This window comes from Brachybacterium sp. sponge (assembly GCF_001613775.1).
Classification (GTDB): domain Bacteria; phylum Actinomycetota; class Actinomycetes; order Actinomycetales; family Dermabacteraceae; genus Brachybacterium; species Brachybacterium conglomeratum.
This window is the reverse complement of the sequence record NZ_LRMP01000001.1, coordinates 1,581,107-1,803,339: the sequence shown is the minus strand read 5'-3', so window position 1 is coordinate 1,803,339 and position 222,233 is coordinate 1,581,107. Positions and strand designations below refer to the sequence as shown.

The following is a 222,233-nucleotide window of genomic DNA, read 5'->3' as shown; positions in this document are numbered from 1 at the left end:
GGCCGCTGCAGCCGCGCTCTCGGGCTCGACGGCGGTCTCCGCGGCGGGGGCGGCCGCCGCCGGCCCGCCTCCCCCGCGCAGGCTCTCGAGATAGGCGTTGTACGCGGCGAGCTCGGCGCCGCCGTCCCGTTCGGCCTTACGGTCGTACTGCCGGGCCCGTCGGTCCTCGGACTTCATCCACAGCACCGCCACGATGATCGCGTAGCCGACCGTCGGCACCTCGGAGATCGCCCACATGATCGAGGCGCCCCGCTCCTGGATCAGCATCAGCCGGTCGGGGCCGTACATCCCCAGCTCCGAGTACCAGCCCTCCGCGACCAGCCAGGTCGCCGAGTACAGCGCGATCCCGAAGAAGGCGTGGAACGCGAGGGTCACCAGCAGCGTGATCAGCTTCAGCACCGGATTGATCGGCTTGGTGGAGGGGTCGATGCCGATCAGCACCCAGGCGAAGAGATAGCCCGACGCGAGGAAGTGCACCGTCATGAGCACGTGGCCGAGATGGTTGTACATCGCCAGCTCGAACAACGGAGTGAAGTAGAAGATCACCAGCGAGCCGGCGAAGATCAGCCCGGCCACCGGCGGGGAGGAGATCAGCCGCGAGTAGCCCGAGTGCAGGGCGGCCAGCACCCACTCGCGCACCCCGCGGGACCCGTCGGTGCGGGGCGAGGTGGCGCGGGACAGCATCGTCACCGGCGCGCCGAGCACCCACAGCGGCGGCACGATCATCATCATCGCCATGTGCTGGACCATGTGGGCGTCGAAGCGGAACTTCCCCCAGGCCGCCGCGCCGCCGGAGATCACCCAGGCGAAGGCGAGGCAGCCGGCGAGGAAGGCGAGGGTGCGATGCCACGGCCAGTCGTCCCCGCGCCGGGCCAGACGCACCGCCCCGGTGAGGTAGAGGCCCGCCATCACCACGGCGAGGGCGATCGCGATCCAGTCCGGCTGGACGACGGTGAGCATCGTCGTGGGCGAGAACTCCTGCTCGGGCGGGAGGAAGCCCGCCAGCGAGAGCACCTTGAGGTCGCCGCTGGCGGGGACCGACTGCGGCACGGGCGGGGCGGAGCGGCCCAGCGCGATCGACGCCCCGATCACGGCGGCCATCAGCACGCCCTCGGTGAGCGCGAGATGGCGGAAGCGGAGCCGCTCGCCGAGCCGTGCGCGCTGGAGGGCACCGAGCACGGCGAGGACGACGAGGCCGAGCGCCTTGGCGAGCACGACCCGGCCGTAGCCGGTCGTGAGCAGGTCTCCCCAGCCCGACAGCCGGATCCCGGCGCTGATCAGGCCGCTGAGGGCCAGGGAGAGCACCGCGGCCAGGGCCCAGGGCGAGTAGCGGCGGACCACGACGCCGAGCACCTCGTCGTCCATCCGCCCGGCGAGCAGCGCGATGGCCAGCAGCCCGCCCGCCCAGACGGTCACGGCGACGAGGTGCAGCGCCATGGCGTTGACGGCGTTGATGTGGTCCAGGCTCGCCCCGGCGTGGCCCACCAGTCCGAGCGACAGCGTGCCGAGGCCTGCGAAGGCGAGGCCCCAGCAGGCCAGCACGGTGGAGCGGGCGAGGGCGTAGGCGAGGGTCGCGAGTGCGGCGAGCACGGCGACGAGCATCTGCAGCCGGCCCAGCGCCCCGCCCATCGCGACGTCCCAGACGTTCAGCGCGGTGCCGGCACCGGTCGCCTCGAGCCCGCCGAGCGGGATCTGCGCGAGGGCGGCGAGAGTCCACAGCAGCGCTCCGGCGGCGGCGAGGCGCACGGCGCGGCGGCGCAGCGGGTCCAGCACCGTCACCTCGCGGCGCGAGGGGCCGGGCAGCAGGAGCACGGCGGTCGCGCCCGCGCCGACGGCGAGGAGGAGGCCCAGGTGGTGCAGCGCCCGCACGACGGGCAGCCCGAAGGTCACCAGCGGCGAGGCGGGCACGAGGGTCGCCGGGGACAGCGCCCCGGTGGCGAGCATGCCGAGCCCTACGGCGAGCAGGGCCAGCAGGAGCAGGAGAGGGACCGCGGCGGTGCCGAGGGCGCGGCCGGGGCCGCGGCGGCGTGCGGGGGCGGTCTCCGCGACAGGCGTGCTCATGCCCCGGCCCGTCGTCGGCGAAGGGTCTCAAAGAGGCAGACGGTCGCGGCGGTGTGCACGTTCAGCGATTCTGCGTGGCCGGCCAGCGGGATCCGCACGGTCAGCGGCGCGGCGGCGAGGGTCTCCTCGTCGAGCCCGTGCGCCTCGTTGCCGAGGATCCACGCGATCCGGTCCGGCAGGTCGACGTCGAACAGCTCGGAGTCCGCGTAGCCGCTGGTCGCGGCGGCGGTGATGCCGCGGGCGGCGAGGGCCTCGAGCAGGGGGCCGCTCTCGGCGCCGGTGAGGACGGGGAGGTGGAAGAGACTGCCGACGCTCGCCCGCACGGCCTTCGGCGAGTACGGGTCGGCGCTGGTGCGGGTCAGCAGCACGAGGTCGGCGCCGGCGGCGTCCGCGGTGCGGATCAGGGTGCCGACGTTCCCAGGATCGCGGACCTCGTGGAGCACGACCACGGTGAGCGGGCCGTCATCGGGCAGCGACTCCAGCGCGGCGGTCGCGGCGTCCGGGTCCTCGGCGGGCAGGGCGCCGACGGCGACGACGCCCTGCGGGGAGACGAGCGCTCCCGGGGCGCCCGTGCCGACGGGGCCGGCAGGACCGGACCCGCCGCCGGCGGCCGCGTCGGCCGGGCCGCTCTCGCGCACCATGGCGCGCAGGATCTGCTCGTCGACGCGGCGGGCCGGAATGCCCGCCTCGCGGGCGAGGCGCTCGAGCTCGGGGTGCGCCTCGGCGGCGCGCTCGGTGAGGTGCACCTCGAGGGCGAGCTCGGGACGGTGCGCGAGCAGGGAGCGCACGGCCTGCGGCCCCTCGACGCGGAAGCGTCCCTGCTTGCGACGCGCCGAGCGCCCGGTCAGCGCCGCCACCTTCCGCACCCGCTCGGAGCGGGGGGAGGTGATCGGGGACTGATCCGGGCGCTCGGTCATCGCTGGACGGGCAGCGATGTCAGGCCGCGGGGGCGTTGACGTCCTCGGGGAGGGCGTTCTTGGCGACCTCGACCAGGGCGGCGAAAGCCGGCGCGTCGTTGACGGCGAGCTCGGCGAGCATGCGACGGTCCACCTCGACACCCGCAAGGCCGAGGCCCTGGATGAAGCGGTTGTAGGTCAGGCCGTTGGCGCGGGACGCCGCATTGATGCGCTGGATCCAGAGCTGACGGAAGTCGCCCTTGCGCTTCTTGCGGTCGCGGAAGTTGTAGGTCTGCGAGTGCAGCACCTGCTCCTTCGCCTTGCGGTACAGGCGCGAGCGCTGGCCGCGGTAGCCGCTGGCCTGCTCGAGGATCTCCCGACGCTTCTTCTGGGCGTTGACCGCCCGCTTCACGCGTGCCACGTGATACTCCTTCGATCGTAAGTTCAGGGTCGCGGGAGCCGTGCTCCCGCGTGGGCGATCAGCGGCCCAGCAGCTTCTTCATGCGCTTGGCGTCGGCCTTCGACACATCGGTGTCGGAGCCCAGACGGCGCTTGCGGGTGGAGGACTTGTGCTCGAGGAGGTGGCGAGCGTTCGCCTTCTCCCGCATGAGCTTGCCCGAGCCGGTGACGCGGACGCGCTTCTTGGTACCCGAGTGGGTCTTGTTCTTCGGCATTGGCCTGTTTCTCCTTGTGACGTTCTCAGGACTCGGCGCCGGCCTCGGCCTCGGGCGCGGACTCGTCGTCCTTGCCCCGGGCCGCTGCCTTCTCGGCGTCGGTCTTGCGCTTGCGGGCCTCGGCCATGGCCTGGGCCTTCTTCTTGTGAGGCCCGAAGACCATCACCATGTTGCGGCCGTCCTGCCGCGGGTGGGACTCGACGAAGCCGTACTCCGAGACGTCTTCCGCCATGCGCTGCAGGAGCTTGACGCCCCGCTCGGGACGGGACTGCTCACGGCCGCGGAAGCGGATGATGACCTTCACCTTGTCGCCGCCGTCGAGGAACTTCTCGACGTTGCGACGCTTGGTCTCGTAGTCGTGCGTGTCGATCTTCAGGCCCATCCGGATTTCCTTCTGGACCGTGTTCGCCTGGTTCTTCCGAGCCTCGCGGGCCTTCAGGTTGGCTTCGTACTTGTACTTGCCGTAATCCATGAGCCGCGCGACGGGCGGGTTCGCACCCGGTGCGACCTCGACCAGGTCGAGGTCTGCTTCCTGGGCGAGACGCAGGGCGTCCTCGACACGGACCTCACCGACCTGCTCGCCGTTGGGACCGACCAGGAGGACCTTGGGGACCCTGATCTGACCGTTGATGCGCTGTTCGCTGATGTTGGCTCCTCACCTTGTTTCGAGTCGGAAGACGACGAAGGCCCCCGCAGTCATGCGGAGGCCCCAAGGTGCGAGCGCTGCGACGGCGGTCGGGCGCGACGGCCCGCTCGCCGGACGATGACGCCCGACTGCGCTACTGACCCAGCGGCTGGACGCCACGAGGTGGGAAGGGACTCCACTTGAGGAACGTATGACGAGGGTTTCGACCTGTTCCAGTCGTCTATCCTACCAGGAGTACGACGGACGTCCAGGTGATGTGCGTCGCGCCGCCAGGCCGCGATCAGCGAGGAGTACAGGTGCACACCGACCGCGAGGCGTCCGAGCAGGACGGCCGGCCAGCGCTCCCCTCGGACACCGCTCCCGCGGAGCCGGCCGGCACCCCGCAGCTCCCCGCGCCGCACGGTCCCGCCGACGCGTCCCACGAGTACGGCTACGGGAACGACGAGGAGCTCCCGGCCCCGGGCGGCGTCGAGCCCGCCGAGCGCCCCGAGGCGCAGGACGACCTCTCCGAGACCGAGCGCCGCTCGGTCACCGGCGTCCAGGGCGTCACCGCTCCCCGCGCGATGCTGCGCCCGGTGCCCGAGGGGTTCCCGACCCCTCCCCCGCGCCCGGCCGTCCCGAACCGTCGGCCCGCGAAGGTGCAGGACCCCGACGAGGCGAAGGGCTTCCGCCGCGGACTGCTCATCGGCGCGATCGTCCTCGTCGCCGTGCTGGTCCTCGCCGTCGCCGTCGGCGGGGGCATCCTCGCCTTCCGCGCCCTCGGCTCCGACGACCCGGGCGCCTCCGATCCGTCGGCACCCGCCGGGACCGCCGCCCCGCAGGACGGGGCCTCCGGCAGCAGCGCGACGATCGGCGAGGTCGAGATGACCGCGGTGAGCACCGAGGCGGGCGTGCGCAGCGTCGGCAGCCGGAGCAACCCGGTCGAGCCGGAGGGCGAGTTCATCATCGCCACCGTCGAGATCGACAACCAGGGAGACCGGGCGGTGCCGCTCACCCCGGAGTCGATCTCGCTGGAGTCCGCCGACGGCGCCACCCACCCGCTCGACCTCGATGCGAGCCGCGTGCACATCGCCGACAGCAAGAGGCCCACCCAGATCCCGGGCGGCGGCAGCGGCACCGTCCACCTGGTCTTCGACGTGCCGATCGGCACCGAGCCCTCCGCGATCCTCGTCGACCTCGGCGAGGACATGACCGGATCCCTGCCCCTGGCCGGCTGAGCCACTCCCTCCGCCCGCCGCGGACCACCACCCCCGCACCGCGTCCGACCCGGACGCGGACCGAGAACGAAGGACCCCCAGTGACCGAGCACTCCCACGACAGCACCCCGCACGCGCACGACGCCGCGCACAGCCACGACGCCGCGCACAGCCACGACGAGGGGATCGGCGCCGACGAGCTGCGCGACATCGCCGAGGTCTCCTCGGTCGAGATCATCACCTCCGCCTGCGTGCACCTGATGAGCGCCGCGGCGGTGAAGGTGGGCCTCGCCGAGGACGAGGAGACCGGGCAGTACCAGGACCTCGCCGAGGCGCGGAAGCTGATCACCGCCCTCGCGGGCCTGGTCACCGCCGCCGCTCCCGAGATCGGCAACGAGCACGCCCGCTCGCTGCGCGACGGTCTGCGCTCCCTGCAGCTCGCCTTCGCGGAGGCCCTGCCCTTCCCCGACGAGCCGGGCAAGGCGCCGGGCGAGAAGTACACCGGCCGGGTCTCCTGAGGACCCCGGGCGGCCCGGCTCCCTGCTGAGGCGCCGGGCGCCGGACTCGACAGGGGGCAGTGCGGGATCGACGGCCGGGCCGCCGGCCCGACGTCGGGCTCAGGAGCCGAGCACGAGCCGCATCGAGCTGATCCGCTCGGCGACGAGCTGCGATCCCCCGAGCGCCTGCGTCACCAGCTGGACCACCGCGGAGACCTGCTCCGCGGTCAGCCCTGGGCGCAGCCGCAGGTGGAGGTCCACCTCGGCGCGCTCGCCGGCGCGGGCCGCGAGGCCCAGCACGGCGGGCGAGGCGGAGGTCCCGACCCGCTCGAGCTCCGCGGCGAGCTCGCCGTCCTCGTGCGGCGGGATCCACTCGCGCCCCTGCGCGAGCGCCCACAGCACCGAGCGCGGCAGCAGCACGGGGCCGCCCTCGGACTCCGGCGTCGCGGCGTCCAGCAGCAGCGCGGTGCAGCCCTCCTGGACCGCGGCCTGCGCCGCCTGCGGCGCGACCACGGGCACGGGCCGGGCATCTCCGCGCCAGGCGGAGAGCTGGTCGACGGAGGTGAACAGCGGCAGCACCGTCGTCCCGTCGGGCGCGGTGATCGAGACCATCGCCATGTCGGCGCCGTTGTCACCGGTGAGGCCGTGGGCGGTGGTGCCCGTCTCGGTCGCGACCGCCATGATCGGCACCAGCACCCGGGAGGTCGTCAGCGCCGCGACGAGCGCGCGTCGGTGCGGGTCCCGGCCCGCCCGGTGCGCCCGCAGCGCCTCGGCGAGGTGCGCCGGGGTCGCGCCGTCGTCCCCGGGGAACGGGCTGACGGTGTAGTCGCGCCCCTCCCAGGTGACGCCCGCGGTGTCGGTCAGCGGGGACTTCTCGCGGAAGTGGGAGGGCAGGGCCCGACGGGCCCGTTCGCCGGGGTCGGCGTCCGGGCCCGTCGGGCCGTGGTCCTCGTTCTGCGAGGTGTTCTCGGAGGTCACGGGCGTCCCGCGACGTCGAGCGCCTCGCCCATCGTGAAGGCCTGCGCGTACAGGGCCTTGCCCACGATGGCGCCCTCGACCCCGACGGGGACCAGCTCGCGCAGCGCGCGCAGGTCGTCGAGGGAGGAGATGCCGCCGGAGGCGACGACCTTCGCGTCGGTGCGCTCGCAGACCTGGGCGAGCAGGTCCACGTTCGGGCCCTGGAGCGTGCCGTCCTTGGTGACGTCGGTGACGACGTAGCGCTGGCAGCCGGCGGCGTCGAGACGCTCGAGGGTCTCCCACAGGTCGCCGCCCTCGCGGGTCCAGCCGCGCGCGGCGAGGGTGGTGCCGCGCACGTCGAGGCCGACGGCGATGCGGTCGCCGTGCTCGGCGATGATGTCGGCCGTCCACTCGGGGTTCTCGAGGGCGGCGGTGCCGAGGTTCACGCGGCGGCAGCCGGTGGCGAGCGCCGCGGCGAGGGACTCGTCGTCGCGGATACCGCCGGAGAGCTCGACGTTCATGTCCACGGCGGCGACGACCTCGGCGAGCAGGGAGGCGTTGGAGCCGCGACCGAAGGCGGCGTCGAGGTCGACCAGGTGCAGCCAGCTCGCGCCGCCCTCCTGGAAGGCGAGCGCGGCGTCCAGCGGCGCGCCGTAACCGGTCTCGGTGCCGGCCTCGCCCTGGACGAGTCGGACGGCCTGGCCTCCCTGCACGTCGACGGCGGGGAGCAGCTCGAGCACGGGAGCGGTCATGGGGGTCCTCCTGGGACTGAGGGGGTGGTGCCCGGTCGGGCACGGGGACGGACGGGGTGGGGAGTCGGGCTCAGCCGCTCTGGATGCGCCAGAAGGAGATGCCCAGGCACACGAGAGCGAGCACGGCCAGTCCCGCGACGGCCCACCAGGGCTTCTTCGAGCGGTAGAAGGACCAGGCGCCGCCGAGGAGCATCCCGCCGGCGAAGAGCATCAGGAACGCGAGGATCATGCGTCCTGCTCCCGGCCGCGGCGCGGCAGGGTGCCCAGCCAGTTCGCGAGCAGGCGGGCGCCGGCCGCGCCGGACTTCTCGGGATGGAACTGGGTGGCGCTGAGCGCCCCGTTCTCGACGGCGGCGACGAAGCGGTCCTCCTCGTGCTGGGCCCAGGTCACCTGCGGCGCCTTGAGCGGGCCGGTGTCCTCCAGCTCCCAGCTGCGGGCGGCGTAGGAGTGGACGAAGTAGAAGCGCTCCTGCTCGATCCCGGCGAACAGCGCACTGCCGGGCGCCGGCTCGACGGTGTTCCAGCCCATGTGGGGCACGACCTCGGCCTGGAGGTGGGTGACCTCGCCCGGCCACTGGCCGAGTCCGCGCGTGCGCTCGCCGTGCTCGGTGCCGGCCTCGAACATCGCCTGCAGGCCCACGCAGATGCCGAGCACCGGCAGGCCGCCGGACAGGCGGCGCTCGATGATCCGGTCGCCGCCGACGGCGAGGATCTGCGCGAGGGTCGCGGAGTAGGCGCCGACGCCGGGGACGACGAGCCCGTCGGCCGCGAGGGCGGCCTCGCGGTCCGCGGTGAGCTCGACCTCGGCGCCCGCGGCCTCGAGGGCGCGGACGACGGAGCGGACGTTGCCGGAGCCGTGGTCGAGGACGACCACGCGCGGGGCGGGACCCGGCGCTCCCGCGGCGGCCGGTGCGGCCGCGGGGCTCGCGGCGGCCGCCGACGCGGGCTCGGTCGCGCTCACGGGCGCTTCCTCCCGCCGGAGGAAATCCACTCCAGCGCCTCGGCCCGGGTGAGCGAGGCGGGGTCGAGGCCCTCGCCGAGCTCGTCGAGCGAGGTCGCGCCCAGCAGCAGCTCCTCGACGACGTCGTCGACGGCGCCGAGCACGATCGCGGGCGAGATGTCCTCGCCGCGCTCGCCGTTCTTGTACCGGGTCGCGGTCATGCGGTCGCCGCGGCGCCAGAAGACCACGATGCCGTTGCGCTGCAGGGCGGTGGAGGTGATCGCGGCGAGATCGTGCGCCGCCGCCTCGGACAGCGGGCCGACGGCGACCGCGCCGGTGGCGGTGTCGAAGGTGCGGGAGTCGGTGGGGATGTCGATCCCGTCGGTGCGCGCCTCGCGGCCCAGCCGGATCACGCCGGCGAGCGCCTTCGCGGTCGCGACGGAGGTGGCGACCACGGCGATCGTGGGGACCTCGTCCTCCTCGGGCGCGGCGGAGGCGTCGGACAGGACGTCCTCGACGGTCAGCGGCGCGTCGTCGAGGGAGAGCCCCTCGGTGAGGCGGGCGAACTCGGCGTCGATGTCGTCGGGCTCGGGCCCGCGGCCGGTGGTGTCGTCGGTGCTCACAGCGCTCCCTTGGTGGACGGCACACCGAGGACCCGGTCGTCGGGGGCGCAGGCGGCGCGCAGCGCCCGGGCGAGCGCCTTGAACTGCGCCTCGACGATGTGGTGCGGGTCGCGGCCCTCGATCACCCGGATGTGCAGGCAGATCGCGGCGTGGTGGGCGAGGGACTCGAAGACGTGACGGGTCAGCGAGCCGGTGAAGTGCCCGCCGATGAGGTGGGTGGCCTGGGCCTCGCTCTCCCCGGAGTGGACGCAGTAGGGGCGGCCGGAGAGGTCCACGACGGCCTGGGCGAGCGCCTCGTCCAGCGGGACCAGCGCGTCGCCGAAGCGGGTGATGCCGTGCTTGTCGCCGAGCGCCTCGCGCAGCGCCTGGCCGAGCACGATCGCGGTGTCCTCGACGGTGTGGTGGGCGTCGATGTGGGTGTCACCGGTCGCGCGGACGGTCAGGTCGAAGCGGGCGTGGGTGCCCAGCGCCGTGAGCATGTGGTCGAAGAAGGGCACGGAGGTGGAGATGTCCACCTGGCCGGTGCCGTCGATGTCGAGGCTGACCTCGACGGAGGACTCGCGGGTGGTGCGGGAGAGGGTCGCGGTGCGCGACGGGCGGGCGGTCTCGGTCATCGGGGGTCGGCCTCCTCGAGGGCGGTGCGGAATGCGGTGTTGTCCTCGGGGGTCCCCACGCTGACGCGGAGCCAGCCGGCCGGTCCGACGGCGCGGATCAGCACGTCGCGCTCCAGGAGGGCCTGGAACACGTCGTCGCGATCGGCGAAGGCGCGGAAGAGGACGAAGTTGGCGTCGGACGGCGCGACCTCGTGGCCGCGACCGGCGAGATGGGCGGCGAGCGCGTCGCGCTCGGTGCGCAGCAGCGCGACCTTCCCCAGCAGCTCCTCCCGGTGGGCGAGGGCGGTGCGGGCCACCGCCTGGGTGACGGCGGAGAGGTGGTAGGGCAGGCGCACCACGCGCACGGTGTCGACGATCGCGGGATCGGCGACGAGATAGCCGAGGCGGGCGCCGGCGAGCGCGAATGCCTTGGACATGGTGCGGGCCACGACGAGGTTCGGGTGCTCGGCCAGGAGGGTGAGGGCGCTGGGCACCCCGTCGCGGCGGAACTCGCCGTAGGCCTCGTCGACCACGAGCAGCCCGCGGGCGGGCTCGAGCGCGCGGGCGGCGGCGCGGGCGACGTCGAGGTCGAGCGCCGTGCCGGTGGGGTTGTTCGGAGAGGTGAGCACCACGATCGAGGGACGGTGCTCGGCGATCGCGGCGGTGACCGTCTCCGCGGTGAGCGCGAAGTCGGGAGCGGGGCCCCGCTCGGCGGTGACCCAGGCGGTGTAGGTGTCGCGCGCGTACTCGGGATACATCGAGTAGTGCGGGGTGAAGCCGAGCGCCGTGCGGCCGGGGCCGCCGTAGGCGAGCATCAGCTGGTGCATGACCTCGTTGGAGCCGTTCGCGGCCCAGACCGCCTCGGCCGGCGGGGCGGGCACGCCCGACTCCTCGGCGAGGTACTCCCCCAGCTCGCGGCGCAGGTCCAGCGCCTCCCGGTCCGGGTAGCGGTTCAGGCCCGCCGCGGCCTGCGCGGCGGCGGCGCCGATCGCGGCGGCGAGCTCCTCCGAGGGGCCGTAGGGGTTCTCGTTCACGTTCAGCGCATGCGCGACCGGGAGCTGCGGCGCGCCGTAGGGGGCGGCGCCGGCGATGCCGTCACGGGGGACGGGCAGGACCGAGGGCTCACGGGTCGGGACGGGCGAGGCGGACATGGCACTCATCGTAGTTGGCCTCGCGGGGGCAGGTCCTCCCGGTCCGCGTCGCGGCCCCGGGGCCGGCGCCGACGTGACGTGGCTCATCGTCATGTCGTCCCGCATCCCCGCGTCGGTCCTCCCGGGCTCCTTCCCTCGGGGAGCTCCCCGGCGCGTCCCAGTACCCTGGCGGGATGTTCCGTTCCCTGGGTGCCCTCGTCGGCGACCTGCTGGTCGTCATCCTCTTCGTCGCCATCGGCTTCGTGCAGCACGGCACGCCCCTGACCACCGAGAACATCTTCCTGGTGGGGTGGCCCTTCGCCGTCGGCGCGCTGCTGGGCCATCTCGCGATCCGCGCCTGGCGCGCCCCGTTCCGGATCTGGCCGCACGGGCTCTTCGTGTGGGCGATCACCCTCGCGACCGGGATGGCGGTCCGCACCCTGTTCGGGGCGGGCACCGAGGTGTCCTTCCTCATCGTCACCGCGATCGTGCTGGCGGTCGGGATGCTGGGCTGGCGCGCGATCGCGCTGTGGCTCACCCGGGGCGAGCGTGCCGAGGAGCGCCGCGCCGCCGTCGAGGAGGCCCCGACGGGCGCCGACGCATCCGCGGCAGGCGCCGACCGGACGGCCAACGCCGGCTGAGCTCGCCTCGGCGAGCCTCGCCGAGCCTCGCCGACCCCTTCGCCGACCCCTTTGCCGACCCTCCTCGCCGCGCACCCGTCCCGCCCGCGGACGGGACGCGTCCGCCCCTGCCCCGGCCCTCCGCACGGTGCTCTCCGCCCGGCCCGTGGGGACCGGGCAGTCAGCCGTGCACGTCCGGACGCGCCGCGAGATCCAGGCCGTGCCCGAACGGGTAGAGCGGGTCCGCGGTCCCGCCGGGGACGTCCTCGGGGGCGGCGCGCACCGCATCCATCGACCGCGGCAGGTCCAGCGGCAGCCGTCCCGCCGCCGGCACCCGCCCGGTGATCGCGTCGGCCCAGGCGGCGCCGGAGACCCCGAAGGTGCCGGTGAGCGCATCGCAGACGGGGGCGATGTCGGTGAGCACCGCCGCCCTGTCGAGATCGACGTCGAGCACCAGCGGGCAGACCGCCCGGATCCGGGCGAGCCGGTGCGCGAGACCGGGCGGGAAGGCGAGGTCGCCCTGGTGGAACCAGGCCTCGAGGAAGAGGTCGTCCCGGGGCTGGAAGGGGGCCCCGATCCGCAGCAGGGCGAGGTCCGCGTCGGCCGGGTGCTCGACGGGCTCGCCGAGCGCGGCGACGACCTCCTCGGGGAGTCCCTCCGTGTAGAGGCGCAGCCGGCCCCCGGCACCGCTGCCCGTCCGGCGCAGGGGCAGCAGGCCGCCGTCGTCGTGGAGCACGACGACGCTGCGGGCCTGGGCCTCGTGGCCGCGCCGCCGGTCCTCCTCGATGCCCACGCGCGCCGCGGCCGCGGACTCGTCGACGTAGGGGTCGTCGAACAGGCCCAGGCGGAACTTGACCCGCAGCAGGCGGCGTGCCGAGTCGGTGATCCGCTCCTCGGCCACGGCGCCCTCGCGCACGAGGTCCAGCAGCAGCTCGGTGCACTCCTCGCCGCCGAACTGGTCGGCGCCCGCCTCGAGGATCCGCGCCATGCGCTGTGAGGGGGTGAGCTCCTCGACTCCCCAGGCGCGGGCCGGGAGCACCTGGTCGCCGACGTGGTTGTCGTTGACCAGCTCCCAGTCGCTGACGATCACCCCCTCGTACCCGAGCTCACCGCGCAGCAGCCCGGTGAGGACCTGCCTGTTGAAGCCGAAGCCGACGGCCTCGATCTCCTCGCCGTCGCGCACGAGGCCGACGGGCCGTCCGTAGTAGGGCATGATCGCCTCGGCGCCCGCGTCGATCGCGACCCGGAAGGGCAGCAGATGGTCCTCGAAGCGTCCGCCCGGGTAGACCTGATCCCGGCCGTAGGGGAAGTGGGCGTCCTCGCCGTCCTTCTGCGGCCCGGCGCCCGGGAAGTGCTTGACGGTGGACTGCACCGGCGGCTCCCCCTCCTCGCCGGCGAGGCCCTCGAGGGCGGCGCCGACGAGCTCGGCGGTGAGCTCGGGGTCCTGGGAGAAGCACTCGCGCTGCCGGGCCCAGCGCGGCTCGGTGGCGAGGTCCGCGACGGGGTGGAGGCCGGCGCGGATCCCGACGGCGGTGTACTCGCGCCGCACCGTGTCCGCCCAGACGCGCACGAGCTCGGGGTCGCGCAGGGCGCCGAGTCCGAGCGGCTCGGGCCACAGGGAGAAGAAGGACGTCGCCCAGGAGGTGCCGGCGTTCTGCGCCCCGCCGTGGCGGGGGTCGGTCGAGATCGTCACCGGGATCCCGTGCGGGGTGGTCTCGGCGAGCTGCTGCAGGCGGTTGTGCCAGCGGGCGGCGGCCTCGGCGCTCTCCAGGCCGTGCACGTTGAAGTGCGTCATCAGCTTCCGGGCGACGACCGTCGTCGTCGGCGACTTGGAGATCGCGCCGGGGGTCTCCAGCAGCGTACCGTCCGGGCCGGTCTCGATGACGGTGTGGAACAGCAACCCGACCTTCTCCTCGAGGGAGAGACGGGCCAGGAGGTCCTCGGTCCGCTCCTCGGCGCCGAGGCGCGGGTCCTCGTAGGGGTCCATGACGCCGTTGCCGTTGAGGTCCCGGTAGCGGGTGCCGTCCTCGGCGGTCAGGAGGTGGGGAAGGGAGCGGTCAGCCGTGGGCACGGAACACCTCCTGGGCGAGCACGGGGCGCAGCGCCGCCTCGATCTCGTCGGTCGCGAACCATTCGTGCAGCCGGCCGTCCAGGAGCACGTTGCCCAGCGCCCCCATGACCATCGACTGGTCCAGGGAGAGGTGCCGCTCGGCTCGCACCCCGGTGCGCGTGGCGACCGCGTCGTGGAAGCCTCCCGGGCCGTAGGCGCCGAGCTCGGTCTCGATCCGGGAGAGGTTCTCGAGCGCGGCGCCCGGCTCGTACTGGAGGGCGAGCGCCGCGGCGTGCGGGGTGACCACGCCGTCCAGGCCCTGCGGGTAGGGCTCGCCGGCGTGCCAGTCGGTGCCGGCGGCGTCGGAGAAGTAGCCGGTGGGGTTCAGGCCGAGCGCGTCGACGCCGTACTCGCGGTAGCCGCCGTGCGGGTCGGAGCTCGGGGAGAAGCCCCAGTAGCCGTAGCCGGCCTCGTCCAGTCCGTGCTCGCGCTGGGCGCGCACGTGCAGGGGGTGGTTGCGTCCCCAGCTGTCGGGTCCCCAGGCCGCCTCGGGCACGAAGAGATCCGGCATGAGCTCCTCGAACATGGACCCGCCCCAGCCGGGGACGATCTCCATGCCGCGGTGGCTGTGGGCGCCCTCGAAGACGGCCACTCCCTCGTGCTCGGTCCACTCCCCCACCGGCGGCATCTCGGGCCAGTCCCATTCGGGCGGGAAGGTGCGGAAGGTCGTGAAGTAGGCGGCCGCGGGGATCTGACCGGCGATGATGCCGAGATAGGTGACCATGCGGGCCTCGGAGACGGCGGTGTCGTAGTGGTGGCCGGTGTGGTACCAGACGTCCTCGCCCGCGATCCCGTTCATGAGCGGGAGCAGCTCGGCGTCCTCCCGGCCCGGGTCCTCGATCCAGAATCCGCCGACGGTCTGGCCGGGCTGCGCGGCCACGTCGCGGTCGAAGAACACGTCCCAGCGCATCCCGTCCAGCAGACGCCGGGCACGACGGCGGTTCGACGGATCGGCCTCGGCGATGAGGTGGAGGGCCGCGCCGAGCCAGCCCATGTCCACGCTCGAGACGAAGGGGACGACGGGGGCACCGCTGCCGGGCCAGGCGCGCAGGATCGTGCCGTCGACCTCGTCGTACCAGTTCACGTACATGCCGGAGGGCTCGTGGTGCTCCATCTCCTCGAGGCTCGTGAGCGTCGCGGCGATGCGCCGACGGGCGTCGCCCGGGGTGATCAGGCGCAGCTCGCGCGCGACGAGCGCGGACCACAGGGAGCCGCCGATGTTGGTGGGCGAGGTGTGGCGTGAGTGTCCGACGAGGGACGCGTCGATGCTGTCCGAGATCAGGCCCGTACGTCGCACCGTCATCGCATCGAGGCTGCGCCAGGTGTCGGCGGCCCAGCGGCGCAGCAGGGCGCGGTCGGCGCCGGACGGGGCGGAGGGGCCGGCGGGTCCGACGGGCCGGGCGCCCGCGGCGCGGGCGGATGCGGCAACGGCACGACCGGAGGCCGCGGCCGTCGCCGCGAGGGCGCCGGCGCCGAGCAGGGGGACGGTGAGCAGGGTGCGCCGGTCGATGCCGGTCGCGCGGGGGCGAAGGGTCACGATGCCTCCTCGAGGCGTGGTGGCGGGTGGGGTGCCGGCGGCCCGCCGCGCGGCGGGCCGCCCGCGTCGGGGCTCACTTGATGCCGGTGGAGGCGATGCCCTGGATGAAGTGGCGCTGGAAGAAGAGGAAGACCACCAGGATCGGCAGCACGATGAGGGTCGCGCCCGCGAGCAGCAGCCCGTAGTCGGTCTCGTTCTGGCCGGTGGAGATCAGGGCGAGCGCCACCGGGAGGGTGTAGGTGGATTCGCTCGAGGAGACGACCAGCGGCCACAGGAAGTTGTTCCAGGAGCCGAGGAAGGTGAGGATGCCGAGGGTCGCGAAGGCCGGGCCCGCCAGCGGCAGGTAGATCCGGAAGAAGATCGCGATCTCCCCGACGCCGTCGATGCGCCCGGCCTCGAGCAGCTCGCGCGGCAGGCCCAGGAAGAACTGCCGCATGAGGAACACGCTGAAGGGCTGGACCAGGAAGGGCAGGATCAGCGCGGGCAGGGTGTCGGCCAGGCCCAGGTTCACCACCAGCACGTACTGCGGGATGAAGGTGACCAGGCCCGGGATCATCAGGCATCCCAGCACCAGCACGAACAGCAGCTTCTTGAAGGGGAAGTTCAGGTGGGCGAGGGCGTAGCCGAACATCGAGCTCAGCAGCAGGTTGCCGATCGTGACGACGAGCGCGACGACGGTCGAGTTCGCGAAGAACCTGCCAAAGGGACGGTCGAACAGGCGGCGGAAGTTGTCCAGGGTGGGGGCCTCGGGCAGCCAGGTCGGCGGCACCCGCAGCAGCTCCCCCTGGGTCTTCAGGCTCCCCAGCACCATCCACACGAAGGGGGTGATCACCAGGAGCAGGAAGATCGTCAGGACGATGTAGGTCAGGACGGGACTGCGGCGCTCGAGCATCACTTCTCCCTCATCAGGCGGAACTGGACCAGGGTGACGATGCCGATCACGAGGAAGGTCAGGTAGGCCATGGCGCCGGCGACGCCGTAGTTGCCGAAGCCGAACTGGTTGTAGGTGTACATCGACGCCGACACAGTGGCGTTCAGCGGGCCGCCGCTGGTCATCACGAAGGGCTCCTCGAAGAACTGCAGATACCCGATCGAGGTGGTGACCAGCACGAAAAGCATCGTCGGCCGGATCGAGGGCAGGGTGATGCTGACGAAGCGGCGCCAGCGGCCGGCCCCGTCGAGCGCCGCGGCCTCATGGAGTCCCGGGTCCACAGCCTGCAGCCCGGCGAGGAAGATGATCATCGAAGTGCCGAAGTTGCGCCACACCGCCATCACCACCAGCGAGAGCAGCGCGGTGCGCTGGTCCCCGAGCCAGTGCGGCCCGTCGATCCCGACCCAGCCCAGCACGGTGTTGACCAGGCCCGTCTCGGGCTGGAGCAGGAAGCGCCAGACGACGGCGACCGCGACGATCGAGGTGATCACGGGCGAGTAGAACCCGATCCGGAAGACCGAGCGCAGCCGCCCCACCCCGTGGTTCAGAGCGATCGCGGCGGCGAGCCCGGCGATGATCGTCAGCGGCACGCCGAGCAGCACGAACACGCCGGTGTTCGCCGCGGCGCGGCGGAAGACCGGATCGGCGAAGGCCGTGCGGTAGTTCTCCAGGCCCACGAAGTCCACCGCGAAGGGAGTGCGGATGTCGGAGATGCGCATGTCGGTGAACGACATGATCATCGACTGCAGCACCGGCCAGGCGGTGAAGACGGCGAAGAGGACCACGAAGGGCAGGGCGAGCAGGAGGCCGGCGCGGGCCTCGGCGGCCCCGCGCCGGGAGCGCCGGCGGCGGGGACCGGCCGCGGCCGCTCCCCCGCCGCCCGAGCCGGTGCCCCCGCCCGCGGGCCGCGCGGGGCCCGCCGAGGGGATGGTGGAGGTGCTCATCTCAGGCTCCGGTGCCGATGCCCTGGGCCTCGGACTGGGTCGCCGCGAGGGCCTCGGCGGGAGCGAGGTCGTTCTTGCAGACCTCCTCGATCTGCGCGTCGAAGGACGCGGCGACCTGCTCCCAGGTCGCGACCACGGGCGGGGCGATCGCGGTGTCGAGCTGCGCGCGGAAGACCTCGAACTTCTCGTTCGAGGCGACGGACTCGTCCTCCCAGCCCTGCTGGAGCGCGGGCAGGTCGGTCGACTGCGCGAACCACTCCACCTGCACCTCCGGGGTGGAGAGGTACTGGACGAGCTTCCAGGCGGCGTCACGGTTCTTCGTGCCCTGGAAGACGCCGAGGTTCGCACCGCCCAGGAAGCTCGAGCCGGACTCCTTCACGGGCATGGTGAACACGCCGTACTTGTCGGCGAAGCCCTCCCCGCCCACGGCTTCGACGGCGCTCATCATCCAGGGGCCGGAGATGAACATCGGCACCGCGCCGGAGACGAAGTCCTGCTCGGTGGTGCCGTCGGCGGGGGCCGGGTTCGCGATCCCGTCGGTGAAGTAGGACTGGTAGTAGGCCAGCGCCTCCTCGTTCTGCGGGGACTCGAAGGTGAAGGCACCTCCGGCCTCGTCCACCACGTTCCCGCCGTTGGACCAGATCAGCGGCATCACGGTCTGCCAGGAGCCCGTGCCGCCGGGCTGCAGGGAGATGCCCCAGGTGGCGTCCGCCTGCTCCTGGTACGCCTGGGCGAGGGCGACCAGGCCGTCCCAGTCGGTGGGCGGCTCGGTGATCCCGGCCTCCTCGGCGAGGTCCTTGCGGTAGAAGACCACGCGGGTCTCGACGTACCACGGCACGCCGTAGACGGTCTCGTCCACGGTCACGGAGTCGAGGGCACCGGCGAAATAGTCGTCGGTCGCGATCTCGGAGGGAGTGGGCTCCAGCGCGTCCAGGCCCACGAACTCGGCCATCCAGGTCGAGCCGACCTGGGCGACGTCGGGGGCGGTGCCGGCGGCGATCGCGGAGGTGAACTTGTCGTGGGCGCTGTCCCAGGGGACGGGGGTGACCTCGACGGTGACCTCGGGGTTCTGCTCCTGGAAGCCCTTGAGCAGCTCGGGCAGCTTCTCGCCCTCGGCTCCCATCGCCCAGACGGTGAGGGAGCCGGTGGCCGCGCCCTCGGCGATCGGCTCGGCGGAGGCGGCGGTGCCGCCGCCGGACTCCGCGTCGGGGCGGCCGCAGGCGGCGAGCAGTCCGAGTGCTGCCGCGGCGCCGAGACCGGTGACGGTGCGGCGGGTGGGGCGTGCGGTGAGGGACATGGTGACTCCTTCGTCGGTGTTGCGGGTGCTGCGGGTCGGAAGCGGTCCAGCGGGTGGGGGATCGGGGGCGCGGCGGTCGCGTCGCCGGGTCCGGAGCGGTGCGGACCTCGGAGCGGCGCGGTGGTCGGGGTCAGGCGGCGCGGGGGCAGCCGCAGCTGGCGCGGAGCACGGCCCGGGAGCCGACGGTCACGGGCTCGAGCGCCGGGTTCCCGTCGATGCGGGCGGCGAGCCGTCGGGCGGCGAGGGCGCCGAGCTCGGCGACCTCCTGCCGGACCGTGGTCAGTCCGGGGGTGATGTAGCGGGCGGCGAGGGAGTCGTCCCAGCCGGTGACGGCGACGTCCTCGGGGACGCGCACGCCGCCTTCGGTGAGGCGGGCGACGACGGCGAGCGCGAGCTCGTCGTTGCCGCACACGAGCGCGTCGAGGTCGAGGGGTCCGCGGAGGATCCTCTCGGCGACCTCGCGCCCGGCGTCCTCGACGGGGTCGGTCTCGTGCAGGCGCACCAGGGAGAGGCCCTCGGCCTCGAGCGCGTCGAGGCACCCGCGGTGGCGGCCGGCGATGTCGGAGCCGGGCTCGGGGCGGCCGACGAAGCCGATGCGGCGCCGGCCGTGGTCGATCAGGTGCGCGGTGAGCTCGCGGGCCGGGGTGCGGTTCTCGGCGTGGATCGCATCGGCGCCCTCGACCGTGCCGCGGGCGACGGTGACGGTGGGGCGCACGGCGGCGACCCGGGCGACGAAGGCGTCGTCGGCGGCGCTGGGGGCCATGAAGGCGACGCCGTCGACGCGCCCGAGGAGGTCGAGCGCGGCGGTGGAGCGGACCCCGTCGGGCGAGGCGAGGGCGAGGACCACGGAGAGGCCGAGCTCGGAGGCGGCGATCTCGAATCCGACCAGGAGCTGCGCGTAGTAGTGGCCGTCGATGTGGGGCAGCACCGCGCCGAGCGCACGGGTGCGACGGCCTGCGAGGGCGCGGGCGGCCGCGGCGGGGACGTACTGCAGGTCGTGGGCGGCCTCGAGCACCGCCTCGCGGGTGCGTTGCGCGACCTTCGAGCTGTCGGAGAAGGTGCGACTCACGGTCGCGATCGAGACGCCCGCCCTCTCGGCGACCTCGTAGATCGTGGCGGTCGGGAGCTCCTCGCCGTTGCCGGTCATGCTCCACCTCCTCGTCGAGCGGTGCGGCGCCCGGTGCGTCGCGACATCCGAGTGTATGCGCTTACATCAGTGGCGGCAATCAAGACGGGGCAAAGGATCTCGGAGCGACGGACGAACCCTCGCCCCTCCGGTCAGCTCTCGAAGCGGACGTCGATCGCGGTGCCGTGGGCGGGCAGCCCCTCGGCACGGGCGAGCGTGGTCGCCGCCTCGCGCGCTCCGGCGAGCGCGTCGCGGTCGTAGCGGACCACGTGGATGCCGCGCAGGAAGGTCTGCACCCCGAGCCCGCCGGTGAAGCGGGAGGTGCCGCCCGTGGGCAGCACGTGGTTGGAGCCCGCGGCGTAGTCGCCGAGGCTGACGGGGCTGTGGGGGCCGACGAAGACGGCGCCGGCGTTGGTGACCCGTGCGGTGACCTCGTCGGCCTCGGCCGTCTGGATCTCGAGGTGCTCGGCGCCGTAGGCGTCCACGACCGCGAGGCCCTGGGCGAGGTCCGCGACGAGCACGGCGCCGCTCTGCGGTCCGCGCAGCGCTTCCTCGATCCGCTCCCGGTGGAGGGCGGCGGGGACCTGCGCGGCGAGCGCCGCCTCGACCGCCTCGACCAGCACCTCGGACGGCGTGACCAGCACGCTCGCGGCCATCGGGTCGTGCTCGGCCTGGGAGATGAGGTCCGCGGCGACATAGGCGGGATCGGCGGTGTCGTCGGCGAGGATCGCGATCTCGGTGGGACCGGCCTCGGCGTCGATGCCGACCTTCCCGCGCACGAGGCGCTTGGCGGCGGCGACGTAGACGTTGCCGGGTCCGGTGACGAGGTCCACGCCCTCGAGCCCGTCTCCGTCGCCGAGGTCCTCCGCGCCGTGGGCGAGCAGCGCGATCGCCTGGGCGCCGCCGGCGGCGAGCACCTCGGTGACCCCGAGCAGCGCGCAGGCGGCGAGGATCGTGGGGTGCGGCAGGCCGCCGAACTCCTTCTGCGGCGGGGAGGCGAGCACGATCTGCTCGACGCCGGCGGCCTGGGCGGGCACCACGTTCATCACCACGGAGCTGGGCAGCACGGCGCGGCCGCCCGGCACGTACAGGCCGACGCGGCGCACCGGGACCCAGCGCTGGGTGACGGTGCCTCCGGGCACCACCTCGACGGTCTCGGCGGGACGGACCTGGGCGGCGTCGACCGCGCGCACCCGGGCGATCGACTCCTCGAGCGCGGAGCGGATCGCGGGGTCGAGCTCCGCGAGGGCACGCTCGAGCTCCGCGGCGGGGACCCGCAGGTGCGCGGGACGGATCCCGTCGAAGCGCTCGGAGGCCTCGAGCACCGCCTCGGCGCCGCGGGCGGCGACGTCCTCGACCACGGGGCGCACGGCGTCGGCGGCCGCGGCGACGTCGAGCTCCGCGCGCGGCAGGGCGGCGGTGAGCTGGGCGGCGCTCAGGCTGCGGGCGCGCAGGTCGGTCACGGTGAGGAAGGCGTCGGCGGGGGACATGGGGTCAGTCTAGGAGCGGTCACCCGGCGTCGGCCGTGGTGCCCACCACGGGACGGGCCGAGGGTCCCCGCCGAGGTGCGGACCGCCCAGTAGGGTGCACGGGTGCTCGTCGCCTTCCTCCTCACCGTCGTCGCCGGCGGCGCCACCTCGATCGGCGCCGCTCTCGGCGTGCTCGGCCGCGGGACCGGGCCGAGGTTCCTCGCCGGCGGACTGGGCCTCTCGGCCGGCGTCATGCTCTACGTCTCCTTCGTCGAGCTGCTGCCCGAGGGCGCCCGGGTGCTCTCCGGCGGCGCGGCCCCGACCGGGCGCGGCACGGCGCTGGCGACCCTGTCCTTCTTCGTCGGGATCGCGCTGATCGCCGTGCTCGACCGGCTCGTCCCCCGCGCCGTCAGCCCCCACGAGTTCGCCGGTCGCATGGATGGCAGCCATGGACGGGCCGAGGTGCGCGAGCCCGACGAGCAGCTCGAGGACCGGGCGCTGCGCGCCCGCCTGCTGCGCACCGGCGCGATCACCGCCGCGGCCCTGGCCCTGCACAACGTGCCCGAGGGCTTCGCGACCTTCGTCGCCGCGCTGCAGGCCCCCGAGGTCGCGATCCCCGTGGTCGCCGCGATCGCCCTGCACAACATCCCCGAGGGCCTCGCCGTCGCCGTGCCCGTGCGCCGCGCGACCGGCTCGCGCAGCAAGGCGTTCTGGCTGGCGACGATGACGGGGCTCGCCGAGCCCGTCGGCGCCGTGATCGGCTACCTGCTGCTCGCCCCCGTGCTCACCGGCGACGCGATGGGCGCGATCCTGGCCGGCGTGGCCGGGGTGATGGTGTTCGTGTCCCTGGACGAGCTGCTGCCCGCCGCCGAGGAGACCGGGGAGCACCACACGGTCATCTACTCGCTGATCGCCGGCATGGCCGTCATGGCGGTGACCCTGCTGGTGCTGTGACGCTCCGGTAGGTTCTGTGCGGGGATCACGAGGAGGGGGACACGATGACGACCAGGACAGCCAGGCGGCTCGCGCGCCCGGGACGGATCGTCGCCGCCGCCGCAGGGGCGCTCGCGCTCGCCGCCTCCCTCGTCGCCTGCGATGCGCTGCCCGGACCGCTCGGCGGCGAGGACACCACGAGCCCGGCGGCGACCGCGGCCCCGATGGACCCCGAGCAGGTGGCCGGCGCCGAGACCGTCCCGGTGGATCCCGCCTGGCTGTGCGAGCCCGGCACGGCGGAGGACCCCCTGCCCTCCCGCGACGCAGGGACGCTGACCCCCACGAGCGTGCAGGCGGAGGACAACGAAGTAATGATCACCGGCGACCTCGCCCTCGAGGCCGACGCCGCCTACGGCGGGCTCGCCCCCGAGGCCGTGATCGTGCCCGCGCACCCCGCGGACCGCGGCGCGCCGGCCGAGGGGTACGGGGACGCGCTCGGCGTCGACGGCGCCCCGGCGCCGCCGATGGTGGTGCGGGCCCGGGTCGAGACGACCGCCGAGGGCCCCACCCCCTCCTCCGTCACCGCCCGGCTCGTGCTCGGCACCTGCGACGACGCCCCTCTGCCCGACGGGCAGTACCTGCTGCGCCTGTCCGGCGCGGGCCCGGAGGGCTCCGGCCGCGCCGCGGAGCGCAGCGGCTGGGAGGCGAGCGCCGACGTTCTGCTGGACGTGGTCGACGGCCGCCTGCGGGCCGTTCCCGGCGCGGTGACGGCGGAGGACGGCGAGACCCCCGCGGACCTCTCCTCCCTCGGCTGCGGCCGCGAGCTCGCCCCCGTCGGCGACGGCGCCGGGCTGAGCGTCGCCGCCGCCGACCCCTCCCCCGCCGTTCATGCCGAGGCGGGCGAGGACGAGGCGGGCGCGGGCGCGACCGCGCAGGTCACCGCCGCCTCCGAGGACCACGGCACCCTGCCCTTGATGACCGGGATCGTGGTGACCCGCCCCGGGGACGGCGTCATCGTCGCCGGGGCCCGGAACGCCGGCAGCATCCCGCTGCAGTGGATGGACGGCGAGGGGGTGAGCACCGCGGAGACCGCCTGGACCACGCACGGCACCTGCCACGGCGCCCTCTCCCCCGGCGACTACCGCGCCCATGCCTTCGCCGTCACCGTCGACGCCGCGGGCGCCACCCACGTCGTGCTCTCCGACCCCTGGGACCTCGAGGTGCTCGAGGGCGCCGAGCCCGAGGACGGCTGAGCGCCGCGGCGCTTCGCCGCCTCTCCGCCGCGGCGCCTCGCCGCCTCGTCCGCCGTTCCGTCGTCCCGTCGGCCGCCCCGTCGTCCCGCCGGCCGCCCCGTCGATCCACCGACCGCCCGGGACTGCGCCCCGCACCGCGCTCACGTACCGTGGGGGCGTCCGGATCGACGGCCGGCCATGCCCGCCGTCGAAGAATTCTTGACGTCAAGATAGTCTTGGCCCGAGACCCATGACGCATCGACCCGAGGGAGCCCCGCGACACATGGCGCGCATCATCTACACCCACACCGACGAGGCACCGATGCTGGCGACCGCCTCGTTCCTGCCGATCCTCGACGCCTTCTCCGACACCGCCGGGATCGAGGTCACCACCCGTGACATCTCCCTGGCCGGACGCATCGTCGCGGCGTTCTCGGACCTCCTGCCCGAGGAGCAGCGGGAGGCCGACGCGCTCGCCGAGCTGGGCGAGCTCGCGAAGACGCCCGAGGCGAACATCATCAAGCTGCCCAACATCTCCGCCTCCGTGCCGCAGCTGAAGGCCGCGATCGCCGAGCTGCAGGGCCAGGGCATCGCCCTGCCGGAGTACCCCGACAACCCCGAGACCGACGAGGAGAAGGACGCCCGCGCCCGCTACGACTCGGTCAAGGGCTCGGCCGTGAACCCCGTCCTGCGCGAGGGCAACTCCGACCGCCGCGCCCCCGCCGCGGTGAAGAACTTCGCCAAGAAGCACCCCCACCGCATGGGCGAGTGGAGCAAGGACTCCAGGACCTCCGTCGCGACGATGGGCGCGGACGACTTCCGCTCCAACGAGCAGTCCGTGGTGATGGACGCCGAGGACACCCTTTCGATCGTGCACGTCGCCGCCGACGGCACGGAGACCGTGCTCAAGCCCTCCGTGCCGGTGCTGGCCGGCGAGGTCGTCGACTCCACCGTCATGCGGGTCGCGGCGCTGGAGACCTTCCTGCGAGAGCAGATCGCCGCGGCGAAGGAGCAGGGCGTGCTCTTCTCCCTGCACCTCAAGGCCACGATGATGAAGGTCTCCGACCCGATCCTCTTCGGCCATGCGGTCCGCGCCTTCTTCCCCACCCTGTTCACCCAGTACGGCGACGTGCTCGCCGAGGCGGGCCTGTCCCCGAACAACGGGCTCGGCGGCCTGCTCGCAGGGATCGACGAGCTCGACGAGTCGGTGCGCGAGGGCGCCCGCGCCGCGATCGACCAGGACCTCGCCGCGGGCCCCGACCTCGCGATGGTGAACTCCCACAAGGGCATCACGAACCTCCATGTCCCCTCCGACGTCATCATCGACGCCTCCATGCCGGCGATGATCCGCACCTCGGGCCACATGTGGAACAAGGACGACGCCGAGCAGGACACCCTCGCGGTGATCCCGGACTCCTCCTACGCGGGCGTCTACTCCGCGACCATCGAGGACTGCCAGACCAACGGCGCCTTCGACCCCACCACCATGGGCACCGTCCCGAACGTCGGGCTCATGGCACAGAAGGCCGAGGAGTACGGCTCCCACGACAAGACCTTCGAGATCGCCTCCGACGGGCGCGTCGAGGTGCGCGACTCCTCCGGTGCGGCGCTCATGACCCACGAGGTCGCCGCCGGCGACGTGTTCCGCGCCTGCCAGGCCAAGGACGCGCCGATCCGCGACTGGGTGCAGCTCGCCGTGCGCCGCTCGCGCCAGTCCGGGATGCCGGCCGTGTTCTGGCTGGACGAGACCCGCGCCCACGACCGCAACCTCATCGCCAAGGTGAACGCCTACCTCGCCGAGGAGGACACCGAGGGCCTGGACCTCCGGATCCTCTCCCCCGTCGAGGCGACCAGGCACACCCTGGCCCGCGTCCGCGCCGGCGAGGACACCATCTCCGTCACCGGCAACGTGCTGCGCGACTACCTCACCGACCTCTTCCCGATCATGGAGCTCGGCACGAGCGCCAAGATGCTCTCGGTGGTGCCGCTGATGAACGGCGGCGGCCTGTTCGAGACCGGTGCCGGCGGCTCCGCGCCCAAGCACGTCCAGCAGCTCATCGAGGAGGACTACCTGCGCTGGGACTCCCTCGGCGAGTTCCTGGCGCTGGCCGAGTCGCTGCGCCACCTCTCCCGCACCGCGGACAACGCCCGCGCCGCCGTGCTGGCCGACGCGCTGGACCGTGCGACCGAGACCCTGCTGAACGAGGGGAAGTCCCCGCAGCGGAAGCTCGGCTCGATCGACAACCGCGGCAGCCACTTCTACCTCGCGATGTACTGGGCGCAGGAGCTGGCGAAGCAGACCGAGGACGCGGAGCTGGCGACCGCCTTCGGCCCTATCGCGAAGGAGCTGACCGACGGCGAGGAGACCATCGCCGCGGAGCTGCTCGCGGTGCAGGGCGAGCCCGCGGACATCGGCGGCTACTACCGCCCGGACGCCGAGAAGACCGCCGCGGTGATGCGTCCGTCGGCGACCTTCAACCGCATCCTCGAGGAGATCTCCGCGGCGCTGTGACCGCGGCGCGCTCCTGACAGGGGCCGGGCCGGTCATCCTCGGATGACCGGCCCGGCCCCTGTCGTCCGTGCGTTCCCCGCCGTGCAGGGTCGCCCCGTGCCGCCCGACGGGTGAGCGCGCCGCCCTCCCTATCCTGGGCACAGAGCGCGCCGAACGCTCCCCACCCGCACCGTGCCTCCGAAGGATCCCTCCCATGCCCGTCATCCCCTCCCCCGTCGACGGCGTCGACCTGCGCTACGACGTCTCCGGGGACGGGCCGCCGCTGGTGCTGCTGCACGGCTCGGTGCTCTCCCGGGCGATCTGGCGGGGCCTCGGCTATCTCGAACCGCTCACTGCCGAGCACACCGTGCTCCGGGTGGACCTGCGCGGCCACGGCAGCTCCGGGAAGCCCCACGACCCCGCGGCGTACACGCAGGAGGTCTTCGTGCAGGACCTCCTCGCCGTGCTCGAGGCCGAGGGCATCGGCCGTGCGGCGCTGATGGGCTACTCCCTCGGCGCACGCATCGCGCTGAGCACGACGCTGGCGCATCCTGGCCTGGTCACGCGCCTGGTGAGCCTCGGCGGCTCGGCCTCCGCGCAGCGGGGCGCGGTGGACTCGGTGTTCTTCCCGGGCGTGATCGACGCGGTCCGCGAGCAGGGCATGGAGTCGTTCTGCGCCGGTCAGGGGCTGGGGCCGGAGGTCACCTCGCGCCGTGCGCGCGCCACGCGCACCGCCTTCCTCGCTGCGGACCACGAGGCGGTCGCGGCGCTGCTCGTCGCGACCGACGCCACCGCCGCCGTGCCGGACGAGATGCTGGAGAGCTGCACGGTTCCCTCGCTGTGGATGGCGGGCAGCGAGGACCATCCCCGCCACGAGGAGTCCGCCCGGGCGGCCTCGCTGATGCCGGACGCGGAGTTCGTGTCCCTGCACGGCCGGGACCACGGCGGCACCCTGTTCCCGCCCGACGAGGTGCTCGCCGAGGTCATGCCGTTACTGTCCTGAGCCGGTGCCGGCCGGGCTCGTCGACTGGGCGCTCAGGACCCGTCGGCCCGAGGCGCAGCGCCCGTCGGCCGACGGTTCAGACGACCTCGCGGAAGAGCGCCAACAGCGCGACCACCACGATCACGCCGCGCAGCGCCCACTCGGGCAGGCGCTTCGCCAGGTGCGCGCCGAAGAAGCCGCCCAGCAGCGAGCCCACCGCGATCGCGGCGCTCGCGGCCCACACCACCTGCGCGTCGACCACGAAGAAGGCGATCACGTAGATCAGCGCCGCGGCGAGGTTCACGCACAGGCTCAGCAGGTTCTTGACGCTGTTGACCGAGCCCATCGGCCGCCCGGTGAAGACCCCGAGGATCCCCAGGTACAGCACCCCCTGCGCGGCGGTGAAGTAGCCGCCGTAGACGGAAGCCGCACCGATCGAGCCGACCAGCGGCGGGGAGCGCAGCGGGCTGCGCTCGGAGCCGTCCGCCGACGCGACCGCATCGGTCGCCCCCTCGGTCCCCTCCCCGTCGGCCGCGGCGCGGCGCTCGGCCCGCTTCTCCGAGCGGGAGCGCAGCGCGGTGGTCAGCGGCTTCTGCAGGACCACGAGCGCGAGGGCGACGACGATCAGCACGGGCACGACCACGTCGAGCGCCTCGGCAGGGGAGGTCAGCAGCAGCAGCGCGCCCGCGCTCGCGCCGAGCAGAGCGGTGAGCACCAGCGGCGTGAGATGGCGTCGCTCCTCGGCGATCTCGCGGCGGTAGCCGAGCACGGAGCCGACGGTGGAGAAGAACATCCCCACCGTGTTCGTGCGGACCGCGACGCCGGGCGGCAGGCCCACCGCCATCAGCACCGGGAGGGTGAGGAGGGAGCCGGATCCCACCGCCGCGTTGATGGCGCCGGCGACCACGCCCATGACGAGCAGGACGAGAAGGGAGAGGGGTTCCACGAGGGACGACCCTAGTCCTCCTCCGTCGTCCGCGACGGGCGGTCCACGGGACTCAGGCGCCCGGGAGCAGCCAGTCGTTCGGGGAGAACAGCTCCACGTGCATCCGCTCCTCGTCGGCCCCGGCGGCGAGCAGCTGCTCGCGGGCGCCGCGCAGGAATCCGCTGCCGCCGCAGAGGTAGATCTCCGCACCCTCGGGCAGGTGCTCGCCCGTGATCGTCATCCGGCCCGCATGCGCCGAGAGGCGGGGGTGCGTCCGGCCCGCGAGGGGGTCCTCGCCGAGCTCGCCGGAGAACCACAGCCGTACCCGGGAGCCGCTGTGCTCGGGCAGGGAGGCGACGGTGTCCAGCAGCTCGGGCAGGTGCGCGGCGTCGGCCGCGTCGCCGTCGGCGTGCAGCACGACCACCTCGCGCTCGCTGTCGACCGCGGCGAGATGGCGCAGCATCCCCAGCATCGGGGTGATCCCGATGCCCGCCGAGACCAGCACGAGGGGCGAGGTCGCCTGTGCGTCGAGGACCAGGTCGCCGGCTGGGAGGGTCACCTGCAGCTCGTCGCCCTCGTGGAGGGTGCGGTGGAGGTGCGAGGAGACCTCGCCGGCCGGGTCCCCGTCCTCGCGCCGCACCGAGATCCGCCAGCGTCCCCGGCCGGGGGCGTCGGAGAGCGAGTACTGACGCAGCTGCCTCGCCCCGTCAGCCAGGCGCACGCCGACGCTGATGTACTGGCCGGGCAGGAAGTCGGCGAGCGGCTCGTCCCCCTCGGGGGCGGCCAGCTCGAAGCTCGCCACGCTCGAGCTCTCCTCGATCCGACGGATGACGCGGGCGGTGCGGAACACGTCGCCCGGGGTCACCTGCGCCTCGGCGTACAGCCCGTGCTCGAAGTCGATGAGCGTGCGGGCCATGTGCCAGTAGACGGCGTCCCACGCGGCGGCCACGTCCCCGGTGACCACGTCGGCGCCGAGCACCTCGACGATCGCGGCCATCAGGTGCTCGTGGACGATCCCGTACTGGTCCTCGGTGATGCCGAGGGAGACGTGCTTGTGCCCGATCCGGGACAGCAGCGCGGCGGGGCTCGGCCCGTCCGGGGCGACCAGCAGGGTCGCATAGGTCGCGACGGAGGCGGCGAGCGCCTTCTGCTGGGCGCCCCGGGCCTGGTTGCCGCGGTTGAAGGTGTCGCGCAGCAGCTCGGGGTGCGCGGCGAACATCCGCCCGTAGAACACCGGGGCGATCTCCTCGACGTGCTCACCGACAAGCGGGAGGGTCTCCCGCACGATCTGCTCGTGAGCAGGCTCGAGGCGCTCCTCGATGTCGAGCTGCGGGTGGAGGATCGAGGCGGTCGCCACGGACATGGCAGGTCCTTCCTGGACGGGACGGGGCTGTCGGCCGTCTGCCGTCGACGGCCTGCTCGTCCACGTTAGGGGCGCGATGACAGGAAGCGCCCGGACCTTCGTCCCCGTCGACGGGGACGGGAGCACCGGCCTCAGCCGGCGAGCTCCTGCAGCACCTCCTGCAGCACCTGGGCGTGGTTGTGCTCGACGTCCTTCGCGGCGAACAGCAGCACGAGGGTGCTCGCCCCGTCCTCCTCCGCCCGGTCCAGCAGCGCCTGGGCGGCCTCGCCCTCCTCCAGCTCACGGCGATAGCGGGCGGAGAACTCCTCGAAGTCCAGCTCCCCGCTGTGGAACTCCTTGCGGAGCTCGGAGCTCGGGGCGACATCCTTGTCCCACTCGTCGTGGACGAGGCGCTCCTTCTTCACGCCGCGCGGCCACAGCCGGTCCACCAGCACGCGGCGCTCGCCGTCGGCGGGGCCGTCGTCGTCCAGCAGGTCGTGGACGCGCTCGAGGGAGATGGTGAGGGCGGACATGGCGGGCTCCTTCCGTCGGGCGGCCCCGGGAGCGGTGGGGCGTCCGGTGCGCGGGGGCCGGGGTGCGCGGGGCCGGGAAGCACAGGACCCGGCGCGCGACGAGGAGTCGCGGCCGGGTCCGGCGGGGCGGGCGGTCTCAGGCGAGCACGGCCGCGGCGGCGTCGTAGTCGGGCTCCTCGGAGACCTCGGCGACCTGCTCGGTGTAGAGGACCGTACCGTCGGCGTCGGCGATGACGACCGCGCGGGAGAGCAGACCCGCGAGCGGCCCGTCCTTCATGGTCACGCCGAAGTCCTCGCCGAAGCTGGAGCGGAAGGCGGAGCCGGTGACCACGTTCTCGATCACCTCCGCGCCGCAGAAGCGGGCCTGCGCGAAGGGCAGGTCCTTCGAGACGCAGACGACGACGGTGTTCTCGAAGCCGGCGGCGAGCTCGTTGAACTTCCGCACGGACATGGCACAGGTGCCGGTGTCCAGGGACGGGAAGATGTTCAGCACGACGCGCTTGCCGGCGAGGTCCGCGCCGCAGACGGCGCCGAGGTCCTGGCCCACGAGCTCGAAGGCCGGCAGGGCCGAGCCCTTCGCGGGCAGCTCGCCGACGGTGGTGACGGGGTCGTTCTTGAAGGTGATGGAAGCCATGCCTCCATCATCGGCCCGCGAGCGTGAGGACACAAGCCGAGGTCACGGGCCCGGGCGGGCTCAGTCCGACTTGTCCTGCCCCATCGTGCCGCGCAGACGGTCGATCTCCGCCAGGACGTCGAAGTCCGCGGCCGGCCACTGCGGGTCGATGTCCGTCAGCGCGTCGATCAGCAGCTGCTGCACGGCGATCCGTGCGTACCACTTGCGGTCGGCGGGGATCACGTGCCAGGGCGCACCGACGGTGGAGGTGGCGCGCAGCGCCTTGGTGTACGCGTCCACGTAGTCGTCCCAGTGCTGGCGCTCGTCGACGTCGCCGGGGTTGTACTTCCAGTGCTTGTCCGGGCGCTCGAGCCGCTCCATCAGCCTCGATCCCTGCTCCTCGTAGGAGACGTGGAGCATGACCTTCACGACCGTGGTGCCGGCGGCGGCCAGCTCCCGCTCGAAGGCGTTGATCGCCGTGTACCGCGAGCGGATCTCCTTCGAGTCCGCCCAGCCGTGGACGCGGTGGATCAGCACGTCCTCGTACTGCGAGCGGTCGAACACGCCGATCATCCCCGGGGCCGGGGCGTGCGGGCGGATCCGCCACAGGAAGTCGTGCTTCTTCTCCTCCGCCGTCGGGGCCTTGAACGCGGTGATCTCCACGCCCTGCGGATCGACGCTCCCCACGACGTGGCGCATGATCCCGCCCTTGCCGGAGGTGTCCATGCCCTGCACGATCAGCAGCACCGACCGGCCCTCGCCGTTGCTGTGGTGGGCGGCGTAGAGCCGCTCCTGGAGCTCGTCGAGCTCGGCATCGCGGGTGAGCAGGAACTCCTTGCCGTCGGCCTTCTTGCCGGAGAAGCCGGGCGTGGCGCGCGGGTCGAGATCCCGCACGTCACCCTTCCAGTCGTTCGCGATCCGGAACCCGCGGGGCGCCTTCTGCGCGGGTCCGTCGGCCTTCTTCTTCGAGGACTTCTTCGAGTTCGCCATAGGCAGGAGGGTAACGGGCAGGGCGCGCCGCGGGGAGCCGTTCGACGGCGGCTCCCCGGGCGCGGTGCCGGGCCGCTCAGTCGTCGACGCGGACCTCGCCCGACTCGACGTCCACCTCGACCTCCACGTCGTCGCCGCCGCTGCGGTCGACGTCGATCGTGTAGTGGATCCGGCCGTCGTCGGAGGAGAGGTCCCAGCCGGAGACCCGGCCCTGCTCCTGCCCGAGCGCGATCTTGATCGCCTCGGCGTAGGGCATCGGGGAGGTCACGTCGACGGCCGGGTCCTGGTCGTCGTCATCGTCCTGGTCGTGCTCGGTGACCTCGCCGCTGGTCGCGTCGATGTCGAGGTCGTGCTGGCGGCCGCCGTCGACGATCTCGAGCTCCCACTCCCACACGTCGTCGTCGTGGTCGATCTCGATCTGCACCAGCTCGCCACCGCCGGCCGCGCCGAGGCCGATCTCGACGGCCTTCTCCGCGGTGATCGGCAGCTGCTCGGTGGCGAGGTCGGCGTCCTCGGGCAGCGCCGCGGCGCCGGCGGCGGAGCCCGCTCCCCCGTCGTCGCTCGCCGCGCCGTCGTCGGAGGCGGCGCCCTCGGAGGCGGTGTCGTCGTCGGCGGTGGTGCCGGCGTCCTCCTGCTCGGAGGCACCGGGGCCCTCGATGGCAGGGGCCTCGTCGCTGCCGGAGTCGGCGCCGCACCCGGCAGCGAGGCCCAGCACGAGGGCCGAGAGGGCGATGGCGCGGACGGTGCTGCGGGAACGGGCGGAGGTGCGGGTCATGGGGTCGGCCTTCCTGGGATCGGCCGGCGGATCGAGTCCGCCGGTCTGCGTGTGACCTCAGGCTATGCCGTCGGGCGACGCTCCCGACGGTTCCTGAGCACCTTCTCATCAGACCCTCATCGAGTGCTCATCGGTCGGTCCGGACGGTGCCGCGCCCTTCTGCGCCCGGCGCGATGCCCCGGCACGCCGTCCAGGGCCCGATGGTCCCTTCCCACCCTGCTGCTCCGGCCATACGGTGGCCGTATCGGCGCCGAGCCGGTCCATGGCACGGCACCTCAGGTCCCAGGATCATCAGGCACATCAGGAAGGCACCATGACCACCGCACCCGCATGGCCCAGCTCCCCCGCCTCCGCCCCCTCCGACACCGACCTCGAGCGGCTCGACGCCTGGTGGCGCGCCGCGAACTACCTCTCCGTCGGCCAGATCTACCTCAAGGACAATCCGCTGCTGCGCAAGCCCCTGCAGCGCGAGCACGTCAAGCCCCGGCTGCTCGGGCACTGGGGCACCACCCCGGGCCTGACCTTCCTCTACGCCCACGCGAACCGGGCCATCGTCCAGCGCGGGCTGAACGCCATGTACATCACCGGCCCCGGGCACGGCGGCCCGGGCCTCGTGGCCGCCTCCTATCTCGAGGGCACCTACTCCGAGGTGTACCACGCGGTCAGCGAGGACGAGGAGGGGATGAAGCGCCTGTTCACACAGTTCTCCTTCCCCGGAGGGATCCCCTCGCACGTCGCCCCGGAGACGCCCGGGTCGATCCACGAGGGCGGGGAGCTCGGCTACGCCCTCTCCCACGCCTACGGCGCCATGTTCGACAGCCCCGACCAGATCGCGTTCACCGTGGTCGGCGACGGCGAGGCGGAGACCGGGCCGCTGGCCACCTCCTGGCACTCCAACAAGTTCCTCAATCCCCAGCAGGACGGGGTGGTGCTGCCGATACTGCACCTGAACGGGTACAAGATCGCGAACCCGACTGTGCTTGCCCGGATCGGCGACGACGAGCTCGAGGCGCTGATGCGCGGCTACGGGCACGAGCCGCTGGTCTTCACCGGCGGCTTCGACGACGAGGATCCGCTCGAGATCCACCGCCGCTTCGCCGAGGTGCTCGATACGGCCCTCGACAGGATCGCGGAGATCAAGGCCCGGGCCGCGGAGGATGCCGAGGCCGGCCGCGAGACCGAGCGCCCCGCCTGGCCGATGATCGTGCTGCGCACCCCGAAGGGCTGGACCGGCCCGGAGGAGATCGACGGCCAGCAGGCCGAGGGCTCCTGGCGCTCGCACCAGGTGCCGCTGGCCAGCGCCCGGGACACCGACGAGCACCTCGCCGAGCTCGATGCCTGGTTGCGCTCCTACCGCCCCGAGGAGCTCTTCGACGAGACCGGGAAGCTGGTCCGCGACGTCGCCTCCGCCGCCCCGACGGGCACGCTGCGGATGTCCGCGAACCCGTCGACCAACGGCGGCTCCGTGCTCACCCCGCTGCGCCTGCCCGACTTCCGCGAGTACGGCGTGGACGTGCCCGCGCCCGGCGGCTCCGTCTCCGAGGCGACGCGGGTGCTGGGCACCTGGCTGCGGGACGTGGTGCGCGAGAACCCCTCGACCTTCCGTATCTTCGGGCCTGACGAGACCGCCTCGAATCGGCTCCAGGCCGTCTACGAGGTCACCGACAAGCAGTGGAACGCGGACTTCGAGGAGCATGACCGCTCGGAGCACCTCGCCCGGGCCGGCCGTGTCATGGAGATGCTCTCGGAGCACCAGTGCCAGGGCTGGCTCGAGGGCTACCTGCTCACCGGCCGGCACGGCATGTTCTCCTCCTACGAGGCGTTCATCCACATCGTCGACTCGATGGTCAACCAGCACGCGAAGTGGCTGAAGGTGACGAACGAGCTCGAGTGGCGCCGACCGATCGCCTCGCTGAACTACCTGCTGAGCTCGCACGTGTGGCGCCAGGACCACAACGGCTTCTCCCACCAGGACCCCGGGTTCATCGACCACATGGTCAACAAGAAGGCTGAGATCGTGCGGGTCTACCTGCCGCCGGACGCGAACACGCTGCTGTCCACCTACGACCACTGCCTGCGCTCGAAGCAGTACGTCAACGTGGTCGTGGCCGGGAAGCAGCCCAACCCGAACTGGCTGTCGATGGACGAGGCGGTCGAGCACTGCGCGCGGGGACTCGGCATCTGGGACTGGGCCGGGACCGAGCAGCTCGGCGAGGAGCCGGAGGTGGTGCTCGCCGCAGCCGGCGACATCCCCACCATCGAGGTGCTCGCCGCGGCGAAGATCCTCCGTGAGGAGATCCCCGACCTGCGGGTCCGGGTGGTCAACGTGGTGGACCTGATGCGGCTGCAGGACGAGTCCGAGCACCCGCACGGGCTCTCGCAGAAGGACTTCGACGGGTACTTCGGGGAGGACGTCCCGGTGGTGTTCGCCTATCACGGCTATCCATGGCTGATCCACCGCCTCGCCTACCGCCACGACCGGCATTCGCGCATCCATGTGCGCGGCTACAAGGAGGAGGGCACGACCACCACGCCCTTCGACATGCTGATGCTCAACGACACGGACCGCTACCACCTGGTGATGGACGTGATCGACCGCGTCGACGGGCTGGGAACGCGATTCGCCGGACTGCGCCAGCGCATGGTCGATGCCAGGTTCCGCGCCCGGGCCCACGCGTACGAGCACGGCGAGGACGTCCCGGACATCACCGCCTGGCAGTGGGGCGACGGCGGCGACGCGGTCTCGAACGAGCTGGAGGACACCGGCGGCGACAACGAGTGACCCCGTCCCGTCCCGGCCCGCGGGCCGGGACGGGGCCCGGTGTCGAGTCGGGCTCAGGTGCGGGGCGTTCGGGGTCAGGGACGTGGGGCGGTGCCTGAGGGCCCGCCGAGCGCGAGGCGCACCCGGCGACGGGGCGGCTCCCGGCCCATACTCTTGTCGCAGCGGGCGCTGCGACGCACCAGCGAGGCGAGGAGAGCGGGAGGCGAGGGCGATGAGCGAGCCGGAGCAGGACCAGGATCAGGGCGCCGACGCGGGCGTCGACGGCGCGGAGCGGATCCGCCGGATCGTGCGCGTGCACGGAAGCGTCCAGGGCGTCGGCTTCCGGATGGACGCCGCCAGGGAGGCGGCGCGACTCGGCGCCGCCGGGACCGTGCGCAACCTGTGGGACGGCACCGTCGAGGCGGACGTCGAAGGCACGACGGAGGTGGTCGAGGCCATGCTCGACCACCTCCGGCAGGGGCCTTCCAGCGCCCGCGTCGACGGGATCGACGTGCGCCGCGAGACGCCGCGCGGCCAGACGGGCTTCCGGATCAGCGGCTGAGGGAGGCGAAGGCCTCGCCGATCTCCTGCTCGCCGTCGTTGAAGGTCACGAACTTCCCGACGGATCCGGGCTCGGCGAGCGCAGCGACGATCGTGCGCGCGACGTTGCCGCGCGAGACCGTGCCGGACTCCGAGGCGGCGGTGTCGATGCGACCGGTCGGCTCCTCGAGGGTGAGGCCCGAGGGACCGAGGATCGTCCAGTCCAGTCCCGTGCCGCGCAGATGCTCGTCGGCCCGGGCCTTCGCCTCGGCGTAGGTGTGGAAGGAGCTGTCCTCGGGAACGCCGTGGTCGAGCGAGGCGCCGAAGTAGCTGACCATCACGTAGCGGGTGGCGCCGACGCGCTCGGCGGCGTCCATCGAGGCGACCGCCGCGTCGTGGTCGACCGCACGGGTGCGCTCGGGGGCCCCGCCGCCGGCGCCTGCGGTCCACACCACGGCGTCCTTCCCGCGCAGGAGCTCGTCCCAGCCCTTCTCGTCGAGGGTCTCGATGTCAGCGAGCACAGCCCTCGCGCCCGTCGCCTCGACCTCGCCTGCGTGCTCGGGGTTGCGGATCACGGAGTGCACCGTGTGACCGGCCTCGACCAGCAGCGGGGCCGCGAGCAGCGCGACCTTCCCATGTCCTCCGATGAGTGCGATATCCATGCCCTCCACTCTGTCACCGGCGCGGCGGCGCGTCGAGGGGAGGTCGCGGATGTTCGCCGTGAGGGGAAGACAGGACGATCTCGTGCCGAGGAGCTGACCGGAGCCGGGCCGTGGACGGGCCGGACCCGTGCCGTGATCACGGCCTCCGCCGCGCGATCCGCAGCTCCTGCACCGTTATCCTGAGCCCGGTCGCGCCCGCGGCCGTCTCCTCGGAAGAAGGACTCCCATGGCCGGTGGACTCGCCGCCCTGCTCGACGACGTCGCCGCGCTCGCGCGCCTCGCGGCGGCCAGCGCGGACGATGTCGCCGCAGCCTCCGCCAAGGCAGGCTCCAAGGCGATCGGCGTCGTGATCGACGACGCCGCCGTGACGCCGCAGTACGTCCAGGGCATCAAGCCCAACCGGGAGCTGCCGATCATCTGGCGGATCACCAAGGGCTCGTTGCGCAACAAGCTCGTCTTCATCCTGCCGGTCCTGCTGCTGCTGAGCGTGTTCGCCCCCTGGCTGCTCACCCCGATCCTCATGCTCGGCGGCCTGTACCTCAGCTTCGAGGGCGCCGAGAAGGTCTGGGAGCTGGTGCGCGGGAAGCCCAAGGAGGCGCCTGCGAGCACCAAGGGCGCCGGAGCGGAGGACAAGGTCGTCTCGGGCGCCGTGCGCACCGACCTGATCCTCTCGGCCGAGATCATGGTGATCTCGATGAACTCGGTGGACACCGACAGCCTGTGGACGCGCGCCGCGGTGCTCGTGGTGATCGCCCTCGGCATCACCGCCCTGGTCTACGGCGCCGTGGGCCTGCTGGTGAAGATGGACGACATCGGCCTGGCGATGGCCAAGGACGAGGACGCCTCCGAGGGGAAGAAGCGCTTCGGCCGCGGCCTGGTCGGCGCGATGCCGCGAGTCATGGACGTGATCAGCTACGTCGGCATGATCGCGATGCTGTGGGTGGGCGGCCACATCCTGCTGGTCGGCACCCATGAGCTCGGGCTCGCCCAGCCCTACGGCCTGGTGCACCACCTCGAGGGTCTGGTCGCGGGGGTCGCCGGCGTCGGAGCGCTGCTCGCCTGGCTGGTGAACACCTTCTTCTCCTTCGTGTTCGGCCTGATCATCGGCGGGATCCTCGCCGTGATCGTGCACTTCCTGCCCTTCGGCCACCACGGCGGCGGCGAGGGGCACGCCGAGGGCGCAGGGCACGCCGCGGCCGACGGTCGCGGCACCGCCGACGCGCACGATGCAGGAACCGGCAGCGACCAGGAGCCCGCCGGCGATTCGACGGAGCCGCCGGCCGCCCGCTGAGCGGCCCGCCCCTCGACCCCTCCGTCCCGCCCGCTCCGACATCCGGCGCCGCGTCGTCCCTCCACGGGGCGGCGCGGCCGCGCATGCTTGCCCGGCTGCGTCGGCTGTGCGACGGTGGGCCACCTCCGTCCCCGACCGAGGAGCTCAGCGCCGTGCATCCCGTCGATCGTCGTTCCTTCCTGCGCCTGTCCGGCTCGGCCGCCGTCGGCTCCACCGCCGTCGTCGCCGGTCTCGCCGGCGGCTCCGCTCCGGTCGGTGCCGCCGCGCACGCCGACGAGCCCGGTCCGCAGGATCCCGCGCCCCCGGCCCGCGAGTTCCGGGCCATGTGGCTCTCCTCCGTGGTCAACATCGACTGGCCCTCCGCCCCCGGCCTCAGCGCCGAGGAGCAGCAGGCGGAGTACCTGGGCTGGCTCGATCTCGCCCAGGAGCTCGGGCTGAACGCGGTGATCGCCCAGGTGCGCCCCACTGCGGACGCCTTCTGGCCCTCCCGCTTCGAGCCCTGGTCGATGTACCTCACCGGCACCCAGGGCGAGGATCCCGGCTACGACCCGCTCGCCTTCCAGATCGAGCAGGCCCACACCCGGGGGCTGGAGTACCACGCCTGGTTCAACCCGTATCGCGTGGCGATGTCGGAGGAGCCGGAGCTGGTCCCGGACCATCCCGCACGCCTGCATCCCGAATGGGTGTGGCCCTACGGCGGGAAGCTGTACTACGACCCGGGCCTGCCTGAGGTCCGCGCCTTCGTGCAGGACGCGATGATGGACGCCGTCACCCGCTACGACGTGGACGGCGTCCACTTCGATGACTACTTCTACCCGTACGCGGTCGCGGGCGAGGACTACCCCGACGAGGAGACCTACGCCGCCCACTCCGACGGCAGCACCCCGATCCAGGACTGGCGTCGGGGCAACATCGATGCGCTGGTCCGCGAGATGCACGCGCGGATCCGGGCGGAGAAGCCCTGGGTCCGCTTCGGGATCAGCCCCTTCGGGATCTGGCGCAATGCGAGCAGCGACCCGGCGGGCTCGGACACCTCCGGCTCGGAGTCGTACGAGATCATCTGCGCCGACTCGCGGCGCTGGGTCCAGGAGGGCTGGGTCGACTACATCAACCCGCAGATCTACTGGCAGTTGGGGCACCCCGCGGCCGACTACGAGACCCTCGTGCACTGGTGGAGCGGGACGGTCGAGGGGACCGGGGTGGGCCTGTTCATCGGCGAGGCCGCCTACAAGGCGGTCGACGGCACCTTCGAGGAGGTGACCGAGCTCGGCGACCATCTCGACCTCACCCGCACCCTGCCGCAGGTGGGAGGGAACGTGTACTTCAGCGCGAAGAGCCTGCGCGAGGACGCCACCGGCTCGGTCGACGACCTCGTCGCCCGCCACTACGGCCATCCCGCGGTGGTGCCCGCGCTCGAGTCCGTGCCCGGCGAGGCGCCCGAGCAGCCGACGGTCGTCTCGGCCCGCTCCGCCGCCGACGGCGTGCAGGTGCGATGGCGGGCCCGCGGCGCCACCTCCGTCGCGCTGTGGCACCTGCCCGACGAGGAGATCGGCCAGGCGCAGCTCGCCGACGGACGCCGCCTCGTCGCCGTGGTGCGGGCCGAGCGCGCCGCGGGCGAGATCGTCCACGAGGGCGCCGACGGGACCGGGTTCTACGCCGTCACCGCCTATGACCGCACCTGGCAGCAGAGCGAGCCCTCCGGGGCCGTGGCCGTCCGCCGCTGACCCCGCTCGGCCAGGCACAGCCCGGCCCGGAACCATGATCGGGTCAGGTCCTGAGCCGCTGTCGATGCCGAAGCGGCTCAGGACCTGACCCGATCCGAGGCGGGAGCGCCCGCGGAGGGACCTGTCGGCTGTGGCGCGGTCAGCCCACGGACGGGGTGACGGGCGGCTCGGCCGACCAGGGGAAGACGATCCACTCGTCGGTCCGGCGCCAGATGAAGTCCGGGTCCACGACCGAGCGGGGCTTGCCGTAGATGACGGCGCTGCGGGCGTCGGCGCCCATCTCGCGCATCAGGTCGAGCACGAGCGCGAGGGTGCGGCCCGAGTCGGCGACGTCGTCGACGACCAGCAGGCGCTTGCCCTTGATCGACTCGGTGTCGAGCATCGGGGCGAGCAGCACCGGATCGGGCAGGGTCTCGTGCACGTCGGTGTAGAACTCGACGTTGATCGCGTCGGAGAGCTTCACGCCCAGCGCATAGGAGAGCGCCCCGGCCGGGAGCAGACCGCCACGGGCCACGGCGATGATGATCTCCGGCTCGAAGTCGGAGTCGGCGATCGTCTGGGCCAGCTCGCGCGAGGCGGTGCCGAACAGCTCCCAGGTCAGCACCTCCTTCCGGGCGAGGTCGGAGGAATCGGCGTGGTAGGCCTGGGTCATCGGGTCACAGCTCCTGTGGATGGGCGGCGCGGAGTGCTCCGATGGTAGCGGCCCGCCCGCCTCGCGCCTTCCTCGCGGCGGCGCGGGGATGGCCGATGCCTCAGTCCCGGCCCGCGCACCGGGTGCGCCGGGCGCCGCCGACGGTCCGGCGCCTCAGCTCCGCCCGGCGCCTCCGCCCGGTCGCCGTGCGGGCCCGTCGCCGTCCTCGGGAGCCTCCTCCAGCGAGCTCTCCGCGGAATCGTCCCCCTCGGCGTCGACCCCCTCGGCGTCGTCCGCCCCGGGGTCCACGGCGTCGTCCGCCCCGGTGTCCGCGCCCTCGTCCTCGTCGGGCAGCGGGTTCCCGTCGGCGTCGAGGTAGACGCCCCGCTCGTAGTCGTAGTCGATCGGGTTGCCGTCCTCGTCGGTGCGGGCGTACCACTCGGTGACCTCGGGCGCGGTGGAGTCGAACTCGCCGCCGGTGGCGTACTCGCTGTCCGGGGCGGTCGGCTCGATCGCGAGGGCGAAGTGATCGCCGTACTCCGCCACGCCCGCCCTGACCGCGTTCTCGACCGCGGCCTCCTGGTAGTGCTCACGGATGGTCATCGGGTCGTTGCGCAGCTCCTTGACCAGCGCGACCGCCATCAGCACCAGCACCACGGCGAAGGGCAGGGCGGAGACGACGATGAGGTTCTGCAGGCCCTGCAGGGCGTTCTGCCCGCCGAACAGCAGGATCACCATGGCGATGCCCGCCATGCACAGCGCCCAGAACGCGGTGATGAGGCGGTTCGGGGCGGGGTTGCCCTTCTGGGACAGCTGCGAGTTCACCAGGGAGGCGGAGTCGGCGGAGGTGATGAAGAAGATCGCGAGCATCACGATCACCACGGCGGAGATGATGCCGGCGCCGGGCAGCTGGTCCACGACCGCGAAGAAGATCTCCTGCGGGGCGGGGAGCGACTCGATCGTCCCGTCGGGCGCGATCGCGAGATCGGGGTCGGCGATGCCGACGGTGTTCCCGGCGGCGTCGAGCTCGCTGGCCCGGCGCTGCAGCCAGATCGCGGTGCCGCCGAGGACGGCGAAAGCGAGCACGATGATCGAGGAGGGGATCAGCAGCACGCCGAGCACGAACTGTCGGATGGTGCGGCCGCGGGAGATCTTCGCGGTGAACACGCCGACGAAGGGCGCCCAGCTGACCCACCACGCCCAGTAGAAGGTGGTCCAGCTGGAGAGGAAGGTCTGCATGTCCTCGCCTTCGGACATGTTCGCACCGAGCATGTCCGGCAGGGTGCCGAAGTACTCGGTGATCGCCCCGGGGATGATGTTCATCAGGAACACGGCGGGGCCGACGGCGAAGATGAACACGGCCAGCACGAGGGCGAGCGCCATGTTGATGTTCGACAGCCAGCGGATGCCGCGCGCGACGCCGGAGACCGCCGAGGCGATCGTGCCGAGGGTCAGCACGCCGATGATCACCATGGCGAGCGCCGTGCCCGTGGGCGGCAGCCCGCCGACGATCTCCACGCCCCGGGCGATCTGGAGGGCGCCGATGCCGAGGGAGGCGGCGGTGCCGAAGAGGGTCGCGATGATCGCGAGCGCGTCGATGACGCGGCTGGCGGGCGAGGAGGAGTCCCCGCCCCAGAGCCCGGCGACGATCGCGCTCATCAGCGGCACCCGCCCGCGGCGGAAGGAGATGTAGGCGACGGCGAGGCCGACGATCGCGTAGATCGCCCAGGCGTTGATCCCCCAGTGCAGCGCGGACTGCGCGATCGCGCCCTTCATCGCGGCGATCGAGCCGGCGTCGTAGGGGGCGCCGGGGCGCGGGGAGAGGTAGTAGGTCAGCGGCTCGAAGGGGCCGAAGAAGATGATGCCGATGCCGATGCCGGCGCCGAAGAGCATCGCCGCCCAGGAGGCGGTGCCGTACTCGGGCTTCTCCCCGTCCAGGCCCAGCGGGATCCTGCCGTAGCGGGACAGGGCGATCACCAGCAGCAGGATCACCATGCCGATGGCGAGGATGTTGAAGACCCAGCCGAGGTTGTGCATCACCCAGGTCAGCGCCGCGCCGGAGATGTCGAAGACCTGCTGCGGGGCGAGCACGCCCCAGGCGACGAAGCCGATGATCGCGGCGCCCACCACGCCGACGATGACCCTGTCGACCCCGTACCGGACCTTCTGGTCCTCCACGGAGACGCCCGGCACCAGCGCCGGGTGGATGCTGTGGGGGTAGTTCACCTCGTCGAGGAAGCGCTTGGCCTGGTCGCGCCTGGTGAAGTGGCGCACCCGCCGCTCGGCGGCGTACTCGTCGGCGGCCTTCGCGGTCTGGCTCGCGCGCTGGCTCGCACGCGGCGTCTGGTCCGGCGGGGTCATCGTTCCTCCTGGGAGTGGACGGCTCGCTCACTCTAGAGGCGCTCTCGCCCTTCACCCGCGCCGTCTCACCCCATCCACAGAAACAAATACGGTCCCACTGTTGTTCTCTGTGGTTTTCCAGCGTATGGTGCTCTCATCCCGCCGGGCCGTCCACGGCCCCGCACCGCGACGGTCCCCCGTCCGACCTCCGACGAAGCAGGTGCCCCATGTACGCCCGTGAACGCCGGCGCCGCATCCTCGAGCTGCTCGAGGCGAGCGGCCGCGTGACCGTGACCGACCTCGCGGTCGACTTCGACGTCACCACCGAGACGGTGCGCCGCGACCTCGACCAGCTCGCCGCCGAGCGGCTGCTCGTGCGGGTCCACGGCGGGGCCGTGCCTCCGAGCACCGCCGAGGTCGAGCCCGACCTCGAGGCCCGCCGCACCACCAACGTCGCAGCCAAGCGCCGCATCGCCCGCGCCGCCGCCAGCCTGCTGCCCGCCGATCCCCGCGCCGGGGTGATGCTCGATGCGGGCACCACGGTCGGCGAGCTCATCCCTCACCTCAGCGGCCGGCGCGGCCCCGTGATCACCCATGCCCCGGCGATCGCGCAGGGCGCGCTCGTGCACACCGATCTCGAGGTGCACGTGCTGCCGGGGCGGGTGCGCCCCACCACCCAGGCCGCCGTCGGTGCCGGGACCGTGGAGGCGGTGGGCCTGCTGCATCCCGAGCTCGTCGTGCTGGGCTGCAACGGCTTCGACCCCTCCGGCTTCACCACCCCGGACCCCGACGAGGCGGCAGTGAAGTCCGCGATGGCCCGCTGCGCGTCACGACGCGTCGTGCTCGCGGACTCCTCGAAGGCCGGCACGCGTCATCTGGTCACCTTCGCGACGACCGCCGGGATCGACGCCCTGGTCACCGACGACGGCCTGCCCGCCGAGCTCGCCGCCGGGCTCGAGGAGGCCGGGATCGAGGTGCTGACCGCATGATCATCACCTTCACCGCGAACCCCTCCCTCGACCGCACCGTCGACCTCGGCGGCCCCCTGGTCCCCGGCGGCGTGCACCGCATCGGCGCCGACGGCCTCCAGCCCGGCGGCAAGGGGATCAACGTCGCGCTCGGTGTGCACCGCGCCGGGCTTCCCGTGACCGCCGTCCTCCCCGCCGCGCCGCAGGATGCGCTGCTGGACCTGCTCGAGGCCGAGGGCCTCCCCCACCGGGCGAGCCCGATCGCGGGCCGCGTGCGCACGAACCTCACCGTGCTCTCCACCCCGGAGACCACCACGAAGCTCAACGAGCCCGGCGCGACGCTGGACCGGGCCGAGGTCGCCGCCCTCGAGGAGCTGCTGCTGGCCGTCGCCGGCCCCGGGGACAGCGTCATGCTCTCCGGCTCCCTCGCCCCCGGCCTGCCGGCGGACGAGTACGTGCGCCTCGTCGTCGCACTGCGGAAGCGCGGCGCGCGGGTGGGCGTGGACACCTCCGACGCCCCGCTCGCCGCGCTCGCCGCCGCGCTGGACCGCGCCGCCCCCGACTTCCTCAAGCCCAACGCCGAGGAGCTCGGCCAGATCCTCGGCGCGGACGGCGCGGCGCTCGAGGCCGAGGCGTCCGCGGGACGGCTCGACCCCGTCGCGGAGGCCGCCCTGGACCTGCACCGCCGCGGCGTCGGCGCGGTGCTCGTGACCCTCGGCGGGGCCGGCGGCCTCCTCGCGACCGAAGGGGCGGCCTGGTACTGCCCGGTCCCGCCCGGGCCCGTCGTCTCGACCGTCGGCGCGGGCGACTCCGCGACCGCCGGCTATCTCATCGCCCGCGCGCTCGAGGAGGCCCCGGCCGACCGGCTCGCGCGCGCCCTCGCCTACGGCACGGCCGCGGTCGGCCTGCCCGGCACCACCATCCCCCGTCCCGACCAGGTGCGGATCGACGCCTCCACCGTCGTCCGGCTCTGACCCGCTCCACCCGCCCCGCCAGGGAACCCGTTCGAAGGAGAACCCCCATGTCCGCTGCGCTGATGACCCCCGAGCTGGTGAGGCTCGACGTCGCCCCGCCCGGGGACAAGCACGCCGTGATCGGCATGATGGCCGATATCGTCGCCGCGACCGGCCGCGCCGAGCGCGACGGCCTCGAGGCCGGTCTGCTGAAGCGCGAGGAGTCCTTCGCGACCGGCATGCCCGGCGGCTTCGCGATCCCCCACTGCCGCACCGAGGCCGTCCACGAGGCGGCGCTCGCGCTCGTGCGGCTGAGCGAGCCGGTGGACTTCGGTGCCGCCGACGGACCGGCCGATCTGATCATCGCGATCACCGCGCCCGCCGGCACCGACGACCAGCACCTGACGCTCCTCGCCCAGCTCTCGCGCGCCCTGATCCGCCCGGAGTTCCTCGCCGCGCTGCGCGGGGCGTCCACCCCCGAGGAGGTCTCCGAGCTCGTCATGGACGTGGTCGCCCCCGAGGAGTCGGGGAACGACGCGCAGGCCGCCGACGCCGCGACGTCCGAGGAGCCCGCCGACGCAGCGGTCGGAACGGGCGCCGCCTCGACCGCCGCTCAGACCTCCGGCTCCGCCTCGGCGAGCGACGACTCGGCGAGCGCTGCCGCGTCGAGCACCGCCCCGTCGGACGAGGCGTCGGCGGACGCCCCGGTGCTGCTGGCGATCACCTCCTGCCCCACCGGGATCGCCCACACCTACATGGCCGCCGAGTCCCTCGAGAACGCCGCGAAGGACAAGGGGATCGAGCTGCACGTGGAGACCCAGGGCTCCGGCGGCATCACCCCGTTCACCGACGAGCAGATCGCTCGTGCGAGCGCCCTGATCGTCGCCGCGGACGTGAACATCTCGGGCCGGGAGCGCTTCGCGGGCCTGCCGCTCGTGGAGCACCCGGTCAAGCGGGCGATCTCCCACGGCGGGGAGATGATCGACGAGGCGGTCGCCGCGGCCTCCGACCCGTCGGCCCGCCGTGTGCAGGCCGGCGCCGCGACCTCGGAGAAGGCGGAGAGCGGCACATCCCAGTCCTGGCCCCGCCGGATCCAGGGCGCCGTGATGACGGGCGTGTCCTACATGATTCCCTTCGTCGCCGCGGGCGGCCTGCTGATGGCGCTCGGGTTCCTCCTCGCGGGCTTCGACGTCGCCTTCGTCGCCCAGGACGTCGCGACCGGGTTCTCGCTGTCCTCGTTGCCCGGGCACCAGGAGTACGAGGGCGCGACCGGCATGGCGCAGACCGAGCGCGCGGGCCTCGCCCTCTACCTCGGCGCGGTGCTGTTCACGCTCGGGAACCTCGGCATGGGCTTCCTCGTCGCGGCGCTGTCGGGCTACATCGCCTTCGGCCTCGCCGGCCGGCCCGGCATCGCGCCCGGCTTCATCGGCGGCGCCGTGTCGGTGGCCGTGGGCGCCGGCTTCCTCGGCGGTCTTATCACGGGCCTGCTCGCGGGCCTGATCGCGCTGTGGTTCACCACCCTCACCCCGCCGCGCTGGCTCGCCGGGCTGATGCCGGTGGTGATCATCCCGCTGGTGACCACTTTCGTCGTCGGCGGGCTGATGCTGCTGTTCCTGGGCCGCCCCCTCGCCGCCCTCATGACCGCGCTGCAGGACGGGCTGACGGGCATGTCCGGCTCCTCCGCCGTGCTGCTCGGCGTGATCATCGGGCTGATGATGTGCCTCGACCTGGGCGGGCCCGTGAACAAGGCGGCGTATCTCTTCGCGACCGCGGGGCTGTCCCAGGGCACCGAGGCCGCGTTCGAGATCATGGCCGCCGTGATGGCCGCCGGCATGGTGCCGCCGCTGGCGATGGCGCTGTCCACTCTGGTGCGGCGCCGCCTCTACTCCCCCGTGGAGCGGGAGAACGGGACGACGGCCTGGCTGCTGGGCGCGGCGTTCATCTCCGAGGGCGCGATCCCCTTCGCCGCCGCGGACCCGCTGCGCGTGATCCCCTCGATGATGACCGGCGGCGCCGTCACCGGCGCGCTGATCATGGCGTTCGGCGTCGGCTCGCAGGCACCGCACGGCGGCATCTTCGTCGCCTTCGCGATCAGCCCGGTGTGGGGCTTCGTGCTCGCGCTGCTGGTCGGCACGGTGGTCGCCGCCGCGCTCGTGACGCTGCTCAAGGAGATCGGGCTGCGCCGCCAGGGCGCCGCCGCCTGAGAGGACCCGCCCCCAGACGTGCAGGAGCGCCCCGCCTCGGCGGGGCGCTTCCGTATGCTCTGCCCGTGCGCCCCGACGACGGGGCGGGGCCGAGCGACCACGAGGAGAGCCGACGATGCATCTGGACCGCCCCGGCCCGGGCCCCGACGACCCGCTCCTCGCCGCCCCCGGGATCGGGCACATGCCCGCCTACGGCGGCGCGCACCTCGCGATGCTGGTGCTCCTCGCCCTCGCCGCCGCCGTCCTGGTGCGCTGGGCGCGCCGCGGCGAGAGCGCCCGGGTGAACCGGGCGCTGCGGTTCGCGGGATGGGCGCTGCTGGCGAACTCCGCGGCCTGGACGGCATGGGGGTTCATGCCCTGGGCCTGGAACATCGATGAGTCCCTGCCCCTGCACTACTCCGATGCGCTGCGCTTCCTGGTCCCGATCGCGCTGATCACGCAGGCGCGCTGGGCGGTGGTGGTGTGCTGGTTCTGGGGGCTGACGCTGAACATGCAGTCGGTGCTCACCCCGGACCTGAACTACTTCGTGTGGGTGCCGCTGGAGTTCGCGGAGTACTGGATCGCGCACGGCGCCGGAGTGCTCGCCCCGGTGGTGCTGGTGTGGGGGCTCGGCTACCGGCCCACCTGGCGCGGGTACGGGATCGCCTACGCGGCGACGCTGCTGTGGGCGGGGATCGCCGTCACCGGCAACTCCCTCACCGGCGCGAACTACGGCTACCTGAACCGGGCGCCCGCCGGGCCGAGCATCCTGGACCTGCTCGGGCCGTGGCCGCAGTACCTGCTGGTCGAGGCCGTGCTGATCGCCGCGGTGTGGGCGGCGATGACCCTGCCGTGGGTGCTGATCGACCGCCGCGCGGGCACCCCGCTCTCGGGGCGCGGAGGGCTCGTGCGGCGGCCGGCGCCCGCTCAGGCGAGCAGCTCGAGCTCCGCCAGCCGCAGCGGGCCCTCGGAGGTGGTCACCACCAGGCGGTGATGCAGGCACGGCCGCGGGGAGGCGATCTCGAAGGGACGGGTCTGGCGTCGCCACTCGAAGGTCTGCGCGGAGCGAGCGTCGAGCACCTCCCAGCTCTCGCCGTCGTCCGAGCCCTCCAGCCGCCACGCGATCGGGTCCCCGCCCGTCGCCGCGGAGGAGGTGAGGGTGAGGAAGCGGGCCTGCATCGGCTCGCCGAGCTCGGGCAGGTCGAGCACGGCGCTCGCCGTCTCCAGCACGAGCTCGGTGCGGGCGTCGTCGTCCAGCAGCGGCTGCGAAGGGTCCGCGGCGAAGAGGTCCCACAGCGGCTGCGGCCGCTGCCCCGGCACGGTCGGCGAGGGCGGGACCGTGCCCCAGTCCCCGGGCTCCGCGCCGAGCTCGACCTCGATCTCCCCGCGGAGGTCCGCGTGGTCGATCCACGAGTCCGCGTGCTCCGCGCCGCGCACCCGCATCCCGGTGATGCAGACGTCCTCGGCGCCGGCCGGCGCCCCGCCCGCGCCGTGCGCGGTGAGGGTGAAGCCCTCCCGGCCCAGCGGCCGCACCCGCACCGTCTCGAACAGCGGCGCGACCAGGTGATAGCGGCCCGTGCCGAGCTGCAGCGGGTACAGCCCCAGCGCCGTCAGCAGCCACCAGGCGCTCATCTCGCCGTTGTCCTCGTCGCCGGGATACCCCTGCCCGATCTGCTCACCGACGAACAGGCGCCGCTGCACCTCGCGGACGATCCGGGAGGCCTCCTCCGGCGCGCCCACGTGGTGGAACAGGAAGGGGATGTGATGGGCGGGCTGGTTGGAGAACCCGAACTGGCCCATCCGCACCGCCCGCGCCTCGACCATCTCGTGGATGGTGGTGTCGTAGGTACCGCGGCGGTCGGCGCGCTCGGGCGTGTCCAGGTACTGCTCGAGCCGGCCGCGCAGCATGTCGCGGCCGCCGTGCAGGGCGGCGAGGCCCTCGGGGTCGTGCGGGGCGTGGAAGGCGAAGGTCCAGCCGTTGGTCTCGGTGAAGTCCCCTCCCCACTCCAGCGGGTCGAACTCCGCGGCCGGGACGGCGAAGGCCCCGTCGGAGCGTCGGCCGCGGAAGAACTCCGTCGTCCGATCGAACAGCAGGGCGTAGTTCGCGCTGCGCGCGGCGAGATAGGCGGACTCGCCGCGCAGCCGCTCGGCGCGGAGCCGGTCCCCCTCGGCCTCGGCCCGCTCGGCGAGCAGCGCCGCCTGCGCGGCGATGCCGGCGTCGTTGATGTGCGCCTCGAGGCTCCAGGAGACGCTCTCCCCCACCTCGGCGTCGGCGGCGACGTAGCCGCGGAACACGGCGGTCTCCCCGCCCTTGCGGCCCACCTCGGGCTGCGGCGGGGCGACGGTCGCATTGCGCAGCGCGGCCTCGTAGGTCGCCTGCGGATCGGGCAGCGGCACGCCCTTGACCTGCAGGTCCGCGAAGGCGATGTCGCTGCTGGTGCCGGTCATGCAGTCGGCGTACCCGGGTGAGGACCAGCGGGCGATCCAGCCGCCCTCGCGGTGCTGCTGCACGAAGCCGTCGGCGAGCTCCGCGGCGAGCTCGGGGTAGAGCAGGGCGTAGGCGGGCCAGGCGGTGCGATAGGTGTCCCAGAAGCCGTGGTCGACGTACATCCGCCCCGGCACCGTCTCGGCGTTGGTGCGGGTGTCGGTCGCCGCGCCGCGCACGGGCAGCACGGGGCTCGCGTGGACGGGCTCGACCACCTCGGCGGTGCCGCGGTTCTCCCAGTGGGAGGACGGGTAGAGGTTCAGTCGGTAGAGGTTGCCGTACAGGGTGCGGCGCTGCGGGGCGGTCGCGTCGGGCACCTCGAGCACCTGCAGGCGGCGGGCCCACAGGGCGTGGGCCTCCTCGCGGACCTGCTCCAGGGTGCGTCCGGCGAGCTCGAGCGCGAAGGTGCGCTGGGCCTGGTCCTGGCCCAGCAGGCTCGTCACCAGGCGGACCGTGACCGTGCGGGTGCCGGGCGCGAAGCTGAGCACGCTGCCTCCGCTGTCGCCCTCCGCACGGCCGACGCGCACGGGGGCGGGCTGCACCTCGGCGAGCACGAACATGCGCGTCGCCCCGTCGGCCCGGTCGTACCCCTCCTGGGGCGAGGAGTCGATCCAGCCGTGGACCCGCCCGTCGAAGACGGCGCCGGCGGCGTCGAGGCGGCTGTGGGCGTCCACGCCCTCGAGGAGGAGGTGGCCGGGCCCGGAGTCCTCCGGCAGGGTGATCTCGCAGACGGTGCCGTGGTCGGTGGGCGCGAGCCGCATCCCGATCCCGCCCTCGAGGGCGACGGCGTAGAGGTCGGGGCGGGCGGTCTCGTCCTCGTGGGTGAAGGCGCGCTCGCGCGCGGCGGGGCTCGCGTCCGGGCTCTCGCCCAGCAGCGGCATCATCACCAGCTGGTGGCGGTCGCCCATCCAGGGGCTCGGCTGGTGGGTGAGGGACAGGCCCTGGAGACGGGTGCGGTGGTGCTGGTAGATCCAGCGGCGGGTGCGGGCGTCGGTCGCGGGGGTGAACTTCGCGAAGCCGTTGGGCAGGGCGGTGATCGGCAGGGTGTTCCCGCGCGAGAACTCGAAGGCCGAGTGGGTGCCGCGCCGGGTGTCGACCCAGGCGACGGGGTCCTCGAGCGGCGGGTCCGCGGGCGGCACGGCGAGGGAGGGGCCGTCGATCCAGCCGTGCAGTGGGGTGGGCGGCTCGGCCTCGCCGGGCTCGGACTCGAGGTCCTCGAGGAGATCGGCCTCGTGGTCCTCGGGCACGTCGACCTCGACCAGCACCTCCTCGATCCGGCGGCCGACGAGCGCCTCGAGCCCCACCTGGACGTCGTTCCACTGGTCGGCGTAGAGGATCCTCGCCTCGCCGAGCCCGCGGGCGGTGGCGAGGGAGCCGTGCTGGTCGCGGGGCTCGTGCTGCGAGAGGCGGGAGCCGTCGTCGAGGACGAGGTCGAGCGCGACATGGGTCGCGCCCCAGCTCAGCTCCTCGTCAAGGACCGGGTGCACGAACCAGCGCAGCACCTCGCCGGTCGCGATGGTGCGGCCGACGATCCCCGCCGCTCCGGCCTCGGCGGGCAGCGCCTGCTCGGCGCGCTCCCCCGCCTCGGCCGAGTAGCGCACGGCGGTGATCGGCTCGGGCTCGCCGCCCGGGCGGGCGGGGTGCGGGGAGCCGACGGGTGCCTGGTCCGGGGTGAGGATCATCGTGCCAGCGTAGCGAGGCGGGGAGGCAGGACGGGTGAGGCGTGCGCAGGCGGGACGGCAGGAGCGGGCACGGGGCGGACGGGAGCGGACGGGGAGTGCTCCCCATCGCGGAGCGCCGGACGATGTGGGATGCTCCGCTCCGGAGGCGCCCCGTCCCGGGGCCCCTCCGCCTCAGCACCTCATCGCCCTCGCTTCTCCGCCGCGGCAGCTCGCCGCCGCCCCTCATCCCCGGGAGACGACATGGTCCACGCCCAGCCCGTCCAGGGAGGCCCGCCGCCCGCCCGCGGCGGTCGTCCGAAGCGACCGATGTGGCACTGGCTGCTGCTGGCCGGCGTCGCCGCGGTGGGTCTGCTCGTCGTCGGCGCGATGGCGGTGCTCATCGCGGTGCAGCTGCTGACGCGGGGGAACCCGCAGTCCACGCTCGAGGACTTCTACAGCGCGCTCGAGACCACCGACTGCGAGCTGTTCATGGACTCCACCACCGAGCAGTTCCGCACCGGCGCCGGTCTGACCAGCTGCGAGGTGTTCGAGCAGGAGCTCGGCGCGGTCAGCGCCGTGGACTAAGAGGTCGAGGACCGCATCAACCGTCAGGGCTATGCGGTGTTCGAGGTGACCGAGACGTACACGGTCGACGGGCAGCAGGTCGAGGTGCCGCTGCGCTACTACGTGCGACGCATCGACGGGCAGTGGGACCTCGACGGCATCGAGCTGCTCGAGCAGGGCGCCGAGCCGCTCACCTGAGCCGGCGCGGCTCCCGCGCGGCGGGATCGCGGTGGGCGCGGCAGCGCGCCCGGTAGGACTCCCCGCCGCCCACCTGCGCGGCGGTCGCGCGCCGGGCGTCGGCCCCGTCGTCGACCAGGCGGATGTGGAAGGCGGCGTCGGCCCCGCACACCGTGCACACCGCGGTGAGCTTCACGACCTCCTCGGCCCGCGCCATCAGCTCCGGCAGCGGGGAGAACGGCTCGCCGTCGTAGGTGAGGCACAGCCCGGCGACGGCGACGTCGATCCCGGCCTCGAGCAGCTGCTCGAGCACCGGCACGAGGGCGGGACCGAAGAACTGCGCCTCGTCGAGGGCGAGCAGCTCGACCCGGCCCTCGGCGCCCTCGGGCGCGTCCGGCAGCCCTCGCAGCACGTCCGGGTCCTCGAGCATCCGGGCGGGCGTGCTGCGGCCCAGATGGGTGCTGAGCCGGTCCGCGCCGCCGCGGTCGTCGAGGCTGTGGCCGACCACCTCGATGCGCCGACCCGCCAGGCGCGCCCGGTGCACGCGCCGCAGCAGCTCCTCGGTCTTGCCCGCGAACATCGGGCCCGCGATCACCTGCAGTCGTCCTGCCTCCATGGGGCGCATGGGAGCACAGTACGACCGCCGGCCGACATACAGTGCAGGGATGAGCACCCGTCGCCCCTCCCCGCTCGGCGGCCGACGTCCCTCCCGGGACGAGCTGACCGACTTCGCGACCCCCGACCCCGACGCGATCGACGACGTGCTGCCGGACCCACTCCGGGGCGAGGACCTGCGCCTGCTGATCGTCGGCATCAACCCGGGGCTGTGGACCGCGGCCGTGAACGCCCCCTTCGCCCGGCCCGGGAACCGCTTCTGGCCCTCCCTGCACCGCGCCGGCCTCACCTCCCGCCTCGTGGACGCCTCCCGGGGCCTGGACCCCGAGGACGAGCAGGACCTCCGCACCCGCGGCATCGGGATCACGAACCTGATCGGCCGTGCGACCGTGCGCGCCGACGAGCTGGGCCGCGAGGAGCTGCACGCGTCCGGCCGCCGCCTCGTCGAGCGGCTCGAGACGCTGCGTCCCCGCACGGTCGCGATCGCCGGGATCACCGCCTTCCGCACCGCCTACGCCCTGCCCCGCGCCCGGCTCGGCCGGCAGGACCCCGCCGAGGTCGAGGGCTGGCCGGCCGGGATCGACCTCCACGTCGTCCCCCAGCCCTCCGGCCTGAACGCCCACGCGACGATCGCCTCCCTCGCCGAGGACTGGCGCGTCGTGGCGGCCGCTGCGGGTGTCCGTCACATGGACGAGAGCTGACGGGCGCCTGACAGGACGCGGTCGCGGAGCGAACGTGCTGGTCGCTCGCCGGGCCGCCCCGAGCCGATGTCCTACAGTGCCTCCAGGCCCCGGTGCGTGCGCCGGAACATCCCGAGACTGGAGGAGGAACGGTGAGCAGCACCGAGCGCCCCGACAACCCCGATGACCACAAGCGGTTCTCCCTCGGCGAGGACTGGATCGCGACGCTCGTGGGGCTCGTCCTGTTCGGCGCCTGCATGGCCGGGCTGATCTCCCCGGAGCTGATCCCGTGAGCGCGACGGAGCGGACCACCGACGGCGCCGCGGCCGAGGCCTCCGCCCCCTCCCCCGCCCCGGCCCCGCGCGCCGCGCTCGGCTGGACCGTCGCGGGCCTCGTGATCGTGGTGGCCCTGGCCTGGCTGGTCTCGGTGCTCACCGAGGCGGTCCCCGAGCTCACCGAGGGCACCGCCGTCGGGAAGGTCGCGAAGTCGATCGAGTACCCGGTCTACGCGATCGCGCTCGGCTTCCTCGGCAACGCGGTGCTGTCCCTGACCGGGGTGCGCCGTCGCATGGCCGCGGCCTTCCGCACCGAGCTGTTCATCAAGGTGGGCCTGGTGCTGCTGGGCGCGACGGTGAACTTCGCGATCGTGGTGCGCGCGGCGGGTCCCGCCGTGCTCCAGGCGATCCTGCTGATCACCGTCGTCTTCGCCTTCACCTGGTGGTTCGCCGGACTGCTGGGGCTGGACGACAGGCTGCGGGCCCTGCTCGCCTCCGCCCTGTCGATCTGCGGGGTCTCCGCCGCCGTCGCGGCCGCCGGCGCCGTGGAGGCGAAGAAGGAGCAGCTCGCCTACACCGCCACCCTCGTGATCGTCTTCGCGGTGCCCTCGATCTTCCTGCTTCCCTGGCTCGCGGACCTGATGGGGCTGTCCCCCGCGGTCACCGGCGCCTGGATCGGCGGCAACATCGACACCACCGCCGCGGTGACGGCCGCGGGCGCGGTCGCCGGCGAGCAGCCGCTGCAGATCGCCTCGATCGTGAAGGTCACCCAGAACGCGCTGCTGGGCGTCGTCGCCGTGCTGCTGACGCTGTACTTCTCCTTCAAGGTCGCCCCCGCCGCCGGCCGGGCCGTCGCCGGCTCCGGCACGCGCCGCGTGGGAGATCGCCGCTCGCTGGCGATGCTCTGGGAGCGGTTCCCGAAGTTCGTGCTCGGCTTCCTGCTCGCCTCGGTCGTGGCGACGGTGCTCGCGGAGTCCCTCCCCGAGGCCGTCCTCGAGCCTCGGCTGGACGCCGCCAAGGAGCTGCAGACCTGGGCGCTGACCCTCGCCTTCGTCTCGATCGGCCTCGAGTTCAACGCCTCGAGCATCAGGGAGTCCGGCTGGAAGCCGATCGTCGTGTTCGCGGCGGCGACCGTCGTGAACCTCGTAGTCGGCCTGGGCCTGGCGCTGCTGCTCTTCCGCGGCTTCGCCTTCTGACCGCCCCGCGGGACGGGAGCCGGAGCGGGCCCCACGCAGGGCAGCGACCCCCTCGGCCCGAACCCGCTTGCGATGCCGGACCCCTCGTGCCAGGGTTGAGCGGACCCAGGCGGGGCGAAGAGGCCGAGCTGGGAGCACGGTCGTCCCCGCACGTCGAGCACCTGGAGGTCCACTGTGAAACTGCCCTGGCTCACGCCCGTCCTCGAAGCGACCGGCCCCGTCGTCTCGGTCCACCTCGACACCACCCGGACCGACCCCCAAGCGGCTGGCGAGCTCGAGGCCCGCTGGGCGCGGATGCGCTCCACCCTCGCGGCCGACGGCGCCCCGCAGGCGCTGCTCGCGCAGATCGAGGAGACGGTGCTCAGCCCCTCCACCCTCGGCGGACGTCAGGGCCGCTCCGTCTTCGCGACCGACGACGGGATCCTCGTGGACCGGGTGCTTCCGGCGCCCCCGCTGCAGGAGTCGGCCCACCGGGGCGAGTTCCCGCAGCTGCTGCCGCTGCTGCAGCTGATCCCCTTCGCCGTGCGCCAGCTGCTGGTGGTCGTGGACCGGGCCGGCGCCGACCTGCACCTGCGAGCACCGGAGAACCCGTCGATCGCCCACGGCCCGAACGGTCTGGGAGAGGACGCGACCGTCGAGGGCGGCCACGACGTCCTCCACAAGGCGAGCGTCGGAGGCGGGCCCCAGCACGGCTGGCGGGCCGACAACTTCGAGGCCCGCGTCGAGGACTCCTGGGAGCGCAACGCCGACGCGGTCGCCGAGGCCGTCGAGCGCGCGCTGCGCGAGCACCGCGTGGACATGGTGATGCTCAGCGGCGACGTGCGCGCGATGGGACTGCTGCGCGAGGCGCTGGGCCGTGAGACCCGCGAGCGGCTCCTGGAGGTCCCCGGCGGCAGCCGCGGTGCCGCGCTGGACCGCGGCCCCTTCCGCGAGGCGCTCACCCGCACCACCGAGGAGTTCATCGCCGGGAGGCAGCGGGACCTCGAGAGCCGCTTCCGCGAGAGCCAGGCGCGCGACGGCGCCTCGGTGGGCGGCGCGACCGAGGTCGCCCAGGCGATCGGCCGCGGCCAGGTCGAGGAGCTCGTGTTCGTTACCGGCGGGGAGCCCGCCGGGATCGAGGAGCTGCTGCGCACGGCTCTGGCCATCGACGCCTCGGTCTCCGCCCTGCAGGAGGACGCGCTCGGGATCCCCGAGGGCGTCGGCGCGCTGCTCCGCTGGAAGGACGAGGCCACCCCGTCCAACAGCATCGGCTCGATGTCCGGGGACCGCGCCCGCGAGTGAGCGTCGTCGACCGACGGGGGCTGCCGTCCCCGTCGGCCGACCCCGCCTCCGGCAGCGACGGCCCGGGCCGTCCGGTCCCCGGTCCCCGGTCCCCGGTTCCCGGTTCCCGGTCCCGACCGATCGGCCCCCGGCCTCGACATCGGCCCGGCCCGCGCGCCAGCATGGAGATGCCGGTCACGTCCGGCACGACGGCACCCCGTCCGGGGGTCGTGGACGCAGGACGGAGAAGGAGGAGCAGTCATGCCCGAGGCATGGAGCGCGAAGCGCGAGCGCCAGTACCAGCACATCAAGGACGGCCAGCTCGACAAGGGCGTCCCCGAGGACGAGGCCGAGGAGATCGCGGCCCGCACCGTGAACAAGACCCGCGCCCAGGAGGGCGAGTCCGAGGAGGCGAGCCGCGTGTCCCTCGAGGACGACGCCCCGTCCGAGCGGGGCGGCCGCCGCTCGCACAGCGGGGCGCAGGGGCGCACGAAGGAGCAGCTGTACGAGGACGCCCGTCGGGAGGGGGTCGAGGGCCGCTCGACGATGACCAAAGACGAGCTGGAGGACGCGCTCGAGGACCGTTGACAGCCCGAGGGTGACCGCCCGTGGGCGGAAGGTCGGTCGCAGATCTCCCCCGAACCCACGGGCGACGTTCGGGAGCTTCCCAGGGACGCCGCCTACTCTCGCGGATGGCAACGGGGGAGTATCCGCCACGCTGCGCACGTCACCACGGGGACCGCCGAACGGGCCCCCGGGCGCAGCGGCCTGTCAGAGGTCATGACAGGTGGAGAGACCCGGGATCGTCTCACGACCCGGAAGGTCCTCCATGACCGTCTCCCCCCTGATCTGGGCCGTCACCATCATCGTGGTGCTCGGGCTCCTCGCCTTCGACTACATCTTCCACGTGCGCAAGGCGCACATCCCGACCCTGCGCGAAGCAGCCGTGTGGTCCGCTCTCTACGTCGGCATCGCGCTCGCCTTCGGCGTGCTCGTCCTCGTCTTCGGCGGCGTCGACATGGGCACCGAGTACTTTGCCGGGTACGTCACCGAGAAGGCCCTCTCGGTAGACAACCTCTTCGTCTTCCTGATCATCATCGCCGGCTTCTCCGTGCCGCGCGAGGACCAGCAGAAGGTGCTGCTGTTCGGCATCACCTTCGCGATCATCGCGCGCTCGGGCATGATCGCCCTCGGCGCCGCCGCGATCGACAACTTCTCCTGGGCCTTCTACCTCTTCGGCGCGATCCTGCTCTACACCGCGATCAAGATGATCGTGGACGAGCTGAAGGAGGACTCCCACGAGGATTCCGAGGGCGTCTTCGTGCGCCTGGTGAAGAAGGTCCTGCCCGCGACCGACGAGTACGACGGCGACAAGCTCTTCACCATCGAGAACGGCAAGCGCGTCCTCACCCCGATGCTGCTGGTCATGATCGCCATCGGCGCGACCGACATCCTCTTCGCGCTCGACTCGATCCCGGCGATCTTCGGCCTCACCCAGAACACCTACATCGTGTTCACCGCGACCGTGTTCTCCCTGCTGGGCCTGCGTCAGCTGTACTTCCTCATCGACGGGCTGCTCGACCGCCTGGTCTACCTCTCCTACGGCCTCTCGATCATCCTCGCCTTCATCGGCGTGAAGCTCGTCGTGCACGCGCTGCACGAGAACGAGCTGGGCTTCATCAACGGCGGCGAGGCCGTGCACGCGATCCCGGAGATCACCACCGCCTTCTCGCTCAGCGTGATCATCGGCGTCCTCACCGTCACGGTCCTCGCCTCGCTGCTGTCCCCGAAGGGCCGGGCGCAGGCCGCGGTGAACGACGCCCATCACGAGGCCCGCGCCTATCTCGAGATGACCTACCGCTCCTTCGAGGAGCAGCGGGACGCGATGTACGAGAAGATGCTCGCCCACGAGAAGATCGTCGACGGCCTGCCCGCGAAGTACGAGGACATCGTGGTGGCCGAGCACAGCGTGCGCGAGCTCCTCGCCGACGCCCACCGCGTGCACGAGGCGCGGCTCGCCTTCAACGAGCGGGGCGAGCGCTCCGACGAGCAGCCGGACGGCCTGCTGGTCACCCACCCCGACGGCACAGTCGCGACCGATCCCGGCGGCACGGTGATCACCCTCGTCGAGGAGAAGGAGCTGCGGGAGACCAAGGAGGCCAAGCGCCGCGCCCGCGAGCAGGCGCGCGCCGAGCACGCCGAGGCGCGCCGGGGCTGAGCGGGGGCCCGTCGAGCCGGGCGGCCCCACCGTGCCGCCCCCGGTAGGGCGGCCCCACCGTGCCGCCGCCGGCCGGCCGGCCCACCGGGCAGCCTGCGCCGGGCAGCCCCATCGGGCCGGCATCCCGCGGCTCGCCGCCCGTCGGCCCTCAGGACCAGGGTCGGTCACGGGCGCTGGGCGTCACGATGTGGCTATATCGCCGCATCGTGACGCCCAGCGCCATCTCTCGGCCGTCGTCCGGCCCGCTCGCGGCGTCCGAGCACGCCGCGCACGAGCAGCACCTGCGCCGCGACATAGGTCGCCATCACCCACACCTCGTGCACCGGGAGGGTGAGCACGTCGAAGGTGTTCAGGGCGATGAGGGAATCGGAGACCACGAACACCGCTCCCCCGATCCCGCCGCGCACGCCGAGGCCGGTGGCCAGCACCGCCATCGCGCAGATCGCCGCGGCGTAGACCACCAGCGCGGGCAGCAGCACCCCGGCCGACGGGGCGCACAGCCCCACGATCACCACGGCGGCGGCGAGATAGGGCAGCACCGCGGCCGGGCGCGCGAGCAGCGAGCCTCCCCGCAGCGGCCACAGCGCGAGCGCGTAGACGATCTGGGCGAGCAGGAAGCTGCCGAGCATGGCGAGGAACTGCGCCTGCCCCTCGAGGAGCCGCGGCAGGGTGTCCCCCGCCCACGAGAGCACGAGCCCCAGCGCGAAGAGCCGGACCAGCCGGCCGCGCGCGGGCTCCGTCCCGGCCAGCAGCGCGCCGAGCAGCAGCGGCATCAGGAGCGGCTGGGTCACCTCCGCGACGGGCCCGCCGCCGTGCAGCTGCGCCCCGAGATGCACCGCCGTGACCAGGGCGAGCGCGAGAAGCGCTGCCCGGGTCGCGGCGCCGACGCCTCCTCGCATCCCGCGCATGGCCCGAGCCTACGCGGGCGGGCATCGCGGCCGGCGCGCACCGGACGGGCGCACCGTCGGCCGGGAAACCGGATGACGGCGCGTCCGGGACCGGGCAGACTGGCGGGATGATCGAGACCTCCCCCTCGAGCCCGTCGTCGACCACGGCCGACGCCGGGACTCCCCCGCCCGCCGACCTCGATCAGCTCCTCGCCCTCGCCGCCGATCACGGGCTCGACCTCCTCGGCGACTCGCTGCGCACCGAGGAGATCGGCCTCGACTTCCGCGTCGCCTTCGCCCGAGCACGGGACGGCCAGGACTGGGTGCTGCGCATCCCCCGTCGCACGGAGGTGCTGACCCGCGCCGCGGTCGAGGGCCGGCTGCTCGCCCACCTCGCCCCGCACTTGGACGTCGCGATCCCCGACTGGCGGATCAGCACGGAGCGCCTGATCGCCTATCCCCTCCTGCCCGGCACACCGGGGCTGACCGTCGACCCCGACGGCACGGTCCGGTGGCACCTGGACATGGCCTCGACCGAGTACGCCCGCACCCTCGGCGCCTTCCTCGCCCAGCTCCACGCCGTGGACCCCCTCGCGGCGGCCGCCACCGGGATCCCGTCCCGCACCCCGGAGCAGGTGCGCGACACCTGGCGCGAGGACCTCGCCCGCGTCGCGGAGGCCTTCCCGATCGCCCCCGCCCTGCGGGAGCGCTGGGAGGCGTGGCTGGCGGAGGACTCCTACTGGCCGGACCGCAGCGTGCTCACCCACGGCGAGGTCTACCCGGGCCACACCCTCGTGGAGGGCGAGCGGCTCAGCGCAGTGCTCGACTGGACCACCGCGTCCGTCGGCGATCCGGCGCGGGACTTCATGTTCCACCGCGCGAGCGCTCCCCCGGAGGCCTTCGCGGCGACCCTCACCGTCTACGAGGCCGGCGGCGGCACCGTCCACCCACGGCTCGGCGAGCACGCCGAGGAGATGTTCTCCGCCTCCCCGCTCGCCTACGGCCTCTATGCGCTGGAGACCGGCGCACAGGAGCATCGCGCCGCGGCGGCCGCCGCGCTCGACCCGCCGGACGCCGGCTGAGGCCGGCGCGAGGGAGGTCGGCAGGACCGGGCGCCAGGGAGAGCAGACCGGGCCCGCCGTCGCGAGCCCGACGAGCCGCGCGCCGTCGGCCGACCGCGCAGTGGACGGGCTCTATGAAGGGCGCCACAGGACGCGCCATGACTCACACCGCGCCACCCCGAACAGGAAGGTCACCGCATCGCCGCAGGTCAGCGACGCACAGAACCTCCCTCGGCGAGTCATGCCCTCGAACCGGAAGAGTAAAACCCCGGTCAGATCCGGGCCCGGGTCCTTGCCGGGACGGGGCCGGGAGCCCCTACGGTGGCCGACGTCAGAAGAGGTCGAGCCGCGCCCGCCCGGGGCCGCCGACCACCCACGACGTGAGAGGACGTCCCCTTGTCCAAGCACAGCACCCACGCTCAGCGCACCTCCCGCGCTGCCACCTTCCGCCGCGGCCTCAGCCGCTCGGCCGTCGCCGTCGCCGGCGGCGCCGTCGTCGCCTCCGGCATGATCGCCGCGACGACCACCTCCGCCTCGGCCGCCACCGGCTGGGACGAGGTCGCCGCCTGCGAGTCCGGCGGCAACTGGTCCACCAACACCGGCAACGGCTACTACGGCGGCCTGCAGTTCTCCGACCAGACCTGGGACGGCTACGGCGGCGAGCAGTACGCCCCCACCGCCGACCAGGCCACCAAGAGCCAGCAGATCGCGATCGGCGAGCGCGTCCTGGAGGGCCAGGGCGCGGGCGCATGGCCCAACTGCGGCGGCCCGCTCTCCGGCGGCGCCGACACCTCGGGCGCCCCCGCGGCCGAGGAGCAGGAGGAGGCCCCCGAGCAGGAGCAGCAGGCCCCGGCCGAGGAGCAGGAGCAGCAGCAGGCTCCCGAGCAGCGCGAGTCCGACCAGCAGGCCAACCGCTCCACCGAGCGCGAGAGCACCGAGCCCCAGGGCGACTGGAGCTGCGACGGCGACGGCATCGCCGACAACTGCGACGAGAACGGCTTCACCAAGGAGACCGAGAAGAAGCAGGAGGAGCCGAAGCAGCAGGAGACCCCGGCCGAGGAGGCCGCCCCGGCCCCGCAGGAGTCCAAGGGCGAGCCCGGCTCCAAGGCCACCGGCGACCTCTCCGTCGCCGGCACCCTCGCGGTCGACGGCAAGATGGGCCCGAAGACCATCACCGCCCTCCAGGACTGGCTGGGCGTCGAGCAGACCGGCGAGATGGACGAGGAGACCACCCTCGCCCTGCAGGCCTGGGCCAAGACCTCGCAGGACGGCAAGATCGGCGAGGACACCGTCGCCGGCCTGCAGCACGAGATCGGCGCCACCCAGAGCGGCTCCGACGAGATCGACGGCGACACCGTCGAGGTCCTCCAGGCCTTCCTGAACCTCTACTGAGCCTCGCCGCGGCCGCGCCCCCGACGGGGCGATAACCGCCTGCGGCACCGCCGCACACCTCCCGGACGGCCGGGTCGCCCCTCGTGGGCGGCCCGGCCGTCCGTCGTCGCCGCCAGCGCCTCCGAGGCCCCGCGTGACGCACCGGCGTGCGTGGCCGGGCGCAGCTCCGCTCGGCGCACCGAGCCGTCCGCCGGGCCTCCACTGGCAACTATTGGCAACGAGCCAGAGAACATGAGCCGCCACCCGGCGACGTGACCTACATCTCTTCTTCGCAGTAAGAACATCGTCGCTGGTGAGACCTCTGTTACTCGCCAGGCAACAAGTTCGAGACCATTCGGCAACACTGCAACCTCCGGCAACATCGCCACCTCCTCAGCGCTCCTGACCAGACTCTCAGCACCCCACCTCGCCGGTCCGCCGGAGAGCACCGCGATCAGAGCAGCCCGCACCCCCGCGCATGCCGCTCTCGCGACTCAAGGATGAGCCCGAAGGAGCTACGACGATGAGCACCACCGCAGCGACACCCGCGACACCCGCGCAGAAGAAGGACATCAGACCGTTCAGCTGGCGCGACAAGCTCGGCTACATGTTCGGCGACTGGGGGAACGACTTCACGTTCATCCTCCAGTCCACGTTCTTCATGATCTTCTACACGAACGTCATGGGCATCAGCGCCGGCCACGTCGGCACCCTGCTCTTCGTCGCGCGCATCCTCGACGCGTTCACCGACGTCGGTGCCGGCCGTCTGATCGACACCCTGAAGCCCGGCCGCTCCGGCCGCTTCAAGCCCTGGCTGCTGCGGATCATGATCCCGGTGACGATCATGGCGTTCCTGATGTTCTCGCCCTTCGTGGCCGACGGCGCCTACGGCACCCGCCTGGCCTGGATGGTCGCCACCTACATCCTGTGGGGCTCGGTCTTCTACACCCTGATCAACATTCCCTACGGCTCCATGGCCTCGGTGATCTCCAACGACCCCGGCCACCGCGCCTCGCTGTCGGTGTTCCGCTCCCTCGGCGGCACCCTCGCGAACCTCGCGATCTCCGTGCTCCTGCCCCTGGTCGTCTTCGTCCAGGTCTCCGGCCAGTCGGAGATGTCCGGGACCCGGATGATGTGGGCCGCCCTCGGCTGCGGCGTCCTCGCCGTGATCTGCTACCTGCTGTGCGTCGTCAACGTCGAGGAGCGCATCACCACCCCGCCGAAGCAGAAGGACCAGCGCCAGGGCCTCGGCCGAGCGCTGGGCTCGATGCTCACCAACCGCGGCCTCACCGGCCTGATCGCCACCGCCCTGTTCATGCTGGTCGCCTTCATGATGCTCGGCGGCATGATGCCGTACATGCTCAACGAGTACTTCAACAACGGTCAGCTCCTGAGCCTGGTGAACTTCGTGGGCCTCGCCCCCACCCTGCTGCTGGTCCCCGTCGCCTCGAAGCTCGCCAAGACGTTCGGCAAGAAGGAGGTCGGCACCGTCGGCCTGATCCTCGGCGTGATCTCCGGCGTGCTGCTGTTCGTGATCCGGACCGACAGCCCCTACGTGTTCATGGTCGGCTACGCCCTGCTGATGCTCGGCGTCTCCGCGCTGAACATCCTCATCTGGGCGTTCATCACCGATGTGATCGACCTGCAGGAGATCCGCACCGGCGAGCGCAACGACGCGACCGTCTACGGCATGTACTCCTGGTCCCGCAAGCTCGGCCAGGCGATCGCCGGCGGTCTCGTCGGCTGGGCGCTCGGCTGGATCGGCTACCAGTCCGGTGGCGTGGAGCAGAGCCAGTCCGTGCTCGACGGCATCTACACCCTCGGCACCCTCGTCCCCGCCCTGCTGCTGCTGGTCTCGCTGCTGGCCCTCATCTTCTGGTACCCGCTGACCAAGAAGCGGGTCGACGAGAACGTCGCGATCCTCGAGGAGCGTCACGCGGCGGCCGCCGCCTCGGCCTCCGAGCAGGCCTGATCCCCGTGCGTCGGCGGCCCCGGCCACGGGTCCGCCGACGCACATAGGCTCGACGGAGACGGAGAGCGCGTTCCTCCCGCCCTCCCTCCCCTCGCTCCTCGTTCCCACCAGATCCACCCGCGTCCCCTCCCGGGAGCGCGTCACCACCGCAGAACGGAGACACCATGTCGGAGAAGAACGTCCGCCTCGGCATCATCGGATTCGGCGCCCAGGGCGGCATGTACGCCGGCCTCCTGGCCGACGGGAAGATCGCGGGCATGACGCTCGGCGCCATCGCCGACACCGATCCCGCGAAGAAGGATGCCGTCGCGGAGAAGCACGCCGGCACCCCCTTCTACGACGACTACGTCGCGATGCTGGACTCCGGGGAGGTCGACGCCGTGGTCACCACCGTGCCGCACTACCTCCACCCCGAGATGACGATCACCGCGATCGGCAAGGGCATCCACACCCTCACCGAGAAGCCCGCGGGCGTCTACACCAAGCAGGTCGAGGAGATGAACGCCTTCGCGGCCGAGCATCCCGAGACCACCTTCGCCATCATGTTCAACCAGCGCACCAACCCGGTCTACACCGACCTCAAGGCGCTGATCGACTCCGGCGAGCTCGGCACGCTGCGCCACACCTCGTGGATCATCACCTCGTGGTGGCGTCCGCAGGGCTACTACGACCAGTCCGAGTGGCGCGCGACCTGGGGCGGCGAGGGCGGCGGCGTGCTCGTCAACCAGGCTCCCCACCAGCTGGACCTGTGGCAGTGGCTCGCCGGCACCCCGAAGAAGGTCTTCGCGAAGCTCGCCTTCGGCTTCCAGCGCGACATCGCCACCGAGGACGAGGTCAACGCGCTCGTCGACTTCGGCGAGGGCGTCACCGGCCACTTCATGACCTCGACCAACGACATCATCGGCACCGACCGCCTCGAGCTGCTGTTCGACAAGGGCAAGGTCGTCGTCGACAAGTCGAACAAGGTCACCGTCTACCGCTTGTCGGAGGACGAGCGCAGCCTCAGCGACAAGATGACCATGCAGGACGTGGCCAAGCTGTTCCGCGGCGAGATGGATCCCTCCTCGCTGTACACCGTCGAGGAGAAGAGCTACGAGTCGGCCTGGGGCCAGCAGCACATCGACGTCCTCACCAACTTCGCCGCGCACGTCAACGACGGCACCCCGCTGATCGCCGACGGCGCCGAGGGAATCAACGGCGTGCGCCTGGCCTCCGGCATGCAGCTGTCGGCCTGGACCGGCCGCGAGATCGACCTGGTCGACTACCCGGCCGAGGAGTACCTCTCCGAGCTCAACAAGCGCATCGAGGAGGAGGGGAAGTTCCCCACCCGCTCCTGAGCGCTCGCCCTGCGGCCCGGCGCCGACCTCCCGTCGGCCCGGGCCGCGCCCGCCTCCCCACCGCCACCGCACTCTTCGAAGGAGAACACCCATGCCCGTCCTCGGACTCCAGCTCATGATGCTCAAGGACCAGATCAACGAGAAGGGGATGTACGAGGTCCTGCGCCAGGTGCGCGAGCTCGACATCGACGCCGTCGAGGTCTCCCAGGTGGAGATGACCGACGAGCTCATCGACGACCTCGTGCGCGGCAAGGCTGACCTCGGCGTCGAGACCGCCGCGATGAGCGTCTCGATCGCCCCGGGCGGCAACGGCTTCGCGCTCGAGACCGAGTTCGACCGCGCCGTCGAGGCGTGCGAGAAGACCGGTGCGCGCTTCCTGCGCATCGGCATGATGCCGTTCTCGGCGATGACCTCGAAGAAGGCGGCCGAGGGCTGGGCGGCCTCCGTCGAGCCCTATGCGGCACGTCTCGCGGAGGAGGGCATCACGCTCTGCTACCACAACCACCACGTGGACCTCATCCAGTTCGACGGCGAGCGGATCTTCGACATCGTGCGCCGCGTCGCGCCCTCGCTGCTGTTCGAGGTGGACCTGCACTGGGTCCAGCGCGGCGGCATGGCTCCGCTGGACATGCTCGAGGCCTATACCGGCGCCTGCAAGCTCATCCACGTCAAGGACTTCCGCGTCGCGCCGATGCCCGAGGACGCCGTGAAGCGCTTCGACGCCGGCGAGATGGACATGAAGGAGTTCTACGGGACCTTCCTCTCCCTCGGACAGTTCGCCGAGGTGGGCCAGGGCAACATGAACTGGCCCGCGCTGCTGCCCGCCGCGGAGAAGGCCGGCGCCGAGTACTTGCTCATCGAGCAGGACGACACCTACGGCCGCGACCCGATCGACTGCATCCGCGAGTCCCGCGAGTACCTGAGGTCCATCGGCTACTGAGCGACGGTCGCCCGCCGGGCGACTCGGCGCTCCGGCCCGACACGTGCGCCCCGGGCCCGCCTGCATGACCCGGGCCTGCCTGCAGAATCGGGACTCAGGCGGCATGCCGCGGAGCTCAGCGCCGCGGCGTGCCGCCTGAAGCCCCTTTCTGCAGACACCCCCTTCACGCGACGCCCGCCGTCCGTGCCCCGGACGGTCCGGCGGGCGTCGTCGTCCCCGCGGGGCTCGCCCCGGTCCTCTCACACGACCCGGGCTCCGCCCTCGACTCGGGCCCCTCCCTCCGGCCCAGAGCCCTCCCCCGGGCCCAGGTCCACCGCTTCGCCCGGCCCGCCTCGCGGCCCGGCGACGATTCTTCTTCCGCCCTCTTGCGCTTGACGCGACGTCAAGCGGAATGATCGTGATCGCACCGAAGGAGACCGACGAGAGGAGGAGCCATGGCGTCGCCACGGCACCCGGCCCGGGAGTGGTCGATCCAGGAGATCGTCCGCAGCACCGGCGTCACCAGCCGCACCCTGCGCCACTACCAGAAGGTGGGCCTGCTCGCCCCGAGCCGCACCGGCCACGGCGGGCAGAGGTTCTACGACGACGCGGCCCTGCTGCGCCTGCAGCGGATCCTCGTCCTGCGCGAGCTGGGGCTCGGGCTGCCCGAGATCGGCCGCGTGCTCGACGAGCAGGTCGAGACGGTCTCCGCACTGCGGGCGCATGCCGCGCAGCTCGAGAGGGAGCAGGAGCGCCTGTCCCGCATCGTCGCCTCGGTGCAGTCCACGATCCGGATTCTCGAGACAGGAGGAGAGCTCATGACGGACACGATGTTCGACGGATTCGACCACACGCAGCACCGCGAGGAGGTCGAGGAGAGGTGGGGCGAGCAGGCCTACGCCGATTCCGACCGGTGGTGGCGCTCGCTGAGCGACACGGAGAAGGAGGCCTTCCGCGAGGAGGTCGACGCCCTGGTGGCCGGCTTCGCCGACACCTCGGCGCGCGAGCTGCCCGCGCAGCACGAGGAGGTCCAGGCGCTGACGGCCCGGCTGTACACCTGGATCAGCGCGGGCTGGGGCGGGAAGCGGCCCGGCGCCGAGGCCTTCGTCGGCATCGGCGACATGTACGTCGCCGATCCCCGCTTCGGGGCGACCTTCACGGTCGACGGCCGGCCCTTCGCCGAGCACGTCCGCGACGCGATGACGGTCTACGCGCTCGAGCACCTGGAGTGATGACCCGCCCCCGCCCGCAGGGGCCCGGACGCCGAGAGGCGTACGGGCCCCTGCGTCGTCCTGCTGCGTCAGGCACCGAGCGGGGAGCGCTCCGCGGGCCCGGCACCGTCGACGCGGCCCGCACCGTTACCATTTCGTGATTCGCCCCACGCCGTCGGCACTGTGACCGGCTTCCTGGACGCTCCCGGAACGCGGCACCAGGGTTCGGGGCGTACCGTCGCCCGGGCCAACGATCCCAGGAGGCACAGTGAAGGTCCGAAGCACCTCAGCCCTGCGGCGCACCCTCGCCGCGCTCACGCTCACCGCCGCGCTCGGTCTGACCGCCGCGTGCAGCAGCGGGCAGGACGATCCCTCGCAGGCGTCCGACGGCGGCGGGCAGGCGGCACCGGCCGCCTCCGACGGCGGCGGCGCGGCCGGCGACCCGCAGGCCCAGCAGCCCCAGGAGGCCGACGTCTCCGACGTGCCCGAGGTCGTCGCGACCGTCAACGGCACGGAGATCACCAAGGACGACTTCGTCCAGACCTACCAGTCCCAGTACCAGCAGATGGCGATGCAGCAGCAGGCCGGCGGGCAGGCGCCCGACGAGGAGCAGCTGAAGACCCAGGTCGCCGAGCAGCTCGTGAGCAACGAGCTGCTGCGCCAGGGGGCCGAGGACGCGGGCATCAAGGCCACCGACAAGGACATCGACACCACCCTCGACGAGATCGCGGAGCAGAGCGGTCTGGGCTCGGGGGACGAGGTGGTCAGCGCCCTCGAGCAGCAGGGCATCTCCGCGGAGCAGGTCCGCCAGGACGCCGCCTCGCAGTTCGCGATCACGACCTACATCGAGCAGGAGGCCGATATCGCCGAGCCGAGCGATGAGGAGCTGAAGGCCCAGTACGACGCGATGGTCGAGCAGCAGTCCGCCGCCGGCGGCTCCGCCGAGGAGGTCCCCTCCTTCGAGGAGATGAAGGACCAGCTCGCCCAGCAGGCCACCATGCAGCAGCAGAACGAGGCCGCCACCGAGATCGCCGGGAAGCTGCGCGAGTCCGGGGACGTCACCATCAACGTGTGACGCCGCGCCGGGGCCGGGCGACCGCGGGTCCGGCATCGACACGCACATCGAGAGGCAGATCTCGACCGGTATCTCTCCTCGATACCGGTCGAGATCTGCCTCTCGATTCCTGAAGGATTCCGGCGGGGCTGCCCCGCCGGGACTCGTCCGCTCCGTCTCAGACGGTGCCGGCGCGGAGCGACTCGGCGATGTGCTCCGCCTGACGGATCGCGAGTGCCACGATCGTCAGCGTCGGGTTCGCCGCGGCGCCGGTGGTGAACTGCGAGCCGTCCGAGACGAACAGGTTCGGCACGTCGTGCGCCCGGCCGAAGCGGTCCACGACCCCGTCCTCCGGCCGCTCGCTCATGCGGCAGGTGCCCAGGTTGTGGGTCGAGGGGTACGGCGGGGTGCGGTGCGTGCCCACCGCGCCGACGGCCTCGTACAGCGCCTCGGCCCGCCCGTAGGCGTGCTCGCGCATGGAGAGGTCGTTGGGATGGTCGTCGAAGTGGACGTGCGCGACCGGCAGTCCGTGCTGGTCCGTGACGGTGGGGTCGAGCGTGACGGCGTTGGACTCCTGGGGCATGTCCTCCCCCACCAGCCAGCAGCCGGCGGTGTTCTCGTAGGCGTCCAGCAGCCGGGTGAAGCTCGGCCCCCAGGCGCCGGGCTCGGCGAAGGTCGCCAGGAAGGCGGGCCCGAGAGAGATGGTCTGGATGTAGTAGCCGCCGGCGAAGCCGCGGGAGGGATCGTGCACGGACTCGTCGCTGATGTTCCCGGCCATGGTCTCGCCGCGGTACATGTGCACCGGCTTGTCGAACTGCGCGTACACGCTGCCGGTCATGTGGCGCATGTAGTTGCGGCCCACGAGGCCGGAGGAGTTCGCGAGCCCGTCGGGGAACAGCGACGAGGAGCTCAGGTGCAGCAGGCGCGGCGTCTCGATCGCGTTGCCGGCGACGCACACGAGCTTCGCGGCCTGGCGGTGCAGGTTCCCCTCGGTGTCGAGGTAGAGCACTGCGTCGACCCGTCCCGTCCGGTCGTGCAGGATCTGCGCGACGTGCGAGTCCGGGCGCAGGTCGAGCTTGCCCGTCTCGAGGGCGCGCGGGATCTCGCGCACCATCGTCGACCACTTCGCGCCGCTCTTGTCGCCCTGGAAGTTGAAGCCGTCCTGGATCGAAGCGGGTCGGCCGTCATAGGGCTCGGCGTTGGTGCCGTAGGGGCCGGTGGCGTAGTGGCGGTAGCCGAGCTTCTCGGCGCCCGCAGCGAGGACCTTGTAATTGTTGTTCGCCGGCAGCGGCGGTCGGCCCCCGCGGTGGGTGGAGCCGATCGCGTCCTCAGCGCGGGTGTAGTACGGCTCGAGCTCCTCGTAGCTCAGCGGCCAGTCCATCAGGCTCGCGCCGTCGACCCGGCCGTAGGTGCTGCGGGTGCGGAACTCGTGCGGCTTGAAGCGCGGGGTCGCCCCGGACCAGTGGGTGGTGGTGCCGCCGACGGCCTTGACGATCCAGGCCGGCAGGTTCGGGAAGTCCTTCGCGATGCGCCAGCTGCCGGAGGTGGTGCGGGTGTCGGCCCACGCCATCTGGTCGAAGGCGGCCCATTCGAGGTTCATGTAGTCCTCGCCGCGCAGGTACGGGCCGGCCTCGAGCAGCACGCACTCGATGCCCGCCTTGGTCAGCTCGTAGGCGAGGGTGCCGCCGCCGGCGCCCGACCCGATGATGACGACGGCCTCGGTGGAGTGGTCGATGCTGCTCATGCCTGCTGCCCCTTCGTCCCGCGGCCGGTGCGTCCGGCGCGCGCCCTGCTCTGTCCGGCCGGGACGGCGGCGCCCCGGACGCTCTTCGTGGTCGCCCCGCGGGGGAGATCGGAGACGACCTCCTCCAGCGGCTCCCCGTCGTACTCCTCGATCCGCGGATCCGGCAGCCAGTCCAGATCGTCGAAGCCGCGGTGGAGGTAGCCGCCCTTCTCGAAGGACGGGCCCTCGTAGCCGATCACCTCCCAGACCTCCTCGTCCTCGTAGAGGCTGACCACCACGGTCTGCCGCACGAAGCCGAAGAAGGTCGTGTGCTGGATGCGCAGCAGCAGCGGCAGCGCCTCCTCGGGGCTCAGCTCGGCGAAGCGTCCGTCCGCGAGGGCCTCGAGGGAGTCGAGACCGTGGGCGAGCTTGACCCGCATCCACGCGCTCTCCTCCGCGGCGCAGCGGACGGTGTCCGCGGCCCGCCGGTAGGCCGAGTCCGGCACGCGCTCGTGCGGGAACGCGGCCTTGATCAGGGCGGTGAGCGTCGCCTCCGCCTCGTCGGTCCCTTCGATCTCGTTCACGGCCTCGTCGCCGTCCGGTGCGCTCATGGCGTCTCCTTCCCACTGCATCTTCGTCAGTGACCTGAGGCACACGATAGGCAGGGGCTGCGGCGAGCGCACAGCGCCGTTATCACCGGGCGAGAACGCCGACGGGTGCCGCGGTCAGTGGGCCTGCGCGCCCAGACGATAGGCGCGCCCGGCGCGGGAGGCGCAGGCCCGCACCCGGTCCTCGACATGGCGCAGACGCCCCTCATAGGCGGCGACCGGCGCGGAGACCGCGACGGTGCCCAGCAGCATCCCGTCGTCGGCCTTGATCGTCGCGGCGAGGCAGCTGGAGCCGGGCACGAACTCCTGGTGCTCCCAGGCGATGCCGCGCTCAACGATCTCGGCGAGCTGACGGCGCAGCTCCCCCGGGTCGACGAGGGTGCGGTCGGTGTGGGCACGCAGGGGCCCTGTCAGGTACTCCTCCTGCTCCTCGGGAGCGAGGGAGGCGAGCCCCGCCTTCCCGAAGGCGGTCGCGTGCGGGCTCTCGTGGAAGCCGAAGCCGAGCGGGGACAGCCGCGGAGCCTGCGGCGAGTCGGAGACGTGCACGACGACGAAGTCGGTGCCGCGGTGGATCGCGAGATAGGCGGCCATGCCCAGGTCACGATGCATGGCGTGGACCTCCTCGCGCACGGAGCGCGGGATGCCGAGATCGTCATGGAGGCCGACGGCCAGTCGGTGCAGCTTGTAGCCCAGTGCGAAGCGCTTCTCCGTGCGCAGGTGCACGAGGTACTCGGAGCGGATCAGCTCCTGCGCGATCCGGTACACCGTGGGCAGCGGGATCGAGGTCGCCTCGGAGATCCCTCGCGCGGTGCTGCTGCCGTGCTCCGCCACCGCCTCCAGCACCGCGATCGCCCGGGCGACCTGGCCGCCCTGGTCCTGGGCCGATCGGCCTGTGTCGTTCGAGGTCATCGTCGTCCTCCTTCCGGCGACCATTGTGCCCGAGCTCTGCTTCTTGCCCTGCGAGAATCGAGGTTCCCCGCGCGTGCCGGATACGGCAGGCTGGTCCCGTCACCTCTCAGAAAGGACCCGACGATGATCCTCATCAACGTGAAGTTCCCTGTGAAGCCCGAGTTCGCCGACCGCTGGCCCGAGATCGCGAGCGAGTTCACCGAGAACACGCTCGCCGAGCCGGGCAACCTGTGGTTCGAGTGGTCGCGCAGCGTCAAGGAGCCCAGCACCTACGTGCTCATCGAGGCGTTCACCGACGAGGGCGCCGGCCCGCACGTGGACTCCCCGCACTTCAAGAAGATGCAGGAGGAGTTCCCGCAGTACCTCACGGCGACGCCGCAGATCATCTCCCACCAGATCGACAGCGACGGCTGGGGCCCGATGGGGGAGATCACCGTCGACTGACGGCGGCGCGAGCTGCCGGCGCAGCAGCTCCTCCTGCCTCCCGGCAGGCTCGCCCGTCACCACGACGGGCCGACGCGGGGGCGTCCACCGACCGGTGGGCGCCCCCGCCGCGTCGTCCTGCCGACGGCCCCGTCCCGTCTCTCCTCGCCCCCGCCGCGTCGTCCGGTCTCCGACGTCCGCCCCGCCGATCGCTCCCTCCCGCCGACGTCCCATCCCCTCGCCCCGCGCCCCCGGGACGCCGCCCGGCACCGCCCTGCGGCATCGCATCGTGGTTTCTCACGGGGCGAGAGGTGATGTTGCCCGGGTCACACCCGCGTTGGTCTTCTGGCCGCGGCGGCCCGACGGACGCGCCGCCGGAACTCGAGGAGGAGTCACCATGAGCACCACCGCGAACGAACGCTCGACCGTCGAGGCCGCCCGGGAGAAGGCGCCGGAGGGGCAGCGGGTCGCCGTCGTCACCGGCGCCGCCCGCGGCATCGGCGAGGCCATCGCCCAGCGACTGGGCCGGGACGGCCTGCACGTGATCGTCGCCGACCTGCCCTCGATGCAGGAGGGCGTCGCCTCCACCGTCGAGGCGATCACCTCCGCGGGCGGCACCGCCACCGCCGCCGAGACCGACGTCACCGAGGAGGCCTCGGTGCAGGCGCTGGTCGAGACCGCCGTCGAGGCGGGCGGGCACCTCGACGTGTTCGTCGCCAACGCCGGGATCGCGCAGGTCCAGGAGCTCATCGACTACGACGCCGCCGACTTCCAGAAGATCCTCGACGTCAACGTCACCGGGGTCTTCAACTCCTACCGCCAGGCCGCGCGGCAGATGATCGCCCAGGGCCACGGCGGCAAGATCATCGGCGCCGCTTCGATCGTCGCCTTCCGCCCCTTCGCGCTGCTGGGCCCTTATTCGGCCACGAAGTGGGCGGTGCGGGGCCTCACGCAGGCCGCGGCGATGGAGTGGGCCGAGCACGGCATCACGGTGAACGCCTACGGCCCGGGCATCGTCGGCACCGCGATGTGGGACCTGATCGACGAGAAGCTCGCGGCGAAGCACGGCCAGCAGCGAGGCGAGGCGCTCGAGGAGAACGCGCGCTCGATCCACCTGGGCAGGGTCTCCGTGCCGGAGGACGTCGCGGCGATGGTGTCCTACCTGGCGGGTCCCGACTCGGACTACGTCACCGGGCAGACGATGCTCGTCGACGGCGGCATCCAGTTCAGCTGAGCGCCGCTCCGGCGGCCGACGGGGTCCGCACGAGGGCGGGTCGGCGGGCCCGGGCGCTCAGCCCCCGTTGACGGGAGCGGCGCCGCGGCGGCCGTCGGGATCAGGACCCGTCGGCCGCCTTGCGGTCCCAGGCCGTGCCGGGCGGCCGCTCGAGGTGGGTCGGCGAGTACTCGAGCAGCTGCAGGCCGCCCTCGAAGGTGCGTGCGGCGAGCAGCTCGAGGGAGAAGTCCTCGAACTGCTCCCAGATCCGCTCGAGGCCGGTGCGGCCGGTGATGACGGGGAAGAGCACCACGCGGAACCGGTCCACGAGCCCGGCCTTCATGAGCGAGTGGCCGAGGCTCAGGCTGCCGGAGAGCACCAGCGGCCTCGTCGCCTCCGCCTTCATCCCCCGCACCGCCTCGGCGGCGTCGGTGCTGACGAGGGTCGTGTTCTGCCAGTCCAGGGGCTCGCTGAGCGTCGAGGAGAAGACGACCTTGGGCGCCCGTCCCATCTGGGCGAAGCTCTCCTTCTCGTCCTCGGAGACGTCGAGCTCCTCCGCCTGCGTCGCCATGGCGGACATCAGCCGGTAGGTCGTCGCGCCGAGCAGAGTGACGCACTCGGGCTGCTCGGCGAGGAAGTCGAGGTACTCCTGGCTCTGCAGACCCCACCAGCCGGGCCAGCCCTCGCCGGCCGCGCAGCCGTCGAGGGAGAGGATCAGGTCCATGACGAGCTCGCCGGGTGCGGGCGGTGTCACCGGAGCGGGTGCAGCGGGTGCAGCGGACATGTCGATCGCTCCTCGCACGGGGCTCCCGTCGTGTCCAGGGGCCGTCGTCCCCACCCAAGCACTCGAGCGGCCCCGCGTCCATGGCCGTGCGGCGGACGTGGAGGGGCGGGGCGGCGAGCCGTCAGCGACGGGACGCGGCCAGAGCCCGCGCAAGGGTGAGCACCAGGCCCCCGGCGACCGCCGCCCAGGCGATCACGGCCACGACGAGGCCCACCTCCCCGACGGCCTCGGCGAGGGGCAGGCGCTCGCTCCGCCCCAGCCGCATCGAGGCGACGGCGAACATGCCCAGCGGGAACACCATCGACCACAGCGCCGGCTCGTACCGCAGCGGCACGCGGTGGACGAGATGGCGCCACACCCCGGCGCCGAGCAGCAGCGGGACCTGCCACAGCGCGAAGCACCAGAAGATCACCACGGTCCCGCCGATCAGCCCCCGCGCCGCCTCCACCATCGGCACCGGCGGCATCTCGTAGATCGCGGTGCCGGCGACGACGGCGATCGCGAGCGCCCCCATGGAGACCCAGTAGGTGGGCTGGAACTGCTCCGGAGTGATCCCGAAGTGCACGACCCTCAGGATCACGAGCACGGCGATCCCCGCGTACAGGATCGTCCCCACCGACCAGGCCATCACGGTCAGCGCACCGAGCAGGTGCGCGGCGTCCCCGTCGGGCGGCCGCACGCCGGAGAGGCCGACGGCGAGCGACTGGGAGGCCACCGACCACACGAACCAGCTGCCGTCGGTGCGCTCGAGGATCCTGCCGCCGTCGCGGGCCATCAGCACCTGCCAGGGCAGAACGTAGCCGAGCACCGCCCAGATCGCCGCGCCGAGCATCAGCAGGACGAAGGCCGCGCCGCCGGACCCCTCGGCCTGGAGACCGACGGCGAGCACGCTCGCGGCCGCCACGATCGTGAAGAACCCGAAGGCGCGCTCGGGGCTTCGGGCATCGGCCCGCATCCGCACGCGGTGCCGCAGGGCGCGCAGCGCGAAGAGCACGACGAGCACCGCCGCGACGAGCAGGGCGAGGACCAGCAGCGCACGGGCCGCCGCCCCGAAGCCCGTCATCCGCAGGCCGACGGAGACGATCCCGCTCGCCATCACGAGGGCGAAGTACCCGGGGGCGAGGGAGGCGATGGACTCGTCGGCGCGCACGAGGAGGGAGGAGGGGGCGGACACCGCTCCATTGTGCGATGAGCGCGGCCGGATGAGGCATGCACCTCCCTCCCCAGACCTTGCACTCAGTGCAACTTTCGACCTACTGTGCTGGAGGTGGTCGAGACCGCCGACCGCGTCGAGCGGGGACGAGCAGAGAGGGGTCAGGTGGCGATCCAGACGAGAGAGGTGCCCGCCGTGAGCGGCGAGACGAACAGCAGGACGGCAGGCTCCGGGGGCCCGGCCCCGATGCAGGTGAACCCGAACATCGTGATGGCGGTGCTGCTCGCCGGCGCCTTCGTCATCATCCTGAACCAGACGCTGCTGAACACGGCGCTGCCGGCGTTCATGGCGGACTTCGACATCACCGCGAATGCCGCCCAGTGGGTGACCACGCTGTTCATGCTGGTCAACGGGATCATGATCCCCGCGACGGCGTTCCTGATCCAGAAGTTCTCCACCCGCACGATGTTCTTCGCGGCGATGGGCATCTTCGCGCTGGGCACGCTCATCTGCGCGGTCGCGCCGGTGTACGCGGTGCTCCTGCTGGGCCGCGTGGTGCAGGCCGCCAGCGGCGGCATGATCATGCCGCTGATGCAGACGATCCTCTTCGCGATCTTCCCCATCCACCGTCGCGGCACAGCGATGGGCACCTTCGGCCTCGTGATCTCCTTCGCCCCGGCGATCGGCCCGACCCTGTCGGGCTTCATCGTGGACCACTGGTCCTGGCGAGTGCTGTTCGTGATGATGCTGCCGATCACGGTCGGCGCGCTGGTCTTCGCCCATCTCACGCTGCGCAACGTCACCGAGCAGACGGATCCCCGTCTCGACGTGCCCTCCCTGATCCTGTCGACCTTCGGCTTCGGCGGCCTGCTGTTCGGCTTCTCCACGGCGGGCACCTCCGGCTGGGCGAGCGCGCAGGTGATCGCGCCGCTGGCCGTCGGCGTGGTCGCGCTGGTGTGGTTCGTGCGGCGCCAGCTGCGGATCGAGGAGCCGCTGCTGCAGCTGCGGATCCTGCGCAATCCGATGTTCACCCTCGGCACCGTGCTGGGCATGCTGGTGTTCATGGCGATGATCGGCGGCATGCTGATGATCCCGCTGTTCATGCAGAACATGAGCGACTTCTCCGCGATGGAGTCGGGGATGGTGCTGCTGCCGGGCGCGGTCATCATGGGCGTCATGTCCCCGGTGACGGGCCGGATCTTCGACCGCTTCGGCGCCCGGGTGCTCGCGATCGTCGGCTTCGCGCTGCTGGCGTCGATGAGCCTGCTGCTGGCACGGCTCACCCCGGAGACCTCCTTCGCCTACATCGCGATCGTCAACGCGGTGCGGATGCTGGGCACCGCGATGGTGATCATGCCGGTCACCACGGCGGCGCTGAACCAGCTGCCGCAGCGCCTGATCCCGCACGGCGCCGCCGTGAACAACACCCTGCGCCAGATCGCCGCCTCGGTCGGCACCGCCGTGCTGGTCACCGTGATGACGGTCGCCGCACTGGACCCGGCCGAGCACGGCATCGAGGGCCAGATCCACGGCGTCAACGTCGCTTTCGACGTCTCCGCCGGGATCGCCGCGCTGGGCCTCGTCGGGGCGTTCTTCCTGCGCAACTCGAAGCCGGCCGAGGTCGTCGACCCCGAGAGCTGATCCCGGCACCGCCGGTCCACCGCTGGGCGCGCCCCTCCCCCGCGACCCCGTCGACCCGTCCCGGTCGGCGGGGTCGCCGCACTCCCGGCCGACGCGCCGCCTCCGTAGACTGTCGAGGGTGACGCCGCTCACGACGCCCCTGCCGGAGGCCGCGATGGCCTCCGTGGTGGACCTCGCCCGGGATCGGGCGCCCTCGCTGCAGGTCGCCGATCTCGCCGACGCGGCCGGCTACAGCCCCTTCCACTTCTCGCGCCTGTTCAGCGCGCAGCTCGGGATCGGCCCCGGCCAGTACCTGATCGCCCTGCGCGTCGGACGGGCGAAGGAGCTGCTGCTGGCGGACGACGCCGCGGTCATCGACGTGGCCTGCGAGGTGGGCTTCGACTCCCTCTCGAGCTTCGGCCGCCGCTTCCGCAGCACCGTCGGCGTCACCCCGGGGCAGCTGCGCCGCCTCGCGCAGACGGTCGCCGATACTCCCCCGCGCCCCTTCACGATGCTGCGCCCGCACCCGCTGGGCGCCCGGGCCGTGCGGGCGGTGCTGGAGCTCCCCGAGGGCGCGGACCGGCGCGGCGATCCCTCGCTCTGGGTGGGCTGGTACCCGCAGCCTGCGCCGATCGGCCTGCCGGCCTCGGGCGTGCTCGTCACGGGCGTCGACCACGTCGACCTCCCCCTGTGCGCGGGCGCCCCCTTCCTGCTCGCCTTCGCGGTGCCGCCGCACGCCGATCCGCTGGACCTGCTCGCACCGCGGGCGCCGATGGTCGCGGCGCACCCTGCGCCGCTGACCGGCCCCGGGGAGGTGACGCTCCGCTTCGGGACCTCCGCGGCGGGCGGGAGCGTGCCGATGCTATCGGCCCTGCCGGCGCTGCGCCCCGCCTGACCCGCGCGGCACGGTGCCGGCGCACTGCGCACGATCGGACTCACCTGCGCTCCGCGGCCGACCTAGCGTGGGAGCCCCGGCCGGACCGGCCGGAGCCGCCGCAGGAACCAAGACCGCAGGAGGAAACATGACCCGCAGCACCGGCACCAGCGCCTGGCTCGATCTCTCCGCACAGGACGTCTCCGCCGTGATGCCCTTCTACTCCGGCCTTTTCGACTGGGACGCCGAGGACCTCGGCGAGGAGTTCGGCGGCTATCGGATCCTCCGCAACGACGGGAAGCTCGTCGGCGGCGCGATGTCCGTGGCGGGGATGACCTGCCCCGAGGGCAGCCCCCTGCCGTCCGAGTGGGGCGTCTACCTCACCGTCGACGACGTCGACGCCCGCGTCGCCAGGGCCCGCGAGGCGGGCGGCGGCGTCGTCGTCCCCGCCGATGACATTGGCGACTCCGGCCGCATGGCCGTGGTCCTCGACGCCGTCGGCGCCCCCATCGGGATGTGGCAGCCGAATCAGCTCGAGGGCTACGAGTTCACCGGGAAGCCCGGCTCCCCCGTCTGGTTCGAGCTGATGACCCACCGCTACGACGATGCCGCCGCCTTCTACACCACGGTGTTCGACGCCGAGCTGGTGCCGATGGGCGAGGGGATGGACGAGGGCGGGGACGACTTCCGCTACGCGACCAACGGACCCGGCGAGAGCGCGAGCTGGGGCCTGTGCGACGCCGCCGGGATGATGCCCGAGGAGGCCATGGGATGGCGCGTCTACTTCGCCGTCGAGAGCACCGAGCAGGCTCTTCAGCGGGTACGGGAGCTCGGCGGGAGCGTGCTCGACGGCCCGATCGACTCGCCGTTCGGACGGATCACCACGATCGCGGATCCCGAGGGGGCGAGCTTCCAGATCAGCGCGATCAGCGAGGCGACGCCGGAGGGCTGACCCACCTCGCTGACCTGCCACTATGACGCCGCATGACGGTCGGGTCCCAGGACGTGGGCCCCGCCGTGCGCGGGCGCGGCACGCGTCCTAGAGTCAGGAGCATGCTGACCGATTCCGCGCTCCGTGAGGCCTTCTCCCACTTCCCGCAGGGAGTGGTGCTGGTCGCCGCCGAGATCGACGGCGTGCGCCACGGACTCGTCGCCTCGACCTTCACGGTCGGGGTCTCCCTCGAGCCGCCCCTGGTCTCCGTCGCGGTGCAGCACAGCTCGCGCACCTGGCCGACGCTGAGGGACCACGGGCATCTCGGGGTCACGGTGCTCGGCGATCGCCAGCGCGGCGTCACCCGCCAGCTCGCGGGACCCGACCGGGAGCGCCGCTTCGAGGGCCTGGACGTGGAGGTCGACGAGAACGGCGCGCTGGTGCTGCAGGGCGCGCCGGCCTGGATGACGGTGCGGGTCCACGACGAGGTGCGCGCGGGCGATCATGACCTCGCGCTGCTCGAGGTCCTCGCGATCGACAGCTCACCGGCCGCCGAGGCGATGGTGTTCCACCGCAGCCGCTTCAAGGGGCTCGTCGAGGGCGACATCGCCTGCTGAGCCCCGGGGCGCGTGAGACGCGTCTCAGACCGCCGGACTCCAGTGAGGAGTACGCCTCGGTCACTCCCATTTGTCGGACCTGTGTCCAACAATCGTCGTGAGACCGCATTCCGGGCGGTCGAGCTGTTCCCCGTCGGGCCCTGAGCGCCCGAGCGGATCCTGGCTTCCGAGGAAGGACCCTCCATGCAGTTCACCCGTGACCTCGCGGTCGCCTTCGGCGACTGGCTCGAGCGCGAGCAGATCCGCCGCGCCCTCCTCGCGGAGCGTCCCGAGCTCGACGGCGTCCTGCACCTGGACCCGGAGCGTCCGCTGCTGCGGATCCCGCGCGTGGAGCGCGGTGCGGTGATCGTGGCCCGGCTCGACGAGGAGGACGGGGCGACCTGGCTGGTGGGTGTCGCAGGCGATTCCGATCCGGTGATGCACGAGGCCTCCTCCCCCGACGAGGCGGCGCGGATCGCGCTGGACGTGCTCGAGCCCTGCCCGCTCGCGGGCTGACGGGCAAGCAGGGGCCTCAGAGCTCGGCGACCTCGCCGTCCTCCACCTGCCACCGCCGGTCGATGCGCACGGTCTCGAGCATGCGCCGGTCGTGCGTGACCAGCAGCAGCGTGCCCGTGTAGCTCTCGAGCGCCTGCTCGAGCTGCGCGATGGCGGGCAGATCCAGGTGGTTGGTCGGCTCGTCGAGCACCAGGAGGTTCACGCCGCGCGCCTGGAGCAGGGCGAGCGCCGCACGGGTCCGCTCGCCCGGGGACAGCTCGGCGCAGGGCCGGCCCACGTGGTCCGCGCGCAGGCCGAACTTGGCCAGCAGGGTGCGCACGTCCGCCGGGGTCATCTCCGGCAGCAGCGCCCCGGCCGCGTCGGCCAGCGGCGCCTCGTCGGCCAGCAGCGAGCGCGCCTGGTCGATCTCGCCGATCCGCACGTTCGCGCCGAGCGAGGCAGAGCCCTCGTCGGCCTCGATCCTGCCCAGCAGCAGCTGCAGCAGGGTCGACTTCCCGGCGCCGTTGGGGCCGGTGATGCCGATGCGGTCGCCGGCGTCGATCTGGAGGGAGAGCGGCCCCAGCGTGAAGTCGCCCCGGTGCACCGCGGCGCCCGCGAGGGTGGCGACGACGCTGCCGGAGCGAGGCGCTGCCCGGATCGTGAACTGGAGCTGCCACTCCTTGCGCGGCTCCTCGACCTCCTCGAGCCGCGCGATCCGGCTCTCCATCTGCCGCACCTTCCGCGCCTGCTTCTCGCTGGACTCGGTCTGGGCACGGCGGCGGATCCGGTCGTTGTCCGGCGCCTTGCGCATCGCGTTGCGGACGCCCTGGCTGGACCATTCGCGCTGGGTGCGGGCGCGGTCGACGAGGTCGGCCTTCTTCTGCGCGAACTCCTCGTAGCGCTCGCGGGCATGGCGTCGCACCGTGGAGCGCTCCTCGAGATAGGCCTCGTAGCCGCCGCCGTAGAGACGGTGGGAATGCTGGGCGAGATCGAGCTCGAGCACCTCGGTGACGCAGCGGGCGAGGAACTCGCGGTCATGGCTGACCAGCACCACCCCTCCGCGGAGGCCTTGGACGAAGGCCTCGAGCCGGGCGAGGCCGTCGAGGTCGAGGTCGTTGGTGGGCTCGTCCAGCAGCACCAGGTCGAAGCGGGAGAGCAGCAGCGCGGCGAGCCCCACCCGGGCGGCCTGGCCGCCGGAGAGGGAGGTCATCGCCACCTGCTCCGCCTCCCCCGGACCGATCGGCAGGCCGAGGTCGGCGAGCACGACGGGCAGGCGCTCCTCGAGGTCGGCCGCGCCGCTGGCGAGCCAGCGGTCCAGCGCCGCGGCGTAGACGTCGGCCGGGTCGGGGCCGCCGGGCGGGGCGTCGTGCTCGAGGGCGGTGGCGGCGGCATCCAGGTCGGCGGTGGCCCGGGCGCAGCCGGTGCGTCGGGCGACGTACCCGGCGACGCTCTCCCCGGGGGTCCGCTCGTGCTCCTGCGGGAGCCAGCCCACGAAGGCGTCCGACGGGGAGAGAGTCAGTCCGCCCTGCTGCGGGGCCGCGGCGCCGGCGAGGAGGCGCAGCAGCGTCGACTTCCCGGCGCCGTTCGCGCCGACCACGCCGATCACGTCCCCGGGGGCGACGGTGAGGTCGAGGCCGTCGAAGAGGATGCGGTGGCCGTACCCTCCGGCGAGGTCATGGGCGACGAGGGTGGCGGTCATCCCGGCATTCTCGCACCGTCCAGGCGCGTGCTCGCTCCTGCGTCAGGACCGTCCGGGGCGGCGCCCGGGGTCGTGGGTGCCGCCGGCCTGCTGGAGGAACTCCGCCACGGCGGCGGCGACCTCCGCCGGATGGGTGAAGGACACATCGTGCCCGGCCCCGGGCACGGACACCGTGCGGACGTGCGGGAACAGGTCGTGCAGCCAGTCGTGGACCGTCGCGAACAGTGGCCCGCTCTCGGTCCCGGCGACGTGGAGCATCGGCTGCTCCAGGCGCGTCGCCCGTTCCGCATCGAGCGACCAGTCCAGCAGGGCCGGGATGTCGGCGGTGAAGAAGGCGGGGGCGTCCTGGGTGATGCGCCGGCTCGTGCCGGGGACGACGCCGTCGTACTCTGACCGCCATCCCGGGCCCGACAGGGCGCCGAGGAATTCCTCCAGCGCCGCGTCGACGCCGTCGGACTCGACGGAGTCGAGCAGCTGCCGGTTCGCGGCCAGGAATCGGTCTGCGCCCGGTGCGAGGACCGGTGGGGGCTCGATGAGGATCAGACTCCGCACCCCCTCGGGAGCGGTCAGCGCGAGCTCGAGGGCGATGGCGACCGAGTAGCTGTCGCCGAGCACGTGCGCGCTGTCGGCCTCGAGGTCGTCGAGCACGGCTGCGGCGTCGGCGGCCTCCCGCTCGAGGGAGCCGGGCGCCTGCAGGGGCGGGCTCTGCCCGTAGCCGCGCCGGTCGTAGGTCAGGAGCCGGAAGTGCTCCGCCAGCGCCGGCTCGCGGGCAAGCGGCACCAGGTGCTGTGCGGACAGCGCGGTGCGGATCAGCAGCAGCGGCTCGCCCTCCCCCTCGGCCCAGGAGTCGAGGGCGCCCTGGTCACGTACCATCGGGGCTCCGCCTCCGGCCGACCTGCTGTGCAGGCTCCGCGTCGTCCTCGGCGGCGGACTCGTCCTCGGTCTCCAGCACCACGCCGCGGCGGATCGAGATCGTCACGGCCACCGCGATCGCGACGATCGCGACGGCGGCGATCGCGTAGCGCAGCGGATCGGCCTGGCCGCTGAGCGCGCTCATCCCCACCACCGCGGGCGCGATCAGCACAGCGACCAGGTTCATCACCTTGATCAGGGGGTTGATCGAGGGGCCGGCGGTGTCCTTGAAGGGGTCGCCGACGGTGTCGCCGATGATCGTGGCCTCATGAGCGTCGGAGCCCTTCCCGCCGTGGTGGCCGTCCTCGACGATCTTCTTCGCGTTGTCCCAGGCGCCGCCGGAGTTCGCCAGCAGGATCGCCATCAGCACGCCGGAGGCGATTGCGCCGGCGAGATAGCCGGCGAGCGCCGGGGCGCCGAGCCCGAAGCCGACGGCGATCGGGGCGGCGACGGCGAGCAGGCCGGGCGTGGCCAGCTCCCGCAGCGAGTCGCGGGTGACGATGTCGACGACCTTGCCGTACTCGGGCTTGGCGGTGCCCTCCATGATCCCGGCGATGTCCCGGAACTGGCGGCGCACCTCGTAGACCACGGCCCCGGCGGCGCGGCCGACAGCGCTGATGGCGAGGCCGGAGAACAGGAACACGACGGCCGCGCCGATGATCACGCCGACCAGGGTCTGCGGGGAGAAGACCACCGACTGGGCGAGGAAGTGCTGGTAGCGATCCCCGAGCACGTCGCGGATCGCGTCGGTGTAGGAGCCGAACAGCGCGGTCGCGGCGAGCACGGCGGTCGCGATCGCGATGCCCTTGGTGATGGCCTTGGTGGTGTTGCCGACGGCGTCGAGCTCGGTGAGCACCTGCGCGCCCTCTCCGTCCACGTCCCCGGACATCTCGGCGATGCCCTGGGCATTGTCGGTGACGGGGCCGAAGGTGTCCATCGCGACGATCACGCCGACGGTGGTGAGCAGCCCGCAGCCGGCGAGCGCGATCGCGAACACGCCGGTCACCCCGGCCCCGCCGAGCAGGAACGCCCCGAACACCGCCGCCGCGATCACCAGCGCGGTGAACACCGCGGACTCGAGCCCGAGGGAGAAGCCGGAGAGCACGACGGTTGCGGCGCCGGTGCGGGAGGTCGCGGCGACCTGCCGCACGGGCCGGTCCTCGGTCGAGGTGTAGTAGCCCGTGAGATAGAGGATCGCGATGCCGAGGGCGATGCCGATCACGACGGCGCCGGCGGCGACGATCCGCGGGTCGTCGATCGCGGCGGAGGCGCCCTCGATGCCGAGGGCGGAGAAGCTCGCGGGCAGGTGCACGAAGGCTGCGATCGTGCACAGCACGGCGGAGACGATCGCGGAGAGCAGGAAGGAGCGACGGATCGTGGTCAGCGCGCTCTGGCCCCGCTTCGGGGTGGTGAGGTAGATGCCGATCAGCGCCGTGATCACGCCGATCGCGGGGACGATCAGGGGGAAGACCATCCCGGCCTCGCCGAGCGCGGCCCGGCCCAGGATCAGCGCGGCGACGAGCGTGACCGCGTAGGACTCGAAGAGGTCCGCGGCCATGCCGGCGCAGTCCCCGACGTTGTCGCCCACGTTGTCGGCGATGGTCGCGGCATTGCGGGGATCGTCCTCGGGGATGTTCTGCTCGACCTTGCCCACGAGATCGGCGCCGACGTCGGCCGCCTTGGTGAAGATGCCGCCGCCGACGCGCATGAACATCGCGACCATCGCGGCGCCGAAGCCGAATCCCTCGAGCACGAGCGCGGCGTCCCCGCGGAAGAGCAGCACCACGGCCCCGGCGCCGAGGAGGCCGAAGCCGATCGTCGCCATGCCGACGCAGGCGCCCGTGCGCACCGCGATCAGCATCGCGGGGTCGCGGCCGGTCTCGTGCGCGGCGGCGGCCACGCGCACGTTCGCGCGCACCGCGAGCCACATGCCGAGATAGCCGATCAGACCGGAGAACGCGGCGCCGACGAGGAAGGCGACCGAGCGGGCGCCGCGCAGCAGCATCCCCTCCGTGCCCTCGGCGCCGTGGGTGGGCAGCAGGAGCAGCAGGAGGAACGCGATCACCGCGAACACGCCGAGGGTGCGCAGCTGCCTGCGGAGATAGGCGGCGGCTCCCTCCTGCACGGCGCCGGCGACCTCGTTCATCGCCTCGGTGCCGGTGCGGGCCCGCAGCACCTCGGCACGGAAGCGCAGGGCCATCGCGATCGCGATCAGAGCGATCACCACGATCACCCCCACCGTGGTGAGACTGCCCAGGGAGAGCGTGATGGGATCGGGGTTCATGAGGTCCTCCGCACGTCGTCGTGTTCCGGGGTCCTTCCAGGTGCCGGCACACTAGCCCCTCGTCGGGCCGACGTACAGACCCGCGGGTAGGGAGGCCGGCCCCGGCAGGCGTGCCTCAGCCCCGCAGCCCGGCGGCGACCTCCTCGAGCGCGGCGGCGCTCGCGCGCAGCTTCTCCAGCTCCTCGGCCGAGAACGGCGTCTCCCGGATCGGCCGGGCGCCGGTGGAGCCGACGACGCTCGGGACCGACAGGGCGACGCCGTCGATGCCGTGGAAGTCGGAGAGCACGGTGGCGACGTTCAGCACGGCATTCTCGTCGGAGAGGATCGCCTCGACGATGCGGGCGCTGGAGAGCCCGATCGCATAGTTGGTCGCCCCCTTGCCCTGGATGACCTTGTAGGCGGCCTCGCGGACGTCCACGGCGATGCGGTCGAGCTCCTCGAGTGTGAACAGGGGCGCCCCGTCCTCCCCGCGCCACTCGAGAATCGGCACGGAGTGGATGCGGGCGGCGGACCACAGCGGGAACTCGGTGTCGCCGTGCTCGCCGACGATCTGGGCATGGACGGAGGTGGGCGCCACCCCGGTGCGGCGCGCGATCTCCCAGCGCAGGCGCGAGGTGTCCAGCACGGTGCCGGAGGCGAACACCCGCTCGGGCGGCAGTCCCGAGGCCTCGTGGGCGAGCATGGTAAGGACGTCGCAGGGATTGGTGACGATGACGATGATCGCGTGCGGGGCGACCTCGAGGACGTCCCGCACGATCGAGCCGACGATCTTCGCGTTGGTCGCGGCGAGCTCGATGCGCGTCTGTCCGGGCTTCTGCTTGGCGCCGGCGGTGATCACCACGACGTGCGAGCCCTCGGCGACGCCGATGTCGGAGCCGCCGATGATGTCGCTGGCGCGGGTGAACAGGGTGCCGTGGGCGAGGTCGAGCACCTCGGCCTCGGTCTTCGGGGCGTCGATGTCGTACAGGGCGACGTGGCGGGCGGAGCCGCGGATGAGGGACGCGTAGGCGACGCTCGAGCCGACGGCGCCGGCCCCGATGACGGTGAGCTTCGAGTTCTCGATCATGCGCTCGAGCGTGCCACGCCGAGCTCCTCGGCATGGGTGCTGATCGTCCCGGCGAGGGCGAGGTCGCGGGAGGTCACCCCGCCCACGTCGTGGCTCGAGAGGGTCACGGTGACCTCGGGATAGGTCAGGAGGATGTCGGGATGGTGGTTCGCCGCCTCGGCGGAGACTCCGACGCGGTTGACGAACGCGAGCCCGGTCGCGAAGTCGCCGGTGTCGAAGTGTGCGATGAGGGCCTCGCCCTCCTGATGCCAGCCGGTGAGCCCGGCGTCGGCGATCTGCTCGGGGGTCAGGGTCTGTTTCGGATCAGCCATGACCCCATCGTGCCCCCGTCGGCGCCGTACGGCCAGGGGTGGGCGAGCCCGGCCCGGCCCTCGTACCCGGCGTCCATGATCGTCCGCGCAACGCGGCACACCGGCGCGGACGGCAGACTGGGGGCATGGACGACCTGCTCGTGGCCCCGGGACCGGGCGCACCCCGCGGCCTGCGCATCCCCGCCGCGGAGCTGGTGGAGCAGTTCTCCCATGCCTCCGGGCCGGGCGGTCAGGGAGTGAACACCGCCGACTCGCGGGTGCAGTTGAGCCTGGACCTCGCCGCCACCTCGGCCCTGGACGAGGTCCAGCGTGCCCGCGTGCTCGAACGTCTCGCGACCCGCACCGCCGGCACGGTCCTCACCGTCACCGCCTCCGAGCAGCGCTCGCAGCACCGGAACCGTCGGGCGGCGCGCGAGCGGCTCGCCGCGCTGCTGCGCGAGGCTGTCGCCCCGGAGGTGCCGCGTCGGGCGACCCGACCGACGGCCGGCTCCCGCCGCCGACGCCTCGCCGCCAAGCGTCGCCGCGCCGACCTCAAGCAGACCCGCAGGCCGCCGCGGGGCGAATGAGCGGCAGGCGGGCCCTGTGGGCCGGGCCCCGACCGCACGGCGGGACCTTCGCTCGCGGACCGATCAGCCCGGACATGGGCATTCGTCCGTCCGCGCCCCGATCAGCGCATACCCTCGCACCATGATCCGTCAGCTCATCGCGCGCCTGTTCTGGGCGGTGTCGCCCTGGAGGCTCGTCGTCGAGCGCGTCCCGGACCGGCCCACGCTTTTCATCGGCGCCCCGCACACCTCGAACTGGGACTTCGTACTCATGCTGGGGATCGCCTGGCGGCTGCGGATCAAACTGCGCTGGCTGGGCAAGCACGACCTGTTCACCGGCTGGAAGGGGCCGGTGATGCGAACGCTCGGCGGCATCCCGGTGGACCGCAGCGACCCCGCCAAGGTGGTCGACGAGGTCATCGCCCTGGTCCGCACCGGCACGGTGTTCGGGCTGGTCATCACCCCGGACGGCACGCGCGGGGAGCACACGCACTGGAAGTCCGGCTTCTACCGGATCGCGCGCGCGACGGGGCTCCCGCTCACCCTCGGCTACGTGGACCGCACCACCATGACCAGCGGGCTCGGCCCGATCATGGAGGTGACCGGGGACGTGCGAGCCGACATGGACCGCATCCGCGCCTTCTTCGCCGACAAGGCCGGCTTCGCCCCCGACCGGCGGGTCGAGCCGAGGCTGCGCGAGGAGGACCTGCCCGAGACGGAGTGAGCCGTCGCGGCGGGGCCGGCCGACAGGATCGCACCTGGACGCGGTGCGCTGGGGACCGACCGGACGCTGCGGACTACCGGGGCAGCCAGATCCACCCCTCTACCAGGGCGATCTCCCGCAGCGGGTCCGGCGGCGGGACGGCACGGCCGCGGGCGACCTCCCGGGCCATGAGCGCGGCGATCACCGCGTCCAGGACATCGTCCTCCTCCACGCAGGCGGCGTCGTGGCCGGCCCAGTCCAGGCCGGGGAACCGCCCGCCGAGCGCCTCGACCAGTCCGCGACGCGCCGCGCGCCCGCCTGTGCCCTTGTAGCCGCGGTGCGGCAGACCCCACCGCCGCAGCGCCGCCGCGGGGTAGACCTCGCAGATCCGCCCGTTCCCGTCACGGGCGACGTCGATCCCCTCCTCCCGCAGCCGCGCCTCGATCCCGGCCCAGCGCAGCGCGGGATGGGCGATGCGGTCCGTGGAGACGCTCAGCGGGGTCAGGCCGGTGCGGGCGTGGACGGCACGGTCGGTCTCCCGCATCGCCAGTCCTCGACGCCACTCGTCCCCGGTCGACCCGGGCGGCGCGAGGGTCCCGGTCGCCTGGGCGCCGAGCAGCTCGACGAAGCGGCGCGGCCAGCCGACCGGCACATCGACCCCGACCTTCCCCGCGCCGCGCACCCTCTGCGCGATCAGGGCGTCGTCCGCTCCGGTGGCCGCCTCCTCGAGCACGAGCGCGCCAGAGGCGGGATCCTCCTCGCGCAGCACCGCGAGCCCGGTGCGACGGTCCTGGGCGGCCAGATCGAGGCCGACATAGCGCGTGGGCATCCGCCCAGGATAGGGACCTCACCCGTACTCTCGAGGAGTGACTGAGCCCACGCCGCACCGTCCCGTCCTCCGCCTGACGAGGCGGGGTCGCCTCGTGCGCACAGCGCTCGTGCTGCTGGTCGTGATCGCGCTGGTGCTGCTGCTCGTCTCGCTCGTGCGCGGGGCGGGCAGGTCGACGGAGCAGCAGGACGGGAGCACCGCCGCGGGGACCGCGGCACCGGAGCACGAGGAGACACCCGCCGCCTCCGACGAGGGCGGCAGGACCCCGGCGGAGGACGACGCCCCCGCGGCGGAGCCGACCGGCGAGGAGTCCCCCGCCGACGGAGCATCCGACGAGGAGGCGACGCCGACCGATGACGCGGCGGAGGGGACCCCCGAGGCGGAGTCCCCGGAGTCGGGCGGTGACGTGGAGATGGTGCGCAGCGGGACCGTCGGCGCCGGGACCTGGACCGTCGCCGCCGCGGCGGGGGACGCGCCGACCGAGGGCGTGCTGCGCACCTACGCGGTGCGGGTCGAGGACGGGATCGGCGTCGATGCCGAGGAGGCCGCAGAGGAGATCGCCGCCGTGCTCGCCGACGAGCGCGGCTGGCAGAGCCCGGCCGACGTCGTCTTCCACCGGGTCGCAGACCCGGCAGAGGCGGAGTTCACGATCTCGATCGGCTCCCCGCCCACGGTCGACGAGCTGTGCCTGCCGGCGAAGACCGGCGGACTGTGGAGCTGCCGGATCGGGCCCGAGGTGGCGCTGAACTCCGACCGCTGGCTGCACGCGACCCCCACCTACGACGACCTCGCCGAGTACCGCGCGTACATGATCAACCACGAGGTGGGGCACTTCCTCGGCCACGGCCACGCGAGCTGCCCGGCCGAGGGCGCACCCGCCCCGGTCATGCTCCAGCAGTCCATCGACCTGCAGGGATGCACGTCGAACGCCTGGCCCGCCGACGAGGAGGACTGACGGGACCGGGCCGCAACGGCCGGACCCGGGAACTGCGGCCCGACCCCGCCGCTCGGGTCCCGCCCGGCGCACGAGCGGGAATCCCGCGCCGAGGACGGGGGCCAGCCCCAGTGCCGAGGGCCGTGGCCGCGCCTAGCCTCGATCCCATGAACTCCTTCTTCGCGACCCTCCGCGGCTTCCGCTTCCGCCGCGGCCCCCAGCGCGTCCTCGGCGGCATCGCCGGCGGCCTCGCCGAGCTCACCGGTCTGAACGTGTGGATCATGCGGCTGCTCGTGCTCGCCTCCTTCCTGCTGCCCGTGCTCGGCGTCGGTGCCTATCTCGCGGTGTGGCTGCTGACCCCCTGGCAGGACGGCACGATCCCGCTCGAGCGGCTGCTCGACCGCGGCTGAGCCCGTCGGCCGGGCGACGCTCCACGGGCGGCCGCCGCGCCCGGGCCGAGCTCGCCCCGGGGCTCCAGATCGCCCAGGGACCCCGGAGCAGCGCTGGATACGATGAGCGCACCGCGCCCCAGGGCGCCCTGCTCCGGAAGGTCCCCGATGCCCGATCGCTCCCGTCCCCTGCGCCGCCTCGGCTTCCTGACCATCGGTCTGTTCGATCCGGCCGATCCCGCGGTCGGGCACGAGTCGACCCTGTCGCTCATCGAGCTCGGCGAGGAGCTCGGCCTCGACAGTGCCTGGCTGCGCCACCGCCACCTGCAGTTCGGGATCTCCTCCCCGATCGCGGTGATGGCCGCGGCGAGCCAGCGCACCTCCCGGATCGAGCTCGGCACGGCGGTGACGCCGATGGGCTGGGAGAACCCGCTGCGCCTCGCGGAGGACCTCGCGACCGTCGACGTGCTCTCCGGCGGCCGGATCAACCCCGGCGTCAGCGTCGGCACCCCGATGCAGTACGACACCGTCAAGGACGCCCTCTACCCGGACACCGCCGAGGTCGAGGACTTCTCGAAGACCAGGGTGGAGCGTCTCGCGGGCCTGCTCGCCGGCGAGCGGGTGCGGGAGCTGGAGGGGAAGCAGGGCGTGGTCGAGGAGTACTCCGCCCGCGTCGAGCCCCACTCCCTTGGCCTGCGCGAGCGGCTCTGGTACGGCGCCGGCTCCCTCGACTCCGCCGTCTGGGCCGGGGAGCACGGCCTGCACCTGCTCTCCTCCAGCGTCCTCTTCCCCGGCCCCGACGAGGAGCCGGACTTCGCCGCGGTCCAGGCCGCACAGATCCGCGCCTTCCGCGCCGCGGGCGGCACCCGCGCCTCGCAGGGCCTGGTCGTGATCCCCACCGACTCGGCCTCGGCCGCCCAGGCGGAGCGCTACCGCGCCTATGCCGCAGAGCGCCTGCCCCGGACCCGCACCCCGCAGGGTCCGCGCCGGATGATGTTCGCCCCGGACCTGGTGGGCACGAGCGAGGAGATCGCCGAGCAGCTGTGGGCGCACGAGGGCTTCCGCGAGGTCGACGAGGTCGCCTTCGCGCTCCCCTTCAGCTTCGACCACGAGGACTACGTGCAGATCCTCACCGACATCGCCACTCGGCTCGGTCCGGCGCTCGGCTGGACCCCGGCGAGCGCCTGAGGGCCGACGAGCCCGATGGCACGCCGCACCGCGTCCCGTCGGCCGCTCCTCCGGTCGCCTCGGCCCGCCGCCGGCCCTCCGGCTCAGTCCCCGGTCCCGCCGAGCTGCTCGGCGAGCATGACCAGGATCCCGCTCGGTCCGCGCAGGTAGGTCAGGCGATAGACGTCCTCGTAGGTCGCCACGCCCCGGAGGGGATGGCAGCCGTGACGCGCTGCGATCTCGAGCGCCGCGTCGAGGTCCTCGACCCGGAAGGCGACGCGGTGCATGCCGATCTCGTGCGGCTGGGTCGGGGCGGTCTCGATCGCCTGCGGGTGGAGGTACTCGAACAGCTCCAGCTGCCCGCTCCCGTCGGGCAGGCCGAGCATCGCGATCCGGGCGTGGTTGCCGTCCAGCCCCACGGCGGTCGAGGCCCACTCGCCGCGGACGGTGTCCCTCCCGAGCACGGACAGGCCCAGGTCGGTGAAGAAGGCGATCGCCTCCTCGAGATCGCGCACCGCGATCCCGACATTCTCCATGTGGATGCTCATGCCGTGGACAGTAGACCCGCCCCGCCGCGGAGGACAGACTCCGCAGTGCGCAGGATCGGACCTACCTGCGGCGGCGACACGGCTCTACTGTGAGCGCACGACGGGCCGCCGGCCCGCACCGACCCGCAGCACCGACACTGCAGGAGGACAGCCCCATGACCACCATCGGCACCTGTCTCTGGTTCGACGGCCGCATCGACGAGGCCGCCGAGTTCTACGTCTCCCTCGTCGAGGGCTCCCGGATCGTCCAGCGCACCCAGTACGAGGCCGGCGGCGGCCCGCCCGACGGCCCCGACATGACCGGGCAGGCGCTCACCGTCGACCTGGTGCTCGGCGGGGTGCCGTACACGCTGCTGAACGGCGGGCCCGCCTTCCCGCTGTCGGAGGCGGTCTCGATCATGCTCACCGTCGAGTCGCAGGAGGAGGTCGACCGGCTGTGGGAGGCGCTGATCGCCGACGGCGGCGCGGAGTCGCAGTGCGGCTGGTGCCGTGACCGCTTCGGACTGTCCTGGCAGGTGATCCCGCAGCGGCTGAACGAGCTGCTGCAGGGCCCGCACGCCGAGGCGGTGACGCGCGAGATGATGACGCAGACGAAGCTCGACGTCGCCCGGCTCGAAGCCGCCGCCGGCTGAGCGGCCCGCACCGCCCGACAGCAGGCGGGTCGACCGCGTCGCTTCTCGACCGTCGCTGCCGACGACCGGGGTCCGGCGTCGGGGCGTTCCGACCTGCGGGGCAGGCCGACCGAGCCGTGAGATCCGCGCCGGCGTTTCGTCCTCCCGTCCGACGGAGGAGCACGATGGAGGCATGCCCTCCCCCGTCCCGCCCGCCGCACCGTCCCGCCCGGCGCTGCCCTGGCTCGCCGCCGCCGCGGTGATGCTGCTCTGGGCGTCCTCCTTCATCGTCATCCGCTTCGCCGGTGCGCACCTCTCCCCCGGAGCGATGACGCTGCTGCGGATGGTGACCGCGGTGCTGGTGATGCTCCCGCTCGTGCTGACCGGGCGGGTGCGGCCGCCGCGAAGCGGCAGGATGAGGGCCGGCGTGCTCGCCTGGGGCGTGACCTGGTTCTGCGTGTACTCGGTGGTGCTCAACGCCTCGGAGCTGTTCCTGGATCCCGCGACCGCCGCGATGCTCGTGAACCTCGCGCCGCTGATCGTGGCCGTCGCCTCCGGCGTGCTGCTCGGCGAGGGGCTGTCCCTGCGACTGCTCGTCGGCGTCGTGATCGCGCTGTGCGGGATCGGGCTGATCACCCTGGCCACCTCGACAGGGCACGTGAAGGGACCGGGGCTCGTGCTCGGGCTGCTCGCGGCCGTGCTCTACGCCGGCAGCGTGCTGGGGCAGAAGCCGCTGCTGGCCCACATCGACTCGACCTCGATGACCGTCGTCGGGATGACGGCGGGGATGCTGGCCTGCCTGCCCTTCGCCCCGCAGCTCGTCGCGGAGCTGGGCCGTGCCCCGGCCTCGGCGGTCGCGGCGGTCGTGTACATGGGCGTGCTGCCCACCGCGGCCGCCTTCCTGCTGTGGGGCTACGCCCTCACCCACACTCCGGCCGGGGTGCTCACCTCCTCCTCCCTGATCGTCCCCGCGATCACGGTGGTGCTCGCCTGGACGATCCTCGGCGAGGTGCCGCCGCCGCTCGCCGCTCTCGGCGGCGTGCTGTGCCTGGCCGGCGCCGCGGTCGCGATCCTGCCTGCGATGCTCGCCTCCCTGCGCTCCCGGACGTGAGCGCGGCCACCCTCCTCACCTGCCCGACGGCGCGCGCGGTGCGGGGAGCGCACGGGCTCCACGGGGCGAGAGAAGCCACCTGCCCGCCCCCTGCGCAGGTCAGGACGATCCCGGGACGATCCCGGCAATCCCGCGCAGCTGCCTGACTGGTTCCTCACGAATCGTCCAGAGAACTGGAGCATCCGACAATCCGTTCCTAGAGTCGTGCTCGGTCGGCGGCCTGGGACAGCGTCCGCGCAGGAGCAGCGGTCCTCGCTCGCCGAGCCGGATCTCCCCGTCGGATCGCTCGTGCCGCGAGCGGTCCTGTCCCGAGCGTCGACCGAGAGGATCGTGATGGCCGAGGCCCCGCCCGCCCCCAGCGCACAGAAGGAGGGAGGTGCTCGGCCCGCGCACTCCCGCGTGAACCTGCCGGTCTTCGTCGGCACCTCCGTGATCATCGTGGCGTTCGTGCTGTTCGCCGCGATCTGGCCCGGCGCCGCCGAGACCGCGATCTTCGGCTCGATGGGCTGGATCGCGACGAACTTCGGCTGGTACTACGTCCTGACCGCCGCGATCGTGGTCGTCTTCGTGCTGCTCGTGGCGCTCTCCCGCGTGGGCCGCACCCGGATGGGCCCGGACCACTCCGTGCCGAAGTACAACCTCTTCACCTGGGCGGCGATGCTGTTCGCCGCCGGCATCGGCGTGGACCTGATGTTCTTCGGCATCTCGGGCCCGGCCACCAACATCCTCACCCCGCCCGATGCGCCTGCCGGCTCCGACGAGGCCGCCCGGATGGCGACGATCTGGACGATCTTCCACTACGGCATCCCCGGCTGGGCGATGTACGCGCTGATGGGCATGGCCTTCGGCCTGTTCGCCTATCGTTATCACCTGCCGCTGTCGATCCGCTCGGCGCTCGCACCGATCTTCGGCCGGCGCATCCACGGCGCCGTCGGCCATGTCGCCGAGATCGGCTCGACGATCGGCACGATCTTCGGGATCTCCGTCTCCCTCGGCATCGGCGTGGTGTTCCTGAACTACGGGCTCTCCGCCCTGTTCGGGATCCCGAACTCGATCGCGGTGCAGATCGCTCTGATGGCGCTCGCGGTCGGCATCACGATCGTCTCGACCGTCTCCGGCGTCGACAAGGGCATCCGTCGCCTCTCCGAGCTCAACGTGCTGCTGGCGATCACGCTGATGCTGTGGGTGCTCTTCTCCGGGCAGACCCACCAGCTGCTCAACGCCCTCGTCCAGAACATCGGCGACTTCTTCTCCCGCTTCCCCGGGATGATGATGAACACCTTCGCCTACACCGACGGCGCCGCCGACTACCCCTCCGACCAGTGGATGGCGGACTGGACCCTGTTCTTCTGGGCGTGGTGGATCGCCTGGGCGCCCTTCGTGAGCCTGTTCCTGGCGCGCATCTCCCGTGGCCGCACCCTTCGCGAGTTCGTCGTCGGCGTGCTGCTGATCCCCTTCTCGTTCATCCTGCTGTGGGTGTCGATCTTCGGGAACGCCGCGCTGAGCTTCGCAGGCGACGGAGACTTCCTCGACCTCGCCGTGAACCAGCCCGAGTCCGGCTTCTTCAACCTGCTCGAGCAGTACCCGGGCGCGCTCTTCACCGTCTCGCTCGCCGTGGTGACGGGATTGTTCTTCTACGTCACCTCCGCGGACTCCGGCTCGCTGGTGATGGCGAACATGACCTCCAAGGCGTCCACCACGGACTCCGACGGCCCGCCCTGGCTGCGGATCGTATGGGCCGTGATCACCGGCGCGCTCACCCTCGTGATGCTCTTCATCGACGGGGTGTACACCCTCCAGGCCGCGACCGTGGTGGTGGGCCTGCCGCTGTCGATCCTGGTGTACCTGGTGATGTTCAGCCTGTGGAAAGTGCTGCGCACCGAGCAGATGGACCTCGACGCCCGCACCGCGGCCCTGCCCGGCGTGCTCACCTCCCGGGTGCGCGGCGGCGAGTCCCACGACCGCGTCCCGTGGCAGCAGCGCCTGCGGGGCCGCATGTCCTACGCCGACGAGGGCAGGGCCCGCGCCTTCGTGGCGGAGGTCGCGACCCCGGCTGTCGAGGAGGTCGCCTCGGAGCTGCGCGCCCTCGGCACGGACGTCTCCTGCCATCGCGGCGAGCATCCCGACCACGGCGTGCCGTACATCGACCTGGTCGTCTCGTTCCCGCATGCCGAGGACTTCAAGTACCAGGCCTACCCGGTCGCGTACTCGGTGCCGAGCTTCGCCGCGAACCTCTCCACCGTGCGGGACGTCTACTACCGCATCGAGATCTTCTCGCGCACCGGCTCCCGCGGACGCGACATCATGGGGTACACGAAGGAGCAGGTCATCAGCGACGTCCTGGACGCCTACGACGCTCACATCATGTACCTGACGATGAGCGACGAGATCGGCACCGCCACCGGCACGATCCCTGTCACCGCCCCGGACACCTGGGACGACGCCGACCACGTCGGCGCCGAGCCCGAGGGCGCCCAGGGCGAGGACCACCGGTCCGACGCGACCGAGCCCGACCAGCCCACCGACCCCGCCACCGCGCGGACGACGAAGGAGAACCATGACTGAGAGCTCCGCGACCCTGTTCATCGACGGCGCCTGGGTGCCGTCCTCCACCGGTGAGACCCGCACGATCACCTGTCCGGCCGACGGCACCGAGGTGGGCGTGGTCTCCGAGGCCGGCGCCGAGGACGTCGAGCGCGCGATCCTCGCCGCCCGCGCCGCCTTCGAGCGCGGCGAGTGGTCCGGCACCCCGGCCGGCCAGCGCGGCGACTTCCTGCTGCGCGTCGCGGACCGCCTGGCCGAGCGGAAGGAGGAGTTCGCCCGCGCCGAGGCGCAGGACACCGGCAAGCGCCTGGTCGAGGCCGAGGGCGACATGGACGACATCGCCTCCTGCTTCCGCTACTTCGGGAAGATCGCCGACCAGGACCCGGGCCGTCTGGTCGACGCGGGCGATGCCGCGGTGATCTCCCGCGTGGTCCGCGAGCCCGTCGGCGTGTGCGGCATGATCACGCCGTGGAACTTCCCGCTGCTGCAGGCCGCGTGGAAGATCGCGCCCGCCCTCGCGGCCGGCAACGCCTTCGTGATCAAGCCCGCCGAGCTCACCCCGCACACCGCGATGCTGATGATGGAGGTGCTCGACGAGCTCGGGCTCCCCAAGGGCGTGGCGAACCTGGTGCTCGGCGACGGCGGTACCGTCGGCGCCCCGCTGTCCTCCCACCCGGAGATCGACCTGGTGTCCTTCACGGGCGGCCTGGTCACCGGGCGGAAGATCGCCGAGTCCGCCGCGAAGGGCATCAAGAAGGTCGCCCTCGAGCTCGGCGGGAAGAACCCCAACGTCGTCTTCGCCGACGCGGACTACGAGGCGGCGCTCGACAACGCGCTGAACGCCGGCTTCCTCGACTCGGGCCTGGTGTGCTCGGCGGGCACGCGTCTGATCATCCACGAGTCCATCGCCGAGCGGTTCGTCGACGACCTCGTCGCCCGCGCCGAGGGCATCGTCATGGGCGGCCCCTTCGACGAGAGCGCAGAGACCGGTCCGCTGATCTCGAAGGCCCACCGTGAGAAGGTCACCGACTACGTGAAGCGCGGCGTCGAGGCCGGGGCGCGGCTGCGCACCGGCGGCCACTGGGGCGGCCCCGAGCACGAGAAGGGCTTCTTCTACGCCCCGACGGTGCTGGACCGCTGCACCCGGGACAACCCTGCCGTGATCGAGGAGGGCTTCGGCCCGGTGATCACGGTGGAGACCTTCTCCACCGAGCAGGAGGCGATCGAGATCGCCAACCACACCGAGTACGGCCTGGCCGGCGCGGTGTGGACCTCCGACGCGGGCACCGCGAACCGGGTCTCGCGCGCGCTGCGCCACGGCACGATCTGGATCAACGACTACCACCCCTACCTGCCGCAGGCGGAGTGGGGCGGCTTCAAGATGTCCGGGTTCGGGCGCGAGCTCGGCCCCACGGGTCTCGAGGAGTACACCGAGGCCAAGCACATCTACCAGAACACCGAGCCGGCCGTCTCCGGCTGGTTCCCCCGCAAGGGCTGACCGCCCCGTGCCCGTTCCCGCGCGCCCCGGTCCGGTGCGCGGGAGCGGGCGCCCCCTCGCACGTCCCCACCGTCCCCTTCATCAGGAAGCAGGAGAGATGACCCGCAAGGACCTCACGTCCGAGAACCCCATCGCCGAGTACGACTACATCGTGGTCGGCGGCGGCTCCGCCGGAGCTGTCGTCGCCGCCCGCCTGAGCGAGGACCCGAGCCTCGAGGTGGCGCTGCTCGAGGCCGGCCCGCACGACCTCGACCACGAGGAGGTGCTGCAGCTGAAGCGCTGGCCGGAGCTGCTGGAGTCGGGGCTGGACTGGGACTACCCGATCGAGCCGCAGGAGAACGGCAACTCCTTCATGCGCCACGCCCGCGCGAAGGTGCTGGGCGGCTGCTCCTCCCACAACTCCTGCATCGCCTTCCACCCGCCGGCGGAGGACATGGACCTGTGGGAGCAGTCGGGCGCCGAGGGCTGGGGCTCGAAGGACATGATCCCGCTCATCGAGCGGCTGGAGAACAACCGCGATCGCGAGGGCGCCGGCCACGGCAGCGCGGGTCCCGTCGAGCTGATGGACGCCCCGGCCGACGACAAGCTCGGCATCGCGCTGCTGGACGCGTGCGAGCAGGCCGGGATCCCCCGCGCCCGCTTCAACGACTTCTCCACCGTCGTCAACGGCGCGAACTGGTTCCAGGTCAACCGCCAGGCCGACGGCACCCGCGCCTCCTCCTCCGTCTCCTACCTCCACCCGATCCGGGACCGGGAGAACCTGCACGTCCTCACCGGTCACCAGGTCATGCAGGTCCTCTTCGACGACGATCAGCGGGCCACGGGCGTGGAGTACATCGACAACTCCTTCGACCGCTCCTCGATCATGCACGCCCGCAAGGAGGTCATCCTCTCCGCCGGCGCGATCGACTCGCCGAAGCTGCTGATGCTCTCCGGGATCGGCCCCGCCGATCACCTGCGCGAGGTGGGCATCGAGGTGCGCGTGGACTCCCCCGGCGTCGGCGCGAACCTGCAGGACCACCCCGAGGCGGTCATCTCCTGGGAGTCGACGCAGAAGATGACGCGCGAGTCCACCCAGTGGTGGGAGATCGGGATCTTCGCCCCCACCGAGGAGGGTCTGGACCTGCCGGACCTGATGATGCACTACGGCTCGGTGCCCTTCGACATGCACACCCGCCGCCAGGGCTACCCCACCTCCCCGGAGTCCTTCGCCCTGACCCCGAACGTCACCCACGCCCGCTCCCGCGGCACGGTGCGCCTGCGCTCGATCGACTACCGCGACAAGCCGAAGGTCGATCCGCGCTACTTCACCGACGAGGAGGGCCACGACATGCGCGTGGCCGTGGCGGGCATCCGCAAGGCCCGCGAGATCGTCGCCCAGTCCGGGATGGACGCCTACCGCGGCCGGGAGCTGTTCCCGGGTGAGGACGTGCAGAGCGACGAGGAGATCGCCGAGTACGTCTCGAAGACCCACAACACCGTCTACCACCCGGCCGGGACGGTGCGGATGGGCGCGGCCGACGACGAGATGTCGCCGCTCGATCCGCAGCTGCGGGTCAAGGGCGTCACGGGTCTGCGGGTCGTGGACGGCTCGGTCATGCCGCAGCTGGTCGCGGTGAACCCCAACATCACCACGATGCTGATCGGCGAGCGCGCCTCCGACCTCATCCGAAGTGCGCAGGGCTGATCCTCACGCCCAAGCACCGATCGTGAGGAGCGTTCGCCAGGATCGCCCGCGAGGACGACGCACGAGCACGACTCACGAGCACGGTTCCTGAGCTCGGTCAACGAGCACGGCACGGGGCCGACGGCGATCACGCCGTCGGCCCCGTCTCATCTGCCGAAGGCCCACAACCTCGTCGCCGCATAGCCGCGGTACGGGCTCCAAGACGAGATCCGCGCGGCATCGGCCGACGGGTCGAGTGCCGCGAGGGTGCGGCGCAGCACCGCGTCGCCCGCCGGATATGCGTCCGCGTCGGTGCCGGCGCGCAGCGCGAGGTGGTCCAGAGTCCAGGCGCCGATGCCGTGCACCGCGGCCAGCGCCTCCCGGGGCGGCAGCACCGCGCCTTCGCCGTGCTCCGCGCACAGCACCGCGGCCTCGTGCACGGTGCGGGCGCGGGAGCCGGTCAGGCCGATCGTGGCCCGCAGCTCCGCCGGCGGGACCGCGGCCAGCGCGGCCGGGACAGGGAATGCGCGCAGCGGCGCCGCCTCACCCGCGCCCTCGTCCGTCGGCCCGGCACCGGACCTCGTCGGCCCCGCGCTCTCCTCCGTCGGCTCCGCGGTCTCCCCCGTCGCGTCCGTGCCCGTCGGCCCTCGCTCGTCGCCGCGCAAGAGCGTGCCGTAGGCGGCGACGAGCCGCGCGGCGAACAGCCGGCCGGCGGCGAGGGAGACCTGCTGGCCGAGGACGGTGCAGACCACCGCCTCGAAGGGCTGGCGGAAGCGGGTGATCCGCAGTCCCGGCCGCTCCCGCACCTGCGCGGCGAACAGCGGGTCCGCGCCGAGATGGGCGTCCACGGGTCCGAGGTCCGCGCCGAGGTCGAACCAGCGCGCGGTCAGGTCCGCGAGCGCGTCGAGGACCGCGGGGTCCCTGGACGGGGTCGCGAGGCTCGCCCCTCCCGTCTCGAGCCGCGTGGTGACCAGGTGCTGGGCGTCCTCGACCTGCACCCACCGGGTGAACGTGCCGGTCTCGAGGTCCAGGTGGTGGAGCTCGTCGACGGCGTGCGCGGCGAGGGTCGCGAGCGCGGCCCGGTGGTCGAAGGGACCGGCGACGTCGACGCGGCGCCGGGACCACGCGGCGGTATCGGGACCTGTCATGCGCGTCTCCTCGCCGCTCAGAACAGCCGCTCGGCGCTGCGCACGGCGGGCTCCTCGAGCTCGAGCAGGGCGCGCTTGCGCTCGAGGCCGCCGGCGTAGCCGGTGAGGGAGCCGTCGGCCCCGACCACGCGGTGGCAGGGCACGACGATGCTCAGCGGGTTCCGGCCCACGCACTGGCCGACGCGCTGGGCGAGGCCGCGGGATCCGAGCTGCGCGGCGAGCGCGCCGTAGGTGGTCGTCTCCCCGTAGGGGATCTCCTGCAGCAGCGCCCACACGCGTAAGGAGAAGTCGTCGCCGCCTGTGCGCAGCGGCAGGTCGAACTCCTGCCTCTGGCCGGCGAGGTACTCCTCGAGCTGCTCGCGGGTGCGGACCAGCAGCGGATCGGTGTCCGCCTCGATCGGGTCACCGAGCCGTTCGGCGCTCGGCGGATGCCAGTGCCCGGGGAAGTACAGCCCGGTCAGCGCCTCCTCGTCGGCCGAGACGGTGAGGTCTCCGAGGCGCGTGCGGAGGGTGGTGTGGCGGGGTCCGTCCATGAGGGCCTCCTCTGCTCTCTCACCACGTAGACGTCCCGGGAGGGCCGGAGGTGAGGTCCCGGCCCCGAGATGCTGTGGTGCTGCCGTGGTGCGGTGGTGCGGCGCCGGGAGCGCTTCCGCCTCGCGGTCGTGCATCCGCTCCCCTCGGGCGCGAGAATCGTCCCATGGAGTTCACGGTCGTCCTCACCATCGCCCGGCCCCGGCAGCGCGTGATCGAGCTGCTCTCGGATCCCGCCCACCACCCCTCCTGGCTGCGGGGACTCGTCGCCCACGAGCTGATCGAGGGGCGGGAGGGGCACGTCGGCGCCGTCTCCCGCGTCGAGATGCGCTCCGGATCGAGCACGATGGAGGCGCGGGAGACGATCACTCGGCGCGATCCCGAGCAGCTCGAGGATCTCCCGGCCGACGTGGTGGTCCACTACGAGCGGGAGCTCGTCGCCGAGGGCATGTGGTCCGCGGCGAAGGAGCATCTGCACGACCTCGGCGACGGCACCACGCTGTGGGAGAGCGAGAACGAGTACCGCTTCTCCGCGCTGCCGATGCGGCTGCTCGCCCCGCTGATGCGCGGCACCTTCCGGAAGCAGACCCTCGCCCACATGGAGGACTTCCGGGCCTTCGCCGAGCACGGCACGGACGTGCGCGGGGAGGAGGGGCAGCCGGGCTGAGCGCCGGAACGACCGCCGCGGTCGCCCCCCTTTGGCCGCCGCCTCTGCCCACCGGGCCGTCGCCTCCGGTCACCGGGCCGGCGCCTCCGGCGCGAACGGGCTCAGCGGGCGCCGGGGGTGTCCTGGCTGAAGGTGTTCCACCACCGATCCCCGCACTTCTGCCAGAGCGAGGTGATGAAGAACGTCTCCGCAGCCTGCTCGCCCGGGGCGCGGGCATCGGCGCGGTAGCTCAGCAGCACGGCGTCCTCCCCCACCCGCAGCAGCCGTGCCTCGGACAGCGCGAAGGACTCGGTGATCGGCCCGTCGGCCAGCTGGTCGAGATGGCGCTCGAGGTCGTTGAACCCGCCGGCGTCCAGGCCGAGGAAGTCCGCGGGCAGGAGCTCCCGCTCGGCCGCGGCGTCGCCCGTGACCTGCGCCTGCCACACCTGTTCCTCGAGCGCGAGGAAGAACTGGACGTCGTCGGGTTCCATGCGCTCATCGTGGCACGCACCCGTCCGGAGTACGCTCGCAGGGGCGGGCCCGGGGGGCGGCGCGCCGCGGGAGGACCGAGATCGTACAGGGGGCGGGGATGGCACGAGCGGACGTGGAGAAGCGCTGGAAAGAGTTCCACCGCACTGGCCTCGTGACGGTGCGGGTCAGCCCCCTCAAGATCGTGGCCATGACGCTGGCGAGCCTCGTCATGGCGATGATCCTCGCGCTGCTGGCCCTCGCCTTCTTCCTCGACGACGGCGCGACCGCGCTCAAGGGCTGGATCGGCGTGCTCTTCGCACCGCTCTTCCTCGTGTTCGCCGTCCTCGAGGCCAGGAAGTTGGCGCGGAGGAGCCAGCTGACCCTGAGTCGTCACGGGATCACGATCTCCGCGGATCGGCGGGGCGAACGCGCCCGCGAGATGGGGCTGCGCTGGGAGGAGATGACGCATGTCGAGCTCTACCGCGGCTCCCCGCAGTCCCCGAGCGACGACGTCCGGATCCACCTCGCCTCCGGCGCCGGGGCGAACGTGGAGGGCGACGTCAGCCGCGGCTATGTGAACCTGCCCGACGGCTTCGCGATGTCGAAGCGGGATCTCGCCGAGCTGCTGGAGGCGATCCGGGGCTTCCTCGCTGCACGGCGGTAGCACGGCGCACTCGCCGTCCGTCGGCCCGGCCCCTCAACCGGCAGTCGCGCGCGCGGCGAAGTCGAGGATCTCCTGCACGACGTCGTCGCGGGTGGTGGGCTCGTTGTGGACCTCGTGGCGCACGCCCGGGTAGACGCGGGTGCGCACGTCGGTGCGGCCGGCCTCGTGCAGGCGGTTGGCGACGTGGAGCGCACCCTCACCGTAGTTCGCCACCGGGTCCTGGTCGCCGGCGAGGATCAGCACGGGCAGTCCCGCGGGCAGGTCGGAGTAGAACGCCTCGGAGTTCGCCCGGTCGTAGACGTCCACGAAGCCCTGGAGGAAGCGGGCGCTCATCGGGGCGCCGAAGTTGTTGAGGGGGTCGCGGCCGTGGTCGGCGACGACGTCCTCGTCGAGCGCGACCCAGGCGGTGGGCCCGGCGCCCTCGCCGCAGCGGTCCAGGAAGCCGTCGAAGAGCTGGCCGACGAACTCCTCCGGGACCGGCTCGGCCCGCTGCGCACCTGTGGCGAGAGCGGCGAGCGCCTCCCGGTCGATGCTCGCCTCGATCCCTCGCATCTGCGCCGCGATCCCGCCCAGCACCAGACCGGCGAGCTGCGCCTGCGGTGCGGTCGCGACGACGCGCGCGATCATCGAGCCCCAGCTGTGGCCGTAGAGGACGTGCGGCAGACCCGGCAGGATCTCGCGGGCACGAGCCTGGAGCGCGAGCTCGTCCTCGACGACGACGCGCGCCGCCTCGTCCCCGGCGTCCGCCCAGATCCCCGAGCGCATCGCGGTCGCGCCGTGGCCGGCGTGGTCGCCCGCGAGGACGGCGAAGCCGTCGTCGGCGAGAGCGCTGATCACGTGCAGGTAGCGGCGGGAGTGCTCGCCGAGCCCGTGGACGATCTGCACGATCCCGCGCGGTGCGGCGGCGGGCACGTGCAGCCATGCCTGGATCTCGTCGCGATCGTTCGCGGAGGGGAGGGTGATCTCGTGCAGGGCCATGGGGTCTCCTCGTGCCGGGGCGCCGCGCCTCTGCGCACGGCCGTAGCCAGCCTAGCCGTGGGGGGTGTCGGCGTCCTCGTCAGTTGATGATCTCGGCGGCCGGTCCGCGCCGTCGCGGCAAGCGGTGAAGCAGGCGTGGTTCATGACCACGTCGTCCCGGTAGCGCAAGCGGTGGCCCGCGGTGATCAGGTCCCCCGGCCGCAGCGCCGCTCGCGTGCCGTGGAAGTACCGGGGGTGCTGGGGCTCGTCGATTCTCTCCACAGGCGGAGTGCCCGTCGCCGTCATCCGCCCAGGTGGCGGCGCAGATGGCCGCCCGTGAGGCTGTCGTCGTCGGCGGCGATCTGCTCGGGGGTGCCGCGGGCGACGAGGCGGCCGCCCGCGGCGCCGCCGCCCGGTCCCATGTCGATCACCCAGTCGGCGTTGGCGATCAGGTCGAGGTCGTGCTCGATGACCAGGACGGTCGCGCCGTTGTCGACGAGCCGGTCCAGGACGTGCACGAGGGTGCGCACGTCCAGCGGGTGCAGGCCGACGCTCGGCTCGTCGAAGACGAACACGGCGTCGCGCTGGGTGCGGCCCATCTGCCCGGCGAGCTTGAGGCGCTGCGCCTCGCCGCCCGAGAGGGCCGGGGTGTCCTCGCCCAGGGTGAGATAGCCGAGCCCGAGGTCGACCAGGGTCTCGAGGGTGCGGCGGACGGCGCGGACGTCGCCGACGAGCTCGATCGCCTCGGCGACGGTGGCGGAGAGCAGGCCGGGCAGGGTCACGTCCCCTCGCCGGATCTCCGAGGCCTCAGGGGCGTAGCGGCTCCCCTCGCAGTCGGGGCAGTCGATGTCGACGTCGGGCAGGAACTGCACGTCGAGCTCGACGCGGCCCGTGCCCTCGCAGCGCGGACAGCGCAGGGAGCCGGTGTTGTAGGAGAAGTCGCCATGGTCAGTCCGCGCTCCTGCGCGGCCGGGGTGCGGGCGAACTCTCGGCGCAGGGGGTCCAGCACGCCCGAGTAGGTCGCGACGGTCGAGCGGACGTTCACGCCGATCGGGGTCGCGTCGATGCGGTGGACGTGCTCGACCCCGTCGGCCTCGAGCGAGTGCACGTGGCCGGGCAGTTCGCGGCCCTCGCTGCTCGCACGCAGCGCGGGCACGAGCGTCTCGAGCACCAGGGTGGTCTTGCCCGAGCCGGAGACACCGGTGACCGCGGTGAGGCGGCCGCGCGGCACGGAGACGTCGAGCTCCCGGACGGTGTGCAGCGGCGCGCTCTCCAGGCGGATCGCGCCGTGCGCGAAGACGTCCGCCTCGGCGGCGCGCTCGCGCACGACGATCTCCTCGCGGCCGTCGAGGAACGGGCCGAGCCGGGAGGCGGCGTCGGCGATGATCTCCTCGACGCTCCCCTGGGCGATGACGGTGCCGCCGTCGCCGCCCGCGCCGGGGCCGATCTCGAGGATCTCCTCGGCCTCGCGCAGCAGCTGCACGTCGTGGTCCACGACGAGCACGGAGTTCCCGTCGGCGAGCAGGTCGCCGATCAGCTCGACGAGCCCGTCGATGTTCGAGGGGTGCATGCCGATGCTGGGCTCGTCGAGCACGTAGAGCACGCCGGTGGTGCGGTTGCGGACGGCGCGGGCGAGCTGGGCGCGCTGGCGCTCCCCTGTCGAGAGGGTGGAGCCGGCCCGGTCCAGGGAGAGATAGCCGAGGCCGAGGTGGACGAGACGCTCCGCCATCTGCAGGAACTCGTCCACGAGCCCGCGCGCCATCGGATGCATCTCGGAGGGGAGGGGCTCGATGATCCTCGGCGCCCAGTCCAGGAGCTCGTCGAGCGTCATCGCGGAGGCGGCGGCGAGGTCCTTCCCGTCGATCTCGGGCTCCCGCGCCGCGGGCGAGAGCCGCGTGCCCTCGCAGGCGGGGCAGGTGCGCTCGACCAGGAAGCGGGAGACGCGGGCGAGCCGTCTCTCGTCGTGGGCGCGGCGCAGCTCCTCGGTGACGGTGAGGCGGGCGTTGCGGAAGGTGAAGTCGAGGTCGTGGGCGCCCTTCTTCGAGCGGATCGTGATCTCCTTCTTCTCCTCGGGGCCGTCCAGGACGATGTCCTTCTCCCAGTCCTCGAGGTCCCGCCAGGGCACGTCGGTGCGCACCCCGAACTCGCGGGCGATGTCCGGCTGCACCTTCCAGCCGAACATGTTCCAGGGCTTCACGGCGCCCTCGTCGAGGGTCTTCGACGGGTCCGGGACCAGGGCGTCGTCGTCGACCTCGCGCACGATCCCGGTGCCCTCGCAGGCGGGACAGGCGCCCTCGGAGTTGAAGGCGAGCGCTTCGGCGCCGGGCGGGTCCACGTCCGCTCCGCACTCCGGGCAGGGATAGGGCTCCTCGGCGGCGACCAGCAGCGAGGGCGGGACGCGGTGCCCGTTCGGGCAGAGGTGGGAGGCCAGGCGCGAGTACATCAGGCGCAGCACGTTCAGCAGCTCGGTGGAGGTGCCGAAGGTGGAGCGGACGCTCGGCACCCCGGGCCGCTGGCGCAGCGCGAGCGCGGCGGGGACGTGCACGACCTCGTCGACGTCCGCGCGCGGGGCCTGCGCCATGCGTCGGCGGGTGTAGGTCGACAGCGCCTCGACGTAGCGGCGGGAGCCCTCGGCGTAGACCACGCCCATGGCGAGGGAGGACTTGCCGGAGCCGGAGACGCCGGCGATCGCGACCAGGCGGTCCAGCGGGATGTCGACGTCGAGGCCGCGGAGGTTGTGCACGCGCGCTCCGCGCACCTCGATGTGGTCGGGTCGCTGCGGCCTCGCTGTGCTCATGGCCCCACGGTAGTCGCGTGCTGCGGGGACGACGACAGGTCCGGGCGGTGAACGCCGGGCTCGCCCGGAGTTCATCGTCGGGCCACGCCCTCGTCACCCCGGAGGAGTTCACTGCCGACATGGACAGCTTCCGCTCCCCTGCCCGTCGCACCCTCCTCAAGGGCGCCGCCGCGGCCTCCCTCGCCGCGGCGGTCCCCGCCGTCACCCCGCCTGCCGCCTCCGCCGCGCCCGCTCCTACCCGCCCCGGCGCCGCTCGCCTGACCCTGCCCTCCGGCCTGCAGACCGGCGACGTCACCATGGACTCCGCCGTGCTCTGGTCCCGCGCCTCGGGCGAGGGCCGGCTCCACGCGGTCCTGCACGCCCTGGACCGTGAGGGCCGTCGCCTCACCTCCTCCTCGAGGGGCCGCGGGAAGGGCCGCGGCCGGGACGGCGAGCCGATCGTGCTGCGCGGCCCCTGGGCCACCGAGCGGACCGACTTCACCGCCCGGATCAGCGCGACGGACCTCCCCTCCGACACGCAGTACGAGGTCGAGCTGTTCTTCGAGGACGAGAACGGGAAGCGGGGCGAGGTCGGCATCGGCCGCTTCGGGACCGCGCCCGGGCACCGCTCCGACGGGGCGCAGTCCTTCGTCTGGACGGCCGACACCGCCGGCCAGGGCTACGGCATCAACCCCGAGATCGGCGGCATGTTCGGCTACGAGGCGATGCGCGCCGTGGAGCCCGACTTCTTCCTCCACGCCGGGGACACGATCTACGCCGACGGCCCGATCGAGGAGAGCATCGAGGAGCCCGACGGCACGATCTGGCGCAACCTGGTCACCGACGAGGTCGCGAAGGTGGCCGAGACGCTGCGGGAGTTCCGCGGCCGCCACAGCTACAACCTGGGGGACGAGAACGTCCGCGCGCTGTACGCCGAGGTCCCGGTCATCGCCACCTGGGACGACCACGAGACCACCAACAACTGGTGGCCCGGCGAGGTGCTGGAGGACGACCGCTACAGCGTCGTCGACGTGGACACTCTGGCCGCCCGCGGCCGACGTGCCTGGCAGGAGTACCAGCCGATCGCCGACGTGCGCTCCCTGACCCCCGGGACCGGCTTCGAGCCGGAGCGCATCTACCGGAAGATCTCCCGCGGCCCGGCGCTGGACGTGTTCGTGCTCGACATGCGCACGCACAAGGGCGAGAACACCGATGGGAGGGAGCAGCGCGCCACGTCGATGCTCGGCGAGGAGCAGCTGCAGTGGCTGCTGAAGGGTCTGCGCAGGTCGCAGGCGACCTGGAAGGTGATCCTCGCGGACCTGCCGCTGGGGATCGTGGTGCCCGACGGCGAGGGCCAGGAGTCGATCGCCAACGCCGAGGACGGCGCACCCCTGGGCCGTGAGCTGGAGCTCGCGCGCCTGCTGTCGGGGATCAAGTCCCAGCGCACCCGCAACATCGTCTTCCTCACCGGCGACGTCCACTACTGCGCCGCACACCACTACTCCCCCGAGCGGGCCGCGTTCACCGACTTCGACCCGTTCTGGGAGTTCGTGGCCGGGCCGATCAACGCCGGCTCCTTCGGCCCCAACGAGATGGACGGCACCTTCGGCCCCGAGGTGGACTTCCAGAAGGCCGGCCCCGCGATGGGCTCCCCGCGCGACGGGAAGGGGCAGTTCTTCGGCCGGGTGGAGATCGCGCCCGACGGCGAGGAGTTCACCGTGGAGCTGATCGATGCGACCGGCGAGGTGCAGTACACCCGCACGCTGACGCCGCAGCCGCGCTGACCGTCACAGGGCGGGACAGGACGGCCCGCGCTCAGCAGTCGTCCCGCTCCGCCCCGTCGGACCGGGTCGCGGGCAGCTCGCGCCAGGCCAGGAAGTCCTCCACGGACTCGAGCGGATCCGCGCCTGGTGCGCCTCGAACGCGGCACGGTTGACGAACAGCTCGGAGACCGTCCAGACCAGGGGATCCTCGGTCGGCTCGACTTCGAAGCGGAGGCATCCGGGCTCGGCGCGGGTGAGGGCGACGTGCTCGGCCAGGTGCCGGCGGACCGCCGCTGCCTCGTCGAGATCGCCGCAGACCAGTCGCCCGGCGACCTCGACGGCGCCTGTGCGGCCCTCGTCTCTCGTGCCCGCTGGCGAGATGCCGCCCATGCTGTGCTCCCTCGTCGTGCGGTTCGACCTGCCGCGAGGCCGTCAGCCGCCGCTCGGGGGAGATGGATCACTCGGCGGCGTCCCCGGGCCCCTTCGCGACGGGACCCTCGCGGAACAGGTCGGCGACCTCCTCCTCGGGGCGGGGCGCGATCGTCTCGTCATCCTCGAGGTCCGGAAGCGGGGTCTCCTCCCCCGGGCCGGGAGCGTGGTCATGGTCGGGCTTCTGGTGCGGTGCGCTCATCACGATCCTTCCGTTGCCGTGCGACCCAGGATACGTCCCGGCGGCCGCGGCGCTCGAGCCCGTCGTTAGGCTGGTGGGATGGCGACAGTTCTCCTCGTGCGGCACGGTCGCACCACGGCAAATGCGACGGGCTTCCTGGCGGGCCGAACTCCTGGCGTGAGCCTGGACGATGTGGGACGCGAGCAGGCCGCGCGGACCGGCGACAGGATCGCGGCGGTGCCCGTCGCCGCGGTGGTCTCGAGTCCGCTGGACCGCTGCCTGGAGACTGCCCGGGCCATCGTCGAGCGACAGGCGGTCGCGCCGCCCTCGTCGGTCGAGGACGGGATCACGGAGTGCGACTACGGCCGGTGGCAGGGCCGACGGCTCGACGAGCTCGCGACGGAGGACCTGTGGCGGACCGTGCAGTCGCATCCCTCCGCGGTCGTCTTCCCCGGCGGCGAGTCCATGACGGGGATGCAGGCCAGGGCGGTGGCGGCGATCAGGCGCCATGATGCGGAGATCGAGGCCGAGCACGGTCCGGGCGCGGTGTGGGTGGCAGTGAGCCACGGCGACATCATCAAGTCGGTCCTGGCCGATGCGCTCGGCACGCACCTGGACATGTTCCAGCGGCTCGAGGCGGGACCCGCCTCGGTGTCGATCGTGAGCTACGGCGCGAGCAGGCCGCGGGTCCTGGCGATCAACACCGACTCCGGCGATCTGTCCTGGCTCGCGAAGGGCGTCCACGCCGGTGATGCCGCGGTGGGCGGCGGTGCGGGAGCTCCCGCTGCCGACGGCCCGGCGCCTAGGATCGTCCCATGACCGACGTGCCCGCCCATGTTCATGAGTTCGACTGGCCGGACCGGGTCGTCATCGGGACCCTCGGGCGTCCCGGGGCCCGGACGTTCTACCTGCAGGCGCGCGCGGGGGCGCGGATCGTGAGCATCGCCCTCGAGAAGGAGCAGTCGGCCCTGCTCGCGCAGAAGATCGACGAGATCCTCGACCGGCTCCGCGAGGTCGAGGGCAACCGCTGGAGCGTGCCCACCAGCACTCCCGTCGAACTGGTCGACAACGATCCGCTCGAGACCGTCCAGGAGCAGTTCCGCGCCGGCACCATCGGCATCGGCTGGGACCCCACCACGGCCCAGGTGATCATCGAGGCGCATCCGCGCCCCGCCGACGATGAGCTCGACGAGGGGCTCGCGGAGGACTCCTTCGCCGAGGACCCGTTCCCGGAGGGCTCCGAGATGCTGAGGGTGAAGATGCCCGTCGGCACCGCCCGGGCGTTCACCCAGCGCACCCGCGAGGTCGTGGACGCCGGACGTCCCCTGTGCACGCTCTGCGGCTACCCCATCGATCCCGATGGCCACACCTGCATCATCCCCGAGTCCTGATGTCCCAGGCTGACCTGGTGACCGCCGAGCTGACGCTCACCGGTCGCCTCGCGACGGCGTCGAACGCGACGTTCCTCGGCAGGATCGGCGACGATGCGGTCGTGTACAAGCCGGTGGCGGGCGAGGCCCCGCTCTGGGACTTCCCCGGCGGGACCCTGGCCCGTCGGGAAGTGGCCTCCTTCCTGGTCTCCGAGGCCCTCGGCTGGGAGGTCGTGCCGCGCACCTGGCTGCGCGACGGCCCGTTCGGCGAGGGGATGGTGCAGCTCTGGCAGGAGCGGGACCCCGATCAGAGCCCCGTGGACCTCGTCGCGGGGGACCAGGTGCCCGACACCGGCTGGCGGGCCGTCCTCGAGGGCGAGGACCAGGACGGTCAGCGGATCGTCCTGGTCCATGAGGACTCGCCCGCGCTGCGGCGCATGGCGGTGTTCGACGTGATCGTCAACAACGCCGACCGCAAGGGCGACCACGTCCTGGCCATGGAGGGCGGGCACCGCTTCGGCGTCGACCACGGCCTCACGTTCCATCACGAGGACAAGCTGCGCACCGTCTTGTGGGGCTGGCTGGGCGAGCCTTTGACCGCCGAGGAGCTGGACGGCGTCGGCCGCGTCGCCGACGGGCTGCACGGCGAGCTCGGCGAGCGCCTCGTGGAACTGCTCAGCGCAGAGGAGCTCACGGCGCTCGCCGAGCGGTGCGCCCGGCTGCGGGAGGACGGGCTCTTCCCGGGCCCCGGCGGCGAGATGCCGGCGGTGCCGTGGCCGCTGTTCTGAGCGCGGCCACGACCTCCGGCGACACCCCCTGGCAGCGAGCGACTGCGCCGACCGCGTGTCACGCAGTCGGCGTCATCACCTCGAGACGGTTGCCGAAGCCGTCGGGCGCATGGAGGCGGACGTACCCCTCGAAGGTGTCCCGCTCCGCCCAGGAGAGCTCGTAGCCGGCGTGTTCGATGCGTGCAGCCGTCGCCTCGAGCTCGATGAGAGTGCCGAGGACGAGACCGGGATGAGCCTTCTCGGCCGGATGGAACGCGTCGTGCACGCCGAGATGGAGTTCGGCGGTGACCGCGTCGCCGTGGAAGGCACGGAACCAGCATCCGCCCCGTCCGACGAGCGACGGCGGCTTCGTCACCTCCCACACCCGGTCCTCCCTCGAAGGCGTCGGACGTTCGATAGGCATGAGCGACAGCGCGGGACCCGAAGAGCATCCGTCCGCTCTCGCCGGTACGACGAGCCAGCGGCGATGGAGTCCTTCTTCGCTCTGCGGGTCCGTAGCGTCGGTCACGCGACTTCCAGGGGCGTGATCGACGCGATCTGCTCTCCCGCGCGATCCTCAGCACGGTCCAGCTCGTAGTGGCTCTGCAGATTCATCCAGAACTCCGCCGAGGTACCGAAGTACTTCGCTAGACGCAGCGCGGTGTCCGCCGTGACCCCTCGCTTGCCGTGCACGATCTCGTTGATTCGCCGCGGCGGCACACCGATAGACACGGCGAGCTTGTTCTGCGTGATGCCGAAGCCCTCGATGAAGTCCTCCATGAGGACCTCACCCGGGTGGATCGGCTCGATCTTGTCAGTGGTAGTCAACGATCTCCACCTCCTCCGGTCCGGCGCCTGTCCACACGAAGCAGATTCGCCACTGGTCGTTGATCCTGATGCTGTGCTGCCCAGCTCGATCGCCCTTGAGAGCCTCGAGCCGATTGCCGGGCGGGACGCGGAGGTCCTCGATGGACTCCGCTGATCCCACCTGACGAAGCTTGCGCAACGCGACGCGATGGATCCTCGGATCGATCGAACGCACCCGCTCACGACGCCACAGCCGTTCGGTCTCCTTGTCGCCGAACGATCTGATCACGAACCCAGTGTATGACGGGGGCCGTCATTAACGCTAGACGTTAAACCGGAACTCCACCACGTCGCCGTCGCGCATGACGTACTCCTTGCCCTCCATGCGCACCCAGCCCTTGGCCTTCGCCTCGGCCATCGAGCCCGCCTCGATCAGCTGGTCGAAGGAGACGATCTCGGCCTTGATGAAGCCGCGCTCGAAGTCGGTGTGGATGACGCCGGCGGCCTGCGGGGCGGTCGCTCCCTTGGGGATGGTCCAGGCGCGGGACTCCTTGGGACCGGCGGTGAGGTAGGTCTGCAGACCGAGCGTGTCGAAGCCGACGCGCGCGAGCTGGTCCAGGCCGGACTCCTCCTGGCCGGTGCTCTCGAGCATCTCGGCGGCCTCGTCGGCGTCGAGCTCGATGAGCTCGGACTCGAACTTGGCGTCCAGGAAGATCGCCTCGGCCGGCGCCACGAGATCGCGCAGCTGCTGCTGCATGGCGGTGTCGGCGAGGCCGTCCTCGTCGGTGTTGAAGACGTAGATGAAGGGCTTGGCGGTCATCAGCTGCAGCTCGCGAAGCTGGGTGACGTCGATGCCGGCGTCCTTCGCGCCCTGGTAGAGGGTCTTGCCGGTCTCGAGCAGGGCCTTGGCCTTGGTGACGTTCTCGAGCACGGCGGCATCGATGAGGCCGCGCTTGGTGTCCTTCTCCAGGCGCTGCATCGAGTTCTCGATGGTCTGGAGGTCGGCGAGGATCAGCTCGGTGGTGATGGTCTCCATGTCCCCGGCGGCGTCGACGGAGCCGTCCACGCGGGTCACGTCGGGGTCGGAGAACGCGCGGGTGACCTGGCAGATCGCCTCGGCCTCGCGGATGTTGGCGAGGAACTTATTGCCCAGGCCCTCACCCTCGCTCGCTCCCTTGACGATCCCGGCGATGTCCACGAAGGACACCGTCGCCGGCAGCAGCTTCTGGCTGCCGAAGATCTCGGCGAGCTGAGCCAGGCGCGGGTCGGGCAGCGGGACCACGCCGACGTTGGGGTCGATCGTCGCGAACGGATAGTTCGCCGCGAGGACCTCCGCGCGGGTCAGAGCGTTGAACAGGGTGGACTTGCCGACATTGGGCAGCCCGACGATTCCGATAGTAAGAGCCACGGGAGATGAGTCTACGAGGCACGGACGCCGCGGCAACGCCTTCGGACCGTGAGATCGCGGACCTTCGCCTCCCGGCGCGCCCCACCCCCGCCCGGACCGACGCCGCGGCACGGTCCCTAGACTCGCACCGTGACCACGAGCCGCGCCGAGATGACCTACGCGACCGCCCTGAACCGGAACGAGCTGTTCGAGAGCCCGGGCCTGCGCCGCGACATCCCCTCGCTGCTCGATCCGAAGGAGGAGGTCCTGCTCGTGCTGCCCGGTGTCGCCGGGGACTTCCCCGACGTGATGATCGCGAGCGCGACCCGCTTCCTCCTCGCCTCGGTGGCAGGTCCGCTGAAGAGGTCGAAGATCAAGCGCGAGATCCCCGCGGCGAAGGTCTCCGGGGTGGAGTACCGCCCAGGGCTCCTGACCCGGGTGCGCGTGTCGCACGCCACGGGCCGCGACATCGCGATGGTGCCGAACCGCAGGGCGGACGCCGAGCGCTTCGCCCGCGAGTTCGACCACCTGATCCGCACGGGATCACTGCCCGCCTGAGCCCCGTCGACCCGCGGCCGACGGGGCCCGGCAGGACACGCTCAGTACGCGACGGTGAAGCGGGTGCGGCGGTGGGCCGGGGTCTCGATCTCGTCGACCAGTGCGACGGCGAGGTCCTGGCCGGAGAGGTTGGAGTCGCCGTTCTCGTCGGTCAGCAGCACGTCGCCGCCGATGCGATAGGCGCCGGTGCGCTCCCCCGGAGCGAAGGAGCCGAAGCCGCCGGCGGGGCTGACGAAGAACCAGTCCAGCCCCTCCTCGGCGCCGCGCAGGTCCTGCAGCACGGCATCGAGCACGCGCGGCTCCTCGGCGAACTCCTTGGGGAACTCGGGAGTGTCCACGAGCTTCGGGCCGCCCTCGGCGACCAGCAGCGAGCCGGCCCCGCCGATCACGCCGAGCCGCACGCCCTTCTCGCGGGCGAGGCGGCCGACGGACGCGATCAGGGCGCGGAATGCCTCGAGGTCGGCCATGTCGCCGCGGGGCGAGAGGGCGGAGACGACGACGTCGGCGCCGTCGAGCGCCTCGGCGAGGAAGGACTCCTCGCGCACGTCGCCGGCGCGATGGGTGACCCCGGCGGGGACCTGCTCGGGAGCGGTGCGGCTGAGCGCGAGGACGTCGTGGCCGCGGCCTGCGGCCTCCTGCGCGAGGTGGCCTCCCGCGTAGCCGGTGCCGCCGAGGATGACGATGCGAGCCATGTGCTCTCCTTCCGCGCCCGCTGCGGGGCGCTGCTGCGAGGCACCGTCGAGGGTGCCGTCTCGATGAGGGATCCACTGTGAAGCGTGGACCTGCATGCTCACTGTAGGTAACCTGCTCTCTGCAGGGAAGTAGGCACTTCGCGGTAACCCCTCGCCGCCGTCGGCCCTCTCCCGTGAGAAGTCCCGGCCCGGCGGGCCGTCGGCCTTTCACCCACAGCCCGTCCGCCGTCGTTACCGTCCTCCAGGAGACCGCCAGATGTCCGCCCCACGCCCGTACGACCCCTTCGCCCGCGCCTGCCCCTCGCGCCGCCTGCTGGACCGCATCGGCGACCGCTGGACGGTGCTGCTGATCACCACGCTCGAGGACGGTCCGCGCCGCTTCTCCGAGCTGCTGCGCACGGTCGACGGGATCTCCCAGAAGATGCTCACCCAGACGCTGCGCTCCCTCGAGGCCGACGGGCTCGTGCTGCGCACTGTCCACCCCGAGATCCCGCCGCGCGTCGAGTACGAGCTGACAGAGCTGGGGCGTTCGCTGCTCGAGCCGCTCGGGGCACTGATCGGCTGGGCGACCGACCACATGGGCGAGGTGCAGGCCTCCCGGGACGCCGTGTCCGCCAACGTCTGACCGCGCGCCGGGTGCGCGGGTCCGCTCAGCTGTCCCACCCCCGTGATGTGCTGAACCCATGAGCGGAACCACGATGCTCCTGCTGGGTCTCGTCCTCGGCGCGCTGCTCGGCGCGGCCGTGACGTTCATTGTGCTGCGCGAGCGCATGCGCTCCGCGCTCACGCAGAGCCGCGCGGGCGAGGACTCGGCCGATCGCCTGCTGCGCCTGGCCGACGAGCGCCACGAGCGGGACGTCGCCCGGCGCGACGCCGCCGAGGAGGAGCGCGAGGCCGAGCTGCAGCGCACGCTCGCCCCGCTGACCGCGACCCTCGCCCAGCTCGAGCGGAACCTGGCCCGCTCCGAGGCGGCGCGCGCCGAGGCCGAGGGCGCGCTGCGCAATCACCTCGGCGAGCTGGGGCGGCGGGCCCAATCCCTCGAACAGGGCACCACCGCACTCACCGCCGCGCTGCGCGCCCCGGCCTCGCGCGGCCGCTGGGGCGAGGTACAGCTGCGCCGGATCGTCGAGGCCGCGGGGATGCTCGAGCACGTGGACTTCTCCGAGCAGCTCGGAGGTACCCGGGCCGACGGGGAGAAAGGCCAGCGCCCCGACCTCGTCGTCCACCTCTCCGGCGAGCGCACCCTGGTCGTGGACGCGAAGGCGCCGATGGACGCCTATCTCGACGCGGTCGAGGAGCAGGACCCGAAGCGCGCCCGCGCCCGGCGCACCGCGCATGCCCGGGCGCTGCGCCATCACGTGGACCAGATCGCCGGCAAGGCCTACTGGAAGGCGCTCGGGGACACCCCGGAGTTCACGGTGCTGTTCGTGCCGAGCGACGGGGTGCTCGCCGCCGCGCTCGAGTCCGCGCCGGATCTGCTCGAGCACGGTTTCGCCAAGGACGTCGTGATCGCCTCCCCCGCCACGCTCATGGCGCTGCTGCGCACGGTCGCGCACACCTGGCGCACCGACTCGCTGAACCGCGACGCCCGCGAGGTGCTCGAGGCGGGCCGCGAGCTCCACCACCGGCTCGGGACGTTCACCTCCCATCTGGGGAAGGTGGGGCGGTCGCTGGACTCCTCCGTCGCCGCCTTCAACGAGGCCGTCGGCTCGCTGCAGTCGAGGGTGATGGTGACCGCGCGGAAGTTCGAGGACCTGGGCCTCGCCGGCACCGCGGTCGAGGACGTCGAGCAGCTCACGCGCCGTGCCCGCACCCTCGAGGAGGACGAGATCGCGCAGCTCGCGAGCCCGGAGCGCCCGGCCGACGACCGCGGGGGCCGCGCCGCCGGCTGATCCGGGACGGAGGCGCCTCGCCGTCGACCCCACCCGGATGACGCGCCGCCGGCGCAGCCGCGCCGGCCGCTCCCTGCCGCCGCGACCGCGCGTCCCTCCCCGTCGGCCGCTCAGCGGCCCCGGCGCACCAGCACGACCGCGCCGATCACGACCGCGGCCAGCAGCACACCGCCGCCGAGCCCTCCGAGCACGGCCCACATCACCGGCGGCATGGAGACGCCGCTGCGCTCGTCCTCGGTCGGCGGGTCCTCGAGCTCGGGCGCGCCGCCCGCGTCGGAGGCTCCCCCGCTGTCGGAGGCTCCCCCGCCGTCGGAGAACCGGGGAGCCGCGCCGGGATCCGCGGCGGAGCGGTCCTCCACGGCGCCCTGCCCGCTCAGCTCCGGCCCCTCGGCGGGCTCGCCCACCGCATCGAGGTCGAGCACGTAGGGCACCTCGAACAGTCGCTGCGCCGAGTAGTCGGAGGGGACCACGGCGAGCTGGAGGTAGTAGTCCCCGGCGAGGAAGGAGGTGCGGGCCTCGGTGCCGCCGTCCTCGCGGTTGCGGAACTGGATCGGGGCCGCCTGGTTCACCTGCAGAGTGGTCTTCGGCGCGGCCTTCGTCGAGACCCCGGTCGCCTCGCCCGAGGCCGACGGCGGCACCACGAGGTACACGTCGTCCCTCAGCGGCGAGTACAGCCGAGCCTGCAGCGTCAGCCCCATCCCGTCGGGCACCTCGAACTCGCCGAGCGCGATCGCCGCGCGGACCTGCTGGCCGTACTGAGCCGGGATGCGGAAGAACTGCACCTCACCGGGGATGATCGTGCCGCGCATCGGCCCGTCGAGGTCCTGCACGGCGGAGGCGAAGGAGAACGCGGGCTGGATCTGCGCACCGTCGGAGGGGGCGGCGAGCGGCTCCTGCGGGCGCACGTACTTCGCGGCGGGAGGCAGGCCGTCCAGCGCCACCTTCTCCTCCGCGAAGAACTGCAGCTCGACCGGCACCGCCTCCTCGAGTGCCGGGTCGCCGGTGCGCTCGACCTCGAGGATCACCGTGCCGTCGGCGTCCTCCCCGAAGCAGGTGAGCTTCGCGGTCTCCCCCAGGCGCGGGGTCGCGACGGCCGCGGTGATCGGCCCCTGGCCGAGGTCGGCCTCCGCGCGGGCCTGGACCTCGCCGATGCGGCAGTCGACCCCGTCGGCGGAGCTGGTGGCCAGGCGCAGCTGGGCGAGGCTGCTGGCGTCCCCGTCCCCGCCGGGCAGCACCATCGTCGCGGTGAGATGCGCGATCTCGCCCTCGGCGAGCCGCAGACGATAGAAGCGGGAGAAGCCCTCGCCGTCGTCGATCGCGGCGCTGCCGTGCTCGAGCACGTCGAGGAACGAGCCGGGTGCGAGGTCCACGGCGGTCTCGGGGCTGGTCCCGCCGGTGATCGGCTGTCCCTGGGTGGCGTACCCCTGGATCGCGCGGGTCATCTTCACCAGCAGCTCGTCGCGCAAGGTCTCGGCGTCGGTGGCGTCGGCGAAGGTGCCGCCGGTCGCCTCGGCGATGCAGGCCAGCTCGTCGCGGGCGTCCTGCTCGGCCTTGAAGCCGATCGTGTGGATGCGCATCTCGGGGTGCTTCTGCGCGAGATCGGCGGCGACCTCGCAGGGCGGCGGGCCGCCGCACTCGTCGATCCCGTCGGAGACCAGCACGATCGAGCGCATCTCCGCCTCCGGCAGCTCGGCCGCGGCCTTCGTCAGGGACAGGCCGATCGGGGTGTACCCGGAGGGCTGCACGCCCTCGATCGCGCCGAGCAGCGCCTGGCGGTCCAGTCCCTCGGGCTTCACCAGGGTCTTCACGTCCTGGCAGCCGGCCTCCTGGCTCGCCGCGGTCGCAGGATCGGAGTTGCCGTAGGTCATCAGGCCCACGCTCGCGTCCTCGGGCAGCATCGGCACGAGGGTGCTCAGCGCCTCCTTGGCCACGTCCATGCGGCTGCGTCCGCCGACGTCGTCGGCCCGCATCGAGCCCGAGCCGTCCACCACCAGCATCGACGGTGCGGTGCGGCCGGTGTTGTAGCCCTCGGCGCGGGCCTGCGGCAGACCGGCCGGGGCCAGCACGGCGAGGGAGACGAGCAGGGTCGCCAGGAGCGCGAGGGACAGCGGGCGGGCGGCCGTGCGTGGGATCACCGGACCATCATGCCGAATCCCGACGGGTGACGGAGCAGGTCTCCACACCGAAGTGACCGTCGGGTCAGGAGCCGGGCGCGAGCGCTCGCGCTGCGAGCACCGGCGCGTTCGGCGCCTACCTCGTCGGGGTCCCGGCGGACGGGACAGCGCCGGTACGGCTCAGGACTCGGCGGTGGCGCGATCCCCGGTGGGCTTGGTGCGGCGGTCGGACTCGCCGCGGCTCTTCATCTCCTGGCGCAGCTCGCGCGGCAGGGAGAACATGAGGTCCTCGGTGGCGGTGCGCACAGGCTTCACATCGCCGAAGCCGCGCTCGGAGAGCTCGGCGAGCAGCTCCTGGACCAGCACGTCCGGCACGGAGGCGCCGGAGGTCACGCCCACGCTCTCCACTCCCTCGAACCACTCCTCGCGCAGCTCGGAGACGCTGTCGATGCGGTGGGAGGCCTTCGCCCCGGCCTCGAGCGCGACCTCCATCAGGCGCACGGAGTTCGAGGAGTTCGGGGAGCCGACGACGAGGACGAGGTCCGCGTCGGGGGCGATCTTCTTGATCGCGACCTGGCGGTTCTGGGTCGCGTAGCAGATGTCGTCGCTGGGCGGCGCCTGCAGGGTGGGGAAGCGCTCCTTGAGGCGGTCCACGGTCTCCATCGTCTCGTCGACGCTGAGGGTGGTCTGCGAGAGCCACACGACCTTCTCGGGGTCGCGCACGGTGACCTTGTCGACGTCCTCGGGGCCGTTGACGATCTGCACGTACTCCGGCGCCTCGCCAGCGGTGCCCTCGACCTCCTCGTGGCCCACGTGGCCCACCAGCAGGATGTCGTAGTCCTGGCGGGCGAAGCGCACCGCCTCCTTGTGGACCTTGGTGACCAGGGGGCAGGTCGCGTCGATGGTGCGGAGATTGCGCTCCTCCGCCATCTCGCGGACCTTCGGGGAGATGCCGTGGGCGGAGAAGATCACGAGCGCACCCTCGGGCACCTCGTCGACCTCCTCGACGAAGACGGCGCCCTTCTCCTTCAGGCGATCCACGACGAACTTGTTGTGCACGATCTCGTGACGGACGTAGACGGTCTCGTCATAGTGCTCGAGGGCGCGCTCGACGGCGACGACGGCACGATCGACGCCCGCGCAGTACCCGCGGGGCTCGGCAAGGAGGACGGTTCCGGTGCTCACGCCTCCCATCGTAGGAGGCCCGCGCCTGAAGTGGCAGGTCGTGGGGCAAGAGTCACCAACCCTCCACAGGGCGGGGACATCCACTGCCGCTGTCTTCCGGTCCGCGCGATGTCGGCCGGTCGTGGAAGAGTGGACCCCATGACGCAGACGACCCCCGATCCGGGCGGGGCGGGCGAGGGCGCCGAGATGACCGGCGCCCCGGCCGCCGGGGCCCGCCCGCCGCTCGCCGCGACCGCCGCGCAGACCACGGCGGAGAACCCGTGGCCGCTACGGCAGCTGTCCGTGAAGGTCGGCGAGTACGTCGCGCGGATGTCCCCGCTGTGGGTCGAGGGCGAGATCGTGCAGCTGAACCGTCGGCCGGGCGCGGGGCTGAGCTTCATGACCCTGCGCGACATCGACGTGGACATGTCCTTCTCGGTGCCGGTGCGCGAGCACGTGCTGCGTGCCCTGCCGGTCGAGCCGGTGCCCGGCGCGCGCGTGGTCGTGCACGCCAAGCCCAGCTTCTGGACCAAGCGCGGCAGCCTCCAGCTCGAGGCCGACGACATCCGCCCCGTCGGGCTCGGTGAGCTGCTGGCCCGGCTCGAGCAGCTCAAGCGCGTGCTCGCCGCGGAGGGCCTGTTCGCCGCCGCGCGGAAGAAGCCGCTTCCCTTCCTGCCGCGCGTGGTGGGGCTGATCTGCGGGCGAGAGTCCGCCGCGGAGCGCGACGTGGTCGTCAACGCCCGTCGGCGCTGGCCCGCCGTGCAGTTCGAGATCCGCGAGGTCGCGGTCCAGGGCACGAAGGCGGTGCGGGAGGTCTCCGCGGCGCTGAAGGAGCTCGATGCCCGCGAGGACGTGGACGTCATCATCATCTCGCGCGGCGGCGGCTCACTCGAGGACCTGCTCCCCTTCTCCGACGAGCAGCTCACCCGCCTGGTCGCGGGGGCCGACACCCCGATCGTCTCCGCGATCGGACACGAGGTGGACACCCCGCTGATCGACCTCGCCGCCGACGTCCGCGCCTCCACCCCCACCGATGCGGCCAAGCGCGTGGTGCCCGACATCCAGGCCGAGCTCGAGCAGCTGGACCTGGGCCGCACGCGCCTGCGCGCCGCGATCCGCGCCCGCATCGAGCGGGAGCAGTCGGGGCTGGACGCCATGCGCTCGCGGCCCGTGCTCGAGAACCCCTCCAGCATCCTCGCCGGCCGCGCCGACGAGATCCGCTCCCGCATCTCGCTGGCCCGCACCCTGATCGGCTCGCGCCTGGACCGGGCGGCCGACGAGGTCTCGCATCTCGGCAGGCAGGTGCGGGCCCTGAGCCCGCTGGCGACCCTCGAGCGCGGCTACGCCGTGGTCCAGACGGCCGACGGCACGATCATCCGCGCCCCCGAGCAGAGCGAGGTCGGCGAGGCGCTGTCGGTGCGGGTCGCCGGCGGCCGGTTCGGCGCCCTGCACGTGGACACCGACCCCTACACCCCGCCTGCCCCGCAGGCACCGACCGACGACCGGGCCCGCCCCGAGCAGGACCGGACCGAGAACGACGAGGAGACCGCATGAGCACGCCCGATGCCCCGGAGAACGAACTGACTGCCGACGAAGGCGCCCCCGGCACCCCGGGCACCGCGCCCGTCACCCCGGCCGGGGACGAGAAGGCCCTCCCCGCCGATGTCGCCGAGCTGTCCTACGAGGCGGCCCGCGACCAGCTCGTCGAGGTGGTGCGCCGCCTCGAGTCCGGGCAGGGCGGGCTCGAGGACTCGATCGCGCTGTGGGAGCGCGGCGAGATGCTCGCCCGTCGCTGCCAGCAGTGGCTGGACGGGGCCCGCGAGCGGCTCGAGGACGCCGTGGCCGCGCGGCGCGAGGAGGACGGCGCCGAGCGCTGAACGGCCGTCAGCCGATGGCGGCGAGCGCCTCGTCCATGAGCTGCTCGAGCTCGGCCTGATCGGCCGCGCCGTGGACGAGGATCCCGAAGCCCTCGCCCTGGCAGGCGATGCCGGTCTGCTCCGCGTCGTCCCCGCCGCCGAGGACCTGGCATTCGGCGCCCCGGAGGCTCGTCTCCTCGGTGACGGTCGCGCCGGGCATCTCGGCCGACAGCAGCGATGCGCTCACCTCGGTGTCCTCGGCGAGGGTCACGAGATCCCCGCCGGGCGCGGTGTACTGCACGGTCCAGCGCGGGCTCTGCCCGTCGGTGAAGCGCGCCGAGCGCACCTGCCAGTCCTCGCCGGTCGCGGGCACGGCGACGGGGAAGTCGGCCACGTCCTGGGCGCGCTCGGCGGTCGCGGCGACGTCCACCTCGGAGTTCTCCAGCGGCTCGCGCTCGAGGTCGCTGCCCACCCCGAAGAAGCCCACCGCCAGCACGATCACCACGACCATGGTCAGCACGATCGCCCAGACGATGTTGCGCAGCACCGTGTTCTGCTTGGTCGGCAGCTGGTACGCGGACTTCGGCCGCTCGCCGGGCAGCTCATCAGCGCCGGTCACCTCGGCCTGTGTGCCGTCGGCCCCGGCGGACTCGGCCCGCGCGCCGTCGGATGCATCGCTCGCTGCCGCTGCGCCGTCGGACCCAGCGCTCGCTGCTGCCGCACCGTCGGCCCTTGCGCCCTCGGCCCCCGTGCGACCGGCGGCCTCGCCGTCAGCCCCCGCGCGACCGGCGCGCTCGCTGTCAGCCCCCGTGCGAACAGGGCCACCCCCGCCGCCGGCGGGGCTCGCGGTGCGGTCGGGGCTCTCGGACTGGGCATCGTGCATGCGGGCCATTGTCCCCGCCCGTGCCGCCCTCCGCCTCCCGGGGTGATCCGGGCCACGGCGCCCCTCCCCCGCTCATGTCGCCCGCGCCCTGGAAACCTGCGATGATCGAAGCGTGACCGCGAGAATCCTGATCGCCGGAGAAGCCCTCACCGACATCGTCGTCGACGCCGATGGCGGTCGTCGCGAGCACCCCGGCGGCTCCCCCTTGAACGTGGCCGTCGCCCTGGCGCGACTCGGCCACGATGCCCATCTGCTCACCGCGATCGGCGACGACGCCCGAGGCGACGCGATCCGCGCCCACCTCGACGAGTCCGGCGTGCAGCTCACGCCCGCCTCGGTCCGACCCGGCCGCACCTCGACCGCCGAGGCCGTGCTGGATGTGCACGGCGCCGCGACCTACACCTTCGACCTCATCTGGGACCCGGACACCGCCGGGCTGCCCGAGGCGCCGGACGCCGTGCACACCTCCTCCATCGCCGCCGTGCTCGAGCCGGGGGCCACGACGCTCTCCGCCCTGCTGCGCAGCGCCCGCGGGTCCTCGACGATCAGCTACGACCCCAATGCGCGCCCCACCCTGATGGGCGCTCCGGAGGACGTCCGCGCCCGGATCGAGGAGAACATCGCGCTGTCCGACGTCGTCAAGGCGTCCGACGAGGACGTGGCCTGGCTGTACGGCACCGAGGACGTCGAGGACGTCGCCGCCTCGTGGCGCGATCTCGGCCCGTCCCTCACCGTGCTGACCCGCGGCGGCGACGGCGCGGTCGCATTCTCCGACAGCGGTCGCGTGCAGGTCGCGCCGGTGCAGGTCGAGGTGGTCGACACCGTCGGCGCCGGCGACACCTTCTCCGCCGGGATCCTCGACGCGCTGGCCGCCAAGGGCCTGCTCGGCGCGGATCGCCGCGAGATGCTCGCCGCGATCCCGTCGGACGATCTCGCGACCGTGCTCCGACGTGCCGCCGCGCTCTCGGCGATCACCGTCTCACGCGCCGGCGCGAACCCGCCCTGGAGCCACGAGCTCACCTGACCCGCCCCGCCCGGGGCACCGCTGCGCGGGCACGCCGACCCAGCCCGCCTCCCCCTCCACCGGCCCAGGACCGCCCGAGGACCGGATCCGACCACCCGACAGAGAAGACGAACAGGAAGGCCCGTCGATGAACCAGTCCACCCCCGCAGCGCAGCAGAGCGACTACCGCATCGAGCACGACACCATGGGAGAGGTGCGCGTGCCCGTCTCGGCGCTGTACCGCGCCCAGACCCAGCGTGCGGTCGAGAACTTCCCGATCTCCGGGCAGGGCCTCGAGCCCGCCCACATCCACGCTCTCGCCCAGGTCAAGAAGGCCGCCGCCCGTGCGAACAAGGAGCTCGGGGTGCTGGACGGCACCATCGCCGACGCGATCGTCACCGCGGCCGACGCGGTCATCGCCGGCGAGCACGACGACCAGTTCCCGGTGGACACCTACCAGACCGGCTCCGGCACCTCCTCGAACATGAACATGAACGAGGTGCTCGCGACCCTCGCCACGAACGCCGGCACCGAGACCCACCCCAACGACCACGTCAACTGCTCCCAGTCCAGCAACGACGTGTTCCCCACCTCCGTGCACGTCGCGGTGACCGCCGGCGTCGTCGAGCACCTGCTGCCCTCCCTCGCCCACCTCGCCGAGGCGCTCGAGAAGAAGGCCGAGGCGTGGAAGGACGTCGTCAAGTCCGGCCGCACCCATCTGATGGACGCCACCCCCGTCACCCTCGGCCAGGAGTTCGGCGGCTACGCGGCCTCGATCCGCTACGGCATCGAGCGCGTCGAGGCGGCGCTGCCCCGCACCGCGGAGGTCCCCCAGGGCGGCACCGCCGTCGGCACCGGCATCAACACCCCGATCGGGTTCCCGCAGAAGGTCATCGCGAACCTCGTCGATCAGACCGGCCTGCCCCTGACCGAGGCGCGCAACCACTTCGAGGCGCAGTCGAACCGCGACGGCCTGGTGGAGATGTCCGGCGCGCTGCGCACCATCGCCGTCTCCCTCACGAAGATCTGCAACGACCTGCGCTGGATGGGCTCCGGCCCCAACACCGGCCTCGGTGAGATCGCGATCCCCGACCTGCAGCCCGGCTCCTCGATCATGCCCGGCAAGGTCAACCCCGTCATCCCCGAGGCCGTGCTGATGGTGTGCGCGAAGATCGTCGGCAACGACGCGGCCATCGCCTGGGGCGGTTCGCAGGGCGCCTTCGAGCTGAACGTGCAGATCCCGCTGATGGGCACGAGCCTGCTGGAGTCGATCCGCCTGCTCGCCAACGCCTCCACGGTGCTGGCCGACAAGACCGTCGACGGGCTCACCGCGAACGAGGAGAAGGCCCGCTTCTACGCCGAGGCCTCCCCCTCGATCGTCACCCCGCTGAACAAGCTGATCGGCTACGAGTCCGCCGCGAAGATCGCCAAGCACGCCGTCGCCGAGCGCATCTCCGTGCGCGAGGCCGTGATCGCGCTGGGCTTCGTCGAGCGCGGCGAGCTCACCGAGGAGCAGCTCGACAGCGCCCTGGACGTCCTCTCGATGACGGCGCCGAAGGCCTGATCCGTGCTCCGGGTGCCACGGCATCTCGGTCAGACACGGCGTCGTGCATGACGCGCGAACGGGCAGGGGGCGAACCGTCGACGACGGTGCGGCCCCTGCCGATGCCGCTCCCGCTCGCGCTCCTGCGCGGGCTCTTCACGGTGGCGGGCTGGATGATCTCGGCGGCGCCGCTCGCTTTCCTCGCGCTGCTGGTGATCCTGGTGGTCGAGTCCCTGCTCGCGGTCGTGCACGTGCCGGCGTTCTCGACCTCAGACTATGGTGATCGCCTCATCGGGCTGATGCTCGGAGCCGGCGCGATGGTCTCCGGTGCGGCGCTGCTCGTGACCGTCTTCGTGTGGACGGTGCTGCCGGCCATCGAACTGCACCTCGCACGGGCCGGCGCGCCCCGTGCACGTCTGTCCGCGCAGGACGGTCGACGGCTCGTCGTTCCTGCTGCGCGGCGCGCCGGCCTTCTCCTCGCGGTCGCGGCCGTCGGCCTTCTTGCAGCCGGCGCGGTCGTCGGGCTCCTTGCGGAGGAGCCGGGGGACGGTCTCCATGCAGTGGTGTTCGCCGGTCTCGGTCTGAGTGCCGCAGTTCTGAGTCTGTTCGTTCGACGGCGAACCGCCGGTTCATCTGCTGATCTCATTGCGCTGGAGACGGCCTGGCCTCCCGTCGAGTCGACACCCGAGCAAGTGACGGTGATCCTCGCGCGCGAGCGCCGGCGCGAAGCGGATCCAGCGCACGACGTGCCGATGCACGGCCGACGACGGTCCGACGCTCGCCTGCCGGCAGACGGTTCGTCTCTCTCCGCGTGGCCCCTCGCGCTCGTCGGCGCCGGAATCACGGGTCTCGTGCTGTCCGACGTGCTCGAGTACGACGGTCCGTTGCTGGCCGTGCCCTTCGCGCTCCTGCTCGCCGCCGTCGGACTTGGTGCCTTGGTCGCGATCCTCCGCGTCCAGAGTGCTTCGAGAACCTGGGCACGCGAAACCAGCGCGGAGACCGCACCGCGAGCGTCCGCCGCCGTATACACGCGCCGTCATCCCGCTTTGCTTCCCGCCGCGATGCTCGCGATGACGGCGGCGGCCGCGTTCACCGCTGCACTCACGGCGCACTGGCTCGGTCCCACCACATACTCGTCGGTATCCGTGTCGACGAGCTCCACACTCGGGGCGCTTGGAGTCACGCTCGCTGTCGTGTCGATCGGAGTCAGCGCGATCGAGCATACGGGGACACGGGCCTGGCGCGAGCGGTTCCTTCTCGCGCGCCAGGATCTCGATCCATTCTGGTGCCCCGACCTGCACCACGACGGGTTGCAGAGCATCCACGGCTGGCTGAACGGGCGCCACGCACCTCCGCATGGACGACGGACTCTCTGACACTGCAAGCATTCGAACGCGACAGCCGCCCCTGCCGCGCGTTGCCCGGTCGGGCCACACCGTGCCGATGCGCACGTCGCACCTTGACCTGGAGCGCACTCCAGGGTCTGAGATGAGCGGCATGTGGATCCTGCTGCTCGCGCCCTACGCGCTCCTCGCCCTGTCTCAGCTCCTCGCCCTCGTGGCCCTCGCCAAGGCCGCACCGGCCATGGGCCTCGGCCTCCCCGCCCTCGCGGTTCCGGCCCTCGTCTATCTCGCCGCCGCCCTCCTCAGCCTTGCGGCCTTCGCTCTCGCCGTCGCGCCGGAGCGCCTCGGGCCTCCCGGGCCGAAGGAGCCGCTCATCGCGCTCGCGGTGCTCTCCGGACTGCTCGTCTGCGCGGCTCCGCTGCTGTGGGGGCGGACGATCGGCGAGTTCCACCTCTCCCACCACGTGGTGCGGGCGCTCGTGACCACTGCGTGCCTCGTGCTGTACTCCTGGTATGTCGCTTCCCATCGGTGAGGTCGCACGCCGCAGCGGGCTCAGCCCGGACGCCCTGCGCTACTACGAGCGCGAAGGGCTGCTGCCGGCGCCGGAGCGCACGGCGGGCGGGGCCCGACGCTACGACGAGTCGGCCCTTGACCAGCTCGCCGTGATCACGTCGCTGCGTGCCGTGGGCTTCAGCCTCGCCCAGGTGCGCGACCTGCTGGGTGCCAAGGAGGGCACGCACACCGTGCGCGAGCGGATCGACGCCGCCCGCACCGCCCTCGACGCGCTCGATGCCGCGCTCGACGAGAAGGAGCGCGAGCTCACCGCCGCCCGCGGGCAACTGCGCGCCTGGCGGGACGAGCTCGACTCCGGAGAGCCCTGGCCGGACACCCCCTTCGGCTGCTGAGCTCTCCCGCCGAGCACGCACAGCCCGCGGTCCGTCGCCGCCGTCGCCCCACCACTGTCGCCGTCCCGGCGTCACCCTGCAGTCGCCGCCGCCTCCGCCGCAGCGGCGTCTGTGACCACTGGCGAAATGCGGGGATCCTCCGCCCCAGAGAACGTCGGTGCCCATATACCGCCAGTGAACACAACCACGCCCACCGGCCGGCACCCTTCCGACGTCCTCGGTCCTCGGTCCTCGCACGGATGTTCAGCCACTCCGGGCACTCCGTCGGAGCTCGCGTCGATGATCACCGCGGCCGAGGATCGTCTGCAGCTTCCGGCGAGTGTCCGGCCATTGCAGGAACACCTGCTCCCACGTCAGGCGCGTGACTCGGTACCCGATCGACTCCAGGTACAGGTCCCGCGCCCGGTCGTCGGCATAGCTCAGCGGATCGTCATGGAACTCGCGACTGTCGCATTCGATGATCCAGCTCCGCCCCACCAGCAGATCCACACGCCGTGCGTCGTACGGGAAGCGCACTTGAGTCTTCACGCCGATGCCCCGCGACTCGAACCACCAGCGCACGGCCGTCTCGGTGCCCGACTCCGCATCGCCCCGCACGCGTGAGAGCGTCCGACGGATGTCCTTCGGCAACCTCGAGAGGACCTGTTCCAGCTGCCCTCGGCCGATCAGCCCGCGCTGGAGCGAGGACTCCATGAGCACCGCCGCCTTCACCCTGGGAAGGCATCGAGCAGCGTGCTCCAGCACCAGGCCCAGGTCAGGGACGGGATCGTCGTCCGGCCAGGACCGCAGCTCGGGTCCGTGCAGGACGAGACGCTGCAACGGTCTCTTCCCGGTGCCGTTCGTCCGTCCGCGCCGCAGGGGCAGCGCCCTCACGTCCTCGAGCTCGGGCGACAGCCTCAGCATTCGAGGTCGGAACACGTGAACGCCTGTGTGCGGCGGCGTCCAGACTCCGTGCAGGGATGCCGCGTCGAGGCAGGTGGGGCGCAGACCCAGCTCGAGCAGAGCGAGGAGATCGGTCGGCGCGGTGTCCGTGACGTACCAGGGACGTACGGTGCGGTGCTCGCCGTGTTCGGTGCGCCGCAGGAGCTCGGCGCGGACGACGCCCTGCGCCCGGAGGGTCCGCTGATGGTCAATGCCGTCGATCTTCATGAGGGCATCGGAGCATGTCCCCACTCGTGGCCGACGACGCGCATCCCTCATGGGGACGGAGCGCCGGTGGGGAGGAACAGTCCCAGCGCTGGCGCCGTTAGGAAGACTTGATCCCGGTCCGGAACGTGCAGGGAAGGTCAGCCCGGGCAAAGGTGCCGACGGCCAGAGGCAGGACCGGACGTGATCCGAGAGCCTCGCCCCTGCCCGCGCCGCGGTCCTCTGCGTTGACTGGCGGAATACGGGGACGCTACCGCCTATACGGCCTCCGTCCGGCTATGCCGCCAGTCAACGCATGCGCTGCCGACGCGCGACGTGACGACGTGGCGGCGGCGATCCCGCGGACGCAGCGGGTCTGGATGTCTCACACTCAGCGCGGCGAGCCCGCGGAGGCGGGATGTGCCGGCTCCGCGCACCCCGGACCCCTGCGCTCACTGGCGGAATACGGGGATGCTTGCGCCCATGCGGCCCCCGTCCGGGTATACCGCCAGTGAACGCAGAGACTCCACCGCAGCATGGACCGACCTCCGGCGCTCAGCGCCGGCACCCCGCCCCGCCCCTCAGGGGATCGGCTCGTCCAGGACGTGGGTGACGAGCTCGGCGACCTTCGACCGCTCGGAGCGCTGCAGGGTGATGTGCGCGAAGAGCTCCTTCTCCTTCAGCGCCTCGACCACGGACGCGATGCCGTCGTACCGGCCGATGCGGAGGTTGTCGCGCTGGGCGATGTCGTGGGTGAGCACCACGCGGGAGTTCTGGCCGATGCGGGAGAGCATGGTCAGCAGCACGTTGCGCTCGAGGGACTGGGCCTCATCGACGATCACGAAGGCGTCGTGGAGCGAGCGGCCGCGGATGTGGGTCAGCGGCAGCACCTCGAGCATGCCGCGGGAGAGCACCTCGTCGATCACGTTCTGGGAGACCATCGAGCCGAGCGTGTCGAACACGGCCTGACCCCAGGGGCCCATCTTCTCGCTCTGGTCGCCGGGCAGATAGCCGAGCTCCTGCCCGCCCACGGCGAACAAGGGCCGGAACACCATGATCTTGCGCTGGGTACGGCGCTCGAGAACGGCCTCGAGGCCGGCGCAGAGGGCGAGGGCGCTCTTGCCGGTGCCGGCGCGGCCGCCGAGGGAGACGATGCCGATGGACTCGTCCTGGAGCAGGTCGATCGCGACGCGCTGCTCGGCGGAGCGGCCGGCGACCCCGAACACGGTCTGGTCGCCCTGCACCAGCCGCACCTGCTTGTCGCGGGTGACGCGGCCGAGCGCCGAGCCGCGCGGGCTCGTGATCGTCAGGCCTGTGTGCACGGGGTGGTGGGCGATCTCGGGCACCTCGACGACCTGGCCGTCGTAGAGGTCGGTCATGGTCTGCTCGTCCACGGAGGTGGTGACCATGCCGGTGTAGCCGCGATCGCGGGCGAGCTCGGCCCGGTACTCCTCGGCATGGATGCCGGAGGCGCTGGCCTTGATGCGCATCGGCAGGTCCTTCGACACCAGCACCACGTTCTTGCCCTCGAGCTGGAGGTTCTTCGCGACGGCGAGGATGCGGGTGTCGTTGTCGCCGAGGCGGAAGCCGTCGGGCAGCGAGGCGGTGCTCATGTGGTTCAGCTCGACGTGCACGTGGCCGCCGTCCTTGCCGATCGGGAGCGGCACGGAGAGGTTCCCGTGCAGCTCGCGCAGGTCGTCGAGGATGCGCAGCGCCTGACGGGCGAAGTAGCCGAGGTCGGGGTGGTGGCGCTTGGCCTCGAGCTCGGTGACCACGACGATCGGCAGCACGATGTCGTGCTCGGCGAAGCGGTGCAGCGAGAGCGGGTCCGAGAGCAGCACCGAGGTGTCCAGCACGTAGGTGATCACGCCCGTCTTGATCTCGGCGAGCATCTGCTGGGCGGTGCCGGGCCGGAGCGAGGGCACCACGGGGGCGCCGTCGGGGTTCGCGGCGCCGATCACCGCCGTCCCGCCGTCCGGTCCGGGCGAGAAGCTGCCGCCGAAGGCGGTCGTCGTCTCGCGGGCAGTGGTCGTCTCGTCCATGGGAGCCTCCCGGAATCTCGCGGATGCCTGGACCTTAGCCCTCGGCGCACCCGCCGTCGGGCGAGTCCCGCGGGCGGCGGACACGACGTTCACCCGATCGTCATCGGGAGTTCTGCGGGCTCCCGATGAGGGCCAGTGTGCCACCGCTCACAGCGCGAGGCGGGGAGGGTGCGGGCGGGTGCGTCGCGCTCGCAGCGGCCGACGGGGCACGGAGGCCGACGGTCTCAGGCGCCGTAGCGGCGCTCGCGTCGGCAGTAGTCGCGCAGAGCGCGCAGCAGGTCGATGCGGCGGAACCCGGGCCAGTAGGTCTCGCAGAACCAGTACTCGGAATGCACCGACTGCCAGAGCAGGAAGCCGGAGAGGCGCTGCTCGCCGGAGGTGCGGATGATGAGGTCGGGGTCGGGCTGGCCGCGCGTGTAGAGGTGCTCGGCGATCGCGCCGACGCTGATCCCCTCTGCGATCTCCTCGATGCCCTTCCCCTGCGCGCCGAGGTCCCGCACCAGCTCGCGCACCGCGTGGACGATCTCCTCGCGGCCGCCGTAGCCGATCGCGACGTTGACCGTCAGGCGGGCCTCGGGCGAGGTCTCCTGCTGCAGGCGGGCGATCCCCTCGCGCATCTCCTCGGGGAGGGAGTCGGCGCTGCCGGTCAGGCGCACGCAGTAGCCGGCGTCGGTGATCTGCTCGATGGTCGAGGTGATGATCTCGTACAGGGCGACGAGCTCCTCCGGCGGGCGCCGGAGGTTGTCGGTGGAGAGCATCCACACGGTGACCAGCGGGATGCCGAGGTCCTCGCACCAGGAGAGGAACTCCACGATCCTCGCGGCGCCGGCCCGATGGCCCTGGGCGGTGGACTCGCCCGCGGCCTTGGCCCAGCGACGGTTCCCGTCGACGATCACCCCGAGGTGCTGCGGGAGGTCGAAGGACTCGAGCTCCTTGGACAGCCTGCGCTCGTACACGCGGTACAGCAGCCCGTCGCCGGCCATGCGCGCCTCCGTCCCCTCGTCGTGCCCGCCCGGCACCTCCGCCCCGGGGGCGCGCCGGGTGCGGCGCGCTGCGTCCATTATCGACGACGGCGGGAGCGCCGCCCGACGATCGGGGGGAATCCGCACGAGACGGTCACAGCACCCCCATACCGAACCTACGGTTGCGTAGGTTACGGTGTGCCCATGACCCCCGGACCCCATGACGAGGCCGCCGCGAGCGGCTCCGGCCGCACCCCGCGCGACGCCGACGAGTCCCCCGCCACCCCCGGCGGCGCCCCGACGCTCGAGGACCCCGCGCCGCGCGAGATCGCGGAGGCCGTCGCCGGCAGCGGCGGTACCACCGAGCTGCGCGACGAGGACCTGCCCACGGCGGAGAACTTCCCCTTCGCGCCCCGCACCCTGACCCGGGCGATGGCACGCCGCGCCACCCAGCTCGGCCTCCAGCTGCCCAAGCCGCGACTGCGCGGGATGCTGCACCTGATCGCCTTCCCGACCACGCTCGTGCTCGGGCTGCTGCTGGTCGCCGTCGGCCAGACGCTCACGATCCGCCTGGCCTGCGCGGTGTTCGTGCTGACGGCCGGGATGCTGTTCGGGATCAGCGCGGTCTACCACCGCGGCACCTGGTCCCCGCAGCACGCGATCATCCTGCGCCGCTTCGACCACGCGAACATCTTCCTGATCATCGCCGGCACCTACACCCCGATCGCCGCGGCGCTGCTGGCCCCGCGCCAGGCGCTGACGCTGCTCGCGATCGCCTGGGGCGGCGCGCTGGTGGGGGTATGCTTCCGGATCTTCTGGACCGGTGCGCCGCGCTGGCTGTACGTCCCCGCTTATGTCGCCCTCGGCTGGGTGGCGGTGTTCTACATGCCGCAGCTGCACGCGGGCGGCGGCTGGCCGGTGGTGATCCTGCTGGCCGTGGGCGGGATCGCCTACACGGCGGGCGCGGTGATGTACGCGCTGAAGCGCCCGAACCCTTCCCCCGCCTGGTTCGGCTTCCACGAGATCTTCCACGCGGGCACGCTGATCGGCTTCGGCTGCCACTTCGCGGCCGTCGCCGCGGCGGTGCTCTGAGGAGAGCCGCTCCCCGGGCGGCGCGCGCTCAGCGGCGCTCGTCGCCCTCCGGCGCGTCGTCGTCCGACGGGTCCGAGGAGTCCGACGGGTCCGACGGCTCCGCAGAGTCCGCGGGCTCTGCGTCCGGCACGGCGTCCGGGTCGTCGGCCTGCGGCTCCTCGGCGTCCTCGCCGTCGGCGCGCCCGCCGTCGGGGGCGTCTCCTGCGGCCTGCTCGCGCTCGACCGCCTCGGCCTCCTCGCGCTCGAGCTGCGCCTGGCGCTCCTCGACCCGGGCCCTGGCCTGCACCCGTCGGACGCGCCGCGTCATGTCGATCAGGAGCAGCACGACGACCACCGCGAGCACGAAGGTCGCAAGGAAACCGGGCAGTCCCGGGGAAACGGTGACGGAGTTGAACTCCTCGCCGTCCGACGGGCTCGGCGCGGCCTGGAGCACGGCGCCGAGGGCCGGGAGCACGCCCGCTCCGCCGAGCCCTGCCCCGATCACGGGCGGGCCTCCACGGTCTCGTGGCGGAGCCCGGCGAACAGGTCCCGCTCGGGCAGCTTCACGCCGATCCGGGAGATGTGCAGCTCGTAGTCCTCGGTGCCCCAGGCCGCGATCTCGGCGTCGTGCGCGATGCGGAAGAAGGGCCCCTCGGGGTCGACCTGGGTGGCGTGGGCGCGCAGCGCGTCGTCGCGGATCCCGAGATAGTCGCGCACGTCGATGCGGGTGGTGAGCAGCCGGTCGTGGCTCTCGTCGTAGTGCTGGAGCATCTGGTCGAGCTCCTCGTTGGGGGTGCCCTCGGCGCGCAGGTGACGGCTCACGGCGGCGAAGCGCTGACGGTGGAAGCCGTTGATGTAGTACAGCTTCGCGACCTCCCAGGGCTCGCCGAGCTCGGGCGCGAAGTCAGGGTCCGCGGCGAGGTCGAAGGCCGCCACGGAGATGCGGTTGACCTGGATGTGGTCGGGGTGCGGGTAGCCGCCGTTCTCGTCATAGGTGGTCATCACGTGCGGGCGCAGACGACGCACCGCCTCGACCAGCGGACGGACCGCCTCCTCGACGGGGAGGGTCGCGAAGCTCCCGGCCGGCAGCGGCGGCAGCGGGTCCCCCTCGGGCAGTCCCGAGTCGACGAAGCCGAGCCACTCGTGGTCCACGCCCAGGATCTCCTTCGCCCGCTCCATCTCGCGGCGGCGGATCCCGGGCAGGCTCTCGGGGGTGATCCCCGGATCGTCGCGGAGGCGGGGGTTCAGCACGTCGCCGCGCTCTCCGCCGGTCGCGGTGAGCACCGTGACCTGCACTCCCTCGCGTGCGTAGCGTGCGGTCGACCCGGCACCCTTGGACGACTCGTCGTCGGGATGCGCATGGACGGCCACCATCCGCAGGGACTCATCGGGGGCGGGCAGCTGGACGGTCACGGGACTCCTCGGAGACGACGGGCGGGGCACTGCCCCGGTGCGGTTCACGCGCGCGACCGACACGGTCCGCGACACCTGCACCAGCGCCTGATCGTACGCCACCCCTCCGGGAGCGAGCAGGGCGCGGGCCGCCTCCCCGCCCCAGGACGTGACCGGTCCCTCGCCCCCTCCGCCCGCGCTCCCGGGCCGCTCCCGGGGAGGGTCTGGGAGACTGGGCGCATGGACGATGCCGAGGAGCTCCACCGCCAGCGCTACGGCGGACCGCTCGTCTCCCCCCGCACCGCGAAGATCCTCGTCGCCGTCGCCGGCGCGGTGTTCGTCGCGATCGTGATCGTGGTGGGGCTCTTAGTCGCGCGCGAGGAGGTCCGCTACGACGTCCTGGCCTACGACCACCTCGCCTCCGACCGCATCGGCGTGGACTTCGTGGTGACGATGGCGCCCGGCACCGAGGCGACCTGCCGGATCCAGGCGATGAACGAGGGGCGCGCGCAGGTCGGCTTCGTCGAGACCACGATCCCGGCGCAGACCGAGCGCCGCACCGCGCACCACGTCGAGATCTCCACCCAGGGCGAGGCGGTCTCCGCCGAGGTCGTCGGCTGCACCGTCGGCTGACCCCGCTGCCGACCGGCGGACCATTCCCGCGGATTTCACGATGCGCGTAAAACGTCCACCGGTCCCGGGAAATGCACAGCGCGCCGTGTAATGTTGCCCGGAACCGGCGAACGACCGGTCATCATCACCCGCACACGGGGCGCATGAGGACATGTGCCCCGTGATTCGCGTATTGGGGGTCTTCGTCCCCGTGCGCTTCACCGAGGACGACAGGAGTGAACCCATGAGCAGCCAGCCGAATGGCGCCTGGCTCACCCAGGACGCGTACGACCGCCTGGCCAAGGAGCTCGCCGAGCTCGAGGGCCCGGGCCGCACCGAGATCGCCGAGCGCATCGCCGCGGCTCGCGACGAGGGCGACCTCAAGGAGAACGGCGGCTATCACGCCGCCCGCGAGGAGCAGGGCAAGATGGAGGCGCGCATCGCGGACCTCCAGCGCCTGCTGAAGAACGCCGTGGTCGGGGAGTCCCCGAAGGACGACGGCGTCGTCGAGCCCGGCATGGTCGTGGCGATCTCGATGGCCGGCAAGGAGCGCACCTTCCTGCTGGGCAACCGCGAGATCGCCGACGGCGACGACGACCTGGAGGTCTACTCCATCGAGTCGCCGCTGGGCAGCGCGATCCACGGCTCGAAGGTCGGCGACACCGTCGACTACACCGCGCCGACCGGGAAGTCCTTCCCGATCGAGATCCTCCGCGCCAAGCCGTACTCGGCCTGAGCCGCGCGCCCCACGGGGCGAGGGGGCACTGCCCGGACCGACGAGAGAGCCCCTTCCGGCGCCTGCCGGAAGGGGCTCTCTCGCGCTGCGAGCGGGGTCAGTCCCGCTCGTCCTCACGGTGACGCGGTGCGGGCTGCTCGGCAGGCGCCCCGTCCACCTGGTCGGTCGACGCCTCGGGGGACGTCGTCCCCGTCGCGTCGGCGGCGTGCGACCCGGCCGCGCCGGCGTCCTGCGCGTCCGTCCCGTCGGCGGCGTGCGCGCCGGCCCCCGTCGGCGTCGCTCCGCCCTCCGTCGCGCTCCGGCGCTCGGCGGCGGGGACGGTGCCGAGCATCGCCAGGTCCGCCGCGGAGTCCTCGTCGGCCGACGCCCGCTGCGCCTCGGAGTCCGAGGAGGCCTCGGCCAGCTGGTGCGCGGGCACGCCGGCGCCGAGCGCCGCGAAGTGCTCGGCGCTGGCCTTGTCGTGGCCGAGCTCGGGGCTCGGATCGCGGCCCACCACGTACAGCAGCGTCGCGTTGACGAAGGCGATCAGCGGGATCGCGAACAGCGCGCCCGGGATCCCGGCGATCATCGCGCCGAGGGCCACGCCGAGGAACACGCCGAGGGGGTGGATCTCGACGGCCTTGCCCATGATGAAGGGCTGGAGGACGTTGCCCTCGATCTGCTGCACCGCGAGCACGATGGCGAGCATGATCAGCGCGCCGACCCATCCGTTCAGCACCAGCACCAGCAGCACGGCGATCGCGCCCGAGGCGATGGCACCGACCAGCGGGATGAAGCTGAACAGGAAGACCAGCAGCCAGATCGGCACCGCGTAGGAGCCCAGGCTCAGCGCGACCATGCCGATCGCGATGCCGGTCGCGTCGACCGCGGCGACCAGGACCTGGGTGCGCACGTAGGCCGACAGCGCCTTCCACCCGCGACGGAACGCCTCGTGGGTGGGCACACGGGCGGCGGGCGGCATCAGGCCGACGGTCCAGCGCCAGATCCCGGCACCGCCGGAGAGCATGAAGAACAGAGTGAACAGGGCGACGACGATCCCGGTGCCGATGTTGCCGAGCGCGGCGGCGGTGGTGACCGCGCCGCTGACCAGCTGGCCCGAGTACTGCTGCAGCTGCTCGAGGCCCTCCTGAAGGGCGGAGTCGATCATCGGGGTGTCGATCTGGAACGTGCTCTGCACCCACTCCAGCAGCGCCTGGAACCCCTGCACCGCGCGGCTCTGGATGTCGTCCCACTGGGCGATCAGCTGCCGCCCGGCGAGGGTGAACATCCCGGCGATCACGAGCAGCAGGCCCAGCAGCGCGATGCCGCTGGAGGCGGCACGGCCCAGGAACGTGTAGCGGGTGAGGATCTTGACCACGGGCTGGAGCAGCGCGGCGAGCAGGATCGCGATGAGCACGGGGATCACGATGGTCGTGACCTGGGTGAGCCCCCACAGCAGCAGCGCGCCGGCGGCGACGATCACGAGCAGTCGCCACGACCATGACGCGGCCCGGCGCACTCCGATCGGGATCTCCTGGACCTCGGGGGCGAGACCCGAGTCCCCGGGGGCGGGGCGCGGATTCGACATGGGGCTCCTTCCGTTCGAGCCACGGTGACTCACCGGCATCCTAGTCACCGCCTCGCTCTGCTCCGCGACTGCCACTCTCCTCCGCGACAGCCTGCGCCTTCGACGACGGCTCGATCCCGGTTCGACCGATGCTCCGCCGCGGTCGAGCACCGACGAAGGTCGAGGTCCCGCCCGCCGTGGGAGGGATCGTCGCGGACGGACCGGCCGATAGCGTGACCCCATGCACAGCGACCCCTCCCTCCCCTCCCCTCCTCCTGTCCCGGGGACCGCCCCGGAGGCGGGAGGGACCTCGGCGCAGCCCCCGGCCCACCCCTCCGGCACCGCCGAGGCGCCCGGCCCGCTCGCCGGTGCCGCCGCCCCGGTCTCCGCCGAGGCCTCGGTCCCGAGCTCGACCGCGCTGTCGATCCGCGGGCTGCGCAAGTCCTTCTCCGGCACCGAGGTGGTCCACGGCCTGTCCCTGGACGTGCCGCAGGGCTCGTTCTACGGGATCGTCGGTCCCAACGGCGCCGGCAAGACCACCACCCTGTCGATGGCGACAGGCCTGCTGCGGCCCGACGACGGCACCGCGCACGTGCTCGGCCACGACATGTGGGCCGAGCCGCAGGCGGCCAAGGCGCGCCTCGGCGTCCTCGCCGACGGGCTGCGCACCTTCGACCGGCTCACCGGACGGGAGCTGCTGACCTACGTCGGCCTGCTCCGGGGGATGGAGCCGGCCGTGGTCGAGGAGCGGATGGAGTCGCTGCTGACCGCGCTCGACCTCGCGGGCGAGGACGGGAAGCTGGTCGTGGACTACTCCGCCGGCATGACCAAGAAGATCCTGCTGGCGAGCGCCCTGCTGCACGCCCCGCGCCTGCTCGTGCTCGACGAGCCGCTCGAGGCCGTCGACCCGGTCTCCGCGCAGGTGATCCGCACGATCCTCACCGCGTACGTCGAGGGCGGCGGCACGGTCGTGCTCTCCAGCCACGTCATGGAGCTGGTCGAGGGGCTGTGCAGCCACGTCGCGATCATCGCCGAGGGGCGGCTGATGGCCGACGGCACCCTCGACCAGGTGCGCCAGGGCGGCAGCCTTGTGCAGACCTTCATCGACCTCGTCGGCGGCGGGGACGTCGCGGAGGGGAGCCTGTCGTGGTTGGAGTCCTGAGCACCGAGCACGCCCGGACCGCGGCCGCGCAGGACGTCCACCACGGCGAGATCCGCGGACGCGACCTGGTGCGCCTGCAGCTGAAGCTCAAGTGGACGCTGTGGAAGCGGTCCTACCGCAAGAACGTCGGCAAGATCATCGGCACCTCGATCGGGGCGCTCTACAGCCTGGGCGGCCTGGCGCTGCTGGTCTTCCTGTTCCTGGGCACCACGCTGTGGGCCGGGGAGGGCGAGCTGTTCCCGCAGCTCGTGCGCGGCCTCGGCGCCGTCACCGTGCTGCTGTGGTTCCTGATCCCCGTCCTCGCCTTCGGGATCGACGACACCCTGGACCCGCGCGCCTTCGCGCTCCACCCCCGCAGCGCGAAGGAGCTGCAGCCGGGGATGTTCGCCGCGGCCGCGCTGAGCCTGCCGAGCCTCTTCACGCTGCTCGCGCTCGCGATCGCCACCGCCTTCGAGCTGCTGTGGCTGGTGCTGTTCGGTCAGGGCGCCGGGTGGGTCGTGCTCGGCTCCCTTGCGCTGATCCCCGCGAACCTCGCCGGCCTCGCGCTGTGCCTGCTGCTGCCGCGGGCCTGGTTCGCCCACTCCGCCGCCCGGGCCTCGAGCCGCAAGGGCCGCGAGCTCGGCGGGATCTTCGGCTTCCTGGCGATGTTCGTGGCGATCTACGCCTTCTCGCTCTCCGCCCAGCGCATCGAGGACCTCGACATGTCCTGGGTGCGCGAGCAGCTGCCGCTGGCGACCGAGGTGCTGGCCTGGACGCCGCTCGGTGCGCTGTTCTCCGTGCCGATGGATCTCGCCGAGGGCCGGGTGCTCACGGCGCTGCTGCGCGCCCTGATCGGTGCGGCGACGATCGTGCTGGTCTGGCTGTGGTGGCGGCGCTCGATCGATCTGTCGATGACCTCGGCGCTGACCGGGGACGCCTCCTCGGGCCAGGCGAAGGTCTCCCCGCTCGTGCCGCGCTTCGTGCCCGCCGGCCCCTTCGGCGCCGTGATGGGCAAGTCCCTGCGCTACTGGCGACGGGACACCCGATATCTCGCCGCCCTCGGCATCTACCCTGTGGTGATCGTGTTCTTCGTGGCGATGGGGTTCATGGTCCCCGAGGCCCGTCCGATGATGCTGGGCATGGCCGTGTTCATGTGCGCGATGACAGGGCTGAGCATCTCCAACGAGTTCGGCTTCGACGGACCGTCCGGCTGGGTCAACATCGTCGCCGGCGCCCCGGCCCGCGCGAACCTGCTGGGCCGCATCGCGGCGATGGCGGTGCTGATGATCCCCGCGGTCGTGGTGATCACGGTCGCGCTGCCGCTGCTGTACGGACTGCCGGAGCTGATCCCGATGACCCTGCTCGGCTCGCTCGGCGCGATGATCTCCGGCTGGGGCACCTCGATGGTGGTGGGCGTGCTGCTGCCCTACCCGAGCTCTCCCCCGGGCACCAACCCGATGAAGGACAAGTCCGCCTCGAGCTCGAATGCCATGCTCTCGATGGCGATCTCGATGGTGACGGTGTTCGTGCCGATGCTGCCGCCGCTGGGTCTCGGGATCTGGGGCGTGATCGCGGGGAACCTGGCGCTGATCACCGGGGCCGGCGTGCTGGCGATCGTGATCGGCGTGGTGGTGCTGATGATCGGTCTGCGCATCGCGACGGCCCGCCTGGACGCCCGCTACCCGGACATCTTCCAGAAGGTCCGCGACCACGTCTGAGCCGGTGCCGGGCCAGGGCTGCTGACCTGGCGCCTCCGGCCCTGCACCCGGCAGTGGCAGGCGACCGGGGAGGGTCAGGCCGACGGGCCGCCGAGCGCACCGAGCTCGCGCTCCATGACCAGCGCGTCGATGCGTCGGCCGCGGATCCGGTAGTAACCGCGACGGCGGCCGATCTCCCGGTACCCGGCTGCCGCGTAGACGGCGCGGGCACGGGCATTGTCCTCGCGCACCTCGAGCAGCATCCGCTCGGCGCCGCCGGTGCGGGCCTGCTCCTCGCACCAGGCGAGCAGGGCACGGCCGATGCCCTCACCCTCGCGGCGGGTGCCGATGGTGTGGAGGTCGGCGAGGTCGCCAGCGAGCATGATCCCCGCGTAGCCGAGCAGCGCACCGCCGCGTCCGGGAAGGGTCCGCCCGTCGGCGCTGCGGGTCGGCTCGGCCCCTCCCTCGACCGCGACGACATAGCGGCGGTCGGGATGCTCGATCTCCTCGGCGAGCTGGAACACGCTCCAGGCCTCGTCGGGGAACAGCTCGAGCTCGGCGAAGGCGATCTCCTCGACGTCCTCGAGGGTCGCCGGGCGCAGGGACCAGGAGGCGCCGGCACTACCGGTCGAGCCAGCACCACCCACCGGGTCCTCACCGCTCGCCGGGCGCGCACTGGGCGCTCCGGCCGGGCCGTCGGCCCCGTCGGCGGCCGTCACCTCAGCGCCCCAGAGCGCTCTTGCGCGCGGTGGGCTTCGCGGCGTCGGGCTCACGCAGGTACATCGGCTCGGTGCTCGTGAGGTCCTCGCCGCGGACGGCGAGGGCGGAGGCGGCCAGCAGCAGGTGCCCGGCGTCGACGTGCTCGAGCTCGACGGTCGCGGGCAGCAGCTCGGGATACAGTGCGGTGCCGGAGCCGACGAGCAGGTCGCAGGCGGTCAGCTCCGCGGCGACCTCGGCGGGGGCGTCGACGGACGGCTCCGCGACGCGGAGGATCTCGCCGCCCGCCTTGCGGCGGTAGCGGGCGTGGTAGACCTCGCGGCGGCGAGCATCGAGCGCCACGCCGACGGTGACGGGGCCGCGCTCTGCGGGCACGGCGGCGAGGGCCTGGTGGGCGAGGGCGTCCAGGGAGCTCAGCCCGTGCAGGGGCACGCCGAGCACGGAGGCGATCGAGCGGGCGGAGACGAGCCCCACGCGCAGCCCGGTGAAGGGGCCCGGGCCGCGGCCGACGACCACGCCGGTCAGCTCGCCCCGGGTGACGCCCGCGGCCTGCAGGGTCTCCTCCACCAGGGCGAGCAGCACCTCGTCGTGGTGGCGCGAGCGGTGGTCGGAGCGGACGGCGAGGACCTCGAGCTCGGCGCCCGAGGACTGCGCCGCGCCCTCGGACGGGGCCGCGGCTCCCGCGACCAGCTCTCCGCGGGCGACGGCGACGCTCACCGCTCCGGAGGTGTCGATTCCCAGCAGCATCAGCGCTCTCCCTCGGCGGTGTCGGTGGTCGGGCGGCCGCGGGCCGGCCCGTCGGCGGTCGTCGTGGCGGCCTCCGAGGCGGAGGCGTCGCGGGCGGCCGCGGCATCGGCAGGCTCGGCGGTGCCGTCCGGTCCGGCGACCGCGGCGAGCGCCGCCTCGAGCGCGGCGATCGCGGCGGCGTCCCAGCGGGGCCCGCGTGGGGTGAGCCGCAGCGTGCGGGGCTCGTCCGGGTCCAGCGGGTCGTCGACCCGGTCGGGCCGCTCGAGCTCGACCAGCAGCACGGAGTCCGCGAGATGCTCGACCCGGTCCCTGCCCCATTCCACGACGGTCACGGCGCGGTCGAGGTCGGCCTCGAGGTCGAGGTCGTCGATCTCGCCCTCGCCGCCGAGGCGGTAGGCGTCCACGTGCACGAGGTCGGGGCCCTCGGCAAGATTCGGGTGGACCCGCTCGATCACGAAGGTGGGCGAGGCGACGGGGCCGCGCACGCCGAGGCCGGCGCCGAGGCCCTGGGTGAAGGTGGTCTTGCCGGCGCCGAGCGGTCCGTCCAGGACCAGCAGGTCACCCGCGCGCAGCGCCCCGGAGAGCGCCCGGGCGAGGGCGCGGGTGCCGTCCGCGTCGCGGGTGCGCAGCACGAGGGCGCCGTCGGCCTCCCCCGCCGTGCCGCGCGCTCCGCCCGGAGCGCCGGGTCCGTCGACGCCGAGCGCGTCCGCGCCGGTCCCGTCCAGCGCGCTCATGCGCGCACCTCCCGGGTGACGCGCCCGGAGACGGAGGTCAGCACCTCGTAGGGGATGGTCTCCGCGGCGCGGGCCCAGTGGTCCGCGGTCGGGGCGGAGGGGGCGTCGGGCTCTCCGCCCGCGTCGCCGAACAGGACCACCTCGTCGCCGGCGCGGGCGGCAGTCTCGGGGCCGAGGTCCACGACGATCTGGTCCATGCTGATCCGGCCCACCTGGGGGACGCGGCGGTCCCCGCTCCGGGTGCGCACGAGCACGTCGATGCTGTCCGAGGCGGTGCGGTGGAGGCCGTCGGCGTAGCCGATCGGCACCAGGCCCAGGGTCGTGGCGCGGCTGGTGCGGTGGATGCGGCCGTAGCCGACGCTGTGCCCCTCGGGCACCTCCTTGACCAGCGCGAGCCGGCTGGAGAGGGTCATCGCGGGACGCAGCGGCACGTCGGCCGGGACCGGCGGGTAGCCGTACAGCGCGATGCCGGGACGCACGATGTCGCGGTGCAGGTCGGGGCGGGTCAGGGTCGCGGCGGAGTTCGCGATGTGCTGCAGCGGGATCGGTCCCACCTCGTCCTCGAGCGCCGCGCAGGCCGAGTCGAACAGCTCCGCCTGCTGGTCGATGGAGGGTTCCTCGGGAACGTCCGCGCTGGTCAGATGGGTCCAGGCGGCGGTGAGCTGGAGGAAGTCGTCGTCGCGGATCGCGGCGCCCATCTCCCGGACCTGCCAGGGCAGAACGCCGTTGCGACCCATGCCCGTGTCGATCTTGAGGTGGACGCGGGCGCGGCGGTCGGCCTCGCGGGCGGCCTCGGCGACGAGCTGCAGCATCTCCGGGGAGCCGACGGCGACGTCGACGCCGGAGCGCAGCACCTCGGGCAGCACGATCCGCGCGGTGTGCGGCTCGTACAGCCAAGTGAGGATCTGCGCGTCGAGGTCCGCGCGGGCCAGCGCCAGCGCGCTCGCGGGATGGGCGACGCCCAGCCAGGTCGCGCCGCCCTCGAGCGCGGCCCGGGCGGCGGTGAGCATGCCGTGCCCGTAGCCGTCGGCCTTCACGACCGCCATCAGCGCCGTCTGCTCCTCCAGGAGGGTGCCCAGCGCCCGCGTGTTCTGCGTGATCGCGGAGGGGTCGATCACCGCCCGGTTGGGCACGTGCCGCGGGTCCTCGGCAGGGATCGGGATGGTCATCGGGCTCCTCGGTTCAGGTCCTGGGCGTCCGCCAGGATAGTCCCGATGGTCCCCGGCAGAGAGTCCGCGACGTCGAGGGCGACCAGGGGGTGCAGTCCGTCACGCGAGGCGAGGCGCCCGGCGCGGCCGTGCAGCAGCGCCGCGAGCGCGGCGGCGTCGGGCCCGGGCAGGCCCGCGGCGAGGAGGGCGCCGAGCACCCCGGCGAGCACGTCGCCGGTACCGGCGGTCGCGAGCTGGGGCGTGGCGTCGTCCTGGGAGCGCAGCGGCCCGCCGTCCCCGGGGGCGACGAGGGTGATCGCGCCCTTGAGCAGCACGGTCGCGCCGGTCGCGGCGGCCAGCGCGCGGGCGAGCTCGGGGGCGGGCAGGTCCGGGTCGACATCGAGGCGGCGGGCGAGGCGCTCGGCCTCGCCGCGGTGCGGGGTGAGCACCACGTCGGGGCCGAAGCGGACGCCGGGGTCGATCGCCCCGAGCGCGCCCGCGTCGAGCACGCCGCGGCGCGGCGAGGCCGACGGCACGTCCATCTGCCCGGCCAGCAGCGCGACGCCCCGGCGCACGCGCGGGTCGTCGGCGGGCAGGCCGGGGCCGATCACGACGGCATGGGTGCGGGCGAGGGTCTCGTCGTCCAGCACCCGACCGCCGGCACGGCCGGGGCCGACGGGATGGCCGACGGTCTCGGGACGGGCCCGCAGCACCAGGTCGAGCACGGCCTGCGGGGCGAGGCAGCGGACCATGCCCGCGCCGGTGCGGGCGGCGCCGGAGACGGCGAGGACCGCGGCGCCGGGATACTGCTCGCTGCCGGCCGCGAGGGCGACCACGCCGCGGCGGTACTTGGTGGAGTCGCGGCCCGGGCGCGGGAGGAGGGCGCGCACGTTGGCGTCCTCGAGCCGCTCGACCTCCGCACGGGCGGGGAGGTGCTCGTCCAGGCCGAGGTCCACCAGGTGCACGGTCCCGGCGAGCTCGGCGCCGCCGGGCAGCAGCAGTCCCGCCTTCACGGCACCGAAGGTGACGGTCTCCCGGGCCCGGAGCGCCTCGGGAGCGGCCTGCCCGGTGGTGGCGTCGACGAAGCTCGGCAGGTCCGCGGCGAGGACGGGCACGCCGCTGCGGCGCACCGCCTCGAGCAGGGGCAGGAGCTCGGCGGGCGCCTCGGGGCGGCCGCCGATCCCGAGGATCGCGTCGATCACCAGGTCGGCGCCGCTGAGGAGGTGGTCGAGGCGCTCCTCGTCGAGACTCGCGAGCGGGAGGAGGGTCCCGCCCGCCGCCTCCAGCGCGGCGGCCCCCTCCTCGTGGCGGCGCGGAGCGGTGGTGATCGCGTCGGCGGCCAGGGAGTGCTCGCGGCGCAGGATCGCGGCGGCGTGGAGGCCGTCGCCGCCGTTGGAGCCCGCCCCGGCCAGGACCAGCACCTGCGGGGCGAAGGGCGCCGAGCGCAGGTGGTGGACGGCGCGCTCGGCCAGCGCCGCGGCGGCGCGGAGCATGAGCGGCTCCCCCGCCTCGAGCAGGGGCCGCTCGGCCTCGCGGACCGCCTCGGCGCCGTGGGCCCGCAGCATCACAGGCTCCTCGGGGCGGAGGCGCGCTCGGCGACGACGATCGCGGTCGCGATCGCGCCGTCGTGCGAGAGGGAGAGGTGCAGGTGCTCGACGTCCTGCCGCTCGGCGGCGGCGAGGGTCGCGCCCCGCAGACGCAGGTGCGGGCGCCGGCCGGCGGCGCGCTCGACGGTCACGTCCTGCCAGGAGAAGTCACCGGGCGCGCCGAGGGCCTTGCCCACCGCCTCCTTCGCGGCGACCCGCGCCGCGCGCGAGGCCGGCGAGAGCTCCCGCTCCCCCGGGGTCAGGAGGCGGTCCAGCAGGGCGGGGGTGCGGGAGATCATCGCGTCCAGGCGCGGGATGTCCACGACGTCCACGCCGACGCCGACGATCCTCCCGTCCTCCCGCGGCGCGAACGCCCGCCCCCCGAAGGTCTCGTCGGGGCCGGGCGTCGGGGTCGCGGTGGGAAAGGTGCTCACGGGGGCAGTATCACACCACCGGCCGCCTCGCGGGGCGAGGCGGCCGGTGGTCGACGGCGCGAGGTGCCGCCCGGAGAGCTGCTCCTGCGAACGCGGAGAGGCCCGTCGGACGAGCGATCCCGACGGGACAGCTCATCCGAGGCGGCGGGTCACTCGACGGTGACGGACTTCGCGAGGTTGCGGGGCTGATCCACGTCCAGGCCCTTCGCGGTCGCGAGCTCGCAGGAGAAGATCTGCAGCGGGATCACGGTCAGCAGCGCCGCGAAGAGGGTGCGCGTGGCGGGCACGCGGATCACCTCGTCGGCGTAGGGCAGCACCGCGTCGTCGCCCTCCTCGGCGATCACCAGGGTGCGGGCGCCGCGGGCGCGCACCTCCTGGATGTTGGAGACGACCTTGGAGTGCAGGGAGTGACGGCCGCGCGGGGAGGGCACGATGACGAACACCGGCTGCCCCTCCTCGACCAGGGCGATCGGGCCGTGCTTGAGCTCGCCGGCGGCGAAGCCCTCGGCGTGGATGTAGGCGATCTCCTTGAGCTTGAGCGCGCCCTCCATCGCGGTGGGGTAGCCGACGTGACGACCCAGGAACAGCACGCTGGAGACGTCCTTCATGTCCTTGGCGAGCTGCTCGACCTGCGCGGAGCTGTCCAGGACCTGCTGGATCTGGGCGGGGATCTGCTCGAGGTCCTCCATCAGCGCCGCGATCTCGTCGGGGAAGAGGTTGCCGCGCACCTGGGCGAGGAACAGGCCCAGCAGGTAGCTGGCGACGATCTGGCCGAGGTACGCCTTGGTGGAGGCGACCGCGATCTCGGGGCCGACGTGCAGGTACAGCGCCGCGTCGGACTCGCGCGGGATGGTGGAGCCGCGGGTGTTGCACAGCGCGATGACCTTCGCGCCCTGCTCGCGGGCGTGGCGCACCGCCATCAGGGTGTCCATCGTCTCGCCGGACTGGGAGATCGCGACGACCAGGGTCTTCTCGGTGACGACCGGATCGCGGTAGCGGAACTCGTGGGCGAGCTCGACCTCGGTGGGGATGCGGCACCAGTGCTCGATCGCGTACTTCGCGACGGCGCCGGCGTTCGCGGCGGTGCCGCAGGCGATCACGACGATCTTGTCGATGCTGCGCAGCACTGAGGGGTCGATCTCCATGTCGTCGAGCTGGAGGGTGCCGTTCTCGAGGCGGCCGCGGAGGGTGTCGGCGACGGCGTCGGCCTGCTCGTGGATCTCCTTGGCCATGAAGGAGTCGTAGCCGCCCTTCTGCGCGGCCGCGGCGTCCCACTCGATGGTGTAGCGCTTGGCATCGGTGACCTCGTTGCCGTCGAAGTCGACGATCGCGACGGAGTCGGCGGAGACGGTGACGACCTGGTCCTGGCCGATCTCGAGCGCCTCCTTGGTGGAGTCGACGAAGGCGGCGACGTCGGAGCCGAGGAAGTTCTCGCCCTCGCCGAGGCCGACGACCAGCGGGGAGTTGCGGCGAGCGGCGACGACGACGTCCGGCGCGTCGCGGTGGACGGCCAGGAGCGTGAAGGCGCCCTCGAGGTTCGCGGCGGTGCGGCGCATCGCCTCGGTGAGGTCGCCGGCGGCCTCCATCTCACGGGCGACCAGGTGCGCGGCGGCCTCGGAGTCGGTCTCGGAGGAGAAGGTGAAGCCGTCGGCCTCGAGCTCGGCGCGCAGCGCGGCGAAGTTCTCGATGATGCCGTTGTGGACCAGGGCGAGCTCGCCGTCGCGGCCGCCGAGGTGGGGGTGGGCGTTGCCGTCCGTGGGGCCGCCGTGGGTGGCCCAGCGGGTGTGCGCGATGGCGACGTGCCCGGTGGACTCCGAGGAGCCCTCGAGCGCCTCGCGGAGGTTCGCGAGCTTGCCGGCGCGCTTGGTCACGCGCACGGCGCCGTCGTCCAGGACGGCGACGCCCGCGGAGTCGTAGCCGCGGTACTCGAGGCGGGCGAGGCCCTGGAGGGCCACGTCCACGGGACGGGAGGAGGGTGCTGCGGCGCGGGGGCCTGCGTATCCGACGATTCCACACATGCCGCTCACCGTAGCTTTCCGCGTCCCGCACGACGCCGTGCACACAGGATCCGAGCGAGTCGTTCCTCACCTCGCGGCCCCTCGCCGCGCAGGCGTGGCCGAGCGTGCACGGGACCGATCAGAAATACGCAGACGGGACCGAGCGCGCTGGTCGCCCCGCCCCGTCCCCTGCACCCGGTCGTCCCGTCGGTCGCGGCCGGACAGGGCGCCGGGCCGTGCCGGGCCGGGCGCCGGGAACGGCTCCGCCCGGTGGGTCGACGCACCGCTGCACGGCTCGGCGCCGGAATGCTGGAAGAATCTCCCGCATGAAGGCAGCATCGGCGCACGCCACGGTCACCCCGTTCGAGGAGATCCTCCGAGAGGACTGGGCCCGGCTCTCCCAGCAGACCCCGCTGCCACTGGACGAGGGGGACGTGGACCGCCTGCGGGGCCTCGGCGACCGGGTGGACCTCTCCGAGGTCGACGCCGTCTACCGCCCCATCTCGCGCCTGCTGAACATCCAGGTCGCCGCCGCGCAGTCGCTGCGACGCGCGCGGGAGGAGTTCCTGGACCAGCGCCAGCAGCGCACCCCGTACATCATCGGCGTGGCCGGCTCGGTGGCCGTCGGCAAGTCGACCACCGCCCGCCTGCTGCGCGAGCTCATGGCCCGCTGGCCCGAGACCCCGCGCGTGCAGCTCGTGACCACCGACGGCTTCCTGTACCCCAATCGCGTGCTCGAGTCGCGCGGGATCATGCAGCGCAAGGGCTTCCCGGAGAGCTACGACCGGCGCCGCCTGCTGCGCTTCGTGGCGGATGTGAAGGCCGGGCAGGAGCGGGTCGAGGCGCCGGTCTACTCCCACCTGACCTACGACATCCTCGAGGACGAGAAGGTGGTGGTGGAGCAGCCGGACGTGCTCATCGTCGAGGGCCTGAACGTGCTGCAGCCGGCCCGGCCCCGCCGCGACGGACGGCTCGGCATGGCCGTCTCGGACTTCTTCGACTTCTCCGTCTACGTCGATGCGCGGGCCGAGGACGTCCAGCGCTGGTACGTGGACCGCTTCCTCACGCTGCGCCGCACCGCGTTCTCCGACCCGCGCTCCTACTTCCGCCGCTACGCCGACCTCACCGACGAGGAGGCCGTGCAGACCGCGCAGCGGATCTGGAGCTCGATCAACGGCCCGAACCTCGCCGAGAACGTGATCCCCACCCGCGGCCGCGCCGACCTCGTGCTGCGCAAGGACGGCCGGCACCGCGTCCACTCGGTGCTGCTGCGCAAGGTCTGAGCCCGCGGGGCCGAGGCCCGGCCGGGCCTGCCGCACCGGCGCGTGCCCTGCGCGCCTGTCCGACCACGGCGCGACCCGGCCGCGCAGCTCCGAGCCGGCGCGCCGCGCGTCCCCAGCGCGCATCCCCGCCGCGCGTCCACACTTTTGCGCCCGTGACGACTCATGCGGTGGCTCGCATGAGTCGTCACGGGCGCAGAAGCTTCGCCCGCGCCCGTCAGGATGCGGTCGGGCGCGGGCCGGGCCGGATGCGGTCGGGCGCGGGCCGGGGCCGTGTGCGTCGGCCCCGGCCCGTGCGGGGGTCAGAGCCCGACGCGCTCGCGGACGACGACGGCGAGGCGCTCGGCCACGGCGGTGGCCTGCTCGTCGGTGGGGGCCTCGACCATCACGCGCACGACGGGCTCGGTGCCGGAGGGGCGCAGCAGCACGCGACCGGTCTCCCCGAGCTCCTCCTCCGCCGCCTCGATCGCGTCGCCGACACCGCGGTCGATGGTGGCCTTGGCCTTGTCGACGTCCTTGACGTTGATCAGCGCCTGCGGCATGCGGGTCATGACGGCCTTGAGCTCGGCGGCGGTGCGGCCGGTCTCGGCGATCCGCTGCAGCAGGTGGAGGGCGGTGAGCTCGCCGTCACCGGTGGTGGCGTGCTCGGCGATGATCACGTGGCCGGACTGCTCGCCGCCGATGGAGAAGCCGCCGAGGTTCATCTCCTCGAGCACGTAGCGGTCGCCGACGGCGGTCTGCCCCAGCACGATCCCGTGCTCCTTCATGGCGAGCTTGAGGCCGAGGTTGCTCATGACGGTGACGACCAGGGTGTCCTCGTGGAGCTTGCCGCGCTCCTTGAGGTCCAGGGCCAGGATCGCCATGATCTGGTCGCCGTCGATGATCTCGCCCGCCGCATCGACGGCGAGGCAGCGGTCGGCGTCGCCGTCGAAGGCCACGCCGATGTCGGCGCCGTGCTCGCGCACCGCGGCCTGCAGCGGCTCGAGGTGGGTGGAGCCGACGCCGTCGTTGATCAGACCGCCGTCGGAGCAGTCGCCGATCACGTGCACGGTCGCGCCGGCGCGGCGCAGCGCCTCGGGGCCGGAGATCGCGGCGGCGCCGTTGGCGCAGTCGGCGACGACGGTGAGGCCCTCGAGGGAGCGGTCCAGGGTCCCCACGAGGTGGGTCACGTACTCCTCGATCGCGCCCTCGTAGCGGGTGATGGTGCCGACGTCGGTGCCCTGCGGGCGCTCCCACTGCTCCCCGAGGCGGGCCTCGATCGCGTCCTCGACCTCGTCGGGCAGCTTGGTGCCGCCGCGGGCGAAGAACTTGATGCCGTTGTCGGGGGCGGGGTTGTGGGAGGCGGAGATCATCACGCCGAGGTCCGCGCCCGTGGACTGCACGAGATAGGCGAGGCCCGGCGTGGGCAGCACCTCGGCGTCGAGCACGTCCACGCCCGCGGAGGCGAGGCCGGCGCTGACCGCGGCGGCGAGGAAGTGCCCCGAGGGACGGGTGTCGCGGGCGACGATCGCGCGGGGGCGGGTGCCGCCGAAGGCGCCGAGCGTGCCGAGCACGTGCGCCGCGCCCACGGACAGCTCGACCGCGAGCTCCGCGGTGATGTCGTCGTTGGCGCGTCCGCGCACTCCGTCGGTGCCGAAGAGTCGTGCCACGGGGGTCTCCTAGGAAGTATCGGGGGTGGTGCTGCTCCCGGGTCGGGGTCGACGGTGTCGTCGATGCCGCGGCGACCGGGAGGACGCTGTGAGACTACCCGCTGAGGGTCGTGAATCCGGTGAGATCCCTCGTGCACGGGGTGCGGCGCGGGTTACGTTGGCGGGATGTCCCGAACGGTCCTGCTCCCTCGACTGCTGCCCTCCGCGATCAGCCACCACGTGGGCGATCGCACGGCGGGCAGGAGCCTCGCCGCCGCGCGCGGCGGGAGCGTGGGCGCGGTGGACTGGGACGAGGCGAGCTCGACCCTGTCCGCCCCGGTCGCCGACGCCGACGGCGCCCCGCATCACGCCGAGGCAGTCCTGACCGAGTACGAGGAGGACGCCGTCTCCCGCCGTTTCCAGACCCCGGGGCCGGGCGGGCTGTGGCGGCCGGTCTCCTCGCGCTGCGACTGCTCGGTGGGCGAGTCGTGCCTGCACGTCGGCGCGCTGCTGTACCGGACCAACGACCTCGCCGTCCGCGCCGCGCGGGAGGAGCCGCCCGCGGAGTGGCGCACCGTGCTGCGCCCCCTGCTGAGCTCCCGCGCCTCCTCCGCGCGCTCCGGGCCGGTCGCGAAGCCGCTCGCGCTACGGGTGGATCTCGAGGCGGCCACCTCGGGCACCGGCACCTCCCGCCACCACCGCGAGGTCGCCACGCCCGCGCATCTCGCCGCCGGCGCTGAGCTGTGGCTGGGCCTGCGCCCTGTGACCCGCGGACGCAAGGGCCTGTGGATCAAGGGCGACCTCTCCTGGCGCAGCTTCGAGTTCCGCCTCGCGGGCCGCGAGTACGACCCCGCCCAGGGTGAGGCGCTGACCAGGATCTTCGCGGCCGCCTCGGTGGAGCGCTCCTACACCTCCGGTGCGGTCGACCACCTGTGGCTGAACACCATCACCTCGCCCCTGCTGTGGCAGGCGCTCGCCCATGCGCTGGACGCGGGGGTCGAGCTGCTGCCCGGCAGCGGCCTGGCCGCGATCTCCCTCGCGCGCGACGGGGAGGCGGGTCTGGACCTGCGCTCCGAGCAGGACACCGGCGCCCTCGCGGTCGCCCCGCGCTTCGCGATCGACGGCCTCAAGACGGAGCACGGCCGGCTGCTCGGCGGCGCCGGGGTGCTCGAGGCGCTCCCCGCGGACGAGGAGCTGCTCGCCGCCCGCATCGCCCCACTGCCCGCCGCGGTGCCGCGCGACCTGCGCACCCTCCTGCACCGTCGGGAGCCGCTGCGCGTCCCCGCCGCGGACCGCGAGGCGTTCCTCGAGGTCGCCTACCCGAAGCTGCGCGCGCTGAGCCCCATGACCAGCCTCGACGGCAGCGTCGCGCTGCCGGCGGCCCGTCGGCCCGCCCTCCACCTCGAGGCCGCCTACGCCGACGGAGACCGGCTCGCCCTGCGCTGGTCCTGGGCTTACCACGACCCGGACCGGCGCCTGCCGATCGACCAGCGCCAGGGCGCGCACCGCGACACCGCCCACGAGGACGCGGTGATCGCCGAGGCCATGACCCTGTGGCCCCACCGGCCCACCGACGCCGCCCAGCTCCTCTCCGGCGTGGACACCGCCGAGTTCACCGCCCACGTGCTCGATGCGCTGGACGCCCTGGACCACGTAGAGGTCGAGGTCACCGGCACCCGCCACGCCTACCGAGAGCTCGACGGCGCCCCGCAGGTGCGGATCACCCAGCACGCCTCCCCCGGCAAGAACGACTGGTTCGACCTCGGCTTCGACATCACCGTCGAGGGCCGGCAGATCCCCTTCCCGAGCCTGTTCGTGGCGCTCGCCCGCGGCCGGGACAAGCTGCTGATGCCGGACAAGACCTACTTCTCCCTGGACCACCCCGCCTTCGACGCCCTGCGCGAGCTGATCCGCGAGGGCGAGGCGCTCGCGGAGTGGGAGCCCGAGGTCCAGCGGATCTCGAAGTACCAGGTCGACATGTGGGACGAGCTCGCCGAGATCGCCGACCAGACCGAGGCGAGCGCGCAGTGGAGCGCGGTCGTCGACCCGCTGCGCACCCTCGAGCACCGCCCCGCGCCGCCGCTGCCCCGCGGCCTGCAGGCGGAGCTGCGGCCCTACCAGCGCGAGGGCTTCGCGTGGCTGGCCATGCTCTTCGACCAGGGCCTCGGCGGGGTGCTCGCCGACGACATGGGCCTGGGCAAGACGGTGCAGACCCTCGCCCTGATCGCCCATGCCCGCGAGCAGTCCCCGTCGGCCCCGCCCTTCCTCGTCGTCGCCCCCGCCTCGGTGCTGCCGGTGTGGCGCCGGGAGGCCGAGCGCTTCGCGCCGGGGCTGCGCGTGCGGGTGCTCGAGGGCACCTCCGCCTCCCGCGGCGGCGCCGCCGAGGAGGACCTCGAGAGCGTGGACCTCGTGGTGACCAGCTATGCGGTGCTGCGACTGGACGAGGAGCTGTTCGCCTCGTACCGCTTCCAGGGCTTCGTGCTGGACGAGGCCCAGTTCGTGAAGAACCGCCGCTCCCGCACGCACCTGGCCGCGAAGCGGGTGCGCGCCGGCATGCGCCTCGCGATCACGGGCACCCCGATGGAGAACTCCCTGGACGACCTGTGGGCGATCCTCGACCTGGTCGCGCCGGGCCTGCTCGGCACCGCGATCGGCTTCCGCAAGCGCTTCACGCTCCCGATCGCGACCGGCGAGGCGCCGCAGCGGATGGAGCAGCTGCGCCGTCGGATCCGCCCCTTCCTGCTGCGCCGCACCAAGGAGCTCGTCGCGAAGGAGCTGCCGGAGAAGCACGAGGAGGTGCTCACGGTGACGCTGTCGCCGGAGCACCGCGCGGTCTACGACTCGGTGCTGCAGCGCGAGCGGAAGAAGGTGCTGGGCCTGATCGACACGGACCTGGACCGCTCCCGCTTCATCGTCTTCCGCTCCCTGACCCTGCTGCGGATGCTGGCGCTGGACCCCTCGCTGGTGGACGCGGAGGAGTACGCGGACGTGCCCAGCTCTAAGCTCGAGGCGCTCTTCGACCGGCTCGAGGAGGTCATCGGCGACGGGCACCGGGTGCTGCTGTTCAGCCAGTTCACGACCTATCTCGACCGGGTCGCGGGCGAGCTCTCCGCGCGCGGGATCGACTTCGCGCACCTGGACGGCTCGAACCGGGACCGCGATGCGGCCGTCAGCGGCTTCCGCGACGGGGACGCGCCGGTGTTCCTGATCTCGCTGAAGGCGGGCGGCTTCGGCCTCACCCTCACCGAGGCGGACTACGTCTTCCTGCTGGACCCGTGGTGGAACCCGGCGGCGGAGAACCAGGCCGTGGACCGCGCCCATCGCATCGGCCAGGACCGGCAGGTGATGGTGTACCGGATGATCGCGGAGGACACGATCGAGGAGAAGGTCCTGGCGCTGCAGCGCCGCAAGGCCGAGCTGTTCGACTCGCTCACCGATGGCGGGCAGGCGTTCCGCTCCGCCGTCACCGCCGAGGACCTGCGCGAGCTGCTGAGCTGAGGGAGCGGCCGACGCGGCTCGGCCCCGACGTCGGCCCGGGATCGGTGCGAGGTCGGTCCCACCGGCCGACACGGGATCAGTCCCGCCAGGCAGGCAGGGCAGCCCCGTACTCTCCGACGTCCTGCGCGATCGTCCGTCCGTCGAGGCGCAGGGCCGGCGGCACCGCCTCCAGCTCCCGCTCCCCCGCCCGGACCCGGACCCGCGGCACCGGGAGCTCGATGCCGTTCTCCCCCGTCCGGCGCGGCAGCGCCCACAGCTCCTCGGCGGCGCCGAGCAGGCTGAGGCGCAGTGTCCGGGCGCGCGCCTCCGCGAAGGCGTCCAGCACCTCGGCGGCGAGCCGGTGGCCGGTTGCGAGGTCGAGCGCCTGGACGGGCAGCGCCCCGGGCCTGTCCTCGGTGCTGCAGAGGCTCGCGATCCCCGTGGCGGCCTGCACGATCGAGTCGAAGCCGGCGCGTCCTCCCCACGGGCCGGTGTCTCCCCAGGCGGAGAGCTCGGCGATCACCGCCTGCGGCGCGATCCGGGCGAGGGCGTCGGCACCCATCCCGTGCCGGGCGAGCGCTCCGGGGCGGTAGCCGGTGAGGATCGCGTCGGCCGAGGCGGCGAGCTCCAGCGCGCGGGCGCGGTCCTCCTCGCGCCGCAGGTCCAGCAGGGTCGAGCGCTTGCCCATGCCGGTGGCGAGGTGCTGGGCGGGGATCTCCGGGCGCTGCGGCGGGTCCACGCGCAGCACGTCGGCGCCGAGGCACGCGAGCAGCTGGGTCGCGGTGGGTCCGGCGAGCACGCGGGTGAGGTCCAGGACCCGCACCCCGTCCAGCGGCAGGGCGCCGCCGCCCGCCGCCGCGTCGAACGGTGGGAGCGCCGGGCGCTCTCCGCGGTCCTCGCGCTCGACCCCGCCGTGCCCGGCGCGCGCGAGCGCCTGGGAATGCCGTGCCCACTCGGCGCGCTCCCGGACCCGGACCGCGATCCCTCCGGCCTCGGCGACCTCGTCCTCGATGTCCGCGGCGCGGCGACCGGCGAGGACGCTCTCGAGCCCGGCCCGGTCGCGGATCCCGTAGAGCTCGCGCAGCGCCGCGGCGTGGTGGGGGAAGTTGCCGTGCAGCCGCACCCATCCGTCGGCCGCCCGCACGAACCCGGACAGCTCCGCCCAGGTCTCCACGCCCTCCCCGTCAACGCGCAGGTGGTCGTAGGCGGCGAAGCTCGCGCCGATCAGCGCCGGGGAGGTATCGACATGGACATCGAGCCCGCGTGCGCGGGCGAGGTGAGCGGCGGCGTCCCGGGCACGGTCCACGGCGTCGCAAGCGAAGGTCTCGACGTCCAGCGGGCAATCCCACCAGCGGTCCGTGGCGGAGGTCATGCCCGGCACGGTATCGCGCCGCTCGGGAGCGGGAGCACCAGCGGCAGCCCGACCCCGGCCGTGACGCCGCGTCCGCGTCCCGGCAGCGCGGTTCACCGCCAGGTCAGCAGCACCCCGAGCCATCCCGGCGCGATCGACGGATGCCTGCGCTCGACGCGCCTCTCGAGCACGGTCACCGGGATGCCGCGGGTGGCGGCGGCCGCGGCGACGGGCACGAGGGCCTCGGCGACCACGTCGGGGGCATGGGTCCACAGATCGCACAGCGCGTACCCGTAGTCCCCGCTGCGGTCGGCGCGGAGGCTGCGATGGCGGGGCGGGGCGACCTGGACGGCTCGATCCGCCACGGCCCCCAGGCCATGGAGCACGAGGGCGAGGCGGATGCGCGAGTGCGCGGCCACGAATGTCGGGTGGAGCGTGATGCCGGGCCCGCCGAGGGCCTCGAGCTCGTTCCGCGAGACCGCGGCGCCGATCCGCAGATCACGGACCACCAGGACCTCGGCGATCTCGTCCCAGCCGAGGACCAGCCCGCCCCGCACGATCACTCCCGAGGGCGTGAGCGCCAGATCTATCGCGTCGGCCCCCCGACGGATCAGCCGGGGGACGCAGAGACGGGCCAGCGCGATGCCGGCGCACAGCGCGAGGACGGAGATCGTCGCGCCCAGGGCCTTGAGCATCACGTGCTCCCCGTCGAAGAACCACCCGCTCGGGCCGTCGAGGTACGCCGGCGCCTCCCAGCCCACGAAGCTCGCGCGCGGGAAGTGCACCCACCAGGACCACAGATCGAGGACGTAGGCCAGCACGGTGGCGCCGAGCACCGGGAGCATCGGGATCCCGAGCAGCAGGAACAGCCCGGCCCTCAGGACCACGCCCAGCTGACCTCGCGCGGAGGAGCACAGCGATCCGGCCGGCAGCGGCGGCACGAGGGTGCGGGCCCCGCGCTCCCGTCGCGCGCTCCGCTGCGCCGCCCGGCCGCGGAGCATCCGGATCCCGCGCCGGGCGAGCGACCACAGCGGCGGCAGCACCAGCATCCCGAGCAGGGCGACCAGACAGGTCGCCGACAGCGCGAGGATCACCAGCACCGGGGCGAGGGCGACCTCGAGGAGGGCGACGATCCGCTCGTACGCGAGGTCGACGGCCGGGCCGGGGTGCTCCCGGTGCGCGTGATCGATCCAGACGGCTGCGGGCACGACGACGAGCGACGGCCCGCCGAGGACCAGCAGGGCCACCGCGGCGGCGCGCCATCGCCTGCTCCTCCGGCGGGAGGGGCCGGCAGCGCCCGGGGCCTCCTGCCCGTCGGGCGCCACCTCCCCCTCGGGCGCAGCGGAGGCCGCGGCATCGAGCCGCCGTCGACGGTGCGCGGCGGGGCGCACGGGGCGGAAGCGGCCGCTCGGGGCGAGGCGTCCGATCACGAACCCGGAGTACGTGTACAGCGCGATCCACACGACGGGGAGGACGCACGGCCCGAGGAGGAGGACGGCGAGCACGAACTCTGTGGTGCCCTCCTGGTGGGCCTGGCCGATCCCCCACACGATGAGGCCGCCCAGCCCCAGCGTCAGCAGCTTCATGCCGATGATCCCGTACGCCTCGGCGGTGTAGGCGCCCGAGATCGTCGTCAGATACCTCTCCAGGAGCCGGCGCTGCCGGTTCAGGGGACGCGCGCGCGGCGCGGAGGACGAGCCGTGGGATCCGAGCACCGCCGCAGACTATCCGGTGCGGTCCGCGCGCCGACCGCGAGTCTGGGCCCTGAACACGACGATGCCCCCGACCCGGAGGTCGAGGGCATCGTGCGCACTGCGCAGGTGGGGCGGAGCGCTGCTCCGCGCCGATCAGCGCTTGGAGTACTGCGGCGCCTTGCGGGCCTTCTTGAGGCCTGCCTTCTTGCGCTCGATGATGCGCGCATCGCGACGGAGGAAGCCGGCCTTCTTGAGGGTCGGGCGGTTGTGCTCCTCGTCGATCTGGTTCAGCGCGCGGGCGACGCCGAGGCGCACGGCCCCGGCCTGGCCGGACGGGCCGCCGCCGTTGAGGCGCACGATCACGTCGAAGCGGCCCTGGAGCTCGAGGACCGTGAACGGGTCGTTGACCTCCTGCTGGTGCAGCTTGTTCGGGAAGTAGTTCTCGAGCGAGCGGCCGTTGATGGTCCACTGGCCGGAGCCGGGGACCAGGCGGACACGGGCGATCGCACGCTTGCGACGGCCGGTGCCGTAGCCGGGCGCGGTGGCCGACTGGCCGGTGCCGACGGCGGCCTCGCCGGTCGACTCGGTGGTGAAGCTCGAGGGGGCCGACTCGTCGGTCACGGCCTCGAGGGACTCGGGGGTGGTCTCAGTCACGGTTCTCCTTGGTTCTTCCGTGCGGCAGGGCGGAGTGGCGGGAGCCCCCGCTTACTGCGCCACCTGGTCGATGGTGAAGGGGACGGGCTGCTGAGCGCTGTGGGGGTGCTCGGAACCCGAGTAGATCTTGAGCTTCTTGATCTGCTGATCAGCGAGCTTGTTCTTGGGGAGCATGCCGCGGATGGCCTTCTCCACTGCCTTCTCGGGATTCTTCTCGAGGAGCTCGGAGTAGGGGACGCCGCGGAGGCCGCCCGGGTAGCCGGAATGGCGGTAGGCGAGCTTCGCCTCACGCTTGTTGCCGGTCAGCGCGACCTTGTCGGCGTTGATGATGATGACGAAGTCGCCCGCATCCACATGGGGTGCGAAGACCGGCTTGTGCTTCCCCCGCAGGAGCTGGGCAGCCTGGGAAGCGAGCCGGCCGAGGACGACATCCGTTGCGTCGATGACGTACCAGGAACGCTCGACATCGCCGGGCTTCGGGGTGAACGTACGCACTCGTGCCTTCTTCTCTCGTGGTGGTGCCAGGTCGGCAGGACGCCGTCCGGGCACGGTTCGAATGGACCGTGGGCACGCTTCCTTCGGGTAAAAGCATGGCCCCTGTGGCTGTACCCGGCCCGCTCCGCTGACCATGCGACGGCGGGCCTGGATGTGGGTGAGATCCCGATCGCGCCGCACCGTGAGAGAACGGCAGCGGAGTCGGGCACACATCGAGGCACAACGACCGCTCATCCTACGGGCCGCCTGGAGGGAGCGTCAACGCAGGACGGGGCCGGGGAGTGTGATCTCCGACCGGTCTCGCGGCGGTCCGACAGCACCCGTCTGAGAGCGCTCGCTCCCTGCCGCTCACGCCCGAGCGCTCACTCCGCGACGGCGACGTCCTCGACCGGCAGCGGCGCGCGGAGGGTGCGCGTGCGGGCGGCCCAGGCGGCGAGCTCCTCGTCGGGCGGATAGGCGACGTGGTCGAGGGTCAGGCCCTGCGGCGGGCAGAGCGGGGCGGCGCCGGCCCCGTCCCGGGTCGAGGACTCGCGGGTGCGGGCGGCGAGGACCTCGGCGGGCCAGCTCTCGGGGCGCCGTCCCTCCCCCACGCCGAGCAGCGCGCCGACGAGGGAGCGGACCATGTGGTGGCAGAAGGCGTCGGCGACGACGGTCGCGACGATCAGGCCCTCGTCGGCCCGCCCCTCTCCGGGCCGGTCCCAGCGCAGCTCCCGCAGCTCGCGCACCGTGGTCGCGCCCTCGCGCGGGCGGCAGTAGGAGAGGAAGTCGTGCTCGCCCAGCAGCGGCTCGCTCGCCCGCGCCATCGCCTGCACGTCCAGCGGCCGACGGTGGCGCAGCACGTCCCGTCGCAGCGGGTCGTGGGCGGCGGGGCCGTCGGAGATCCGGTAGCGGTAGCGGCGCCACAGCGCCCCGAAGCGGGCGTCGAACTCGGAGGTGACCTCGCGGGCGACGTGGACGACGACGTCATCCGGCAGCACCCCGGCCAGGCGTGTGACGAGCGCCTCGGCGGGGCTGCGGTCGGAGCGACCGGGGATCGTGGCGAGCACGTCGCGAGGCAGGTCGAGGTGGCAGACCTGGCCGCGGGCATGGACGCCGGCGTCGGTGCGGCCGGCGACGGTGACCCGCGCGGGCACGCGCGCGATGCGGGAGAGGGCGGCCTCGAGCTCGCCCTGGACGGTGCGCTGACCGGGCTGGGCGGCCCAGCCGTGGAAGTCGGTGCCGTCGTAGGAGAGGTCCAGGCGCAGCCGTGCGGTGGCGGGGGCGGGATCCGGGATCTCAGCGGGCATGCGCTCGATCGTAACGGCGGCCCCGATCCTCCGCAGTGCGGGCACCTCATCGGGATCGCCACGGTGCTGGTTACGCTGGCCCGCGTGAAGATCCTCGTCATCGGCTCCGGAGGCCGCGAGCATGCGATCATCCGTCGCCTCGCCGCCGACCGCCCCGCCCCCGAGCTGCACGCCGCCCCCGGCAATCCCGGGATCGCGCAGCTCGCGACCTGCCACGACGTCGCCGTCGCGGACCTCGCCGGCCAGGTGCTCCTGGCCGACGAGCTGCGGCCCGACCTGGTGGTGATCGGCCCGGAAGCACCGCTCGTCGCGGGCGCCGCGGACCGTCTGCGCGAGGCCGGGCACACCGTCTTCGGCCCCTCCGCCGAGGCCGCGAACCTCGAGGGCTCCAAGTCCTGGGCGAAGGAGATCATGGCCGCCGCGGGCGTGCCGACCGCCGCCTCCGTCACGGTCACCGCGCCCGAGCAGCTCGGCGCGGGCCTGGACCGCGTGAACCCTCTGGGCGACGTGCCCTTCGTGGTCAAGGCCGACGGGCTCGCCGCCGGCAAGGGCGTCGTGGTCACCCCCGCCCGGGACGTCGCCGTGGCGCATGCCGAGGCCGTGCTCGCCTCGGGCGGCCAGGTCGTGCTCGAGGAGTACCTCGACGGCCCCGAGGTGTCGCTGTTCTGCGTGAGCGACGGCACGCGGGTCCTGCCGCTGGCCCCCGCGCAGGACTTCAAGCGCGCGCTCGACGGCGACGAGGGCCCCAACACCGGCGGCATGGGCGCCTACTCGCCGCTTCCCTGGGCCCCCGAGAGCCTGGCCCGGGAGGTCGTGACCGCCGTCGCCCAGCCCACGATCGACGAGCTCGCCGCCCGCGGCATCCCCTTCTCCGGGATCCTGTACTGCGGCCTCGCCCTCACCTCCCGCGGCCTGCGCGTGGTGGAGTTCAACGCCCGCTTCGGCGATCCCGAGACCCAGGTGGTCCTCGAGCGCCTCGCCTCCCCCTTCGCGCCGCTGCTGCTGGCCGCCGCGCAGGGCGACCTCTCCGCCGTCGACGCCCCCGAGTGGGTCGAGGGCGCCGCGGTGACGGTCGTGGTGGCCTCGGCCGGCTATCCCGTCTCCGCGCAGATCGGCGATCCGATCAGCGGGATCGAGGAGGCCGAGCGCCTCGGCGCGCACGTGATCCACGCGGGCACGGCGCTGGACGCCGACGGGGTGCTGGTCAGCGCCGGCGGCCGGGTCCTGACGGTGGTCGGCGCCGGCGCGGACCTCACGGCCGCCCGTGAGCTCGCCCTCGCCGGCGCTCGCGCGATCGAGCTCGAGGGCTCCCACCACCGCGGCGACATCGCCCGTGCCGCCGCCGAGGGGAGCGTGAGCGCATGAGCGCCTCCCCCTCCTCCGACGCGCCGCTGATCGAGGCCCCGGACCTGCCGGGCTGGGACCACGTCGTCTCCGGCAAGGTGCGTGAGCTGTACGTCCCCGCCGGCGCGGATCCCGCGACCGCCGAGGAGGTGCTGGTCCTCGCGACCGACCGCATCAGCGCCTACGACCACTCCCTCCAGCCGGGGATCCCGGACAAGGGCCGCCTGCTCACCGGGATCAGCCTGTTCTGGTTCGAGCAGCTCGCGGACCTCGTCCCCCACCACGTGCTCTCCGCCTCCGACGTGCCGGAGCAGGTGGCCGGGCGGGCGCTGCGCTGCCGCGGCCTGGACATGGTGCCGCTGGAGTGCATCGCCCGCGGCTACCTGACGGGCTCGGGCCTGGCCGACTACCGGGCCGGCGGCTCGGTGGGCGGGCACGTGCTGCCGTCCGGGCTGGTGGAGGCCTCGCGCCTGGACCCGGCGCTGTTCACCCCGTCGACGAAGGCAGAGGCCGGGGCGCACGACGAGAACATCACCGTCGCCCAGGCCCGGGACCTGCTCGGGGCGGAGCTGACCGAGCAGCTCGAGCGGATGACCCTCGCGGTCTACGAGCGCGCGCGCACCCTCGCCGGGGAGCGCGGGATCGTGCTGGCGGACACGAAGCTCGAGTTCGGCCGCTCCCGCACCGACGGCACGCTGGTGCTCGGCGACGAGGTGCTCACCCCCGACTCCTCCCGCTTCTGGTCCGCGGACACCTACCAGGAGGGCCGCGTCCAGCCGAGCCTGGACAAGCAGTTCGTGCGCGACTGGCTCACCTCCCCCGCCTCCGGCTGGTCGAAGGGCTCGAACACACCGCCGCCCGAGCTGCCCGCCGAGGTGGTCGCCCAGACCCGTGCCCGCTACATCGAGGCCTACGAGCGCCTGACCGGCACGAGCTTCTGAGGCGCCCGGCGACCGGCGGGGCGGGCGTCGCCTCCACGTGGACGCCGGTGCGCGGGGCCCCCGCCGCGCTGCGCCGCTGAGGCGCGGGCCCCGACGAGACTGTCAGGGGCGTCCACCCGGCTCCTCGCTCAGCCGGCGAGGACCAGCACCGCGGCGACCGCGAGCACGACCCCGACCACCAGCGCGCCGTCGGCCCGGGTGAGCGCGGCGGTCCGCCACTGCGTGCGCTCCCCCGTGCCCAGTCCCCGGCTCTCGAGCGCGAAGGCGATCCTCGTCGAGGAGCGGATCGCGTCGACGAGCAGCGCGAAGGCGCATCGCGCCATCGCCCGCGGCCCGAGCCGGGCGGGGGTGCCGTCGGCCGACGGGGGCCGACGCAGCCGGTGGGCGCGGGTGATCGTCGCCCAGCGCCTCGGCAGGTCCTCGAGGAGGCGCTGGCCGGCCAGGAGCGCGAGCGCGATACGGGCCGGCAGGCGGGCGTGGGTGCGCAGGCTGGTCACGGTGCGGCCGGGGTCGCTCGCGCGCACGACGGCGACCGCGCCGAGCCCGATCACCAGCGCCCGCAGCGCGAGCGCGGCACCGAGCACGATCCCCTCGCTGGTCACGCGCACGGGCAGGTCGGGCCACGGCTCGTGGCCGGGTCGGCTGAGCACGTTGACCATGAACACCCCGGCCGCGAACAGCACGAACGGGGCCTGCGCGCGGGCCAGGGCGAGCGGGCCGAGGCGGAGCCCGAGCATCGTCCCCGCGGCCAGCAGCGCGCAGAGCACCAGCAGCGGCGCGGGGTCGGTGAGCGTGATGCAGACGATGCTGAGCGTCGTGAGCAGGCCGAGCAGCACGGTCGGATCGCGCCTCGCGAGCGGGGCCCGCGGCCGGGCGGGCGGGTCCAGCGCCGTCCGCGGCGGCGGGCCGTCGGCGGGCGCGGAGCTCGACCGCTCGGAGCGCGGGGTTCCTGTCCCCTGTGTGAGCGAGCCGTCGGTGCGCGCAGGGGCCGATGAGACTGCCCGCTCGGCCTCTGTGTCCTCGCGGAGGTGCGGCCCCGGCCGGCCCGCGACCCGCAGCCCGGCCCGGCGCAGCAGCGCGTCATCGGCCAGCAGCGCGGTCGGGGCGAGGGGGCCGACGAGCCGTCCGTCGGCGATCACCACCACCTCGTCCGCGGCCTCGAGACTGCGCAGGTCATGGGTGGTCATGACCACGCCGCGTCCCGCATCGGCCGCCTCCCGCAGGAGGGCAAGAACGGCCTCGTGCGCGGCGCGGTCCAGGCCGTAGCCGGGCTCGTCGGCCAGGAGCACCGGGCGGTCGGCGAGCAGCATCGCGCCGAGGGAGAGGCGGCGCTGCTGCCCGCCGGAGAGGCGGTAGGGGCTCTGCGCCGCGTGGTCGGCGAGGTCGAGGCGCTCGAGCATCGCGCGCCGCACGTCCGGCGGGGCGCCGCTCGCGGCGAGCTCGTCCTCGACCGTGTCGGCGACGAACTGGGACTCGGGACGCTGCAGCACGAGGCCCGCCGCCGCGCCCTCGAGCGCCCCGGCCCGCAGGGGGTCCAGCCGGGAGAGGGCGCCGAGCAGCGTGGACTTCCCGGCGCCGTTGCGGCCGACGACCGCGAGCAGCCGCCCGGCGCGGATCTCGAGGTCCGCGCCGGCGAGCACGGCATCCTCGCCCTCACCGGACGGATCGGGCGGGCCGAGCGTCGCGTCACGGAGATGCATCAGCACCTCCGAGCGAGGCGTCGCGGACGCCGAGGGCACGGAGACGGTCCCGACGGGCTCGGGGGCGCCGATCCGCTCCTCGATCTCGCGCGGCAGCCAGCACCCCTGCTCCCGCAGGGCGGGTCCGTGGGCGGTGAGCACCTCCCGCGTCGGCCCGTCGGCGAGCACCCGGCCGGAGCGGTCCAGCGCCACGGTCCGCGCGGGGAGCCCGTCCAGGCCCTGCTCCCCCGCCCAGTCGTCCAGGCGGTGCTCGACCAGCAGCAGCGCGCAGCCGGTCTGATCCGTCGCGGCGTCGACGGCGCTCCGCACCGCGGCCACGCCCTCGGCGTCGAGCATGGCGGTGGGCTCGTCGAGCAGGAGCAGCCGGGGCCGCGCGGCGATCGCGGCGGCGAGCGAGGCCCGCTGCAGCTGTCCGCCGGAGAGGGTCGCGGCGGAGCGATGCGCGAGCTCGCCCACCCCCATCGCGCTGAGCACCTCGTGGACCCGCGGCCCGATCCGCTCCGGGGGCGTGCAGGCGCTCTCGAGCGGGAGGGCGACGTCGTCGGCGATCAGCGGGAGGCAGACCCCGTCGACCGGGTCCTGGCCGAGATGCCCGAGCACGGGTGCGGTCGCGAGGACCCCGCCCGACACCGGGTCGATCACGCCCGCACCCTCGGCGGGGCCATCGGCCGGACCGTCGGCCATGCCGTCGACCGGGCCTCCGGGCGTGCCGTCGGCCGGTCCGTCGGCCGTGTCGGCGCGGAGGCGCACCGAGCCGGTGACCCGTCCGCGCTGATGGGACGGGATCGCCCCGGCGAGCACCCGCAGCAGGGTCGACTTGCCCGAGCCGGACGGTCCCAGCAGCAGCACCTGCTCGCCCGCACGGATCTCCCCGCTCCAGGGGCCGACGCCGTCCCCCGAGGGCAGCACCGCCTCGAGCCCCTCGGCCATCACCACCCGGGGGTCGCCGGCGGGAGCCGCCCAGGGGCCGCCCGAGGGAGCCGGTGGCCGGGCCGGGACCGGTTCCTGCTCCGGGGCCTGCAGAGGCTCGGCGCTCTGCCCCTGCACCGGGGCCGGGGCCGCGTCCGCGGCGTGCGCCTCAGCGGACACGGCGTTCGGGGATCCGTGCCGCGTCCGCGGCGCCGATCGCGAAGTCGGCGAGCACGCCGGTGCGCTCGAGGGCCCGGACGATCACGCGGGCCAGCAGGCCGCCGAGCACGATCCCGGACAGCACCTGCACGCCGAGCCGGAGCGCGAGCAGGTCCTGGCCGTACCAGCCCATCCGGTACGCGGTCCAGAAGAACACCAGGCCCGCGCCGAGCGCGCCGGATGCGGCGAACACGCCCCAGCCGAAGCGGCGGTATCGGGTCAGGGCGAAGGGCAGCTCGGAGCCGATCCCCTGCAGCGCCGCGGAGAGCAGCAGCAGGGGGCCGACGGGGCTGCCGAGGAAGACCACCTCGATGACCGCGGCGAGCATCTCGGCGAGGATCCCCACGCCCGGTCGGCGCAGGATCGCGATCGCGACCGGCGCCACCAGCAGCCAGGAGCCGAACACGAGGTGCTGGGCGAGGTCCCCGGCCGGGCCCATCGCGATCGCCAGGCCGTTCCAGGCCTGCACGAACACCCAGTACAGGAACCCGAACACGACGCCGAGCACCACCACGAGCACGAGCTCGCGCAGGCTCAGCGGGGTGCGGCGACGGGACGTGCCGGCAGGGGCGGCGTCAGGGGCGAGGCGGGGGGCGGTCATCGGGCCTCCCCCGCGTTCTCGTCCTGCGCCGGGGCGAGCTCCCGCACCTCGTGCGAGGGGCTGTTCAGCGAGAGGGTGAGGTGGCTGGTGACGTGCTGGACGCCGCGGCCGACGAGCAGCCAGCCGGCGAGCGCGGTCGCGATCACGTCGCCGGCGTCGCCCTCGAGCCGGGTGACGAAGTGCTCGGAGCCGCGGAAGGTGCCGAGGTCCTTCGCATGGTCGATCGCGGCGTAGATGTCGCGCATGTGATCGGGGGCGGTGCCGTCGACGGCGACCTCGTCGGCCAGCGGATAGAGCGCCCAGTCGGCGCTCGCGAAGCGTCCGGTGCTCCGCGGCTGCGGCACCTCGGTCGCGCGGGGGCCCGCGCCGCCGGGCAGCTCGCAGGCCACCTCGCCGGGGCAGCCGCGCGAGAGCAGCACGGTGAGCGTCGCGTGGTGGCCGGTGCGGGCGAGCGCCTCGGCCAGGTCGATCAGGGCGCGCTGGAGGTGGGTCTCGTGGCCGCCGAGATAGGTCGAGACGTCCCCGGTCTCGTGCACGAGGCCGGTGAGGTCCAGCCGGGAGAGCGCATCGGTGAGGATCCGGGCGTAGTCCTCGCTCATCACGGCGGCGGTGACTCGGGCCCCGACCCCGAAGCCGAGCGGGGTCGCGGTCGGGTCGCCGGAGGGGGCGGGCGCGGTGGGGGCGGTGGGCGATGAGGTCACGGTCCATGCCTTTCGTACGGGCACGGGCGCGCGGCGACGATCGCTCGGCGGAGCTCCCTGCGCCGGCATGATCCGGATCAGGTTCTACGGTCGGAGTTCGAGTACTCCCTCTCAGCCCGGCCTGCCGGACTCCCGTGCACGCCCCGCACCCTATCTGTCCCGTCCGGCGCACGCGCCTCGTGTCCGGCGCTGCTGTCAGCGGGTCGTCGGCGGATCCTCGACGAGGGGGACGAAGAGATACGCGCCGTGCTCGCTCGCGGCGACGTCCTCCCCGTGACGCTCCAGGCGCAGCATCCGCTCGTTCACGGGGATCACCATCACGCCGTCGTCCGCGAGCTGCGCGACGAGGCTCTCCGGCACGGCGTCGGCCTGCGCGGAGACGAGGATCCGGTCGTACGGCGCGTCCTGCGGCGCGCCGAGCACGCCGGGCTGCGCGAGACGGATCTCGGCCTCCGCGGTCCCCGCGTCCGCTGTCCCGGCGAGCGCGGCCCGGGCCGCGCCGATCAGCTCGGCGCGCCGCTCGACGCCGATCACCCTCCCGCCCGGCCCGCACAGCCGGGCGAGCAGCGCCGTCGTCCATCCCGATCCCGCGCCGAGGTCGAGCACTCGCTGCCCCGGTCGCACGTCGAGGAGGGTGAGCATGTTCCGCACCGTCGTGGGCTGGGAGTTCGTCTGGCCGTGGCCGATCGGCAGGGGCCGATCCTCGCCGGCGAGCCGCCGCAGCTCCTCGGGGAGGAACCGTCGCCGGTCGGTCTCCGTGAGCGCCTCCTCGAGGCGGCGCTCGCTCTCGGCCCGGTGCGACATGGCGCCGTCAGCTCCGGGCGACCTCGACGACGCCGTCCTCCGGCCAGTCCCGCACCTCGGTGCCCTCGGGGGCGAGGTTCGTGGCCTGGCGCAGGTAGATCGGTCGTCCGAGGTCGCTCGCGACCGCGTCGTGGACGGGCAGGGCGAGTCGCGGGCCGACGGCGCGGAGGAACTCGATGGTCTCGGACATCTTCGACCAGGGCGCCGTGACGGCGAAGGCGAGGACGTCGATGCCGTGGAACTCGGGGACCGGCTCGAGGGAGTCCCCGGTGATGCCGAGCCGCGGCCCGTCCCCGGCGGACAGGACGATCCCGCAGTTCCCGATCCGCGGGATGTCGGGGTGGATGATCGCATGGCGTCCGCCGACGGCCTCGAGCCGCAGCGACGGGTGGTCGCCGACGGGCGTGAAGCGGTGCGCCTCCCCGGCCGCGAGCGCGATCACCCGCTCCTGCGCGACGAGGGGCCCGCCGCTCCCCTCGCCGACGCCGCCGTCGGAGGCATCGGCGGCGGTGAGCATCCGGGCGGTCTCCGGCTCGGCGATCACCTCGGCGTCGGACGCGGCGGCGAGCACCTCGCCCAGCAGCGCGGGGTCGACGTGGTCGGGATGCTGATGGGTGATCACCACGGCGTCGAGGCTCGCGAGCTCCTCGGCGCCCAGGCCCCGCACCGCGTCGGCGCTGAAGCCGCCCGGATCCACGAGCAGGCGTCGCCCGGCGGTCTCCACGAGCAGGCAGGAATGGACGAGGTGGCGGATCTTCATCGGGTCCTCCCGGGAATCGAGGTCGCGTGCCTCGAACCTAGTCCCCGTCGGCCGGGACGTGCCAGGGCGTCGGGCCGTCCGCTCGTGAGGGCACCGCCGTGGGCGCCCCGTCGGCGCCCCCGCGTTCCTCGGTACGATGGGGCCCTCGGGCCGTGCCCGAGCACCAGCCCCCGGCACGCCGCCGCGCGCGCCACACGTCCCCTCAGGAGTGCCCCCATGCCACGTGTCGTGGTCCACGTCATGCCGAAGCCGGAGATCCTCGACCCGCAGGGCAAGGCGGTCGCCGCCGCGCTGCCCCGTCTGGGCTTCGAGGGCATCGCCTCGGTGCGCCAGGGCAAGCGGTTCGAGCTCGAGGTCGAGGGCGAGATCACCGACGAGGTGCTCGCCTCCCTGCGCGAGGCCGCCGAGACCCTGCTGTCCAACCCGGTGATCGAGGACGTCGTCTCGATCGACGTGGAGGACCCCTCCGCGAAGGGCGCGGCCTGATGCGCATCGGTGTGGTGACCTTCCCCGGCACGCTCGACGACCGCGACGCGCTGCGCGCCGTGCGGCTCGGCGGCGCCGAGCCGGTCGCGCTGTGGCACGGCGACGACTCGCTGCACGAGGTCGACGCGGTCGTGCTGCCCGGCGGCTTCTCCTACGGCGACTACCTGCGCGCCGGGGCGATCAGCCGCTTCGCCCCCGTGATGGACAAGGTGGTCGACGCCGCGAACGGCGGCATGCCCGTCCTCGGCATCTGCAACGGCTTCCAGATCCTCTGCGAGACGCATCTGCTGCCCGGCGCGATGATCAAGAACGCGCACCGCGCGTTCATCTGCCGCGACCAGCCGCTGGCCGTCGAGAACAACCGCACCGCCTGGACTTCCGGCTACGAGGCCGGCCAGGTCATCCGGGTGCCGCTGAAGAACCAGGACGGCCAGTACGTGGCCGACGAGCGCATCCTGGCCGAGCTCGAGGACGAGGGCCGTGTGGTCTTCCGCTACGCCGCCGGCGCCACCCACGGCCCGGCCGGCTTCGAGCAGAACCCCAACGGCTCGCGCCACGACATCGCGGGCGTCACCAACGCCGCGGGCAACGTCGTGGGCCTCATGCCGCACCCCGAGCACGCAGTCGAGCCCGGCTTCGGGCCCGACGAGCCCGGCGCGGGCACCCGCACCGGCACCGACGGACTGACCATGTTCAGCTCGGTGCTGCGCAGCATGGTGGCCTGAGCGGCGACATCGCCTCGCCGGCCCAGGCCGGTGAACGACACGTGAAGGGCGGGACCTCGCGGTCCCGCCCTTCTCGTCATCCCCGGCGGACTGCGCTGCGACGCTCGGCGAGCCGGCGCCGAGGCCCCGTCACCGCAGCCTCCCCTCCCGGACCAGCCTGCGCCGTCAGGCCCTGACCGCGCTCAGCACCGTGAAGCGGCGGTCGCGGGCGCGCTGGCGGACCGCACCGACGCGGGCCTCGAGCTCCGGCCGATAGCGCAGATGGGAGTTGTGCACGAACCACAGCTGCCCGCCGGGACGCAGCACGCGGGCCGCGGCGTCGAGGAGGCCCTGGACGAGCGTCGCGTCGACCACGGTGCCGTCGTGGAAGGGCGGGTTCAGCAGCACCAGGTCGGCGCCGGCTTCCTCGCACCGGGAGAGCGAGACGTCCCAGGTCACCTCCACCCCTTCGCGGTCCAGTCCGGAGGCGGCGAGGGTCACACGGGTCGCGGCGACCGCGTCGGCGTCGTCGTCGCTGCCGAGCACCCGCGCCTCCGGCAGCGCGGCGGCGAGATAGGCGGTGAGCAGGCCGTTGCCGCAGCCGAGGTCCACGGCGAGAGGCCGGTCGCCGGCGTCCCCGTCCGTGCGGGCAATCCCGTTCTCCCCGGCTCCGTCCTCCGCGGCGGCGACGGACCGCTTGCCTCCCGTCCCGAGCTCCCCGCCGACGACCGCTCGATCGAGCGCCTCGAGCAGCAGGAGGGAGCCGGCGTCGGCCCGGGCCCCGCCGAACACGCCGCCGAGGCCCCGCAGCGCGAGCGCCTGCTCCTGACCGCGCACCGCGACGCGCGCTTCACCGGTCGCGGGCTGCGCGGCGTCGACGTCGGCGCGCGGGCCGGAGGCGACGAGGGCGCGGGACTTGCCCAGTCCGCGCGAGCCGCGCACCTCGGAGAACACGGCGGCGAGGGTGTCGTTCTGGGAATGGGTCATGTGCTTGACGCGGCCGCCGGCGACGAGGGTGAGGTCGTCCCGTCCGCTGCGCGCCGCGATGACCGCGAGGCGTCGGGCGAGGTCCTCGAGCGCCGCGAGGGACTTCGGCAGACGGGCCAGCGCGAGATGCGCCTCGGCCCAGGCCGCGAACTCCTCGAGCGGGGCGGGCTCCGCATCCGTCGGCAGCACGAGGCGCCCGGCCTCGAGCGGACCGGGCAGAAGCGCGGCGAGCGCGTCCGTCTCCGCGCGGGAGCTGGTCCAGGACAGGACCCGCGCGCCGGGGTGGTCGGCGACGAGCGCGAGCGCCTCGGCGGTCAGCACACCGGTCGTATCCCCGATCACGAGCATGTCGCAGGGGCAGCCGATCTCGCCATGCTCCTGGGCGGCGCGCAGGATCACCCGCTCGGTCTGGTCAGGGGCGGGGAGCTCGGCGGTCGGCTCGGGCTGGGCAGCGGTGCTGTTCATGAGGTCTCTCGTGCAGTGGGATGAAGGACAGGGACGTCGGGTGCACGGCGGGCCGTGCGGCGTTCCTCGGAGGCGCGGGCGCGGCCCATGCGTCGAGCTCAGGCGGGCATGCCTCGCCGTCCGCGCGAGCGCAGGCGCCCGCCGGGCAGCCTCGGGGCGGGCAGCGCGGCGGGGGTGTGCGGGGCGAAGGGGCCGAACTGCTCGTCGTCCTCGGCGAGTCCCCCGCGCTCACGGGCGCTCTGCGCGATCGGGGCGTCCTCGAGCGCGAGCTCGACGCCGATCTCGGCCTGGTAGCGGGCGCGGAACGCCTCGATCTCCTCGTGGGAGCGGCCCACGAAGTTCCACCACATGATGATGTCCTCGCCCAGGGGCTCCCCGGACAGCAGCATCAGGCGGAGGTCCTCGTCGCCGGTCGCCTCGATCTCGAGGTGGTCGACGTCGTCGGGAAGGACCATCAGCTCGCGCGGCGCGACATCGGCGCCCAGCGACCCGGCCGACGGGTCGTCGCCCGTCCCGTCCGTCGCAGGTCCCGTCCCGCGGGCCGTCGTGAGCCGCGCGGCGCCGCGGTCCACGAGCAGTCCGTGCTCGTGACCGGGGTCGAGGTCGAGCCGCAGCGTGCTCCCGGCGCGCAGCTCGAGCTGGGCCATGCCGAGATCCGTGTCGGTGACGACGGGGCTCGCGTCCTCGAGCAGGTCCCCGTCGCCGTCCACGCCGTGCAGCGTGCCGAGGCCCACGCGGGCGCGGGCGGTGCCGGTCGCGACCTCCGTCGGGGTGTGGACGAGGAACTCCTGCTCCCGGAAGCGGGTGCGGTCCGGCAGGGCGTACCAGAGCTGGACGCCGTGCAGCACGGTGGTGTCGTTCGCGGAGAACTCCGAGTGGGTGATGCCGGAGCCGGCGACCATGAGGTCCACGTCGCCGGGCCGCACCAGGGCGTGGCTGCCGATCGAGTCGCGGTGCGTGATCGCCCCGTCGAACAGCCAGGACACGGTCGCGAGCCCGGTGTGCGGGTGGCGGGCCACGCGCATCCCGTCGGTCGCGGAGACGTCGTCGGGGCCGAAGTGGTCCATGAAGCACCAGGCGCCGATGAGGGAGGTGCGCCGGGCGGGCAGCGTGCGGTGCACGGTCATGCCGCGCGGTCCGCCGAGCGGGACCTCACGCGGCTCCAGCAGCACGAAGTCCTCGAAGGTGGTCATGGTCCGAGTCTAGGCGGCGGTCCGGTCCGTGCAGCCGGTCCCGTCCCCGCCGTCGACCGCCCCCCTACTCTGTGTCCATGTCGCTGCCGACCTCGCCCGCCGTCCGCCTGCTCGAGTCCGCGATCGACGCCGGCACCGTGCCCGGCGGGATCATCTCCCACGGGCGGGATCCCGAGCCCATCGCCCGCGGGCGGCTCTCCCCGCGCGGACCGGGCGACTCCGACGCCCCGGCGTTCCCGGCCGACGCGATCGTGCGCATCCAGTCGATGACCAAGGCGATCCAGGCCGTCGCGGCGCTGCGCCTGATCGAACGGGGCGTGCTCGCGCTCGACTCCCCGGCCGCTCCCTGGCTCCCCGAGCTCGCCGCCCCGCGCGTGCTCCCCCGCCCCGACGCCGACCTCGACGAGGCCGTCCCCTCCCCCACCGCGATCACGCTCCGTCACCTGCTGACCTGCACCTCCGGGCTCGGGATCGCGACCGCGGAGGGTCCGCTGCAACGGGCGATGGCGGAGTCCGGACTCGAGGCGGGCTCGGCGCCGTGGTCGCTCGGGGCCGACGAGTGGCTCGCGGCGCTTGGTGCGCTGCCGCTGGTGGGCGGGCCGGGTCGGGTGTGGCGGTATCACCACTCCTTCTCGGTGCTGGGGATCCTGCTCTCCCGGGCGACCGGCAGGTCCCTCGAGGAGCATCTGCGCGCGGACCTGTTCGAGCCGCTCGGGATGGTCGATACCGGGTCCTTCGTGCCCCTCTCGCAGCGGCACCGTCTGCCGCCGGCCTTCTCGGTCGAGGACGGGCAGCTGGCGGAGGCGGAGCCGGCCGGGGGCGGGCCGCTGGTCGGCGAGCCGTCGCTCGACGTCTCCCACGGCGAGCTCGTCTCGACCGCGGCGGACTACCTGCGATTCCTGCGCGCGCTGCGGGACGGGGAGCTGCTCTCCCCGGAGCACCTCGCGATGATGACGACCGATCAGGTGCCCGCCGAGGTCAAGCGGCCCGACTCGTTCTATCCCGGCTTCTGGGACGGGACGGGCTGGGGCTTCGGGGTCAGCGTCGTCACCGGAGGGGAGCATCGCGGCCGCTGGGGCTGGTCCGGCGGGTACGGCACGGACTTCTTCGTCGACGCCGACGGGACGATCGGGCTGCTGCTCGCGCAGGTCGAGATCGGCGAGCACCTCATGCCGCTGCTCGAGGCGTTCCAGGAGCTGCCGACGCCGCCGAGCTGAGTCGGCCGCGGGCCCGCGGGACCGTCGGCCCGGCTCCGCCCCGCCGGGGCCTATCGTCCCGGCCCCTAGTCGGCGCGAGCGATCCCGGGCGCTTCCGGCAGCTCAGCCCTCCCGCGCCTCCAGCTCGGCGATCAGCCGCGCCGGGGCGACGGTGCGGTAGGACTCCTCGATCAGCTCGGCGAGCTCGACGAGGTCGGTCGCCTCGTCCAGGTCGATGCCGAGCCAGCCCGACGGGCCGAGATAGGCGGGCACGTAGCTGCGGGGCTCCTCGGCGAGCGCGGCCCGTTCCCGGGGCGGGAGATGCAGCATCACGGACTGCTCATGAGGAACCCATTCCCCGTCGACCTTGAGGGATCCGCCGTAGTAGCAGTGCACCTTCACGGTGTGGAAGGCGGGCCGGCCGTGGCTGATCTTCTCCTTCGCCCCGGGCAGGGCGAGGGCGATCTCCCGGACGCGCTCGAGCCACGGATCGCCGTCGTCGAACATCTGCGGATGCGCCATGGAGAGATCCTCCGCCCTGCTGAGTCCCGAGGGAAGGGATTCCGGAAGCGGCCTCTGTCGCACCGGGGAGCATGGTGGGATGAGTGCATGGACACCGCCCCCTTCGTCGTCCTCCTGCTCGTGGCGCTGATCGATCTGGTCCTCGCGGCCTGGTTCATCGGCCAGGGCCTGCGTGCCGGGGCGAACTCCGCCGAGGGCCGGCCCCGACTGCTGGTGGGGAGCATGCTGATCCCGGGGGCGCTCCTCATCGTCGTCCTCGCGTTCGTCCTGTTCGGGCCGATGGGCTGACGGTCGCGCGGGCACGGCAGCCGCGCCCGACAGGATCGCCGGAGAGCCGGCGGACGTTCGCAGGATCGAGGCGTCGAGGCGTCGAGGCGTCGAGGCGTCGAGGCGTCGAGGCGTCGAGCGAGGGTCACGTCCCTCCTCTGCGACCCTCGGCTCGACGCGCCCCGTCCTCCGTAGGCTGGGTCCATGACTCTCCCCCTCCTGGTCGACTGCGACACCGGCATCGACGACGCGATCGCCCTGACCTATCTCGCCAGCCGCGATGACGCGGAGGTCGCCGGGATCGTCTCGACCGGCGGGAACGTCCCGGCCGCGACGGTGCATCGCAACAACCTCGCGCTCTCGGAGCTGCTGGGCCTGGACGCACCGGTCGCCCTCGGCGCGGACCGTCCGCTGGTGGAGCCGCCGATGTTCGCCGACGACACCCACGGCCCGGGCGGGCTCGGCCACGCCGTGCTGCCCGAGCCGACGCGCACGGAGGATCTCCGCTCGGGGGCGCAGCTGTGGGTGGACCTGGCGCGCGAACGGCCCGGGGAGCTGGTCGGCCTGGTCCTCGGACCGCACACGAATCTCGCGCTCGCCCTCGAGATCGAGCCGGAGCTGCCGCGACTGCTGCGCCGGCTGCACGTGATGGGCGGGGCGATCAACCATCGCGGCAACACCGGTGCGACCAGCGAGTGGAACATCGCAGTGGATCCCGAGGCGGCGCAGCGCGTGCTCGCGGCCTTCGCCTCGGCGCCGCAGCTGCCGGTGCTGGGCGCGCTGCAGGCGACCGAGCAGATCGTCTTCACCGGGGCGGAGCTCGAGCGGCTCGAGGCCCTCGCCGCCCGCTCGGCACATCCGGTCGCGCGGATCCTCGCCGACGCGGTGCGCTTCTATTTCGAGTTCCACCAGGCCGACGGCTTCGGCTGGACCGCGCACGTGCACGATCCGCTGGTCACCGCCCATGCCCTGACCGGGGAGTTCGCGAGCACCCGGCCGCTCCCCGTGGACGTCGAGCTCGCGGGGACGCTGACCCGCGGTCAGACCGTCGGCGACGAGCTGGGGCGATGGGGCCGGGGGCCGACGGTGGAGCTGCTCGACGAGGTCCTGCCCGCCGCGTTCGTCGAGCACCTGCTGGGGACGCTCGAGGCCGGGCTGGGCTGAAGGTCCCGACGGCTCGGTCTCAGGCCGCGTCCTGCTCCGGTGGCCGTGCGCGTGAGCCAGTGGGCGGCAGGACCACGAGGTAGTCCACCCGGGCCGCTCTTCTCCCTGCGGGAGGATGCGGCTGCACTGTGCCCCGTGGTCGCGACGTCGTGGGCTCCGCGTCGGGAGCGGACCCTTCGCCGAGAGGCCGCGCGTCCTCGGGACGCACCTCGGCAGCCTGCACCTCGCCGTCCTCCTCCACTGCCTCCACTGCACGGAGCTCCGGCAGCGCGAGGAGTCGGTGCACCGGGGTGAGCCCGTCTTGGTCGGGCTCCGCGGCGGCTCCCTCGTAGACGTCCGGGACCGCCGGTGTCCTTCCCGCCTTCCGCAGCGCCGTGCCGACGGGATCGAAATTCACCCCGCGCCGCCTTGCGGTCTGTCCGTAGCGGGTGGTCCATTCGACGGTGCGTCGGGTCCCGTCCTCGTCGGTGAGCACGCGGGCGGTCGCGCCCGCCGCCTCCTTCTGGTTGTCGGCGGCGCAGAGCCCGTTGCCGTTGTCGAGACTCGTCGGCCCGCCCTGCGCCCAGGGGACGATGTGGTCGATCTGCCGGATGCTCGCGTCGCAGTGCGGGGCGCGGCAGGTCTGGTGCGCGTAGCGGAGGAGGCGGCCGAGGCCGGCGGGGAACGCCCGCGCCCGGGACTCGGCGGCGACGAGCTGGCCTTCCTCCCTGTGCGCGTAGAGCATGCGCAGCGCGAGGACGACCTCGGGGTCCGGGTGCTCGAGCGCGCGGAGCATCTCCTCGCGGATGTGCTCGTACGGGACCGCGCCGAGTCCTTCCACGGTCGCGGCGTCGGCATGGCCGGGCGCGAGCAGGGAGCGGTCGGTGATGATCACGCCGATGTCGACCACGGGCAGCTCGCCTCCCTCGCCGCGGCCGAGGACCGTGTCGGCGAGCAGATCGGCCATGATCTGCTGGTGACCGCGCCGGTCGCCGTCGGCCCGCGCCCGCTCGGCGGCCACCGACAGCGTCTTGCGGATCCGCGCGGCGTCGAGGCCGGGCAGATGCGCGGTCAGCGTCGCCATGCCGTGCCGTCCACGGCGCACGGTGACGCTGCGCTCCCGGCGCGCCACGCGATGACGCGCGGCCGCGCCCTCGGGGTCCAGCGCGTGGAGGATCAGCGCGGCCTCGTCGCCCCACTCCCCCGGTCCGCAGTCCTCGAGGTCCGCGAGATGCGCGCCGAGGATCCGGTCCACCTGCTCCCGCTGCTCGGGGGTCGCCGGCCCCATCGCCCGACCCACCTGGTGCCCGGCGGCGGGCATCGCCCGCCCCTGGGCGAGAGCCCGGAGCACACAGGGCATCGAGCGGACGAGCCGCCTGCACGAGGACATGCTCTGCCCCGCGGCCGATGTGGACTTCTTCAGCGCAGCTGCAGCCTCCGCACGCGCGACCTTCTGCGCCTGCCGGGGCGTCTCCCCGCGCTCGAGGCTGTCGGCGGCGACCGCCGCCTCGAGACGGACGAGGGCACGCGCCGCGATCGCCGCCACCGCGCCGGAGAGCATCCGCAGCTCCGTCAGCAGGGCGATCGTCCGCTGCGCGTCGAGCGCCTCGAGATCGGCCGATCCCCGCTCCCCGAGCCGTGCGAGCGCCGCCTTGGCCTGGACGACGTCGATGCCGTCGACGACGAGCTCCTCGACCCCCGCGACGAGGCTCGGCGCGCCACCGGGCCGACGGGACTCCCCGTCGGACTCCGGAGGCTCCACGGCCCCACCGTGAGAATCGAATGACATGTCTGCATTTTCGCAGATCTGTTCGACGCAAGGAAGAGCTTCCCTGTTACTACTGATCAGTAGTTCGAAATTGTGGATAGCAGTGCGCTGGCGAGGAGAGGCGACGATGCTGCACGTCATTCGGGACGCTGGGATCGCCTCCCAGCCGGTCGATCTGCGAGAGAGGCAGGATCAGCGCATTTCGTACAGCACCACATCAGGAGATCACCGTCCGACTCCGCACTGGCTCGGAAATGCAACGGCAGCCGACGGAAGCGGCAAGTCCCTCGGCGTCCGCCCCACCTCTGCGCTGACCTCGCTCGCAGCCGGTACTAGGGTGCTGTCCGTGACCACGCTTCTGCCGCACCGGGAATGCCACCGAGGACCGTCGACACGCCCGATCGGGGCGTTGATCGCACTCGTCAGCGCCCCCTTGGTCCTGAGTGCCTGCACTTCCCCGACCCCCTCGATCCCCCTCGAGTCGCTCGACGGCCACGACGCCCTCGTCGAAGACATCGCCGCCGCGCTGGAGACTGAGGGAATCGTCGAGGAAGGTTCGATCGAGCTCGATGGACGAAGCGCGCAGTTCGAGGATGGGCAGTGCCGAGTCTTTGCCCGCGACGCCGACGCCGCTACGGTCGCCAGAGCGCCGAAGGTGGATGCGGTGCGTGCCGCTGCCGCCCAGGCGATCGTCGGCAGCGGGTTCGCACCGCTCGAAGAGACCGAAGTCGCCGGCGGTCATCTCCAGCTCTCGAGCACCGATGAGCAGGGCGCACGCCTGGAGATCACCTGGAAAGCATCCGAACTCGACGTGAGCATCCACGGCACAGCGGACCTCGCGGAGCCCGAATGCACCGACGAGGTCGTCGCCTGAACGTCCGCAGGCCCTGGCGGGCGGTCTCTCAGTCGCAGAGCCGGATGGTGACAGCTGCCGACTCCTGCCCCGCGGTCGGGCGGTGGACCGCCACGAGCTCCATCGTGCCCCGGCCGAGCAGATCGATCGGGTTCGCGTAGGTCAGATCGACCTTCCGACGCCGATCACCGTCGCGCAGCAGCAGGCGTGCCGTGGCGACACCCCCGGGTTCTCCGACCCGATGGACCCCTACTCTGACCCCGCGCAGCCGTGGCTGCGCGCCCTGCAGGATCGTCATCTCGTCACCCTCTGCCATCGTCAGTCCTCCATGTCGACCGAGTAGGTGGTGTCAAAGCTCTCCTGGTACTGCTCCTGCGTGAGGGTGAGCGTGCCATCGCGCTGGACGTCGTCGAGCTCCCCGCCATCGGGGCCCCAGGGATTGGTCAGCACGACGACCGGTTCACCATGAGTATTGCGGGGATCATCCGCGGGGATGACCTCCTCGACGATGTAGGCGTGGTTGGGCACGATGTTGTCCTCATCGATCTCCGACTCCCAGATTCTCCAACCCCGCTCTCCGACATCGTTGTTCTCGGTGCCGACGGCAACCGGCCCTTCAGCCAGCTTCTCCTCGAGGTCGGCGAAGTCGCCTTCGCCGGTCTTCTCCGCCTCGCGACCCGTGATCATCTCGAAGGCATCTGAGGAGAACCCTCCCGAGAGTTCGGAGTATTCGCCCCCGAAGTACTCGGCGGCGGCCTTCTCATAGACGGAGAGCCAGTTCACCCCGTCGGGCGCTCCCGCGCCGTTCTCGGGGAAAGTAGGTTCGACCGTGATCTCCACTGGTTCACCGTCGTCGTAAAGAGTGACGGTCCAGGTGCCGTCTTCGTTCTGCCGCATGTGCTCACGGATGAAGTCCGGATCTCGGTTCGCCACCGCCCCGGCACCTGCCAAGAACCAGCAGTCCCCGAGCTGTCCCTGCTCGATGTGGCTGGAGTCCAGCGCCTCGTCGCTCAGGTCGATCTCGCCGTCGAACTCCTTGTACCTGCCCGTGTCGCCCGTGCTCGGCTCCCCCGGCAGATCGCGCGGAGAAAAGTCCCCCTCCCCACCGTCTGCATTCCCGTTCGACCCATCGCCCAACGCAGATCCGCCGTCAGCTGAGCTCGCCTGGTCCTGCTCGTCTGCATGAGCAGCCGTCTCCTCGGCCTCCGCACGGAGCCGCTCGGCCAGGGAATCGAGCTCTGCCCCTCGAAGATTCCACTTCTGACGAAACACATCGGCATCTTCGCCGACCCATGCGATCAATCCCGCGTGCTGATCCAGTGTCATGCGCAGCTCCGCCATCGTCTCTGCGCTCTGGTCTGCGCGATCGCACCAGCTTCGCATCTGGTCAGTGTCTGCTCCGAAGAACTCCACGTCCCCCCGCTCCCTCCGCTTCCACCCGTCTCCGCTCCGCTCCCCATGCGGCGCCGATCGCTGTCCATTCAGAATGTACGGCGATGGGCTTTCAGGGGCCATGGGGAGGGGTCCCCATGCGGATCGGACGGCGGCAGTGCGCCCCGTGCCGCCGACGGGGTCTGCTCACGGAGAGAGCCGATCCCGTCCTGTGGAGGCGTTCCGCCGAACGTCACCGCCCGAGCGTCGTCACCTCGACCTCGAAGCAGCGCCGCGGCCCCTTCTCCCCGCGGGCGGGCTTCCAGCCCACGCACCGCGCGGTCCCGGCCGACGGATCGTCCTCGAAGGCGACGAGCACGGAGCCGGGCAGTGTGACCGGAGCGTCGAAGGTGACGTCCCAGCGCAGCGGCTTCGACAGGTCCACCCGCGCCTCGGTGAAGGCGCGCGAGGCGGTGTACATCCCGTGCGCGATCGCCGAGGGGAAGCCGAAGGCCTTCGCGCTGACGGCGGAGAGGTGGATCGGGTTCACGTCGCCGGAGACCGCACCGTACCGCCGTCCGGTGTCCGCACCGAGCACCCAGCGGCCCGTCGGCTGCGGCGGCACGAAGTCGCGCCGCGACCGCCCGCCGTCCGAGGGCGCGGCGCTGGACGGCGCGGTTCCCGAGGGCTCCGCAGCGGCCGGCTCCCCGCCCTTGACGAGATAGGTGGAGACATCGGTGGCGATGATCTCGCCGTCCTCGCCGAGGATCGTGGAGACCGCCTCGAAGGTGCGGCCCTTGCGGTGCGGGCGCAGGTCCCGCACCCGGCACTCGACGTCCACGAGATCCCCCACCTTCACGGGCCGGTGCTGGAGCACCTGGTTGCGCAGGTGCACGAGGCCCAGCAGCGGGAAGGGGAAGCCACGCCGCGCCATGAGCGCGAGCGAGACGGGGAAGGCGAGCACGTGCAGCACGCCGGGGTGGACCAGGTCCGTCGCGGGACCGCCCATCAGGTGGTCGAAGTCGCGGGCGCGCTCGGCGTCGATCCGCACCTTCCTCACCCGGTAGGCGATGTTCGGCAGCGTCTCCGCGCCGCCGCCCGCGCCGCCCTTCCCGCTCTTGCCTCGCCTCCCGCCGAGGCGGGAGCGGGGGTCGAGCGCGGCGGCGTAGATCGCGGGGAACGAGGGGACGTCGGAGAGATCCTTGACCTGCTCCGGCGCGTTCTCGGCATGCGCCACGGCGCCCTGCCCCGCCCTCACTTGCCCACCATGTTCTGGCCGCACACGCGCAGGGTCTCGCCCTGCACGCCGCCCGCCTCGTCGCTCGCGAGGAAGGCGATCGCCTCGGCGACGTCGACGGGCAGGCCGCCCTGCTGCAGCGAGTTCACGCGCCGCGCGACCTCGCGGGTCAGCGGCGGCATCTTCGCGGTCATCTCGGTCTCGATGAAGCCGGGCGCGACCGCGTTCGCGGTGCCGCCGAGCGGGGCGAGACGACCCGAGAGCGCGTCGACGAACGCCATCACGCCCGCCTTGGACGCGGCGTAGTTGGTCTGGCCGCGGTTGCCGGCGATGCCGCTGGTCGAGGCGAGCGAGACGACGCGCGGCTGCGCACCGAGCACGTCCCCGGCCTCGAGCAGCGACTCGGTGAGCGCGATCTGGCTGGTGATGTTCACGGCGAGCACCGGGTCCCAGCGGTCCGGGGTCATGTTGGCGAACAGCTTGTCCCGGGTGATGCCGGCGTTGAGCACCAGCACGTCGAGGGTCAGCCCCTTCTCGCGCAGGAACTCGACCACGCGGCGCCCGGCGTCGGCGGAGGTGACGTCGAGCTGGAGCGGGATCGCGCGCAGCTCGTTGGCCAGGCGTGCGAGCTCGGTGCCCGCGCCGGGGACGTCGAGCACCACGAGCCTCGCGCCGTCGGCCGCAAGGGTGCGGGCGATGGCCGCGCCGATGCCGCGCGCGGCCCCGGTGACCAGCGCCGTGCGCCCGGCGAGCGGGAGCGAGGCGTTGTCGGTCGTGCTGCCCGCCTCGGTGGAGACGGTCAGCAGCTGACCGGTGATGAAGGCGCTGCGGGCGGAGAGGAAGAAGCGCAGCGCGCCGACGGCGCCCGGGGCGTCGACCCCGACCCCGTCGGCCAGCAGGATGCCGTTGGCGGTCGCGCCGCCGCGCATCTCGTGCGCGACCGAGCGCAGGAACCCCTCGACCCCGCCGCGGGCGGCATCGCGCGCAGGCTCCTCGCCCGTCGCCGGGCGGGAGATCGTCACCAGGCGCGCGCCCGGTGCGAGGGAGCGCATCGCCCCGGCGAGCGGGAGCAGCAACGAGCCGAGCTCCGCGGGCGCGGAGAGCTCGTCGGCCACGACGATCACCGAGCCGATCGAGCGCAGGCCCTCGACGCGGCGGCGCACGTCGGCGCCGCCCTCGAGGAGTCGGTGGGCGACCGCGTCCGCGCCGGCGGAGGCGCCGAGCACGACGACGGGGCCGAGCACGGGCGCCGGGCGGTCCTTCCGGCGCAGGAGCCGGGAGGGGCGGGGCAGGCCCAGCTGCTTGGCGAGCACGCCGCCGGGGGCGGAGCGGATGAAGCGGGTGTAGGCATCGGCCATGGGGACCTCCGTGAAGAGTCGGGGTGTCAGTCGGTGACGGACTCGAGCAGCATGACCGTGCCCTGGCCGGCGGCCGCGCAGACCGAGATCAGGCCGCGCTGGACCCGGCCGGTCTCCTTCGCGCGCTCGTGCAGGAGCTTGGCGAGCGTGGCGACGAGGCGGCCGCCGGTCGCGGCGAAGGGGTGCCCGGCGGCGAGGGAGGAGCCGGTGATGTTCAGCCGCGAGCGGTCGATCGCGCCGAGCGGCGCGGAGCGGCCCAGGCGTTCGCGGCAGAACTCCTCGGACTCCCAGGCCTTGAGCGTGGTCAGCACGGTGGAGGCGAAGGCCTCGTGGATCTCGTAGAGGTCGAGGTCCTGCAGGGCCAGGCCGTTGGCGTCCAGCAGCTCGGGGACCGCGTAGGCGGGGGCCATGAGCAGGCCCTCGTCGCCGTGGGCGAAGTCGACGGCGGCGCTGCGCGCGTCGACCACGCGGGCGAGCGGGGTGAGGCCGCGCTCGGCGGCCCACTCGGCGCTGCCCAGCAGCACGGAGGAGGCGCCGTCGGAGAGCGGGGTGGAGTTGCCGGCGGTCATCGTCGGCTCTGCGACCTGCGGCGACTTCACGCCGAAGACGGGCTTGAGGGTGCCGAGCTTCTCAAGGGTCGAGTCGGCACGCAGGTTCTGGTCGCGGGCGAGGCCGCGGTAGCCCGTGACGAGGTCGTCGAGGAACCCGGCGTCGTAGGCGGCGGCGAGGTTCTTGTGGGAGGCGAGCGCGAGCTCGTCCTGGGCCTCGCGGGTGATGCCCCACTGCGCGGTGGTCAGCGCCTGGTGCTCGCCCATGGACAGGCCCGTGCGGGGCTCGCCGTTGCGGGGCGGGACAGGGGCGAGGTCCGCGGGGCGGATCGCGGTGAGCGCCTTGACGCGCTGCATCGCGGTCCTCGCCGCGAAGGCGCGGTGGAGGATGCGGCGCAGGCGCGGGGTGACCTCGATCGGCGAGTCGGAGGCGGAGTCGACGCCGCACGCGATCGCGGAGTCGATCTGGCCCAGGCGGATCCGGTTGGAGACGTGCAGGACGGTCTCGAGGCTGGTCGCGCAGGCCTTGGACATGTCGACGGCGGGGGTGCGGGGGTCCAGCGGCGTGCCCAGCGCGCTCTCGCGGGTGAGGTTGAGGTCGCCGGCGAGCTTCAGCACGGCGCCGCCGGCGACCTCGCCGAGCTTCTCGCCCTGGAGCGAGTAGCGGGCGACGAGGCCCTCGAGCGCGGCGGTGAGCAGGTCCTGGTTGGAGATCCCGGCGTAGGGCCCGCCGGAACGGGCGAACGGGATCCGGTTGCCGCCGAGGATCAGCGCATCGCGCGGGGAGTCGGTGGGGGTCACTGTGGGGCACCTCTTCGTGGTCACGGGGACGGATCGTCGGGAAGGACTTTACATAGAACCGTCGGTACTTGATACCCTAGGTTCTGTGAATGCGACGACGCAAGCCCCCGTGGACGGGCGCTCGGCCCGCTGGGCCCAGCACCGAGAGCAGCGACGTGCTGAGCTGCTGGACGTGGCCCGGCACCTGATCCACGAGCGCGGCCCCGACGTGACGATGGAGGACATCGCCGCGGCCTCGGGCACCTCGAAGTCCATCGTCTACCGGTACTTCGAGGACAAGTCCCACCTCCAGCGCGACCTGGGCCGCAGCATCCTCCAGGCGATGCACGACAAGCTGCTCGCGGAGATGCGCGTGCTCGAGGAGCGGATGGGCCGCGAGCCCGCGCCCGAGGAGCGCATCCACGCGATGATCCGCGCCTACGTCGCGACCGCGCAGCGCTCCCCCGGCGTGTACCGCTTCGTCACCCGCCCCAGCGACGGGCTGAACCACTTCCTGGACTCCGTGACCCGCATCATCACGACCTTCCTCCCCGCCGGGACCCCCTCGCCGCAGATCTGGGCGACCGGCGCGGTGGGCTTCGTCGAACGGGCCGTGGACACCTGGATGAACGACCTCGAGGCCGCCGACGGCGCCTCGACCACCCTCACCTCCGATCAGCTCGTGACCCACCTGGTCACCTGGCTCATGAAGGGACTGCACGCATGACCGCCGAGACCTCCACCACCACATCCGCCCCCGCGCCCACCGCCGCGAGAGGCACCGACGCCGCCGCGAGCGCCACGCCGACCGGCCCGATCCCGGTCCCCGCCGACGGCAGCCCCCGCCTCGACGTCGAGATGGTCTCCGAGGCGCTGCTGGGCAGCTGGGCCGACGCGCGGCGCGACGCCCGCGAGCGAGCGGCCCGCCCCGAGATGCACCGCCCGACGGACGCGAGCGTCGCCGAGCACCGGGAGCGGGTGTTCGGCCAGCTCCGGACCCTCGCCGAGGAGGAGGTCTCCCTGCCGATGCTCCCCGAGCACCTCGGCGGTCCGAACGACAACGGCGCCAACGTCGCCGCCTTCGAGGAGCTGGTCGTCGCCGACCCGTCCCTCCAGATCAAGGCCGGCGTGCAGTGGGGGCTGTTCACCTCCGCGATCGTGCAGCTGGGCGACGAGGAGCAGCAGAAGGCCTGGGTGCCGGGCGCCATGAGCCTCGAGACTCCCGGCGCTTTCGCGATGACCGAGATCGGGCACGGCTCCGACGTGCAGTCCCTCGCCACCACGGCGACCTTCGACCCCGACGGCGGCGAGGACGGCGAGTGGGTCATCAACACCCCCTTCCGCGCCGCGTGGAAGGACTACCTCGGCAACGCCGCGATCCACGCGAGGGCCGCCACGGTCTTCGCGCGCCTGATCACGAACGGCGTCGACCACGGCGTGCACTGCTTCTACGTGCCGGTGCGCGACGCGCAGGGGAGCCTCCTGCCGGGCGTGCAGAGCGAGGACGACGGCGAGAAGGGCGGCCTGAACGGCATCGACAACGGTCGCCTCGCCTTCGACCACGTGCGCGTCCCGCGCCGCAACCTGCTGAACCGCTACGGGGACGTCGCCGCCGACGGCACCTACTCCTCCCCCATCGACTCCCCCGGGCGGCGCTTCTTCACGATGATCGGCACGCTCGTGCAGGGCCGCGTCTCGCTCGACGGCTCCGCGATCCGCGCCTCGCAGCTCGCGCTGCACATCGCGATCACCTACGCCACCCAGCGCCGCCAGTTCACCGCCGCCGACCCGACGCGGGAGACCGTGCTGATGGACTACCAGGCGCATCTGCACCGCCTGCTGCCGAAGCTCGCCGCGACCTACGCGGGCGCCTTCGCGCACGAGCAGCTGCTGCACGCCTTCGACGACGTTTTCTCCGGCCACGGCGACACCCCCGAGGGGCGCGAGGACCTCGAGACCCTCGCCGCGACGCTCAAGCCGACCTCCACCTGGCTCGCCCTGGACACCATCCAGGAGTGCCGCGAGGCCTGCGGCGGCTCCGGCTTCATGGCCGAGAACCAGCTCGTCGGGCTCCACCAGGACCTCGACGTGTACGCGACCTTCGAGGGCGACAACACGATCCTGCTGCAGCTGGTCGCCAAGCGGCTGCTGTCGGACTACACCTCCGAGCTGAAGAACGTGGACCGCGCCGGGATCGGCCGTTTCATCGCCCAGCGCGCCGAGGTGCTCGCCAAGCGCCACACCCCCTGGGCCCGCCTCGGCCAGAGCGTGAGCGACCGCGGCAACGCGCGCCGCGCCTTCGACTCGATGCGCAGCGCCGAGTTCCAGGAGGAGATGCTCGCCGACCGCGCCAGGGTCAAGGTCGAGGAGGTCGCCCTCGCCCTGCGCAGCACCGCGAGGATGAGCCCGGCCGACGCCGCCGCCGAGGTCAACAAGCACCAGGTCGAGATGCTCGACGCGGCCCGCGCCCATGCGGACCTCGTGCGCTGGCGCGCCTTCACCGCCGGGATCGAGGCGATGGAGGATGAGGGCACCCGCGCCGTGCTCACCGACGTCCGGGACCTGTTCGGCCTCACCGCGATCAACGACGACCTCGCCTGGTTCCTGCTCTCGGGCATGATCTCCACCCAGCGCGGCCGTCAGATCGAGGGGGACCTGCGCCGGCTGCTGTGGCGCCTGCGCCCGCACGTGCTCGACCTCGTCGCGGCCTTCGACATCCGCCCCGGCCACGTGCGCGCGCCGATCGCGCTCGGCGGGGAGCAGGAGCGCCAGGACGAGGCCGCCGCGTACTTCCGCGCGCAGCGGGCGAGCCAGGACGCGCCCGTGAGCGAGAAGGCGCTGCGCGAGGCGGAGAAGCGGGCACGCCGCGCGCAGGGCAGGAAGGGCTCCTCGCGCTGACCGCCTGACAGGCACGGACCGGGAGAGCGGCCGACGGGACGAGGTCCCCGTCGGCCGCTCTTCCCGTGCGCGCCGCCCCGCCGGATGCCGTTCCGATCTCACCGACGGTCTCAGCGCTCGCCCCGGGCGCCCCCGTCGGCCGCGTCGCTCGTAGACTGGGGGCACCCTGCGCCGGGCCGCGAGGCCCGCCGCTCCCCCAGCCCTCGTGACGAACGGACCCGACCCCGCGATGACCGCTGAGACCACTCCCACCTACCCCCACGGCCACGCCGCGGAGTCCGACACCGTCGAGAACGCCTCCGCGACGCCGGACCAGGTGCAGCCCTATGCGGAGCTCGGGCTGAAGGACGACGAGTACGCGAGCATCCGCGAGATCCTGGACCGCCGCCCCACCAATGCCGAGCTCGCCATGTACTCGGTCATGTGGTCCGAGCACTGCTCCTACAAGTCCTCGAAGAAGCACCTGCGCACCTTCGGGAAGCACACCACCGACGCGATGCGCGAGAAGCTGCTGGTGGGCATGGGCGAGGACGCCGGCGTCGTCGACATCGGCGACGGCTGGGCGGTGACCTTCAAGGTCGAGTCCCACAACCACCCCTCCTACGTCGAGCCGTACCAGGGCGCCGCGACCGGAGTGGGCGGCATCGTGCGCGACATCATCTCGATGGGCGCCCGGCCCGTCGCGGTCATGGACCAGCTGCGCTTCGGCGCGATCGACCACCCCGACACCGCCCGGGTGGTCCACGGCGTGGTCGCCGGCGTGGGCGGCTACGGCAACTCCCTCGGCCTGCCGAACATCGGCGGCGAGACCGTCTTCGACGCCTCCTACCAGACCAACCCGCTGGTCAACGCGCTCGCGGTGGGCATGATGCGCCACGAGGACATCCGCTCCGGCGCCGCGACCGGCGCAGGCAACAAGGTGGTCCTCTTCGGCGCCCGCACCGGCGGCGACGGCATCGGCGGCGCCTCCATCCTCGCCTCGGAGACCTTCGAGGAGGACGGGCCGCTGAAGCGCCCGAGCGTCCAGGTGGGCGACCCCTTCATGGAGAAGGTTCTCATCGAGTGCTGCCTCGAGCTGTACGCGGCCGGCACCGTCGCGGCCATCCAGGACCTCGGCGCCGCGGGCATCTCCTGCGCGACCTCCGAGCTCGCCGCCAACGGCGGCTCCGGCATGCACATCCACCTCGAGGAGGTGCTGCTGCGCGACCCGACCCTCACCGCCGGCGAGATCCTCATGAGCGAGTCGCAGGAGCGCATGATGGCGGTCGTCCCGCCGGAGAAGCTCGAGGAGTTCCAGGCGATCGCCGCCAAGTGGGACGTCGAGGCCGCCGTGATCGGCGAGGTCACCGGCGACGGACGCCTCACCATCGACCACCACGGCGAGCGGATCGTGGACGTGGACCCGGCGACCGTCGCGATCGACTCCCCCGTCTACGACCGGCCCTACGCCCGCCCCGACTGGCAGGACGCCCTCCAGGCCGACCGCGCCGAGGCCCTCCCCCGCCCCGAGGGCGCCGAGGAGATCTCCTCGCACATCCGCGCGCTGATCGCCTCCCCGAACCTCGCCTCCACGGGCTGGGTCACCGACCAGTACGACCGCTACGTCGGCGGGAACACGGCGCTGGCCATGCCCGACGACGCCGGCGTGCTGCGCATCGACGAGGAGACCGGACGCGGCATCGCGCTCGCGACCGACGCGAACGGCCGCTACACCAAGCTCGACCCGCGCACCGGCGCGCAGCTGGCGCTGGCCGAGGCGTACCGCAACGTCGCGACCTCCGGGGCGACCCCGCTGGCGATCACGGACTGCCTGAACTTCGGGTCCCCCGAGGACCCGGGCCCCATGTGGCAGCTGGTCGAGGCGATCGGCGGGCTCGCCGAGGCGTGCGAGACGCTTGAGGTGCCCGTCACCGGCGGCAACGTCTCGCTGTACAACTCCACCGGCGAGCCGGGCCTGATCGACTCCGCGATCCACCCCACGCCCGTCGTCGGCGTGCTCGGCGTGTTCGAGGACGTCGCGCGCCGTGTCCCCTCCGGCTGGCAGGGCGAGGGCCGGCGCGTACTGCTGCTGGGCACGACCCGCGAGGAGCTCTCGGGCTCGGCCTGGTCCGACGTGATCCACCAGCACCTCGGCGGTCTCCCGCCGCAGGTCGACCTCGAGGCCGAGCGCGCGCTCGCCCGCGTGCTCGTCGCCTCCTCCGAGCAGGGGCTCGCCGCCTCCGCGCATGACCTCTCCGACGGCGGGCTCGTCCAGGCGCTCGTCGAGTCGACGACACGCTTCGGCACCGGCGCCCGCGTCGACCTCGCCGAGCTCCTCGAGCGGGACGGCGTGGACCTCCCCACCGCCCTGTTCTCCGAGTCACAGGCCCGCGCCCTGGTCGCGGTCCCGGCCGAGTCCGAAGAGCGCTTCCTCGCCCTCGCCGCCGAGCACGGCGTGCCGGTGCTCGCGCTCGGCGCGACCGGCGGCACCGACCTCGAGATCGAGGGCGTGGGCGCCTTCGCGCTCGGCGAGCTGCGGGAGCTGCGCGAGGGCACGCTGCCGCGCCACTTCGCCTGAGGTCCGGACACGACAGGAGCGCCCCGGGACCCTCGATGGGTCCCGGGGCGCTCCTGTGCTCGCACGTCCGCCACGTCGGTCGGCGATGCCGCCGGCTGGAGCGGCTCAGGCGGTGCCGTACAGCAGCTCGGCCTCGCGGCGCTTGCGCATGATCGCGTCCTCGAAGGAGCCCGGGCGCTCGAGATCGGCGAGAGTCGGGACCTCTCCCGTGCCGTCCGAGACCCGCCAGCCGCTGCCGAGCTCCACGAGGGAGCCGTGCTTCACGTCGTAGTAGCCGCTGCGGGCGCTGAGCGCCATCCCCCGCGCCCCGTGCAGCGAGGCCACGAGGTGGTGGTGGAAGCGCGTGGTGATCCAGACCTGGTGCGCCGCCGGTGCGAGCTCCCCGCGCCAGAAGCTCGTGAAGGGGACGAAGCCGTCCTCCGCCACGAGGCCCTTCAGCCGCTCGAAGCCGGCGTGGTCGCCGCCGGGCAGCGCCTCGATGTAGCGGGTGCGCTCCCGCGGGATGCCGAGCGAGGCGACGGTCTCGCGCACATGGGCGACGAGCCGCTCGAAGGAGCCCTCGTCCAGAGCGTCGGACTGCACGCAGAGCACGAGCTCCGGTTCCTGGTCGTCGACCCGTTCGGGTGCCTGCTCGACGAGATAGGCGTCGTCGACGCCGCTCTCGATTCCGAGCCTCTCGGCACTGGCCACGTCCCGCACGCCGACGTGGTCGAATCCCGCCAGCTGCTCCTCGCCGAAGGGGGCGAGTCCCTGACCGGTCGCGAGCAGCGGAGCGCCGCTGATCTCCGCCGCGGCCCGCATCGCCCGCACCAGGTGCGCGTTCTCGGGCCAGACGGCGTTGACGAAGCCGCCGCCGAGCAGGTGCAGGGAGCGGGCCTCGCGCAGCGCGAGCAGAGGCGCATCGTAGAGCGGGGTGCCGAGGTGGGCGACGATGTCCTCGACCGGTCGGCGCGAGCCCCGCAGCGAGTCCTCGACCGCCCGGAAGACGGCATCGGTGACCCGCAGCTGCGGGTGGAGGCCCCCGAACAGCGCACTGGCCGTGCCGGGGAAGCGGCAGTCCAGCCACACCTCCTCGTCCGGCCGGTGGATCGCGAGGTGCTCGATCCAGCGCCGCGCGATCAGCTCGTCGCCGAAGTTCGGGTAACCCGCCATCGAGACGAGGTAGAACGGCGCCTCGACGGGGCCAGAGAAGCTCGTGCGGAGCGTCGCGGACTCCGCCGGCGAGAAGGACGCTCCCGAGGAGCGTCGACGGAAGAGTCGCACCTCAGTACCGCCCGGTGTGCTTCATCCAGCGGATCATGAACGTGGCCATCTGGTCGCGCTTGATGAAGGCGTTCGGGCGGAAGGTGCCGTCGTCCCAGCCGCGGGCGATGCCGGCCTTCGACAGCCAGGTGATCTCCTTGGCGAAGACGTGCGAGGCGGGGACGTCGGTGAAGCCGCTCTGCTTGCTTGTGTCAGTCGCCTTGGCGGCACGGTAGAGGAAAGCCGCGACGGCATCGCGCTTGACCGGATCGAATGGGCGGAAAGTGCGACTGCTCCCGCTGCCCCAGCCGAGTGCAATGCCCCTCTCATATGCCCAGCAGATCTCGTCGTAGAACGCCATGTCCCGCGTGACGTCCTTGAAGGGCGACTTGCTCGGCCCCTGGTAGTTGCTGGGCATCTTCAGTGCCCGGGTGATGAACGCGATCATCGCATCGCGCAGATTGTCCGAGTTCGGCTGAAAGCGGGCGTTCGGCGGGTAGCCCCAGCCCTTCGTGATCCCGCGCGCCGCGAGGTCGGTGATCTCGAGGAAGAACACCCTCGACGGGGAGACGTCGCGGAAGTACGGGGTCACGAAGCGGACCTTCCCGCCCTCGTTCGCGGCGACGCCGTTCTGGAAGGCCTGGATGCGGCGGTCGCCGTCCTGGGAGTCGGCCTTCGCGGGGCGTCCCCATGAGGCGGCCCACTGCTTCGCGAAGGGGGTCGTGTGGCCGGAGGCCTTGCCGCCGCTCTCCTGCAGGATCAGTCCCTTGGTGAGCACGGTCGCGGTGTACTTGCCCGTCTTGTGCGCGGACTTGACGACGTAGCCGAGCTTCGAGGAGCCGCCGGCGCCCTGGAAGGCCCACAGGTGCTCCTTCCAGCCGCCGTCGATCGCGCGCTGAGCCTCGGCACGCAGGCTCCCGAACTGGTTGTACAGCGCGTTGCCGGGGCAGTCGGTGTAGTTCACGTCCCGGTGGCCGAACATCTTCGGCAGCGCGATCGTCTTCCCCGCGGGGAAGCGGGTGCCGGAGCCCGGGGTCCAGGAGGAGGTGGAGGCGACCTTGATCTGGAAGGTGCTCAGCAGCTTCCAGCCCACCAGGCGTGCGACGGCCGCGCGGGCGGCCGACGGCGCGGAGGTGCTCTGGTAGTTGCCCATCACCGAGATGCCGAAGGAGCCGGTGTTGAAGCCGTAGGCGTGGGCACCGGTGATGTTGCGGTGCAGGCCGCCGCTGCGACCCTCGAAGATCTGCCCGTACTTGGAGACCAGCACGTTGTAGCCGATGTCGGCCCAGCCCAGGGTCTGCGTGTGGTAGGTCAGGATGCCTCGCACGAGCTCCGCGGACTGCGAGGAGGAGTAGCTGTTGGTGCCGGCGGTGTGGTGGATGACCACGGCCTTCAGCTGGTCGGAGCCGCTGGTGCCGCGCACCAGGCCCTCGTTCGCGCCCCATCCGGCGCGGGAGGTGTAGGAGGGCGCGCCCGGCCCGAGGACCGGAGTGGCGGGGTTCGCCATCGTCGTCGCCGCGGCGGTCGCGGCCATGTCCTGCTGGGCGGCGGTCGACATCGGCTGCGGGGCGCCTGCCCTCTGGGCGACGACTGCGTCCTCGGCGGTGGGCGAGGTGGTGATGACGTGCGCGGTGAGCTGCTCGGTGACGTCGGCCCCGTCGAGCTCGGCCCGGACCTGGAGCGCGCCGACGACGCCCACCCAGGCGCACTCGGTGCCGGGGGCGTCCTCGCCCGTCTCCGGGTCCTCGGCGGTCTCGAGCGGCTCCCAGGCGGTCCACTGCCCGTCCTGGTCCTTGCCGCGGACCTGCACCTCGGGCGCATCGGACTCGCTCGGCCAGGTCACGCCCACCATGGTCCCGGGCTGCTCGGGAAGGTCACGCACCTGGACGCCGTCGGCCTCGACCAGCGGTGCGTCCGCCAGCGGCACGTCGACCACACGGGTCTCGCCGTCGGTGACGGTCGGGTCGGCCAGGGCAGGAGCGGCGCCGAGCGCGACGGCTCCGGCGGGCACCGCGGCGGCGGTCGCCGCCATCAGGGTGCGGCGGCTGAGGGAGAGGGGGCGGGCGTCGGACTCGGGGGGAAGGGTCCGGTGGGACATCACGAAGGCTCCGGAGGAGAGGGGACGGGGGATCCCGGGGCGCGTCGCCGAGGCGTGGAGCGGTCGACGGGTGCGCGGCGGGGCACAGTCCACCGTAGTCCACGTCCGCGAACGCATCGGGAAGGGCCGGTCACGATCGCACAAAGAACAAGTGTGCCCCGTCCCGTCCTCGTCGGCCCAGCGAGGGGCCGTCGACGGTCGGATCCGTCGCACCCGTTCGGATGATCCGGGCTCCGTCGGCCCCGGAGGCCCCGGACGGACGACGAGGGCGGGCCGTCGGGATCTCTCCCGTCGGCCCGCCCTCGGCGGTGTGCGCCCTCCGGCGCGGCGGTCCTGCGAGCCGCGAGGATCAGGCGGCCCGGATCAGGCCTCCTTGGTCTCCTCGGACTCCTCGGTGGACTCCGCGGCGGGGGCCTCGGTCTCGGCGACCGGGGTCTCCTCGGCCTTGGACGCGTTCTTCGCGGCGCCCTCGGCCTCCTTCACCACGGACTGCTTCGCGGAGTACTCCTCCGTGACCAGCTCGATGACGGCCATCGGGGCGTTGTCGCCCTTGCGGGGGCCGACCTTGGTGATGCGGGTGTAGCCGCCGGGACGCTCGGAGAAGGTCGGGGCGATCTCCTCGAAGAGCTGGTAGACGACGCCCTTGTCACGGACGGTCTGCATCACGCGGCGACGGGAGGCGAGATCGCCCTTCTTCGCCTGGGTGATCAGACGCTCCGCGTGGGGGCGCAGGCGCTTGGCCTTGGTCTCGGTGGTGGTGATCCGGCCGTGACGGAACAGCTCGGTGGCGAGGCCCGCGATGATCATCCGCTCGTGCGCGGGGGATCCGCCGAGGCGCGCGCCCTTGGTGGGTGCAGGCATGGTCGTTCTCCTTGGTGGAAGTGAAGGTCAGTACTGGTCGCCGAAGTCGTCGGAGTAGGAGTCCAGGGCAGCGGGGTCGAACCCGGCCGGGGAGTCCTTCAGCGACAGCCCGAGCTCGGCGAGCTTCGCCTTGACCTCGTCGATGGACTTCTGTCCGAAGTTGCGGATGTCGAGCAGGTCCGCCTCGGAGCGGGCGGTCAGCTCGCCGACGGTGTGGACGCCCTCGCGCATCAGGCAGTTGTACGAGCGGACCGTGAGGTTCAGGTCGTTGATCGGCAGGGCCAGATCAGCGGCCAGCGCCTGGTCGGTGGGCGAGGGACCGATCTCGATGCCCTCCGCCTCCTGGTTCAGCTCGTGGGCCAGGCCGAACAGCTCGACCAGGGTCTTGCCCGCCGAGGCCACCGCGTCGCGGGGGCTGATGGCCGGCTTGGTCTCGACGTCGACGATGAGCTTGTCGAAGTCGGTGCGCTGCTCGACACGGGTCGCCTCGACCTTGTAGGTCACCTTCAGCACGGGCGAGTAGATCGAGTCGACCGGGACCCGGCCGATCTCGCCGTCGACGCCCTTGTTCTGCGCGGCGGAGACGTAGCCGCGGCCGCGCTCGACGATCAGCTCGACCTCCAGGCGGCCCTTCTCGTTGAGGGTCGCGATGTGCAGGTCGGGGTTGTGGATCTCCACGCCGGCCGGCGGGGTGATGTCGGCGGCGGTGACGCGGCCGGCCTCCTCGCGGCGCAGGTACATCACGACGGGCTCGTCGTTCTCCGAGGAGACGACGAGGTTCTTGATGTTGAGGATGACCTCGGTGATGTCCTCCTTGACGCCGGGGACGGTGCTGAACTCGTGCAGCACGCCGTCGATGCGGATCGAGGTGACCGCGGCGCCGGGGATGGAGGACAGCAGGGTGCGGCGCAGGGAGTTGCCGAGGGTGTAGCCGAAGCCCGGCTCGAGCGGCTCGATGACGAACCGGGAGCGGTTGTCCGACACGACCTCTTCGGTCAGCGTGGGGCGCTGTGCAATGAGCACTGTGGATCCTTTCGGCGAGCGTCCGCCATATGACGCTCAGAAGGGGGCGGTGGGCCTGGAAGACGGGGGTGACCCGCGAGGGGTCCGGGGACGCCGGGCGCGGGAGACCCCGCCCGACACGGTCGACCGTGACGAGCGGGGCGTCCCAACGTCACGGCCGACGGGATCAGACGCGGCGGCGCTTGGCCGGACGGGTGCCGTTGTGCGGCTGCGGGGTGACGTCCTGGATCGAGCCCACCTCGAGGCCGGTCGCGGTGAGCGAGCGGATCGCGGTCTCGCGGCCCGAGCCCGGGCCCTTCACGAAGACGTCGACCTTCTTCATCCCGTGCTCCTGCGCCTGGCGCGCGGCGGCCTCGGCGGCCATCTGCGCGGCGTACGGGGTCGACTTGCGCGAGCCCTTGAAGCCCACCTGGCCGGCGGAGGCCCAGGAGATGACGGCGCCGGTCGGGTCCGTGATGGACACAATGGTGTTGTTGAACGTGCTCTTGATGTGGGCCTGGCCGTTGACGATGTTCTTCTTGTCCTTGCGGCGCGGCTTGCGCGCAGCGGCCTGACGGGTCTTGGTTGCCATGCGGCAGAACTCCTCTGGTGGTGTGGGGGTGCGCCGGTTCCCTCAACGGCGCGAAGTGACTGCGGGCTCCGGGGACGGAGCCGGGCGGCCGATCAGCGGAAGCCGCGGATCAGCGAGCCTTCTTCTTGCCGGCGACCGTGCGCTTCGGACCCTTGCGGGTGCGCGCATTGGTCTTCGTGCGCTGACCGTGGACGGGCAGGCCGCGGCGGTGGCGCAGCCCCTGGTAGCTGCCGATCTCGACCTTGCGGCGGATGTCGGCGGCCACCTCGCGGCGGAGGTCGCCCTCGACCATGTAGTTCGCCTCGATGTGATCGCGGAGCTGGACGAGCTCCTCGTCGCTCACCTCACGGACGCGCTTGTCGCCGGAGACGCCGGTCGCGGCGAGGGTCTCCTGGGCGCGCGTGCGTCCCATGCCGAAGATGTACGTCAGGGCGACCTCGAGGCGCTTCTCGCGCGGAAGGTCCACTCCCACCAGACGTGCCATGTGCAGATTCTCCTACTGTCTCGGAGGCCTGAGCCGACACCTCGCCGGGACTGTCTCCCCGACGCCGCAGCCTCCGTCCTGCGGGTGACCGGCCGACGCCGGTGGTGTCGTCTCTTCATTTGTGTGGTGCCCGCGATGCGGGCGGGGTGCCCCGCGCTGCGGGGCGTGCCGCCTGACGGCGGCTGTCACGGCAGGGGCCGGGACGGGCGGATCGCTCCGCTCAGCCCTGGCGCTGCTTGTGACGGGGGTTCGAGCAGATGACCATGACGCGCGAGTGGCGACGGATCACCTTGCAGTTGTCACAGATCGGCTTGACGCTCGGCTTGACCTTCATAGCTTTCCTTCTCCCGGGACGATCACTTGTAGCGGTAGACGATGCGGCCCCGGTCGAGGTCATAGGGGCTCAGCTCGACGACCACACGGTCCTCGGGAAGGATGCGGATGTAGTGCTGGCGCATCTTTCCGGAGATGTGCGCGAGCACCATGTGCCCGTTGTCGAGCTCGACGCGGAAGCGCGCGTTCGCGAGCGCCTCCGTGACCGTGCCCTCGACCTCGATCACTCCGTCCTTCTTCGCCATGCCTCCCCAATCTCCCGCCTCCGGCGAAGCCGGGGCCGAGTTCCGCGTACTTGGTTCCTGGTTTCCCAGGCCCTGCACACCGACCGTCGGGTGACGGTACGGTGATCGACGAGGGTGGCGCCGAGGCAGTGCGTCGGCCTCGTCCTGCGGCCTCGAGGACCTGCCGGACGGACGGCACGACGGGACTGCACGAGCACACGTTCGCACGCGCGATCGGAGCACACCCGATGGACCAGCCTACACGCGAGGTCCGGATTCGGCGAGGGCCGACGCGATGATGCCCATCACGTCGGCCCCGCTCCCCCGCCCCGCCCGTCGTCGGGTCGACCCCGCATCGGGCCGACGGTTCCGACCGGCTCAGGCCGCGAGCGGATCGGGGGCGGCGACGACCCCGCGCCGGGCGAGCTCGGCCGCTCCCCCGTCGCCGGCGGTCAGCACCAGCAGCCCCTGCTCGGTCACGGCGACCGAGTGCTCGGCGTGGGCGGCGCGGCCGCCGCAGGTGGCGCGGACGGTCCACTCGTCGTCCTCGAGCTCCCAGTTCCCCTGGCCCTGGATCAGCATCGGCTCGATCGCGACGCACAGGCCCGGGCGCACCTTCGGCCCGCGGGAACGGACCCGGTAGTTCATGACGTCGGGCGCCTGGTGCATCGCGGTGCCGATGCCGTGGCCGCCGAAGCCCTCGAGGTGGGAGAGGGACTCCCCCGCCGCCTGCTCGACGTAGTCCTCGATGGCGGCGCCGACGTCGCCGACGCGCTCGGCGGTGGCGAGCGCCGCGATCCCGGCCCAGAGGGCCTCCTCGGTGATCCGCACCAGGTCCTCGTCGCCGACCGAGCGGGGCCGGCCCACGATGTGGGTGCGGGCCGCGTCCGAGTGCCAGCCGTCGATGATCAGGCCCCCGTCGATCGAGACCACGTCCCCCTCCTCGAGGGGGCGGGCGTCGGGGATGCCGTGGACCACGACATCGTTGACGCTGATGCAGAGCGTGGCCGGGTAGCCCTGGTAGCCCAGGAAGTTCGGCGTCGCCCCCGCGTCGCGGATCATCGCGTGGGCGAGGGAGTCGAGCTCGTCCGTGGTGATGCCGGGACGGATCTCGGCCTCGAGCATGTCGTGGACGCGGTGCAGCAGGTGGCCGCTGCGCCGCATCACCGCGATCTGCTCGGGCGTCTTCCACTCCACCCGCTCGGGCAGGAGGCTCATCGTGCGCCGAGGGCCTCGCGCAGCGCGGCGGTGACCTCGTCGATCGGGGCCATGCCGTCCACGCGGCGCACCAGGCCGCGCTGCTCGTAGACGTCGATCAGCGGGGCGGTCTGCTCGGCGTAGACCTCGAGGCGGCGACGGATCGTCTCCTCGGTGTCGTCGCTGCGGCCCTGCTCGGCGCCGCGCGCCACCAGGCGCTGCACGACCTCCTCCTGCTCGACCACGAGCAGCAGGACGAGGTCCAGCGGGGTGCCGAGCTCGGCGAGCATGCCGTCGAGCGCCTCGACCTGGTCGAGGGTGCGGGGGTAGCCGTCCAGCAGGAAGCCGTCCTGGGCGTCGGCCTCCGCCAGGCGGGAGCGGACCATGTCGTTGGTGACGGAGTCCGGGACGTACTCGCCCTTGTCCATGTAGGACTTCGCGAGCACGCCGAGCTCGGTCTGCCCCGAGACGTTGGCCCGGAAGATGTCGCCGGTGGAGATCGCGGGGATCGAGAGCTCCTCCGCGACGCGCACGGCCTGGGTGCCCTTGCCCGCTCCGGGCGGGCCGACGATCAGCAGACGGCGGGCGGGGGCGGTCGAGCCGTTCGAGGCGGTGGGGGTGGTCACCGGAGAATCCCTTCGTAGTGGTGCTGCTGGAGCTTCGCGTCGATCTGCTTGACGGTGTCCAGCCCCACGCCGATCACGATCAGGAGGGAGACGCCGCCCAGCGGGAAGTCCTGCGAGGTGCCGAGGTAGAACAGCGCGACCAGCGGGATCAGGCAGATCACCGCGAGATAGACGGCGCCGCCGCTCTGGATGCGATTGATGACGTAGCGCAGGTAGCGCTCGGTCGGCTTGCCCGCGCGCACGTTGGGGACGAAGCCGCCGTACTTCTTCATGTTGTCGGCGATCTCCTCCGCGTTGAAGGTGATCGAGACATAGAAGAACGCGAAGAAGACGATCAGGGCCACGTAGACCACGGCGTAGATCCACGAGAAGGAGGCACCGAGGACGAGGTGCGTGTTGATCCACTGCACCCATTCGGCCGACGGGTCCCCGAAGGAGGCGGCCATCTGCGGCAGCGCGAGGATCGAGGAGGCGAAGATGACGGGGATGACGCCGGCCTGGTTGACCTTGATCGGGATGTAGGTGGAGGTGCCGCCGTACATGCGCCGTCCCACCATGCGCTTGGCGTACTGCACGGGGATGCGGCGCTGGGACTGCTCGACGAACACCATGCCGACCATGATCAGCAGGCCCACGAGCATCACGAGGGAGAAGGTGATCCAGCCCTTGAGCTGCCAGACCTGGCCGAAGGCGGCGGGGAAGCTCGCGGCGATCGAGGAGAAGATCATCAGCGACATGCCGTTGCCGACGCCGCGCTCGGTGATCATCTCGCCCATGAACATGATCAGGACCGTGCCGACGGTCATGGTCATCACCATGAGCAGCAGGGTCGGGATCGACTGGTCGGGCACGAGCTCGAGGGTGCAGCCGACGAAGAAGTTGCCCGAGCGCACCAGCGTGATGATCGTGGTGGCCTGGAGGACGCCCAGACCGATCGTGAGATAGCGGGTGTACTGGGTGAGCTTGGCGGTGCCGGAGGCGCCCTCCTTGTGGAGGGCCTCGAACCGCGGGATCACCACGCGCAGGAGCTGCACGATGATCGAGGCGGTGATGTACGGCATCACGCCGAGGGAGAAGATGGACAGCTGCAGCAGCGCGCCGCCGGAGAACATGTTGACCATGCCCAGCACGTTGGCGCCCTGACCCGAGGCGGCCTGGTCCGCGCACATCATCACGTTGGTGGCGTCGAATCCCGGGGTGGGGACGAAGACGCCGAGTCGGTAGACGGCGATCAGACCGAGCGTGAAGAGGATCTTCGCCCTCAGCTCGGGAGTGCGCAGCGCGCGCACGAACGAGTTCACCTGATTCCCTCCTGGAGGTCCTGGGACGGGGCCGAGGCGGTGGTCGGCCGTCCTGCGGCCGCGCGCGGTGGGCGCGGGCGTTCGGACCGGCCCTGGAATGACGACAGGGCACCGCGGCTCAGACTAAGTCTGTGCCGCGGTGCCCGTCAAAAAGATGTCACGCGGTGGTGACGGACCCGCCGGCCGCCGCGATCTTCTGCTCCGCCGAGGCGGAGAACTTCTGAGCGGTGATGTCGAGCTTGACGCTCACCTCGCCCTGGCCCAGCACCTTCACGGGCTGGTTCTTGCGGACAGCGCCCTTGGCGACGAGGTCCTCGACCGTGACGGTGCCGCCCTCGGGGAACAGCTCCTGCAGGGTCGACAGGTTCACGACCTGGTACTCGACGCGGAAGGGGTTGGTGAAGCCGCGAAGCTTCGGCAGCCGCATGTGCAGCGGCATCTGCCCGCCCTCGAAGCCGACGGGCACCTGGTAGCGGGCCTTGGTGCCCTTGGTGCCTCGACCGGCCGTCTTGCCCTTCGAAGCCTCACCACGGCCGACGCGGGTGCGCGCGGTCTTGGAACCGGGCGCGGGGCGCAGGTCGTGGAGCTTCAAAGGGGTTGCTGCGTTCTGGTCCTCGATGCTCATGAGATTCACTCCACCTCTTCGAACGTCACCAGGTGGGTGACGGTGCGGATCATGCCGCGGATCTCGGGGCGGTCTTCCTTCACCACCGTGTCACCGATGCGCTTGAGGCCGAGGCCGCGCAGGGTGGCTCGCTGGCTCTGGGTGCCGCCGATCTCGGAACGGGTCTGGGTGACCTTGATCTGCATCACGCACCCACCTTCTCGGCACGGGCCGCGGCGCGGCCCTCGGCCTGGGCCCGCAGGAGCGCCGCCGGGGCGACGTCCTCGACCGCGAGACCGCGACGCGCGGCCACGGCCTCCGGCTCTTCGAGCTGCTTGAGGGCGTCGACGGTGGCCCGCACGATGTTGATCGCGTTGGTCGAGCCGAGCGACTTGGAGAGCACGTCGTGCACTCCGGCGCACTCGAGCACGGCGCGGACCGGACCGCCGGCGATCACGCCGGTGCCGGGGGCGGCCGGGCGCAGCAGGACGACGCCCGCCGCATCCTCGCCCTGGACCGGGTGCACGACGGTGCCCTGGACGCGCGGGACGCGGAAGAAGTTCTTCTTCGCCTCCTCGACGCCCTTGGAGATCGCCGCCGGCACCTCCTTGGCCTTGCCGTAGCCGACACCGACGGTGCCGTCGCCGTCGCCGACCACCACGAGGGCGGTGAAGGCGAAGCGGCGGCCGCCCTTGACGACCTTGGAGACGCGGTTGATGCTCACGACGCGCTCGAGGAACGCCGACTTCTCGGCGTCCTGACCGCGACCGCGACCACCCTGACGACCGCCGCGGTCGCCGCCCTGGCGGCCGCCGCGATCGTTGTTGCTGTTGCTGGTGTTGTCGTCCCGTCGGCCGGAGGCCGCGGGACCGTTGCTACGCTGCTGTGCAGCCATATTCAGATCCTCTTCTCGTCCTGTGTCCGGGCGGCGGTCACAGCGCCAGGCCGGCCTCGCGGGCGCCGTCGGCGACGGCGGCCACGCGGCCGTGGTACTTGTTGCCACCGCGGTCGAAGACGACCGCGTCGATGCCGGCGGCCTTAGCGCGCTCGGCGACCAGGGTGCCGACGGTGCGGGCCTTGTCCGACTTCGTCGCCTCGGCGCCGCGGAGGTCCGCCTCCATGGTGGAGGCCGACGCGATGGTCTTGCCGAGGGAGTCGTCGACGACCTGCACGAAGACGTGACGCGACGAACGGGTGACCACCAGGCGCGGACGCTGGGCGGTGCCGATGACGCGGCGACGGACGCGGAGGTGGCGACGACCGCGCGAGCGCAGCTTGCTGCCGCGGTTGCCCTTGGTGTGCTTGAGTGCGTAACCCATGGTCACTTACCAGCCTTTCCGGCCTTGCGGAGCACGACCTCGTCGGCGTACCGCACGCCCTTGCCCTTGTAGGGCTCCGGCGGACGGATCCCGCGGATCTTCGCGGCCACGTGCCCGACCTGCTGCTTCGAGATGCCGCTGACCGAGAACTTGGTCGGCGACTCGACGGCGAAGGTAATGCCCTCGGGCGCCTTCACCACGACGGGGTGGGAGAAGCCGAGCGCGAACTCGAGGTCCGTGCCCTTCGCGACGACGCGGTAGCCCGTGCCGACGATCTCCAGCTTCTTCGTGAAGCCCTCGGTGACGCCGAGGACGATGTTGTTGATGAGCGTGCGGGTCAGACCGTGCAGCGCACGGTTCTCCTGCTCGTCATCGGGACGCGAGACGACGATGTTGCCCTCGTCGTCGCGCGCGACGGTCAGAGGGGCGGGCACCTCGTGGGTGAACTCGCCCTTGGGGCCGGTCACCGTGACGGTGCGGTCCTCGATGGTGACGTTCTGGACAGAGGCCGGCACTGCGACCGGCAGGCGTCCGATGCGGGACATAGCTAGTGGTCTCCTCTCCCGCTCACCAGATGTAGGCGAGGACTTCCCCACCCACACCCTTCTTGGCAGCCTGCTTGTCGGTCAGGAGGCCGGAGGACGTGGACAGGATCGCCACGCCCAGTCCGCCGAGGACCTTGGGCAGGTTGGTGGACTTCGCGTACACGCGCAGGCCCGGCTTCGAGATGCGGCGGATCCCGGAGATGGCACGCTCGCGGCTGTCGGAGTACTTGAGCTCGAGGACGAGCGACTTGCCCACCTCGGCCTCCTCCTCACGCCAGCCGAGGATGTAGCCCTCTGCCTTCAGGATGTCCGCAATGCGGGCCTTGAGCTTCGAATACGGCATGGACGCGGTCTCGTGGTACGCCCCGGAGGCGTTCCGGATCCGCGTGAGCATGTCCGCGATCGGGTCGGTCATGGTCATGTCTGTTGCTTCTTCCTCACCTGGTTTCCCCTACGCCCCGTGACGGGGCCGTGGGACCTGTGGCGGTAGTCCTTACCAGCTGCTCTTGGTGACGCCGGGGAGCTCGCCGCGGTGAGCCATCTCGCGCAGGCACACGCGGCAGAGGCCGAACTTGCGGTAGACCGAGTGGGGCCGACCGCAGCGCTGGCACCGGGTGTAGGCGCGCACCGCGAACTTCGGCTTGCGCTCCGACTTCTTGATCAGGGCTGTCTTCGCCATATCAGTTCTCCTCCTTGAAGGGGAAGCCGAGCAGCTTGAGCAGCGCGCGCCCCTCGTCGTCGGTCTTCGCGGTGGTGACGACCGTGATGTCCATGCCGCGGACGCGGTCGATCTTGTCCTGGTCGATCTCGTGGAACATGACCTGCTCCGTGAGACCGAAGGTGTAGTTGCCGTTGCCGTCGAAGTGCTTCGGCGAGAGGCCGCGGAAGTCGCGGATTCGCGGGAGCGCGGTCGAGAGCAGACGGTCCAGGAACTCCCACATGCGAGCGTTGCGCAGCGTGACGTGCGCACCGATCGGCATGCCCTCACGCAGCTTGAACTGCGCGATGGACTTGCGAGCCTTGGTGACCTGGGGCTTCTGGCCGGTGATGGCGGCGAGGTCCTTGATGGCGCCGTCGATGACCTTCGAGTCGCGTGCGGCGTCGCCGACGCCCATGTTCACGACGATCTTGGTCAGGCCGGGCACCAGCATGACGTTCTCGTAGCCGAACTGCTCGGTCAGCTGCGCCTTGATGGTGTCGTTGTACTTCGTCTTCAGACGCGGGGTGGGCGCCTGGGTGGCGGTCTCGCTCATCAGATGTCCTTCCCGGAGCGCTTGGCGAAGCGGACGCGCACCTGCTTGGTGCGGCCGTTCTCGAGCTCGACGGTCTCGACGCGGTAGCCGATCTTGGTCGGCTTGTTGTCCTCCGGGTCGACCAGGGCCACGTTGGAGACGTGGATGGGGGCCTCGCGCTGCTCGATGCCGCCCGCGCCGCCGGCCTGGTTCGGCTTGACGTGATGGGTGCGGCGGTTGATGCCCTCGACCAGCACGCGCTGGGTATCGGGGAACACCTGCAGGACGCGACCCTGCTTGCCCTTGTCGCCGGCCTCGAGGCCACGTGCGGCGGCCTTGTCGGCGTCGCTCGTGCGGCCCGTGATGACCTGGACGAGATCGCCCTTCTTGATCTTCATCTTTGCCATGTCACAGCACCTCCGGTGCCAGCGAGACGATCTTCATGAAGCGCTTGTCGCGCAGCTCGCGGCCGACGGGGCCGAAGATGCGGGTACCGCGCGGCTCGCCGTCGGTCTTGAGGATGACCGCCGCGTTCTCGTCGAAGCGGATGTAGGAGCCGTCGATGCGACGGACCTCCTTGGACGTGCGGACGACGACCGCCTTGACGACGTCGCCCTTCTTGACGTTGCCACCGGGGATGGCGTCCTTGACGGTCGCCACGATGGTGTCGCCGATGCTGGCGTAACGGCGACCGGAGCCACCGAGAACACGGATGCAGAGAATCTCCTTGGCACCCGTGTTGTCGGCGACCTTCAGTCGCGACTCCTGCTGAATCACTCGTTCTCCTATCGTCTCACCGGTTCTCTTCCGACCTGCGGGAGCGGGCCGGCCGAGCCTGGCGGAACGGAATATGGACCTTGCTCAGCGCCGCCATGGACGCTGCCGCGCCGGGACGTCGCCGCCGACGGGTCCCGGGCACCAAAAAACCCTCTGCCGGACTCAGGCACTGGCGTGGTGAACGCGGGGCGTTCGCCTCTCGTGCGAGGTCTCCGGCGAGGACGGATCGGGTGTCCCGGATCCTGTCGCGGAATCGGGCACCACCACCACGGGGCGGGGCGCAGTCCTCCGGCAACCGTTCAAGACTACGCCCCGCCCCCGGAACTGTCACCCCTGCGGGGCGGGCTCCCTCGTGTGTGCTTGCTCTCCTGCGCCGGGGGCTCGTCCTCACACCGTTCGGCGATCCGGTCCCCGGACGTGGAGCATGGCCCCGGCACCCGGCAGGGGCGTAGTTTTCTTCCCATGATCGACATCGATGTGGCCAGACGGCTCCGGGACGCGGGACTGCCCTGGGAGCCGGCCGACGGGGACCTGTTCGCGATCGACAACGCGCTGCTGCGCGAGGAGGCGTTCATGCTCTCCTCGATGGTGGTGGAGGTGGGCCGAGGGCGCACCGGCACCCGCGTCCTGCGCTTCAACGGCACCACCGAGTGGGCGCTGGACTCCGTGGAGCAGGACGAGGCGGTGTGGCTGCCGCGGGAGGACCAGCTGCGCGAGGCGCTCGGCGCCGCCTTCTCCGCGCTGCGGCGGAGGGATGACGGCGGATTCGTCGTGGAGCTGCGCGACGGGGACGGGGAGCTGCGCGAGGTCGCCGCACCGAGGGCCGAGGACGCTCTCGCCGGCGCGCTGCTGATGCACCTCGTCGGCGCTCCGGGCTGACCTCCGGGGAGCGCAGAAGGGCCGGCCCTCCCCGTGGGGAGGACCGGCCCTTCTCAGAGCTGCCGGGCGGTCACGCGGACCGCCGGCGGATCACTTGGCGCGCTCGAGGATCTCGACCAGCCGCCACCGCTTGGACGCGGAGAGCGGACGGGTCTCCATGACGAGGACACGGTCGCCGATGCCGGCGGTGTTCTCCTCGTCGTGAGCCTTGAACTTGCTCGTCTTGGTCGTGACCTTGCCGTAGCGGGCGTGCTTCACACGCTCCTCGACCTCGACCACGATTGTCTTGTCCATCTTGTCGGAGACCACGTAGCCGCGCAGGGTCTTGCGGTAGGGACGCTCGGCGGACGACGCCTGCGCACCCTCCTTCGCGAGATCCTCGACGGCCGGGGTCTCGGCCTGGTTGTTCTCAGTCATCTCAGTTCCTCGCTCCGGGGTCACTCGGCGGCGCCGGGCGCCTGACGGATGCCCAGCTCGCGCTCGCGCAGGATCGTGTAGATCCGTGCGATGTCCTTCTTGACGGACCGCAGACGGCCGGAGCTCTCGAGCTGACCGGTGGCGTTCTGGAAACGGAGCTTGAACAGCTCGTCCTTCGCCTTCGCCAGTTCCTCGGCCAGCTTGGAGTCGTCCAGCTTGTCGAGTTCATCGGCGGTGAGCTTGGTCGCTGCCATCAGATGTCACCACTCTCTCGGCTCAGGATGCGGCACTTCATGGGGAGCTTGTGCATCGCCAGGCGCAGAGCCTCGCGAGCCACCTCCTCCTCGACGCCGGCGACCTCGAACATGACGCGTCCCGGCTTGATGTTGGCGATCCACCACTCGACCGAACCCTTGCCGGAGCCCATGCGGACCTCGGCAGGCTTCTTGGTGAGCGGACGATCGGGGTAGATGTTGATGAACACCTTGCCGCCACGCTTCATGTAGCGGGTCATGGCGATACGAGCCGCCTCGATCTGACGGTTGGTGACGTACGCCGGCGCGAGCGCCTGGATGCCGTACTCACCGAACGCCAGCTCGGTGCCGCCCTTGGCCATGCCGCTGCGGGTCGGGTGGTGCTGCTTGCGGTGCTTGGTCCTGCGAGGGATCAGCATGTCGCTCAGGCCTCCGTTCCGGGCTGCTGCGCGGGAGCCGCGGCCTGCTCGGCGGGAGCAGCGGTCTGCGAGGCAGACTCGTTGTTCTCACGACGGGCAGCGGCGTTGCGCTCGTTGCGACGGCCGCGCGGGCGCTCGGCACGCGGGCCGCGTCCGCCGGAGCGGGGACCCTGCGAGGCGGCCTGCTGGGCCGCGAGCTCCTTGGCGGTGACGTCGCCCTTGTAGATCCAGACCTTCACGCCGATGCGGCCGAAGGCGGTGCGGGCCTCGTAGAAGCCGTAGTCGATGTTCGCGCGGAGGGTGTGCAGCGGCACGCGCCCCTCGCGGTAGAACTCGTTGCGGCTCATCTCGGCGCCGCCGAGGCGGCCGGAGACGGCCACTCGGATGCCCTTCGCGCCGGCGCGCTGCGCGGACTGCATGCCCTTGCGCATCGCACGACGGAAGGAGACGCGGGCGGCGAGCTGCTCGGCGATGCCCTGGGCGACCAGCTGAGCATCGGCCTCGGGGTTCTTGACCTCGAGGATGTTCAGCTGGATCTGCTTGCCGGTGAGCTTCTCCAGCTCGCCGCGCAGACGCTCGGCCTCCGCCCCGCGACGCCCGATGACGATGCCCGGGCGGGCGGTGTGGAGATCGACGCGGACGCGATCGCGGGTGCGCTCGATCTCGACCTTGGAGATGCCGGCGCGCTCGAGCCCCTCGGACATGAGCTTGCGGATCGCGACGTCTTCCTTCACGTAGTCGCGGTACCGCTGCCCCTCCTTCGAGGAGTCGGCGAACCACCGGCTGCTGTGCTCCGTGGTGATCCCGAGGCGGAACCCGTTCGGATTGACCTTCTGGCCCATTCGGGACTCCTTACTTGTTCACGGGAGCGACCACCACGGTGACGTGGCTGGTGCGCTTCTTGATCTGGAAGGCACGACCCTGAGCACGCGGCTGGAACCGCTTCATGGTCGGACCCTCGTCGACGAATGCGGCGGACACGACGAGCTCGCGCTCGTCGAAGCGCTCCCCCGCCTGGTCTGCCTTCACCCGCGCGTTGGCGATCGCGGACTCCACGAGCTTGAGGACGGGCTCGCTGGCGGCCTGCGGGGCGAACCGCAGGGTGTCCAGGGCCTCGGCCGTGCTCTTGCCACGAATCAGGTCCACAACGCGGCGAGCCTTCATGGGCGACATGCGGAGGTACCGCACCTGCGCCTTGGCTTCCATTGCTTCCTGCTTTCTCTCGAGTTCGAGAAGTGCAGTCGCTGCTGACGTCATGTCAGCGACGACGGCCCTTCTTGTCGTCCTTCTCGTGGCCCTTGAAAGTCCGCGTGGGGGCGAACTCGCCGAGCTTGTGGCCGACCATCGACTCGGTGACGAACACCGAGACGTGCTTGCGACCGTCGTGCACTGCGAAGGTGTGGCCGAGGAAGTCCGGGGTGATCACCGAACGACGCGACCAGGTCTTGATGAGGTTCTTGGTGCCCTTCTCGTTCTGGGCGTCCACCTTCTTCTGAAGGTGGTCGTCCACGAACGGGCCCTTGGAAATACTGCGAGGCATGTGCGGTTCTCCCTATCAGCGCTTCTTGCCGGTCCGACGACGGCGCACGATGAGCTTGTCGCTCTCCTTGCCCGGCTTTCGGGTACGGCCCTCGGGCTGACCCCAGGGCGACACCGGATGACGACCACCCGAGGTGCGGCCCTCGCCACCACCATGGGGGTGATCGACGGGGTTCATGACCACGCCGCGGACGTGGGGGCGCTTGCCCTTCCACCGCATGCGGCCGGCCTTGCCCCAGTTGATGTTGGACTGCTCGGCGTTGCCGACCTCGCCGATGGTGGCGCGGCAGCGGGCGTCGACGTTCCGGATCTCGCCGGAGGGCATACGCAGCTGGGCGTACGGGCCCTCCTTGGCGACGAGCTGCACGGAGGCGCCGGCGGAGCGGGCGATCTTCGCGCCGCCGCCGGGGCGGAGCTCGATCGCGTGCACCACGGTGCCGAGCGGGATGTTCTTGAGCGGCAGGTTGTTGCCGGGCTTGATGTCGGCGCCGACGCCGTTCTCGATCCAGTCGCCCTGACGCAGCTTGGCCGGCGCGAGGATGTAGCGCTTCTCGCCGTCCAGGTAGTGCAGCAGCGCGATGCGCGCGGTGCGGTTGGGGTCGTACTCGATATGAGCGACCTTGGCCTTGACGCCGTCCTTGTCGTGACGACGGAAGTCGATCACGCGGTAGGCCCGCTTGTGGCCGCCGCCCCGGTGACGGGAGGTGATACGACCGTTGCTGTTGCGGCCGCCGGTCTTGGACAGCGGGCGCACCAGGGACTTCTCCGGCGTGGACCGGGTGACCTCGACGAAGTCGGCGCCACTCGAGCCGCGACGACCGGGAGTGGTCGGCTTGCTCTTACGAATTGCCATGTGGGTTTCCCTCAGACTCTCTGCTCCTCGGAGATCGGACGCCTCAGGCGACCGACCCTCCGAAGATGTCGATGGCTCCGTCGGTCAGGGTCACGATGGCGCGCTTGGTGTCCTTGCGCTTGCCCATCCCGAAGCGCGTGCGGCGCGCCTTGCCCTGACGGTTGATCGTGTTCACCGAGGAGACCTTGACGTCGAAGATCCTCTCGACGGCGATCTTGATCTCGGTCTTGTTGGCGTCGGCGGCCACGACGAAGGTGTACTTGCCCTCATCCATCAGCCCGTAGCTCTTCTCGGAGACGACCGGGGACAGCACGACGTCGCGGGGATCCTTGTTCAGCGCGCTCACTTGGCGGCCTCCTCATCGGACGAGGCGGACTCCTTGACCGCGTTCACGAACCCGGCGGCCTTGGCGGCCTCCGGAGTCGCGAACCAGACCTCGGCCTTGGTGCGGCCGTACCACGGGGAGTCCGGGGTGTGGAACTTCATCGAGCCCTGGTTGCCCTTGATCTCGAAGCCCTCGGGGGCGGAGCCGTCGGCCAGCGGGGCCGCGGAGCCCTCGCCGAACGGGGCGTCCTGGGCAACGACAGACGCGGCAGCGGCGGCGGGAGCCGACGAGCCGGCCTTCGCCGCGGCGAAGATCGAGGTGGGCAGGGTCAGGGAGGCCTGAGCCACGAAGTCCTCGAGCGCATCGGCGGTGAAGACCACGTCGTCGGACAGCATGACGTCGTAGGTGTTCACCTGGTCCGCGTACAGGACGTGGGCGGCAGGCAGGTTGCGAGTGCTCAGGGCGCCCAGGTCGTCGTCACGACGCACGACCACCAGCAGGTGGCGACGGTCGGAGACGTGTGACAGGGTGACCTTCGCAGCCTTGGTGGAGGCGGACTCGCCCGCGAGGAGCGAGGACACCACGTGCACGCGGCCGTTGCGGGCCCGGTCCGAGAGGGCACCGCGCAGGGCGGCGGCCTTCATCTTCTTGGGGGTGCGCTGGCTGTAGTCGCGCGGGACCGGCCCGTGGACGGTGCCGCCGCCGGTGAACTGCGGGGCGCGGAGCGAGCCCTGGCGGGCGCGGCCGGTGCCCTTCTGCTTCCAGGGCTTCTTGCCGCCGCCGCGCACCTCGGCGCGGGTCTTGGCCTTGTGGGTGCCCTGTCGGGCCGCCGCCTGCTGGGCGACGACGACCTGGTGGATCAGGGCCACGTTGGTCTGGACGTCGAAGATCGACGCAGGCAGCTCGACGGTGCCGGACTTCTTGCCGGCCGGGTCGAGCACGTCGACGGTCAGATTCGCTGCCATCGGGCTCAGGCCTCCTTCGCGGGAGTCTTGACAGCCGAGCGGACCAGCACGAGGCCGCCCTTGGGGCCGGGGACGGCACCCTTGACGAGCACGAGGCCCTTCTCGACGTCGACCGCGTGAACGGTCAGGTTCTGGACACTGGTGCGGTCGCCGCCCATGCGGCCAGCCATGCGCTGGCCCTTGAACACGCGACCGGGGGTGGAGGCGCCACCGATGGAGCCGGGCTTGCGGTGGTTGCGGTGCTGGCCGTGCGTGGCGCTGACGCCCGCGAAGCCGTGACGCTTCATGACACCCGCGGTGCCCTTGCCCTTGGAGGTGCCCACGACGTCGACCTTCTGGCCCGCGGCGAAGATCGACGCGTCGATCTCCTGACCGAGGGAGTAGTCGGCGGCGTCGGAGGTGCGCAGCTCGACGAGGTGGCGGCGCGGGGTCACGCCGGCCTTCTCGAAGTGGCCCTTGAGCGGCTTCGACACCTTGCGGGGGTCGATCTGCCCGAAGGCGATCTGGACCGCGTCGTAGCCGTCGGTCTCGACGGAGCGGACCTGGGTGACGACGTTCGCGCCGGTCTGCACGACGGTCACGGGCACGAGCTTGCCGTTCTCGTCCCAGACCTGGGTCATGCCGAGCTTGGTGCCGAGCACGCCCGCGACGGGGGTGGCCTTCTGGCCGGTCAGTTCGTTGCTCATCTCCACCACCCTCAGAGCTTGATCTCGATGTTGACGTCCGCCGGCAGGTCGAGGCGCATGAGCGAGTCCACGGCCTTGGGCGTGGGGTCGACGATGTCGATCAGTCGCTTGTGCGTGCGCATCTCGAAGTGCTCACGGGAGTCCTTGTACTTGTGGGGCGACCGGATCACGACGAACACGTTCTTCTCGGTCGGCAGCGGCACCGGGCCCACCACAGTCGCGCCCGCGGAGGTCACCGTGTCGACGATCTTGCGCGCCGAGCTGTCGATCACCTCGTGGTCGTACGACTTGAGCCGGATGCGGATCTTCTGTCCCGCCATGGCGTCCTGTCTCTCTTCTTCGTCTGGCATGGATGCGGCCTCTCCCCGGTACCCGAGGACGGGCGTGTCGGCCTGTACGGGACGTAAAAGCCCAGCACAGGACTGCCGAGGATCGGCTGCTTCTGCGTCGGATCCCTACCTCTGATGCGCACTCCGCACGATGGTGCGGTTCGCATCCTCGGGACGGACCTCATCCGGTGATCATTCGCCGAGGTGGACCTCGGAGAACGGAACCGGGCATGTCGGCCCGCGCAGACAACTCGAACAGTCTGCCAGACGGGCGCACGGGCCCACAAGGGAGAGTGTCGTGCACCCCGTCACAACGAGGCGCCGGCGGCGGTGCCCGGCGTCGCCGGCTGTGCCCGTGCCTGCGGCTGCGGCTGCGGCTGCGGGGATCGTGCTCCGGCCACGATGCCGGTCCCGGCGCGACGGAGGGCCGGGACCACCGTACGGCATCCGCGCCGCCGGAGTCCCGGCCCTCCACTCCTTGTCGCACCCCGGCGCTGCGGGCCGGGGCGTGCGAGGTCCTACTTGTTCGTGCTGGGGCCGAGCCCGCCCTGGAGCTGGCGCTGGAAGATCACGTAGACGATCAGCACCGGCAGGATCGTGATCGTCACCGAGGCGAACATCGCGCCCCAGTCCGATTCGTAGCCCTGCTGCGCCTGGAGGCTCTTCAGCCCCTGGGCGAGGACGTACTTGTCCTCGTCGGTGTTCAGCACCACCGGCAGGAGGTACTGGTTCCACAGGCCCAGGAAGTTGAAGATCGTGACGCTCATCAGGCCGGGGGTGGCCAGCGGCACCATGATCTGGAAGAAGGTGCGGAACTCCCCGGCGCCGTCGATCGCGGCGGCCTCGGCGATCTCCTCCGGCAGCTGCCGGAAGAAGGCGTAGAGGAAGAACACCGTGAACGGCAGCGCGAAGCCGACGTAGGCGAGGATCAGCCCGATGTAGGTGCCGCGCAAGCCCATGTTCATCAGCACGAAGAACAGCGGGACGACGGCGAGGAAGATCGGGAACGTCAGTCCCGCGATCATCCCGTAGTAGATGATCCGACGACCCGGGAACTCGAAGCGCGCCAGGACGTATGCGCACATCGCGCCCAGCAGCATCACCAGGAACAGCGCACCGCCGACGACGATCAGCGTGTTCAGGAAGTAGCGGCCGATCCCGGCCTCGGTCCAGGCGGTGATGAAGTTGTCGAGGTTCCACTCACTCGGCATCGAGAACGGCGAGGTGAGGATCTCCCGGGACGTCTTGAACGAGCTGTAGACGGTCCACAGCAGCGGCAGCACCACCGCGAGGGTCCACAGGATCAGGACGATGTGGGCGGCGCCGGCGAAGGCGCGGTCGCCGCGGCTGCGGCGGGGCCGACGAGGCTCGATCCGGCGCGTGCCGCTCTCCCCTGCGGAGGCGGCGGCGTCGAGGGGCGGGGCCTGGGTCATGCGTCCTCCTTCGACCGGCTGCCGAACAGCACGATGACGGCCATCAGCATCGTCACCAGCGCCAGCACCACGCCCATCGCCGAGGCGAGGCCGAACTGCGAGCGCGCGAAGGCGGTCTCGTAGAGATAGCGGGAGACCACCTCGGTGCTGCGGGCGGTGCCTCCCGACGGGGTCATCACCGAGACGTAGACGAACATGTCCAGCGCCATGATCCCCATGTAGACCACCGCCGTGGAGACGTTCTCCCGGATCTGCGGGAGCACGACCTGCGCGGCGAGCCTGACCCGGCCGCAGCCGTCGAGCCGGGCGGCCTCGATGATCTCCGAGGGGATCGCCTTGATCGCGGCGACGAACAGGACCATGTAGAAGCCGACGAGCGACCACACCACGGCCAGGATGATCGCGCCGAGGGCGTAGCGGGGATCGCCGAGCCAGGCGGTGCCGACCAGCCGGACGTCCGCGCCGAGGGCGTTCAGCAACCTCAGCGGGAGGTTCAGCAGGCCGTTGAGCAGGCCGCCGTTCGGGGAGTAGATGAAGGCGAAGAGGATGCCGATGACGACGGCCGGCAGTACGTAGGGGAAGAAGCTCACCACGCGGTAGATGTTCGAGCCGCGGATGCCGTGGATCTCGCCCTTGGTGTCCCCGCCGATCGTGACCATGACGGCCAGGACGAAGGCGAGGGTGATGGTCACCGTGGGCAGGATGATCATCAGCAGCAGGTTGTTGCGCAGCGCCTTGAGGTAGACCGGGTCGGTGAAGATCCGGACGTAGTTGTCCAGGCCGATGAAGTCGGCGTTCCCGCTGACCCCCTTCCAGTCGGTGAGGGAGTAGTAGAACGCCTGCAGGAAGGGCGAGACGACGAAGACGATGTAGACCAGCAGCGGGAGGCCGAGGAAGACGGCGAAGAACAGCAGGCGCGACGGCGCGGGGCGCCGGCCGCGCCGCACGCGGGGTGCGTGCGGCGCGTCCGACGGCCCGGCGAGGGTCGTGGTCGGGAGGCTCATCCCTCGACGTCGAACTTCTCGATGCTGTCGTCCTCCCGCACGCGGTCGAGGACGGCCTGGGAGCGCTCGCGCACCTCGTCGGCCTTGATCCCGCCGCTGAGGAACTCGTTCCAGATCGGCTTGAAGTCCGGCCCGAGGCCGTACCAGTCCGTGAAGTTCCAGGTGAAGACGTTCTCGCCCGCGGCCTGGATCATCTCGTTCGCGGAGGCCAGCGCCGTGGAGCCGAAGGCGTCCTCGGGCACGGAGTCCTTCACGATCGTGGTGGAGGAGGTGACCTTCGCGAAGTTCTGCGCCTGCTCCTTGGAGAGCATCACGCGCAGGAACTCGAGGCCGCCGGCGCCGTTCTTCGCCTGGGCCGGGACCTGGAAGGGCTCGCCCGCGGTGCCGTGGATCGCCTCGGCCGGCATCGCGCCGTCCGTGCTCAGCAGCGGCTCGGGGCAGCCGGTCATCGCGAAGTCGTCGGGGGTGACGCCCTTCTGCTCGTTCTCGATCCACGAGCCGGAGGGGTACATGACGGCCTTCCCGGTGACCCACTGCGCCTGGGCCTCGGTGTGCTTGATGCCGGCGCCGCCCGGCAGGAAGAAGTCCGCCGCGACCGCCTCGCCGATGGCGTCGATCGCCTGCACCACGGCGTCCTGCTCGTACGCTCCCGCATCGAGGGAGTCGAGCGCCGTGGCGACCTCCTTGCCGCCCTGCTTCACCGCCATCGCGATCGCCATGGTGTGGTAGTAGTCCGCGGCGTTCTGACCGCCGAAGGCGAAGAGCGAGAGCCCCTCCCCCGCGGCGTTCTCGCCGATGGTCATGACGTCGTCCCAGGTGACCGGGGCGCTCCAGCCCTTCTCCTCGAACTGCTTGGCGGAGTACCACAGCGCGAACACCGTGTACACGTAGTTCAGGGAGTAGAGCTTGCCGGAGTAGGTGCCGGGCTCGAGGGCGCCGGGCAGGAGGGACTCCTCGATCGTGCCGCCGTCGATGGACGGCGCCTTGATGAGCTCGTCGAGCGTGGCGAGCTGCCCCTCGGAGATGAGGGCCGCGGAGTTCATCGCCTGCGCGCCGGAGTTGTCGAAGACGTCCGGCGGCTCGCCCGCGACGAAGCGGGGCTGCAGCTCGGGCTGGATGTCGACGGTCGAGCTGACGTTGACCTCGATGCCGTCGTGCAGCTCGGACATCGCCTTGCCCGCGTCGATCGCGTACTGGTCGCCGTAGCCGCCGTTGAAGATGACGACCTCGACGGGCTGGGACGGGTCGACGCCGAAGGGGTTCTCGTCGCTGACCTCGCCGCCGCCCTCGGCGACGCCGCCGCCGTCGGAGCCGCCGTCCTCGTCGCCGCCGCCGCCACCGGTCGCGCAGGCCGCGAGGGCCCCGGCGCCGACGCCCGCACCGGCCAGCGCGAGGAAGCGCCGGCGGGATGCCGCGAGACGGTCGAGGGGGGTCAGCGGCAGATTCGTGCTGTCACTGGGAGTGTCCATGGGATCTCTTTCGTCGTTGAAAGGGGCGGGTTCGCCATGCCGAGCGCGCACCCGAGGGTGTCGTGGCCCACATGCTACGCCGCAGTATGTCCAGAACCCGACCGAATCCGTCCCGGGCGCGTCACGTTTTCATATACCCGGTCAGAACCTCCCCGTCGGCGCGCGGCGGCGTCCGGTGCGAGGGGGCGGGGAGCGCCGGTCGCCCGACACGGCCACGAGCACCGCGCCGTGTTCAGGGATCGCCCCGGGAGCGCTCAGGCGGATCCGGAACCGGGGGGCTACCGTGACCCCCATGAGTCAGAGTCCCTACGCCCGTCAGAGCCCTTCGGCGTCGTCCCCGCTGACCGCGCGCCTCTACGACCTCGAGTACCCGCGATCCCTCGGCGTGTACAGCACCTACCAGGAGGTGCAGTCGGTGGTCGACACCCTCGCCGACCACGAGTTCCCGGTGCAGTCCACGCTGATCGTCGGCACGGATCTGAAGCTGATGGAGCGAGTCACCGGCCGACGCACCTGGCCGAAGGTGATCGGGCAGGGCATCCTGTCCGGGCTGTGGATGGGCCTCTTCCTGGGGCTGCTGTTCATGCTCATCACGCCCGGCGATCTGATGATCGTCCTGTCGAGCGTGCTGATGGGCATCGTGTTCTTCACCGTGTGGTCCGTCATCGGCTATGCGATGACCGGCGGGAAGCGGGACTTCACCTCGATGACCTCGACGATCCCGATGCAGTACGAGCTGCTGGTCGAGCACAAGCACGCGGACCAGGCACGGCGGATCCTCGCGGAGTCCGGTGCCGGGCCGGCCGTGGCCCCCTCCCCCGCGGCCGCACCGCAGGCGAGCGGACGCTTCGGCAGCCCTGCCCCGACGCAGGGCGGCGGGCAGTACGGCGCTCCCGCGCCCACGGCGGACAGCGGGCAGTACACCGCCCCCTCGCCCACGCAGGGCAGCGGACAGTACGGCTCCCCGGCCGGGCAGAGCGGTCTCGGGTACGGCGCACCCGGCCCGCAGCGGGCCGGGTCCTCTGCGCAGGGTCAGGCCGGGCAGCAGGGTGTCGGCCCGCAGCACGGCGCGGGACAGCAGCAGGGGTTCGGCGCCGCTCCCGCGCCCGGGAGCAGCGCGGACCGGGCCGGTGCACCGTCGCGCCCGCACCGCCCGAGCTTCGGTCAGCCGGCCGGCACCCCGCAGCGCGAGGACGCCCAGGCGGGCGGCGGGCAGGACGGGACGGGAACCGGGGACCACCGGAACCCCGGCACTGCGCAGCAGGACGGCGCTGCGCACCAGGACGGCACTGCGCCGCGGGACGGCACGACGCCGGAGCGCTGAACCTCCCGACGCACCACGCCTCCAGAGCCCCCGGTCGACGATCCGTCGACCGGGGGCTCTGCTGTGCTCCACCGGACCGCGGTCTCCCACATGCCCGTCCCGGTGCGCCGCCGCACGGCGCCCCGTCATCACGGCTCACCACCGCCCGGCCTGGGCCCTCGCCCTGCCTCAAGCCGCCTCGGCCACGGCCCTCGCCCTGCCGCTGGCCCCCGCTCGCACCGACACCGTCCTCGGCCCACGGCGACCTCCGTCGCTCGTCGACGGAGGGTCGCCCTGGGACGGCGCCGTCGGCCGACCGAGGGGCGACCACGTGGTCGTCCCGCCCCGGCTGCCGTCCGGGGATGCGAGAAGGCCCCGCACCGGCGAACCGGTGCGGGGCCTTCTCTGCGCGGTGCCCCGAAGGGGCGAGCCACGTCGGCGGGGTCTCCCCCGCTCAGATCACTTGTTGATCTTGGTGACGCGGCCGGAGCCCACGGTGCGGCCACCCTCACGGATGGCGAAGCCGAGGCCCTCCTCCATGGCGATGGGCTGGATCAGCTCCACCGACATCTCGGTGTTGTCGCCGGGCATGACCATCTCGGTGCCCTCGGGCAGCGTGATGACGCCGGTGACGTCGGTGGTCCGGAAGTAGAACTGCGGACGGTAGTTCGAGTAGAACGGGTTGTGACGGCCGCCCTCGTCCTTGGACAGGATGTAGACCTGCGCCTCGAACTCGGTGTGCGGGGTGATGGTGCCGGGCTTGGCCACGACCTGGCCGCGCTCGACGTCCTCACGCTTGGTGCCGCGGAGCAGCAGGCCGCAGTTCTCGCCGGCCCATGCCTCGTCCATCTGCTTGTGGAACATCTCGATGCCGGTGACCGTGGTCTTCTGGGGCGCACGGATGCCGAGGATCTCGATCTCGGAGTTGATCGCGAGCTTGCCGCGGTCGACCTTGCCGGTGACGACGGTGCCACGACCCTGGATCGTGAAGACGTCCTCGATCGGCATGAGGAAGGGCTGGTCGAGGTCACGGACCGGGTCCGGGATCTTCTCGTCCACGGCCTCCATGAGGTCCTCGACGGACTTGACCCACTTGGGATCGCCCTCGAGCGCCTTCAGCGCGGAGACCTGGATGACCGGCGCGTCCTCGTCGAAGCCCTGGGAGCCCAGCATCTCGCGGACCTCCATCTCGACGAGCTCGAGGATCTCCTCGTCCTCGACCATGTCGGACTTGTTGAGGGCGGCGAGCAGGTAGGGGACGCCGACCTGCTTCGCGAGCAGCACGTGCTCACGGGTCTGGGCCATGGGGCCGTCGGTGGCGGCGACCACGAGGATGGCGCCGTCCATCTGCGCCGCACCGGTGATCATGTTCTTCACGTAGTCGGCGTGGCCGGGCGCGTCGACGTGCGCGTAGTGGCGCTTGTCGGTCTCGTACTCGATGTGCGAGACGTTGATCGTGATGCCGCGCTGCTTCTCCTCGGGCGCGTTGTCGATCGTGTCGAAGTCACGCTTCTCGTTGACCTCGGGGAACTTGTCGTACAGAACCTTCGAGATCGCGGCGCTCAGCGTGGTCTTGCCGTGGTCGACGTGACCGATGGTGCCGATGTTGACGTGCGGCTTGGTCCGCTCGAACTTGGCCTTGGCCATTGTGGTGTCCTCCTAGGACTTTCTCGTGGTACTTCTGGATCGGGATCGGAGCCCCTCCCCGAGAGGAGGGAGTCCGAGGGAAGCGGGGGAACAGGAGAAGGAGCCTACCTGCTCCCCCGGCCTCTCACTCGCCCCGGGTCTTCGCGACGATCTCGTCCGCGATGCTGGACGGGACCTCCGCGTAGCTGTGGAACTGCATCGTGTACATCGCACGACCCTGGGTCTTGGACCGCAGGTCACCGACGTAGCCGAACATCTCCGACAGCGGGACGAGAGCACGGACGATCTTGACCCCGCTCGCGTCCTCCATCGACTGCACCTGCCCGCGACGCGAGTTCAGGTCGCCGATGACATCTCCCATGTACTCCTCCGGAGTACGGACCTCGACGTCCATGAGCGGCTCGAGGATGACCGGCTGCGCCTTGCGCAGGGCCTCCTTGGCGGCCATGGAGCCGGCGATCTTGAAGGCCATCTCCGAGGAGTCGACGTCGTGGTACGCGCCGTCGATCAGGGAGGCCTTCACGTTCACGACCGGGTAGCCGGCGAGGATGCCCGACTGCAGGGCGTCCTGGATGCCCGCGTCCACGCTCGGGATGTACTCGCGCGGGATGCGGCCGCCGGTGACCTTGTTCTCGAACTCGTAGAACACGCCGTCCTCGGCATCGGTCAGCGGGCCGAAGGTGATCTGCACCTTCGCGAACTGGCCGGAGCCGCCGGTCTGCTTCTTGTGGGTGAAGTCGTACTTCTCCACGACGCGCTTGATCGTCTCGCGGTAGGCGACCTGCGGCTTGCCGATGTTCGCCTCGACGTTGAACTCGCGGCGCATGCGGTCCACGAGGACGTCGAGGTGCAGCTCGCCCATGCCGCGGATGACCGTCTGGCCGGTCTCCTCGTCGAGCTCCACCTGGAAGGTCGGGTCCTCCTTGGCGAGCTTCTGGATGGCGACGCCGAGCTTCTCCTGGTCGCTCTTGGTCTTCGGCTCGATGGCCACCGAGATCACGGGCTCCGGGAAGCTCATGGACTCCAGCTGGATCGGGTTCGCCGAATCGGTCAGGGTGTCACCGGTGGTGGTGTCCTTCAGGCCGATGAACGCGTAGATGTGGCCGGCGAAGGCCTCGTCCACAGGGTTCTCCTTGTTGGAGTGCATCTGGAAGAGCTTGCCGACGCGCTCCTTCTTGCCGGTGGTGGCGTTGAGGATCTGCTCGCCCTGCTTGACCTGGCCCGAGTAGACGCGGACGTAGGTCAGCGACCCGAAGAACGGGTGCGCGGCGACCTTGAACGCGAGGCCGGAGAAGGGCGCGTCCCAGTCCGCGGCGCGGGTCAGCTCGACCGACTCGTCGCCCGGCTTGTGGCCGACCATGTCGGGCACGTCGAGCGGCGAGGGCAGGTAGTCGATGACGCCGTTGAGCATGGGCTGGACGCCCTTGTTCTTGAAGGCGGTGCCGCAGAAGACGGGGTAGGCCTCGGAGTTGACGGTCAGGTGGCGGATGCCGGCCTTGAGCTCGTCGACGCTGAGGTCGCCCTCCTCGAGGTACTTGTCCATGAGCTCCTCGGAGCTCTCGGCGACGTCCTCGACGAGCTTGCTGCGGTATTCCTCGACCGTCTCCCGGAGGTCCTCCGGGATCGGGATCTCGCGCTGCCACTGGCCGAGCGAGGGATCACCCTTCTTCGAGTTGATCGCGGCCATGTCCTCCTCGAGCGTCTCGGGCCAGTCGTAGGCCTTCATCTCGACGAGGTCGACCACACCGGTGAAGTCGTTCTCCGCACCGATCGGGACCTGCATGACCAGCGGCTTCGCACCGAGGCGCTCGATGATCGTCTTCACGGTGAAGAAGAAGTCGGCACCCAGCTTGTCCATCTTGTTGACGAAGCAGATGCGCGGGACGTCGTACTTGTCGGCCTGGCGCCAGACGGTCTCCGACTGGGGCTCCACGCCCTCCTTGCCGTCGAACACCGCGACGGCGCCGTCGAGCACGCGGAGCGAGCGCTCCACCTCGACGGTGAAGTCGACGTGCCCGGGGGTGTCGATGATGTTGATCTGGTTGTCGTGCCAGTAGCAGGTCGTCGCGGCCGACGTGATCGTGATGCCGCGCTCCTTCTCCTGCTCCATCCAGTCCATCGTGCCGGCGCCGTCGTGGGTCTCGCCCATCTTGTAGTTCACGCCGGTGTAGAAGAGGATGCGCTCGGTCGTGGTGGTCTTGCCGGCATCGATGTGAGCCATGATGCCGATGTTGCGGACCTTGTTCAGGTCGCTGAGCACTTCGAGTGCCACGGGCTTGTGCCTTTCTGGAGAACGGGTGCTGCAGGAGCCGCCGGACGGCGATCGGTGGGGCCCACCCGCGAGGGTGGACCCCACCGTGCTCTCACCAGCGGTAGTGAGCGAAGGCGCGGTTCGACTCGGCCATCTTGTGAGTGTCCTCGCGGCGCTTCACAGCGGCACCGAGGCCGTTGGAGGCGTCGAGGATCTCGTTCATCAGACGCTCGGTCATGGTGTTCTCGCGGCGGGCGCGGGAGTAGCTGACCAGCCAGCGCAGCGCGAGCGTGGTCGAGCGACCGGGCTTGACCTCGATCGGGACCTGGTAGGTCGCACCGCCGACGCGGCGGGAGCGGACCTCGAGCGACGGACGGATGTTGTCCAGCGCCTTCTTCAGGGTCACGACCGGGTCCTGGCCGTTCTTCTCACGGGCGCCCTCGAGCGCACCGTAGACGATCCCCTCGGCGACGGTCTTCTTCCCGTCCAGGAGGATCTTGTTGATGAGCTGGGTGACGATCGGCGAGCCGTAGACCGGGTCGACGACGAGCTGGCGCTTGGGAGCGGGGCCCTTACGAGGCATTACTTCTTCTCCTTCTTCGCGCCGTAGCGGGAGCGCGCCTGCTGGCGGCCCTTGACGGCCTGGGTGTCCAGGGCGCCTCGCACGATCTTGTAGCGGACACCGGGCAGGTCCTTCACACGGCCGCCGCGGACGAGCACGATCGAGTGCTCCTGCAGGTTGTGACCCTCACCGGGGATGTAGGCGGTGACCTCGAGGCCGGTCGACAGCTTCACACGCGCGATCTTGCGCAGCGCGGAGTTCGGCTTCTTGGGGGTCTGGGTGTAGACGCGCGTGCAGACACCGCGGCGCTGGGGCGAACCCTTGAGCGCGGGCGTCTTCGAGGCGGACGACCGGGCGTCCCGCCCCTTGCGCACCAACTGCTGAATAGTGGGCACAGCTTCTCTTCCTGTTCGGCCATCGGGACTGTTCGTCCCGCTGGATCGACTTCTTCGACCGTTCGCACGGCCGGCGACCCGATCCGCCGCTCCCTTGGCCCGGGAGCTCGGTTCGACCCGCCCGTCAGGTGATGGCACCTGCCGGGCGTCCTGGAGGACCGTGATCGGTGCCCACGGGCAGCGGCCGGGCCAGGCCGACTTCCCGCTTTCGGGCACGCCGCGAGGATCCGCTCCTCGCGGGGGACGCCTCCCGCCGGCTCCGAGGAGCGGCGATTCTGTCCCGGTCACGACCAGAGGGCACTCCGGACGCGGACTCGATTCTACTGAGGCGCGCACGATGGGGTCAAAGCTTCGGGTCGCATCCGACGCAGATCACATGACGGCATGTGGCCGGGAACTTGCATCGAGGTGAAGGGGCAGGGTACGCGCGGAACGCGACGAGCGCGCCGCAGATGCGGCGCGCTCGTGGCGTAAGAGGGGTCTCGATCAGCTGCGCTCTCGCGCTGATCTCCTACCGCTCGTTCCTCGCAGTACGTCGATCAGCGGATGCCGAGCTTCGAGGTGCATGCGGGCCAGGCGCCCCAGCCCTGGCCGGCCTGGACCTTCTTGGCGATGTCGATCTGCTGCTCGCGGGTGGCCTGGTGGGCGACCGGGGCGTACTTGCCGCCGCCGAAGGCGAGCCAGGTCGACTTGGTGAACTGCAGGCCGCCGGAGAAGCCGTTGCCGGTGTTGATCGACCAGTTGCCGCCGGACTCGCACTGGGCGAGGCGGTCCCACACGCCGCCCGACGCGGCGGCGGGGGCGGAGGCGCCGGTGTTGCCGGACTCCGAGGACTTCTCCTCGGTGGACTCGGTGGACTCGCGCTCGGAGCTGCGGTTCGACTTGGTGTCGGACTCGCGCTTCTCGGTCTTCGGAGCCTCCTGGGCGGCGGGAGCGGCCTGCTCCTCCTCGACCTCGGCCTCGGGCTCGGGCTCGGGGGCGGGCTTGGTGCCCTTGGCGACGACCTCGGTGACGGGCTCGGAGACGACCTTCTCCGAGACGAGCTCGGACTCGGTGACCTCGCCGTCCACGACGGTGTCGGTGTAGACCTTCTCGGTCGAGCCGGCCTTGCCCTCGGTGGTGGTCTTGGTGGTGCCCTCGGCGAGCGAGTCGTCCTCGACGGTCTTCGTCTCGAAGGGGATCTCCTCGGTCTCCTTGCGCTCCTTCTCGCGGACGCGGTGGACCTCGTGGGTCGCGCCGTCCTCGAGGACGGTGTCGAGCGGGACGTCGGAGGTGTCGGTGTCCTCGACATCGCCGAGGACCTTCTTCATCGCCTCGCCCACGGTGAGGGCGGTGACCTCGAAGGTGTCCTGGCCGTACTGGCCGACGAAGGTGACGGTCTTGCGGGTGACCACGGAGACCTCGCCGTCGGCGTCCTCGAGGGACGTCTCGGGGGCGGGGCTGATCGCGGCGCCCTCGGCCTTGTACTCGGTCTCCGCGAGCGCGTCGGCGACGGTGTCACCGGTGGTCAGCAGCTCCTGCTCCTCGCCGTCGATGGAGACGGTGACGGGGGTGCGCTGGACGACCTGGATGTCCATGCCGTCGGTGACGAGCTCCTCGAGGCCCGGGGTCACCAGGTCGGTGTCCTTGACCTCGATGCCCTGGGCGGCGAGCAGGTCGCCGACGGTGGGCTGGGAGAAGATGCGGACCGCGGTCTCCTCGCCGTAGGCGGTGATCTGGGCCTCGTTCGACATCGCGAAGGCGGTGCCGCCGCCGCCGACGGCCACCACGCACACGGTCGCCGCGCCGACGATCCACGGAGTCTTCTTCACTGTTCCACCTTTTCCCTGCCGCGTCCGCGGCCTTCACGTGTCGTTCCCTGAGCATCGGATCCCGCCGGGCGGGATCTGCAGCTCCGGCACGCGCACACCCCCGCGGGCGCGGGGAGGTGCTGCAGGAAAGGTCGCGTGGGAACTGCCGGGTGCCACTCTTCCGTTCTTCTCCACCTGACGTAAGGGGTGAAACCGGACTTTGGGCTGGGGCCCACGAGGCCTTTACTCTCTCGTGAACCTCCGCGTCCGACAGATCACGCCGGGCCCGGTCAGAGGCCTCTTCGGCGCGACGCAGACCACTCCCCCGCCCTCCCGACGGTCCCTCGGAGGGCGTTTCCTCCGCAGGACGCCCGCAGGACGCAGGAACGCCGCGGGGCGGCCCCACCGTGTGGTGGGACCGCCCCGCGGCGTTCTCGGTCAGAGGGCGCTCAGCACCCGCTCACCGCTGCTCCGCTCACCGGAAGTCGGTGCGGAAGGGATCGGCGTAGTCGATGTCGTCGAGGTTGACCGCGCCGGTCTGGCCGAAGCCGGAGAAGTCCAGCTCGTCGTAGCCCGGCACCTGGTACATCTGCGCCTTCGCCTCCTCGGTGGGCTCGACCGCGATGCGGCGGAACCGCGACAGGCCGGTGCCCGCCGGGATGAGCTTGCCGATGATGACGTTCTCCTTGAGCCCCATGAGCTGATCGCTCTTGCGGTTCAGGGCGGCCTCGGTGAGCACCCGGGTGGTCTCCTGGAAGGAGGCCGCCGAGAGCCACGACTCGGTCGCGAGCGACGCCTTGGTGATGCCCATCAGCTCCGGACGGCCCGAGGCCGGCTGGCCGCCCTCGGAGAGGACCCGACGGTTCTCGCGCTCGAAGGTGACGCGCTCGGCGAAGTCGCCCGGCAGCAGACCGGTGTCGCCGGACTCGATAACCGTCACGCGACGGAGCATCTGGCGCACGATGACCTCGATGTGCTTGGCGTGGATGTCCACGCCCTGGGAGATGTACACCTTCTGGACCTCATCCACGAGGTGCTGCTGCACCTTGCGGGGGCCGAGGATGCGCAGCACCTGCTTGGGGTCGACGGAGCCCTGGGTGAGCTGCTGGCCGACCTCGATGTGGTCGCCGTCGGCGATCAGCAGGGTGACGCGCTTGGAGACGGTGTAGGTGACCTCGTCCGAGCCGTCGTCCGGCGTGACCGTGATCCGACGCTGCTTGTCGTTCTCCTCGATCGCGGCGCGGCCGGAGAACTCGGAGATCGGCGCGAAGCCGGCCGGGGTGCGGGCCTCGAACAGCTCCTGCACACGCGGCAGACCGTGCGTGATGTCGCCGTCGGCGCTGGCCACACCACCGGAGTGGAAGGTACGCATGGTCAGCTGCGTGCCGGGCTCGCCGATGGACTGGGCCGCGACGATGCCGACGGCCTCGCCGATGTCGACCAGCTGGCCGGTCGCGAGCGACTTGCCGTAGCACTGGGCGCAGGTGCCCACCGCCGAGTCGCAGGTCAGCACGGAGCGGATCTTCACCTCGCGCACGCCCGCCTCGACGAGCTGCTCGATGACCGCGTCGCCGAGCTCGGTGCCCGCCGGCGCCGCCTCGGTGCCGTCGGCGCCGATCGCGGCGGTCGCGAGGACACGGCCGTAGACCGTGGACTCGGCGTGCTCGTGCGTACGCAGCACGCCGCCCTCCTCGACCGCGATCGGGAGCACGAGGCCCTTGGTGGTGCCGCAGTCGTCCTCGCGGACGATGACGTCCTGGGAGACGTCGACCAGACGACGGGTCAGGTAGCCCGACTGGGCGGTCTTCAGCGCCGTGTCCGCCAGGCCCTTGCGGGAGCCGTGCGAGGCGACGAAGTACTCCAGGACCGAGAGCCCCTCCTTGTAGTTGGAGAGGATCGGGCGCGGGATGATCTCGCCCTTCGGGTTGGTCACCAGGCCCCGCATGCCGGCGATCTGGCGGATCTGCATCCAGTTGCCTCGGGCGCCGGAGTCCACCATGCGGTAGATGGTGTTGGTCGACTCGAAGTTCGCCCGCATCGCCTGGTCGACCTCGTTGGTCGCCTCGGTCCAGATGTCGATGAGCTCCGCGTTGCGCTCGGACTCGGAGATGAGGCCGAGGTCGCGGTTCTCCTGGACCTGGGCGGCCTTCGCCTCGTGCTTCGCGATGATCTCCGCCTTGCCGGGCGGGGTCACCACGTCGGACAGCGCGAAGGACGCGCCCGAGCGGGTGGACCACGAGAAGCCGTAGGCCTTCAGCGCGTCGAGGGACGCGGCGACCTGGCCCTTGTCGTAGCGCTCGGCGAGGGCGTTGACGATCCCGCCCAGGCGCTTCTTGCCGACCTGGCCCTGCACGAAGGGGAAGTCCTCCGGCAGCGTCTCGTTGAAGTACACCGCGCCGAGGGTGGTGGTCAGGGTGATCGGGTCGCCCTCGGTCCAGCCCTCGGGGGCCTCCCAGTCGCTCGGCGGGACGATGTCCTCGAAGCGGAGGGAGACGGGCGCGTTCAGGTGCAGCTCGCCGCGGTCGAAGGCCATGATCGCCTCGGCCACGGAGGAGAAGGAGCGACCCGCGCCCTCGACGTCCTCGCGCACCGTGGTGATGTGGTACAGGCCGATGATCATGTCCTGGGCGGGCATGGTGACCGGACGGCCGTCGGACGGCTTGAGGATGTTGTTCGAGGACAGCATCAGGATACGGGCCTCGGCCTGCGCCTCCGCCGACAGCGGCAGGTGCACGGCCATCTGGTCGCCGTCGAAGTCCGCGTTGAAGGCGGCGCACACCAGCGGGTGCAGGTGGATCGCCTTGCCCTCGACGAGCTGCGGCTCGAAGGCCTGGATGCCCAGGCGGTGCAGGGTCGGCGCACGGTTCAGCAGCACCGGGTGCTCGGTGATGACCTCCTCGAGCACGTCCCAGACCTCGGGGCGGGCGCGCTCGACCATGCGCTTGGCGGCCTTGACGTTCTGGGCGTGGCTGAGCTCGACCAGGCGCTTCATGACGAAGGGCTTGAACAGCTCCAGCGCCATGCCCTTGGGCAGACCGCACTGGTGCAGCTTCAGCTGCGGGCCGTTCACGATCACGGAGCGGGCGGAGTAGTCCACGCGCTTGCCCAGCAGGTTCTGACGGAAGCGGCCCTGCTTGCCCTTGAGCATGTCGGAGAGCGACTTCAGCGGACGGTTGCCGGGGCCCGTGACCGGGCGGCCGCGACGGCCGTTGTCGAACAGCGAGTCGACCGACTCCTGCAGCATGCGCTTCTCGTTGTTCACGATGATCTCGGGGGCGCCGAGATCCAGCAGCCGCTTGAGGCGGTTGTTGCGGTTGATCACGCGACGGTACAGGTCGTTGAGGTCGGAGGTCGCGAAGCGGCCGCCGTCCAGCTGCACCATCGGGCGCAGGTCCGGCGGGATGACCGGGACCGCGTCCAGCACCATGCCGACGGGCGAGTTGGTGGTGGTGAGGAAGGCGGAGACGACCTTGAGGCGCTTGAGCGCACGGGCCTTCTTCTGTCCCTTGCCGGTGGCGATGACCTCGCGCAGCGTCTCCGCCTCGGCCTCGAGGTCGAAGTCGGCGAGACGACGCTGGATCGCCTCGGCGCCCATGCCGCCCTCGAAGTAGGTGCCGTAGCGCAGCTTCATCGCGCGGTAGAGCTGCTCGTCGCCCTCGAGGTCGGCGACCTTGAGGGTCTTGAAGCGCTCCCACACGCGGGTGATGCGGTCGACCTCCGCGTCGTACTTCTTGCGGATCTGGGCCTGCTCGCGCTCGGAGGAGTCGCGGACCTTGCGCTTCGCGTCGGCCTTGGCGCCCTCCTCCTCGAGCTGGGCGAGGTCCTTCTCCGCGGTGACGGCGCGCTGGTTGATCGCGGCGTCGCGCTCGTTCTCGAGCTCCTTGACCTCGAGGTCGAAGCGGGCCTGCAGATCGGGCATGTCGTCGTGGCGGGCCTGCTCGTCCACGTCGGTGATCATGTACGCCGCGAAGTAGATGATCTTCTCGAGATCCTTCGGGGCCAGGTCCAGCAGGTAGCCGAGACGGCTCGGCACGCCCTTGAAGTACCAGATGTGGGTGACGGGGGCCGCGAGCTCCACGTGGCCCATGCGCTCACGGCGCACGGAGGACTTGGTGACCTCCACGCCGCAACGCTCGCAGACGATGCCCTTGAAGCGGACGCGCTTGTACTTGCCGCAATAGCACTCCCAGTCCCGGGTGGGACCGAAGATGCGCTCGCAGAACAGGCCGTCCATCTCGGGCTTCAGGGTGCGGTAGTTGATGGTCTCGGGCTTCTTGACCTCGCCGTGGGACCAGCCGCGGATGTCATCGGCGGTCGCGAGGCCGATGCGCAGCTCATCGAAGGTGTTGACGTCGAGCACAGGTGTCCTTCTCTCGATCGGAAGTCGTGGTGTCTGAGGGAACGGGGGTCGAGGGCGGGGCCGGGAGGGTCGTCGGCGGCGCGGGGCGGCCGACGGGACCTCCCGGTCCCCCGTCCGTCAGACCTCTTCGATGGAGCCGACGCCCTCGTGGGGTCGGCGGGACAGGTCGATGCCGAGCTCCTCCGCGGCGCGGAAGACCTCCTCGTCGCTCTCCTGGACCTCCTGGGCGGTGCCGTCGCTGGACAG

The 222,233-nt window shown here is 72.3% G+C and carries 218 protein-coding genes and 1 riboswitch (2 of these 219 running past the window's edge); of the genes, 83 read left to right on the top strand and 135 right to left on the bottom strand.

Going from position 1 to position 222,233, the window contains the following annotated elements; translation table 11 throughout:
* The 5 genes in view from A4A78_RS07980 to infC are tightly spaced (at most 58 nt apart) and all read right to left on the bottom strand, a layout consistent with a single transcriptional unit that may run on beyond the window.
* Positions 1-2,061: the 5' portion of a cytochrome c oxidase assembly protein gene (locus A4A78_RS07980; RefSeq protein ID WP_231880872.1), read on the bottom strand. Its footprint begins 144 nt before the window's first position; the window shows 2,061 of its 2,205 coding nt (coding positions 1-2,061); its start codon is at positions 2,059-2,061; the stop codon falls past the left edge of the window.
* Entirely contained in the window at positions 2,058-2,978 is a 921-nt protein-coding gene (locus tag A4A78_RS07975; protein ID WP_062947828.1) for an RNA methyltransferase, read from the bottom strand. Before A4A78_RS07975 ends, A4A78_RS07980 begins: the two co-directional genes overlap by 4 nt.
* Positions 2,979-2,997: 19 nt before the next feature.
* Positions 2,998-3,378, bottom strand: coding sequence for a 50S ribosomal protein L20 (gene rplT, locus A4A78_RS07970; protein ID WP_010550142.1), 381 nt, complete (start codon positions 3,376-3,378; stop codon positions 2,998-3,000).
* A gap of 58 nt (positions 3,379-3,436) precedes the next feature.
* Positions 3,437-3,631 (bottom strand): 50S ribosomal protein L35, encoded by a 195-nt coding sequence (rpmI, locus tag A4A78_RS07965; RefSeq protein WP_010550143.1) that lies wholly within the window; start codon positions 3,629-3,631, stop codon positions 3,437-3,439.
* A 25-nt stretch (positions 3,632-3,656) separates the two neighbouring features.
* Entirely contained in the window at positions 3,657-4,229 is a 573-nt protein-coding gene (gene infC / locus A4A78_RS07960; RefSeq protein WP_062947826.1) for a translation initiation factor IF-3, read from the bottom strand.
* 344 nt (positions 4,230-4,573) lie between these two features.
* On the opposite strand from infC, the gene A4A78_RS07955 reads away from it, so the two are divergent.
* Together A4A78_RS07955 and A4A78_RS07950 are read left to right on the top strand one after the other, a co-directional pair.
* The gene (locus A4A78_RS07955; protein ID WP_062947824.1) at positions 4,574-5,494 is read left to right on the top strand and encodes a DUF4352 domain-containing protein; all 921 of its coding nucleotides are present in this window, start codon (positions 4,574-4,576) and stop codon (positions 5,492-5,494) included.
* Between the two features lie 164 nt (positions 5,495-5,658).
* Positions 5,659-5,991 (top strand): DUF1844 domain-containing protein, encoded by a 333-nt coding sequence (locus A4A78_RS07950; protein ID WP_050815731.1) that lies wholly within the window; start codon positions 5,659-5,661, stop codon positions 5,989-5,991.
* Positions 5,992-6,090: 99 nt separating this feature from the next.
* Here A4A78_RS07950 and A4A78_RS07945 read toward each other — a convergent pair whose 3' ends face one another.
* The 7 genes from A4A78_RS07945 to A4A78_RS07920 form a co-directional block, all read right to left on the bottom strand.
* On the bottom strand, positions 6,091-6,948 hold the full coding sequence (locus A4A78_RS07945; RefSeq protein WP_062947822.1) for an SseB family protein: 858 nt from the start codon (positions 6,946-6,948) through the stop codon (positions 6,091-6,093).
* Entirely contained in the window at positions 6,945-7,679 is a 735-nt protein-coding gene (priA, locus tag A4A78_RS07940) for a bifunctional 1-(5-phosphoribosyl)-5-((5-phosphoribosylamino)methylideneamino)imidazole-4-carboxamide isomerase/phosphoribosylanthranilate isomerase PriA (RefSeq protein WP_053918460.1), read from the bottom strand. The genes A4A78_RS07945 and priA overlap by 4 nt, the downstream gene beginning before the upstream one ends.
* A gap of 70 nt (positions 7,680-7,749) precedes the next feature.
* Entirely contained in the window at positions 7,750-7,908 is a 159-nt protein-coding gene (locus A4A78_RS17935; protein WP_197466640.1) for a hypothetical protein, read from the bottom strand.
* Complete coding sequence (gene hisH / locus A4A78_RS07935; RefSeq protein WP_369816734.1) at positions 7,905-8,639, bottom strand: imidazole glycerol phosphate synthase subunit HisH; 735 nt, start codon at positions 8,637-8,639, stop codon at positions 7,905-7,907. Before hisH ends, A4A78_RS17935 begins: the two co-directional genes overlap by 4 nt.
* Positions 8,636-9,241: a hypothetical protein gene (locus tag A4A78_RS07930; RefSeq protein WP_062947820.1), complete on the bottom strand. Its 606-nt coding sequence runs from the start codon at positions 9,239-9,241 to the stop codon at positions 8,636-8,638. The genes hisH and A4A78_RS07930 overlap by 4 nt, the downstream gene beginning before the upstream one ends.
* Positions 9,238-9,855, bottom strand: coding sequence for an imidazoleglycerol-phosphate dehydratase HisB (gene hisB, locus A4A78_RS07925; protein WP_062947818.1), 618 nt, complete (start codon positions 9,853-9,855; stop codon positions 9,238-9,240). Before hisB ends, A4A78_RS07930 begins: the two co-directional genes overlap by 4 nt.
* Positions 9,852-10,985 carry a histidinol-phosphate transaminase gene (locus A4A78_RS07920; protein ID WP_062947816.1) on the bottom strand — a complete coding sequence of 378 codons (1,134 nt, stop codon included), beginning with the start codon at positions 10,983-10,985 and terminating at the stop codon, positions 9,852-9,854. Before A4A78_RS07920 ends, hisB begins: the two co-directional genes overlap by 4 nt.
* A 173-nt stretch (positions 10,986-11,158) precedes the next feature.
* Between A4A78_RS07920 and A4A78_RS07915 the strand changes: the two genes are divergently transcribed.
* On the top strand, positions 11,159-11,605 hold the full coding sequence (locus A4A78_RS07915; protein ID WP_062947814.1) for a DUF3054 domain-containing protein: 447 nt from the start codon (positions 11,159-11,161) through the stop codon (positions 11,603-11,605).
* 160 nt (positions 11,606-11,765) lie between these two features.
* Here A4A78_RS07915 and A4A78_RS07910 read toward each other — a convergent pair whose 3' ends face one another.
* The 7 genes from A4A78_RS07910 to hisD form a co-directional block, all read right to left on the bottom strand.
* Positions 11,766-13,655 carry a glycoside hydrolase family 3 protein gene (locus A4A78_RS07910; RefSeq protein WP_062947812.1) on the bottom strand — a complete coding sequence of 630 codons (1,890 nt, stop codon included), beginning with the start codon at positions 13,653-13,655 and terminating at the stop codon, positions 11,766-11,768.
* On the bottom strand, positions 13,642-15,231 hold the full coding sequence (locus A4A78_RS07905) for a glucoamylase family protein (RefSeq protein WP_062947810.1): 1,590 nt from the start codon (positions 15,229-15,231) through the stop codon (positions 13,642-13,644). The genes A4A78_RS07910 and A4A78_RS07905 overlap by 14 nt, the downstream gene beginning before the upstream one ends.
* 73 nt (positions 15,232-15,304) lie before the next feature.
* Entirely contained in the window at positions 15,305-16,123 is an 819-nt protein-coding gene (locus A4A78_RS07900; RefSeq protein ID WP_062947807.1) for a carbohydrate ABC transporter permease, read from the bottom strand.
* Positions 16,123-17,106, bottom strand: coding sequence for a carbohydrate ABC transporter permease (locus tag A4A78_RS07895; RefSeq protein ID WP_082835227.1), 984 nt, complete (start codon positions 17,104-17,106; stop codon positions 16,123-16,125). Before A4A78_RS07895 ends, A4A78_RS07900 begins: the two co-directional genes overlap by 1 nt.
* A 1-nt stretch (position 17,107) precedes the next feature.
* Complete coding sequence (locus tag A4A78_RS07890) at positions 17,108-18,403, bottom strand: sugar ABC transporter substrate-binding protein (protein ID WP_062947805.1); 1,296 nt, start codon at positions 18,401-18,403, stop codon at positions 17,108-17,110.
* A gap of 130 nt (positions 18,404-18,533) precedes the next feature.
* The gene (locus tag A4A78_RS07885) at positions 18,534-19,550 is read right to left on the bottom strand and encodes a LacI family DNA-binding transcriptional regulator (RefSeq protein WP_062947803.1); all 1,017 of its coding nucleotides are present in this window, start codon (positions 19,548-19,550) and stop codon (positions 18,534-18,536) included.
* Between the two features lie 131 nt (positions 19,551-19,681).
* The gene (gene hisD, locus A4A78_RS07880) at positions 19,682-21,019 is read right to left on the bottom strand and encodes a histidinol dehydrogenase (RefSeq protein WP_062947801.1); all 1,338 of its coding nucleotides are present in this window, start codon (positions 21,017-21,019) and stop codon (positions 19,682-19,684) included.
* A gap of 102 nt (positions 21,020-21,121) precedes the next feature.
* On the opposite strand from hisD, the gene zupT reads away from it, so the two are divergent.
* From zupT to A4A78_RS07860, 4 genes are all read left to right on the top strand, one after another.
* Positions 21,122-21,952, top strand: coding sequence for a zinc transporter ZupT (gene zupT / locus A4A78_RS07875; RefSeq protein ID WP_062947799.1), 831 nt, complete (start codon positions 21,122-21,124; stop codon positions 21,950-21,952).
* A gap of 44 nt (positions 21,953-21,996) precedes the next feature.
* On the top strand, positions 21,997-23,184 hold the full coding sequence (locus tag A4A78_RS07870) for a hypothetical protein (protein WP_062947797.1): 1,188 nt from the start codon (positions 21,997-21,999) through the stop codon (positions 23,182-23,184).
* Positions 23,185-23,446: 262 nt separating this feature from the next.
* Positions 23,447-25,675, top strand: coding sequence for an NADP-dependent isocitrate dehydrogenase (locus A4A78_RS07865; protein ID WP_062947795.1), 2,229 nt, complete (start codon positions 23,447-23,449; stop codon positions 25,673-25,675).
* Between the two features lie 193 nt (positions 25,676-25,868).
* Positions 25,869-26,657 (top strand): alpha/beta fold hydrolase, encoded by a 789-nt coding sequence (locus tag A4A78_RS07860; protein WP_062947793.1) that lies wholly within the window; start codon positions 25,869-25,871, stop codon positions 26,655-26,657.
* Between the two features lie 76 nt (positions 26,658-26,733).
* On the opposite strand, the gene A4A78_RS07855 is transcribed toward A4A78_RS07860, so the two are convergent.
* The 6 genes from A4A78_RS07855 to A4A78_RS07830 all read right to left on the bottom strand — a co-directional run bounded on the left by A4A78_RS07855 (position 26,734) and on the right by A4A78_RS07830 (position 31,814).
* Positions 26,734-27,582: a sulfite exporter TauE/SafE family protein gene (locus tag A4A78_RS07855; RefSeq protein ID WP_062947791.1), complete on the bottom strand. Its 849-nt coding sequence runs from the start codon at positions 27,580-27,582 to the stop codon at positions 26,734-26,736.
* 52 nt (positions 27,583-27,634) lie between these two features.
* The gene (locus tag A4A78_RS07850) at positions 27,635-28,924 is read right to left on the bottom strand and encodes a globin domain-containing protein (RefSeq protein ID WP_062947789.1); all 1,290 of its coding nucleotides are present in this window, start codon (positions 28,922-28,924) and stop codon (positions 27,635-27,637) included.
* Between the two features lie 131 nt (positions 28,925-29,055).
* Positions 29,056-29,436: a DUF488 domain-containing protein gene (locus A4A78_RS07845; RefSeq protein WP_082835226.1), complete on the bottom strand. Its 381-nt coding sequence runs from the start codon at positions 29,434-29,436 to the stop codon at positions 29,056-29,058.
* Between the two features lie 136 nt (positions 29,437-29,572).
* Entirely contained in the window at positions 29,573-30,070 is a 498-nt protein-coding gene (tpx, locus tag A4A78_RS07840) for a thiol peroxidase (protein ID WP_062947787.1), read from the bottom strand.
* Between the two features lie 60 nt (positions 30,071-30,130).
* Entirely contained in the window at positions 30,131-31,039 is a 909-nt protein-coding gene (locus tag A4A78_RS07835) for a PPK2 family polyphosphate kinase (RefSeq protein ID WP_062947786.1), read from the bottom strand.
* Positions 31,040-31,115: 76 nt separating this feature from the next.
* Positions 31,116-31,814, bottom strand: coding sequence for a PepSY domain-containing protein (locus A4A78_RS07830; protein ID WP_062947784.1), 699 nt, complete (start codon positions 31,812-31,814; stop codon positions 31,116-31,118).
* A 313-nt stretch (positions 31,815-32,127) separates the two neighbouring features.
* Between A4A78_RS07830 and A4A78_RS07825 the strand changes: the two genes are divergently transcribed.
* A complete protein-coding gene (locus tag A4A78_RS07825) occupies positions 32,128-34,596 on the top strand; it encodes a phosphoketolase (RefSeq protein ID WP_062947782.1) in 2,469 nt (822 codons plus the stop codon).
* Positions 34,597-34,807: 211 nt separating this feature from the next.
* Complete coding sequence (locus A4A78_RS07820; protein WP_082835225.1) at positions 34,808-35,137, top strand: acylphosphatase; 330 nt, start codon at positions 34,808-34,810, stop codon at positions 35,135-35,137.
* Here A4A78_RS07820 and A4A78_RS07815 read toward each other — a convergent pair.
* Positions 35,127-35,777, bottom strand: coding sequence for an SDR family oxidoreductase (locus A4A78_RS07815; RefSeq protein WP_062947780.1), 651 nt, complete (start codon positions 35,775-35,777; stop codon positions 35,127-35,129). The genes A4A78_RS07820 and A4A78_RS07815 overlap by 11 nt on opposite strands.
* Before the next feature lie 226 nt (positions 35,778-36,003).
* Between A4A78_RS07815 and A4A78_RS07810 the strand changes: the two genes are divergently transcribed.
* Together A4A78_RS07810 and A4A78_RS07805 are read left to right on the top strand one after the other, a co-directional pair.
* Positions 36,004-37,068 (top strand): DUF808 domain-containing protein, encoded by a 1,065-nt coding sequence (locus tag A4A78_RS07810; protein ID WP_062947778.1) that lies wholly within the window; start codon positions 36,004-36,006, stop codon positions 37,066-37,068.
* Positions 37,069-37,220: 152 nt separating this feature from the next.
* Positions 37,221-38,792, top strand: a complete 1,572-nt coding sequence (locus A4A78_RS07805) for a glycoside hydrolase family 10 protein (RefSeq protein WP_062947776.1) — start codon at positions 37,221-37,223, stop codon at positions 38,790-38,792.
* A gap of 139 nt (positions 38,793-38,931) precedes the next feature.
* Here the strand turns inward: A4A78_RS07805 and A4A78_RS07800 are convergent, their stop codons facing one another.
* Both A4A78_RS07800 and A4A78_RS07795 read right to left on the bottom strand, forming a co-directional pair.
* On the bottom strand, positions 38,932-39,444 hold the full coding sequence (locus A4A78_RS07800) for a phosphoribosyltransferase (RefSeq protein WP_062947774.1): 513 nt from the start codon (positions 39,442-39,444) through the stop codon (positions 38,932-38,934).
* A 153-nt stretch (positions 39,445-39,597) separates the two neighbouring features.
* Positions 39,598-41,784, bottom strand: coding sequence for a BCCT family transporter (locus A4A78_RS07795; protein WP_062947772.1), 2,187 nt, complete (start codon positions 41,782-41,784; stop codon positions 39,598-39,600).
* Between the two features lie 206 nt (positions 41,785-41,990).
* On the opposite strand from A4A78_RS07795, the gene A4A78_RS07790 reads away from it, so the two are divergent.
* The 4 genes from A4A78_RS07790 (at position 41,991) to A4A78_RS07775 (ending at position 46,861) form a co-directional block, all read left to right on the top strand.
* Positions 41,991-42,752 (top strand): DeoR/GlpR family DNA-binding transcription regulator, encoded by a 762-nt coding sequence (locus A4A78_RS07790; protein WP_062947770.1) that lies wholly within the window; start codon positions 41,991-41,993, stop codon positions 42,750-42,752.
* A complete protein-coding gene (locus A4A78_RS07785; RefSeq protein WP_062947768.1) occupies positions 42,749-43,705 on the top strand; it encodes a 1-phosphofructokinase family hexose kinase in 957 nt (318 codons plus the stop codon). Before A4A78_RS07790 ends, A4A78_RS07785 begins: the two co-directional genes overlap by 4 nt.
* 47 nt (positions 43,706-43,752) lie before the next feature.
* Positions 43,753-45,888, top strand: coding sequence for a fructose-specific PTS transporter subunit EIIC (locus tag A4A78_RS07780; protein ID WP_062947766.1), 2,136 nt, complete (start codon positions 43,753-43,755; stop codon positions 45,886-45,888).
* A 115-nt stretch (positions 45,889-46,003) separates the two neighbouring features.
* Positions 46,004-46,861: a TIGR02206 family membrane protein gene (locus A4A78_RS07775; protein WP_062947764.1), complete on the top strand. Its 858-nt coding sequence runs from the start codon at positions 46,004-46,006 to the stop codon at positions 46,859-46,861.
* On the opposite strand, the gene A4A78_RS07770 is transcribed toward A4A78_RS07775, so the two are convergent.
* Entirely contained in the window at positions 46,795-50,034 is a 3,240-nt protein-coding gene (locus tag A4A78_RS07770; protein WP_062947762.1) for a GH92 family glycosyl hydrolase, read from the bottom strand. The two genes, A4A78_RS07775 and A4A78_RS07770, sit on opposite strands and share 67 nt — an antisense overlap.
* A gap of 240 nt (positions 50,035-50,274) precedes the next feature.
* On the opposite strand from A4A78_RS07770, the gene A4A78_RS07765 reads away from it, so the two are divergent.
* Together A4A78_RS07765 and A4A78_RS18260 are read left to right on the top strand one after the other, a co-directional pair.
* A complete protein-coding gene (locus A4A78_RS07765; protein WP_062947760.1) occupies positions 50,275-50,598 on the top strand; it encodes a hypothetical protein in 324 nt (107 codons plus the stop codon).
* A 45-nt stretch (positions 50,599-50,643) separates the two neighbouring features.
* Positions 50,644-50,775 carry a hypothetical protein gene (locus tag A4A78_RS18260; protein WP_255360964.1) on the top strand — a complete coding sequence of 44 codons (132 nt, stop codon included), beginning with the start codon at positions 50,644-50,646 and terminating at the stop codon, positions 50,773-50,775.
* Here A4A78_RS18260 and A4A78_RS07760 read toward each other — a convergent pair.
* On the bottom strand, positions 50,768-51,379 hold the full coding sequence (locus tag A4A78_RS07760) for a thymidine kinase (RefSeq protein WP_062947758.1): 612 nt from the start codon (positions 51,377-51,379) through the stop codon (positions 50,768-50,770). The genes A4A78_RS18260 and A4A78_RS07760 overlap by 8 nt on opposite strands.
* Before the next feature lie 40 nt (positions 51,380-51,419).
* Here A4A78_RS07760 and A4A78_RS07755 point away from each other — a divergent pair, with 40 nt between their 5' ends.
* The 6 genes from A4A78_RS07755 (at position 51,420) to A4A78_RS07735 (ending at position 56,998) form a co-directional block, all read left to right on the top strand.
* Entirely contained in the window at positions 51,420-52,070 is a 651-nt protein-coding gene (locus A4A78_RS07755) for a mismatch-specific DNA-glycosylase (RefSeq protein ID WP_062947756.1), read from the top strand.
* A 131-nt stretch (positions 52,071-52,201) separates the two neighbouring features.
* Positions 52,202-52,342, top strand: a complete 141-nt coding sequence (locus A4A78_RS17930) for a hypothetical protein (protein WP_166649388.1) — start codon at positions 52,202-52,204, stop codon at positions 52,340-52,342.
* Positions 52,339-53,520, top strand: a complete 1,182-nt coding sequence (locus A4A78_RS07750; protein WP_062947754.1) for a YeiH family protein — start codon at positions 52,339-52,341, stop codon at positions 53,518-53,520. The genes A4A78_RS17930 and A4A78_RS07750 overlap by 4 nt, the downstream gene beginning before the upstream one ends.
* 174 nt (positions 53,521-53,694) lie before the next feature.
* The gene (locus A4A78_RS07745) at positions 53,695-54,801 is read left to right on the top strand and encodes a Vms1/Ankzf1 family peptidyl-tRNA hydrolase (protein WP_062947752.1); all 1,107 of its coding nucleotides are present in this window, start codon (positions 53,695-53,697) and stop codon (positions 54,799-54,801) included.
* Positions 54,802-55,041: 240 nt separating this feature from the next.
* Positions 55,042-55,368, top strand: a complete 327-nt coding sequence (locus A4A78_RS07740) for a hypothetical protein (protein WP_062947750.1) — start codon at positions 55,042-55,044, stop codon at positions 55,366-55,368.
* 241 nt (positions 55,369-55,609) lie between these two features.
* Positions 55,610-56,998 (top strand): TerC family protein, encoded by a 1,389-nt coding sequence (locus A4A78_RS07735; protein WP_062947748.1) that lies wholly within the window; start codon positions 55,610-55,612, stop codon positions 56,996-56,998.
* A gap of 191 nt (positions 56,999-57,189) precedes the next feature.
* Here the strand turns inward: A4A78_RS07735 and A4A78_RS07730 are convergent, their stop codons facing one another.
* Positions 57,190-57,906 carry a lysoplasmalogenase gene (locus tag A4A78_RS07730; protein WP_062947746.1) on the bottom strand — a complete coding sequence of 239 codons (717 nt, stop codon included), beginning with the start codon at positions 57,904-57,906 and terminating at the stop codon, positions 57,190-57,192.
* A gap of 107 nt (positions 57,907-58,013) precedes the next feature.
* Between A4A78_RS07730 and mphO the strand changes: the two genes are divergently transcribed.
* The 7 genes from mphO (at position 58,014) to rdfA (ending at position 66,831) form a co-directional block, all read left to right on the top strand.
* Entirely contained in the window at positions 58,014-58,967 is a 954-nt protein-coding gene (gene mphO, locus A4A78_RS07725) for a macrolide 2'-phosphotransferase MphO (protein ID WP_062947744.1), read from the top strand.
* A 375-nt stretch (positions 58,968-59,342) separates the two neighbouring features.
* A complete protein-coding gene (locus A4A78_RS18255; RefSeq protein WP_062947742.1) occupies positions 59,343-60,338 on the top strand; it encodes a transglycosylase family protein in 996 nt (331 codons plus the stop codon).
* A 502-nt stretch (positions 60,339-60,840) separates the two neighbouring features.
* On the top strand, positions 60,841-62,289 hold the full coding sequence (locus tag A4A78_RS07715) for an MFS transporter (protein ID WP_062947740.1): 1,449 nt from the start codon (positions 60,841-60,843) through the stop codon (positions 62,287-62,289).
* Positions 62,290-62,453: 164 nt separating this feature from the next.
* Positions 62,454-63,626, top strand: coding sequence for a Gfo/Idh/MocA family protein (locus A4A78_RS07710; protein ID WP_062947738.1), 1,173 nt, complete (start codon positions 62,454-62,456; stop codon positions 63,624-63,626).
* 91 nt (positions 63,627-63,717) lie between these two features.
* Positions 63,718-64,566: a sugar phosphate isomerase/epimerase gene (locus A4A78_RS07705; RefSeq protein ID WP_062947735.1), complete on the top strand. Its 849-nt coding sequence runs from the start codon at positions 63,718-63,720 to the stop codon at positions 64,564-64,566.
* A 434-nt stretch (positions 64,567-65,000) separates the two neighbouring features.
* Entirely contained in the window at positions 65,001-65,777 is a 777-nt protein-coding gene (locus tag A4A78_RS07700) for a MerR family transcriptional regulator (protein WP_062947733.1), read from the top strand.
* A gap of 247 nt (positions 65,778-66,024) precedes the next feature.
* Complete coding sequence (rdfA, locus tag A4A78_RS07695; protein ID WP_062947731.1) at positions 66,025-66,831, top strand: rod-determining factor RdfA; 807 nt, start codon at positions 66,025-66,027, stop codon at positions 66,829-66,831.
* A 157-nt stretch (positions 66,832-66,988) separates the two neighbouring features.
* Here the strand turns inward: rdfA and A4A78_RS07690 are convergent, their stop codons facing one another.
* The 3 genes from A4A78_RS07690 to A4A78_RS07680 all read right to left on the bottom strand — a co-directional run bounded on the left by A4A78_RS07690 (position 66,989) and on the right by A4A78_RS07680 (position 70,050).
* Positions 66,989-68,554, bottom strand: a complete 1,566-nt coding sequence (locus A4A78_RS07690; RefSeq protein ID WP_062947729.1) for a GMC family oxidoreductase — start codon at positions 68,552-68,554, stop codon at positions 66,989-66,991.
* Complete coding sequence (locus tag A4A78_RS07685; protein ID WP_062947727.1) at positions 68,551-69,144, bottom strand: hypothetical protein; 594 nt, start codon at positions 69,142-69,144, stop codon at positions 68,551-68,553. Before A4A78_RS07685 ends, A4A78_RS07690 begins: the two co-directional genes overlap by 4 nt.
* A 114-nt stretch (positions 69,145-69,258) precedes the next feature.
* Complete coding sequence (locus A4A78_RS07680; protein WP_062947725.1) at positions 69,259-70,050, bottom strand: IclR family transcriptional regulator; 792 nt, start codon at positions 70,048-70,050, stop codon at positions 69,259-69,261.
* A 123-nt stretch (positions 70,051-70,173) separates the two neighbouring features.
* Between A4A78_RS07680 and A4A78_RS07675 the strand changes: the two genes are divergently transcribed.
* On the top strand, positions 70,174-70,494 hold the full coding sequence (locus A4A78_RS07675; protein WP_053918546.1) for a putative quinol monooxygenase: 321 nt from the start codon (positions 70,174-70,176) through the stop codon (positions 70,492-70,494).
* Between the two features lie 376 nt (positions 70,495-70,870).
* Positions 70,871-71,707 (top strand): SDR family NAD(P)-dependent oxidoreductase, encoded by an 837-nt coding sequence (locus A4A78_RS07670; RefSeq protein ID WP_082835222.1) that lies wholly within the window; start codon positions 70,871-70,873, stop codon positions 71,705-71,707.
* Positions 71,708-71,807: 100 nt separating this feature from the next.
* On the opposite strand, the gene A4A78_RS07665 is transcribed toward A4A78_RS07670, so the two are convergent.
* Both A4A78_RS07665 and A4A78_RS07660 read right to left on the bottom strand, forming a co-directional pair.
* Positions 71,808-72,470, bottom strand: coding sequence for a dihydrofolate reductase family protein (locus tag A4A78_RS07665; RefSeq protein WP_062947723.1), 663 nt, complete (start codon positions 72,468-72,470; stop codon positions 71,808-71,810).
* A gap of 121 nt (positions 72,471-72,591) precedes the next feature.
* Positions 72,592-73,644: a tellurite resistance/C4-dicarboxylate transporter family protein gene (locus A4A78_RS07660; protein ID WP_062947721.1), complete on the bottom strand. Its 1,053-nt coding sequence runs from the start codon at positions 73,642-73,644 to the stop codon at positions 72,592-72,594.
* A gap of 174 nt (positions 73,645-73,818) precedes the next feature.
* Here A4A78_RS07660 and A4A78_RS07655 point away from each other — a divergent pair, with 174 nt between their 5' ends.
* From A4A78_RS07655 to A4A78_RS07635, 5 genes are all read left to right on the top strand, one after another.
* Complete coding sequence (locus A4A78_RS07655) at positions 73,819-75,264, top strand: MDR family MFS transporter (protein WP_231880869.1); 1,446 nt, start codon at positions 73,819-73,821, stop codon at positions 75,262-75,264.
* A 118-nt stretch (positions 75,265-75,382) separates the two neighbouring features.
* Entirely contained in the window at positions 75,383-76,138 is a 756-nt protein-coding gene (locus A4A78_RS07650) for a helix-turn-helix transcriptional regulator (protein WP_062947717.1), read from the top strand.
* A gap of 127 nt (positions 76,139-76,265) precedes the next feature.
* Complete coding sequence (locus A4A78_RS07645) at positions 76,266-77,069, top strand: VOC family protein (protein WP_062947715.1); 804 nt, start codon at positions 76,266-76,268, stop codon at positions 77,067-77,069.
* A gap of 101 nt (positions 77,070-77,170) precedes the next feature.
* Positions 77,171-77,665 (top strand): flavin reductase family protein, encoded by a 495-nt coding sequence (locus A4A78_RS07640; protein WP_062947713.1) that lies wholly within the window; start codon positions 77,171-77,173, stop codon positions 77,663-77,665.
* Positions 77,666-77,848: 183 nt separating this feature from the next.
* Positions 77,849-78,160, top strand: a complete 312-nt coding sequence (locus tag A4A78_RS07635) for a hypothetical protein (RefSeq protein WP_062947711.1) — start codon at positions 77,849-77,851, stop codon at positions 78,158-78,160.
* 16 nt (positions 78,161-78,176) lie between these two features.
* On the opposite strand, the gene A4A78_RS07630 is transcribed toward A4A78_RS07635, so the two are convergent.
* From A4A78_RS07630 to A4A78_RS07610, 5 genes are all read right to left on the bottom strand, one after another.
* Positions 78,177-79,838, bottom strand: a complete 1,662-nt coding sequence (locus A4A78_RS07630) for an ABC-F family ATP-binding cassette domain-containing protein (RefSeq protein ID WP_062947709.1) — start codon at positions 79,836-79,838, stop codon at positions 78,177-78,179.
* A gap of 42 nt (positions 79,839-79,880) precedes the next feature.
* Positions 79,881-80,711 carry an alpha/beta fold hydrolase gene (locus A4A78_RS07625; protein WP_062947707.1) on the bottom strand — a complete coding sequence of 277 codons (831 nt, stop codon included), beginning with the start codon at positions 80,709-80,711 and terminating at the stop codon, positions 79,881-79,883.
* A complete protein-coding gene (locus A4A78_RS07620; RefSeq protein ID WP_062947705.1) occupies positions 80,701-83,034 on the bottom strand; it encodes a sodium-translocating pyrophosphatase in 2,334 nt (777 codons plus the stop codon). Before A4A78_RS07620 ends, A4A78_RS07625 begins: the two co-directional genes overlap by 11 nt.
* Before the next feature lie 115 nt (positions 83,035-83,149).
* Entirely contained in the window at positions 83,150-84,100 is a 951-nt protein-coding gene (locus A4A78_RS07615; RefSeq protein WP_062947703.1) for an L-lactate dehydrogenase, read from the bottom strand.
* Positions 84,097-84,411: a 4a-hydroxytetrahydrobiopterin dehydratase gene (locus A4A78_RS07610; protein ID WP_062947701.1), complete on the bottom strand. Its 315-nt coding sequence runs from the start codon at positions 84,409-84,411 to the stop codon at positions 84,097-84,099. The genes A4A78_RS07615 and A4A78_RS07610 overlap by 4 nt, the downstream gene beginning before the upstream one ends.
* Before the next feature lie 125 nt (positions 84,412-84,536).
* Here A4A78_RS07610 and arfB point away from each other — a divergent pair, with 125 nt between their 5' ends.
* Together arfB and A4A78_RS07600 are read left to right on the top strand one after the other, a co-directional pair.
* Complete coding sequence (arfB, locus tag A4A78_RS07605; protein ID WP_062947699.1) at positions 84,537-84,977, top strand: alternative ribosome rescue aminoacyl-tRNA hydrolase ArfB; 441 nt, start codon at positions 84,537-84,539, stop codon at positions 84,975-84,977.
* Positions 84,978-85,098: 121 nt separating this feature from the next.
* A complete protein-coding gene (locus tag A4A78_RS07600) occupies positions 85,099-85,680 on the top strand; it encodes a 1-acyl-sn-glycerol-3-phosphate acyltransferase (RefSeq protein ID WP_062947697.1) in 582 nt (193 codons plus the stop codon).
* A 73-nt stretch (positions 85,681-85,753) separates the two neighbouring features.
* Here A4A78_RS07600 and A4A78_RS07595 read toward each other — a convergent pair whose 3' ends face one another.
* On the bottom strand, positions 85,754-86,488 hold the full coding sequence (locus A4A78_RS07595; protein ID WP_062947695.1) for a DUF429 domain-containing protein: 735 nt from the start codon (positions 86,486-86,488) through the stop codon (positions 85,754-85,756).
* A gap of 37 nt (positions 86,489-86,525) precedes the next feature.
* Here A4A78_RS07595 and A4A78_RS07590 point away from each other — a divergent pair, with 37 nt between their 5' ends.
* The 3 genes from A4A78_RS07590 (at position 86,526) to A4A78_RS07580 (ending at position 88,999) form a co-directional block, all read left to right on the top strand.
* On the top strand, positions 86,526-87,443 hold the full coding sequence (locus A4A78_RS07590; protein ID WP_156488573.1) for a DUF3152 domain-containing protein: 918 nt from the start codon (positions 86,526-86,528) through the stop codon (positions 87,441-87,443).
* 146 nt (positions 87,444-87,589) lie between these two features.
* Positions 87,590-87,832: a PspC domain-containing protein gene (locus tag A4A78_RS07585; protein ID WP_062947690.1), complete on the top strand. Its 243-nt coding sequence runs from the start codon at positions 87,590-87,592 to the stop codon at positions 87,830-87,832.
* A gap of 147 nt (positions 87,833-87,979) precedes the next feature.
* Positions 87,980-88,999: an LLM class flavin-dependent oxidoreductase gene (locus A4A78_RS07580; RefSeq protein WP_062947689.1), complete on the top strand. Its 1,020-nt coding sequence runs from the start codon at positions 87,980-87,982 to the stop codon at positions 88,997-88,999.
* A gap of 83 nt (positions 89,000-89,082) precedes the next feature.
* Here the strand turns inward: A4A78_RS07580 and A4A78_RS07575 are convergent, their stop codons facing one another.
* A complete protein-coding gene (locus tag A4A78_RS07575) occupies positions 89,083-89,526 on the bottom strand; it encodes a VOC family protein (protein ID WP_062947688.1) in 444 nt (147 codons plus the stop codon).
* Positions 89,527-89,681: 155 nt separating this feature from the next.
* Between A4A78_RS07575 and A4A78_RS07570 the strand changes: the two genes are divergently transcribed.
* The 5 genes from A4A78_RS07570 (at position 89,682) to A4A78_RS07550 (ending at position 96,977) form a co-directional block, all read left to right on the top strand.
* The gene (locus A4A78_RS07570; RefSeq protein WP_062947687.1) at positions 89,682-90,158 is read left to right on the top strand and encodes a VOC family protein; all 477 of its coding nucleotides are present in this window, start codon (positions 89,682-89,684) and stop codon (positions 90,156-90,158) included.
* A gap of 172 nt (positions 90,159-90,330) precedes the next feature.
* A complete protein-coding gene (locus A4A78_RS07565; protein ID WP_062947686.1) occupies positions 90,331-91,248 on the top strand; it encodes a DMT family transporter in 918 nt (305 codons plus the stop codon).
* 333 nt (positions 91,249-91,581) lie between these two features.
* Positions 91,582-93,813 (top strand): choline BCCT transporter BetT, encoded by a 2,232-nt coding sequence (gene betT / locus A4A78_RS07560; RefSeq protein WP_062947685.1) that lies wholly within the window; start codon positions 91,582-91,584, stop codon positions 93,811-93,813.
* Complete coding sequence (locus A4A78_RS07555) at positions 93,806-95,290, top strand: aldehyde dehydrogenase family protein (protein ID WP_062947684.1); 1,485 nt, start codon at positions 93,806-93,808, stop codon at positions 95,288-95,290. The genes betT and A4A78_RS07555 overlap by 8 nt, the downstream gene beginning before the upstream one ends.
* Positions 95,291-95,387: 97 nt before the next feature.
* On the top strand, positions 95,388-96,977 hold the full coding sequence (locus A4A78_RS07550; protein WP_062947683.1) for a GMC family oxidoreductase: 1,590 nt from the start codon (positions 95,388-95,390) through the stop codon (positions 96,975-96,977).
* Between the two features lie 146 nt (positions 96,978-97,123).
* Here the strand turns inward: A4A78_RS07550 and A4A78_RS07545 are convergent, their stop codons facing one another.
* A complete protein-coding gene (locus tag A4A78_RS07545; protein WP_062947682.1) occupies positions 97,124-98,104 on the bottom strand; it encodes a DNA-3-methyladenine glycosylase in 981 nt (326 codons plus the stop codon).
* Positions 98,105-98,121: 17 nt separating this feature from the next.
* A complete protein-coding gene (locus A4A78_RS07540; protein WP_062947681.1) occupies positions 98,122-98,637 on the bottom strand; it encodes a methylated-DNA--[protein]-cysteine S-methyltransferase in 516 nt (171 codons plus the stop codon).
* Positions 98,638-98,801: 164 nt separating this feature from the next.
* On the opposite strand from A4A78_RS07540, the gene A4A78_RS07535 reads away from it, so the two are divergent.
* Positions 98,802-99,302, top strand: a complete 501-nt coding sequence (locus A4A78_RS07535; protein ID WP_062947680.1) for an SRPBCC family protein — start codon at positions 98,802-98,804, stop codon at positions 99,300-99,302.
* A gap of 101 nt (positions 99,303-99,403) precedes the next feature.
* Here A4A78_RS07535 and A4A78_RS07530 read toward each other — a convergent pair whose 3' ends face one another.
* Positions 99,404-99,772 carry a nuclear transport factor 2 family protein gene (locus A4A78_RS07530; protein WP_062947679.1) on the bottom strand — a complete coding sequence of 123 codons (369 nt, stop codon included), beginning with the start codon at positions 99,770-99,772 and terminating at the stop codon, positions 99,404-99,406.
* A 98-nt stretch (positions 99,773-99,870) separates the two neighbouring features.
* Here A4A78_RS07530 and A4A78_RS07525 point away from each other — a divergent pair, with 98 nt between their 5' ends.
* Positions 99,871-100,416: a hypothetical protein gene (locus A4A78_RS07525; protein WP_062947678.1), complete on the top strand. Its 546-nt coding sequence runs from the start codon at positions 99,871-99,873 to the stop codon at positions 100,414-100,416.
* 33 nt (positions 100,417-100,449) lie between these two features.
* On the opposite strand, the gene A4A78_RS07520 is transcribed toward A4A78_RS07525, so the two are convergent.
* Genes A4A78_RS07520 through A4A78_RS07510 form a run of 4 tightly spaced genes read right to left on the bottom strand, consistent with a single transcriptional unit; the run spans position 100,450 to position 104,170 of the window.
* Positions 100,450-101,394: an alpha/beta fold hydrolase gene (locus tag A4A78_RS07520; protein ID WP_062947677.1), complete on the bottom strand. Its 945-nt coding sequence runs from the start codon at positions 101,392-101,394 to the stop codon at positions 100,450-100,452.
* Positions 101,395-101,445: 51 nt separating this feature from the next.
* On the bottom strand, positions 101,446-101,679 hold the full coding sequence (locus A4A78_RS07515; RefSeq protein ID WP_197466639.1) for an NAD(+)--rifampin ADP-ribosyltransferase: 234 nt from the start codon (positions 101,677-101,679) through the stop codon (positions 101,446-101,448).
* A complete protein-coding gene (locus tag A4A78_RS18110; RefSeq protein WP_231880867.1) occupies positions 101,676-102,155 on the bottom strand; it encodes a hypothetical protein in 480 nt (159 codons plus the stop codon). Before A4A78_RS18110 ends, A4A78_RS07515 begins: the two co-directional genes overlap by 4 nt.
* Positions 102,152-104,170, bottom strand: a complete 2,019-nt coding sequence (locus A4A78_RS07510; RefSeq protein WP_231880865.1) for an excinuclease ABC subunit UvrA — start codon at positions 104,168-104,170, stop codon at positions 102,152-102,154. The genes A4A78_RS18110 and A4A78_RS07510 overlap by 4 nt, the downstream gene beginning before the upstream one ends.
* Before the next feature lie 119 nt (positions 104,171-104,289).
* On the opposite strand from A4A78_RS07510, the gene A4A78_RS07505 reads away from it, so the two are divergent.
* Positions 104,290-105,933 (top strand): alkaline phosphatase, encoded by a 1,644-nt coding sequence (locus A4A78_RS07505; RefSeq protein WP_062947675.1) that lies wholly within the window; start codon positions 104,290-104,292, stop codon positions 105,931-105,933.
* A gap of 3 nt (positions 105,934-105,936) precedes the next feature.
* Here A4A78_RS07505 and A4A78_RS07500 read toward each other — a convergent pair whose 3' ends face one another.
* Positions 105,937-106,302 carry a putative quinol monooxygenase gene (locus A4A78_RS07500; protein ID WP_082835221.1) on the bottom strand — a complete coding sequence of 122 codons (366 nt, stop codon included), beginning with the start codon at positions 106,300-106,302 and terminating at the stop codon, positions 105,937-105,939.
* Between the two features lie 67 nt (positions 106,303-106,369).
* Positions 106,370-106,543: a hypothetical protein gene (locus A4A78_RS17775; protein WP_156488572.1), complete on the bottom strand. Its 174-nt coding sequence runs from the start codon at positions 106,541-106,543 to the stop codon at positions 106,370-106,372.
* Between the two features lie 78 nt (positions 106,544-106,621).
* Here A4A78_RS17775 and A4A78_RS07495 point away from each other — a divergent pair, with 78 nt between their 5' ends.
* The 3 genes from A4A78_RS07495 to A4A78_RS07485 are packed head-to-tail and all read left to right on the top strand — an operon-like array spanning position 106,622 to position 108,680.
* The gene (locus A4A78_RS07495) at positions 106,622-107,341 is read left to right on the top strand and encodes an MSMEG_4193 family putative phosphomutase (protein ID WP_197466638.1); all 720 of its coding nucleotides are present in this window, start codon (positions 106,622-106,624) and stop codon (positions 107,339-107,341) included.
* Positions 107,338-107,913 (top strand): DUF3090 domain-containing protein, encoded by a 576-nt coding sequence (locus A4A78_RS07490; RefSeq protein WP_062947674.1) that lies wholly within the window; start codon positions 107,338-107,340, stop codon positions 107,911-107,913. Before A4A78_RS07495 ends, A4A78_RS07490 begins: the two co-directional genes overlap by 4 nt.
* Positions 107,913-108,680 (top strand): SCO1664 family protein, encoded by a 768-nt coding sequence (locus tag A4A78_RS07485; protein ID WP_062947673.1) that lies wholly within the window; start codon positions 107,913-107,915, stop codon positions 108,678-108,680. Before A4A78_RS07490 ends, A4A78_RS07485 begins: the two co-directional genes overlap by 1 nt.
* A gap of 58 nt (positions 108,681-108,738) precedes the next feature.
* Here the strand turns inward: A4A78_RS07485 and A4A78_RS07480 are convergent, their stop codons facing one another.
* The 4 genes from A4A78_RS07480 to ychF form a co-directional block, all read right to left on the bottom strand.
* Positions 108,739-109,035 carry a glyoxalase gene (locus A4A78_RS07480; protein WP_197466637.1) on the bottom strand — a complete coding sequence of 99 codons (297 nt, stop codon included), beginning with the start codon at positions 109,033-109,035 and terminating at the stop codon, positions 108,739-108,741.
* A 149-nt stretch (positions 109,036-109,184) separates the two neighbouring features.
* A complete protein-coding gene (locus A4A78_RS07475; protein ID WP_062947671.1) occupies positions 109,185-109,487 on the bottom strand; it encodes a HigA family addiction module antitoxin in 303 nt (100 codons plus the stop codon).
* Positions 109,474-109,755, bottom strand: a complete 282-nt coding sequence (locus tag A4A78_RS07470) for a type II toxin-antitoxin system RelE/ParE family toxin (RefSeq protein ID WP_062947670.1) — start codon at positions 109,753-109,755, stop codon at positions 109,474-109,476. The genes A4A78_RS07475 and A4A78_RS07470 overlap by 14 nt, the downstream gene beginning before the upstream one ends.
* Before the next feature lie 33 nt (positions 109,756-109,788).
* A complete protein-coding gene (ychF, locus tag A4A78_RS07465; RefSeq protein WP_062947669.1) occupies positions 109,789-110,874 on the bottom strand; it encodes a redox-regulated ATPase YchF in 1,086 nt (361 codons plus the stop codon).
* 129 nt (positions 110,875-111,003) lie between these two features.
* Here ychF and A4A78_RS07460 point away from each other — a divergent pair, with 129 nt between their 5' ends.
* Positions 111,004-111,411, top strand: coding sequence for a hypothetical protein (locus A4A78_RS07460; RefSeq protein WP_156488571.1), 408 nt, complete (start codon positions 111,004-111,006; stop codon positions 111,409-111,411).
* Between the two features lie 41 nt (positions 111,412-111,452).
* On the opposite strand, the gene A4A78_RS07455 is transcribed toward A4A78_RS07460, so the two are convergent.
* Positions 111,453-112,103, bottom strand: a complete 651-nt coding sequence (locus tag A4A78_RS07455; RefSeq protein ID WP_062947667.1) for an NAD(P)-dependent oxidoreductase — start codon at positions 112,101-112,103, stop codon at positions 111,453-111,455.
* Positions 112,104-112,359: 256 nt separating this feature from the next.
* Here A4A78_RS07455 and A4A78_RS07450 point away from each other — a divergent pair, with 256 nt between their 5' ends.
* Positions 112,360-112,728: a helix-turn-helix domain-containing protein gene (locus A4A78_RS07450; RefSeq protein ID WP_062947666.1), complete on the top strand. Its 369-nt coding sequence runs from the start codon at positions 112,360-112,362 to the stop codon at positions 112,726-112,728.
* A 58-nt stretch (positions 112,729-112,786) separates the two neighbouring features.
* Positions 112,787-113,995, top strand: coding sequence for a DNA recombination protein RmuC (locus tag A4A78_RS07445; protein ID WP_231880864.1), 1,209 nt, complete (start codon positions 112,787-112,789; stop codon positions 113,993-113,995).
* 110 nt (positions 113,996-114,105) lie between these two features.
* On the opposite strand, the gene A4A78_RS07440 is transcribed toward A4A78_RS07445, so the two are convergent.
* Together A4A78_RS07440 and A4A78_RS07435 are read right to left on the bottom strand one after the other, a co-directional pair.
* The gene (locus A4A78_RS07440; protein ID WP_062947664.1) at positions 114,106-116,130 is read right to left on the bottom strand and encodes a VWA domain-containing protein; all 2,025 of its coding nucleotides are present in this window, start codon (positions 116,128-116,130) and stop codon (positions 114,106-114,108) included.
* A 159-nt stretch (positions 116,131-116,289) separates the two neighbouring features.
* Positions 116,290-117,303, bottom strand: coding sequence for a 4-hydroxy-3-methylbut-2-enyl diphosphate reductase (locus A4A78_RS07435; RefSeq protein WP_062947663.1), 1,014 nt, complete (start codon positions 117,301-117,303; stop codon positions 116,290-116,292).
* A gap of 129 nt (positions 117,304-117,432) precedes the next feature.
* On the opposite strand from A4A78_RS07435, the gene xseA reads away from it, so the two are divergent.
* Positions 117,433-118,827, top strand: a complete 1,395-nt coding sequence (gene xseA / locus A4A78_RS07430; protein ID WP_062947662.1) for an exodeoxyribonuclease VII large subunit — start codon at positions 117,433-117,435, stop codon at positions 118,825-118,827.
* On the top strand, positions 118,824-119,150 hold the full coding sequence (locus tag A4A78_RS07425; RefSeq protein ID WP_062947661.1) for an exodeoxyribonuclease VII small subunit: 327 nt from the start codon (positions 118,824-118,826) through the stop codon (positions 119,148-119,150). Before xseA ends, A4A78_RS07425 begins: the two co-directional genes overlap by 4 nt.
* 7 nt (positions 119,151-119,157) lie before the next feature.
* On the opposite strand, the gene A4A78_RS07420 is transcribed toward A4A78_RS07425, so the two are convergent.
* Entirely contained in the window at positions 119,158-119,748 is a 591-nt protein-coding gene (locus tag A4A78_RS07420; protein WP_231880863.1) for a DUF4245 family protein, read from the bottom strand.
* 376 nt (positions 119,749-120,124) lie between these two features.
* Between A4A78_RS07420 and A4A78_RS07415 the strand changes: the two genes are divergently transcribed.
* The 5 genes from A4A78_RS07415 (at position 120,125) to A4A78_RS07395 (ending at position 124,806) form a co-directional block, all read left to right on the top strand.
* Positions 120,125-121,036, top strand: coding sequence for a carbohydrate kinase (locus tag A4A78_RS07415; protein ID WP_062947659.1), 912 nt, complete (start codon positions 120,125-120,127; stop codon positions 121,034-121,036).
* Positions 121,037-121,163: 127 nt separating this feature from the next.
* Positions 121,164-122,579, top strand: coding sequence for an aspartate ammonia-lyase (locus A4A78_RS07410; RefSeq protein ID WP_062947658.1), 1,416 nt, complete (start codon positions 121,164-121,166; stop codon positions 122,577-122,579).
* A gap of 47 nt (positions 122,580-122,626) precedes the next feature.
* On the top strand, positions 122,627-123,934 hold the full coding sequence (locus tag A4A78_RS07405) for a hypothetical protein (RefSeq protein WP_156488570.1): 1,308 nt from the start codon (positions 122,627-122,629) through the stop codon (positions 123,932-123,934).
* Positions 123,935-124,046: 112 nt separating this feature from the next.
* On the top strand, positions 124,047-124,433 hold the full coding sequence (locus A4A78_RS07400; RefSeq protein WP_141748235.1) for a hypothetical protein: 387 nt from the start codon (positions 124,047-124,049) through the stop codon (positions 124,431-124,433).
* Entirely contained in the window at positions 124,414-124,806 is a 393-nt protein-coding gene (locus A4A78_RS07395; protein ID WP_062947655.1) for a MerR family transcriptional regulator, read from the top strand. Before A4A78_RS07400 ends, A4A78_RS07395 begins: the two co-directional genes overlap by 20 nt.
* 243 nt (positions 124,807-125,049) lie before the next feature.
* Here the strand turns inward: A4A78_RS07395 and A4A78_RS07390 are convergent, their stop codons facing one another.
* The 3 genes from A4A78_RS07390 to A4A78_RS07380 form a co-directional block, all read right to left on the bottom strand.
* Positions 125,050-125,955, bottom strand: coding sequence for a hypothetical protein (locus tag A4A78_RS07390; protein ID WP_062947654.1), 906 nt, complete (start codon positions 125,953-125,955; stop codon positions 125,050-125,052).
* Positions 125,956-126,512: 557 nt separating this feature from the next.
* A complete protein-coding gene (locus A4A78_RS07385) occupies positions 126,513-127,823 on the bottom strand; it encodes a PhoH family protein (protein WP_231880970.1) in 1,311 nt (436 codons plus the stop codon).
* A 374-nt stretch (positions 127,824-128,197) separates the two neighbouring features.
* Entirely contained in the window at positions 128,198-128,956 is a 759-nt protein-coding gene (locus A4A78_RS07380) for an isoprenyl transferase (protein WP_062947653.1), read from the bottom strand.
* Positions 128,957-129,139: 183 nt separating this feature from the next.
* Here A4A78_RS07380 and A4A78_RS07375 point away from each other — a divergent pair, with 183 nt between their 5' ends.
* The gene (locus A4A78_RS07375; RefSeq protein WP_062947652.1) at positions 129,140-130,027 is read left to right on the top strand and encodes a hemolysin III family protein; all 888 of its coding nucleotides are present in this window, start codon (positions 129,140-129,142) and stop codon (positions 130,025-130,027) included.
* A 28-nt stretch (positions 130,028-130,055) separates the two neighbouring features.
* Here the strand turns inward: A4A78_RS07375 and A4A78_RS07370 are convergent, their stop codons facing one another.
* Entirely contained in the window at positions 130,056-130,511 is a 456-nt protein-coding gene (locus A4A78_RS07370; protein WP_062947651.1) for a hypothetical protein, read from the bottom strand.
* On the bottom strand, positions 130,508-131,419 hold the full coding sequence (gene mca / locus A4A78_RS07365; RefSeq protein ID WP_062947650.1) for a mycothiol conjugate amidase Mca: 912 nt from the start codon (positions 131,417-131,419) through the stop codon (positions 130,508-130,510). Before mca ends, A4A78_RS07370 begins: the two co-directional genes overlap by 4 nt.
* 219 nt (positions 131,420-131,638) lie before the next feature.
* On the opposite strand from mca, the gene A4A78_RS07360 reads away from it, so the two are divergent.
* Both A4A78_RS07360 and greA read left to right on the top strand, forming a co-directional pair.
* Entirely contained in the window at positions 131,639-132,031 is a 393-nt protein-coding gene (locus tag A4A78_RS07360; RefSeq protein ID WP_062947649.1) for a DUF4307 domain-containing protein, read from the top strand.
* A gap of 223 nt (positions 132,032-132,254) precedes the next feature.
* Positions 132,255-132,746 carry a transcription elongation factor GreA gene (gene greA / locus A4A78_RS07355; protein ID WP_010550261.1) on the top strand — a complete coding sequence of 164 codons (492 nt, stop codon included), beginning with the start codon at positions 132,255-132,257 and terminating at the stop codon, positions 132,744-132,746.
* A gap of 97 nt (positions 132,747-132,843) precedes the next feature.
* On the opposite strand, the gene A4A78_RS07350 is transcribed toward greA, so the two are convergent.
* Positions 132,844-134,313 (bottom strand): AI-2E family transporter, encoded by a 1,470-nt coding sequence (locus A4A78_RS07350; protein WP_062947648.1) that lies wholly within the window; start codon positions 134,311-134,313, stop codon positions 132,844-132,846.
* 220 nt (positions 134,314-134,533) lie between these two features.
* Here A4A78_RS07350 and A4A78_RS07345 point away from each other — a divergent pair, with 220 nt between their 5' ends.
* Positions 134,534-135,454, top strand: coding sequence for an ABC transporter ATP-binding protein (locus A4A78_RS07345; protein WP_082835220.1), 921 nt, complete (start codon positions 134,534-134,536; stop codon positions 135,452-135,454).
* On the top strand, positions 135,439-137,151 hold the full coding sequence (locus A4A78_RS07340) for a hypothetical protein (protein WP_062947647.1): 1,713 nt from the start codon (positions 135,439-135,441) through the stop codon (positions 137,149-137,151). The genes A4A78_RS07345 and A4A78_RS07340 overlap by 16 nt, the downstream gene beginning before the upstream one ends.
* 74 nt (positions 137,152-137,225) lie before the next feature.
* Here A4A78_RS07340 and A4A78_RS07335 read toward each other — a convergent pair whose 3' ends face one another.
* The 7 genes from A4A78_RS07335 to glmS form a co-directional block, all read right to left on the bottom strand.
* Entirely contained in the window at positions 137,226-137,777 is a 552-nt protein-coding gene (locus A4A78_RS07335) for a GNAT family N-acetyltransferase (RefSeq protein ID WP_062947646.1), read from the bottom strand.
* Positions 137,778-137,850: 73 nt separating this feature from the next.
* The gene (tsaB, locus tag A4A78_RS07330; protein ID WP_062947645.1) at positions 137,851-138,594 is read right to left on the bottom strand and encodes a tRNA (adenosine(37)-N6)-threonylcarbamoyltransferase complex dimerization subunit type 1 TsaB; all 744 of its coding nucleotides are present in this window, start codon (positions 138,592-138,594) and stop codon (positions 137,851-137,853) included.
* Positions 138,594-139,328 carry a tRNA (adenosine(37)-N6)-threonylcarbamoyltransferase complex ATPase subunit type 1 TsaE gene (gene tsaE / locus A4A78_RS07325; protein ID WP_062947644.1) on the bottom strand — a complete coding sequence of 245 codons (735 nt, stop codon included), beginning with the start codon at positions 139,326-139,328 and terminating at the stop codon, positions 138,594-138,596. Before tsaE ends, tsaB begins: the two co-directional genes overlap by 1 nt.
* The gene (alr, locus tag A4A78_RS07320) at positions 139,325-140,497 is read right to left on the bottom strand and encodes an alanine racemase (RefSeq protein ID WP_062947643.1); all 1,173 of its coding nucleotides are present in this window, start codon (positions 140,495-140,497) and stop codon (positions 139,325-139,327) included. Before alr ends, tsaE begins: the two co-directional genes overlap by 4 nt.
* Positions 140,494-142,041, bottom strand: a complete 1,548-nt coding sequence (locus tag A4A78_RS07315) for an NAD(P)H-hydrate dehydratase (RefSeq protein ID WP_062947642.1) — start codon at positions 142,039-142,041, stop codon at positions 140,494-140,496. The genes alr and A4A78_RS07315 overlap by 4 nt, the downstream gene beginning before the upstream one ends.
* Entirely contained in the window at positions 142,041-142,496 is a 456-nt protein-coding gene (locus A4A78_RS07310; protein ID WP_197466636.1) for a holo-ACP synthase, read from the bottom strand. The genes A4A78_RS07315 and A4A78_RS07310 overlap by 1 nt, the downstream gene beginning before the upstream one ends.
* 149 nt (positions 142,497-142,645) lie before the next feature.
* Positions 142,646-144,514: a glutamine--fructose-6-phosphate transaminase (isomerizing) gene (glmS, locus tag A4A78_RS07305; protein ID WP_062947641.1), complete on the bottom strand. Its 1,869-nt coding sequence runs from the start codon at positions 144,512-144,514 to the stop codon at positions 142,646-142,648.
* 305 nt (positions 144,515-144,819) lie between these two features.
* Here glmS and coaA point away from each other — a divergent pair, with 305 nt between their 5' ends.
* Positions 144,820-145,776, top strand: coding sequence for a type I pantothenate kinase (coaA, locus tag A4A78_RS07300; RefSeq protein ID WP_062947640.1), 957 nt, complete (start codon positions 144,820-144,822; stop codon positions 145,774-145,776).
* Positions 145,777-146,075: 299 nt separating this feature from the next.
* Here the strand turns inward: coaA and glmM are convergent, their stop codons facing one another.
* The gene (gene glmM, locus A4A78_RS07295) at positions 146,076-147,422 is read right to left on the bottom strand and encodes a phosphoglucosamine mutase (RefSeq protein WP_062947639.1); all 1,347 of its coding nucleotides are present in this window, start codon (positions 147,420-147,422) and stop codon (positions 146,076-146,078) included.
* A 165-nt stretch (positions 147,423-147,587) separates the two neighbouring features.
* Between glmM and A4A78_RS07290 the strand changes: the two genes are divergently transcribed.
* Positions 147,588-150,899: a DEAD/DEAH box helicase gene (locus A4A78_RS07290; protein ID WP_062947638.1), complete on the top strand. Its 3,312-nt coding sequence runs from the start codon at positions 147,588-147,590 to the stop codon at positions 150,897-150,899.
* A 76-nt stretch (positions 150,900-150,975) separates the two neighbouring features.
* On the opposite strand, the gene A4A78_RS07285 is transcribed toward A4A78_RS07290, so the two are convergent.
* The 5 genes from A4A78_RS07285 to truA all read right to left on the bottom strand — a co-directional run bounded on the left by A4A78_RS07285 (position 150,976) and on the right by truA (position 156,358).
* Positions 150,976-152,250, bottom strand: coding sequence for a CoA transferase (locus A4A78_RS07285; protein WP_062947637.1), 1,275 nt, complete (start codon positions 152,248-152,250; stop codon positions 150,976-150,978).
* Between the two features lie 92 nt (positions 152,251-152,342).
* Entirely contained in the window at positions 152,343-153,944 is a 1,602-nt protein-coding gene (locus A4A78_RS07280) for a hypothetical protein (RefSeq protein WP_062947636.1), read from the bottom strand.
* Between the two features lie 132 nt (positions 153,945-154,076).
* A complete protein-coding gene (gene rpsI / locus A4A78_RS07275) occupies positions 154,077-154,577 on the bottom strand; it encodes a 30S ribosomal protein S9 (protein WP_010550277.1) in 501 nt (166 codons plus the stop codon).
* Between the two features lie 51 nt (positions 154,578-154,628).
* On the bottom strand, positions 154,629-155,072 hold the full coding sequence (gene rplM / locus A4A78_RS07270; protein ID WP_010550278.1) for a 50S ribosomal protein L13: 444 nt from the start codon (positions 155,070-155,072) through the stop codon (positions 154,629-154,631).
* A 362-nt stretch (positions 155,073-155,434) separates the two neighbouring features.
* Positions 155,435-156,358 carry a tRNA pseudouridine(38-40) synthase TruA gene (truA, locus tag A4A78_RS07265; protein ID WP_062948140.1) on the bottom strand — a complete coding sequence of 308 codons (924 nt, stop codon included), beginning with the start codon at positions 156,356-156,358 and terminating at the stop codon, positions 155,435-155,437.
* Between the two features lie 84 nt (positions 156,359-156,442).
* Between truA and purD the strand changes: the two genes are divergently transcribed.
* Together purD and A4A78_RS07255 are read left to right on the top strand one after the other, a co-directional pair.
* A complete protein-coding gene (gene purD, locus A4A78_RS07260; RefSeq protein WP_062947635.1) occupies positions 156,443-157,723 on the top strand; it encodes a phosphoribosylamine--glycine ligase in 1,281 nt (426 codons plus the stop codon).
* Complete coding sequence (locus tag A4A78_RS07255; RefSeq protein WP_062947634.1) at positions 157,720-158,643, top strand: phosphoribosylaminoimidazolesuccinocarboxamide synthase; 924 nt, start codon at positions 157,720-157,722, stop codon at positions 158,641-158,643. The genes purD and A4A78_RS07255 overlap by 4 nt, the downstream gene beginning before the upstream one ends.
* A 128-nt stretch (positions 158,644-158,771) precedes the next feature.
* Here the strand turns inward: A4A78_RS07255 and A4A78_RS07250 are convergent, their stop codons facing one another.
* The 5 genes from A4A78_RS07250 to A4A78_RS07230 all read right to left on the bottom strand — a co-directional run bounded on the left by A4A78_RS07250 (position 158,772) and on the right by A4A78_RS07230 (position 164,337).
* Positions 158,772-161,432 carry an ATP-binding cassette domain-containing protein gene (locus tag A4A78_RS07250; protein WP_231880862.1) on the bottom strand — a complete coding sequence of 887 codons (2,661 nt, stop codon included), beginning with the start codon at positions 161,430-161,432 and terminating at the stop codon, positions 158,772-158,774.
* Complete coding sequence (locus A4A78_RS07245; RefSeq protein WP_062947633.1) at positions 161,422-162,072, bottom strand: ECF transporter S component; 651 nt, start codon at positions 162,070-162,072, stop codon at positions 161,422-161,424. The genes A4A78_RS07250 and A4A78_RS07245 overlap by 11 nt, the downstream gene beginning before the upstream one ends.
* On the bottom strand, positions 162,069-162,773 hold the full coding sequence (locus A4A78_RS07240) for a YkoF family thiamine/hydroxymethylpyrimidine-binding protein (RefSeq protein WP_062947632.1): 705 nt from the start codon (positions 162,771-162,773) through the stop codon (positions 162,069-162,071). The genes A4A78_RS07245 and A4A78_RS07240 overlap by 4 nt, the downstream gene beginning before the upstream one ends.
* 37 nt (positions 162,774-162,810) lie before the next feature.
* A riboswitch (TPP riboswitch) is annotated at positions 162,811-162,919 on the bottom strand.
* 49 nt (positions 162,920-162,968) lie between these two features.
* A complete protein-coding gene (locus tag A4A78_RS07235; protein WP_062947631.1) occupies positions 162,969-163,577 on the bottom strand; it encodes a protein-L-isoaspartate O-methyltransferase in 609 nt (202 codons plus the stop codon).
* A 7-nt stretch (positions 163,578-163,584) separates the two neighbouring features.
* Positions 163,585-164,337, bottom strand: coding sequence for an MBL fold metallo-hydrolase (locus A4A78_RS07230; protein WP_062947630.1), 753 nt, complete (start codon positions 164,335-164,337; stop codon positions 163,585-163,587).
* Positions 164,338-164,553: 216 nt separating this feature from the next.
* Here A4A78_RS07230 and purS point away from each other — a divergent pair, with 216 nt between their 5' ends.
* Both purS and purQ read left to right on the top strand, forming a co-directional pair.
* Positions 164,554-164,823 (top strand): phosphoribosylformylglycinamidine synthase subunit PurS, encoded by a 270-nt coding sequence (gene purS, locus A4A78_RS07225; protein ID WP_062947629.1) that lies wholly within the window; start codon positions 164,554-164,556, stop codon positions 164,821-164,823.
* On the top strand, positions 164,823-165,548 hold the full coding sequence (gene purQ / locus A4A78_RS07220; protein ID WP_062947628.1) for a phosphoribosylformylglycinamidine synthase subunit PurQ: 726 nt from the start codon (positions 164,823-164,825) through the stop codon (positions 165,546-165,548). Before purS ends, purQ begins: the two co-directional genes overlap by 1 nt.
* Before the next feature lie 165 nt (positions 165,549-165,713).
* On the opposite strand, the gene A4A78_RS07215 is transcribed toward purQ, so the two are convergent.
* Positions 165,714-166,979, bottom strand: a complete 1,266-nt coding sequence (locus A4A78_RS07215) for a class I SAM-dependent methyltransferase (protein ID WP_062947627.1) — start codon at positions 166,977-166,979, stop codon at positions 165,714-165,716.
* 98 nt (positions 166,980-167,077) lie between these two features.
* Positions 167,078-168,172: a pirin family protein gene (locus A4A78_RS07210; protein ID WP_062947626.1), complete on the bottom strand. Its 1,095-nt coding sequence runs from the start codon at positions 168,170-168,172 to the stop codon at positions 167,078-167,080.
* A gap of 77 nt (positions 168,173-168,249) precedes the next feature.
* Here A4A78_RS07210 and A4A78_RS07205 point away from each other — a divergent pair, with 77 nt between their 5' ends.
* Positions 168,250-169,389 carry a serine hydrolase gene (locus A4A78_RS07205; RefSeq protein WP_062947625.1) on the top strand — a complete coding sequence of 380 codons (1,140 nt, stop codon included), beginning with the start codon at positions 168,250-168,252 and terminating at the stop codon, positions 169,387-169,389.
* A gap of 102 nt (positions 169,390-169,491) precedes the next feature.
* On the opposite strand, the gene A4A78_RS07200 is transcribed toward A4A78_RS07205, so the two are convergent.
* On the bottom strand, positions 169,492-169,890 hold the full coding sequence (locus A4A78_RS07200; protein ID WP_062947624.1) for an MmcQ/YjbR family DNA-binding protein: 399 nt from the start codon (positions 169,888-169,890) through the stop codon (positions 169,492-169,494).
* 87 nt (positions 169,891-169,977) lie between these two features.
* Here A4A78_RS07200 and A4A78_RS07195 point away from each other — a divergent pair, with 87 nt between their 5' ends.
* The gene (locus A4A78_RS07195) at positions 169,978-170,178 is read left to right on the top strand and encodes a hypothetical protein (RefSeq protein WP_062947623.1); all 201 of its coding nucleotides are present in this window, start codon (positions 169,978-169,980) and stop codon (positions 170,176-170,178) included.
* Positions 170,179-170,361: 183 nt separating this feature from the next.
* Positions 170,362-171,321 (top strand): nucleoside hydrolase, encoded by a 960-nt coding sequence (locus tag A4A78_RS07190; protein ID WP_062947622.1) that lies wholly within the window; start codon positions 170,362-170,364, stop codon positions 171,319-171,321.
* A 19-nt stretch (positions 171,322-171,340) separates the two neighbouring features.
* Here A4A78_RS07190 and A4A78_RS07185 read toward each other — a convergent pair whose 3' ends face one another.
* Positions 171,341-173,089, bottom strand: coding sequence for an HNH endonuclease signature motif containing protein (locus A4A78_RS07185; protein ID WP_231880861.1), 1,749 nt, complete (start codon positions 173,087-173,089; stop codon positions 171,341-171,343).
* Positions 173,090-173,414: 325 nt separating this feature from the next.
* Here A4A78_RS07185 and A4A78_RS07180 point away from each other — a divergent pair, with 325 nt between their 5' ends.
* Positions 173,415-173,942, top strand: a complete 528-nt coding sequence (locus tag A4A78_RS07180; RefSeq protein WP_156488568.1) for a hypothetical protein — start codon at positions 173,415-173,417, stop codon at positions 173,940-173,942.
* A 28-nt stretch (positions 173,943-173,970) separates the two neighbouring features.
* Here A4A78_RS07180 and A4A78_RS07175 read toward each other — a convergent pair whose 3' ends face one another.
* The 5 genes from A4A78_RS07175 to A4A78_RS07155 form a co-directional block, all read right to left on the bottom strand.
* Positions 173,971-174,219: a hypothetical protein gene (locus A4A78_RS07175; protein ID WP_156488567.1), complete on the bottom strand. Its 249-nt coding sequence runs from the start codon at positions 174,217-174,219 to the stop codon at positions 173,971-173,973.
* Between the two features lie 20 nt (positions 174,220-174,239).
* On the bottom strand, positions 174,240-175,247 hold the full coding sequence (locus tag A4A78_RS07170; RefSeq protein WP_197466635.1) for a C2 family cysteine protease: 1,008 nt from the start codon (positions 175,245-175,247) through the stop codon (positions 174,240-174,242).
* A gap of 298 nt (positions 175,248-175,545) precedes the next feature.
* The gene (locus A4A78_RS07165) at positions 175,546-176,550 is read right to left on the bottom strand and encodes a MaoC/PaaZ C-terminal domain-containing protein (protein WP_062947617.1); all 1,005 of its coding nucleotides are present in this window, start codon (positions 176,548-176,550) and stop codon (positions 175,546-175,548) included.
* Positions 176,547-177,887 carry a 3-oxoacyl-ACP reductase gene (locus A4A78_RS07160; protein ID WP_062947616.1) on the bottom strand — a complete coding sequence of 447 codons (1,341 nt, stop codon included), beginning with the start codon at positions 177,885-177,887 and terminating at the stop codon, positions 176,547-176,549. The genes A4A78_RS07165 and A4A78_RS07160 overlap by 4 nt, the downstream gene beginning before the upstream one ends.
* A gap of 26 nt (positions 177,888-177,913) precedes the next feature.
* A complete protein-coding gene (locus A4A78_RS07155) occupies positions 177,914-179,236 on the bottom strand; it encodes an acetyl-CoA C-acetyltransferase (protein WP_062947615.1) in 1,323 nt (440 codons plus the stop codon).
* Positions 179,237-179,321: 85 nt separating this feature from the next.
* Between A4A78_RS07155 and A4A78_RS07150 the strand changes: the two genes are divergently transcribed.
* From A4A78_RS07150 to purL, 3 genes are all read left to right on the top strand, one after another.
* Complete coding sequence (locus tag A4A78_RS07150) at positions 179,322-179,942, top strand: TetR/AcrR family transcriptional regulator (protein ID WP_062947614.1); 621 nt, start codon at positions 179,322-179,324, stop codon at positions 179,940-179,942.
* The gene (locus A4A78_RS07145) at positions 179,939-182,113 is read left to right on the top strand and encodes an acyl-CoA dehydrogenase (protein WP_062947613.1); all 2,175 of its coding nucleotides are present in this window, start codon (positions 179,939-179,941) and stop codon (positions 182,111-182,113) included. The genes A4A78_RS07150 and A4A78_RS07145 overlap by 4 nt, the downstream gene beginning before the upstream one ends.
* Positions 182,114-182,342: 229 nt before the next feature.
* Positions 182,343-184,670, top strand: a complete 2,328-nt coding sequence (gene purL / locus A4A78_RS07140) for a phosphoribosylformylglycinamidine synthase subunit PurL (protein WP_062947612.1) — start codon at positions 182,343-182,345, stop codon at positions 184,668-184,670.
* A gap of 105 nt (positions 184,671-184,775) precedes the next feature.
* On the opposite strand, the gene A4A78_RS07135 is transcribed toward purL, so the two are convergent.
* The 21 genes from A4A78_RS07135 to rplN all read right to left on the bottom strand — a co-directional run bounded on the left by A4A78_RS07135 (position 184,776) and on the right by rplN (position 199,107).
* Positions 184,776-185,933, bottom strand: a complete 1,158-nt coding sequence (locus A4A78_RS07135) for a polysaccharide pyruvyl transferase family protein (protein WP_062947611.1) — start codon at positions 185,931-185,933, stop codon at positions 184,776-184,778.
* A gap of 1 nt (position 185,934) precedes the next feature.
* Entirely contained in the window at positions 185,935-188,010 is a 2,076-nt protein-coding gene (locus A4A78_RS07130) for an S-layer homology domain-containing protein (protein WP_062947610.1), read from the bottom strand.
* Between the two features lie 363 nt (positions 188,011-188,373).
* On the bottom strand, positions 188,374-188,871 hold the full coding sequence (gene rplQ / locus A4A78_RS07125) for a 50S ribosomal protein L17 (protein WP_062947609.1): 498 nt from the start codon (positions 188,869-188,871) through the stop codon (positions 188,374-188,376).
* Between the two features lie 27 nt (positions 188,872-188,898).
* A complete protein-coding gene (locus A4A78_RS07120) occupies positions 188,899-189,894 on the bottom strand; it encodes a DNA-directed RNA polymerase subunit alpha (protein WP_010550305.1) in 996 nt (331 codons plus the stop codon).
* Between the two features lie 166 nt (positions 189,895-190,060).
* A complete protein-coding gene (gene rpsK / locus A4A78_RS07115) occupies positions 190,061-190,465 on the bottom strand; it encodes a 30S ribosomal protein S11 (RefSeq protein WP_062947608.1) in 405 nt (134 codons plus the stop codon).
* 109 nt (positions 190,466-190,574) lie between these two features.
* Positions 190,575-190,949 (bottom strand): 30S ribosomal protein S13, encoded by a 375-nt coding sequence (rpsM, locus tag A4A78_RS07110; RefSeq protein WP_010550307.1) that lies wholly within the window; start codon positions 190,947-190,949, stop codon positions 190,575-190,577.
* Between the two features lie 220 nt (positions 190,950-191,169).
* Positions 191,170-191,283, bottom strand: a complete 114-nt coding sequence (gene rpmJ, locus A4A78_RS07105) for a 50S ribosomal protein L36 (protein ID WP_010532506.1) — start codon at positions 191,281-191,283, stop codon at positions 191,170-191,172.
* 22 nt (positions 191,284-191,305) lie between these two features.
* Positions 191,306-191,527, bottom strand: coding sequence for a translation initiation factor IF-1 (infA, locus tag A4A78_RS07100; RefSeq protein ID WP_010550308.1), 222 nt, complete (start codon positions 191,525-191,527; stop codon positions 191,306-191,308).
* Positions 191,528-191,884: 357 nt separating this feature from the next.
* Positions 191,885-192,724, bottom strand: coding sequence for a type I methionyl aminopeptidase (gene map, locus A4A78_RS07095; protein ID WP_062947607.1), 840 nt, complete (start codon positions 192,722-192,724; stop codon positions 191,885-191,887).
* Positions 192,721-193,329, bottom strand: a complete 609-nt coding sequence (locus A4A78_RS07090) for an adenylate kinase (RefSeq protein ID WP_082835218.1) — start codon at positions 193,327-193,329, stop codon at positions 192,721-192,723. Before A4A78_RS07090 ends, map begins: the two co-directional genes overlap by 4 nt.
* Entirely contained in the window at positions 193,326-194,630 is a 1,305-nt protein-coding gene (gene secY / locus A4A78_RS07085) for a preprotein translocase subunit SecY (RefSeq protein ID WP_062947606.1), read from the bottom strand. Before secY ends, A4A78_RS07090 begins: the two co-directional genes overlap by 4 nt.
* Positions 194,631-194,787: 157 nt before the next feature.
* The gene (gene rplO, locus A4A78_RS07080) at positions 194,788-195,255 is read right to left on the bottom strand and encodes a 50S ribosomal protein L15 (RefSeq protein WP_010550312.1); all 468 of its coding nucleotides are present in this window, start codon (positions 195,253-195,255) and stop codon (positions 194,788-194,790) included.
* 5 nt (positions 195,256-195,260) lie between these two features.
* Positions 195,261-195,443, bottom strand: coding sequence for a 50S ribosomal protein L30 (gene rpmD, locus A4A78_RS07075; protein ID WP_053917125.1), 183 nt, complete (start codon positions 195,441-195,443; stop codon positions 195,261-195,263).
* Positions 195,440-196,129 (bottom strand): 30S ribosomal protein S5, encoded by a 690-nt coding sequence (gene rpsE / locus A4A78_RS07070; protein ID WP_010550314.1) that lies wholly within the window; start codon positions 196,127-196,129, stop codon positions 195,440-195,442. Before rpsE ends, rpmD begins: the two co-directional genes overlap by 4 nt.
* 37 nt (positions 196,130-196,166) lie before the next feature.
* Entirely contained in the window at positions 196,167-196,553 is a 387-nt protein-coding gene (gene rplR / locus A4A78_RS07065; RefSeq protein ID WP_062947605.1) for a 50S ribosomal protein L18, read from the bottom strand.
* Positions 196,554-196,555: 2 nt separating this feature from the next.
* Positions 196,556-197,098 carry a 50S ribosomal protein L6 gene (gene rplF, locus A4A78_RS07060; protein WP_010550316.1) on the bottom strand — a complete coding sequence of 181 codons (543 nt, stop codon included), beginning with the start codon at positions 197,096-197,098 and terminating at the stop codon, positions 196,556-196,558.
* Between the two features lie 22 nt (positions 197,099-197,120).
* Positions 197,121-197,519 (bottom strand): 30S ribosomal protein S8, encoded by a 399-nt coding sequence (rpsH, locus tag A4A78_RS07055; RefSeq protein ID WP_010550317.1) that lies wholly within the window; start codon positions 197,517-197,519, stop codon positions 197,121-197,123.
* Positions 197,520-197,591: 72 nt separating this feature from the next.
* Positions 197,592-197,777 carry a type Z 30S ribosomal protein S14 gene (locus tag A4A78_RS07050; protein ID WP_010550318.1) on the bottom strand — a complete coding sequence of 62 codons (186 nt, stop codon included), beginning with the start codon at positions 197,775-197,777 and terminating at the stop codon, positions 197,592-197,594.
* 1 nt (position 197,778) lies between these two features.
* A complete protein-coding gene (rplE, locus tag A4A78_RS07045; RefSeq protein WP_010550319.1) occupies positions 197,779-198,351 on the bottom strand; it encodes a 50S ribosomal protein L5 in 573 nt (190 codons plus the stop codon).
* The gene (rplX, locus tag A4A78_RS07040; RefSeq protein WP_062947604.1) at positions 198,351-198,737 is read right to left on the bottom strand and encodes a 50S ribosomal protein L24; all 387 of its coding nucleotides are present in this window, start codon (positions 198,735-198,737) and stop codon (positions 198,351-198,353) included. Before rplX ends, rplE begins: the two co-directional genes overlap by 1 nt.
* Position 198,738: 1 nt before the next feature.
* Positions 198,739-199,107: a 50S ribosomal protein L14 gene (gene rplN / locus A4A78_RS07035; protein WP_010550321.1), complete on the bottom strand. Its 369-nt coding sequence runs from the start codon at positions 199,105-199,107 to the stop codon at positions 198,739-198,741.
* A 462-nt stretch (positions 199,108-199,569) separates the two neighbouring features.
* Here rplN and A4A78_RS07030 point away from each other — a divergent pair, with 462 nt between their 5' ends.
* Entirely contained in the window at positions 199,570-199,986 is a 417-nt protein-coding gene (locus A4A78_RS07030) for a hypothetical protein (protein ID WP_062947603.1), read from the top strand.
* 90 nt (positions 199,987-200,076) lie between these two features.
* On the opposite strand, the gene rpsQ is transcribed toward A4A78_RS07030, so the two are convergent.
* The 14 genes from rpsQ to ngcE all read right to left on the bottom strand — a co-directional run bounded on the left by rpsQ (position 200,077) and on the right by ngcE (position 209,679).
* Positions 200,077-200,403 carry a 30S ribosomal protein S17 gene (gene rpsQ / locus A4A78_RS07025; protein ID WP_062947602.1) on the bottom strand — a complete coding sequence of 109 codons (327 nt, stop codon included), beginning with the start codon at positions 200,401-200,403 and terminating at the stop codon, positions 200,077-200,079.
* Positions 200,404-200,423: 20 nt separating this feature from the next.
* On the bottom strand, positions 200,424-200,657 hold the full coding sequence (gene rpmC / locus A4A78_RS07020) for a 50S ribosomal protein L29 (protein ID WP_010550325.1): 234 nt from the start codon (positions 200,655-200,657) through the stop codon (positions 200,424-200,426).
* A complete protein-coding gene (rplP, locus tag A4A78_RS07015) occupies positions 200,657-201,076 on the bottom strand; it encodes a 50S ribosomal protein L16 (protein ID WP_010550326.1) in 420 nt (139 codons plus the stop codon). Before rplP ends, rpmC begins: the two co-directional genes overlap by 1 nt.
* A 5-nt stretch (positions 201,077-201,081) precedes the next feature.
* The gene (rpsC, locus tag A4A78_RS07010) at positions 201,082-201,918 is read right to left on the bottom strand and encodes a 30S ribosomal protein S3 (RefSeq protein ID WP_062947601.1); all 837 of its coding nucleotides are present in this window, start codon (positions 201,916-201,918) and stop codon (positions 201,082-201,084) included.
* A gap of 10 nt (positions 201,919-201,928) precedes the next feature.
* Positions 201,929-202,282 (bottom strand): 50S ribosomal protein L22, encoded by a 354-nt coding sequence (gene rplV / locus A4A78_RS07005; RefSeq protein WP_010550328.1) that lies wholly within the window; start codon positions 202,280-202,282, stop codon positions 201,929-201,931.
* Between the two features lie 52 nt (positions 202,283-202,334).
* Positions 202,335-202,616: a 30S ribosomal protein S19 gene (gene rpsS, locus A4A78_RS07000; protein ID WP_010550329.1), complete on the bottom strand. Its 282-nt coding sequence runs from the start codon at positions 202,614-202,616 to the stop codon at positions 202,335-202,337.
* Between the two features lie 15 nt (positions 202,617-202,631).
* A complete protein-coding gene (gene rplB, locus A4A78_RS06995) occupies positions 202,632-203,468 on the bottom strand; it encodes a 50S ribosomal protein L2 (protein ID WP_062947600.1) in 837 nt (278 codons plus the stop codon).
* A 43-nt stretch (positions 203,469-203,511) separates the two neighbouring features.
* Positions 203,512-203,814 (bottom strand): 50S ribosomal protein L23, encoded by a 303-nt coding sequence (rplW, locus tag A4A78_RS06990; RefSeq protein ID WP_062947599.1) that lies wholly within the window; start codon positions 203,812-203,814, stop codon positions 203,512-203,514.
* Positions 203,811-204,758 (bottom strand): 50S ribosomal protein L4, encoded by a 948-nt coding sequence (gene rplD, locus A4A78_RS06985; protein ID WP_062947598.1) that lies wholly within the window; start codon positions 204,756-204,758, stop codon positions 203,811-203,813. The genes rplW and rplD overlap by 4 nt, the downstream gene beginning before the upstream one ends.
* A 5-nt stretch (positions 204,759-204,763) precedes the next feature.
* Positions 204,764-205,444, bottom strand: a complete 681-nt coding sequence (rplC, locus tag A4A78_RS06980; RefSeq protein WP_062948134.1) for a 50S ribosomal protein L3 — start codon at positions 205,442-205,444, stop codon at positions 204,764-204,766.
* Positions 205,445-205,455: 11 nt separating this feature from the next.
* The gene (rpsJ, locus tag A4A78_RS06975; RefSeq protein ID WP_010550334.1) at positions 205,456-205,764 is read right to left on the bottom strand and encodes a 30S ribosomal protein S10; all 309 of its coding nucleotides are present in this window, start codon (positions 205,762-205,764) and stop codon (positions 205,456-205,458) included.
* Between the two features lie 527 nt (positions 205,765-206,291).
* A complete protein-coding gene (locus tag A4A78_RS06970; protein ID WP_156488566.1) occupies positions 206,292-207,206 on the bottom strand; it encodes a carbohydrate ABC transporter permease in 915 nt (304 codons plus the stop codon).
* A complete protein-coding gene (locus A4A78_RS06965) occupies positions 207,203-208,210 on the bottom strand; it encodes a carbohydrate ABC transporter permease (RefSeq protein ID WP_062947597.1) in 1,008 nt (335 codons plus the stop codon). The genes A4A78_RS06970 and A4A78_RS06965 overlap by 4 nt, the downstream gene beginning before the upstream one ends.
* Positions 208,207-209,679 carry an N-acetylglucosamine/diacetylchitobiose ABC transporter substrate-binding protein gene (gene ngcE, locus A4A78_RS06960; RefSeq protein ID WP_010550337.1) on the bottom strand — a complete coding sequence of 491 codons (1,473 nt, stop codon included), beginning with the start codon at positions 209,677-209,679 and terminating at the stop codon, positions 208,207-208,209. The genes A4A78_RS06965 and ngcE overlap by 4 nt, the downstream gene beginning before the upstream one ends.
* A 292-nt stretch (positions 209,680-209,971) precedes the next feature.
* Here ngcE and A4A78_RS06955 point away from each other — a divergent pair, with 292 nt between their 5' ends.
* The gene (locus A4A78_RS06955; protein ID WP_062947596.1) at positions 209,972-211,003 is read left to right on the top strand and encodes a general stress protein; all 1,032 of its coding nucleotides are present in this window, start codon (positions 209,972-209,974) and stop codon (positions 211,001-211,003) included.
* 438 nt (positions 211,004-211,441) lie between these two features.
* Here A4A78_RS06955 and tuf read toward each other — a convergent pair whose 3' ends face one another.
* The 7 genes from tuf to rpoB all read right to left on the bottom strand — a co-directional run.
* Positions 211,442-212,629 (bottom strand): elongation factor Tu, encoded by a 1,188-nt coding sequence (tuf, locus tag A4A78_RS06950; RefSeq protein ID WP_010550339.1) that lies wholly within the window; start codon positions 212,627-212,629, stop codon positions 211,442-211,444.
* A 124-nt stretch (positions 212,630-212,753) separates the two neighbouring features.
* Complete coding sequence (fusA, locus tag A4A78_RS06945) at positions 212,754-214,901, bottom strand: elongation factor G (RefSeq protein ID WP_062947595.1); 2,148 nt, start codon at positions 214,899-214,901, stop codon at positions 212,754-212,756.
* 91 nt (positions 214,902-214,992) lie between these two features.
* A complete protein-coding gene (rpsG, locus tag A4A78_RS06940) occupies positions 214,993-215,463 on the bottom strand; it encodes a 30S ribosomal protein S7 (RefSeq protein WP_010550341.1) in 471 nt (156 codons plus the stop codon).
* Positions 215,463-215,837: a 30S ribosomal protein S12 gene (rpsL, locus tag A4A78_RS06935; protein ID WP_010550342.1), complete on the bottom strand. Its 375-nt coding sequence runs from the start codon at positions 215,835-215,837 to the stop codon at positions 215,463-215,465. Before rpsL ends, rpsG begins: the two co-directional genes overlap by 1 nt.
* 539 nt (positions 215,838-216,376) lie before the next feature.
* Positions 216,377-217,648 (bottom strand): resuscitation-promoting factor, encoded by a 1,272-nt coding sequence (locus A4A78_RS18295; protein WP_062947594.1) that lies wholly within the window; start codon positions 217,646-217,648, stop codon positions 216,377-216,379.
* Between the two features lie 454 nt (positions 217,649-218,102).
* Positions 218,103-221,987, bottom strand: a complete 3,885-nt coding sequence (locus A4A78_RS06925; protein WP_062947593.1) for a DNA-directed RNA polymerase subunit beta' — start codon at positions 221,985-221,987, stop codon at positions 218,103-218,105.
* A gap of 117 nt (positions 221,988-222,104) precedes the next feature.
* Positions 222,105-222,233: the 3' portion of a DNA-directed RNA polymerase subunit beta gene (rpoB, locus tag A4A78_RS06920; RefSeq protein ID WP_062947592.1), read on the bottom strand. The gene runs 3,360 nt beyond the window's last position; only the last 129 of its 3,489 coding nucleotides appear in the window; its start codon lies off the right edge, out of view — the gene reads right to left on this strand; its stop codon occupies positions 222,105-222,107.

What these genes read in the sequence shown, in the direction of transcription:
- arfB (WP_062947699.1), top strand. Translation starts at nt 84,537, where the DNA reads ATGGACGACCTGCTCGTGGCCCCGGGACCGGGCGCACCCCGCGGCCTG.
- A4A78_RS07630 (WP_062947709.1), bottom strand. Translation starts at nt 79,838, where the DNA reads ATGACCGCCACCCTCGTCGCCCATGACCTCGCCGGAGGGTACGGCCAC.
- A4A78_RS07345 (WP_082835220.1), top strand. Translation starts at nt 134,534, where the DNA reads ATGCACAGCGACCCCTCCCTCCCCTCCCCTCCTCCTGTCCCGGGGACC.
- A4A78_RS07410 (WP_062947658.1), top strand. Translation starts at nt 121,164, where the DNA reads ATGAACCAGTCCACCCCCGCAGCGCAGCAGAGCGACTACCGCATCGAG.
- A4A78_RS07200 (WP_062947624.1), bottom strand. Translation starts at nt 169,890, where the DNA reads ATGGCGCATCCGCAGATGTTCGACGACGGCGATCCGTGGCTCGAGCGC.
- A4A78_RS06965 (WP_062947597.1), bottom strand. Translation starts at nt 208,210, where the DNA reads ATGAGCCTCCCGACCACGACCCTCGCCGGGCCGTCGGACGCGCCGCAC.
- map (WP_062947607.1), bottom strand. Translation starts at nt 192,724, where the DNA reads ATGAGCCTCCTGCCCGAGCGGGTGGAGTGGAAGACGCCCGAGCAGATC.
- A4A78_RS07740 (WP_062947750.1), top strand. Translation starts at nt 55,042, where the DNA reads ATGCCCGAGGCATGGAGCGCGAAGCGCGAGCGCCAGTACCAGCACATC.
- A4A78_RS07405 (WP_156488570.1), top strand. Translation starts at nt 122,627, where the DNA reads ATGACGCGCGAACGGGCAGGGGGCGAACCGTCGACGACGGTGCGGCCC.
- rpmJ (WP_010532506.1), bottom strand. Translation starts at nt 191,283, where the DNA reads ATGAAGGTCAAGCCGAGCGTCAAGCCGATCTGTGACAACTGCAAGGTG.
- A4A78_RS07775 (WP_062947764.1), top strand. Translation starts at nt 46,004, where the DNA reads ATGCATCTGGACCGCCCCGGCCCGGGCCCCGACGACCCGCTCCTCGCC.
- purS (WP_062947629.1), top strand. Translation starts at nt 164,554, where the DNA reads ATGCCACGTGTCGTGGTCCACGTCATGCCGAAGCCGGAGATCCTCGAC.
- rpsJ (WP_010550334.1), bottom strand. Translation starts at nt 205,764, where the DNA reads ATGGCGGGACAGAAGATCCGCATCCGGCTCAAGTCGTACGACCACGAG.
- A4A78_RS07130 (WP_062947610.1), bottom strand. Translation starts at nt 188,010, where the DNA reads ATGTCCCACCGGACCCTTCCCCCCGAGTCCGACGCCCGCCCCCTCTCC.
- A4A78_RS07555 (WP_062947684.1), top strand. Translation starts at nt 93,806, where the DNA reads ATGACTGAGAGCTCCGCGACCCTGTTCATCGACGGCGCCTGGGTGCCG.
- A4A78_RS07425 (WP_062947661.1), top strand. Translation starts at nt 118,824, where the DNA reads ATGAGCACGCCCGATGCCCCGGAGAACGAACTGACTGCCGACGAAGGC.
- rplX (WP_062947604.1), bottom strand. Translation starts at nt 198,737, where the DNA reads ATGGCAAAGATGAAGATCAAGAAGGGCGATCTCGTCCAGGTCATCACG.
- purQ (WP_062947628.1), top strand. Translation starts at nt 164,823, where the DNA reads ATGCGCATCGGTGTGGTGACCTTCCCCGGCACGCTCGACGACCGCGAC.
- A4A78_RS07285 (WP_062947637.1), bottom strand. Translation starts at nt 152,250, where the DNA reads ATGACCTCCGCCACGGACCGCTGGTGGGATTGCCCGCTGGACGTCGAG.
- rplF (WP_010550316.1), bottom strand. Translation starts at nt 197,098, where the DNA reads ATGTCCCGCATCGGACGCCTGCCGGTCGCAGTGCCGGCCTCTGTCCAG.
- A4A78_RS07145 (WP_062947613.1), top strand. Translation starts at nt 179,939, where the DNA reads ATGACCGCCGAGACCTCCACCACCACATCCGCCCCCGCGCCCACCGCC.
- A4A78_RS07350 (WP_062947648.1), bottom strand. Translation starts at nt 134,313, where the DNA reads ATGTCGAATCCGCGCCCCGCCCCCGGGGACTCGGGTCTCGCCCCCGAG.
- A4A78_RS07690 (WP_062947729.1), bottom strand. Translation starts at nt 68,554, where the DNA reads ATGAGCAGCATCGACCACTCCACCGAGGCCGTCGTCATCATCGGGTCG.
- purL (WP_062947612.1), top strand. Translation starts at nt 182,343, where the DNA reads ATGACCGCTGAGACCACTCCCACCTACCCCCACGGCCACGCCGCGGAG.
- A4A78_RS07435 (WP_062947663.1), bottom strand. Translation starts at nt 117,303, where the DNA reads ATGGGAGGCGTGAGCACCGGAACCGTCCTCCTTGCCGAGCCCCGCGGG.
- A4A78_RS07540 (WP_062947681.1), bottom strand. Translation starts at nt 98,637, where the DNA reads ATGGACGGACCCCGCCACACCACCCTCCGCACGCGCCTCGGAGACCTC.
- A4A78_RS07640 (WP_062947713.1), top strand. Translation starts at nt 77,171, where the DNA reads ATGCTGACCGATTCCGCGCTCCGTGAGGCCTTCTCCCACTTCCCGCAG.
- A4A78_RS07550 (WP_062947683.1), top strand. Translation starts at nt 95,388, where the DNA reads ATGACCCGCAAGGACCTCACGTCCGAGAACCCCATCGCCGAGTACGAC.
- A4A78_RS07835 (WP_062947786.1), bottom strand. Translation starts at nt 31,039, where the DNA reads ATGGCGAACTCGAAGAAGTCCTCGAAGAAGAAGGCCGACGGACCCGCG.
- A4A78_RS07825 (WP_062947782.1), top strand. Translation starts at nt 32,128, where the DNA reads ATGACCACCGCACCCGCATGGCCCAGCTCCCCCGCCTCCGCCCCCTCC.
- A4A78_RS17775 (WP_156488572.1), bottom strand. Translation starts at nt 106,543, where the DNA reads ATGAGCGCACCGCACCAGAAGCCCGACCATGACCACGCTCCCGGCCCG.
- A4A78_RS07620 (WP_062947705.1), bottom strand. Translation starts at nt 83,034, where the DNA reads ATGAACCCCGATCCCATCACGCTCTCCCTGGGCAGTCTCACCACGGTG.
- rplO (WP_010550312.1), bottom strand. Translation starts at nt 195,255, where the DNA reads ATGAGCATCGAGGACCAGAACGCAGCAACCCCTTTGAAGCTCCACGAC.
- A4A78_RS07765 (WP_062947760.1), top strand. Translation starts at nt 50,275, where the DNA reads ATGGTCCACGCCCAGCCCGTCCAGGGAGGCCCGCCGCCCGCCCGCGGC.
- A4A78_RS07530 (WP_062947679.1), bottom strand. Translation starts at nt 99,772, where the DNA reads ATGGAACCCGACGACGTCCAGTTCTTCCTCGCGCTCGAGGAACAGGTG.
- A4A78_RS07680 (WP_062947725.1), bottom strand. Translation starts at nt 70,050, where the DNA reads ATGACCTCGAACGACACAGGCCGATCGGCCCAGGACCAGGGCGGCCAG.
- A4A78_RS07525 (WP_062947678.1), top strand. Translation starts at nt 99,871, where the DNA reads ATGGCACGAGCGGACGTGGAGAAGCGCTGGAAAGAGTTCCACCGCACT.
- A4A78_RS07890 (WP_062947805.1), bottom strand. Translation starts at nt 18,403, where the DNA reads ATGTCCCTCACCGCACGCCCCACCCGCCGCACCGTCACCGGTCTCGGC.
- hisB (WP_062947818.1), bottom strand. Translation starts at nt 9,855, where the DNA reads ATGACCGAGACCGCCCGCCCGTCGCGCACCGCGACCCTCTCCCGCACC.
- tsaE (WP_062947644.1), bottom strand. Translation starts at nt 139,328, where the DNA reads ATGAGCGCGCTGGACGGGACCGGCGCGGACGCGCTCGGCGTCGACGGA.
- A4A78_RS07395 (WP_062947655.1), top strand. Translation starts at nt 124,414, where the DNA reads ATGTCGCTTCCCATCGGTGAGGTCGCACGCCGCAGCGGGCTCAGCCCG.
- A4A78_RS07490 (WP_062947674.1), top strand. Translation starts at nt 107,338, where the DNA reads ATGACCGACGTGCCCGCCCATGTTCATGAGTTCGACTGGCCGGACCGG.
- A4A78_RS07230 (WP_062947630.1), bottom strand. Translation starts at nt 164,337, where the DNA reads ATGAAGATCCGCCACCTCGTCCATTCCTGCCTGCTCGTGGAGACCGCC.
- tsaB (WP_062947645.1), bottom strand. Translation starts at nt 138,594, where the DNA reads ATGCTGCTGGGAATCGACACCTCCGGAGCGGTGAGCGTCGCCGTCGCC.
- A4A78_RS07670 (WP_082835222.1), top strand. Translation starts at nt 70,871, where the DNA reads ATGAGCACCACCGCGAACGAACGCTCGACCGTCGAGGCCGCCCGGGAG.
- tpx (WP_062947787.1), bottom strand. Translation starts at nt 30,070, where the DNA reads ATGGCTTCCATCACCTTCAAGAACGACCCCGTCACCACCGTCGGCGAG.
- rplQ (WP_062947609.1), bottom strand. Translation starts at nt 188,871, where the DNA reads ATGCCTGCACCCACCAAGGGCGCGCGCCTCGGCGGATCCCCCGCGCAC.
- A4A78_RS07810 (WP_062947778.1), top strand. Translation starts at nt 36,004, where the DNA reads ATGGCCGGTGGACTCGCCGCCCTGCTCGACGACGTCGCCGCGCTCGCG.
- A4A78_RS07895 (WP_082835227.1), bottom strand. Translation starts at nt 17,106, where the DNA reads ATGAGCACCTCCACCATCCCCTCGGCGGGCCCCGCGCGGCCCGCGGGC.
- A4A78_RS07710 (WP_062947738.1), top strand. Translation starts at nt 62,454, where the DNA reads ATGTCGGAGAAGAACGTCCGCCTCGGCATCATCGGATTCGGCGCCCAG.
- A4A78_RS07780 (WP_062947766.1), top strand. Translation starts at nt 43,753, where the DNA reads ATGTCCGCTGCGCTGATGACCCCCGAGCTGGTGAGGCTCGACGTCGCC.
- A4A78_RS07610 (WP_062947701.1), bottom strand. Translation starts at nt 84,411, where the DNA reads ATGGCTGATCCGAAACAGACCCTGACCCCCGAGCAGATCGCCGACGCC.
- A4A78_RS07885 (WP_062947803.1), bottom strand. Translation starts at nt 19,550, where the DNA reads ATGACCGGCAACGGCGAGGAGCTCCCGACCGCCACGATCTACGAGGTC.
- A4A78_RS07535 (WP_062947680.1), top strand. Translation starts at nt 98,802, where the DNA reads ATGGAGTTCACGGTCGTCCTCACCATCGCCCGGCCCCGGCAGCGCGTG.
- infA (WP_010550308.1), bottom strand. Translation starts at nt 191,527, where the DNA reads ATGGCGAAGAAGGACGGAGTGATCGAGGTCGAGGGCACGGTCACGGAG.
- glmS (WP_062947641.1), bottom strand. Translation starts at nt 144,514, where the DNA reads ATGTGTGGAATCGTCGGATACGCAGGCCCCCGCGCCGCAGCACCCTCC.
- A4A78_RS07255 (WP_062947634.1), top strand. Translation starts at nt 157,720, where the DNA reads ATGAGCGCCTCCCCCTCCTCCGACGCGCCGCTGATCGAGGCCCCGGAC.
- A4A78_RS07455 (WP_062947667.1), bottom strand. Translation starts at nt 112,103, where the DNA reads ATGGCTCGCATCGTCATCCTCGGCGGCACCGGCTACGCGGGAGGCCAC.
- A4A78_RS07595 (WP_062947695.1), bottom strand. Translation starts at nt 86,488, where the DNA reads ATGCCCACGCGCTATGTCGGCCTCGATCTGGCCGCCCAGGACCGTCGC.
- A4A78_RS07205 (WP_062947625.1), top strand. Translation starts at nt 168,250, where the DNA reads ATGTCGCTGCCGACCTCGCCCGCCGTCCGCCTGCTCGAGTCCGCGATC.
- rplE (WP_010550319.1), bottom strand. Translation starts at nt 198,351, where the DNA reads ATGAGCGAGACCGCCACCCAGGCGCCCACCCCGCGTCTGAAGACGAAG.
- rplR (WP_062947605.1), bottom strand. Translation starts at nt 196,553, where the DNA reads ATGGGTTACGCACTCAAGCACACCAAGGGCAACCGCGGCAGCAAGCTG.
- A4A78_RS07635 (WP_062947711.1), top strand. Translation starts at nt 77,849, where the DNA reads ATGCAGTTCACCCGTGACCTCGCGGTCGCCTTCGGCGACTGGCTCGAG.
- A4A78_RS07575 (WP_062947688.1), bottom strand. Translation starts at nt 89,526, where the DNA reads ATGAGCATCCACATGGAGAATGTCGGGATCGCGGTGCGCGATCTCGAG.
- rpsQ (WP_062947602.1), bottom strand. Translation starts at nt 200,403, where the DNA reads ATGACTGAGAACAACCAGGCCGAGACCCCGGCCGTCGAGGATCTCGCG.
- hisD (WP_062947801.1), bottom strand. Translation starts at nt 21,019, where the DNA reads ATGTCCCCCGCCGACGCCTTCCTCACCGTGACCGACCTGCGCGCCCGC.
- A4A78_RS07975 (WP_062947828.1), bottom strand. Translation starts at nt 2,978, where the DNA reads ATGACCGAGCGCCCGGATCAGTCCCCGATCACCTCCCCCCGCTCCGAG.
- A4A78_RS07900 (WP_062947807.1), bottom strand. Translation starts at nt 16,123, where the DNA reads ATGCTCGAGCGCCGCAGTCCCGTCCTGACCTACATCGTCCTGACGATC.
- A4A78_RS07800 (WP_062947774.1), bottom strand. Translation starts at nt 39,444, where the DNA reads ATGACCCAGGCCTACCACGCCGATTCCTCCGACCTCGCCCGGAAGGAG.
- A4A78_RS07565 (WP_062947686.1), top strand. Translation starts at nt 90,331, where the DNA reads ATGCCCTCCCCCGTCCCGCCCGCCGCACCGTCCCGCCCGGCGCTGCCC.
- rpsS (WP_010550329.1), bottom strand. Translation starts at nt 202,616, where the DNA reads ATGCCTCGCAGTATTTCCAAGGGCCCGTTCGTGGACGACCACCTTCAG.
- rplD (WP_062947598.1), bottom strand. Translation starts at nt 204,758, where the DNA reads ATGGCAGCGAATCTGACCGTCGACGTGCTCGACCCGGCCGGCAAGAAG.
- A4A78_RS07485 (WP_062947673.1), top strand. Translation starts at nt 107,913, where the DNA reads ATGTCCCAGGCTGACCTGGTGACCGCCGAGCTGACGCTCACCGGTCGC.
- A4A78_RS07390 (WP_062947654.1), bottom strand. Translation starts at nt 125,955, where the DNA reads ATGAAGATCGACGGCATTGACCATCAGCGGACCCTCCGGGCGCAGGGC.
- rpsE (WP_010550314.1), bottom strand. Translation starts at nt 196,129, where the DNA reads ATGGCTGCACAGCAGCGTAGCAACGGTCCCGCGGCCTCCGGCCGACGG.
- A4A78_RS07870 (WP_062947797.1), top strand. Translation starts at nt 21,997, where the DNA reads ATGACGACCAGGACAGCCAGGCGGCTCGCGCGCCCGGGACGGATCGTC.
- A4A78_RS07510 (WP_231880865.1), bottom strand. Translation starts at nt 104,170, where the DNA reads ATGAGCACAGCGAGGCCGCAGCGACCCGACCACATCGAGGTGCGCGGA.
- rplB (WP_062947600.1), bottom strand. Translation starts at nt 203,468, where the DNA reads ATGGCAATTCGTAAGAGCAAGCCGACCACTCCCGGTCGTCGCGGCTCG.
- A4A78_RS07170 (WP_197466635.1), bottom strand. Translation starts at nt 175,247, where the DNA reads ATGACACTGGATCAGCACGCGGGATTGATCGCATGGGTCGGCGAAGAT.
- A4A78_RS07865 (WP_062947795.1), top strand. Translation starts at nt 23,447, where the DNA reads ATGGCGCGCATCATCTACACCCACACCGACGAGGCACCGATGCTGGCG.
- A4A78_RS07050 (WP_010550318.1), bottom strand. Translation starts at nt 197,777, where the DNA reads ATGGCGAAGACAGCCCTGATCAAGAAGTCGGAGCGCAAGCCGAAGTTC.
- A4A78_RS07790 (WP_062947770.1), top strand. Translation starts at nt 41,991, where the DNA reads ATGTACGCCCGTGAACGCCGGCGCCGCATCCTCGAGCTGCTCGAGGCG.
- A4A78_RS07215 (WP_062947627.1), bottom strand. Translation starts at nt 166,979, where the DNA reads ATGAACAGCACCGCTGCCCAGCCCGAGCCGACCGCCGAGCTCCCCGCC.
- mphO (WP_062947744.1), top strand. Translation starts at nt 58,014, where the DNA reads ATGATCGAGACCTCCCCCTCGAGCCCGTCGTCGACCACGGCCGACGCC.
- A4A78_RS07195 (WP_062947623.1), top strand. Translation starts at nt 169,978, where the DNA reads ATGGACACCGCCCCCTTCGTCGTCCTCCTGCTCGTGGCGCTGATCGAT.
- rpsC (WP_062947601.1), bottom strand. Translation starts at nt 201,918, where the DNA reads ATGGGCCAGAAGGTCAATCCGAACGGGTTCCGCCTCGGGATCACCACG.
- A4A78_RS06955 (WP_062947596.1), top strand. Translation starts at nt 209,972, where the DNA reads ATGAGTCAGAGTCCCTACGCCCGTCAGAGCCCTTCGGCGTCGTCCCCG.
- A4A78_RS07245 (WP_062947633.1), bottom strand. Translation starts at nt 162,072, where the DNA reads ATGACCGCCCCCCGCCTCGCCCCTGACGCCGCCCCTGCCGGCACGTCC.
- A4A78_RS07235 (WP_062947631.1), bottom strand. Translation starts at nt 163,577, where the DNA reads ATGTCGCACCGGGCCGAGAGCGAGCGCCGCCTCGAGGAGGCGCTCACG.
- A4A78_RS07675 (WP_053918546.1), top strand. Translation starts at nt 70,174, where the DNA reads ATGATCCTCATCAACGTGAAGTTCCCTGTGAAGCCCGAGTTCGCCGAC.
- A4A78_RS07585 (WP_062947690.1), top strand. Translation starts at nt 87,590, where the DNA reads ATGAACTCCTTCTTCGCGACCCTCCGCGGCTTCCGCTTCCGCCGCGGC.
- rpsM (WP_010550307.1), bottom strand. Translation starts at nt 190,949, where the DNA reads ATGGCACGTCTGGTGGGAGTGGACCTTCCGCGCGAGAAGCGCCTCGAG.
- A4A78_RS07160 (WP_062947616.1), bottom strand. Translation starts at nt 177,887, where the DNA reads ATGGCCGATGCCTACACCCGCTTCATCCGCTCCGCCCCCGGCGGCGTG.
- A4A78_RS07755 (WP_062947756.1), top strand. Translation starts at nt 51,420, where the DNA reads ATGAGCACCCGTCGCCCCTCCCCGCTCGGCGGCCGACGTCCCTCCCGG.
- A4A78_RS07665 (WP_062947723.1), bottom strand. Translation starts at nt 72,470, where the DNA reads ATGTCCGCTGCACCCGCTGCACCCGCTCCGGTGACACCGCCCGCACCC.
- A4A78_RS07580 (WP_062947689.1), top strand. Translation starts at nt 87,980, where the DNA reads ATGCCCGATCGCTCCCGTCCCCTGCGCCGCCTCGGCTTCCTGACCATC.
- A4A78_RS07770 (WP_062947762.1), bottom strand. Translation starts at nt 50,034, where the DNA reads ATGATCCTCACCCCGGACCAGGCACCCGTCGGCTCCCCGCACCCCGCC.
- A4A78_RS07515 (WP_197466639.1), bottom strand. Translation starts at nt 101,679, where the DNA reads ATGACGGCGACGGGCACTCCGCCTGTGGAGAGAATCGACGAGCCCCAG.
- rpmI (WP_010550143.1), bottom strand. Translation starts at nt 3,631, where the DNA reads ATGCCGAAGAACAAGACCCACTCGGGTACCAAGAAGCGCGTCCGCGTC.
- A4A78_RS07845 (WP_082835226.1), bottom strand. Translation starts at nt 29,436, where the DNA reads ATGTCCGCCCTCACCATCTCCCTCGAGCGCGTCCACGACCTGCTGGAC.
- A4A78_RS07645 (WP_062947715.1), top strand. Translation starts at nt 76,266, where the DNA reads ATGACCCGCAGCACCGGCACCAGCGCCTGGCTCGATCTCTCCGCACAG.
- A4A78_RS07700 (WP_062947733.1), top strand. Translation starts at nt 65,001, where the DNA reads ATGGCGTCGCCACGGCACCCGGCCCGGGAGTGGTCGATCCAGGAGATC.
- A4A78_RS07030 (WP_062947603.1), top strand. Translation starts at nt 199,570, where the DNA reads ATGATCGACATCGATGTGGCCAGACGGCTCCGGGACGCGGGACTGCCC.
- A4A78_RS07175 (WP_156488567.1), bottom strand. Translation starts at nt 174,219, where the DNA reads ATGACGATCCTGCAGGGCGCGCAGCCACGGCTGCGCGGGGTCAGAGTA.
- A4A78_RS07920 (WP_062947816.1), bottom strand. Translation starts at nt 10,985, where the DNA reads ATGTCCGCCTCGCCCGTCCCGACCCGTGAGCCCTCGGTCCTGCCCGTC.
- A4A78_RS07730 (WP_062947746.1), bottom strand. Translation starts at nt 57,906, where the DNA reads ATGCGCGGGATGCGAGGAGGCGTCGGCGCCGCGACCCGGGCAGCGCTT.
- A4A78_RS07685 (WP_062947727.1), bottom strand. Translation starts at nt 69,144, where the DNA reads ATGAGCGCACCGGACGGCGACGAGGCCGTGAACGAGATCGAAGGGACC.
- A4A78_RS07185 (WP_231880861.1), bottom strand. Translation starts at nt 173,089, where the DNA reads ATGTCATTCGATTCTCACGGTGGGGCCGTGGAGCCTCCGGAGTCCGAC.
- betT (WP_062947685.1), top strand. Translation starts at nt 91,582, where the DNA reads ATGGCCGAGGCCCCGCCCGCCCCCAGCGCACAGAAGGAGGGAGGTGCT.
- A4A78_RS07915 (WP_062947814.1), top strand. Translation starts at nt 11,159, where the DNA reads ATGTTCCGTTCCCTGGGTGCCCTCGTCGGCGACCTGCTGGTCGTCATC.
- ngcE (WP_010550337.1), bottom strand. Translation starts at nt 209,679, where the DNA reads ATGGACACTCCCAGTGACAGCACGAATCTGCCGCTGACCCCCCTCGAC.
- A4A78_RS07615 (WP_062947703.1), bottom strand. Translation starts at nt 84,100, where the DNA reads ATGATCGAGAACTCGAAGCTCACCGTCATCGGGGCCGGCGCCGTCGGC.
- A4A78_RS07815 (WP_062947780.1), bottom strand. Translation starts at nt 35,777, where the DNA reads ATGGATATCGCACTCATCGGAGGACATGGGAAGGTCGCGCTGCTCGCG.
- A4A78_RS07380 (WP_062947653.1), bottom strand. Translation starts at nt 128,956, where the DNA reads ATGGCCGGCGACGGGCTGCTGTACCGCGTGTACGAGCGCAGGCTGTCC.
- A4A78_RS07375 (WP_062947652.1), top strand. Translation starts at nt 129,140, where the DNA reads ATGACCCCCGGACCCCATGACGAGGCCGCCGCGAGCGGCTCCGGCCGC.
- rpsG (WP_010550341.1), bottom strand. Translation starts at nt 215,463, where the DNA reads ATGCCTCGTAAGGGCCCCGCTCCCAAGCGCCAGCTCGTCGTCGACCCG.
- truA (WP_062948140.1), bottom strand. Translation starts at nt 156,358, where the DNA reads ATGCCCGCTGAGATCCCGGATCCCGCCCCCGCCACCGCACGGCTGCGC.
- A4A78_RS07850 (WP_062947789.1), bottom strand. Translation starts at nt 28,924, where the DNA reads ATGTCCGTGGCGACCGCCTCGATCCTCCACCCGCAGCTCGACATCGAG.
- A4A78_RS07705 (WP_062947735.1), top strand. Translation starts at nt 63,718, where the DNA reads ATGCCCGTCCTCGGACTCCAGCTCATGATGCTCAAGGACCAGATCAAC.
- rplC (WP_062948134.1), bottom strand. Translation starts at nt 205,444, where the DNA reads ATGAGCAACGAACTGACCGGCCAGAAGGCCACCCCCGTCGCGGGCGTG.
- greA (WP_010550261.1), top strand. Translation starts at nt 132,255, where the DNA reads ATGAGCAGCCAGCCGAATGGCGCCTGGCTCACCCAGGACGCGTACGAC.
- A4A78_RS07600 (WP_062947697.1), top strand. Translation starts at nt 85,099, where the DNA reads ATGATCCGTCAGCTCATCGCGCGCCTGTTCTGGGCGGTGTCGCCCTGG.
- A4A78_RS07735 (WP_062947748.1), top strand. Translation starts at nt 55,610, where the DNA reads ATGACCGTCTCCCCCCTGATCTGGGCCGTCACCATCATCGTGGTGCTC.
- A4A78_RS07190 (WP_062947622.1), top strand. Translation starts at nt 170,362, where the DNA reads ATGACTCTCCCCCTCCTGGTCGACTGCGACACCGGCATCGACGACGCG.
- A4A78_RS07400 (WP_141748235.1), top strand. Translation starts at nt 124,047, where the DNA reads ATGAGCGGCATGTGGATCCTGCTGCTCGCGCCCTACGCGCTCCTCGCC.
- A4A78_RS07570 (WP_062947687.1), top strand. Translation starts at nt 89,682, where the DNA reads ATGACCACCATCGGCACCTGTCTCTGGTTCGACGGCCGCATCGACGAG.
- A4A78_RS07795 (WP_062947772.1), bottom strand. Translation starts at nt 41,784, where the DNA reads ATGACCCCGCCGGACCAGACGCCGCGTGCGAGCCAGCGCGCGAGCCAG.
- A4A78_RS07760 (WP_062947758.1), bottom strand. Translation starts at nt 51,379, where the DNA reads ATGCGCCCCATGGAGGCAGGACGACTGCAGGTGATCGCGGGCCCGATG.
- A4A78_RS07860 (WP_062947793.1), top strand. Translation starts at nt 25,869, where the DNA reads ATGCCCGTCATCCCCTCCCCCGTCGACGGCGTCGACCTGCGCTACGAC.
- A4A78_RS07505 (WP_062947675.1), top strand. Translation starts at nt 104,290, where the DNA reads ATGGACAGCTTCCGCTCCCCTGCCCGTCGCACCCTCCTCAAGGGCGCC.
- A4A78_RS07785 (WP_062947768.1), top strand. Translation starts at nt 42,749, where the DNA reads ATGATCATCACCTTCACCGCGAACCCCTCCCTCGACCGCACCGTCGAC.
- tuf (WP_010550339.1), bottom strand. Translation starts at nt 212,629, where the DNA reads ATGGCCAAGGCCAAGTTCGAGCGGACCAAGCCGCACGTCAACATCGGC.
- A4A78_RS07500 (WP_082835221.1), bottom strand. Translation starts at nt 106,302, where the DNA reads ATGGGCGGCATCTCGCCAGCGGGCACGAGAGACGAGGGCCGCACAGGC.
- A4A78_RS07830 (WP_062947784.1), bottom strand. Translation starts at nt 31,814, where the DNA reads ATGACCCGCACCTCCGCCCGTTCCCGCAGCACCGTCCGCGCCATCGCC.
- A4A78_RS07290 (WP_062947638.1), top strand. Translation starts at nt 147,588, where the DNA reads ATGTCCCGAACGGTCCTGCTCCCTCGACTGCTGCCCTCCGCGATCAGC.
- A4A78_RS07820 (WP_082835225.1), top strand. Translation starts at nt 34,808, where the DNA reads ATGAGCGAGCCGGAGCAGGACCAGGATCAGGGCGCCGACGCGGGCGTC.
- A4A78_RS07360 (WP_062947649.1), top strand. Translation starts at nt 131,639, where the DNA reads ATGGACGATGCCGAGGAGCTCCACCGCCAGCGCTACGGCGGACCGCTC.
- A4A78_RS17935 (WP_197466640.1), bottom strand. Translation starts at nt 7,908, where the DNA reads ATGATCCTCGCGTTCCTGATGCTCTTCGCCGGCGGGATGCTCCTCGGC.
- rpsH (WP_010550317.1), bottom strand. Translation starts at nt 197,519, where the DNA reads ATGACCATGACCGACCCGATCGCGGACATGCTCACGCGGATCCGGAAC.
- A4A78_RS07625 (WP_062947707.1), bottom strand. Translation starts at nt 80,711, where the DNA reads ATGGTACGTGACCAGGGCGCCCTCGACTCCTGGGCCGAGGGGGAGGGC.
- A4A78_RS07450 (WP_062947666.1), top strand. Translation starts at nt 112,360, where the DNA reads ATGTCCGCCCCACGCCCGTACGACCCCTTCGCCCGCGCCTGCCCCTCG.
- coaA (WP_062947640.1), top strand. Translation starts at nt 144,820, where the DNA reads ATGAAGGCAGCATCGGCGCACGCCACGGTCACCCCGTTCGAGGAGATC.
- rplP (WP_010550326.1), bottom strand. Translation starts at nt 201,076, where the DNA reads ATGCTGATCCCTCGCAGGACCAAGCACCGCAAGCAGCACCACCCGACC.
- xseA (WP_062947662.1), top strand. Translation starts at nt 117,433, where the DNA reads ATGACGCAGACGACCCCCGATCCGGGCGGGGCGGGCGAGGGCGCCGAG.
- A4A78_RS07445 (WP_231880864.1), top strand. Translation starts at nt 112,787, where the DNA reads ATGAGCGGAACCACGATGCTCCTGCTGGGTCTCGTCCTCGGCGCGCTG.
- A4A78_RS06970 (WP_156488566.1), bottom strand. Translation starts at nt 207,206, where the DNA reads ATGACCCAGGCCCCGCCCCTCGACGCCGCCGCCTCCGCAGGGGAGAGC.
- A4A78_RS07545 (WP_062947682.1), bottom strand. Translation starts at nt 98,104, where the DNA reads ATGACAGGTCCCGATACCGCCGCGTGGTCCCGGCGCCGCGTCGACGTC.
- A4A78_RS07715 (WP_062947740.1), top strand. Translation starts at nt 60,841, where the DNA reads ATGAGCACCACCGCAGCGACACCCGCGACACCCGCGCAGAAGAAGGAC.
- priA (WP_053918460.1), bottom strand. Translation starts at nt 7,679, where the DNA reads ATGACCGCTCCCGTGCTCGAGCTGCTCCCCGCCGTCGACGTGCAGGGA.
- A4A78_RS07520 (WP_062947677.1), bottom strand. Translation starts at nt 101,394, where the DNA reads ATGGCCCTGCACGAGATCACCCTCCCCTCCGCGAACGATCGCGACGAG.
- rpmC (WP_010550325.1), bottom strand. Translation starts at nt 200,657, where the DNA reads ATGGCAGCGACCAAGCTCACCGCCGATGAACTCGACAAGCTGGACGAC.
- A4A78_RS07385 (WP_231880970.1), bottom strand. Translation starts at nt 127,823, where the DNA reads ATGCTCGCCGAGATCAAGACGGGCGTGATCACCTACGTGCTGGACACC.
- alr (WP_062947643.1), bottom strand. Translation starts at nt 140,497, where the DNA reads ATGACCATCCCGATCCCTGCCGAGGACCCGCGGCACGTGCCCAACCGG.
- rpsK (WP_062947608.1), bottom strand. Translation starts at nt 190,465, where the DNA reads ATGGCAACCAAGACCCGTCAGGCCGCTGCGCGCAAGCCGCGCCGCAAG.
- A4A78_RS07210 (WP_062947626.1), bottom strand. Translation starts at nt 168,172, where the DNA reads ATGACCACCTTCGAGGACTTCGTGCTGCTGGAGCCGCGTGAGGTCCCG.
- A4A78_RS07495 (WP_197466638.1), top strand. Translation starts at nt 106,622, where the DNA reads ATGGCGACAGTTCTCCTCGTGCGGCACGGTCGCACCACGGCAAATGCG.
- rplV (WP_010550328.1), bottom strand. Translation starts at nt 202,282, where the DNA reads ATGGAAGCCAAGGCGCAGGTGCGGTACCTCCGCATGTCGCCCATGAAG.
- A4A78_RS07315 (WP_062947642.1), bottom strand. Translation starts at nt 142,041, where the DNA reads ATGCTGCGGGCCCACGGCGCCGAGGCGGTCCGCGAGGCCGAGCGGCCC.